The following is a 205,819-nucleotide window of genomic DNA, read 5'->3' as shown; positions in this document are numbered from 1 at the left end:
CGCCTTCACCGCCTTGAACACCGTCTTCAGCAGCCCCTCGCCGTACAGCAGCGCCTCGTAGCGGTCCTGGCTACCCGCCCGGTCCGCCATCAGCACCTCGTTGGCGAAGTTGTCGTATTCGTCGATCAGCAGGTAGAGCTTGTGCGGGGTGGCACGGATCCGGGTCAGGAGCGCCGTGAAGGAGGCGATGGCATCCTCCGGCACGATAGCGATCTCGCCCAGCCAGCCGTAGCGCGCCGCACAGGCATGGATGGCACCGTTGATGTGACGATGCAACGCCGCCTCGATGTCGGCCACCTCGCCCTGTGCCTGCACCAGCGAGAAGTCCCACTTCATCACATAGAACTGGTTGCGCAGGGGTGTCGGATCACGCCCCACCGCCAGGCCGCCGAACAGGACATCGAAGTCATCCGCCCGGTTCAGGTCGTAGTAGTGCTCCAGCAGCGACAGCAGCAGGCTCTTGCCAAAACGGCGCGGGCGCAGAAAGATCAGCTGATCCCCCGCACTCTCCAGCACCGGGAGACGGTCGGTCCGATCCTGATACCAATAGCCCTCTCGGACCAGCTTGCCGAAATCACTCAAGCCATAGGGAAATTTCATCGCTGCAAAGGCCCGCGGCCGTAAACCATCCATAGGTGTAAAGTAGCACAGGCGCCCTCGGGCCCACCCGGCACTGAGACGCGACTCGAGCAGAGGTCCCGCGGGCACGACCAAGCTCTGACTCGACAGCAATCGCGGCCGACCCGGCAGGTCTTCCACCCTTGTCCATTCACCAAGCCGGGTCTAAGCTTATTTGCTGTAGGGCAAAGGATGTCAATAGGTCCAGTGCCGTCCGCCAGCGCGCTTCAGCCGACTGCCTGGCCGCGGCCGTCGGCAACATCGCCCATCCGAGCAACACAGCCCCCTCGTCATTGCGCCTCGCCGGCGCTGATTAAGTCCTGGGGGCATACGGGGATACGCCATGAACAGCAGCACGCCGAGGTCCAAACCACACGGACTCGCATCGTGGCTGACCTGGCTGCCACACATCCTTCCTTCACGCCTTCCGCTGTCCGTGCTGCTCACCCTGGCGATCGCATCCGTGCTCACGCCCGCGCTGGCCGAGGACATCGACATCTACATGATGGGCGAGTACCAGAAGCCCGCGGTCAATGTCATTGTCATTGTCGACAACTCCGCCAACTGGGGTTCCACCACGGACTGGCCTGCCACCACCTTGTGCGGCAACAAGGCCGAGGCGTTCTGTCATGTCAAAGAGGCGCTGATCAACACCCTGGCCGATGTCGACATCGAGGGGCTGAGCATCGGCCTGATGCTATTCTCCGAGAACGAGTCGGTGCGCGGCTATCCCCGCTATGCGGTCCGGCCCATGGGGTTGACCGGCACGAACAACAAAAACGATCTGGTCTCTCTGGTCACGTCACTCGACATCAACGGCGACAAGGGCAGTAACGCCGCCTTCGGCATGGCCCTGTACGAGGCCTACCTCTATTTCCAGGGCAAGACACCGGCCCATACCTTGAGCGCGACCCCAAAATCAGACCAGGGCATCGTCACCCTGGGCGACGACAGCACCATCGACAAGGCCGATGGCGGCGCCTTCAACGGTAGCCTGTACAAACAGATCCTGCAGCCGGAGGGCGAATGCAACGTCGGCAACTACATCATCTTCATCTCCAACGGCCCTCCAGCCTCCGGCGAAGACAGCGCGGCTGAGACCGCCCTGTCCGCCATAGGCGGCAATACCACGCTCATACCCCTGACGCCTAAGAACTACGAGAGCAACTGGGCCGATGAGTGGGCGAGGTTCCTCTACGGCTCCAGCGGCATCCAGCTTTTCACCGTCGATGTCGCACCAGGCAAGGTCCTTTCGGACGAGGCCCTTAGCGAACTGCTACGCAGCATGGCCCGCCAGAGCAATGGCGTGTATTTCAGGGCCGAGAGCGCAGACGTGCTGGCGTCGTCGATGAAAGAGGCGTTCGACCAGATCCAGATCGCCAACAGCGTCTTCGCGCCGACGGCGCTGCCGGCGAGTTCGGAAAACCGCGCCATCGCGCTGAATCAGGTCTACATGGGCCTGTTCCGCCCGGACCGTAACCCGCGCTGGTTCGGCAACCTCAAGCTCTACCAGTTCGGCTTGAATGACACCGGCGTGCTCGAACTGGTTGACAGCACTGGCACAGTGCCGGTGAAGGACACCGCCAGCGGCATCATCGCCGACGGCGCCACCAGCTTCTGGACCCACAGCTCGACCTTCTGGAACTACCGCTGCGTGGGCCCGGACGGCAACCCGCTGGCCTTTGGCGACACCACCCTCTGCGGCGACCCGGTGTCCGGCTCCGACAGCCCCGACGGCGCCGTGGTAGAAAAGGGCGCCGGCGGGCAGCAGTTGCGCGATGACGGCGCCGCGGCGCGCGTCGTCTACACCTGCATCGGCTGCGCCGGGCAAACGGGCACGCTGAGCGCCTTCAATTCCGCCAACGCCGGCATCACGGAGTCTGCCCTCGGCGCCGTGGACAGTACCGAGCGCGCCGCCATCATCGACTGGATGCGAGGCGTGGACAATATCTCCGAGAACACCGCTGCCGGCGGCGGTTCCCGACCCTCCATGCCCGGCGATGTGCTGCACACCCAGCCCGTGGCCGTCAACTACAACACCAGTGCCACCGGCTGCGCCGATTCGGCCAACCTGGATACGGACCTGGTGGCGTTCTACGCCGGCAACGACGGCATGCTGCATGCGCTGCAGGGTGGCACCAGCGGCACCGCCGCGGGCAAGGAGCTGTGGTCCTTCATGCCGGACGACTTCTTCGGCTCGCTCAAGCGCCTGCGTGACAATGCCCCGTCCATCATCTTCCCGGCCCCGGTACCGGCGGGCGAGCGCAACAAGCCCTATCTGCTGGACGGCAGCCTGAGCGTCTACGCGCCGGACGACAACGACGACTGCAAGCCGGACAAGGTCTGGCTGTTCATGACCATGCGTCGGGGCGGACGCGCCATCTACGCGCTGGATGTCACCGACTCGAACGCGCCAATCTTCAAATGGAAGATCTCCAATACCAGCACCGGGTTCAGCGAACTGGGCCAGACCTGGTCCGCGGCCACCCCGGTCAAACTGCCCAACGGCACCGAGGCGCTGCTGTTCGGCGCGGGCTACGATCCCGGCTTCGAAGACCGGGCGTTCGACACCAGCGCCAAGACCTACGGTAACCCGCCATCGGCCAAGGCCATGGGCCGCGGCATCTATCTGGTCAATGCCGATACCGGTGCCCTGCTGCAGCACTTCGGCGGCAGCTACGGCATGACCGACGCCATCCCGTCCGACATCACCGTTCTCAGCCGGCCGCCGCGCGTTGCCCGGATCGCCTATGTGGGCGACACCGGCGGCAACCTCTGGCGCATCAACTTTACCGACGACCCCATCAGTGACCCCTACAGCGTGACCAAGATCGCCAGCCTGGGGGATCCGTCGGACAGCGACAAGACCGGCGCCTACGCGCGCAAGTTCCTCTATCCGCCCAACGTGGTCACCGCGGAATCTGGCGGCTACGCTATCCTCATCGGCTCCGGAGACCGCTCCAAGCCCTTCGATACCCTGGTGGAAAACCGCTTCTACATGGTCAAGGACACCGGCTCGGGCGCCAGCCCCGGCGCAAGTTGCACCGGCAACGAGACAAGCTGCAACCTCACCGACGTGACCACCCTGGGCACGGCCGTGCCCAGCGACTCCAAGGGCTGGCTGATCCAACTGGCCGCCGGCGAAAAGACCGTTGGCGGCGCCGCAACCACCGGCGGTGTCACCATCTTCGCCACCAACCAGCCCAGCACCGGCGCGGGCGACTCCTGCGCCATCAACCTGGGCCTGTCGCGGCTCTACGCCGTCGACTACGCCACCGGCGACCTGCCAGACGCGGATAAACAGCCCGGGCTGGCCGCCCAGTTCGGCGAGTCACGCAGCATCCAGGTCGCCAGCGGCGGATTCCCCCCGACGCCGCAACCCTTCACGGTCGAGATCCCGGACCCAGCCAACCCGGGCGACACGCTGATCGAGTCAGGCGTCATCAGCGGCATCGATGTCATTCATGCGGTTCCGACGCCGCAACCGCCAGGGGTCGTGTTCTGGTATGACGCCGATCACGACTGAGCGCCCGGCCGGCACGCGCCCGTCCGCTGCCGCGGGGAATCCACCTGCACCCGCTCAGTCGCAGGGGAACCTAGCCGCGACGCAGGTGGTATTGAGGGACGGCGGCGTTTGCCTGCAGTCTAGCACTGTCTGATCCAGGGCGACCCCCCAGCGCATGTCCACCTCCGGCGCGTCCAGGCTACCCGGTCCCGCCACCTCCCAGCCGACCCCCTGGACTACATGAAGATAGGGTCCCTTTGAATCCCCCCGGGGCGGCGGCCGTTCATCCCTCTCCTCGTCGCACGGCAACCAGCGCAGGTGCACTCGATAATCACGCCCGTTCAGTGACAGGCACAGGTCCGACTCGGTGCCGGTCCGGTCACCGGTACAGGGAGAATCCTGATCCTTGCCAAGCTCAAACCAATGATCGAAGACAAGCTTGACCGCCTGTTCCGTCTCCATCCGGATTTGCGCATTGCCAACGATGCGCGAATGGGTCACGCCCATGCGCACGGCGCTCACGCCCAGGATGGTCAGCACAGTCAGCATCACCAGGCTGACAATCAGCACCGCGCCGGTACTGCGCTGCTTCATGGTGTCAGAACCTCACGCTCGGCGACATTGGTCAGTCGCACCACCTCGCTGAGAACGCTCCGTCTGTAATCACGCTGCGTCGCCGGGTCATAGGTGCCGGGGTTGTACGGTTCCTTCGCGCCAAGCCGGTACAACATGGCGGAATCATCATGGCCGACAATCGGGTCAATGGAGCGCGCCAGCAGGTCGAGCTGCACCGTGACCACGTCACCCCAGCGAGCAACATCCGTATTCATCTCCACGATGCTGAAATACTGATCCGGAACCCTGTCGTTAGTAGCGTCAACACCAAAGAGCAGTTGCATGTCCTCAATGCCTTCTATGATCGATTCGGGATCTACGATCATTGGAGTATCTGATTCCTGACCTAGGGGTTTTCGCACAAGCGTGGGAATGCCGTCACCTGGAACAGAGTAGGTTCGTATGTAGTAGATATCGACATGATAGCGTCGCCAGTCGTAGCGAGTTCCAGAAATGCTCGCCCCGCAAATCGCCGCATCACCAAAGCATTCAAAGAAAGCATCCTGTGCATCACTCTTCAGGTAAACATATCCCAAATCTGACTCTGTAACGGCAGTGACAGACTGCGTATCCGCCCGCCGGACCACCAGGATTGCCGTCCCCGCTTTCCAGCTGGTCAGACTGCAACTGCCAGGAATGCTGTCATAGCCGACGACCGGAAAGAGCAGATGTGTATCATCGAAGGCGAGCTTAGCTGCCGCGACATTTATTACCTCGCAGGGGTCTGGCGGGGCAGACGCGGACCCCTTTGGCTCGTTTGGCTCGTACAGCCCGAAAAAGCCCGCGTGCTCGATATCGCTGGAGAGCAAGTGGAGCGCAAATCGGGCATTCTCGATCCGCAGGCCCTCCTGATTCAGACGATTGAAACTCCGCGACGCATTCCAGGAAAGCTCGGCGACTCCGGCCGCCAACAGCAGCCCAAGCACAAGAGCCACCAGAAGCTCGACCAACGAAAAGCCTGTTGCACCCTTGGGCCTTGTAGCGCGTCGCTCAGCGTTCAACATCTGGCCACCTCAGCCACCCTCGGCAAACAGCACCGGCAGCCGAACGGTCCGCCGAAGCGTCTTGCCGTCCGACTCATCGCCAAACAGGTTTTCGCCGCAGGCGTCGACCTTTCTGGGATCATCGTCACCGGTAAACGCCACCTCGGACAATCCCTCCCACGCGACCGAGACCCAATACACTCCCACCAGGGTTCCCGCCGATTCCTTAGTGATGCAGCCACGTCCATGAAGAATCGGCTCGATCCGAATGCCGTCGTGTTTGGTTGCCTCCCCGATCAATGCGAGGTGCCAACAACTGAGATCGCGCGCCGCTCCGGCACCGCCCGCACAACTCGCTTCGTCGGTAAAGCCGCTCTCGTATCCCACCTCATCGACGTAATTTTCAGCCGCTCCTGATCCCGCCGCTCGGAGCCTCGATGCCATGTCTTCGACCAGAACCATGGCCTGTCCTCGCTGATAGGACTCCAACTCGGCCCGTTGCGCCTTGCCTTGCAGGGCGGCGAGTCCGAGCAGACCGAACGCTAGCACGACCAGAGAGATCAGCACCTCGATCAGCCCGAGACCGGCCATCGCGCTGTGGCGTCGAGCCGCCGGGCGGAGGCTGTCGGTGTCCCACCGACAGACTGTTGCGTGCCGGCGCGGCCTCACGGTGTTACCACTCCCCGTCCGGATGGCGCGATCCATCGCTGCACAGGGTCAGGGGCTCTTCGCCGTCCATGACGCGATTGTCGACAGGCGTTGCCACGATCTCGAATTTCTGTCCGTCGTCCCAGCCCGTGGCGCAATCAACGCTTGTTTCCTGTTCGTTGTTTGTATTGACCTCGAACGTATAGGGATAGTCGATACGTTCCTTTGGGGACAGATACTTCCCCTTCAAAGAATCATCATCTTGCGGACTGTAGCGCCGCGTGGTCAGCAGAATGTCCTCCTGGTCCAAAGCCACTTGCATCATGATGCGCTGCGCATCGGCCTTCTTGGCCCGTTTTACATAGTTCTTGTAACTCGGAAAGGCGATGGCAGTCAGGACTCCGATGACCACCACCACGATCATCAGTTCGATCAGGGTAAAGCCATGCGACGCGCGACGCGGCTTCGCCGCAGTATCATGGATTCGGTTCCGGTGTTTATTCATAGCGGCCAGGGATTCATTTAGATAAATTGCGGATGGTCTCATCCGTGTCATTCGCTGCGAACTTGCGCTGGCTTGCTCACGCCTCAACTCATTGCAAAAATTCAGTTTTTAATCCGACTGAATTCGCACTCGACCCGTATTGGAGATAACAAGCTTCCGGATGTACCCATCCGCACTGAATACGATATTTCCTGCACTCGCTTTAATGATTCCCGCTCCCGTGAATGTAATAAGACCTTCATAGGAATCTTCGATCAAGATCTGCTCTGAAGTTGGCCCGTGGGACCTCAGAACCGCGCCTGCCTCATCTACGACGATCCAGCCGTTGTTAAATGTACCTTCGGTCGAGCACTGTGCCAGGTCGGTGCTCTTACAAACCCTTATGCTTTGGCGTCGTTTGACGGCTTCACTTCTCGCGAGATGCAGATCCGCCAGAAAGGTATTGACTTGACTAGCCATACGATTTTTCTGGACGAACGCCTTGAAGCTAGGCACGCCAAACCCAAGCAGCACCGCTGCCACCACCAGGGTGACCATGAGTTCGATGAGCGTCATTCCGGACGCACGCCGGCGGCGTGGTTGCGAATCGCTGAAGCCCCTGGATGCCACGCGTCGACCTCTCGCCCGATTGCTACGCCTTCTTGAAGCATAGCACCCACATGGACGAGCATCGGTCGGAGCCGTGGCTTTGTCTGCCCGTCAGTCCGGCCGGGACGACAAGGTGGAGGGCGCTTGCTGAGGTTAGCCGCCCGAGTGGTCGGCGTCGCGTGGGGCGGCTTTGCCTTAGTCGGCGTCGCGGAGTGGGTCGGCGTCGATGCGCGAAGCGGGCCGGGGGACGGGCCGGGGCGCAGCTTGGGGATCGGGCTGGGCGACGCCCTGTCCGTCCAGCAGCGCGTCCGGCGGCAGACCGCTCTGGCCGCGGACGCGCAGGTGCAGCGCGGCCTTGGCCATCAGGTGGGCGCCCACCGGCGCGGTGATGAACAGGAACAGGGCAACGAGGATCTCGTGCAGCGACAGGCCCGGACCCTGCGCGCTGAAGAAGATACTGGAGGCGATGAGCAGGCTGCCGACCCCCAGCGTGGTGGCCTTGGTGGGTCCGTGCAGGCGGCTGTAGAAGTCGCGCAGCCGCAGCAGCGCCACGGAGCCAAGACAGGTGAAGGCGGCGCCGATGACGATGAGCAGGGACACCAGGATCTCAACCCCCAATGACCACAGGGGCGATGTCAGCGTCGACGACAGGGGCTCGGTCACTCGATGATGTCTCCGCGGGTGAGGTACTTGGACAGGGCGACGGTGCCGACGAAGCCGAACAGCGCGATCAGCAGCGCTGCCTCGAAGTACAGGTTGCTGGCCAGCCGGATGCCCAGCAACACCAGCAGCGCCACGGTGTTCACGTACAGCGTGTCCAGCGCCAGGATGCGGTCCGGCTTGTCCGGCCCGATGACCAGGCGCGCCAGCGACAGCAGCAGCGCCAGGCTGACCAGGACAAAGGCGATGTTCAGGGCCCAGGGGAGGATCATTGTGTGAGCCTCCAGCCGCTGTTGAGCCGCCAGCCCCCAGCCCCCAGCCCCCAGCCGGAAGGCCGGGCCGGGTGCGCAACCGCTGATGGCCAGATGGCGGACGCCTGCTCCGGCGCAAGGCCATGGCATGCCGAGATCATTAACGCCGGCGGCTGAAATCCGCGTGCGAGCAGCTGGCGGCTGGCGGCTGGTGGCTGGCGGCTGATGCTCTCTGGTGGCTGGAGGCTGCTGCTCCAGTCCTCCGGCTGGCGGCTGGCGGCTGGTGGCTGGCGGCTCTTATCTTTCATACCTGCTCCAGGGCATCGAGCAGCGGTTTTTCGTAGCGGTGACGGATCACGCCGATGATGGCCTCCGGGTCGTCGGCCTGCAGCGCATGGACGATGAGTTCGCGCTGGTCGGCGCTGAGGAAGACCGAGACGGTGCCGGGGGTCAGCGAGACGATATTGGCCAGCAGGCTGACGGCGACATTGCCCTGCACCCGCAGCGGCACGCGCACAAAGCCGGGGTGGATGCGGGCGATGGGCCCGGAGACCAGGCGCGCCACCGACAGGTTGGCCACCAGCATGTCGTACAGCACCACCCCCAGCAGCCGCAACAGCACTAGCGGCCGGCGCACGCGCACGCGCGACACCCAGAACCGCGCCGTGTAGAGCGGGATGGCCCAGGCCAGCACCAGGCCCAGCAGCAACTGGCCGACGCTGACCGAGTTGACCAGCAGCAGCCACAGGCCGAGCAACATCAGCGACAGGATAGGGTGCGGCAGCAGTCGTGTCACGGCAGGTTCACCTCCGGCGTGGCAACGGCACCTTGCGCCATATCCGGCGCCACAACCGGCACAGCATCCGGCGCGGCGCCCAGCACGGCGCCGACATAGGCCGCGGGATCCAGCAGTTGTGCCGCGGTAGCGGCCACAAAGGCATACACCGGCCCGGCATAGATCACCAGCAGGATGCCCAGCCCACCCAGGGCCATCACCGGCACCAGGTCTGCCATGTTCGGCAAGGTGGCGCTGCCGGCGTCGGGGTCGGTCTTGAAGAACAGGGCGCTGCCGGCGCGGGTCACGGCCACCAGGGTCAGCAGGCTGCTGACCAGCACCACGGCAAGGATCCACGGCATCCAGGGGCTGGACAGGCCGGCCTGCAACACCATCACCTTTCCCAGGAAGCCGGACAGCGGCGGCAGCCCCACCACCGCCACCGCCAGCACCAGGAACAACCCGCCCAGCAGGTTGGCCGCCGGCAGCAGCGGCCCGGCGGCAATGCGGTCGGCGCAGCGGCCGCGGGCGGCGGCGACGTTGTCAGTCAGCAGGAACAACGCCGCGGCCACCAGCGTGGAATGCAGCAGATAGTACAGGCCCGCCGACACTGCGGCGGCGCCGCCGATGCCGAAGGCGGTGAGCAGCGTGCCCGCAGACACCACCACCAGGTGCGACACCAGCAGCCCGAGCTGCCGGCTGGCCAGCACGCCGATGCTGCCGACGACGATGGTGACCAGGCCCAGGCTAAGCAGCCAGGGCTCCACCAGGCCGTCCAGCTCGCCGCCGGGGCCGAAGATCAGCGTCGACACCCGCACCAGGGCATAGGCGCCCACCTTGGTCATGACGGCAAAGATGGCGGCGGCCGCCGGCCCGGCCGCGGCATAGGCCCGCGGCAGCCACAGATGCAGCGGCGCCAGCGCGGCCTTGAGCGCAAACACCAGGCACAGCAGCAGCCCGGCGGCCTGCACCAGCGCACGGTCCGCCGGCGGCAGCGCCGCCACGCGCACGGCCATGTCCGCCATGTTCAGGGTGCCGAGCACGCCGTACAGGGTGCCCACGGCGAACAGGAACAGGCTCGACCCCACCAGGTTGACCACCACATAGTGCAGCCCGGCGCGGCTGCGATCCGGGCCGCCGCCGTGCAGCAGCAGGCCGTAGGAAGCGATGAGCAGCACCTCGAAGAACACGAACAGGTTGAACAGGTCGCCAGTGAGGAAGGCGCCGTTCAGCCCCAGCAGCTGGAACTGGAACAGTACATGGAACTGTCGCCCGCTGCGGTCGCTGCCCTGGATGGCATGCATCATCGCAAACAGGGCCAACAGCGCGGTCAGCAGCACCAGCATGGCGGCCAGGCGGTCCGCCACCAGCACGATGCCGAAGGGCGCGGGCCAGCCGCCCAGCGCATACACCAGGGTGCGGCCGTCGGACACCGTCAGCAGCAACAACAGCGCGACGCCGAACAGCAGCTGCACCGACAGCATGCTCACCAGCCGGCGCAACGGCGTGGCGCTGCCGCGCATCAGCAGCAGCAGGATGCCGCCCAGCAGCGGCACCAGCAGCGGCGCAATGACCAGATGTTGTTGCAGCAGCTGGGTCATTGGTCGCCGTCCACGTGGTCGGTGCCCAGATCGGCCCGGGCGCGCAGGGCCAGCACCACCACGAACGCGGTCATGCCGAAGCCGATGACGATGGCGGTCAGCACCAGCGCCTGGGGCAACGGATCGGTGTAGGCCGCGCGCGCCGGCTCGATGATGGCCGGCGCACCGACGGTGAGACGCCCCATGGCGAACAGGAACAGGTTCACACCGTAGGACAGCAGCGTGAGGCCGAGCACCACCGGGAAGGTGCGTGCGCGCAACAGCAGGTAGACGCCGCAGGTGGTCAGCACGCCGATGGCGATGGCGATCAGGGCCTCCATCAGTGCCCTCCTCCGCGGCGCAGCTGGGCCCGCGCCGCCATCACCCGGCGCCGGCCACGGGCAGGCGGGTATTCCAGCGCGTCCAGCTCGCCCAGCCGGATCAGGATCACCAGCGTGATACCCACCACCACCATGAGCACACCCAGGTCGAACAGCATCGCGGTGGCCAGTTCCAGGTCGCCGATCAGCGGCAGATGGAAGTGACCGTGGGCAGAGGTCAGGAACGGCCGGTCGAAGTACCAGCTGCCCAGCCCGGTGGCGGTGGATAGCAGCAGGCCGATGCCGATGAGCGGATGCAGCTGACCGGAGATGCGCGGCCGCGTCCAGGTGATGCCGTTGGCCAGGTACTGCATCACCAGCGCCACCGCCACCACCAGCCCGGCGATGAAGCCGCCGCCGGGCAGGTTGTGCCCGCGCAGCAGGATGAACACCGCCACCAGCAGCGCCAGCGGCAACAGCAGTCGGGCAAAGGTAGCCAGGATCAGCGGATGCGTGTCCCAGCTCCAGGGGCGGCCCTGGGCGTCGGCGCGGGGGGCATCCAGCCGCAGACCCTGCAGCAGCATGTAGATGCCCACCGCGGCGATGGCCAGCACGGTGATCTCGCCCAGGGTGTCGAAGCCGCGGAAGTCCACCAGGATCACGTTGACCACGTTGGTGCCGCCACCGCCGGGCACGCTGTTGTCCAGGAACCAGCCGGCGATGCTCTGGTAGGGCCGCGTCAGTACCGCCCAGACCAGCGCCGCCGCGGTGAGGCCGACGGCGCCGGCCAGGGTCAGATCACGCAGCCGGCGCGGCAGCGATGATTCTCTGGGCGTGTGCTTGGGCAAAAAGTACAGCGCCAGCAGCAACAGCACGATGGTCACCATCTCGACCGACAGTTGCGTCAGGGCCAGGTCCGGCGCGGAGAGCTTGACGAAGGCCAGCGCCACGATCAGCCCCACCACGCTGAGCATGACCAGTGCGGTCCAGCGCTCGCGGTGCAGCACCACGGTGCCCACGGCCCCCACCACCAGGCAGAGCATGGCGGCGATGCTGACCGGGTCCGGCGGCGTCAGCGGCAGCGGACCGCTCAGGGTGCCGTCCCGGAGGCTGGGCCAGAGCCCGGCGACCACCACGGCCACCGCCGCCAGCAGGATCACCGCCAGCATCCGCTGCAGCGACGGCCGGTGCAGCCGCTGGTCCAGCCAGGCGGCCAACCCCAGCAGGGCCGATTCCAGCGCGATGAACAGCGCGCGCGCGTCGAATCGCCCGAAGCTCTGCTCGTGCAGCCGGAATAGCGGCCGGCGCACGGCGTAGATGGCCACGCCGCCCAGCAGCGCCAGCACGCTCATGCCCAGCGCCGGGGTGAAGCCGTGCCACACCGACAGGCTGAACTCTGGTAGCGGACCCTGCAGCGTGGCGCCAGCGGCCAGGTAGAGCAGCGGCCCGAAGGTGAGCCCCGGCAGGATGCCCACGGCCACGCAGATCACCACCAGGATCTCCACCGGCACCTTCATCCAGCGGGTGGGCTCGTGGGGGATGCGCGGCAGTTCGGTGGGCGCGCCGCCGAAGAAGACGTCGTGGATGAAGCGCAGCGAATAGGCCACCGCGAAGGCGCCGGCCAGGGTGGCGAACACCGGCAGCAGCCAGGCGCTATCCGTCAGCTCGGCCATGAAGACGGTCTTCTCGAAGAACATCTCCTTGGACAGGAAGCCATTGAGTAGCGGGACGCCGGCCATGGCCGCCGCCGCCACCATGGCCAGCAGTCCGGTGTAGGGCATGTAGTGCCACAGGCCGGACAGGCGGCGCATGTCGCGCGTGCCGGCCTCGTGGTCGATGATGCCGGCGGCCATGAACAGCGAGGCCTTGAAGGTGGCATGGTTCATGATGTGGAACACCGCCGCCACCGCCGCCAGCGGGGTGCCGATGCCGAACAGCAGGGTGATGAGCCCCAGGTGGCTGATGGTGGAGTAGGCCAGCAGGCCCTTGAGGTCGTGCTTGAACAGGGCGGTGTAGGCGCCGAGCACCAGGGTGGCGAGCCCCACCGGCGCCACGATCCAGGTCCAGGCGGCGGTGTCGGACAGGGCCGGAAACAGCCGTGCCAGCAGAAACACGCCGGCCTTGACCATGGTGGCAGAGTGCAGATAGGCGCTGACCGGGGTCGGCGCCGCCATGGCGTGGGGCAGCCAGAAGTGGAACGGGAACTGGGCGGACTTGGTGAACACGCCCAGCAGGATCAGCAGCAGCGCCGGCAAGTAGAGCGGACTGGCCTTGATGCTGTCGGCGGCGGCCAGCACGTCAGACAGCTGGTAGCTGCCGACGATCTGGCCCAGCAGCAGCAGGCCACCCAGCAGCGCAAGGCCGCCGGCGCCGGTGATGGCCAGGGCCATGCGGGCGCCCTGGCGCGCCTCGCTGCGGTGGCGCCAGTAGCTGACCAGCAGGAAGGAGGTGATGCTGGTCAGTTCCCAGAAGATGGCCATCTGGATCAGGTTCTCGGACGTCACCAGCCCGAGCATGGCGCCCATGAACAACATCAGATAGGCGTAGAAGCGGCCCATGGGATCCTGGTCCGCCAGGTAATAACGGGCGTAGAGCACGACCAGCAGGCCGATGCCCAGGATCATCAGCGCGAACAGCAGCGACAGGCCGTCCAGCCGGAAGCCCAGGTCGAGCCCGATCTGCGGCACCCAGGTGGCCTGCCACAGCAGGGTCTCGCCCTGCATCACGGCCAGGGCCGGGCCGAACAGCAGGCCGAGGCTGGCCAGCGCGACGCCGCCGGACACCCAGGCGGACCACAGGCGTCCCTGGGTACCGGACCAGGCGGCCAGCAGTGCGCCGACGAACGGGAGCGAGACCATCAATGGCAGGCTGCTGTGCATGAGTCGGTCTATCGGGTGTCGGTCTAGTCGGGTGTCGGGCGGCCGGGTATCTGGCGATCGGGATTTGGCAAGCCGGAAGTCGGCATTGTCAGACCGGCAGGCGGACGTTGGCAATAGTCCGCCGTGGAATGTGGGGTCAGACCGGCATTGCGCAAAGAGGCTTCGGCGTGTCCAATGCGCACATCATCCACCGCTGCAAACGGGATGCACGATGCGCGAAATCGTTCTGATCGACATCTCCGGCCGCGACCGGCCGGGTATCACCATGGCGCTGACCGAGGTGCTCGGGCGCTATGACGTCACCATTCTGGACATCGGTCAGTCGGTGATCCACAACACCCTGGCCCTGGGGCTGCTGGTGGAGTTGCCGGAGGGGGCGGCGGGCTGCCCTGTGTTCCGCGAGCTGTTGTTCAGCGCCCATGAGCTGGGGCTGGATCTGCGCTTTACGCCGATTGCAGCGGAGGCCTATGAGGACTGGGTGCGCGAGCAGGGCCAGGCGCGGCATATCGTGACGCTGCTGGGCCGGGAGATCCGCGCGGAGCATATCGCGCGGGTGTCGGAGGTGGTGGCGCGGTTCGGGCTGAACATCGAGCAGATCACGCGGCTATCTGGGCGGGTGTCGCGGCGGGTGGATGAGGGTGTTGATCGCGGAGCTGGTGCTGATGCGGATGCCGGTGCAGGCGCGGCAGGCTCGGGCCGCGGGCGGCGGGAGCAGCATGCGAGCATCCAGTTGTGGTTGCGCGGTCAAGTGACGGACATCAGTGCGTTACATGCGAGTTTTCTGCGTCTGGGGCAGGGGCTGGATGTGGATATTGCGATCCAGGAGGATGACATCTTCCGTCGCAACCGGCGGCTGGTGTGTTTCGACATGGATTCGACGCTGATCCAGACGGAGGTGATCGATGAACTGGCGGCGGCGGCGGGCGTGGGGGCGCAGGTGGCGGCCATCACGGAGTCGGCGATGTGCGGGGAGCTGGATTTCAGTGAGAGTTTCCGCCGCCGCATGGCGTTGCTGGAGGGGCTGGAGGAGTCGGTGCTGGAGGGGATTGCGCAGCGGCTGCCGATCACGGAGGGGGCGGAGCGGCTGATCCGCAGTCTGAAGCAGCTGGGCTATCGGATTGCGATTCTGTCGGGTGGATTCACCTATTTTGCTGAGCATTTGCAGCGGCGACTGGGTATCGATTATGTGTATGCAAACCGGCTGGAGTTCGAGGACGGGAGGCTCACGGGCAAGGTTTCCGGCCCCATTGTCGACGGCGCGCGCAAGGCGGAGCTGTTGCGGGAGCTGGCGGTACGTGAGGGGATCCGGTTGGAGCAGGTGATTGCGGTGGGTGACGGGGCGAATGATCTGCCCATGCTGTCGATCGCGGGGCTGGGCATTGCGTTTCATGCGAAGCCGCTGGTTAAGGAGCAGGCTCGGCATGCGATCACGACGGTGGGGCTGGACGGGATCCTGTATCTGCTGGGGATGCGGGATCGTGATCTGGAGGTCTTGTTGCGCGGCACCTGAGGCTGCTGGGCCAGTGTTTGCGCGATCCTTGGGTTGCTTGGCCTTCGGGCTGTTCGTGAGGGGATTTTTCGGCGTTCCAGAGGGTTGCCCGTAGCGGGGCTTGCGCCTTCGCGGTCAACGCACCGATCTCTTCATACACCATAGCCGTAGGGTGGAATAAGCGAAGCGTTTCCACCAGCTTTTGCGGCGCCCTGGTGTGTTCGCAGGGGATTTTCAGGCGTCCGGGGATTGCGCGTGGCGGGGCTTGGGTAGCCGCCTGCGGGGGACGCCGTGAATCCGTCCCTGGAGGCTTCACGACCGCATCCATGCGGTCGAGACCCCCGCTGACGGCCACCCAACCCCCGCCACAACTTCGGCTGTGTTGGCTGACGGCTGGGCTTGCGCCTTCGCCGTCAGCGCACCGATCTCTTCATACGCCGTAGCCGTAGCCGTAGGGTGGAATAAGCGAAGCGTTTCCACCAGCCGACAAGACATCCGTCATTTCGGCAGGATGCCGGAATCCATTGCCAGGGATGGTATGCCGCTGCAACGGAAACGGCCCAGCGTCTTGGCGACGTGTCTCTGGATTGCGCCCGGACGGGGCCTGGAAGGGGCTGGGAGGAGTTGCCCGGGCAACCTCGCGGGTGCCCGGGCGATCAGGCCTTTGACGGGCCTGGGGCGGGGTGGCCGGCGATGCCCCCCCGAAGTGCGGCGACTCAGTGGGCGCGACCCGGCATCCAGTTGGCGATGCGGGTGCGTTCCTGAGCGGCGTCGATATTGAAGAAGCGATTCAGCACCATCAGGGCTTCGTCGATATCGGCACAACCGTAGTCGTCGACGACGACGTGGTTGTTCCAGTCCTCAACGCGGTAGCTGTGCATGCGATCCGCGGCGTCGTAGCGAAGCCTGTAGCCTGACCCTGTCCAGGGGTCCCATTTGTAGCGAATGACGTTCTCGCTCTGGTCAAACATGATCTTTCTCGTGGTGTGCTGCTGTGCCCTGTTGCCCGTGTCGACCTCGCCGGTGGTGGTTGGCAGACGCTGGCGGCGCTGATGACGATCCGTGTTGGATGCGCCGCCTGACTCGACTGAAACGCCCGACTGGGGTTTTCCCGGAGATCGAAACCGCGCATGTGGCGTTGGCGGTACATGCGCGACTCTTGTAAGTATTGTAAGCCCGAAAAAGGGACTTGACAAGGGTGAATCGAACATTCGTTTGAACAGATCAGCCCTTGTCCGGCAAGGCCTCGTGGGGGCGACGACGCAAATTGACGCTTTTTTGTGACAACCCCGACAATCGCGTCGCCTTTTTGCTACAAATGGGCAATATCTGATGCAATAGCGCCACCAACGCGCTCGGAGCGGTCGTCGCGAGGGTGTTCGCGGGCGGCACCTTACCGGCTGTAACGGGCCAGCAGGCGGGTCTTCTCCACCATGCGGTGGGTGGAGCGGTTGTTATTGAAGCGAGCGACCTCTTCCAGCGGCACCCAGAGGATGTCGTGGGATTCGTCGTTGCCGGGGATGGGGAGGTCGTCGTCCATCTCCACCAGGAAGCGGATGTCGTAGTGCTCGTGGCGGGGACCGCGTTGGCTGGCAGGGATGATGTGGCGGTCGACGTCGAACAGCTCGGTGCTGACAAGGCGGATGTGGCTGGGATCGAGCCCGGTCTCTTCGGAGGTCTCGCGCAGGGCCACCCGCAGGATGTCGGCGTCGCCGTCGGCGTGGCCGCCGGGCTGGAACCAGCGATCGTGCTTGCGGTGGTGCAGCAGCAGCACGCGGCGGCGGTCGGGGCTGACCACCCAGGCGGAGCCGGTCACGTGGCCGGGCCAGAGGTCGCAGTGGAAGCAGTCGGGGTGCGCGAGCACGAAGGCCCGGGTGCGGCCGACGTGGGACGCCTCTTCCATGAAGCGGGTCTGGTGGCGGTCCAGCAGTTGCAGCAGTTCTTTGCGGTGCATGGCCGGGGACTATGGGTCAGGTCTTGGGTCAGGTCTTGGGTCAGGTGCCGGAAGGGCGCTGCACGGCGGCGATGGCGGCGGCGGCGGCCTCGTCGACGTCGGCCTCGCTGCCGGACAGGATCAGCCGCCCGAACGCGCCCACGGCCCGCACCTCGATCAGGGTGATGTTGGCGGCCTTCTCGGCCTGGTTGGCGGCGTAGATGATGTAGCCGGCGGGCTCGGTCTCGAGGATGAACATGCTCTGCCCGGGCAGGATCATGGAGCCGCGCCGATTCTGGCGGTTGATCAGCACGGTGTGGTCCGGGGTCATGGCGCGGACGATCTCTTGCCAGGCGATGCGGCAGGGCTCGCGATCGTCCTGGCGGGCGCCCAGGTGCGAGAGCAGCACATGGCCGGCCTCGCGCACGTCGCTCTGGTCGCGGTGGTGGATCACCATGGAGCCGTAGGCGCGCTCCACGACCTGTTGGGTCAGGCGCACGCGGGTGGCCTTGAGTGCGATGTCGGTGAGCCGGTGCACGGCCATGCCCGGGGAGACCTCCACCCATAGACAGGCGTCACCGGGCACGGTGAGAAACCCTTGCGACACGGTGGCCATGTACTCCGCCAATTGCGGCTGGAGGGAGTCGATATAGACGTAGGTCCTGAGCTTGATCATCGGCGAATGGCTCTGGCTTCGGCGCCGCTATGGCACCAGTTGTGGCGCCAGCTTAGGCGCCGGCATCGGCACTGGCTGCAGCGCTGGCGCCGTGGGTTGGAGCCAGTATCTGGCCGTGCCGGAGTGCGGATCAAGCCGGCAAACAGGCCGCATGACGCGCCCGGAGTCAGGATATGCCGCTCAATGGCGGACGGTGACTTTAGAATCAATCGCTTGAACGCGTTTGCATATCGATACGTCAATGGGGCCCATCTAAAACATAAATTTTTCATTATGCGCACTGACCCATAGTCTATCGCTCAGCCAAAAACGGGGGGATCGCCGGGCGGGACACTCTGCCGGGGATCCAGCGGGTTTCATGGCTTCGCAGACGAAGCAGAGCCGGATCTGACCACAGGAGCTGAGCATGAGCGTGAAGAAATACGACGCGGGCGTAAAAGAATATCGGGATATGTACTGGACGCCGGACTATGTCCCGCTGGACACGGATCTGTTGGCCTGCTTCAAGTGCACCGGCCAGCCCGGCGTGCCACGTGAGGAGGTGGCCGCGGCGGTAGCGGCGGAGTCGTCCACCGGCACCTGGTCCACGGTGTGGTCCGAGCTGCTGACGGACCTGGAGTACTATAAGGGTCGCGCCTATCGTATCGAGGATGTGCCCGGCGACAACGAGTCCTTCTACGCCTTCATTGCCTACCCCATCGACCTGTTCGAAGAAGGCTCCGTGGTCAACGTGCTGACCTCACTGGTGGGCAACGTGTTCGGCTTCAAGGCCCTGCGCCACCTGCGGCTGGAAGACATCCGCTTCCCCATCGCCTACATCAAGACCTGCGGCGGCCCGCCGGCGGGCATCCAGCTGGAGCGCGACCGCCTGGGCAAGTACGGTCGGCCGATGCTCGGCGCCACCATCAAGCCGAAGCTGGGCCTGTCGGCCAAGAACTACGGCCGCGCCGTCTACGAGTGCCTGCGCGGCGGTCTGGACATGACCAAGGACGACGAGAACGTCAACTCGCAGCCGTTCATGCGCTGGCGCGACCGCTTCGAGTTCGTCGGCGAGGCCATCCAGAAGGCCGAGCAAGAGACCGGCGAGCGCAAGGGCCACTACCTGAACGTGACCGCGCCGGATCCGGAGCAGATGTACGAGCGCGCCGAGTTCGCCAAGGAAGTGGGCTCACCCATCATCATGCACGACTTCCTCACCGGCGGCTTCACGGCCAACACCGGCCTGGCCAAGTGGTGCCGCAAGAACGGCATGCTGCTGCACATCCACCGCGCCATGCACGCGGTCATCGACCGCCATCCCAAGCACGGCATCCACTTTCGCGTGCTGGCCAAATGCCTGCGCCTGTCCGGCGGTGACCACCTGCACACCGGCACCGTGGTGGGCAAGCTGGAGGGTGACCGTCAGTCCACCCTCGGCTTCGTCGACCAGCTGCGCGAGTCCTTCGTGCCGGAAGACCGCTCCCGGGGCGTCTTCTTCGACCAGGACTGGGGCTCCATGCCCGGCGTCATGGCGGTGGCGTCCGGCGGCATCCACGTCTGGCACATGCCGGCGCTGGTGACCATCTTCGGCGACGACTCGATGCTGCAGTTTGGTGGCGGCACCCAGGGGCACCCCTGGGGCAACGCCGCCGGCGCCGCGGCCAACCGCGTGGCGCTGGAGGCCAGCGTCAAGGCGCGCAACCAGGGTCGCGAGATCGAGAAGGAGGCGCGCGACATCCTCACCGAGGCAGCCCGGCATAGCCCGGAACTGGCCATCGCGATGGAGACCTGGAAGGAGATCAAGTTCGAGTTCGACACCGTCGACAAGCTCGACGTGGGCTAAGGGCAAGCTGCCAGTCGCCGGCCACCGGCCGAGGGTTGCCGATTGACGCCCCCGGCTGCTGGACCCGGCAGCCCTGCATCTCAAGAGCCTACGAACGCCGGTTTTGCCTTCAGCGCCCATCGCCGAAGGCCTCAACAACACGAGGAACGACCCCATGCCGCTTCAGAACGCAACGGGTGATTACCAGACCAAGAGCACCCTGGAGACCTTCGGCTTCCTGCCGCCCATGTCGCAGGAAGAGATCTACGACCAGATCGCCTACATCCTGGCCCAGGGCTGGACGCCGGCCATCGAGCACGTGCATCCCAGCCAGTCCACCGACGTCTACTGGACCATGTGGAAATTGCCCTTCTTTGGCCAGCAGGAGCTGGAGGACGTGGTGTCAGAACTGGAGGCCTGCCACCGGTCCTATCCGGACCATCACGTACGGCTGCTGGGTTACGACAGCTACACCCAGAGCCAGGGGGCCTGTTTCGTGGTCTTCCAGGGTCGCATCTGACGTCGATCCCACGGGTTGCCGGGCCGCGTCGCGCCGGCCCATGCCGAACATCAGGAGCCGAGGATGAACACCAAAGCCATGTCGACTTCCAGCAGCCGTGCAGCGGCGCTGGCTCGCCGCAAGGCCCTGTCCAGCAAGGGTAAGCAGGCCCTGGCGGGCGGGACACCGGAACGCACCCGTGGCAGCCGCACCCAGCCGGCCGGCGGGGGGCGGGCCGGCGCTTCCGGGGTCTCCGCCACCAGGCCGGCATCGGAATCGGCTCCGGCTTCGACCGCTGCGCCAGTGCAGGCGCGACCTCCGGCGGCGGACCCGGCAGCCAGCCTGAGCCTCGCGGCGCGGTCGTCGACCCCGCCGCGCGCGAGCCGCAGCAACCCGGTGACCACGCCGGCCAGCCGGAGCCGGGATCAGGCACGCGCCCGACGCGCAGCTCTGTCCCGATCCGGTCGGCGCGCCCAGAGCGGCACCGATCGGGTGCGAGCCGACCGGCTACACGACAACGATCGGCGGAGCAGCAAGGGCGCATCCGCATCCACCACGAAGACCGGCGACTGCACCTGCGGCTGCAGCGGGCAAACGTCTGCGGCGGATAACGGACACGACAGGAACCCCGCTTCGGCATCGACGGCAACCGGGACAAGGACGATGCGACCATCCACCACATCCAACGCGGCGACCAACCGTGCCTCGACGCGCCTGCGGCGCAACGCCGGCCCGGTGAGCCCCGGTTCCACCAGCCGCCTGGTAGCGCGGGCCCGCCGCACCGCCATGGCCTCCCGCGGCAAGGCAGCCGCCGACACGCCGACCTCAGCCGCCGGGCTGGCCCGTCAGGCCAATCCGCGGCTGTCCAGTCGCGAGCTGGCGCAGAAGGTGCGGGAGCACCGCAGCCGCAACGGGGCCTCCGGCGAGCGCAAGACCCAGTCTGCCGGCCGGGCACGGGCAGAACGTCGCCGCGGCGCCGCCGACCAGCCGTGGAAGGTGGGTGCCAGCGAGACACTGCGCGGCCAGACCGTGACCGGCACCGAGGTCTCCCGCAGCCCCAAGACCACCGGCAATGAGCAGGCCACCTGTCGCACCATCACCGGTACCGAATACATGGGCGCCGAGATCTTCCGCGAGTTCTGCCAGACGGAACCGGCCCCGACCAGCGCGCCCAAGGTGGCCGTCACCGACACCCGTCACGGCAATGCGGTCACCGGCAGCGCCGTGGGGCGCTCGGTCAAGGTGACCGGCGACGAGCCGGGCTCGTGCAGCAGCGTGACCGGTACCGAATACCTGGCCGCCGATCACTTTGGCGCCTTCTGCCAGAACCGTCCCGGGTCGGTGTCGGGGCGCGCGCCGATCTCGTCGCCCGTCACCGGCCGGCCGGAGGGCGCGAGCCGCATCACCGGTGGCAGCCAGGGGGCCGGCGTGCGCCCCACCGGCACCCGCTATACCGATGTGCAGTCCATCCACAACGGCAGCCTCGAGCCGATCGCGCAACAGGTCACTCGGCCGGCCGCCCAAGCAGCGACCCGACAGGTCGCCTCGCCTGCAGCCCGGCCGTTGGCAGCAATGGCCGTGGCACCGGCACCGGCAAGGGCAATGGCCGCCCCGATGTCTGCGCGCAGCTACGTGCGACCGGATGCCAGGCCCGAAACCAGTCTCGATGCCCGCAGTCTGGAAACTGGCTCGGCCCGACCGGCCAGGGCCATCACCGGCAGCGGCGCGGGCATGGCCCGGATGTCCCAGCCCGGCGGCGTGACCGGCACCCGTGTCGGCCGCTCGGCTCGGGTCACCGGCGACGAGCCCGGCACCTGCACCGCCGTGACCGGCACCCCGTACTGGGGTCTGGAGCAGGCCTCCAACTGGTGTGCGCCCGAGCTTCGGGACGAGATGGCTCGTCGTCGCTGGCGCCCGGCGCCGACCCCAGGCGCCCGACTGACCGGCATCCAACCCGGCGTCGGCGGACGGGCCACCGGCGATGCCCGCGGCGCCTGCGAGCCGATCAGCGGCACGCCCTATATCGGCCGCGATCAATATGCCCAGGCCTGTGGAGACGGCGGCCACCTACTGTCCGGCGACGCCGAAACCTCGCCGATGGCCGATGTCCCCGAGGCCACCGGCCTGGCCCTGTTGGAGTCGGCGACCACCCCGGGCACGAATCAGCTCGCCGAGGCGGGCGCACTGCACCACCCGCACTCCGAGCAGGCCTGGCAACAGGCGCAGGTGCGGAGCGCCGTGACCGGCACGCGCTACGAGACCGGCAGCCAGATCACCGGACCATTCGACATGGGCGGCAGCAAGATCACCGGCACCGAGCAGTTCCGCTTCGACGCCCGCCAACCCATGCCGCCGGCCGCGGCCATGGCTGAAGACACGGGTACCGGCGCCGCCGAACGGCCGCGCATCACCGGCGAGGGGCAAACCGCGGGCGCCAAGATCACCGGTGACGACTGGGAGCGAGGCGACCGGGTGACCGGCACCGAGGGTCACTTTGCCCGACGCCGCAACCCGTCGCGTCCCGGCCCCATGGGCGCCATGCCAGCGGTGACGCACAAGCGCAACGAGGCGATGCCAGAGCCGGTGAGCCGGGTCACCGGCAGCAGCGGCAGCACCGAACGCGGCGCCCTGATCACCTACTCCGGCGGCGCGCGCGGCTGAGGCTGGCTGCAAGCCCGGCCACAACCAATGTACTGACCATCGCAATCGCTGACATCGAACAGGACCATGGCGCTCTCCAACCGACAAGCAAGGCCCGGCCGACGCCTCCTCTCGCGGGGGCTGCGCGCCCACCAGCAGGAGATCCTGTCGCGTCGTGCGGCGCCCGGTAGTGCGTCGGCTTCGGCGTCAGCTACTGCACCGGCGGAAAGCCTGTCCATGCCGGTTGCGCCCGGCAAGCCGGTCCCTACCGAGGGGCCGCAGGAGACGGGCGGCAACCCCAGGGCAGGTGCTCCGGTGGGCGCCACCCATCCGCTGACCGACGGCCCGACCAACGTGCGGCTGGCGCAGTACGACGCAGAGGTCAAGGCCTCGTTCGACCGCATCGTGCCGGTACTCAAGGAGATCGCCAGCCATCGCTACGCGCCGGACTTCACCGAGCGGGCACGGCGGCTGGCTCGAGACACCCTTGGTGTCGAACTGCCGGATCACCTGCTGGACGACGCCTGGGTCGCCGGCATCGACATGCGGCGGCTGTTCGGCTGGTGCGTGTTCGCGTCCTACCACCGGGCCAGCGATGCCTTCTATGCCAACGACCCGCTGGGCGGGCGGGATGATCCGGCGTTCCAGCGCTTCCTGCTGGACTGCGGCTTCCACCTGATGGACGTGACGCCCTGCGCCGATGGCCGCCTGGCCCATGCCATCAGCTATGTGCTGCGGCTGCCCTACGGCAACGTGCGCCGCAAGTCCTACGCCGGCTCGCTGTTCGACATCGAGAACACGGTCGAGAAATGGGTGGAGACGGAACTGCAGCGCTTCCGCGAGGGCGTGCCCAACACCGCCGATGCGCCCACCCGCTATCTGAAGACGGTGATCTACCATTTCAGCTCGGTAGACCCGTCGCACCAGGGCTGCGCCGCCCACGGCTCCGACGACGAGGCCGCGGCCCGTGCTGGCTGGGAACGGCTGGAGGGGTTCCGCCAGGCGATCGAGAACGGCTTCTGCTGCGGGGCGTCAGTGGATCTGCTGCTGATCGGCATGGACACCGACACCGATGCGATCCGGGTGCATGTGCCTGACGCCGCCGGCCGCTGCGACCTGCATCGCTGGCTGCATGCGCGGGACCTGTACGACGCCACCGCACACATGACCCAGCAACAGGCCCGCGCGCACCTGACCGAGGCGGTCCGCGCCCATGCAGCCGGCACCGACGGCGCCGGACGGCCGGCTCCGGGCCCTGCGCGACGCGGGCTCGGCCGCAAGGGCCCGGCGACAGTCCCGGCAGGCGGCCCCGCCGAGGGCATGGTCGCCCTGATCGCCCGATTGATCGAGAACAACATCTCCCAGATCGACCTGGTGCGACAGATGCACGCCGGCCGTTATCAGGACACGGGACACGCAGAGCGCTTCATCGGCGCCGGCATCGGCTTCGAGGAGATCCAGCTGCGCAACCTGACCTACTTCGCCTACCTGAACACGGTGGAAGAGGGCGCAGCTGACCTGGATGTGGGTATCCGCATCTTCTCCGGCCTGAACGTCAGCCACGGGCTGCCGGTGCCGGTGGTCGTGCGCCACGACTACCACGGCAGCGTGCCCGGCGCCCGGCAGCGGGCAGTGGGCCATGTGGATCGCATCGCTGCGGCGCTGCTGGCCCGCTACCCGCAACTGGTTGCCCAGGGGTTGCTGCATGTACTGCGCGTGGTGCGCGACTGCGACGCCGCCCATCCGATCGAGATCGTGGGCTCGACGCTCGAACCGGCAGCTGCGGAACACTGAGGTCCGACAGTCATGAAGATCTGCAAGATCATCAAGCCGCTGGTGTCCACCAACCGGATTCCGGGCTTCGAACACAAACACCTGCAAGTGGTGCAGGACGGCAGCTCCATGGCCGTGGCGGTGGACGCGGTGGGCGCCAGCCCCGGCGACTGGGTGATCTGCGTCGGCAGCTCCGCCGCCCGCGAGGCCGCTGGCAACAAGGACTACCCGAGCGATCTGACCATTGTCGGCATCATCGACGACTGGGACCCGGAGCACTGAGGGCACGGCATGGAGATCAGCCAGGTGGTGGGCACCCTGTACTGCACCCGGCGCGTGGCGGGCCTGGAACACTGCCCCCTGCGCCTGCTGCAGGACAGCAAGGGCAAGCTGGTGGTGGCCACCGACCCGGTGGGCGCCCGCGGCGGCAACTGGGTGTTCACCGTCAGCGGCTCCGCTGGCCGGCTGGCCATGGGAGACAAACGGATCCTCACCGATCTGACCATCGGCGGGATCATCGATCACTGGGACGGCGGGGCGACGGCCCCCACCGCTCCCGAAGCGGCATCGCCCAAGACCGACACGGCCTGAGCGAGCAGTGATTTCAGCGGCTTCGGCCGCAACAGGTGGCGGGAACGCCTTGTTAATACGGCGCCCCGGTGCGGCCACGCCCGGCAAGCGAACCCAAGAGCAGGAGAAAGCAACAATGGCAGGCGAAGCGACAGGCATTGCGCTGGGCATGATCGAGACCCGCGGACTGGTCCCGGCGATCGAGGCGGCGGATGCGATGACCAAGGCGGCCGAAGTCCGTCTGATCGGGCGCGAGTTCGTCGGTGGCGGCTACGTCACCGTCCTGGTGCGCGGCGAGACCGGCGCGGTGAACGCCGCCGTGCGCGCCGGTGCCGATGCCTGCGAGCGCGTTGGCGACGGCCTGGTGGCCGCGCACATCATCGCCCGCCCGCACCGCGAGGTGGAACCCGTGCTGGAGTCCGGCGGCTCCGGCTTCACTCCCGGGGCGCCGGGCCGCTGATACCGGCGGGGCCTGTGTCCCCGCCTGAAACAATCATTGTCAAACCAAGCAGAGCAGGAGAACAGAGATGGCCAACGAGACCATGGGCATTGCACTCGGAATGATCGAAACCCGCGGGCTGGTACCCGCCATCGAGGCGGCTGACGCCATGACCAAGGCCGCCGAGGTGCGCCTGATCGGGCGCGAGTTCGTCGGCGGCGGCTACGTCACCGTGCTGGTGCGCGGCGAGACCGGCGCGGTGAACGCCGCTGTGCGCGCCGGTGCCGATGCCTGCGAGCGCGTCGGCGACGGCCTGGTGGCCGCACACATCATCGCCCGTCCGCACCGCGAGGTGGAGCCGGTGCTGCCCACCGGCGGCGCAAAGGCGGACTGATGCCCCATGGCCGACCGGTCGGCCCGTGGTCACCGCGGGCTCGCCGGGCGCCATGGCCGGCTGCCTGTTGAAAACGTGATGTAACATGACACCCACGGGAGGACAGGACGATGCCTGATTCCGACACCGCCGGCTGGCGCCGGCGCGAGCGGCCGCTGCGGCTCGAACGCCGCCTGGAGTTCGCCGACTACGAGCAGACCCGGGTGTTTCTCGAACACTCCGAGAGCCTGTCTGAAAAGACCGCCATCTACCCCAACATGAGCTTTGGGCGCACTTATGTGAACCTGACCCTGTTCGCCGACGAGGGTGAGCAGGACATCGCTCCCGCGGTCCGCGCCTTTGCCGAGCGCGTGGATGCCCTGGCGGGCGCCGACCGGGTCAGCGTACCATGAGCGGCACCCGGTCGGCCGCGTCCGCGCCGGACAAGCCGGCGTCCACCACAGGTGCCGCCGCTGAGAAGACCGCGGCCGATTCGACGGCGAGCCGCCCAACGCCCGCCGCCGGCAAGCCGAAACCGAAGCCGAAGCCTTCGGCCGGTGCCAGAACATCTGCCGCCGGAACCACTGCCCGCTCGGTACGGACGCGCGCGCAGGCCAACGCCGACGACGCTGCCAGCGGCTCCGGGCACACCCCGGGCGATAACCCTTACCAGCGAGGCCGCCGGGTCTGGCCGGACTGACACGGGCGCAGCAAACGAGCATTGCCATGCCAGACACCGCATCCGCACGCGCCAACACGGGCATCGGCTCGGATTACCTGATCCGGCATGCAACGCTGCGCCAGCTGCAGCTGATGGAGGCCATCGTCCGCCTGGGCAGTTTCACACGCGCGGCCGAAGAACTGTTCCTGACCCAGCCCACGGTCTCCATCCAGATCAAGAAACTGGCGGACACCATCGATGCCCCCTTGTTCAAGCAGGTGGGACGACGGGTGGTCCCCACCGATGCCGGTCGCGAGGTCTATTCCGCCAGCTGCCAGATCCTGGGCGTGCTGTCCGGGCTGGAGACCCGGCTCGCGGACCTGAAGGGGCTCAAGCGCGGTCGTCTCAGTCTCGGTGTCATCACCACCGCCAAGTATGTCGCGCCGGAGCTCCTCGGCGCCTTCTGCGAGCGCTATCCCGGCATGGACGTTGCACTGGAGGTCACCAACCGCGATCGCATCATCGAGCGGCTGAACACCCACACCCACGACCTGTACATCTCAGGGCAGCTGGAGGAATTCGGCAACGAGATCGAGGCCGTGCCATTCGCCCCGAATCCGCTGGTCCTGGTGGCCCGCAGCGACCACCCGCTGGCCAGCGCGCGCAACATCCCCCTCGAGCGGCTGGCGGACGAAGACTTCCTGCTGCGGGAGCCGGGCTCGGGCATCCGCGACGCGATCCTGCGCATGCTGCACGAGCGCAACATCAAGCCGCGGGTGCGGATGCAGCTGGGCAGCAACGAGGCCATCAAGCACGCCATCGTCGGCGGGCTGGGCATTTCGGTCCTGTCGCTGCACTCGCTGATCCTGGAGAGCCGCGCCGGCACGCTGACGCTGCTGGACGTGCAGGGCTTTCCCATCGTGCGCCGCTGGTGCCTGGTCTACCCGCGCAACCGCGAGCTGTCGCGAGTGGCGCGGGCGTTCCTGGACTTTGCCGCCGCCAGCGAAGCGGAACTGCGCAATCGGCTGGATGCGGCGCTTGCCGAATTCAAGCAGAACGGCAGGAGCCGGGCCGCTGCATAGACCCCGTCAATCGGCGCTCCGAAAAAGACCAATAAAAATAGTCGGCTTTTTCGCCCCCTACCCCATTGCGTCGCCGGCCATTGGCCGCCAATCTTTCTCCGACGCAAGTCTCGTCTTCATCCCGACGACGCGGCAGAACCTGGAGAACGACGCGATGATCGAGCTACCGTTGCACACCTCAGCCACCGCCCCGGCCGCATCCCGCGCACTGCTGGACGCGGCCGTCCAGGATGGCGGGGCACCATCGAACCTGATGCGCGTGCTGGCGGATTCGCCGGCCACCCTTTTCGGATTCCAGCAACTGCACGGCGCCTTCTCGCAATCCAGCCTCAGCCCGCTGGAGCAGCAGGTGGTCTACCTCGCCGCCGCCCAGGCCAACGCTTGCCACTACTGCACCACCCAGCAGGGTCCCTTCGACCACAGCGAGGCCGCACGTGAGGCCGGTGACGCCATTGTCGGAGACCGTCCGCTGCGAGACCCCCGGCTGCAGGCCCTGCGCCGTTTCGCCCAGGCGCTGACCCGCGATCGCGGCTGGGTGCCGGAACACCAGGTGGGCGCGTTCCTGGAGGCCGGGTTCGAGCGCCCGCAGATCCTGGAGGTCATCTGCGGCGTCTCCCTGGCCACCCTGGCCAGCTACACCAACCACCTCGCCGCCACCCCGGTGGAGCGTCGCTTCAACGCCGCGGTGGCCTGAGCGCTCAGGCACGCGCCTGCCATCCCAGGCATGGGTCCCGGCTTCTCGGCCGGGATGACGTTTATCTGGCGGTTTCGCATTGCGACTGGTCTATCCTTCTGATTCAGAACATTCATTTCCTTTTATAGGCGTCTGCCCCGACACTGACCGAGAGTGACCACTTTCGGCCCCAGGCGCGGAGCGAACCATGACGCTGTTCAACCGGATCACGTTCGATCATCTCAAGGGCGACCTGTTCGGCGGCGTCACCGCCACGGTGGTGTCTCTGCCGATGGCGCTGGCATTCGGCGTCGCCTCCGGCGCGGGGGCCGAGGCCGGCCTGTACGGCGCGGTGCTGGTGGGTCTGTTCGCGGCGCTGTTCGGCGGCACGCCGACGCTGATCTCCGAGCCCACCGGGCCGATGACGGTGGTGTTCACCGCGGTGATCATGACGCTGATGGCGCCGGATCCGGCCACCGGCCTGCCGCCGGAGAACGGCATGGCCATGGCGTTCACCACGGTGATGCTGGCGGGGCTGTTCCAGATCGTGTTCGGCGTGCTCAAGCTGGGACGCTATGTCACGCTGATGCCGCACACCGTGATCTCGGGCTTCATGTCCGGCATCGGCATCATCCTGATCATCATCCAGTTGCCGGCGCTGCTGGGTTTTGCCTCCCCCGCCGGCGGGGTGATGGGCTCGCTGACGGCATTGCCTGGATTCCTCACCCAGGTGAAGCCCGGTGAGCTGCTGCTGGGCGCGCTTGCGCTGGCGATCCTGTTCCTGATGCCCCGGCGCTGGCGCCGCTACGCCCCACCGCAGCTGGTGGCGCTGGTGCTCGGCACCCTGCTGGCAGTCTGGTTCCTGGGCAGCGGCAGCTACCGCGCCATCGGCGAGATACCCACCGGGTTGCCGCAGATCCAGCTGCCCACCTTCTCGGCGGCTGAATGGCGCACCATGGTCATCGACGCCCTGGTGCTGGCCATGCTCGGCTCCATCGACGCCCTGCTGACCTCGGTGGTGGCCGACAGCCTCACCCGCACCCAGCACAATTCGGACAAGGAACTGATGGGCCAGGGCCTGGGCAACCTGGCGTCCGGCCTGTTCGGCGGCCTGCCCGGTGCCGGTGCCACCATGGGTACGGTGGTCAACATCCAGAGCGGCGCAGTCAGCGCCCTGTCCGGGCTCACCCGGGCACTGCTGCTGGCGGTGGTGGTGTTCGGCGCCAGCGGACTGGTGGAGGACATCCCCAAGGCAGTGCTCGCCGGCATCGCGATCAAGGTCGGCATCGACATCATCGACTGGGGCTTCCTGCGCCGCGCGCACCGGGTCTCGCGCCGCGGCGCACTCATCATGTACGCAGTGATCGTGATGACGGTGTTCGTCGACCTGATCACCGCCGTGGGCATCGGCCTGTTCGTGGCCAACATCCTCACCATCCGCCGGCTGGCGGACATCCAGTCGGACGAGGTGCGCATCGTCGGTGGCCCGGACGGACTGCCGGACGCCGAATGCGGCAGACTGACCGCGCACGAACGGCGGATACTCAGCGACAACAGCAACGGCGTCGGCCTGCTCTGCCTCAGCGGCCCGCTGACCTTCGGCGCGGCCCAGGCACTGCAGCGGCTGCAGACCCAGCTCGACGGCCTGCGCGCCCTGGCCGTGGACCTGAGCGGCGTGCCTCATCTGGGCGTCAGCACCTCGGTGGCGCTGGAGGCCCTGGTGCGGGAGGCCCACCGTCGCTGCATCCGGGTCTATGTGTCCGGGCTGCAGGCCCAGCCCCGCGAGCGTTGCGAACGCCTCGGTTTCTCCGCTCTGGTGCCGAAGGAGGACTGGGTGGAGTCGCGCGAACAGGCCCTGCTGCGGGCACTGGCCGATGTGCAGCAGGCAGAGGCCGAGGGCACCACGGCGCTGGGTCCGTGCAACGGTGACGAGTCGGCGCAGGCGGTCTGAAGCGTCAGGGCGCTTCGTCGCTCTCGCCGAAGCGGGTCTGGTCGCGTCCAGCCTGCTTGGCGCGATACATGGCCTGGTCGGCGTGACCCACCAGACTGGTGATATCGTGGCCATGCCGCGGGTAGAGCGCCGCGCCGACGCTGCATGACAATGTCAGCTGCAGGTCGTCCACGGCGATGGGCTCGCACAGCGCGGCAGTGATCTTGTCGGCCACCGCCAGGACGCAATCGCAGCCGTCCACGCGTGGCAGCAACACCAGAAACTCGTCACCGCCGATGCGCCCGACGCTGTCAGAGGCGCGCACCGCGGCGAGCAGACGCGCCGCCGCAGCCTGCAGCACCTGGTCACCGATGGCGTGGCCATGGGTGTCGTTGATGGGCTTGAAGCGGTCGAGGTCGATGAACAGCACCGCCACCTGAGTGCCGTCGCGCTCGGCCTCCCGCAGGGCCTGCTGCAGCCGGTCGAACAGCAGGGTCCGGTTGGGCAGGTCGGTGAGGGGGTCGTAGTGGGCCAGGTAGCTGATCCTGGCCTCGTTCTCCTTGCGGTCGCTGATGTCGCGGCCGATGCCGAGCATGCCGACGAGTTCGCCGGCGTCGTCCAGCAGCGGCGACGCGTTGCTCATGTGCCAGCACCAGTCGCCGCGCTTGTGGCGCACGCGGTATTCGAGCCCGCTCTGCTTCTCGCGGGTGGCGAGCAGGCGCTGCAGGAAGGCAAGGCACCGCGGCAGGTCGTCCGAATGGATGTAGGCGGAGAAGTGGCGGCCGATCACGTCCTCCGGGCGATGCCCCAGCACCTCTTGCAGATTCGGCGACAGGTACTGGAACTCGCCCTTCAGGTTGAGGGTGTAGATGACATCGTAAGCATCCTCGACATAGGCACGGAACTTCTGCTCGCTCAGGCGCAGCTCGGCCTCGGCCCGCTCGCGCACGGCGACGATGATGCCGATGACCATCAGGATCAGGCCGTGCAGCGACGCCAGAAAGAGCAGCGTCTGCACCGGACTGGCACTGGTCAGCGAGACCACCGCGGCGGGGTCCAACAGCACGCCGATGATGCGCACCGGGTGGATGAGCAGCGGCATCATCAGGCCCGCGGCTACGATGTACTGGCCGACACCGGGGGTGGACCGACGCCCGCGCAGCAGCAGCACCAGCAGGAACAGGCATTGCAGCCAGACGATGGCGCCATTGGCAATGACGCGGCCGGCAATGTCCCCGAGCAGGGACAGGCTGGCGATGACGGTGACGGGCACCGGCAGCCAGACCAGCCAGGTGGCCAGCTGCCGACCCTGGAACCGTGACCAGCCCACGGCGAAGACCGCCAACGAGGCCGTGATCAGGGCGTTGCCGACAAGCACCGAGACCGGCTCGCCGATCTGCGGGCGCAGGATGAACGCCAGAAAGGCGGTCGCGTTCAGCATCACCGCCAGGGTCCAGAGGGTCATGCTGTTGTGCCGACTGCCATAGCCGATCAGGCCCATGGTGATGGCCAGCACCATGCTGGTGGAGGTGATGGCGAACAGCAGGGTCTGGATGTCCATGGCGAGGCCCTGTTCAGCGCTCCGACGAGGGCCCGCTTTCGTTGCCGGTGTCGTTGCCAACATCGGCGCAGCTGTCGGCCTGGCGCAACCAGCGCATCAGTTCCGCCGCCGGCAGCGGCTCGGCATAGAAATGGCCCTGGGCCTGGTCGCAACCCATCTGCTGCAGCGCCTGCAGCTGCCCGGCGTCTTCGACCCCCTCCGCCAGGACCTTGAGGCCGAAGCTTTGAGCAAGCTGGATCATCGCCTGCACGATGGCGCGATTCTCGGCATCGGTCTGCAGGTCGGCAACGAAGCCGCGGTCGATCTTGAGCTTGTTCACCCGCAGCCGCTTCAGGTAGGCCAGGCCGGAATAGCCGGTGCCGAAATCGTCGATGGCCAGCTGGATGCCCTGGGCGCTCCAGCGCGACAGGATCTGTTGCAGCGCCGACTCGCCATGCAGCAGCACCGACTCGGTCAGCTCCAGTTCCAGCCGGCGCGGATCCAGCCCGCTGGCCTCCAGCGCCATGGCCACGTCTACCTCCAGCCGCCGCTGGCGAAACTGTATCGCCGACAGGTTCACCGCCATGGTCAGCGCCGGCCAGCCGGCGGCATGCAGGGCCGCGGCCTGGCGGCAGGCCTCGGCCAGCACCCAGCGGCCCATGGGCACGATCAGGCCGCTCTCCTCGGCCACGGGGATGAACTCGCCCGGCGGCACCAGCCCCACGCCGGGCCGCTGCCAGCGCAACAGCGCCTCGACACCCACCACCCACCCGCTGTGCAGATCCAGTTGCGGCTGATAGTGCAGCACCAGCTCGTCATGCTCCAGCGCCCGGTGCAACGCCTCGCGGGTGTCGACAAAGCGCAGCAGAGCGGCGTTCATGTTCGACTCGAAGAAGCGATAGCTGTGCGGCCCCTCTGCTTTGGCCCAGCTGAGCGCGGTCTCCGCATTGCGCATCAGCACCTCGGCCTCGGTACCGTCCTGGGGATACAGCGCAATGCCGATGCTGAGCGAGGCAAACAGTTGCAGGTCATCAAGCCGAAAGGGGTCGGCCAGGCTGGCCAGGATCTGCTCGCAACGCACGCTCACCTGCGCCACGGCATGCTCCAGGGCCACCTCGCCGATGACCAGTATGAACTCGTCGCCGGCCAGCCGGCACAGGCCGTCGGCCGCGCGCCGCTGCGCGTCCAACCGCTCGGCCACCTGCTTGAACAGCCGGTTGCCGACGGCATGGCCATGGGTATCGTTGACGAACTTGAACTGGTCCAGGTCCAGGTACAGCACCGCCAGCGCCATGCCGTTGTTCCGAGCGCCGGCCAGGAGTTGCTGCAGGCGGTCCTGCCCCAGCACCCGGTTGGGCAGGCCGGTGAGCTCGTCGTGATAGGCCAGGTATTCCACCCGCGCCTGGGCCTGCTTTTGTACGGTCAGATCGCTCCAGACCACATGCAGCTGGGGCTCGCCCCGGTTGTCGATGGCGGTGAGCAGGATACGCGCCGGAAAGCACTCGCCATTGGCCCGCAGGTGTTCCCATTCGAAGCCGTGGGCACCCTGGTCGAAGGCCAGCTGCATCATCTCGAGGGCCTTCTCCCGGGAGGAACGGCTATCCGGCTGGGTCGGCGGCGACACCTTGTCGGGGGTGCCGCCGATGAGCTGTCCCGGGTGATCGAGCCCCAGCATGCGCAACGTGGCCTGGTTGACGGCGATGAACCGGCCAGCGGCATCCATCAGCGACAACGGCTGGCGGGTGTCCTCGAACAGCCGGCGAAACCGCTCCTCGCTCTCGCGCAGGGCAGCGTTGGCGGCGCAGACCTCGGCGGTGCGCTCTTCCACCCGGCGCTCCAGATCGGCATTCAGCGCCCGGATCTGCTCCTCCAGGGCCAGCCGCTCGGTGATGTCGGTGTGGGTGCCGATCAGGCGCAGGGCTTGGCCGTGGGCGTCACGATGGAACACGCGACCGCGGTCGAGGATCCACTTCCAGCCGCCGTCCTTGCAGCGCATGCGGTGGATGCTCTCATAGGCGGGCGTCCGGCCCTCGAGGTGGGCCTCGACCGCCGCCAGGGTGTCCTGCAGGTCGTCCGGGTGGACCCGGCTGACCCACGCGTCCAGGTCGTCGGCGATGTCGTGGTCGGCGTAGCCGAGCATCGACTTCCAGGTGCGGGAGAAGCGCACGCTGTTGCTGGCAATGTCCCAGTCCCAGACGCCGTGGCCGGCGGCCTCCAGCACCGCTTTCCAGTATTGCTCGTCGCTCTCCGCCGCGGCCGGGTCGGCAGCGGGTGCATCCGCCGCCTGTTCGGCAGGGCGCTCCACTATCGCGGCACCCGCAATCGCAACGGGTCGTTCGGATCGACCCCCTGCATGAAAGGGATGCGGCGGTCATTGTGGGTGACCCGGTAGACCAGGCCCATCCAGTTGCCAACCACGCCCTCGGCGCTGTCACGCCAGGTATTGTCCAGGGCCGCGGCGATGCGCGCCTCGGGCAGTTCCGGCGGTTCACGCCCGCGGTCGAGGTCATGTTCCAGCAGGGTACGGAATTCCTCCAGCACGGCCCGGGACTTGGGGTTGAAGATGTTGTCCGGAAACGGCGGATAATCCGGCCGCTCGCCGGCAGCGAACCGGCGCACCTCGCGCTTGTACTCCTTCAGCAGAGAGACGATGTCGTATTCCGGATGCCCCTGGAACATCACCAGCCGGAAACCGTCCGGGCTCACCGCGAGGTGCACGCCGGCCCGCTCGCTCTCCACCAGCACGCGGGCGCCAGCGGCGCGAAACTGCTCCGGTGCGATCTCGTTGAAGCGGGAATGGGGCACGTCGAACAGGGTGTTGACACTGCTCACCAACGGATGATCCCGCTGCACCACACGATGGGCATACACACCCCAGCGCTTGGCCGGCAATGGGCGGCGCTCCTGGCCGTAGCGAAACTGCATCACGGCATGGGTGGCCAGGCATGAGCACAACGTGGAGGTGACGTTTTCGAACGCCCAGTCCACCACCTCGATCAGCGGGTGCCAGAATGGCTGCGCCGACAGGTCGCGCCCGGTGACATTGGCGCCAGTGATGATCAGCGCATCCAGCCCCTGCTCGCGCACCTGCTCGAAGGATTCGTAGTAGCGCTCGAGGTGTGCCCGGGCCTTGGCGGAGCGGGGCAGCCCCGGCAGCGAGAACGGATGGACGTAGAACTGCGCGATCTGGTTGCTCTGCCCCACCAGGCGGAAGAACTGCCGTTCGGTGGCGGCCAGCGCCGCGTCGGGCATCATGTTGAGCAGGCCGATGTGCAGCTCGCGGATGTCCTGATGCAGGGCGCGGTCGGACTCCAGGATGTTCTGGCCCTCGGCGCGCAACCGCGCGAAGGTGGGCAGGTCGTTATGGGCGACGATGGGCATGGCGTATCGGCAGCTGTGGTGGCTTCACTCGGCGGCCCAGTCGTCGGCCGGGGGCCCGTCGCGGGGGGGCTCGGGGGCATCCGCCTTGCGCGCGATGGCCGCTTCAACCAGGTCGAGAAAGTCCTGCTCGTCGCGCACCGCCGCCACTTCGGTGGACTCCACCGTGTAGCCCAGCGGGCGGGCGATGGCCTCGTAGCGCGGCACCCGGGAGTGGAACAGGCGCGGAAAGACCCAGCGGGTGAAGTCGTTCGGATCGACGTCGGCGACGTACTCCAGCCCCTGCTCATCAAGGTAGTCCTTGATCGCGGACTTGAGAAAGGCCGGACGGAAATACAACGGCTTGGGATCCGACTGCGCCCGCTCGATCAGCTTGATCTCGTCCGGCTGGGGCACGCGGATGTACAAAATCAGGGTGTGCTTGGCCAACAGGTCCATCACCGCGGGCTCGTCCAGCTCGCACAGGCTGCCGCCGACGTCGTTGACGAAGTGCCGGTAGCCGTAGATGCGCCGGGCCTTGTCGATGAACTCCGGCACGTCCAGCATGGCCTGGATCTCGGCCTGGCGGTACATGGCCTGACGGCGGTTGAACTCCGGCAGCGACAGGCCGTTCTTCTCCGGATCACCCAGCTGGCCGACGAAGCTCAGCACCGGCCCCAGGTCGTCTACCTGGATCTTGTTCTGGATGGCGATCCAGTCGCGCCGCAGCAGGTCGCGCAGGAAGGGCACGCCCATGGCCTTGGACTTGATCAGGTCCAGGATCGGCTCGTCGAGATAGCGCGTGCCGATGCGGTAGTCGCCGGAGTAATGGAACCAGTCGTTGCGCCGAAGCAGCGCAGACAGATAGGTCTTGCCGACCCCGGACATGCCCAGCAGCGTAATGCTGCGGTTCTCCCAATGGCGAAACTCGTCGACGGTGAATCTCAATGCTGGCACTCCGGTGCGGATGACCCGCCGGGTCGGGTCCCTGCGGGTGGCATGTTCAGGGCTGTTGCACGGCTTCTCCGGGATCGGGACCGGGACTGGGACCGGAATCAGCGCTGCCCGGCAGCCAGACCCGGAAGCGGCAGCCGCGCCCCGGTGCACAGCCCGCGGCCAGGGACCCGCCCTGGGCCTCGATCATGCTCCGGGCCAGGGCCAGCCCCATGCCCGTATCCTTCTGGTCATCGGCATTGTCCCCCCGAACACCCGGCTGGAACAAGACCGCGATGTCCTGCGGCGCGAGCCCGTCGCCGTCATCGGCCACCTCGAGACAGACCCCGCCGTTATCGCGCCAGCCGCTGATGCCGCCACCGAGCCACGGACCGCGCCGACCGGTCTTGGGTCACCTCATGAGACCGAGGTCGGATCTTGCGCCGGTGACACTGGCGCAGCCGACGAACCAGCCGGTGCCTCGGGCACTGACCCGGCCGGCAGCCCTGACTGGGGCCCGGCCCCTGACCCGGTCTCGGCAGCCGGCGGCACGCCGAACGCCTGCATGATCCCCGCCAGCACCGCGCGCAGCTGCCCGGTCATGATGTTCAGCTCCGCCTCCTGGCGCAGCAGCTCGTCTTCACCGGCGTCGTCGACGGCGGTCTCGACCAGCTCGTCGGCAAAGCGCAGCCGCTTCAGCCCGAGCGACTCGTCCAGCACCAGCGAGAGATGCTCCTGCCAGGTGAGCCCCAGGGCCACCACCCGCTTGCCGCTGTCCAGATGCGCCTTGACCTCGGGCACCGTCAGGTCCATCCCCCGGCAGCGCACCACCGAACGCGAGTCGGACGGATCGCGCAGTTCGCACTGGTCCTCCAGCTCGAAGCCCTCGCCGGCCTGGCCGCCGGCCACCCAGGCGCTGAGGCGCTCGGACACCGGCACCGACGCCTCCAGCGGCTTGGCCGGGAAGCTGTCCAGACTCTTGCGCAGTAGCGAGAGCACCTCCTCAGCCACCTTGTCGCTGGAGGCATCCACCACCGCCCAGCCCCCCTGCGGATCGATGTAGGCCCGCACCAGCCGCGAACGCGTGAAGGCCTGGGGCAGCATCTCCGTCAGCAGCGCCTCGCGCAGCTGCGTGCGCTCGCGGCGCGAGACCTCGCGCAGCTCGCTCTGCTCGATCTCGGCCACGCGCTCGGCCACCGCCTCGCTGACCACGGAGCCCGGCAACAGCCGCTCCTGACGGCGCGCCGCCACCAGCAGACAGCCGTTGACCGCATGCGCCAACGCCTCCGCCGTCGGCCCCAGGGCTGGCGCCCAGCCGATGGTTGCCACCTCCAGCGGGCCACAGGGGCGGAACCGCTGCGCCGACAGCCGCTCGTGCAGGCTCGCCTGATCCCATTCGAACGGTGCGCTGAGCCGAAAAACCTTGGCGTTCTTGAACACGGACTGCCCTCGCTTGAAAAAGGCGCGATTATCCGCGTCGCCGACCGGCGGATCAATGCGCGCCGCTCCAGCGCCAGAAAACGCCAGCACAACGGCGGCTCAGCGACGAGGGCTGGCACCGATGGCGGGACGGGAGGGAGCGGAGATGGTGACCTGGATCAAGGTTCCGTCGCCATTAGTAAATTAGAGGTTGCTAATTAAGAAAGTGCTTATATAATAATAGTCATGGTTAGAAACCCAACGACCAACCAAGGAGAACCATGATGCTTGCTGGAATCGCCGTAGCCGCACTGCTGATCGGAAGCGTCTCGACAGCCGCCGTCGTCACCCAGGAACCACAGTCCCAAGACGAGAACCGCACCCCGGTGGTCGAGGTGCAGAAGGTCGAGAGCGTCAACCCGTTCATCGAGTAACCCGTCGCAGGCCCGCGACCAAGCGGGCCACACCCACGGCTGGGCAGTTCCTGATTCGACACCGGTTCCGACACCGGCTCCGACTCAAGGCTCGCCCCAACGCAAAAAGGCCCTCACCGGGCCTTTTTGCTATCAATAAGGTAAGGCGGACAAGCGTTACGCCGTCCTACGGCCAGGTTCACCGGGCGAAGGGTTTTGGTGACGACCGGTCTACGACGCAGCCGTGCGCAGACGATCGATCTGTGATTGCAGCAGGTCGGTGACGGGTGCGATCTTGCGGCGCATCAGGCTGCCAAGGGTGGTCGGGTCCGGCAGCAGCGGCCGCAGCAGGCCATAGCTGGCCCCGGAGAGCAGGCGCATCGCAATCAGCTGCTCGCGGAGCTCTGGCGCAGCGGCAAGGCAGGCACGGATCTGATTGGAGGTCGGGTCCGACATCGGTCCGGGGTCGGCGGCAGCGTCGACGTATCGCCCCGCCTCGGTCTGCAGATCGGCCATCGCCAGCCCCGGATCGCCATCCTGGCGGATGGCGGCAAAGTAGTCCCGCAGACAATCGAACGCCGCGCTGAGCACGTCCTGGTTGGGCGGCTTGGACAACACCGCGGCCATGGTCTTCAGGTAGGCCTGCCCCGGCGCGCCGGCGACCCGCAACAGCAAGGCAGCCACCGGGTTGCCGGTGTCGCGTTCGGCCGCCAGCCGGCGCTCCAGGTCCGCCGCATCGGCGCGGGGTTCCGCCGGTTCCGGCAACACCTCCGGCAGCGCGTCCGGTAACGCCTGCAGAAAGCCCAGCAGATAGGCCTGCTTGCGCCCGGATTTCTGCCACAGCGCCCGGCGCTGGGCCTCCGGCAGCAGGCCCGGCTGCATCATCAGCCGCACGGAGGCCATCATGCGGTCGCTCTCGGTCTCGAACGGCAGATACTCCAGCAGGTACTCCGCCAGCACCGGCCCCATGGCGCTGGTCGCGATGTGCCCGTGCGCCAGCATGCGCCGGGCGTTCTCCGCATCCTCCATGGCCCACCAGGCGCGCCGGGCCAGCTCCTCGGTGAGACCGGGGGACCCCACGGCGGCCACCACGGCCTCGGGCTCGCCGAGCATCAGCAACTGTTCCAGGCTCTGGTCGCGCATCTGGCCCATGCGGGTCCAGCGCCGGAGATAGACTGGATAGCCCCCCGGGGAACCGAGAATGTGGCCGGAGATCAGTTCCCGCACGGCGCGCAGATAGGGCTCCGGCCGGCCGGTGGGATTGAGCTGCACCTTCGCCTCGCCACGGTCGGACAGGCCATGGACGACGAGCCTGGACTCGTCGATACGGATTGCCAGCGGCTTGTTCGCCAGCAACACGTTGAGACGAAAGCTGTCTTCGCTGGAGAGTTCCAAGTTCAGCGGCGCTCGAGTTGCGATCAGGCCGGGTTCGAACCAGGGTCAGGCATCGGCCGGGGGCCTGTAGTTGGGATCCTTGGGGTTGAGGAAGATGAAGTGCGGCTTGCCTTCCTCGATCTCGACGTAGTCCATGACGGTCTCATCCAGCAGCGGGACGTCTTCCGGGGCCATGACCAGATCGATGCCCTCGCTCTGGAAGCGGATATCGTCCTCGCCGACGGAATCCTCGAAGCCCATGCGGTACTCGATGGCGCCGTCGGGCTTGCGGGCCGCGGCCAGGCGCAGGGACATGCCTTCGGCATTGCCCTGCTTGGCGGCCTTCAGAACCTGTTCGGCGGCGGCTGTGGTCAATTTGAACATGCCTGACAATCCTGTTGATCTGGTTTGTGCCCGGCCCGGCTGCCCCTGATCCGACACCGAAGCGACAGTCGATCCGCGGGACTTCGGCTATCCGGGGCCGGCCTGTCGACCGGTACCGGGTCTGACGAATGACGTTCGCCAAGTATACCTGCTGACCGGCAACTTTTCGCCGCGGCCGGCCCGCGGTCATTTCATGGCGCGCACGTGTTCGACGAAACGCGCCGTCCAGCCCACCCCGCCCACGTCACGCAGATGCGCGTAGCTGGCCAGCAGGTTGTTGTGCACGACACCGTCGTGCCGACCGTCGATACCGGTGCCGCGCAACACCTGGTAGGCAAAGCGCCAGTCGGGGTCGGGATCCACCAGCGCGGAATGGTGGAACTCGTGGGCGGCGATCTCGCGCGGCGCCGAGTTCTGTGATGCCCCGGGCAGCGGCGCCCAGGGAAACTGCTCGGTCTCGCGCAGCCGCACATAGCCGCGCCCCTGGGGCCGGGCATGCATGGCCACATCGCGCCCCAGCACACCGCACATGCGGCTGCTGCGGCCCTGCCAGTGAAGCCGCCGGGCCAGGTACATCAGACCGCCGCACTCGGCATACACCGGGCCGCCGGCGGCGATGAAGTCCGCCACCGCCGCGCGCATGGAGCCATTCCGTTCCAGCTCGTGCATGCGGTATTCGGGGAAGCCTCCGCCGATGAACAGCCCATCCACCGGCGGCAGTTGCGGGTCATGCACCGGACTGAAGGGCACCAGTTCGGCACCGGCCCGTTGCAGCGCCAGCAGGTCATCCGGGTAGTAGAAGCCGAAGGCCTCGTCGCGGGCGATGCCGATGCGCACATCCGCGGCGACCGGCGCCTGCTCCGGCGCCGGCGCCGAACCGGACGGCAGGCGGGCGTCCAGCGCCAGGGCCTCGACCCGTTCCATGTCCATGTGGTCCGCCACCAGGGCGCGGATTCGCTCGACGGTGGCCGCCGCGGCACCGGCCTCGTTGCTCGGCATCAGGCCCAGATGGCGCTCCTCGATGCCGACCTCGGCCGCACGCGGCACCAGCCCCAGCACAGGGATGTCGGTGTAATGTTCCACAACACGCCGCAGGTTGCCCCCGTGGCGATCGCCGCCGATGCGGTTGAGCACCACGCCGGCGATGCGCAGGGCCGGGTCGAACGCCTGATACCCCAGCAGCAGCGGCGCGATGCCGCGGCCCAGGCCCTGGGCATTGACCACCAGGACCACCGGCGCGCCCAGCAGCCTGGCCAGCTCGGCGTTGCTGTGACGGCCGTGCAGATCGACGCTGTCGAACAGGCCGACGTTGCCCTCGATCAGACCGATGTCCGCGCCCTGCAACTGGCGGCAGAAGGCCGCGGTGATGTCTGCCGCCGGCGTGGTGTTGAAGTCCAGGTTCAGGCAGGTATGGCCGGCGGCCTCGGTGAGCCAAAGCGGATCGATGTAGTCCGGCCCCTTCTTGAACGGCTGCACGCGGCGACCGCGGCGTCGCAGTTCGGCGGCCAGCCCGATGCTGAGGGTGGTCTTGCCAGAGGATTTGCTGGGGGCCGACAGATACAGATACGACATGGGGTGCTTCGCTCAGGCCGCCCGCCGGCGGCGCCCGGGGCACGCTGGCAGCGTGCGACAATTGTCCCCACATGTAGGAGCGAATTCGGCATTTGGAACCACCGGGCGGCAACTCGCGGAGATCTCATGCGACTCATCGTCGGCATCACCGGCGCCAGCGGCGCCATCTACGGCATCCGGCTGCTGCAGACCCTGCAGCCCATGGCGGCGGTGGAGACCCACCTGGTCGTCAGCCGTGGCGCGCGCATCACCATCGCGCTGGAGACCGACTGGACGCCGGCCGAGGTGGAGGCCCTGGCAGACGTGGTGCACAGCGACCGCAACCTGGCCGCCAGCATCAGCAGCGGGTCGTTCCGCACCGACGGCATGGTCATCGCCCCCTGCTCCATCAAGACCCTGTCTGGCGTCGTCAACGCCTACGCCGACAACCTGATCGTGCGCGCCGCGGACGTCACGCTGAAGGAGCGACGCCGGCTGGTGCTGATGCCGCGGGAGTCGCCGCTGCACCTGGGCCATACCCGGCTGCTGCATGAGGCCGCACAGATGGGCGCGGTCATCTGCCCGCCCATGCCGGCGTTCTACGCCGCGCCGACCAGTGTCGACGACATCGTCAATCACAGCGTCGGGCGGGTACTGGACCTGTTCGGCCTGGACAACGACCTGGTCCGCCGCTGGCGGGAAGCGGACACCGACTGACGCTACCCGAACGCCACCAGGCGCACCGCATCCAGCCGCAGATGCACCCGGCCGAGGGCGTCGTCCAGCCGCGCACGGCGAGCAGCCAGGTGGTGGATCTCGTCCTCGCGCACGGCCGGATTGACCCGGGCCAGGGCCTGCAGCCGCTGCAGTTCCGCCCCCAGCAGCGTCTGCATGCGCGCACGCGCCGCGCGTCCGATCGCCTGCTCCTCCCGTCGCGCCCGGGCCTCGCCTGCCGCCAGCATGGCCTCGATGGCTGCCGTGCGGGCCTGCAACAGCGCCGCGGCGAGCCGGGTGTTGCCGGTCAGACACCGGCCCGCGATGTCATCGATCGCCAGGCCGTCGCTCCGATCGCGCCCATGCTCGTCCAGCAGCAGGTGCAGGCCCAGCCGCGGCAGGAACCGGCCGGCCTGCAGTTCCGCCGGCGCCGGACATTCGGCCACATAGAGCATCTGCAGCAATAGTTCGCCGGCCTTGAAGGCCGGATGGCGCGTCAGCACCAGGGCGGCGCTGCCCAGGTCGGAGCCGGTCAGCAGTTCCGTGGCCGAACGCACCATCGGGTGCTCCCAGGTGAGAAAGGCCTGATCCTCGTGCGCCAGCGCATGGGCCCGCTCGAAGGTCGCCGTCAGCCCGTCCGGCGGCAGGCCGGGAAAGCGCTCCTGCAACATGTGCCGGCCCGGGCGCACCACCAGCGCCGCGCCGGACGCCGGCTCGTGCTCCACGCCGAAGGCATCCCAGAACCGGGTCAGGTAGTCGGCCAACGCCGGATCCGCATCCTGCGCCTGCACCGCCGCCTTCAGCGCGGCAGAACGGTCGGGGCGATGCGAGTTCAGCTCCAGCAACCGGTCGCGCCCCGCCGCCAGCTCCGCGTTCAGCACCCGGCGCAGGTCCGCCGCCTCCAGCACCAGGGCGTCGATGTCGGCGGGCCGCTCCAGCGCCGCACGCAGCCGATCCACCAGCCGCTCGTGCACCACCGGCGCCGCCGGGCAACTGGCGGCAAAGGCATCCAGCCCCTCGGCGTACCAGCGATACAGCACCTCTGAGGCCGTGCCCTGCACATAGGGCACATGCAGCTCGATCGTCTGCGTCTGGCCGATGCGGTCCAGCCGGCCGATCCGCTGCTCCAGCAGGTCCGGCTCCAGCGGCAGGTCGTACAGCACCAGGTGATGGACGAACTGGAAGTTCCGGCCCTCGCTGCCGATCTCCGAGCACAACAGGATGCGGGCGCCGTCCTCGGCATCGGCAAAATAGGCGGCGGCGCGGTCCCGCTCGACGATCTCCATGCCCTCGTGAAACACCGCCGCCGGGATACCGGCACGCTCCTGCAGCCAGCGCCGCAACGCCAGCACCGTGTCCGCCCGCGCCGCGATCAGCAACACCCGCGCCGGATGCAGCCGCCGCAGGGTCTCCACCAGCCAGGGCCGGCGAGGATCGGCGGCGTCAGCAGCCGTCGTCTCATCAGTGGGTGCAGTCAGGGCACTGGCATGGACATGCCGCTCGGGGAACCCGGCGATGGCCGCGCGGATGTTGCGAAACAGCACGCGGCCGGTGCCATGACGGTCCAGCAGCCGGGAGACGATCTCGTCACCGGCCTGATCCCTTGCCTGGTCCGGCTGCGCGTCCGGCATCAGGTCCGGCTGATCGACCCCATCATCGCCGAGCAGCGCATCGAGCCGGGCGCGCTGCGCCGCCGTCAGCGACGCTGCCGGGTCGTCCAGCAGCGCCGCGGCGATCTCCGCCACCGGCGCATAGTCGGCCTCCTCCGCCAGGAACGCCGCATAGTCGCCGAAGCGCTGGGGATCCAGCAACCGCAACCGGCCGAAGTGCCCGGCACGGCCGAACTGTTCCGGCGTCGCCGTCAGCAACAGCACCGCCACGGCCCGGGCCGCCAGCGCCTGCACCAGATCGTAGTCCAGCCCGCTCTCCTCCGGCGCCCAGTGCAGATGGTGCGCCTCGTCAAGGATCAGCAGATCCCAGTCCGCCGCCAGCGCCGCGGCTGCCGCCGACGGCGCGTCCGTCAGCAGATCCAGGCTGCACAGCACCCGCTGCTCCGTCTCGAACGGATTACTGTCGGCGGTGTCCGCCAAGGCCGCCAGCCGCTCGCGGTCGAACAGCGCAAAACCCAGATTGAAGCGCCGCAGCAACTCCACCAGCCACTGATGCAACAAGGGTTCAGGCACCAGGATCAGCACCCGGCGGACCCGGCCCTCCAGCAACATCCGATGCAGGATCAGACCTGCCTCGATGGTCTTGCCCAGACCCACCTCATCCGCCAGCAGCACCCGCGGCGCGTCCCGACCGGCCACCTCCGCCGCGATATACAGCTGATGCGGGATCGGGCTGATGCGCGCACCGACCAGTCCGCGCACATCACTGGCCGCCCAGTTCCCCAGATGCCGCCAGGTGCGCAGACGCAGCCCGAACCAGATATCCGCATCCAGGCGCCCCGCAAGCAGCTTGCGCTGCGGCCGGTTCAGATGCAGATGCGGGTCCAGTCGGCTCTCCATCAGCGCCTGCTCGCAACCGGCCGCATCCAGGGTCAGATAGGTGAGCAGCGCGTCCTGCTCATCCACGCCGATGACCGTGGATTCCCGCCCGTCGAGATCGCGCACCTGATCGCCCACGGCGAACACCGCCCGCCACAACGGCGCCTCGCGACGGGCATAAGCACGCTCTTCACCCGTGGCCGGAAACAGCAGCCGCGCCACGCGCACATCCGCCTCCAGCACCAGACCCAGCCCCAGTTCCGCCTCGGTCTCCGAAAACCAGCGCTGACCCGGTCTCACATCACCCTTCACCGGTCGCCCTCATTAAGCCGCAGCTCCAAGGATTAACCGCAGAGGCGCAGAGCGCGCAGCGATAAAGAAGAGAAAACAAATAGTTAGACCTGTGTATGTCGTACCGCAAACCATGAAGCTCGGTAGGGTGGACAAGCGCAGCGCCGTCCACCAAAGCTCGAGTTCGGTAGAGTTCAGTGGAGTGGACAAGCGCAGCGTCGTCCACCAAAGCCAGAGAATGTTGCCTGGTGGACGGCGCTCCGCTTGTCTACCCTACGGATACGGCCTGCTGTCGCCGAACAACCTGCTGCCAGGTACGACGCCCTGAGCCACGTGCAGCATCCGGAGCAACCTGCAGCGGCCTGAGGGGGTTGGGTGGCGGCGGTCTGGGGTCTCGATCGCAGGGATGCGATCGCGAAGCCTACAGGGATGTATTCACGGCGTCCCCAGACCGCCGCCACCCAAGCCGCTCAGGCCGCGCTCGAGCAAAGCCACCAGCCACCAGCCACCAGCCACCAGCCACCAGCCACCAGCCAACAGCCAACAGCCAACAGCCAACAGCCAACAGCCAACAGCCAACAGCCAACAGCCAACAGCCAACAGCCAACAGGCTAGCCAAACCACACTGGCCGCGTCCGGCCAGGGACCAGATGGTAGCACGCTGCCGGCGATCCGTTGACCAACGACAACGCGCACAGCCGCGCTGCCATGGTTGAATGCAGGATACTCACCGACGGCCCCGACACCGGCACCGCCCCGATGAAACGCAAATACCTGTACCTCGCCGCCGCACTGATCCCCCTCGTCCTGCTGGCGATGGCCCTGCTGACCATCGACGAGCCACGCCACCAGATCGTCGATACGCCCGACGGCTTCGAACTGCGCGACTACGCCCCCTACATCGTCGCCGAGACCGAAGTGACCGCAGACTTCGCCCAGGCCAGCGACCCCGCCTTCCGCCGCCTGGTCGATTATGTGCAAGGCAACAACGTCGGCGGCCGCCGCCTGCCCATGATCGCGCCGGTAATGCAGCAACGGCTGCAGCACCCGCTGGACACGAACACGACCATCGATCGACCGGCCCCGACTCAGGCTCAGGCGCAGGACCAGCGCCCGGCCCGTGAATCCGCCGACGACCCCACCGCACAACGCTGGCTATTCCGCTTCGCGCTGCCCAAGGAATATCGGCTGCCGATGCTGCCCAGGCCGCTGGACGAACAGGTCCGGCTGCGCCGGCTCGAGCCCGGCCGGGTAGCCGCGCTGCGCTACCGCGGCAACTGGAGCGAAGAACGTTTCCGCGAGAAAGCGGACGAATTGCTCGAACACCTGCACGTCGCCCGACTCGTTCCCGTCGGCACGCCCGTCTTTGCGCGGTACAATACCGCCTTCGTTCCCTGGTTTCTGCGCCGCAACGAGGTCCTGATCCAGGTCGAAGTGCCCTGAGCCGGCCTTAGAGATACTGATTTACTGGCCTCCCTGATCCGATCCAGGCCAAAAATCAGCGGTTCCCTTACAGGCTCGCTGGTCAATCCGGTTCACCGGCAAGTCAGCTGGTCGGCCGAACCCTGAACTGACCGACCGGCACCACCGACCGCAGGATCACCATCGCCGGCCATCGCCCGGACGAGATCCGGGACTCCGCCGACCTGCCATCAGCCGTTACTGAGGACATCCAGATGCACCAGCACGCCGCCGTCACGTCACCGTCGTTCGACATCCGCACCGGTCTGGGCAACGGCCAGCGCAGGGACCTTGGCGAAGGTCCGGCATGGTCAGTGCCGTTGCCGGCCCTGTCCAGCACCCTCGCTGGAGTCATTTCCGGCGTTGCCGCGGGCGCCAGCCTGCTGGAACTGCCGCCGGCCGTCGACGCGCCACGCAAGCGCTTCGCGCCCGCGCACCAGAAGGACATCAGCTACTATGTCGACGGCCCGGAAGACGGCCGGCCGCTGGTGCTGATCCACAGCATCAACGCCGCCCCCAGCGCGTTCGAGATGAAGCCGCTGTTCGAGCACTACCGCAACACGCGCCGGGTCTACGCGCCGGAACTGCCCGGCTTCGGCTTCTCCGATCGCAGCGACCGCAAGTACACGCCGGAACTCTACGCCGACGCCATCAACGCCTTCCTGAGCGAGATCGTCCAGCAGCCGGCGGACGTCATCGCCTTCTCCCTCAGCTCCGAGTTCGCCGGCCGCGCCGCGCTGGCCGCGCCTGAGCAGTTCCGCACCCTCACACTGCTCTCCCCCACCGGCTTCAGCAAACGCCGACTGCCGTCCGGCCGCGTCGGCGACCGCATGCATCGCGTGTTCACGCTGCCCGGACTCGGCCAGGGACTCTACCGACTGCTGACCAAGCGCCCCAGCATCCGCTACTTCCTGCGCCAGAGCTATGTCGGCGAGCCGCCGCAGGAACTGGTGGACTACGCCTACGCCACCTCGCACCAGCCCGGCGCCCGGCACGCGCCCTACTGCTTCCTGGCGGGGCAGCTGTTCACGCGCAACGCCGTTGAGATGATCTACGACCGGCTCGACCTGCCGGTGCTGGTGCTGTATGACCGCGACGCCAACGTCACCTTCGACCGCCTGCCTGAGGTGCTGAACCGGCGCGACAACTGGCAGGCCGTGCGCGTGGAGCCGACCCTGGGCATCCCCCAGTGGGAGCGCCCGACCCAGTGCATCGCCGCCATCGATGCCTTCTGGCAGGGCGCGGCGGCCGCATCCGACCAGTGAAGCTGCGCCTGACATCACGCACGCCCCGATGATTGGCCCGGAGCACCCCTACGCCTGACCATGCTGGCCCCCATCGATACCCTGCAGTACCTGAAGGCGCGGCTGGACGAGGCGCTCGACCGCCTGCCGCCAACCGATGTCGAGCCGACGCCGGAGCCGGCACCGCAACCGGTTTGCCCCACCGACGGCGATCCGGCGGTGCGGCCGCTGCTGTCGCTGGTGCTGGCGCTGCCGCGCCGACCGACCCATGCGCCGCAGCTCGACGGCGCCCAGTTCCAGTTTGCCCATGCCCAGCGCGGCACCCTCAGCGCCGGCTACGGCCATGCGGCGGAATGGGAGGCGGCCGGGCCGCAGCGGCTGCGGCGGCTGGGCGACATCGCCCGCATGCTGCGCCGGCGGTGGCGGCGCGAGGACCCCGACGAGACCGGCTTCGACGCCTTCGCCATGCTCGGCTTCGCCGCCAGCCCGGACGCCGTGCCGCAGATCGAGGACCATCTGCCGAACGCCATCCTGTGGGTACCCGAGATCGGCCTGCGCAGTCGCGACGGCGAGGCAGCCCTGGTGCTGTCCGCCACGCTGCCGGTGGCGCGCGCGGAGCTCACCGCCCGCTGGCACGCCGCCCTGGACCGCCTGGTGCCGCAGCTCTACGGCCCCATCGACGGGCCCCTGATGCCGGCACCGCTGACGCGCGAGTTTGCCGAGCCGAACCGCGCCGGCTGGGCGACCATGGTGGCCGATGCCCTGGCGGAGATCCGCCGCGGCGGCCTGGACAAGGTGGTGCTGTCGCGCCGGCTGGACATCAGCGGCCCGCGTCATCTGGACGTCGGCCGGCTGTTGGCCGCCCTGGGCTGCCTGTTCCCGTCGTGCCAGATCATCAACCTGCGGCGCCACGGCAAGAGCTTCGTGGCGGCGACGCCGGAGCGCCTGCTGAGCCAGACCGTGGGCCAGGGCATGCACCAGGGCGGCGGCCAGGTGGCGGTGGACGCCATCGCCGGCACCGCGCCGCGGGCCCAGACCGCCGAGGACGATCAGGCGCTGGCCCGGGCACTGCTGCACAGCGAGAAGAACCTGCGCGAGCATCGCTTCGTCATCGACGCCATCCGCGAGGCCCTGAGCGGCTGCTGCGACGATATCCGCTCGCCGGCGTCGCCGCAGGTGATGCAGCTCAGCAACGCCCAGCACCTGTGGAGCCCAATCGAGGCCCGCGCACGGCCCGGCAGCGACCTGTTCCGCCTGGCCGAGCGGCTGCATCCGACGCCGGCCACCAACGGCCAGCCCAGGGCCAGCGCGCAGGAGTGGCTGCGGGTGGGCGAACCCTTCGATCGCGGCTGGTACACCGGTGCCGCCGGGCTGATCGAACCCGACCTCAGCGGCGAGCTGTGGGTGCTGCTGCGCTGCGCGCGCATCTGCGCCAATCGCGCCGAGCTCTATGCCGGCTGCGGCATTGTCGCCGGCTCGGATGCCGCCGCGGAGTGGGACGAGACCGAGGCCAAGCTCACCGCCATGCTCAGCGCCCTGCAGTACGCGTGAGCCAGTCGACGTGACTCAGCACACCCACAGGCCCGCCGGCACGGCCGACGACATCGGTTGCCGCAACCTGCGCTGGAGCGCTGCCCTGCTGGACGGCCTCGCGACCGCCGGTATGGACACCCTGGTGCTGTCGCCGGGGTCGCGCTCGACGCCATTGGTGATCGCCGCCCAGCGGCAGCCGCAGTTGCGCCTGGTGCCCATTGTCGACGAGCGCAGCGCCGCCTTTTTCGCCCTCGGCGTGGCCCGGGCAACGGGTCGGCCGGTGGCGGTGCTGGCCACCTCCGGCAGCGCACCGAGCCACTGGTATCCCGCCGTGATCGAGGCCCACGAGGCCGGCATCCCGCTGGTCCTGCTCAGCGCCGACCGGCCACCGCTTTTGCGCCACTGGGGCGCGAATCAGACCATCGACCAGACGCGGCTGTTCGGCGCCTTCGTCCGCGAGTGCCACGACCCCGGCCTGCCACTTGATGATGCCGATGCGCACAAGGCCCTGCGCGCGCTGGGACTGCGCGCCGGCAGTATCAGCCTGGGGCCGCATCCGGGGCCGGTGCATGTCAACCTGCCGTTCGACGAGCCCCTGGTGCCGCGCGGCGACTGTCCGCCGTCTCCATCCTACGCCGCCTGGACAACCGCCCCGGGGCCGGCAGGCACCCTGCCGCAGAATGCCGGGGCAGATCCAGGCCCGAACCCAGGCCCGGATACATGGCTACGCAAAAGGCCGGAGCCAGGCTCGGTGCCGGGCTCGGTGTCGGCATTGGAGCCGGCACTGCTGCGACTGCCGCCGGGGCGGGGCCTCATCGTCTGCGGGCCGGGGCGATTCGACGCCGACTTCCCCGACGCCCTGGCCCGCTGCGCCGCGCGGCTGGGCCTGCCGTTGCTGGCGGACCCACTGAGCGGGCTGCGCTTCGGCCCGCAGGCGACCGAGGTCATCAGCCACTACGACGCCCTGCTGCGCAATGACGCGGCGGCGGACGGGCTGCGCCCGGACTGGGTGCTGCGTTTCGGCCGGGCGCCGGTGTCCAAGCGGCTGGGCCAGTGGCTGCAGGGCATTCCGGCGCTGCTGGTGGATGCCGCCGGCGGCTGGTCGGACCCGAGCCATGACGTGATCCGGCGGCTGTGCGTCGAGCCGACCCGGTTCTGCCGCGGCCTGGCGGAGAGGGCCCCGCACAGCGCGCCAGACACCGGCCCGGACACCGCTCCGACTGGCACGCCCTGCGACTGGCTACAGCGCTGGCGGGCGGCCGATCAGCGCGTGGCCGCCATCGCCAAGGAGCAGCTGGCACATGCCCCCTGGTGCGAGGGCCACATCATCCGCGCGCTGCTGGCGCAGATTCCGGCGGGGGAGGCCTTGCTGTGCGCCAACTCGATGCCCATACGGCAGATCGACTGCTGGTCCGGCATCCGCGCCGATGCGCTGCACCTGCACGGCAATCGCGGGGTCAGCGGTATCGACGGCCAGTTGTCGACCCTGGCGGGACTCGACTGCGGCGGCCCGCCGACCTGGGCGCTGCTCGGCGACCTGTCGCTGCTGCACGACTTGAGCGGCCTGCTCCAGGCCTCGCGGCTGCGGCGCCCGATCCTGGTCATCAACAACGGCGGTGGGCGCATCTTCGACTACCTGCCGCAGCATGGCCTGCCGGACTTCGAGCGTCTGTGGCGCACGCCCATGGAGGTCGATCTCAAGGCGCTGTGTGCGCCCTTCGGGCTCCGCCATCGGCTGGTGCAGAATGCGGACCAGCTCGACCAGGCCCTGGGTGATGCCACGGCTGCGCTGGTGGAGATCCGCATCGATGCCGACCTGAGCCGGCACGTTCACCAGACCTACTGGGGGCGCGTTGCCAGCGCTGCGCTGACGCAGGATGTCTGCCGCTGAGCCAAAGACGCTGAACCGCAGCGTCACAGCAAAGGCGATGGCTCTGAACCTGCGGTTGGCGGCTGGCGCAGACTGGCGGGCTGTTGGATCGGGTAGCCGCGGTCGGGGGACGCCGTGAATCCATCCTTGGAGGCTTCACGATCGCATCCGTGCGATCGAGACCCCCGACCGCGGCTACCCAACCCACCAGCCCTACACAACCATTGGTTGGTGTGTCGTCCCGGCCGGGAAGCCGGGACCCATGCCAGGGAGGGCAGGCGCGTGTCTGCCTCCGACCCTTTGGACACCGCCGACGCCCCCTCCCTGGCACTGGATTCCGGCATCCTGCCGGAATGACGTGGCTGATAAGGCCATGGCTCTGAACCCGCGGCTGGCGGCTGGCGGCTGGTGCCTTAATTTGCGTTAAACTACTGCGTCCCAAGGCTAAGCTCATCGAGGTAACCGTGCCCAGCGACGCGTCTTCCAGCGCCACTCCCGTCCAATGGCAATCCGCGGCGGATGTGGATTATGCCGACATCCTGTATCAGCAGGCCGAGGGCATTGCCCGGATCACCATCAACCGACCCGAGGTGCGCAATGCCTTTCGGCCGGAAACGGTGAACGAGCTGATCGATGCCTTCCATCGCGCGCACATGGACCCGGCGGTGGGCGTGATCATCCTGACCGGCGCCGGTGATCTGGCCTTCTGCTCCGGCGGTGACCAGCGCATTCGCGGCCACGAGGGCTACCGCGACCAGGCCGGCACCGAGCATCTGAATGTGCTCGAACTACAACGCCAGATCCGCACCCTGCCCAAGCCGGTGGTGGCCATGGTGGCGGGCTATGCCATCGGCGGCGGCCATGTGCTGCATCTGGTGTGCGACCTGACCATTGCCGCGGACAACGCCCGCTTCGGTCAGACCGGCCCGCGGGTGGGCAGCTTCGACGCCGGCTTCGGCGCCGGCCTGATGGCGCGCACCGTCGGCGTGAAGAAGGCAAAGGAGATCTGGTTCCTGTGCCGCCAGTACGATGCCTCGGAGGCGCTGGCCATGGGGCTGGTGAACACCGTCGTGCCCCTGGCGGAGCTGGAGGCGACCACGGTGGACTGGTGTCGGCAGATGCTGCGGCTGTCGCCCACGGCGCTGCGCATCCTCAAGGCCAGCTTCAACGCCGACACCGATGGACTCGCCGGCATCCAGGAGCTGGCCGGCAACGCCACCGGCCTGTTCTACACCACCGACGAGGCGCAAGAGGGCCGCGACGCCTTCCTGCAGAAGCGCCAGCCGGACTTCGACCGATTCCGCCGGCGGCCCTAGAGACATGCTCATGGGCAATTCCGAACCCGTCGGCGATCGCTCGCCGCCCGCCAGCCCGTCCGGCCGGATCGCCCGCTGGGTCCAGGCGGGACGACCCAGGACCCTGTTGCTGGCAGTCGCGCCGGTGCTGGCGGGGGTGATGCTGGCCGTTGCCGACAGCGGCCAGCTGGCGTTCTTCACCGCCCTGGGCACGCTGCTGGCGGCCGCCGGCATCCAGGTGGGCACCAATCTGCACAACGACGCGGTGGACTTCGAGCGCGGCACGGACACCGCCGACCGGCTGGGGCCGCCGCGCGCCTCCGCCCAGGGCTGGTTCACGCCTGCCCAGGTCCGACGCGCCGCCCATGCGGCCTTTCTGGCCAGCTTCGTGCTCGGCCTGCTGCTGGTGCTGCGCGGCGGCCTGCCCATCCTGCTGCTGGGGCTGACCGCCATCGCCGCCGGCTACGCCTATACCAGCGGGCCCAGGCCCATTGCCTACGGGCCACTGGGCGAGACGTTCGTGCTCGCCTTCTTCGGCATCGCTGCCGTGGCCGGCACCTACTATCTGCAGACCCTGAGCCTGTCCGCCGGCGCCATCACCCTGGGCATCGCCCTGGGCATGCCCGCCGCCGCGGTGCTGACCGTGAACAACTACCGCGACTTCGACACCGACCGCGTCGCCGGCCGACGCACCCTGTGCCATGTGCTCGGCCGCCCCGCGGCCCGCTATCTGTACGCCGGGATGCTGCTGCTGCCTGTGGTGCTGATCCTGTTCGGCGGTCTGCCGGGCTTCAGCTGGCCGGTGCTGCTGGCGCTGCCCCTGGCCTGGTCGCTGATCCGCAGCCTGTTCAGCGGCACCCAGGGCACGGCGCTGAACCCGGTGCTCGGCAAGACCGCCCAGTACCAGGTCTGGCTGGTGCTGCTGTACGGCATCGGCCTGCTGATGAGCGCCTTGGTGAACGCCCTGTTCGGTCACGGGTGAGCCTGGGCCTGGCGATCACGCCCTATCGGCTGCCGCTGCGACGCCCGTGGCATAGCGCCCGGGGCAGGCTGACCACGCGCCAGGGCTGGCTGATCAGCGCGAGCCTTGACGGCGTGACCGGTTACGGCGATTGCGCACCGCTGCCCGCAGCGGGCACCGAGGATGCGACTGCGGCGCAACGGCAACTGGCCCACTGGCTCGCGGTGGCGGACGGCCTGGCCGGCGGCAATGCGCCGGCCGCGCTGCTCGATCTGCTGGCTCAACCCCGTCGTTCACCGGCGCCGGCGGCGGATTGCGGCGTCGAGACCGCGCTGCTGGACCTGCAGGCGCGCCTGGGCGGACAGCCGCTGCGCCGCTTGCTCGCCGGCGATGCGCTCGATTGCATCGCCGTCAACGGGGTGCTGGGTGCAGCCGCGACCCTGACCCCGCAACAGGCCGCCGATGCCGTGGCCACGCGGGGCTGGCAGGTGCTGAAGCTCAAGCTGGGTGTCGCGCCCCACGGACAGGAACTGGAGCGCCTGCGGCGGGCGGCAGATTGGCTGCCGGAGGGCGTGACCCTGCGGCTTGACGCCAACGGCGCCTGGGATGGCGACACCGCCGCCGCGGTCGTCGCCGGCCTGAACGGGCTGCCGGTGGACGCGCTGGAGGAGCCCCTGGCCGAGCCGACGGACGCCGCGCTCGCCGCCCTGCAGGCGCAGGCCGCGTTCTCGCTGGCGCTGGATGAATCCCTCGCCGACCGGCCCCGTCCCATGGATGCCGACAGCATCCCGGTGCGGCGGCTGGTGCTCAAGCCCGCAGTCATCGGCGGCCTGCGTCCGGCCCTGCGGCTGGCCAGGGCGGCCCGGGCGAGCGCTCGGGAGGTGGTGCTCACCAGCATCGTGGAATCCGCCGCCGGACTCTGGGCCACGGCTCAGCTGGCCGCCGCCACCGGCAGCCCGTTGGCCCACGGGCTGGCCACGGCGGACTGGCTGGCGACGGACCTCGGGCCCGCGCCGGCGATCTCGCGGGGGCATGTCCGCCTGCCGGACAGCGCCGGCAGCGGCTTTCGCCCGGGTCGATGGCAGGCGGACGATTCGGCAGAGCGGCCGGCGGGGGATCAGTTGGCGGGCATGTAGGCAGCGCGCTCCCGCCAGCCGTTCAGGCCGGTCTGCAGCACCAGTGCGTTATCCATGCCGCTGACCCGCAGCGCGAAGGTGGCCTGGGCGGACAGGCTGCCGGTGTTGCAGAACAGCACGACCTTGCGCTCGGTTGGGAGTTCGTCGCGGCGCTGCAGGATCTGGCGCCACTCGATGTTGACCGCCCCCGGGATGGTGCCGGCGCCGAACTGGTCGGCATCCCGCGTATCGACGAAATGCACGCTTCGAAACACATCTTCAGAGAGCTGTTCGGGCGTGATGATGCCGGCGTCGTAATTGGCGAAGTCCAGATAGTCCTGCATGGCCTCGATGGCGTCGTCGGAGGCCACCGCGGGCAGCGGGCTCAGGAGGACCAGGGTCAAGACGAGCGCGGTGCCGGAGACTGCTTTCATGGAAGGGGTCCTTGCTGAATGCGCTGACGTTATCCGATACGAACAGAATGTCGGCTGGCTGATCACCAATTAGACGCTGATTTATTGGCCTCCTGGCCAAAAATCAGCACAAAACCTGAAAACGCGGTCTCCAGGTTTCTTCATTGTCAGCGGCTTAGGCCGCTGACAATGGCGGGGCGTCCTGCCCCGCAAGTGAGTAGGGAGCGGGTAGTTGGCCAGCAACGGATTGGTATTGGGCATGATTGACCCCGAGGTGATGCCCTTCTATAGTTTCTCAACATTTTTTTGGTGCCTTTCAACACGATGACTGCATTCGACTACGACGCATTCGAGCACCAGGTGGATGCGCTGATTCGCCTGTGCGACCAACTTCGGCAGGAAAATGCCTCGCTGCGGGCCAGCCAGGAGCAACTGCTCGCCCAGCGGGCCGACCTGGCGGGCAAGACCGACCTGGCCCGAAGCAAGGTGGAAGCCATGGTGACCCGCCTCAAGTCGATGGAGGAGGAGCTATGACGGACGACAAGACGGCGGTGACGGTGCAGATCCTCGACAAGGAATACCGGATCGCCTGTTCCACTGCAGAACAGCACGGGCTGATCGACGCAGCGCATCTGCTCGACCAGCGCATGCGCCAGGTCCGGCAGAACGGCCGCGTGATCGGCGCCGAGCGGATCGCGGTGATCGCGTCGCTGAATCTGGTCTACGAGCTGCAGCAGCAGTCGGGCGGGGATTCGCCGGTGGATGAGCGGCGGCTCGCGCGGCTGCAGGGACGGCTCACGGATGCCCTGGCTGGCGCCTCGCGAGGGGCAGGGGAATCCGGGGTAGACGCGCGGGACGAATCGGTATAGCCTGCATTGCAAGACATTCCCTGCGGTGTTCGGCAGCGGCCTGGGTATTTTCTTGAGCCTAATCCGTACCCCGGGGATGCAGCGTGAAGGCCGTTGCGCATGTCCGCCCCGAGCGGAAAGCCTGAAGCCCGAACAAGTGTCCCCACTTGAACCGCCTGGTTCAAGAACAAAGGTCCGCACCGCCACAGGCGGGGAATGTCTCCCTCTTCTTCTCCGTTCCCGCTAGCCATGTCCGGGCAACAGCCCCATCCGGCGGTGCAATTCGACCGTCCGCTGAATCAGCTGAGACGCGACCTGCGTCGCGCGCGACGGGCCCTGTCCCCGCGTCAGCAGCGCGCCCACGCTGCGGCGGCGGTGTCACTGCTGTGTCGCTCGCCCTGGTTTCGCGGCGCGCGCCGCATCGCCCTGTACTGGCCCGGCGACGGCGAACTCGATCCCCTGTCCCTGCTGGCGCAGGCCGCGGGCCAGCGGCGTCGCTGGTACCTGCCGGTGTTGCGGCCGCATGCCCGCGGCCGATTGTGGTTTGCCCGTTACCGGGCCGACGACAGGCTGCGGCTGAATCGCTACGGCATCCCGGAACCGACCCGTCGGGGTCGTCATCTGCGTGGCCCCCAGGCCATGGACCTCATCCTGATGCCGCTGGTGGGGTTCGATGCAGACTGCAACCGCATCGGCATGGGGGCAGGCTATTACGACCGCAGCCTCGGCTTTCTGCCCCACCGCCGCCACTGGCGGCGGCCGCTGCTGATCGGCCTGGCCCACGAATGCCAGCGGGTCGAGCAGCTCGAACCGCGCCCCTGGGACATCCCGCTGGACGCCGTCGTCACCGAGACGCGCCTCCATGTGCAATCGTCTCGGCGGCAGTGACCGCCGGGCGATCACCGAGACCACCGGCGAACAGCCGATAGGCCGGGTTGTCGCTCTCGTCCCAGAAGGGGTAACCGAGGTCGGTCAGCAGTTGCCGGAAATCCGCCAGCTCCGGCTCCGGCACCTGCACACCCATCAGCACGCGGCCGTAGGCGGCGCCATGGTTGCGGTAGTGGAACAGGCTGATGTTCCAGCGCCGGCCGAGACCGGACAGGAACTTCAGCAAGGCCCCCGGGCGCTCGGGAAACTCGAAGCGGATCAGGCGCTCGTTATCGACGCCCACGGCGCGGCCGCCCACCATGAAGCGGATGTGCAGCTTGGCGGTCTCGTTGTCGCTCATGTCCAGCACCGAGAAGCCCTTGTGCTGCAGGCGCTCCAGCAGTTCCAGCCGTTCGGCGGGACGGCCGCCAGTCTCGACGCCGACGAAGACATGCGCGTTCTGGTCGTCGGCGTAGCGGTAGTTGAACTCGGTGATCTGGCGCTTGCCCAGGGCGCGGCAGAACGACAGGAAGCTGCCGGGGCGCTCCGGAATGCCCACGGCGAACAGGGCCTCGCGGCGCTCGCCGAGTTCGGCCCGCTCCGCCACATGACGCAGCCGGCCGAAGTTGATGTTGGCGCCGCTCTCGATGGCGATCAGGTGCCGGTTCTCGACCCCGTGCTGCTCCACCCAGCGCTTGAGCCCGGCGACGGACAGGGCGCCGGCGGGCTCGGCGATGCCCCTGGTGTCGTCGTAGATGTCCTTGATGGCGGCGCAGATCTCGTCGGTGCTGACCAGCACCACCTCATCAACGGTCTCGCGGGCGATGCGGAAGGTCTCCTCGCCGATCTGCCGCACCGCCACGCCGTCGGCGAACAGGCCCACCTCGGACAGTACCACGCGCTCGCCGGCGGCCAGGGCGGCATGCAGCGTCGGCGCGTCCTCCGGCTCCACGCCGATGACCTTGACCTCGGGCCGCAGGTATTTCACGTAGGCTGCGATACCGGCGATGAGCCCACCCCCGCCCACGGGCACGAAGATGGCCTCCGGCGGGTCCTGGTGCTGGCGCAGGATCTCCATGCCAATGGTGCCCTGACCGGCGATGACATAGGGGTCATCGAAGGGATGGATGAAGGTTAGTTGGCGCTGCTCGGCCAGTTCCAGCGCATGGGCGTAGGCCTCGTCGAAAGAGTCGCCATGCAGCACCGCCTTGGCGCCCCAGGCGCGCACGGCATCGACCTTGATGCCCGGGGTCGTGCGCGGCATCACGATGATGGCCTCGACCCCGAGCCGGGAGGCGCCCATGGAGACGCCCTGGGCGTGGTTGCCGGCGGAGGCGGCGATGACGCCGCGGGCCAGGGCCTCCGGGCTCAGATGGCGCAGCTTGTTGTAGGCCCCCCGCAGCTTGAACGAGAACACAGGCTGCAGGTCTTCGCGCTTCAGGAACACCTGATTGCGGAGCCGTTGTGACAGGGACTTGGCCTGCGTCAGCGGTGACTCGACAGCAACGTCGTAGACGCGGGCCTTGAGGATGCGGGGGATGTAGGACTGGGTCATGGTTCTCGTTCTGCCGACTATGCCGCCAGACAGCATACGCCAGATCGCCGCATCCGGCCTTTGCTATCATTGCGGCGACCAGAACAAACACACACGAGGACTTGTCATGGACCAGGATGCGCTGAAGAAACAGGCCGCCGAGGCCGCGTTGAGCTACGTCGAGGGCGGCGTTGTCGGCGTCGGCACCGGATCGACGGTGAACCATTTCATCGACTTTCTCGCCACCATCAAGGGGCGCATCGACGGCGCGGTGTCCAGCTCGGAGGTCTCCACCGAGCGCATGAAGGCCCACGGCATCCCGGTCATGGATCTGAACGCCGCCGGCGAGCTGGCGCTGTACGTGGACGGCGCGGATGAGTCCAACCACCGGCTGCAGCTGATCAAGGGCGGCGGCGGCGCGTTGACGCGAGAGAAGATCGTCGCCGGCGCCAGCGAGCGCTTTGTCTGCATCGCCGACGAGAGCAAGCTGGTGGACGTGCTCGGGGCCTTTCCGCTGCCGGTGGAGGTCATTCCCATGGCTCGCAGCCATGTGGCCCGCGAGCTGGTCAAGCTGGGCGGCACGCCCGTGTGGCGCGAAGGCTTCGTCACCGACAACGGCAATGTGATCCTGGATGTGCAGGGACTGCAGATCACGGAGCCCGTCGCGCTGGAGCAGCAGATCAACAACCTGGCCGGCGTCGTCACCGTGGGCATCTTCGCCCTGCGTCCGGCCGATGTGCTGATCCTGGGGTCCGCCACGGGGCCGAGGACGGTGACGGCCTGAGTCGGGGGCGTCCATCGATCCTGACCATTGCCCCTGACCCGGGCGCTGGGTCAGGTTTGCGGGTATCCAGCTCTCGAACCGAGCTCACTCCGCCAGCAGCCGCTCCCAGCGGCCCTGTATCTGCCGCCGGAAGTCGCCCGGGTCCGACATGATGTTGAGCCGCTTGCCGTCCACCCCGGCCGGAAAGATGGTGGTGTCATCGCGGATCTCCGGGGGCAGCAGCGCGCGCGCGGTCGCGTTCGGCATCGGGTAGAGGATCGCCTCCATGTTCTGGCTGGACCGCTCGGGCGCGAGCAGGAAGTCGATGAAGCGATGGGCCGCGTCGGGGTTCGGCGCCGATGCCAGGAGCACCAGACTATCGATAAACAGGCTCGCCCCCTCTTCGGGCACCACGAAGCGGTATTCGGGGTGTTCGCTCGAAAGCTTGTGGGCCTGTCCGTTCCACGCCTGGGCCATGACCGCCTCATGGCTCAGGAGCATGTCGTTGACCAGGTCGGACTCGTACTTCCGCAGCAGCGGCCGTTGTTTCTTCAGCAGGGCATAGGCCTCGTCCAGATGGTCGAGCCGCTGGTCCTGCAACCGATAGCCAAGCAGGTGATGGGCCAGCCAGAAGGCCTCCATCATGTCGTTGAGCATGATCAGCCTGCCCGCATAGCGCTCGTCCCACATGGCCCACCAGCTTGTGATCGGCCCTTCCACCATCCTGGTGTTGTAGAGGATCCCGTTCAGGCCATAGGCATAGGGCACGGAATAGGTCCCCGTCGGATCGCTCCCGAGATGGCGGAAGTCTTCGTCGATGTAACGCAGATTGGGTATCCGCTCGCCGTCGAAGGGTACGATCAGGCCGCTTTTCCGCAGGATCTCCATGCTCACGGGCGTGGCCATGGCGAGATCGATCCCGGGCCTGCCGAAGGAGACCTTGGCCAACATCTCCTCATCGCTGGAAAAGTGGGTCATGATCACGCGCACGCCGGTGCTCGACTCGAACTCCCGCAGCAGCTCCGGGTCGATATAGTCCGCCCAGTTGGCGATGACGAGGGTCTCTTGCCGGCGCTCGGCGACGATGGAGGTGGCCATGAGCACCGCCAAGGCGGCGACCATCACGCCGGCCAGCCGGATGCCCCAGCGCTGATGCGGCCCTTCCTTTTGCAGCCAGTGAATCGCCAGCAAGACCGTGAGCGTGAAGAGGATCAGCAGCACCGAGATCACGTTGATGACCGGCGTCAGCCCGAACTTCACCATCGAGTAGACCTTGAGCGGCAGCGTGGTCACATCCGGACTGGCGGTAAACAGCGTGATGACGAAATCATCGAGACTCAAGGTGAAACAGAACAGCACGCCGGAGACGATCGCCGGCGCCAGGGCGGGCAGGATCACGAACCTGTAGGTCTGCCAGCGCGATGCCCCGAGGTCCAGACTGGCCTCCTCCAGGGTGCGCGACATGGCCCCCACCCGGGCCAGCACCAGCAGCGCGACCAGCGGGAAGCTGAAGGTCACATGCCCGGCCACCACCGTGCCGAAGCCGCGCGGGACATCCAGCAACACGAACAGCACCAGCAGGGCGATACCGATGATGATCTCCGGGAGCAGCACCGGATAATGCAGCAGGTTCAGGAAGCCCTGCCGGCCCGCGAAGCGATGGCGCGCGATGGCCAGCGCCGCCATGGTGCCGAGGATGGTCGCCAGGACGGCGTTCAGCCCGCCGATGATGAGCGAGTTGCGAAACGCGAACCAGATCTCGCGGTCTTGCAGCGTCACCGCGAACCACTTCAGACTGAAGCCCTGCCAGACGGTCACCTGCCGGGAATCGTTGAAGGCGTAGACGACCAGCACGACCAGGGGCGCCAGTAGCAGCAGCATGCAGAAGGCCGTCAGCAGCTTCAACGCCAGCCCCTGCCCAAGGCCGAGATCGTTCCTGCGCCCAAGTTGCGCGGACATGGCTATGCTCGAGCCTCGCGCGCCGCGGTGCTGCCGGGCTCGCCGTAGCGGATGTAAAGGGTCACGCCCACTGTCACGAGCAGCGTGAGCAGCGTTGCCAGGGCACTGCCGAAGGGCCAGTTCAGCCCCTGGCCAAATTGCGCCGCGATGACATTGCCGACCATCATCGACTCCGGACCGCCGAGGATGTCCGGCACGATGAAGGAGCCCAGGGTCGGCACGAAGCAGAGGATGACCCCCGTCGTCACGCCCGGCAGGGAGGCGGGAACGATGACATGCCGAAAGGTCTGCGCGCGGCTCGCCCCCAGGTCCATGGACGCCTCCAGCAGCGAGGGGTTCATGCGCTCGAGCGCCGCATAGATCGGCGGGATCATGTAGGGGAGATTCCAGTAGACAAAGCCGACGACCACGGCCAAGGGCGTGTAGATCAGGCTCAACGGCTCGCCGACGATGGACAGCGCCTGCAGCAGCTGATTGACGAGCCCGTTGTCACCCAGGATGATCTTGAACGAGTACAGGCGCACGAGCAGATTGGTCCAGAGCGGCAGGAACACCAGAAACAGCAGCCAGACCTGCCGGCGCGGCGGCGAGCTGGCGATGAAATAGGCCGCCGGAAACGCGATCAGCAGCGTGATCAGGGTGGCCGATGCGGCATAGCCGATCGAGCGCAGGAGGATGCCGAGATAAAACGGATCCAGCGACTGGCGATAGTGCTCCAGGCTCGGCGTGCGAAAGACCTCCACCGTCATGCCGGCCGGTGAAAAACTCAGTGCTGCCAGGATCAGGACCGGAACCAGGAAAAAGACTAGCAGCCACACGAAGGGCGGCAGCGTCAGGATGGAGATCTCGGCGCGTCCGCCGAGCAGCGCTTGACGGTGCTCAGGCATGGAGCACGACCCCGGAGCCCTTGCTCCAGACGACCCACACGTCCTCGTTCTGCTCCAGGCCCATGACCTTGTCTTCGAGCATCAGGTAATTCGGCACCTTTACGTCGATCCGCTCCCCGCTCTTTAGGCGTACGGACAGCTGCGTCGCCTCCCCGAGAAACAGCGTTCGCTCGATCTGGCCGAAGAATCCGTTCTCGTAGTCCTTCGGCGCGAGCAGACTGACCCGCAACTGCTCGGGCCTCAGGCCGAAGACGACCGTGTCTCCGGGAGCAAGGTCGCTCGCCCCGCGGCGCTCGATGCGGCTTTGTCCGAGGACCTCGACGCCGAGCCGGTCGGGCGAGACCTCGGTCACGACGCCCTGGAAAAAGTTCATCGAGCCGACGAAGTCGCCGACGAACCGGGTCTGGGGTCGCTGATAGAGCTCAAAGGGCGTGGAGCACTGCTCGAAGACTCCGCGGTTCATGACCGCGACGCGGCTGGCCATGGACAGCGCCTCGGCCTGATTGTGCGTGACGAAGACGAAGGTGATGCCGCTGCGCGCCTGCAGATCGGCCAGTTCCTGGCGCATCTGCTCACCGGTCTTGCGATCCAGGGCGGACAGGGGCTCATCGAGCAGCAGCAGTCGCGGACGGTTGATCAGGGCCCGCGCCAGCGCGACGCGCTGCTGCTGCCCGCCTGACAGCTGGGCTGGCATGCGCCTTTCAAAACCAGACAGACCAACCAGCTCCAGTGCGGCCGCCACCCGGTCGCGGATCTCCGCCTCCGGCGTCTTCCGCACCTTCAGCCCGTAGGCCACGTTGTCGTACACCCTGTAATGCGGAAACAAGGCATAGTTCTGAAACACCGTGTTCACGTCGCGGTGATTCGGCGGAACGTCGGTGATGTCGACCCCATCTAGCATGATCCTGCCTGCCGTCGGCCGATCGAAACCGGCGATCATGCGCAGCAATGTGGTCTTTCCGCATCCGCTCGATCCGAGGATACAGAAGAACTCGCCCTCGTCGATCACGAGGTCGAGAGGCTCGACGACCGAGACGTCGCCATACCGCTTGGAAATGGCATTGAGCGCTAGCATGTGCAATCAATCCTGGTGGATCGTGGCCGAAGCGGGAGCCGACTCAGCCGTCGCGCATGATACCGCTGTCTTCGGTTTGTAGAGAGTTGAAAATTCAACTGTCATCGTTGGCCAGCGCGTCGCTCCACCCGCCCCGGAAAGACCGAAAGGCCAGGCGCAACGCCCCTCGACCCTATTTTGGAGGCCGAATGATTCTTTGAACGCTTTTGATCGTTTCAACAATGGCCTGGGCACTGGTCGCCCATGGCGAGCAGGGCACGGAGTCAGCCGCTCAGTACCGGTTTGTGCTGATTCCAAAGGTCGTACATCCCTGGTACGACAAGGTGCAGGACGGTGCCATGGAGCAGGTCCGCTTCCTGGAGGCACGCACCGGCGAGCAGTTCGAGATCGATTACCATCCGCCGACCTCCGCGGATGTGGCGGAACAGAACCGCATCCTCTAGGAGGCCATCGCCAGCCGTCCGGACGGCATCGCGCTGGACCTGCTCGACCCGGAGCTCAATCGTCCACTCATGGTCGCGGCGGTCGCGGCCGGCATTCCCGTGGTGGCCTTCGATTCCGTCGCGCCATCGGATCTCGGCATTCTGAGCATCGGCAACGACTTTCGCGCGCAGGCAACCCTGGCCGCGGAGCGGCTGGTGGAACTGATGGGCGGCAAAGGCAAGGTGGCCATCATGCAAGGGGTTCCGACCGCGCCGAATCATCGTCTGCGCTACGAGGCGCACAAGGCGGTCTTCGCCAGGTATCCCGGCATCGAGATCGTCGCCGAGGGGATCGACCAGGACGACATCGCGCTGGCGCAGTCCCAGGCCGAGACGATCCTAAAGGCCCATCCGGACCTCGACGGGTTCGTCTCCTGCAACGCCTCGGGGCCCGTCGGCATCGGACGGGCGATCGCCGAGGCCGGTCGCGCGGGCAAGATCCACAGCGTCGGTATCGACGATCTCGATCCGCTGCTGGAGCTGATTCGCGAGGGCGTGGTGGATTCGTCGGCCTCGACCAAGCCGCATCTGCAGGGCAGCTGGGCGGTCATGGGATTGTGGATGGCGCGCCTTGGGCGCCCGCTTCCCGCGGTGATCGATACGGGCATCGCCCACATCACCCGGGAGAATCTCGACAGTTATCACACTGAGTAGCGGCACACCGAACAGCGGCACACGGAGTAACGGCAGGGTAACGTCGCCAGAGGCAATTCCGTCAGGTGGCAGTCAAAAAGGCAGCAATTCCAAATTCAAACCGCAGAGGCGCGGAGAACGCAGAGGACAGCCAGAGTTTTCATAAGCCTCTCTGCGGGCGCTTTGCGTTCTCTGCGACTCTGTGGTTAATCGAGCCGCGGCAAAGCGGCAAATTTGAAATTGCAGCCAAAAAGGCCGCCTCTCGTCTGCGGACCCCGCACTGCGCTCAGAAGCTGTAGGTCTCGGGCGCGAACGGCACGCTGGCCATGCCGGCCCGAATCTTCCACTCGCCCCCCTCGCGGTTCAGCGTCAGGGCGTAGCGAAACAGCGCCCGGTTCTCCGCTCCGTCCGACTCGTAACTGATCGGCAGTTCGATCAGCAGACTCGCCAGGTCGCCCTCGCACTCCACATGGAGCTTGCGCCGTTCACCCCAGCGGATGTTGGATAGGTTGGAAAAATCCTTCACCAGGTTGGCACGCAACGGCTCGATCCCGCTGACAACCTCGTCGGCATTGGTGCCGAAGACCAGGATCGGCTTGGTCGAGCTAAAGAGCGCGAGACAGCCTTCGAGATCCTGTTTCGCGTAACGATCGAGAAAGTCCTGGACGGTGCTCAGAACCTGTTCACTACACGTGCTCATAGGGTGCCTCCAACGGAATGGAATTGTGACTACTCGGCGTCGAGCCAGCCCCGGCAGGGGAGGCCCTCATTACAGCTATGCGCAACATACAGATTAGCTGCAGAGATCATATCCTGCATGACCTGGGTCTTGGATGCGTTGCCGGTATGTCGCCAAATGACGTGTCTCCCTCCGCCGCTTCGATGTCGCCAACCGAAGAAGCACCGGCCGATCAAGCCGCGATGTTCTCCGACGAAACATGATTCTCCAGGGCGTTACGATAGAGATCGATCACGGGGAAGCAGAGATCATAATCGCCCCAGACCAGATCGCCATACTCGACGCGAAAGGTCGCAAAGCGTTCAGGGGCTAGATAGGCGCGCAGATCCGGATGGCGAGCTTTCGATAAAAAGGGTTTGAAATCGACTTCTTGCCTACGACCATCGGAGAAGCACAGGCATAACCGATACTCGCCAACCTGCTCTGCTGACACAAGCTGAATAAGCTCACTCTTCACTTGAGCCTCCTTTGAATATGTTCAGGCTTGACCGACTTGTGCAGCACGAAAAAGTCGATCCACTTCGCAACGATCTCATCAGCACGGGCGCGAACCAGTTCTTTAAAATAGACCATTTCCCGATGAGTCAGCGGCGGGTGCCCAAAGGCATCAGTCAAGCGGATTTCCGTCACTTGACCCTCGAGGAGGATCAGTTCGGCACGCGCCTCCCGTCCCTGGCATTTTGCATGCACGTGGACCGGTTCATGCTCATTCGCGTAGAACATGATGACCAGGCCGAAATACTCATACAGCTTTGGCATGCGGCCTCGGGGTCAATCCATGGACAATCAAAAAACGTTTCGATGGCGGGCCAGGGCGGGACGCCTAGCAGCAGCAAATGCGTCCTGGCGCCTAGGCGCCAGTTAACGACATCTTAGCGCGCGGGCACGATCAGGGCGCGCCAGACGAGGGCAAGACTGGTGGCGAGCAACGTCACGGCGGCTGCGGGGACCAGCAGCGGCGGGGAGTGCGCGGGCTGGGGCAACAGCAGCAGGGCCGTGGCGCAGCCCGTCAGGCCGACCGCGGCAAGGGCCGACGTGGTGCGCCGATTGTTGCGCTGCAACTGCTTTGCGACGGCGTCGATATTGCTGGCCGGGCTGTGCGGATGCGTGTATGTCTGGCGGTCGAGGTGGTCGACCAGGCGGGTCAGTGCGCCGGGCAACTCAGGCAAGCGCTCCACCAGCGCCGGCCAATTCTCGGCACTGCGACGCACCAGGGTACGCAGACTGATCTGGTCACGCATCCAGCGCTCCATGTAGGGCTTGGCCGTGGTCCAGAGGTCCAGCTCCGGATAGAGCTGCCGGCCGAGGCCCTCGATGTTGAGCAGGGTCTTCTCCAGCAGCACCAGCTGGGGCTGGATCTCCATGTCGAAGCGGCGCGCGGTCTGGAACAGGTTGACCAGGAAGGCGCCGAAGGAGATCTCGGACAGCGGCTTCTCGAAGATCGGCTCGCAGACGGTGCGGATGGCCGATTCGAACTCCTCGACCCGGGTGCCCTGGGGCACCCAGCCGGACTCCAGGTGCAGCTCGGCCACACGCCGGTAGTCGCGATGGAAGAACGCCAGCAGATTCTCCGCAAGGTAGCGCTGGTCTTCCTTGGTGAGCGTGCCGACGATACCGAAGTCCACCGAGATATAGCGCCCGCTGGGCTCGACGAAGATGTTGCCCGGGTGCATGTCGGCATGGAAGAAGTTGTCGCGGAACACCTGGGTGAAGAAGATCTCCACGCCGCGGGTGCCGAGCCGGCGCATGCTGATGCCCTGCTCCTTGAGCGTGGCGACCTGCGACACCGGCGTGCCGTAGATGCGCTCCATGACCATGACGTTGGCGCGGGTCCAGTCCCAGTGGACCTCCGGGATGTAGAGGTCCTCGCTGTGGCGGAAGTTGCGCCGCAACTGCGAGGCATTGGCCGCCTCGCGCTGCAGGTTCAGCTCGTCGAAGATGGTCTTCTCGTACTCCTGCACCACCTCCACCGGGCGCAGCCGGCGACCTTCAGGGAAGTAGCGCTGTACCAGACGCGCAAAGGCGAACAGCAGGTCGACATCGCGGCGGATGGTCTTCTCGATGCCGGGCCGCAACACCTTGACGATGATCTCGCGACCGTCGCGCAGACGCCCGGCGTGCACCTGGGCGATGGAGGCCGAGGCCAGCGGCTGCTCCTGGAACTCGGCCAGCACCTCCTCCACCGGCCGCCCCCAGGCCTTCTCGATCAGCGCGCGGGCCTCGGCGCCGCCAAAGGGGGGCACCCGATCCTGCAGCTTGGCCAGTTCCACCGCCAGCTCCGGCGGCAGCAGATCGACGCGGGTGGACAGGATCTGCCCGAACTTGATGAAGATCGGCCCCAGCTGCTCCAGCGCCAGGCGCACCCGCACCGGATAGGGCGGCAGGTCACGCCTGAACCAATGCCAGGGCGCCAGGTAGAGCAGAAAACGCAGCGGCCGGAACAGGCGCGTAGCGGTGACGACCTCGTCGAGGCCGTGCCGCAGCAGAACGATGTTGATATGTACCAGGCGCAGGGCCTGCGAAACGCGCAGCATGGCCGTTGTCTAGGGCTCGAGACGGAGAAGCGGGGGCGTCATCAGCGGCGACGCGCGGCCAGGCGATCGACCCGCGCGGCCAGGCGCTCGGTGTCGTCGCGCAGGGTGTCGACGGCGTCGAGGAACCCCTGCAGCTCGTCCCGGGCGGGCAGCATGCGTGCCTCTTCCTGCAGCCATTCACCCAGGTTCCGGGTCAGGGTGTCGGCGCTGCGTCGCGCCCAGCGGTCGGCATCGCGCGCCTGGCGGGCGATGCCTTCGGCGACGACGTCGCCGACCGCCTTCGACAGCAGTTCCTGCCAGTCGATGTCGAGTCCCTGCAGGATCTCGCCCAGGGTCTGCGCCAGCGCGTTGTCGCCGCTGATCTCGACGTCACCCGAGAACACCGAATCCTCGCGGTGCTCGGCCAGGGCCATGCCCAGCAGCGCCGCCGCGCTGCCGCGCACGGTGCAGTCCGGCTCCGCCTGGTAATTACCATACAGCATCAGCGTGGCCTTGCCGGGCACCACGCAGACGCGGGTGCCAAAGCCAGCGAGCTCCAGCCGCAACACCCGGCCCTGGATGGCGGCCAGGCGGGCTGCGCCCTCGGGATCGAGCCCCAGCACGGCATTGACGGCGGTCTGCACCGCGGCCAGTGCCGCATCCGGGAGCTGGATGCCCTCGTCCGCGGGCGTCTGCGTGCCGTCTAGGTACATGGCGTCTCTCAGAGCTTGTAGCCGCGGTGGATCGCCACCACGCCGGCGGTGAGGTTCTGGTAGCTGCAGCGCTCGAAGCCGGCCTGTTCCAGCATCGACAGCAGGGTCTCCTGGTCCGGATGCATGCGGATGGACTCGGCCAGGTAGCGATAGCTGTCCGAGTCGCCGGTCACCAGCTTGCCCATGAGCGGCAGCATGGTAAAGGAGTAGAGGTCGTACGCCTTTGCCAACGGGTCAATCGTGGGGTGGGAGAATTCCAGGATCAGAGCGCGACCACCCGGGCGCAACACGCGGAACATCTCGTTCAGCGCCAGCTGCTTGTGGGTGACATTGCGCAACCCGAAGCCGATGGTGACGCAGTCGAAGCTGTTGTCAGCAAACGGCAGGGCCTCGGCATTGGCGATGGCATAGTCGAGATTGCCCACGCGACCGGCATCCACCAGCCGGGCACGTCCCTGGCTGAGCATGGCCTCGTTGATGTCAGACATCACCACCGCGCCGTCCGGGCCGACGATCTCGGAGAAGCGCTCCGCCAGGTCACCGGTGCCGGCGGCCAGGTCCAGCACCTGCTGGCCGCGGCGCACGCCGGCCATCTCGATGGCGCGCCGCTTCCAGAGCCGATGGATGCCCATGGACATCAGGTCATTCATGATGTCGTAGCGGGTGGCCACCGAATCGAACACCGCACGCACGCGGGCCTGCTTCTCGCCGACAGGGACCTCCTGGTAGCCGAAGTGGGTGGTCTTGTCGTCGGTCATGAAGAAATGCTCCGTGATGTCCAGCCGGTGATTCTACCAGCCCAGGCGGTACGCGTGGCTTGCGCAAAGTCAGCTGCGGCCGTTCCGGGGCAGCCCGTTCGACGCACCCTCGGGAAGCTGAGGGTACTGCTGAGTCATTCAGCATACCCGTGCGGGGCAGGAGGCCCCGCCATTGCTGGCGGCGCATGCCGCTGAAGCTGCAGCGATGCGGAAACCGCGTTTTCGAATCGCGTGCTGATTTTTGGCCAGGAGGCCGGTAAATCAGCGTCTCCCTAGTGACTTGGCTTGCGCTTGTGGCCGGCCTTTTCCAGCTCCGCCAGGTAGTCATGCCACAGGCCCTGCTGGTTACGGCCCAGGTTGTACAGATACTCCCAGGAGTAGATGCCGGTGTTGTGCTCGTCGTCGAAGTGCAGGCAGACGGCATAGTTGCCCACCGGCTCGATCCGGTCGATGTTGACGTCCTCCTTGCCCACCTGCAGCACCCGCTGCCCCGGGCCATGGCCCTGGACTTCGGCGGACGGCGAGTAGACACGCAACAGCTCCAGCGGCAGGTTGAAGTGGGAGCCATCGTCGAAGGTGACCTCGAGGACGCGCGAGGCACGATGCAGGTTGAACTCGGTGGGGGTCGGCATGAAGGCACTCCTGATCTGGGCTTGATGGGTCGAAACTTGACGGGTCGGAACGCGGTGACGCCGAGTCGCTGCCAGGCCCGCTGCCTGAAAGCGCCTGGCCCTCGCCCCGGCCGGATGTCGGCGAAGACGCTGTCCCGATGACATCCGACATCCCGCGCAATTTTCTGCCAGTTGGGCGAACTCGGACAGAGTTCAACTGTGCCGACATGGCGCCGGATATCCGGGCGCCTCCCTTGAATTAGCGTTTGCTGATACCAGTTCCGGTCCAGCACGCTCCGAGCCCGCCACAGCGCTGCGACAGCCCGGTTCGCGAGCCGACACCAACCCGCAATCACCGCGGCCGCCTCGTCATGGAGTTCCAGACGACCAGCGCCGATCCCCCTTTTCCGACCAGGGAGTCATATCCATGTCCGAGCTGACCAGAGAAACCGTCGAAGCCGCCATCAAGGAATACGTCGAGCCGCACCTGGGGCGCGACCTGGTGTCGACCAAGTCCGTCAGGACCGTCGAGATCGAGGGCGACCAGGTCAAGGTCGGCATCACCCTGGGCTTCCCGGCCAAGGGCGCCGCGAGCGGTATCGCGGAGGCGGTGAAGCAGCACGTCGAGGCCCTGCCCGGGGTCAGCGCGGCGCAGGTGGACGTGGACTGGGAGATCCGGTCTCATTCGGTGCAGAAGTCCCTGAAGCCCATCGACAACGTCAAGAACATCATCGCCGTCGCCTCGGGCAAGGGCGGCGTCGGCAAGTCCACCACCGCGGTCAATCTGGCCCTGGCCCTGTCCGCCGAGGGCGCCAAGGTCGGCATCCTCGACGCCGACATCTACGGCCCGTCGCAACCGCGCATGCTCGGCATCACCGGCAAGCCCGAGTCCAAGGACGGCAACAGCCTGGAGCCGATGAACAGCTATCATCTGCAGGCCATGTCCATCGGCTTCCTCATCGACGAGGAGACGCCGATGATCTGGCGCGGCCCCATGGTCACCCAGGCGCTGGAGCAGCTGCTCAATGACACCAACTGGTCCGAGCTGGACTACCTGGTCATCGACCTGCCGCCGGGCACCGGCGACACCCAGCTGACCCTGGCGCAGAAGGTGCCGGTCTCCGGCGCCGTCATCGTCACCACGCCCCAGGACATCGCCCTGCTCGACGCCCGCAAGGGCCTGAAGATGTTCCAGAAGGTGGAGGTGCCGGTGCTGGGCGTGGTGGAGAACATGAGCATCCACATCTGCTCCAAGTGCGGCCACGAGGAGCACATCTTCGGCGAGGGCGGCGGCGGCCGCATGGCGGAGCAGTACGGCATCCAGTTGCTCGGCGCGCTGCCGCTGGACATCCACATCCGCGAGGAGACCGACAGCGGCAAGCCCAGCGTGGTGGCCGATCCGGAGTCGCGCGTCAGCCAGATCTACCGCGAGATCGCCCGCAAGACCGCCGCCAAGCTGTCGCTGCAGGCCAAGGATTATGCGGCGAAGTTCCCCAGGATCGTGATCGAGAACAATTAAGCAAACGCTGATCTATTCAGCATTTCCCGTGCGGGGCAGGAGGCCCCGCCATGTTTAGCGGCGCAAGCCGCTGGAAATGAAGTGATGCGGAAACCGCGTTTTCGAATCACGTGCTGATTCTGGCCAGGATGGCCAATAAACCAGCGTCTCCTCAAGGAGACGGGCCCTGTCGCAGCCAGGTTCCGAACCTGGCTGCCAGTGATGTTCGCCCAGATCGCTGCCATTGCCGCACTGAACAGGCTGATCTAGGAAGTCAATCACGAGGCCGCGTCGCTGGCTGGCTCGCGGGGCTTGCCGAGGCCCGGTCACCGCCCTACAATCCTGGTCTGTCGCGGGTGTAGTTCAATGGTAGAACCTCAGCTTCCCAAGCTGATGACGTGGGTTCGATTCCCATCACCCGCTCCATTTCTCTCCCTGCCATGCAGCGACTCTATCAAGCCGGCGACCGCATCGAGGCGCAGCTGCTGAGCGATCTGCTCGATCGCCACCTGATCGACAATACCGTGCTGGGCGACTACCTGACCGGCGCCGTGGGCGAGTTGCCGGCGGATGTCTACCCCGGCGTCTGGATCATCCACGACCAGGACCTGGAACGCGCACAAGCCCTGCTGCAGGCCTTCCTGGCCGATGCGCGCCGGGAGCCGCGCAGCTCCTGGGTCTGCCATGGCTGCGGCGAGCTGGTGGATGGCGCCTTCGACCTGTGCTGGCGCTGCGGCCACGCACGCACTGATGACTGAACCCGGACAAGGTCGCTGAACCCCATGCGCCTGATGAAACGCCTGTTGCTTCTGCTCCTCGCCCTGGTGGGCCTGTCCGCGCTGGCCCTTGTCACCGCAGGCCCGCTGCTGATCGACCGCGAATCCATGGCCCGCCGGCTGGAGGCGGCGGTAATGGCCGATTCCGACCTGATCGACTCCGGCTGGACCCTGCACCTCGGCGCCATCAGTGATCTGCGCCTGCTGCCGCATCCGCGGGTCGAGATGCAGTCCATCCGCCTGACCTATCCGGTTGCGCCCGAAGCGACCCAACAGGAAGCCGAACAGCCCGCCGGCGCCTTGTCGATCGAGCGGCTGGCCATCGAGGGCCGCGTGCTGCCATTGCTGCAGGGCCGGCTGGAGTTGGCGTCGATCCGCGTCCAGGGCCTTGCTCTGAATCGCCCTCTGAACGGATCTCCGGGGCACTTGCCCCACGACGCCCAGCATGGCGCCGGGGCCAGCAGCGCGCGCCATGCGACCGAGCCCGCAACCAAGCCCGTCGAGGCTGGTACCTCTGCGGATCTGGGGCCGGTCTTGCTGCCCTGGTGGCAGTCCCGGGCGCAGCGGCTCGACATCACCGCCGATCATGTCACGCTGCACTACCCGGCGGACCAGCCGGGGCCGGCCTGGTCGCTGTCGCAGCGCGACGGGGACAGCTTCTCGCGGGGTGGTACCGCACGCGTGGATGCCCGCCTGCATCTCACCGGCGACAACCCTCGAGTCAACGCCACGTTGACACTCGAATCCGATGCGGACGTGGTCGGTGCAGCCGGCACCGAACGCCTGCGGCTGCGCGGACTGCGCCTGCAGGGCGAGGATGTGGCGTTCGGAGCAGCGCGCCCGCTGCCGCTGGAACTGACCGGTGAGCTCGACTACCTGCTGGCAACGGGCCGGACGGAAGGCCTGCACCTGCGTCTGGCCTCGGGCGCATTGCGCCTGCGCCTGCGCGACCTTGCAGAGGAAGCCCCGGGCACCACACCGATGCAGCGCCGGATGCAGCTGGAAGGGCTCGATCTGCGCGCCTGGCTGGCCGAGGCCGGGCGCGCCTTGCCGGGCAGCGACCAGACACTGCGCTGTGTGGCCGGCGACGGCCTGATCGCGCTGACGCCGGATGGTCTGACCCTGTCCCGGTTGCGCCTTTCCGTGGACGGCATCCCGGTGGCCGGCGCGGCCCGGCTCGGCAGCGGACGGCGACCCGGCACCGAGCTTGCCCTGAGCACTCACGGCGGGGGCGTGGATCTGACCCCGTATCTGGCCAGCCGGCCCGCATCAGCCCCGGATCTGGAACAAAACCCGGAACAAAATCCGGACCCAGGGCCAACGGGTGACCTGGCCTGCGATCCGGTCCTGGATGACCCTGCCGCCTGGCCCGCGCTGCCGCAACCGGAGCCTGGCACGGATCTGAGACTGACGCTGGCGGCAGGACAGCTACACCTGAGCGCGCTGGACTATCAGGACCTGTCGGTGGATGCACGGGTTGGGGGCGGCGTTGCCCGGGCGCAGATCGCTGTGGGGGCGTTCTACGCCGGCACCCTGCGGGCGGAGCTGGAGCGACCGCTCGGCCAGAATCAGAACCAGGGCCGAAACGCCATCGCGGCCCCGGGGTCCACAACCGCGCTGCGCGGCCTGGCCAGCGAGGTCGATCTCGGCCGGCTGCTGGAGGCCCTGCGGGCGGACGCCGAGGGTACCCCCCAGAGTACCCCCCAGATCAAGCCCCAGATCACCGGCACCGCGGAGATACGCGCGGACCTGACCGCCACCGGCCACGACGCGGCGGCCATGCGCGAGACGCTGGCGGGCAATGTCGCGGTGTCGTTGCGCGACAGCCGGGTTGCCGGGCTGGAGCTGGACGAACTGCTGATCCGCGCCGGCGTGGACCCGGTGGAAGCCCGCGGCATGGCCCGGTTGTCGACACTGACGGCGACGGCGCAGGGACGCGACGGGGTGTTCCTCAGCGATGACATCCTCGGCCACTCACCTTTGTTACGCGTACAGGGTAGCGGCCGCTTCGAGGTACCCACAGACCGCCTGCAACTGGACCTGGAGGCCGAGCTGGTGCAGTCGCCACAGGGTCCGGACCTGCGCGGGCTGGAAGGCATCCGCGTGCCCATCAGCGCCCGGGGCGACTGGCGACAACCGGCCTGGCGGATGGAGCTCGGCCCGGCCCTGGGCGAGGCCGCGCAGCGGCTGTTGCAGCAACAGCTGGAAGACAACCGGGATGCCCTGAAGGCGCTGGAAGAGCGCACCGGCATCCAGGGCCTGGAGCAGGGCCTGCGGGGCCTGCTCGGTCTCTGATCCGGCAATGGAAGGCACCGCACCGACTGCATCGGCACCGCTGACACCAGTGGCCTCTGCGGCCCCCGGCCAGCCCTGGGATGCGGCCGGCTTCGCCGGCAACCTGCTGGACTGGTTCGACGAGCACGGCCGCACCGACCTGCCCTGGCAGCACACCCCGACACCCTACCGGGTATGGGTGTCCGAGATCATGCTGCAACAGACCCAGGTTGCCGTGGTCATCCCCTACTTCGAGCGCTTCATGGCGCGCTTTCCGCAGGTCACGGCACTGGCCGCGGCGGCGCAGGATGAGGTGCTGCATCTGTGGTCCGGGCTCGGCTACTACGCCCGGGCGCGTCACCTGCACCGCGCCGCGCAGCTGATCGTCGAACGCCACGGCGGGCGCTTTCCCACCGACATCGACGCCGTGCAGGCCCTGCCCGGCATCGGCCGCTCCACCGCCGGGGCCATCCTGTCGCTGTCACTGGGGCGGCACCACCCGATCCTCGACGGCAACTGCAAGCGCGTGCTGGCGCGCTGCTTCGCCGTCGACGGCTGGCCCGGGCGCAGCGCGGTGCTGGCGGAGCTGTGGCGTCTGGCGCAGTGGCTGACGCCGTCGAGCCGCGTCGGCCCGTTCAATCAGGCGATGATGGACCTTGGCGCGACACTGTGCACACGCGCGCGGCCGGACTGCAGGCGCTGCCCGCTGGCGGCGCGCTGCCTCGGCCTGCAGCTGGGGCGGCCACAGGACTATCCAGCCCCACGCCCCCGGCGCGACATGCCGCTGCGGCAGACGCGACTGCTGCTGGTGCTGGACCGGGCCGGGCGCGTGCTGCTGGAGCGACGGCCCCCAAGCGGCATCTGGGGCGGCCTCTGGGTACCGCCGGCCCTGTCATCAGAACCGTCGCCGGAATCGTCGTCGGCCTCAGCCAGCGCAGACCTGAGCGAGGCCGAGCACTGGTGCCGCACGCGGCTCGGCGCCACCATCGCTCGGGTTGAAATGCTGCCGCCCCGACGGCATACCTTTTCCCACTTCCATCTCGACATCCTGCCGCTGGCGATGCGGCTCGACGGCGAGCCGAAGCGGGTCGCCGATGGCGGCGACCAGGCCTGGATCGATCCCGCGAACCCCGCCGGCTTCGGCTTGCCGGCGCCGATCCGTCGGCTGCTGCACGAGCTGAACGGGCGCATCGACCGGCTTTGAATGCACCCTACTTTTGAATGCACCCTACTCTGGAGAAACCCGAATGACCCGAATGGTGAACTGCGTCAAGCTGGGCCATGAGGCCGAGGGGCTGGAACGCCAACCGTATCCCGGCGAACTGGGCAAGCGCGTGTTCGAGAATGTATCGAAACAGGCATGGGGCGACTGGCTGAAGCACCAGACCATGCTGATCAACGAAAACCGGCTGAGCCCGATGGACCCGAAGGCGCGCAAGTTCCTGGAAGCGCAGATGGACAGCTATTTCTTCGGCGCCGGCGCCGACATGCCCGAGGGCTACGTGCCGCCCAAGGACTAGACGCCGCCATGGCGGCACGCGTCGCCGATGGCGACGCCGCACGCTTCAGATCTCGGACACCACCTTGTCGTAGAAGGCCAGGAAGTCATCCGGCGTCGGGCCTTCACGCCACTCGATGGCAGCGCGCGGGTGCTGGTTGAGCTGGCCGGTGATGTTGTACGGGAGCAGCGGTCCCCACTCGATCTCCTGCCGCAGCGGCAGGATGTGGTGCTGGATTACCTCGATGATGGGGCGCACATCGAACTTGGGATTACGCAGGAAGCCCAGCAGCAGTTCGGTGTGGCAGTTTCCGGCCCCGCGGCCGAAGCCGAACATGGTGGCATCCACCCGGTTGCAGCCGAGGATGATGGCCTCGATGGTGTTGGCGAAGGCCAGCTGCAGGTTGTTGTGGGCATGGATGCCGACCTCCTTGCCGGTGCCGGCCAGGGCGGCGGCGTAGGTGCGATACAGGCGGTCGACCTGCTCGCGGTACAGGTGGCCGAAACTGTCGACGATGACCATGGTGCTCGCCGGGCTGTCGGCAACCGCCTCGAGCACGGTGTCGATCTCGACGTCGGTGATGTTGGACACCGCCATCAGGTTGGCCGTGGTCTCGTAGCCCAGTTCGGCGGCATGACGCATCATGTCCACCGCCTCGGAGACCTGATGCGCGTAGAAGGCCACGCGGATCACGCTCAGCGGACTCTCCGTAGCCGGGACGATGTCGGTCTGCCAGTCGCTCTTGCCCGCGTCGGCCATGGCGGCCAGTTTCAGTCCGGTGGCCTCGGCGTCGTGGTCGCCCACCACGCGCTGCAGGTCGGCCTCGTCGCAATGGCGCCAGGGGCCGAACCGCTCCACCGGGAAGGTCTTCTTCGAGTTCTTGTAGCCGATCTCCATGTAATCGATGCCGGCGGCGATGCAGGCGTCGTAGACGGCGCGCACGAAGTCGTCGCTGAACCGGTGGGCGTTGATGAGGCCGCCATCGCGAACGGTGCAATCAAGCACCTTGAGCTCGGGTCTGTAGGTGATCCAGGGCGCCTTCTCTGACATGGTTGCTTTCTCCGGGGTGTTGAGGCGGGATGGGGGGGCTCAGCGCCGATCGCCGCGACCGATCTGGGCCTGCAGCAGGTCACCGAAGGTGCCGCGTCCGGGGCCGGCCGCGTCGTCCTGCCGCGCGGCCGAGGGCCCGGCGGCGAAGGCGGCGGCATCCACCGGCGCGCTGTCGGGATCCAGTGACAGGCCGATGCGCCGCCGCTCGGGCTCCACCGCCAGCACCGTCGCCTGAACGGACTGGCCGGTGCTGACCACCTCGTCCGGATGATCCACCCGGCGGCCGGCGCCCAGCTCGCTGATGTGCACCATGCCCTCGACCCCCGGCTCCAGCTCGACGAAGGCGCCGAAGGGCTGGGTCCGGGTGACACGACCGGCAACCCGTGTGCCTACCGGATAGCGGGCTGCGACATCGGACCAGGGATCCTTCGCCAGCGCGCGGATGGAGAGCGCGATCTTTTCCGGCCGCTTGGGGTTGCCGGTCTGCTCCACCCGCAGCACGACCACCTCCACCTGCTGGCCGATCTGTAACACCTCTTCGGGGTGACGCACCCGGCCCAGCGCCAGCTCGCTGACATGGACCATGCCCTCGACGCCGCCCAGGTCGATGAAGGCGCCGAACTCCTTCATGCCGGTGACAGTGCCGCTCAGCACGGCGCCCTCCTGCAGTTGCGCGCGTACCTCGGCGGCTCGGGCGGCCTGCTCCTGCTCCAGCGGCGCGCGGCGCGACACCACCAGATTCAGCCGCCGGCCGCCTTCGAACCGGGTGATGCGGAAGGCGCAGCGCTCTCCCACCAGCGTGGACAGATCCTCGACGAAGCGGATGTCCGCCTGGGAGGCCGGGCAGAAGGCCCGATGACCGGCGATCTGCACCTCCAGACCGCCCTTGGTGGTGCCGGTGATGTGTCCCTCGACCGACAGCCCCTGGCGGTAGGCCGACTCCAGTTCGGCGCTGCCGTGCAGCTGCTTGCCCTGGCGGGTGCCCAGGATGACCGCGCCGGTCTCGACATCGACGCTGGTGACGATACCGCTGAGTTCGTCCCCGGCCTGCAACGACAGCGTGCCATCGTCGCCGCGCAGATGCTCCACGTCCATGCTCGCCTCGGCTTTGCCGCCGAGGTCCACGAACACCTGCTCGCTGCCCACCGAGATGATGGTGCCCTTGACCTGTTCGCCCACCTTAGGCAACGCGGCCGCCATGGCCTGCTCGGTCTTTTCCAGTTCCCGCAACAGGGCCTCGAAGTCGTTATCGTCTGTCATGCGTAATTGGCCTGTCCGCGGGCCGGTTCGGTTGGATCGCTATGATCGATGAGGATAGTCGCCGCCGGTGGGCGGCATCGGCAGACCGCCGCGCTCGAGCAAGTCGTCGCGGTGGTCGATGAAGTCCTGCGGGTGCGCCCCGGGACGCGCGCTCGGTTCGGCGATGGACATCGAAACAGTACGGGATGGAGCACGGATTGGGGCTAATGAAGGCCACCTGGCCTTGACAGGCCGAGAATTCTACCCCCCCGGCCGCTGTGTTTCCACTGAAACAGCCCGACGCAGGAACCATTTCGTCGCCTCCAGCACCGGCACGATGCTGACTGCGGCGGCCAGCACCAGCAACCAGTCGCCCGGGGCCAGACGCCAGGCACCGAAGGCCTCCGCCAGGAAGGGCACATGCAGGATGGCGAGCAACAGGGCCAGCTCCCAGGCGATCGCCAGGTTGAGCCAGCGGTTCGCGAACGGCCGCATCAGTACCGAATGGCGGTCGGAGCGAAAGTTGTAGGCCTTGAAGAACTGGATCAGCACCAGCGCGACGAAGGTCATGGTCATGGCCCGTGCCAGCACGGCCTCCGGCGCCAGCCCCAGGGCCTGGCCGCTGTTCAGCGCATGGACGAACAGCACAACATTGACCCCGGCGGACCAGAGGCCGCCCACCAGCATCAGCGCGACCACCGGCGGCGTGAAAATGCCCGACTCGGGATCCCGCGGCGGACGCTGCATCAGGTCCGGCTCCGGCGGGTCCAGGCCGAGGGCCAGTGCTGGCAGGCCGTCGGTGGCCAGGTTCACGTACAGGAGCTGCACCGCGCTCAGGGGCAGCGGCAGGCCGGCAAGGGTGGCCGCCGCCATCAGGCCGATCTCGCCGATGTTGGACGACAGCAGATACATCAGATATTTCTTGATATTGGCAAAGATGCCGCGGCCCTCTTCCACCGCGCCGACGATGCTGGCGAAGTTGTCGTCGGTGAGGGTCATGTCCGCCGCCTCGCGGCTGACGTCGGTGCCGGTGATGCCCATAGCGACGCCGATGTCGGCCCGTTTCAGCGCCGGGGCATCGTTGACGCCGTCGCCGGTCATGGCGCAGACGTGGCCGCGCCGTTGCCAGGCCTTGACCACCCGCAGCTTATCCGCCGGCGACACGCGGGCGTAGACCTCGATGTCGGCCACCACGGCGTCCAGCTGCTCCTGGCTCATGGCCCGGAGGTCACGGCCGACCAGCACGCGCCCGTGGCGCAGGATGCCGAGTTCGCCAGCGATGGCGCGGGCGGTCTCGGGGTGGTCGCCGGTGATCATGATCGGCCGGATGCCCGCCCGCGCGCAGTTGGCAATGGCGGCCCGGGCCTCGCGGCGGGGTGGATCGATCATGCCAACCAGGCCGAGCAAGACCATGTCCGTCTCGGCATCATCCCGGTCCGTCACGCCGGCCTTGCTGGCGATGGCCAGCACGCGCAGGGCCTGCTGCGCCAGCGCCTCAGCTGCCCGGTCGATGGCGTCGCGGCCGGCATCGGTCAGGGGCTCGGTGCCGCGCCGGGTGCGGATGCGCCCGCAGGTCTGCAGGATCTCTTCCACCGCGCCCTTGGCATGGGCCACCGTCTCACCGTCGCACCGGTGCAGCGTGGTCATGCGCTTGCGCTCGGAGCTGAACGGGATCTCGTCGATGCGCGGCGCCTGCTGCTCCAGTGCCTCCTTGTGCAGACCGGCCTTGGCAGCGGCAACCACCAGCGCGCCCTCGGTGGGATCGCCGAGGAGCGTCCAGCCACTATCGTCGGCGTCCAGACGGGCATCGCTGCACAGCGTGGCGGCGCGCAGCAGTTCCTCCACCAGCGCGCGCTGTCCCGGGAGCTCGGCCGGATCGCGCAGTTCGCCCTCGGGCGCGTAGCCGCTACCGCTCACAGTCGTGATGACGCCGTCGGCCCAGATCGCGCGCAGCGTCATCTCATCGCGGGTCAGGGTGCCGGTCTTGTCCGAACAGATCACCGAGGTGCTGCCCAGGGTCTCCACCGTCGGCAGCCGGCGCACCAGGGCATGGCGTTTCACCAGGCGCTGCACCCCGATGGCAAGGGAGACGGTCACCACCGCCGGCAGCGCCTCGGGCACCACCGCCACGGCCAGCGCGATGCCGAACAGGATCATCTCCAGCAGCGGCTCGCCGCGCAGCAGACCCAGCACGACGATCAGCGCCACCACCACTCCGGCGGCCAGCGCCAGCACCCGCCCGAGCCGGTCCAGGTTGCGCTGCAACGGGGTGGGCTGCTGCTCGACCCCCGCCAGCAGGTCTGTGACGCGACCGAACTCGCTGCCCAGACCGGTGCCGACGACGATGCCGCGTCCTCGTCCGCTGACGATATCGGTGCCGGAATAGACCAGATTCACCCGGTCGCCGACGCCCAGCTCCGTATCGGGCAGGGGCTCCACCTGCTTGGTCACGGGCACCGACTCGCCGGTCAGGGCGGCCTCGTTGGCCTGCAGGTTGGCCGCTTCGCACAGCCGGGCATCCGCCGGCACTCGGTCGCCGACGGCGAGCAGGATCAGGTCGCCCGGCACCAGTTCGCGTGCCGGCAGTGCCTGCTCCCGGCCGCCGCGGATCACCCTGGCCCGAGGCGCGGCCATGCGCCGCAGCGCCTCCATGGCCCGCTCGGCGCGATACTCCTGCGCGAAGCCCAGACCGATGGCGAACAGCACGATGATCAGGATGACGACCGACTCCAGCACCTCACCGAGCGCCGCCGACAAGGCCACGGCGACCAGCAGTATGAGGATCAGCACATTGCTGAACTGCGCCACCAGGATCTGCCACGGCGACAGGGTGTCCGCCTGCGGCAGCTCGTTATAGCCATCACGCGACAAACGGGCCGCCGCCTCGACATCGGTCAGGCCGCCGTCGTCGCCGCCGAGGCGCGTGCGGATCGCGTCGACGGTCAGGGTATGCCAGGGTTGCTGCATCGCGCTGCGCCCGCTTCGCATGTGCTTGCCATCATTCGGCCAGGAAGCCGGAATCCGGCACTGCCTTTCTGAAGCGTAGTCCGGTCAGGGACATCCGGGAAGGTTTCGGCCCGGTTGCACAGGTCGGCGGGCCGCTGGGCAGGGTCATCTCGCCTTGGCCCGCGGGACAACACCTGCTATACCCCTGTTCTGGGATGAGCGGATCGCGTTTACCTGCATCGCCATCCCCGGATACCCCCATAAGCGGGTTTGAAAACGAAATAAGAAAATATAATATTAGCGAATTCTAATTTTCTAGAGAACCACCACCATGCGGATCAAAGCGAGGATCACGGCCGGCGCCACCGCCCTGGGGCTGCTGCTGTCACTGCCCGTCACCCAAACGACCCTGGCAAGCGGCGGCGATCCGTCGGACCCGGCGCCGGCATCGGAGCCGGCCGCGATCGCGCAACAACTGGACTGGACCGAGGCCCGCTACCGGACCGTGGCGCGAGAATACCGGCTCGACGGCATCATCGAGGCCATCCACCGCACCACGGTCTCGGCCCAGACCCAGGGACAGGTGGAGGAGATCTTCTACGATGTCGACGACTTCGTGAACAAGGGCGAGGTGCTCGTGCGCCTGCGCGATACCGAGCATCGCACCCGGGTGGCCCAGGCGGCGGCGGAACTGAAGGCCGCCGCCGCGCAGCTGCAGCAGGCCGAGGACGAGTTTGCCCGGGTGGAGGGTCTGTTCAAGAACAAGAACGTCTCCGAGTCCGCCATGGATCAGGCCGAGGCCGACCTGCAGAGCGCCCAGGCACGGCTGGAGGCGGCCCAGGCGGGCCTGGCCCAGGCTAACGAGCAACTGGAATACACCCGCATCCGGGCCCCCTATTCCGGCATCGTCACCCACCGGCATGTGGAGGTGGGCGAGATCGCCAGCCCGGGGCAACAGGTGATGAGCGGCATCTCGCTGGAGCAGCTCCGCGTCGTTGTCGACGTTCCCCAGAGCGTGATCCCCGCGGTGCGGGAGTTCGGCAAGATCAAGGTGTATCTGCCCGACGGCGAGGTCGTGGAGGCCGGACGCATCACGGTGTTCCCGTTCGCCGACATGGGCTCCAACACCTTTACCGTGCGCGTCGACCTGAACGAACGCACCCAGGGGCTGTTCCCGGGCATGTTCGTCAAGACCGGCATCGTCACCGGCAAGAAGCGCGAACTCACGGTGCCCAGGTCGGCGGTGGTCTATCGCTCGGAGGTCACCGGCGTCTATGTGCTGGCCGACAGCGGCCGCATCAGCCTGCGGCAGGTGCGGGTCGGGCGGGCGCTGGGCGACGACCTGGTGCTGTTGTCCGGGCTCACCGAGGGCGAGCGCGTCGCGCTGGACCCCATCGCCGCCGGCGTTGTGTTGAAGGCCCAGGTCAAGGCGGCCCTGGCGGCCGGAGGACAGCCGCATGACTGAGCATTCCGCTGAATCCGCCAGCGCCGGAGCTGGTACAGGCGCTGAGGCGGGCAAGGGAACAGGCACGGCAGCAGAGACCGGCCTGGGCCTGTCCGGGCGCATCGCCGCACGCTTCCAGAACACCGAGATCACGCCGCTGCTGGCCCTGGTGGGCCTGCTGCTGGGGCTGTTCGCCATCCTGGTGACGCCGCGCGAGGAAGAGCCCCAGATCAACGTCACCTTTGCCGACGTCTTCATCCCCTTCCCGGGCGCCTCGGCCACCGAGATCGAGCACCTGGTGGCCGGTCCGGCGGAGCAGGTGCTGTCCGAGATCCGGGGCGTCGATCACATCTATTCCATCTCGCGGCCGGGCATGGCCGTGGTGACGGTGCAGTTCGAGGTGGGCGAGGACCGCACCGACGCCATCGTGCGACTGTCCAGCAAGGTGCGCGCCAACGAGGACTGGCTGCCGCCGAACCTCGGCGTCGCCCAGCCCATCATCAAGCCCAAGGGCATCGACGATGTGCCCATCCTGACCGCCACCCTCTGGTCGAAGGCGGGCGCCAGCGCCTACGACCTGGGCCAGGTGGCGCATGCCATCGAGCAGGAGATCAAGCGCGTCGAGGGCACGCGCGACGTCTACACCATCGGCGTGCCCGAGCAGGTGGTGCGCGTGGTGCTGGAGCCGCAGGCCCTGGCGGCCCACGGCATCGACCTGACCGACCTGCGCCGCGCGCTGCAGGCGAGCAATGTCATCCGCGACGACATCGGCGTGGTGGCGGACAACACCGAGGTGCTGGTGCAGGCCGGCACCTTCCTGACCAGCCCGCAGGAGATCGGCGAGCTGGTGGTGGGCCTGCACGGTGGGCGGCCGGTCTATCTGCGCGACGTCGCCCAGATCGAGCGCGGCCCCGAGGTGCCCGAGACCTATGTCTGGATGGGCGTGGGCCCGGGCGGTCGCGCCGAGATGCAGGCCAGGACAGGCAACCAGGACGGCTGCACCCTGCCGATGGGCTGCGCCACGCCGGCGGTGACCATCGCCGTGGCCAAGCAGGAGGGCACTAATGCGGTGGAGATCGCCGAGCGCGTGGTGGCGCGCTTCGAGCAGCTGCAGGGGACCTTCATCCCAGAGGGGGTGGAGGTCAGCATCACGCGCAACTATGGCGAGACCGCGGACTACAAGGCGCAGAAGCTGATCACCAAGCTGGCCTTTGCCACCATCTCGGTGATCTTGCTGGTGCTGCTGGCCATCGGCTGGCGCGAGTCCGTCATCGTCGGCGCCGCGGTGGTCGTCACCCTCATGCTGACCCTGTTCGCGTCCTGGGCCTGGGGCTTCACGCTGAACCGGGTGTCGCTTTTCGCGCTCATCTTCTCCATCGGCATCCTGGTGGACGACGCCATCGTCGTGGTGGAGAACATCCACCGGCATATGGCGCTCTGGCCACGCAAGCGCCTGCTGCAGCTGATGCCCGGCGCGGTGGACGAGGTCGGCGGCCCGACCATCCTGGCCACCTTCACGGTCATCGCGGCGCTGCTGCCCATGGCCTTCGTCTCCGGCCTCATGGGCCCCTACATGAGCCCGATCCCCATCAACGCCTCCATGGGCATGCTGATCTCGCTGGTGGTGGCCTTCGTCTTCACGCCCTGGATGAGCAACTTCATGCTCGGCAAGCGCCATGACGCGGCGGCTGCCGCTGGCGGCCAGGGTCATCACGCCGAGGGCGGCAGCACTGTGCTGCAGGGCTTCTTCGGGCGCGTCATCGGGCCCTTCCTGGCCGGCGGACGCGGCATCCTGAACCGCTGGCTGCTGCTCGCCGGCATCCTGGTGCTCATCGCCGGATCCGTGTCGCTGGTGGCGACCAGGGCGGTGGTGCTGAAGATGCTGCCGTTCGACAACAAGAGCGAGTTCCAGGTGGTGCTGGACATGCCCGAGGGCACCAGCCTGGAGCAGACGGCGCGGGTGCTGGCGGAGATGGGGCGCTACCTGGGCAGGGTGCCGGAGGTGAGCAACTACCAGGTCTATGCCGGCACGGCAGCGCCGATCAACTTCAACGGCTTGGTGCGCCAGTACTATCTGCGCGAGGGGGCGCACCTGGGCGACATCCAGGTGAATCTGGTGGACTCGCACCATCGCGACGACAAGAGCCACGCCATCGCGCTGCGCATGCGCGAGCCGCTGCAGGCCATCGCGCGGCAGTACGACGGCAATGCCAAGATCGTCGAGATCCCGCCCGGCCCGCCGGTGCTCTCGCCGCTGGTGGCCGAGGTCTACGGCATCGACTACCAGGGCCAAATCGATATCGCCAGGCAGGTGCGTGGGGTCTTCGAGCAGACCGCCGACATCGTCGACATCGACGACTCGGTGGAATATCCGTCGGCCAAGTTCCTGGTGGTGGTGGACCGGGCCAAGGCGGCGCGCCTGGGCGTGGAGCAGGCGACCGTGGCCCAGGCGCTGCAGACGGTGCTCGGCGGGGAGGACATGAGCTTCCTGCATGGGGCCAACGTGAAATATGCCGTGCCCATCCGCGTGGAGTACGCGGAGGCGGACAAGGCCGATCTGGAGCAGGTGCTGGCGCTGCGGGTGCGCTCCATGGGCGGGCAACTGGTGCCGCTGTCGGAGATCGTCTCGGTGGTGGATACCACCCGCGCCCACAGCGTCTATCACAAGGACCTGCTGCCGGTGGTCTATGTCACCGGCGACATGGCCGGCGAGACCGACAGCCCGCTCTATGGCCTGTTCGAGATCGCCGGCACCCTGACGGACGCGATGGGACTGACCCAGTGGTACATGAGCCCGCCGGAGAATCCCTACGAGTTCAGCGTCAAATGGGACGGCGAGTGGCAGATCACCTACGAGACCTTCCGCGATATGGGCATCGCCTACGGCGTCGGCCTGGTGCTGATCTACCTGCTGGTGGTGGCGCAGTTCCGCAGCTATGTGGTGCCGCTGGTGATCATGGCGCCCATCCCGCTGACCATCATCGGCATCATGCCCGGTCATGCCCTGCTCGGCGCCCAGTTCACGGCCACCTCCATGATCGGCATGATCGCGCTGGCGGGCATCATCGTGCGCAACTCCATCCTGCTGGTGGACTTCATCAACCAGCAGGTGCGCGAGGGCAGTGCGTTCGAGCAGGCGGTCATCAACTCCGCCGTGGTGCGCGCCAAGCCCATCGCCCTGACCGCCGTTGCAGCCATGGCCGGCGCGGTGTTCATCCTCGACGACCCGATCTTCTCGGGACTGGCCGTGTCGCTCTTGTTCGGCCTGTTCGTCTCCACCGTGCTCACGCTGGTGGTGATCCCGGTGGTCTACTACGGGGTCATGCGCAAGCGTGTTGAATGGATTCGCACGGCCACGGGCTGATCGGCGATCCCAGGTGCCGTCAGCCCCACGACATCCATGGATGGATGTCCGTTTCAAATGAGACCGCGACCATCCATAGCCGATCTCTTACGGAGTTCGTATTATCCCCAGCGCCTGGCGATATGCCTCAAGGACCAATCGATGCGGTTGCTTGATGTGCAGGCCCTATTTAACAACGCCTGTCGCAAGAGCGTGGTCGAGGCCTTCGAGACGAAAATGGACCAAGCCGCCTGCATGCTCGAAGCAGTATTCGGCGGATGCCTTTTGCCACGCAGTCCTGGCTGCCCCTTCAGCCAGGCCCTGTTCGGGACTCGCTGTTCAATGACCACTGTTCTCGCCCGAATTCGCCGTAAGTCTCTGACCTTTTTGCGCCAACCTTGGTTCGTCCAGGTGTGGTTCGTACCGGTCTGGATTCTGCTGGGCATCTCGAAGGCGCTCATCTTCACGGTGTCCTTTCGTCGCCTGGCACCGCGCTTGGGGCACAGGACAGACATTGCACCCTGGGTGCCGTTGCTGACGCCCAAGCAGGAGCAGCGGGCTTGGATGATCGGTCGGCTGGTGCGCATGACGGCCCGCTATACCCCCTGGGTATCGAACTGCTTTCCGCAAGCAGTTGCCGCGCGCGCGTTGCTGGGACTCTACAACGTGCCCTACATCCTCTACTTCGGTCTACAGCGCGACGTGCAAGACTCTACTGGCATGAAGGCGCACGCCTGGGTGGTAGCCGGACGCGTGCCTGTCACCGGCGGACAGAGCTTCATGCAGTTCACCGTGGTGGGATGCTTCGTCGCGTCCTCGCTCGTTGATGTCGCCGCCCCGTGAAGTCGGTAAGAGCCTATCGGCGTCTGCTTGCCACGGCCCCGCGTGGGCGACTGTCGGGCCTGCTCGCGCTCATGGTTCTGGGCAGTCTTAGCGAGGGAATCGGCTTCATCTTGCTGGTGCCCTTGCTGGGCGTCCTGGGGGCGGATGGTGGAGTGGGGTCGGCCGGCACGGGCGAACTCGCGGATGCCAGCACTGGTGGCGACAATCCTCTGGTGGAGATGTTGCTGCAAGCGCTCTCCTGGTTGGGTCTTACACCCACCATCGGTGGCCTGCTGCTCGCCTTCCTGGGTTTGGTAGGACTCCGTGCGCTGATCCAATACAGCCGTGAACGCCTCAGCGTGAGCCTTCAGCATCGGCTCGTGGACCGGCTGCGTCTGCACGCCTATGCGGCGCTGCTTGGGGTCGAGTGGCGCTGGATCGCCGCCAGTCGCCGCGCCGATCAGGCCAATCTGCTGCTGACCGACATCAACCGCGTGGGGGTTGGTCTGAACTTTGGTATCGCGCTGCTCGCCACTGCCGTGACCTTATTGGCCTATCTGGCGACCGCCTTCATTCTGTCCTGGCAGATGAGCAGTCTGGCCCTGGCCAGTGGCATGTTGGTGTTCTGGCTACTCGCCGGACAACGACGCCAGGCCCTGGCGCTGGGACGCAGCCTTGGCGAGGCCAACCGCGACCTGCAAGGCCGCGTGCAGGAAAGTCTGGGGGGAATCAAGCTGACCAAGATCCTCGGACAGGAAGAGCGACATGTCTGTCAGTTTCGTCAAACCTTGCAGCGGCTGCGGGAGCAACAGGTCCGCTTCAGCGCGAACACTAGCCTGGCGCGTGCGCTGTTTCAGGTGGCGGGCGCGGCCTTGCTGGCGGCCTATCTCTACTTGGGCCTGGTGTTTTGGGAAACGCCGGTACCGGAACTGCTGACCCTGGTGTTGATCTTCAGCCGTTTGATCCCGCAGCTCCAATCCGCGCAGCAGCAGTTTCACCACTGGTTGCACGCGCTGCCGGCGCTGGAGGAGACCGAGCGGCTACTGGGTGAATGCAGCGCCGCCGCCGAGCCACCCGCCGGGCCACCTGGCCCCGCCTGGCCCGTGCGTAAGGCGATCGAACTGGACGCGGTGCGCCTGACCTACGCGGAACGCGACCGTCCCGCGCTCGACGGCGTGAGCCTTCGTTTTCCCGCGCGTACCAGCACGGCCATCATCGGAACTTCCGGTGCTGGCAAGAGCACCCTGGCGGATGTGTTGATGGGACTGCTGGAGCCAGACGAAGGTCATCTCGGCGTCGATGGTGAAACAGTGACAGGTCAGCGACGCCGTGCCTGGCGCCGATCAGTGGCCTATGTGCCCCAGGAAGTGTTCCTTTTCAACGACAGCATTCGCGCCAACCTGCTTTGGGGCCGCCCCGACGCCGACGAGTCCGAGCTGTGCCAAGCCCTGCAGCGTGCCGCCGCAGACTTCGTGTTCGATCTGCCGCAGGGACTGGAGACCCGCGTTGGCGACGGCGGCGTGCGTCTCTCTGGCGGGGAGCGCCAGCGACTGGCATTGGCCCGCGCGCTGCTCAAACAGCCTAGCCTGCTGATTCTCGACGAGGCCACCAGTGCTCTCGATCAAGAGAACGAAGCTCGGGTCCGCGAAGCGATCGAACACCTGCACGGCGACCTGACAGTGGTCCTGATTGGTCATCGTCTGGCCACGCTGGAACACGCCGATCAGGTGGTGGTGCTGGAGGCCGGCCGAGTGGCGGCACGGGGAAGCTGGGCACAGGTACGTGCAACCCTGCCTGGTTCCGCAGACAACATCGCACATGATGCTTCGTAACCTGCGAACGCGAATCCGCATCCTGCAAGTTCGCTATCGTTCGTGCCTTCGGCCGCGTTGAGCCTGCACCAGTGGGCAACGTAGCGTTCGCCCGCAACACCCGCTTGGGCTAGACTCCCTTTGATGGGACGAAAGGCACCGATTGCAGCGCCATGCTGAACGTATTCCAACAACAAACCCTGCAGGCCCTGCAGGCGTGGGCGCAACAGGCCCCGGCAATCGAACAAGCGCGCAAACTTGCCTTGCTGACCCCTGTCGCAGACAAGATCGATCACAAAGCCGGTCCGGCACCACAAAGGCAATTGCCGGCGGAACAAGACCCCCACATCCGGTGGCTCCATCGCCAGGGGCTGATGCCAATTCTGGCCAGCCTGCTCTGTCACTACGAAGACGCAGCCGGCGATGAGGTCACCCCGGATGCTGCCCGCGAGACATGGAAGCGCATTCGCCAATCCTCGATTATGCGCACACTCCGCATGGAGGCCGCCGGCCAGACGGTTGCGAACGCCCTAAACGCATGGGGCCCTCCCTGGGCCATCATGAAAGGGTTCGCCCTGGCGAGAACCCTCTACGATCACCCCTATATGCGCGGCAGCGCCGACATCGATCTTCTGGTTCGCCCCAAGGACCACCAGGCCGCGCTGCAGCTGCTCGTCGCCAAGGGCGGAACGGAGGTGCCCTCGCTCAAGCATTCCCATGAGCAATGTATTGTCATCCAGGGTGTGCATGTGGATGTGCACAAGGCGCCCATGCGGTTTGGCCGTCTGCGTGTCAATCCGGCGACGGACTGGGTGAGCAGAGCCCGCAAATGCCCGCCCTACAGGTTTCTGGCGCCGCACGACGAACTTGTCTTAAGCCTCATTCATCCTGCGGTCACGGAATATCTCACGGAGCGTGCCGTCAGAATGCTCGATGTCGTCCTGCAGGTCTTGCGGTCAGAGGAACAGGTCGACTGGTCCAGGGTATCCTTTGATATCAAACGGCTTGGTCTGGCCAATGCCGCCTATGCCACGGGCATCCGGATCAACTATCTCTTTCCGTACGAACCGGATCCGATCATCCCTTGGTCGTTTCTGACCGACCTTGGCATTGGGGCTACCCGAAGGCGCTACTGGCACTATTGGATGAGACGACGACCGGATCAGCTCTATGCGGTGAGCCCCTTTCTAGCGCGTGTACTCTTCAGCATCTGGCTGAACGATTCAGCGCGCGACTGGGGCCGCGCGTTGTCGGACAAACACGCCTCAGCAAGGGTCTTGCGGGAATGAACGATGTCTACGGCGAATGGCCCTCGACGACCAGTGGGCGGCCCCGCAGACCTTTGCCGGCTTGGACAAGGCCCTTAGTGATGTCATGTGAACCAGGCGCCGCGTGATATGCAACGCTATGATTTTCTGATCGTCGGTGCCGGCATGTTTGGTGCGACCTTCGCCAGACTTGCCAAAGATGCGGGGAAACACTGTCTCGTTATCGACAAACGAAGCAATATTGGGGGCAATTGCTATACAGAAGAGATATCCGGCATCCACGTTCATAGATACGGACCTCATATCTTCCATTGCGAAGACACCAAGATCTGGCGTTTTGTCAATCGTTTCGCCAAATTTCGCCAGTTCCGATATTCCCCGATTGCGTTACACAACGGACGTGCCTATTCGCTTCCACCCAATCTGTTAACTGTTTCGCTCCAGCCTGATTGATCGCTGGGATGTGTGGGTAAATACCTCGGTAGCCGAGGATCTGCAATGGATCATGGACCTTAAGCGCAGGCGACCGGACAAGGTCAATCTTGTTCTGGCACCGGGAATGGGAAAGGACATCATCAGAAATATCGCAAAATTCTGGCAGTTTGCCGTGGAAGAGAATACCATCTACATCCGCTTTGATGATGACATCGCCTGGATTCATCCAGACGCAGTTGAACGTCTGTGTGAGACCCGTCTCTCTCATCCGGAGTTCTGGCTCATCAGCGGTAATGTCATCAATAACGCGGTCTGCGATCATCACCTTCAGGTGGCCGGGATCTACGATACGCGATATACCTTCTCGGACTCCGCTGAATGCCCGCAAGGCTGGAAGGATCCCGAGGCCGCGGAGTGGAAACATCGATCATTCCTGTCGGCATTATCAGAGCATGATGTTGACAGCTGGCAACTCCCGGATTATCAGCTTGACCTCGGAAAACACTTCTCAATCAATTGCCTGTGCTGGCTGGGTGATGATTTACGTGATTTCGAGTTCTTTGATGAGGAGCGTTTCCTTGTGTATGAGGAGCCATTCATGACGAAGGAAATGACACACCGTATAGGGCGGCCAGTTCTGGTGGCCGGGAAGGCCCTTGTGGCCCATTTTGCGTTTTACACGCAACGGAAGCATCTGGATTCGACAGACCTACTGGAACGCTACAGAAGTATCGCCGAAGTCCAATAAAATCTAATCCACTTAAACGCCGTGGCCAACAGAGTCTAGGCACAGGCAGACCATCATGACAACCGCCAGCTTTGCCCTGTAAACAATCCCTATCGTCTTATTCAGTACGAGGAACGCACGAACATGAAAATCCAGATTTCTAGTCAGATTCTGACACAAACGATCGATGACGAGCTGGTGGTGCTGAATATCGAGACAGGACGCTATTTTGGCCTACAGGCCAGCGGCTCCCGTGTCTGGCGACTACTCGAGGAACTCGGTGACACGGAAGCGGTGATCGATGGCCTGCTCAAGACCTACGAGGTCGATGAAGTCACGCTGCGCCGGGACGTCGATGAGCTTCTGACCAATCTGATCGAGGCCCAGCTGGTGACAGCTGTGCCAGAGGCTCACGACTGAGACCATGAGCGGTTTCTTCGGTGAGTTTCGCCATGACGGTGCTTCGATCGATAGAGAGGCCCTCGTGGCCATGGCCCAGGCCGTCCCCTGGTACGGGATAGACGGTGAAGATTTTTGGCATGCGCCCGGCATCGGGCTCGGTGTTTTGCTAACCTGCACCACGCCCGAGTCATGCCATGAGTCGCCGATCGTCAAGGACATCGAGGGCACGCGTCTCCTTGCTGGCAGCGTTCGCATCGACAACCGAGAAGAGCTGATCGGACAACTCGAATTGCCGCCCATCAGTGGGCGGCCCGTCACCGACGCCGAGCTCGTGCTGGCAGCCCATGCCCACTGGGGCGCTGACTTCGCGGTGCGTCTACTTGGGGATTTCGCCTTCGCCCTCTGGAACGATGCGTCGCGACAGCTGCTGCTGGTGCGCGATCAGATCGGGATCGTGCCGCTCTTCTACTACGAGACCGAGACAGGGGTGCTCTTCGCGAACGACCTGCGCGCCCTTGCCGCTCACCCTCGCGGTCCCGGGTCGCTCGATCCGGTGTCCGCGGCCCACCACCTGCGCGACGCCCAGTACCTGCTGGGGGATCGCACCTACCTGGCCGGGGTCCGGCGCCTGCCCGGAGGCCACGTGCTGACGGCCTCCAGCGGCCAGTGCACGCGACGCCGGTACTGGTTCCCGGAACGTGCGCCGCGCGTCCGGTTGCCCGACGCCAATGCCTATGCCCAGCAATTGCGTGTGCTCTTCGAGCGTTCGGTCGCATCTCGGCTGCGCGGTTCGGCCCCGGTCGGCGCCCATGTGAGCGGCGGCCTGGATTCGACCGCGATCGCCCTGGAGGCCCAGCGCCAACTGCGGCAACGCGGAGAGTCACTGGCCGGGGCCTTCACCTGGTTGCCGGATGTTGACAACGCTTCAACCGAGGAGGCCGCCGAATATGTCGCAACCCGCAACGCCGAGCAGGCGCTGGACCTGCCGATTGAACGGGTTGCGCTGACACCGGCAGCGCTGTTGCGCGAATGGGACCGCAACATTGCCCTGGAAGGCTACGCTGACCTCTGGTACGAGCAGCTGGTCCGCGAGCGGGCCAAGGGGCGAGGCATCAAGACCCTGCTCTCCGGCTGGGGTGGCGACGATGTGGTCACCTCGGGCATCAACGGCTACGCCGCCGAACTGTTCTGGACCGGCCGCTGGATTCGCCTTGGAAAACTCGCACGTTGGCGTGACCGGCAGTTGCTGGCCGAGTTGCCGGATCGGTTGCAAAGATCGGTCTGGCATCGTCTGCTCGGGTTTTTCTACGGGCAGGTCGTGCTGCCTTCACTGCCTGCATGGCTTTTTCGTCGATGGACGGGTCGGCGAAGGGTCCCTTTACCCGGTTTCCAACCCGAAGACCCCATACTGGCCCCGCTTGGCGGTCGCCTTCCCCCCGCGTCAAACTTTCAAAAGGCGGTCGGCAAGCGCGTCGAGATGGCGCGCTCGTTGACGGCGGGCCATCTACAGGACCGCATCGAGACCTGGTGGATGCAGGGGGCCCGCGACGGGATCCGCTATGTCTATCCGTTGCTGGACCGGCGTTTGATCGAATTCTGCCTGGGGGCGCCGCCCGCGCTCTTCGTCAGCCCCACCAGGACGCGCTGGCTGTTCCGTGAAGCCATGCACGGCCTGCTGCCGGAAAACATCCGGCTGGCCTCGGTCAAGATCGAGGCCGAACGCGTTCATAGGCTCGTCGACACCATGCAGACGGCACTCGTCGAAAACAATGAGAAAGGCAAAGCCGTGCCCGATGCAGCATCATGCATTGCCCAGATCCGTCGTCGGCAGATCCATCACATCGATCAGCATTTTAAGCCGCGTCAGGTCGCAAGGGGGCCTGACATGGTGTAGTCTAGGAACGCCATTCGGGCGTTGGAATCTCGCCCAGCGATGCCGGATGTCCACCTCTCATTGACCCGAGGAACTTGCTATGAAGACGAACCCCGAGAAAACAGCCCATATCGAGCAGGACAATGCGCGTGAGGCGTGGTCGAAACCCCAACTGTTGGACTATGGCAAGGTTGCCGATCTGACTGAGGGTGGGTACTTAAACTCTGACGCCGAAGACACGCTTTACACGTCCGTTGCTTGATTCCGAGTCTGACGGCGGGCCGGCCATTGCGGTCGCGCCCGCCATAAGTTCCCGATCAGACCAGATTCATCTGTGAGTACCCATTTCACCTACTGCGTTCATGGCGCCCTGATCCGATCCAACCGACCTGTCGCCGACCTCCAACCTCACGCGCTCCCTACTACCGCTCCCATCGATCTCCGACTGCACGTCGAGCCGCTTCAACGGCTTCTCCAGCGGCGGTCACTGGCTGACCGGCCACCACTGCGAGAGGGAACATCTTCGTCTGCGAAAGGCCCGCAGCTCCAGGCCTTGATCGACGGCAGCGTTCTGATCTTTGACGATGCCACCCCGTCCTATCGCCTGGCGGCTCTGCTGTCGGCGAATGGCCAGGATCTGGAGATCGGGTGGTCAGAGACGGAGCACGCCGGACTGGATGGGCTCGACCGCATCATGACGTCCTACGTCCTGGGCAATCTGGTGGCCCTGGCCCTGCGCCTTTCCGGCCGGATTGTCCTGCACGGCAACGCTGTTTGCATCGGCGATCGGTCGATTGCCTGGATTGGTGGCAAGGGCGCAGGCAAGTCGACCCTCTCGGCGGCCTTCACCGACGCGGGTTATGCTACGATCACGGACGATCAGCTGGTGCTACGGAAAGGGCCCCAGGGCGACCACCCCGCCTACGGTGTGCCACGGATCAGACTCTGGCCGAATTCCCTGCAAGGGATGGCGCGAACGACCATGACCGCCTACAGCCAGCCATTCGGTGCATCCGTCAAGGGATGGCTCGAATTCGATGTCCCGGATCGGTTCGATGAGGCCGCCCCACCGCTCGCCGCGCTCTATGTCCTCGAGCCTCGGTCACCGGCTCACCAGGATGCACAACTCGGAAGACCATCCCCCGCTGAGCGCCTGGTTCACCTGCTCCACCATCGATTGGGCCGGATCAGCCTGCCACTGCCGCCCGAACGGCTTGAAGCGGAGCTTCGTGCGCTTGCCCGTCTCGGCACGCGCATCCCCATCCGCACCCTGCGACTGCCCGACGATCTCGATGCCCTGCCCCAGGTGATCCAACGTCTGGTTGCATTGCATGCTGACCCGCACGGATCATGAGCGCACCGCGGGTCTCGGTTCTAACCGCCACCCACAATGGATCTGAGTACCTCGATCGCACGATTCGAAGCGTTCTGCACCAGACCTTCGAAGATTTCGAATACCTGATCGTCGATGATGCCTCTACGGACAATTCACTGACAATCATCCATGAGCACGCCCGCCAGGATCACCGTATCCGGCCAATCGCCCATCCTGTCCAGGCCGGCCCCCCAGGCGCCCTCAATCTCGCGCTGAGCGCGGCGAGGGGCGACTATATCGCCATTCTCGACCATGACGATCTGGCGCTGCCCAAGCGCCTGGAACGGCAGCTTGAATTCATGGATAGGCATCCAGACCACGGGGCCGTCGGATCCGCCGTCCGACAGATCGACGGCTACGGCAACACCCTTCGCCACCAAACCTACCCGCTCCACCCGGCCGCCGCCCACTGGGGGTTGCTCTTTGGCGCCAGCCTCCTGCATTCCGCGTCGATGTACCGTCGCTCCCTTGTCGAGCGACTCGGGGGCTATTCCACCAACCACGCTTATCTTTGCGATTACGAATTACTCATCCGCATCGCTCAACAGGCCCGTATCACCAACCTGCCTGACGTGCTTGCGTGCTATCGCCGGCACGACGACCAGACAAGCGCCCGCCACTCGCAGCGCCAAAACGGACAGATGCTGCTGTTGCAATATGCCCTGCAGGCGGCATGGCTCCATCACCGCCCCAGCCTCGAGGTCTTCAGCGCCATGAGACGCTGGATGTATGGCCACCCGCCGGCCGAGCCGGCGCTCGCCGCCGCGGCAGTCGAATCACTCCGAACCCTTTTTGGGCAGTACCTCCAAGGCTTCACGCCACAGCCGTCCGACCAGGAAGCCGTGGCCCTCGACTGCGCCCGTCGATGGGCAAAGATGGCACACTACAGCTATCGGCTTCACCCGCAGTTCAGCCGGGACTGCTGGCGAGAAGCCCGCCGCCTGGCACCCAATCTCAAGGCCGATCTCGCCTTCCGACGCTCCTTGCGCCGGCGATGATATCACCAATGAGGCCGGCCAGGATCAGATCCGCCGAATACAGAATGAGCAAATAGGCTTGACATTGTCGACGCGCTGCGTCGGCCACCAATTCTATTCAGGTCAGAAGAATGACAAAAAAGACGAGCGTCATGATCGATGTTGTCAGCGCATGTAATCTCACATGCCCGTCCTGTCCCAAGGGCAATTCAAACACGGTCAAGAACGCCCGCGGCATCATGACCCCGGAGCACCTCGCGGAAATTCTTGCAAAGGCGTCGAAAGAGACGATTATTACAAGCGTCTGGCTCTTCAATTGGACGGAGCCGCTCATTCACCCGAGGCTCCCCGAGCTGGTGGAGATCGCCTCTGCATATGCACCCTGCCTGCTCAGCAGCAACCTCAATCTGCCCAAGGTCAATTACGACAGCCTGCTCTCCAAAGAACCCGCCACCTTTTTTGTCTCGGTATCGGGATTCAACCAAGGCACCTACAAAAAATCCCATCGTGGCGGCAATATCGAGATTGTCAAGCAAAACATGTTTCGCCTGTCTCTGGCAAAGGCGAGGGCAGACAGCAAGACACAGCTTGTCGTGCTTTTCCATCGCTACCTCGATAATCTGGAAGATGAACGCCAGATGAAAGAATATGCCCAAAATCTTGGGTTCCGTTTCGAGCCACGCTGGGCACGCCTGTTGCCCATTGAAAAAAATCTTCAGTATCTGGAAGACCCTTCGCAACTCTCCCGGGAAGATCTGGATCTGGTTGCGAGACTCGCGTTGCCCCCATCTCGCGCCGTGCTTGACGCTGTCGACATCGATGATGCCGGATACTGCCCACTAAGGGAAAAAACTCTTGTCGTGAACAGCCAGGGGCAGGTGCAGCTTTGCTGCATTGTCTATGACGAGGGCCGTTTTGGTATTGGCAATTATCTTGATGAGCCGCTTGATGTACTTCTGCAAAGGAAGCGCGCTCATGAAACATGCCAGGCCTGCATCAAATCAGGCATCATGGGTTTGTTTCAGTTCCGCCTTGACCGCAAGTGTGAATTGATTGCCAAGACGAATGTAATCGACCACTACACCCGCTCTGCAAGGGTGAGTTCGGACGAGCTACGAAGCTATTTAACAGCTGAACCCGCAGGATAAAACGACCGAAGAATTGCCGGTCTTTCTTGGAAGCGTCTCGTAGACCGCTGTACGCGACCTGTGGGAAGCACTTCGCCAAGGATTGCGCCGCCAACATCGAGTTACTCAGAGCGCCGCCAAAACACCCCCCAACCATCGATATCTTCAATGGGCTCTTCGATACCCTGAGCCAAGCGATAGTCATCAACGGCCTCTCGGCAGGATCGGATATTGTAATCATCGATGATGACAAACCCGCCTGGAGAAAGCTTCGGATATAGATTGACGAGCGCATCCTTGGTCGACTCATAGAGATCGCCATCCAGCCGCAATACCGCCAACCGTTCGATGGGTGCAGTGGGCAAGGTATCCTTAAACCAGCCCGGAAGAAATTGCACCTGCTCATCAAGCAAACCATAGCGTTGGAAGTTTTGCCTGACCTGATCTTTGGAGACGGCGAGGTGCCCGGCCTCTTTCGACAGCATGGCATCAGATGGGTAAAGATCAAGATCAGGGACCGGCAGACCCTGGAATGAATCAGCAACCCAGACGACCCGATCGACAACGCCATGCGCCTTGAGTATCCCCCGCATCAAGATCGTCACACCGCCGCGCCAGACGCCCGTCTCGATCAAATCCCCGGGTATTTTCTCGGTCAACACGGTCTCAATGCACTGCTGGACGTTGTTGAGGCGTCGCAGGCCCACCATGGTCTGCGCCCGGCCAGGGACATCGCGACCTGTTTCCCGGAAGACCCGAACAAAGGTTTCCGGCGATTTGTCAGACGGCATTCCATAGCCAAAGGGGAAGGCAACGGAAGGTATATCCTCGTACAGGAGTCCGGTCAGGCAGTTCTTGAGCAGGTCGAGATAGAGTGCGGAGGGAGTCATTCGTTGCCCTGGATTTTTTAGCATGGAAAGGATTGGTCAGGATTTATTCTCGATTGAGGTCAGTATACAGTCGCAACAAAAGCGCCCGGCACAGATGCTCATCGTAGTGTTCCAGAATCTCTGTCCGCCCGCGAATCAGCGCCTCCCTCCGGCTGGATTCGGGCTGGTTGACAAACTCGACGATCGCATCCGCAAGTGCCAATTCATTCTCCGGCTCCACCAGATCGCAGCAAGTCTCGACAAAGGTTCCGATATACGCGGGCAGGTTGGCCGACAGGATTGGCCGCTCGCAGGCCGCGGCCTCGATCAGCGTCGACGGAAAGGCGTCCTGCAAGGGAAAGTTGACCACGGCATCGGCCATTGCGTACAGGCCCAGCATCATCTCGTAGCGCAGGCAGGGCAATGTCCGAATAGCGTCCCTGAGGCCGAGCGATTCGGCAAGTTCCATCACCGAATTGAAGACCCGGGGCGCCTCCCCCGTTTGCGTGTTGCGTCCCATTTTTGAGAAGGCCAGTAGCGTCGGTCTGCGCAAGCGCGGTCGCGCACGGGCGAAGGCACGGAGGATCTTGTCGTGATTGTAGATCTGTCCCCAGCCGCGTGGTGACAGCATGACGAATGCGTCCTCGGGAATCTGCAGTGCCTTGCGCCAGGCCGCGCGCTCCGACCGGTTGTCGGGGCAGAAACGGCGCGTGTCGACACCCATCGGGATCATTTCGATGCGCTTGCCCGCCCCATAACGGGCAGCAGCGGCCTGGGCAAGCGCCGGGGATTCCAGAATCAGTGTTCGCGCGAAATCGACAAGGGGATCGACGGCCTTGTTTTCGGTGCTCTCCGGCGCTGCCGCATTCCGAGTCATCTTTGGTTTGAGAAGATGATTCAGCGCGCCCCACACCGACAGGACATGTGGTCGAATGCCAGCCGCGACGCAGCAGGTCGCTTCGAAGCCAAGAAAATGGAGATGGATAAGGCTCGGCCTTATCCGCTCGACCGCCCGCGTCACCTCCGCGGCCCCCGCGCCCACGGCCTCCGCACCGTACCCTTCACCCAATGCTGGGGTCGACAAGGGCAAGAACCCATAGTTCGCGGGCGGAGATCGCTGGTACGGGTCCGTACCGCTCATCAGCCAGACCCGGCAACCGGACGCCAGCATCCAGGCCAAGGGCCGTTGAACGGCGGTCAGGGAACCGTCACCGAGCATCAGGATACGTATCATTGATTCAGGGGGCCTCCTATCGCCATACTGATGCCAACGCTGAAGGTGCATCTATTTCACAATACTCGACAGGCGACTGATCCAGCAGCAACCAGGCAAATAAGATAATCATGAGCGGCATCTTCGGGTTTTTCGACGCTTCCGGTCATCCGCTGCTCCAGCAGCGTCTGAACGCAATGGGAGGCGCCATGACCCATTGGGGGCCGGATGGCGGCGACCGGTGGCACGATACCCACTGCGGTCTCGGGCAGTCGCTGCTCTACAATACCCCGGAGGCCGTGCACGAACGCCTTCCGCGTTGGGTACCGGATGCACGGCTGGCCATCACCGCCGAGGCCCGGCTGGATAACCGGGGGTCTTTGTGCGATGCCTTCTCGATTCCGTCGGTGGACCGCCCCGAGACACCCGACGGGGAGCTGATTCTGCGCGCCTATCTCGCCTGGGGCGAGGCCTGCCCGGATCATCTGCTGGGGGATTGGTCCTTCGCCATCTGGCATCCGGATGAGCGCAAATTGTTCCTGGCGCGCGACCACCAGGGCAACACCAGTCTGTATCACTGGAGACAGGGGGAGCAGTTCGCCTTCGCCTCCGACCCGCAGGCGCTTCATGCCGTCGGTGTCCCGAAAAGGCTGAATGAACCCTTTCTGGCCCAGTTGCTCATTTCCTGGCCGGTCGCCAACGGCTCGCAGACGATCCATCTGGACGTGCAGCGTCTGCCGCCGGCGCACGCGATGACCATCACGCCCAACCATACCCGTGTCTGGCGCTACTGGCGACTTGAAGACACGCCCGAGCTGCGGCTGTCGACCCCCGGGGACTATGCCGAGGGCTTCCTAGAGGTCTATGACGAGGCGGTTCGCTGCCGGCTGCGCAGTTATCGCCCGGTGGGCACGACCCTGAGTGGTGGCCTGGATTCCGGATCCGTCACCGCCCTGGCTGCGCAAGCGCTGGCGCGCACGGGACAACGGCTGACCGCATTTACCGCCGTGCCCCGCTACGATAGCTCGCAAGGCGTCGGTCCACGCCGTTTCGGCGACGAGACAGGCTATGCGGCGGCCACCGCCGCTGCCTGGAGCAACGTCGATCACATCTTGCTCGACAGCGCAGGGTACTCGCCCATGCAAGGCATCGTGCGCGCCCTGGCCATACTGCAAGAGCCCAGCCATGCCGCCAGCAATTATTTCTGGATCCAGGACCTGCTCAACCAAGCCAAGGTTAAAGGGCTGGGCACCCTGCTGACCGGCCAGGGAGGGAATGCGACCGTGAGCTGGACCGGCGCGCCGGAGCTGCGGTCTCCTCTCGCCATGTTCCGACACGCCGGCTGGAAGCATGGCATCCGCCGAATCGCGCCGCTCTGGATGCTGCGTGCGGCAATGCGACTGCGTGCCACTCGGCAGGCCTGGACCGGAAGCGCGATTCAGCTCGACTTCGCGCGGCGCTTGGGGCTGAACCAGCGTCGTATCGAGGCGACAGGGGTCGACCTCTATTCGCGCGATGCCTGGCGCACGCCGCGCGACAAACGCTATGCCATCATCCAGCCCGGCGCTGACCGAGGCGGTGATCTCTGGGCGCGGCAGGGTGCCGCGGCGGGTCTGGAGGTGCGCGATCCGACGCTGGATAAACGCGTGATGACCTACACCCTCTCCGTCCCCGATCGTCTGTTCGATGCTCCGGACGGCACCGATCGCTGGCTGATTCGTCAGGCCATGGAGGGTCTGCTGCCCGACGAGGTGCGGCTCAACCGCCGGCGTGGTCGTCAGTCCGCCGACCTGGCCGGACGCCTGCTGGCAAGCGCGTCAGAGGTGGATGCGGCGCTGGCTGCCGTGGACGCGCTGCCGGCCAATCGGTATGTCGATCCGGTCAAGATGCGCCAAGCCTGGGCCGATGTGCAGCGGGAGACCACGGCGCTGACCACGCACCGTGCCGGAACCATCCTGCTGCGTGGGCTGATGGCCGGGTTGTTTCTCAACCAGAGGGGATCCGACTCTGTTAAAACTGATTGAGCATCGCTTCTATCGAGGCCCCAATCTCTGGTCGCCGCATTCTGGCCTGCTGGTAACGATAGAGGATCCACAGGGATCCCTCGGCTCTCCGGCCTGGCCGGTCGGTGCGCCCGATGCGTTGCGCGTGCTGGAAGGACTGCGCCAGATATTGCCTTTGCACGCTGGCGAGCCGGAGCTGAGCGCGCCCGATGCCTTTCGTGCCGGGCCGTACCCCCTCGTCACGCTGTTGCTGAGCCTCGTCGAGCTGCTGGTTCGGGATTATTCAGTGCAGCCGCAAACCGGTGAACGCCTGCATGCAGATCGGCTCCGAACCGACGCCTTCTTGCCCTGTGATGACACGCAAATTGGTCTTTCCGCATTGACACTGGGCCTCGATAGCCTTGACCAGGCACTGTCGCCCGATGCAACCGTCACGATGGCCTCCAAGGCGCTGCTGGTCGCACGGTTCTGGCGGTTTCGACATGCCGCTCGCAATCAAGGCATGTCACTGAATGCCCTAGAAATGTTGCGAGCCGCTGCCCGGCGCGACATCCCTTTTCATCGACTCGGCGCATCCAATCGGCGCTTCCGGCTCGGACAAGGCACCTTCGGCCGAACCATTGCTGCAACCCTGACGGATGCCTGCAGCCAGATCAGTCACCAACTCGTCGATGACAAGCTGGAGACGAACCGGCTGCTGGCTGCCCAGGGCATACCTACGCCAGGTACCCTGGGCGCGACATCCGCCGAGCAGGCCGTCGAGCGGGCGCGACAGCTTGGCTATCCGGTCGTCGTCAAGCCCCGTGGCCTTGGCCGGGGTATGGGCATCCGTATGGGATTGCTTGACGACCAGGCGGTCGCCGATGCCTTTGCCGCCGCGGCGGAATTCGGCACCGGCGTTGTCCTGGAGCGGCAGATCCCGGGCCATGACCATCGTCTGCTCGTGGTCGGCGGGAGACTGGTTGCCGCGGCGACGCGGCTGCCGGGCGCGGTCACCGGAGACGGATGCCAGAGCGTGCGCCAGCTTGTCGATCGGCTCAACCTGGAACCCAATCGAAGCCTGCCGCATGATCGCTGGCTGGACCGGATCGTCATCGATCAGGAAGCGATCGACTGTCTCGCTGCGGCCAGTTTGACCCTGGACTCGGTGCCGGAAAAAGGCCGGCGCGTTGAACTGCGCAGGACCGCGAACCTGTCGCGGGGCGGCATCGCCATCGATGTCACCGACAGTATCCATCCGGACAACCGCCGCTTGGCGGAGCGCGTTGCGCGGTTGATGCGACTCGACGTCGCCGGCATCGACCTCATCACGCCGGACATCCATCGCTCATGGCGGGAGGAGCCCGGTGCAATCATCGAGGTCAATCGCTCACCGGGTCTGGGAGTGCATCTCGGGGCGGATCGTCCGAGAGATGTCGCGGGCCCCATCATCGAGTCGCTGTTTGCGGCCGGAGAGACGGGCCGCATTCCAACCCTGGGCATCACCGGCAGCGTCGGCAAGACCACCACCTGCCGCATGGTTGCCGCCATCCTGGCTGAAGCCGGCAAGACCGTGGCGCTGTCGACCACGCAGGGAGCCTGGATAGGGCAAGACACTGTACATATCGGCGACGTTGCCTGCGGCACCATGGCGCGCACCTTGCTGCTCGACCCTGCTGCCGAAGTCGGGGTGTTTGAGCTCGCCCGGGGCGGCTTACTCAAGTATGGCATGGACCTCGACGCCGTCGATGTCGGCATGGTGCTCAACCTGCTCGACAATCATATTGGACAGGACGGCATCATCAACCGGGAAACGCTGGCGGAGATCAAGGCGTTGGTGGTTCGCCATGCGCGTCATCTGGCGATTCTCAATGCGGATGACCCGCTGTGCCTGGGCATGCGCCGCGGCATCAGCGCAGATCGCATCTGTCTGGTCAGCGAACGCGCCGATCATCCCGCCATCCTGGACCATCTGGCGACGGGCGGCCTCGCGGCTTACCTGCAGCAGCGGGATTCAGGGCCCGAACTGACATTCTGTCGGGGCGAGCGGATGATCGGCAGCCTGCTGGCCTCGGCCATTCCGGATACCTGGGATGGCCGATTTCGCCCGGCGATTGTCAACGCACTCTTCGCCGCCGCCGCGGCCCATGGCATGGGCATGCCATTCGCCACCATCGCATCCGCGCTTGGAAACTTCCGGTCCACCCCGGAAACGAACCCCGACCGCATGAACGTCATCGAGGGCCTGCCCTACCAGCTGATTGTTACCAAGGCGGGGAATCCGGAGGCCCTTGCCGAAATCAGTGCCTTCGTCGACACCCTTCCGATCCAGGGGCGGCGCCATTTGATGCTGGCAATCGGGGGCCACCGTTCCAATCAACACATCCTGGACTCCGCGCGCGTGGTCGCCGGGCATTTCTCGACCTTCATCACCTCCGACCTGGAGACCGTGCGTGATCGCCCCGCCGGTGAAGTGGCCAGACTGATTGCCCGGGGGCTCGCAGATGCGGGGATCGATGGAGACGCCATCACCATCGCGGCGTCGCATGATGAGGCTGTGGAACTGGCCTTCCGCCGGCCCCTGACTGGAGATCTGCTGGTGGTGATCACCTACGGCTCGCTGAGGCCGCTCCAGATGGTCCGCGAGTTGCTCAAGGGCGCCTGATGCAGTTCCGATGATGTGGCTATCTTGGGATGTGTCATTCCCCGGCATGACTGCGCGGGCTAAGCTGGCCGATGCGGGTCGTCAGCCACAGCGCGTCGTCGGGTGAGGGATAGCCGAGCCTGAATTGGCGGCGCTGCAAGGTCCGCAAGGTCAGCCCGCGCAGATCACCGCTGTCGGTGTCCAGATCGACGAAGTACGCAGCCGTCAGGTCATGCCTCCAGCGACGATGGTTGACGATCCCCTCGTAATCATTGATGAGATCACCGCAGCCGTACAAGACCAGTTTTCCACGATGGACCTCCATGCCGATCGGATGATGCGACGAATGTCCGTGTATCAGATCAACGCTGGCGCTGTCGATGAGGGTGCGAGCCAGTCTGCGATGCTCCTCCGGGATCTTCCGCACCCAGTTGGCACCCCAATGCAGCGAGGCGATGGTGATGTCTCCGGGCTGCTGGAACGCCCGAACCTGCTCGATCATTCGATCGACCGCGTCTGCGTTGTAATCCGGCAGGTAATTCACCCCGGGGCGATCGGTCGCGGCCTGCCAATCCGGAAACACGCCGCCATCACGCGCACCCCAGGCGTGGATGACCAAACGGGGGCCGCTGGGCAAGTTTCGGACAAAGGGCTGAACGACCTCGTCAATATCCAAGCCTGCCCCGGCCTGACCGATCCCCGCATGCCTGAGCAAGTCGAGGGTCTCGATCAGTCCGGCTCGACCGAAGTCCAGCACATGATTGTTGGCGAGCGTGCAACAATCAGGGCCGATCGCGGACAGGCAGGGCATGTTCGCGGGATGCATGCGAAAGACACAGGGCTTGACCGCCCAGTCGTCACTGGTTGTGATGGCCGTTTCCAGGTTCAGCAGCCGAAGGTCCGTATCGGCCGCATCCAGCAGTTCCGGCAACGGACCCCATATCGAGGCGTATGCCACCGGCCTGGACAGCGCGCCATGGATCGCCTCGCTGAGGTGTTGGTACAACCAGGCGGGCTTGTAGTCATCCTTATCCAGGATATCCGGGTGATGCCGGATAAAGAGTTGATCGATCGCACGCCCGAGCATTACATCCCCGGCGAGAAACAGGCGGACACTCTCGGCCGGCTTGGACAAGATCACGGAAAGACCTCCTCCCAGCGGACTAGGACGCAAACGACAACGAAAATCGCCTGACTGCTTCCAGCCAAGCTGGTTGGTCGGCTGGTTGCGCATCCGTTAATACGGACTATACTCCGTAGCAGGTTTGAACCACGAGCGGTACGGCCGCACAGCATAGATTCGGAGGCGAGACGCATGAACCGCGACCACGAGATCATCCAAGCCGATGTAGAAGGACTCACAGACGACCGCGTGCCCTGGCATGCACCGGAGCTCGAAACGTTGCATGTCAGTCTGGACACACAGTTCGAAACTGGCTCTGGTGCCGATCTAGGACAGTTCTCAAGCCCCGACTGAGGTTTTCGGGTCAGATATCGAGTGTCGGACAGGCCAGCGTCGCGGAGTGCGCTGGTCGTGTGACGTTAACAAATATAGCGAAGCCCAGCCGCAAGCCGCGATTCAAATCCGTGCAAGAATCATCGGGCCGTGAGTCCGACAGAACACAGACCCTGTTGACTACAAAGATATCCGACCGTACCGCAACCCACTTGGCGTTCGGCCTGCGCTGGCATCTGCCATTCCCGTTCCCAGCCTTCCCCGCCGCACCGGCGGGGCAGGCCGCGGACGTCCTGGTCGAAGAGGGCGACTTGCCGTCGGCCGCCGGCGAGGTCCGTGCGTGCGGCCCCTTGCGCGAAGCGGGACCCGCGGTGGCGCGCATCGGCCTGCCCGGCGTGGCCCGACTCCTTATTACCGACGGCAACCGTATCCGGGTAAAACGCCATGACGGTTGCTCGGACGACGCCCTGAATCTGTTGCTGATGGGAACCGGCGCCGCGCTGTTGCTGCACCAGCGCGGCTACCTGCCGTTGCATGGCAGCGGTATCCTGACGGCCCGAGGCGCCGTGCTCTTCGTTGGCCATTCCGGCGCCGGCAAGTCCACCACGCTGGCCGCGTTGATGCAGCGCGGTTATCCCATGATCTGCGATGACCTGGCCGCCATTCGTCTCAACGACGCAGGCATGCCTCAAGTCTGGCCTGGCGTAGGCGTGTACAAGCTCTGGGCGGACAGTGCTGAGGCGCTTGGCCTGGGTACTGCGGACCTGCCCCGGGTTCGCGCCGAGCTGGAAAAGTTCATGGTGCCGACCGGTGCGAATCTCGTCACCCAGGCCGCGCCGGTGCGTGCCATCTATCAGCTCGCCACGCACAACCGGCCGGAGCTCAGCATGAAGCCGCGCCGCGATAGCGCCAAGTTCAACGCGCTGCTGGACCACACCTGGCAAAAACTGACCATCAAACGCATGGGGCTACACACCGAGCATTTCAGCCGCGCCGTGGCCGTGGCCAATGCGGTGCGTGTGGTGTCGATCCGCCGCCCCGATGGCGGCGGCCTGCATCCAGGGGATCTGGCCGACCGGCTCGAAGCCGACTTTCTGTCCTGATCCCGATGCCCAACCAACTGGTTTGGCTGGCATCCTATCCGAAGTCCGGTAACACCTGGGTACGCGCCTTTCTGACCGCCTACCAGAACGGGCCTGGCTCGGCCCTGGACATCAATCGGCTCGACGTCGGCCTGCATGCCGCCAGCCGACGCTTGTTCGATCGCGTGATCGGTTTCCCGGCATCGGATCTGATCCCCGCCGAGATCGATCGCCTGCGCCCCGAGGTCTACCGCTCGTTGAACCGGGAGGCCACACGGCCAGTCTTCATGAAGGTCCATGATGCGTGGCGCCACGCCGATTCGGGAGAGCCGGTCTTTCCGCCGGATGCGACGCGGCTGGCGGTCTACATCGTGCGCAATCCGTTGGCCGTGGCGCCCTCCTTGGCCAGTCATCTTGGCTGCTCCATCGACCAGGCCATCGAGCACATGGCCTCGGACGCCTATCGCCTGGCCGGAACCGATCGAAAACTGCATCGGCAACTGCCGCAGCCGGTCGGCGCTTGGAGCGCCCACGTCGATTCCTGGCTGGGGCAAACGGCGTTTCCCGTGCTTCTGCTGCGTTATGAGGATCTGTGCGCTGAGCCGCGTCGCGAGTTTTTCAGGCTGATCGATGCGCTGAACCTGTCGTTGGACGAACGGGCTCTGGACTGGGCCCTCGAGCAGACCCGGTTCGATCGCCTGCAGGCATCCGAGGCCAGCACGGGTTTCAGTGAACGGCTCATCAATGCGCCGCGCTTCTTTCGTCAGGGCAGGTCCGATGCCTGGCGTGAGGAGTTGTCGCCCGAGCAGGTCGCCCGAATCCTGCGCCGGCACCAGGCCTGCATGCGACGCTTCGGCTACGAAAAAAACGCGCTCGTCGACTAAGCGAGTTGGCGCGATTCACGGGCAGTTTCCATCGCTTTTACCCAGAAGAGAGAAAACCATGGATAAGACCCCAGCCATCACTCTAGAAACCAGAGTGGCACGCTCTGATCGAATCATGAGCAGTCCCGTGGACAATGCGCTGGTCATGATGGATCTGGAAGGCGGCAAGTATTTCAGCCTCGATCCCATTGGTGCCGAGATCTGGGCACGGTTAGCCGAACCGATGCGTATCGGCGACCTCTGCGAGCAGTTGACCAGCAAATATGCGGTCGCGCCGGATATCTGCCGGCATGACGTGTTGAAACTGCTGAACAAGATGGCTGCTGAGGGTCTGGTCTCCACCTCGACCTGAGGCGGCTGAGCGACCACGCGGACGATGTGCCCTAATAAGCCACATGCAGAGATTTTATGGCGCGCTCGGATCTCAGTCGCCTGGGGGACGTTGTTTGTCGTGGTTGCTACTCCATAACCAGAAACAAGGGGCCAACGCCATCGCCAACCGACTCCAGCGTAATCGCAGTTGGCTCCCCATCCAAAGTGAGCTGGAATCGTGCTGATGACGCATCTGCCGTCGGCACAGGCTGCAACTGGCTGCGGGTCGCCCCAAGCAGGAGCAGACCGTCTCCCGGTTTGATCCATTCGAACGACTCTGGATGCAATTCGTGGTAGAGCAGAACCGGATTTGGCAGCCGATAGCGCAGATACAGCCGAAGCGCCTCTGACGGCGACACGAGATGGATCGTTGCTTCAGGCGGCAGCCCTGCTCTGGCCTGCTGCAGGGCCCTGATCTGGAGCGATTGAGCACCGAGATCCACGACCCTGTCCGCCGACGGCGTTCCGGCATAGAGGCGCTGAGTGTCAAGCAGTCGCTGCCATAGCTCGAATTGCCAATGCGCATCCGCAAGCAACCACGCGACACCCAGAACCGTGAACCAGCCAGCCCTTGGCAGCGCCCTGGCAAGGGGAATCCGGTGGTACAGACGCCAGGCGAGCAGGAACAGCAACGACAGCCCCACCCACGCAGCGAGCACCGCATTCGGGCTGATCGGCGCATTGGGGCGATAGCCGGCGGTGAGATTGATGCTCGACTGGATCCAACCCTGGTGCCATGTCCAATCCGCGAATAGCCGGCGGTAGAAATTCACGAAAGTCGCTTCGCCCGCGCTCAGGGTGACGCCACCGAATGTAGTGCCCTTGAGCGCTGAACCGCTGAAACCGAGACCGATCGCACCGATCCGCGCGGGCCAGTCGGACAACTGCGCCAACTCAACGGGCGCAGCCGGGTCTTGTAGCGCCTGCTTTCCGGTCAGCGTGCGCGAGCCCGCTGGAGCCCAGTACAGCATGACGTCGGGCGTAGCACTTGCCCCCCCGAGCTCGATTTCGAGCTGCCGCAGGCGATCGGCATTGGTGGTGCTGCGGAAAACCGCCAGAAGCACGACCCGCCCGCGACCCGACGGGGCCTGAATTTGCCACTCGTCGCCTAGCCGCGTCGCATGCCCCTCGACGAGCCGAAAGGCCTCAGCGGGTATGACCGCACGCTCTTCGCTGTGGCTGGCAACAATCGGCAACAGCACCACGATGTTGATGGTTGCCAGCAATGCACACGAGGCGAGCTGGAGCAGGAACTGGCGGCCGGCCCCTGTCGGGGGAAGATCGGAGCTTTTTGTCATCATGACAGGTAGTGTACCCTCTTGGAAAAGCGTATGTGTCCGGCGTTCGAGATATCGGGGCGCGTGGCCTGCGCCCCGCCGCAGGGAGCGGCGCAACTCGTGCTCGTGCTATCCGAGGCAGCGCGGCATAGCAATCGGAAAACACCGCAAGGCAAACAGGGAGCCACATCATGTTGGTAGCGCTGAAGATGTTTCTCGCCCTTGGAGTGCCCTGGCTAGCCGGGATCACCATGATATCGGCGCTGTGGTCCAAAGCCTCGGTTGGTCGTGTTGCAGCCGTCCTTGGCTATGGCTATTTCCTGGGAATCGTTCTCGCGGTCCTGTTGCTGCTGGCGCTGGACCATCTCCTTGGTGGCTGGCATTACCTGCTGGTCCAGTGCCTCCTGGCGTCCATCGCGCTCGGGGCGGGCATCCGGTTCCGTCACTGGCTGCCGTTGCCACCCTCGCCAGAACAACTTTTGTCGGCAACCGGACGCATCTGGGCACAATCGTCGATCCCGGTTCGGGTCATCGCCGGGGGCGTCATTGTGCTCGTTGTCGGGCGATTCGCGGTCTACCTGCTGCAGGTTCTGTGGATGCCCGTGTTCGCCTGGGATGCCTGGGCCACCTGGAGCCATATCGCCAAGACGCTCTTCGAAGCCGATGGTCTATCCTTCGTCACCTCGGACGAACGATTCCTGACCTCTTCACTGATTCCGCTTGCTCAGGTATGGCAGGCACTGGCGCTTGGGCGCTGGGATGAGTCGCTGGTAAATCTTCCATGGTGGGTCGCCGGGCTCGCGCTACCCCTCGCGCTATACGGCCAGCTGAGAGGCGCTGGCGTCGACCGGCTCCCGTCCCTAATTTTCGTGTACGTGCTTGTTGCGCTGCCGATGTACGGCGTCCATGTCATGCTGGGCGGGTATTTCGAGCTTTGGCTGTCGGCGTTCATCGCGCTCGCGGTCATGGCCGGGTACCACATCGCGGCCGGACTGAACCGCCGTCAATGGCTCTTGTTTCTCATCTGCGTTGCGATCATCCCCTTCCTGGATCGGCACACCATCATCCATGCGGCGATTCTGCTTGGCGCCTTCATGACCGGAGCAATTTCAGGACGGTGGCTGGCGGCCCTCGCCGCCGGTGGCGCTATCCTGCTGCTCGCGTGGATCTACACCCTAGGCATCGATCTCCCTCTACCCAAGGAAGGGCGAATCATCGTAAACAGCGAGACCTTCTATTTCTCCCGGGTCGGCTCCTTTTCGCAAGCACCGGCATGGGGTGCGCTTTGGCAACGACTCATGGCGGACGGCACCTGGCTGCTACTCTGGTTCATCGCGCCATGGGTGATCATCCTCGGCGTGCTGCGCTTTCCCGAGCCCGGCCACAGATTGGTTGGAATCTCCGTCATCACCATTCTGGCGCTGGTGTTGGCAGTGAACCTGTTCACGAAGGAACAGATCAACCTGGTGAACGGAACAGGGATCAATCGGCACCTGCTCGCCATTGTTCCCGCTCTTCTGTTCTGGGTGGCATTGGTCTTGGGCTTAAGAGCGACCGGGGCGACATGTCCGGACGACGGACAGACGCGTGGGCTGTCGTGGCCGCGAGTCAGCCGAAGCATTAAGTGGCGCGCGGGAAAATCTGAATAGGCCAGCAGTTCCCGATGGCGCAGGTTACCAGACACCAGAGCCGCTCATCCTCGCATGTCTGATACCATTCCCGTTCAAGGCCCATCGCGCCATGACGACGGCAAAGTCGAATCCGCGGTTGCAGTTGGCTCGGGATCTTGTCTGCCCGACCGACCAGGGCGTCTTTCTGACCGGCAAGGCGGGCGCTGGAAGGACGACCTTTCTGCACGCGCTGCAACAGGCAGCGCCCAAGCGCATGATCGTCACCGCCACCACCGGCGTGGCGGCGATCAATGCCGGTGGTGTGACGCTGCATTCCTTCTTGCGAGTCCCGTTCGGCCCCTTCATTCCCGGCGGCGAGGACGAGCGTCAGGCCGCGTATCGCCGCTATAGCCGGCAGAAGCGCGACATCTCCACTCTGCGCGGGATTGAGTCATGGAACTGCTTGTGCTGCTGCTGTTGATCCTGCTGAACGGCGTCTTCGCCATGTCCGAGATCGCCGTGGTCTCCGCCCGCCGCCCGCGACTGCTGGGGATGGCGGACCAGGACAAGGCCGGGGCACGGGCGGCCGTCGAACTGCAGGAGCAGCCGGGCGGATTCCTGTCGACCATCCAGGTCGGCATCACCTCCATCGCCATCTTGAGCGGCGCCATCGGCGAGGCGGCCCTCGCCGAGCCGCTCAGGGTCTGGCTGTCGGCGGTGCCCGTGCTGGCGCCCTGGGCGGATGTGCTGGCGCTGGCGCTGGTGGTCGGCGGCATCGCCTACCTGTCGGTGGTGATCGGCGAGCTGGTGCCGAAGCAGCTGGCGCTGCTGGCGCCGGAGGCGATTGCCGCGGGCGTCGCCCGGCCGCTGCGCTGGCTGTCGCGTGCGGCGCTGCCGCTGGTCTGGCTGCTGTCGGCCTCCAGCGCGCTGATCCTGCGCGGCCTGGGCGCGAAGCGCGCGGCCGGGCCGCCAGTGACGGACGAGGAGATCAAGGTGCTCATGACCCAGGGCGCCGAAGCGGGCGTCTTCCACGCCAGCGAGGGGCCCATCGTCGCCAATATCCTGCGGCTGGACGAGCAGTCGATCCGCGCCATCATGACGCCGCGCAACGCCATCGACCACCTCGATCTGGCCGATCCGCCCGAGGTACTGCATCGGGAGCTGGCTGCGTCGTCCCATGGGCTGCTTCCCGTCTGTCGTGGCGGCCTGGACGGGCCGGTGCTCGGCCTGCTCAAGGTCGCGGACCTGCTGCCGACCTGTCTCGACGGGCGCCCCCCGGATCAGGCGCGCATCCAGTCGCTGCTGTATCCCGCCCGATTCGTGCCTGAGGGGCTGAGCAGCACGCAGCTGCTGGAGCAGTTTCGCGACAGCCGCGTCAACCTGCTGCTGGTGGTGGACGAATACGGCAGCCTGGAGGGACTGGTCACGCTCGCCGACCTGCTCGGCTCCATCGTCGGCGGGCCGGTGGGCGAGGACGCCACCGAGGATCCGCAGATCGTGCGCCGCGCAGATGGCTCCTGGCTGATCGATGGCGGACTGTCGCTGGAGCGGCTGCACACCGCGCTGGGCCTGCCTGAACCACTGCCGGACGAGCAGACGCGACTGTTCCACACCGTCAGCGGCTTCGTCATGCACATGCTCGGCCAGATCCCGCGCCCGGCGGACGGCTTCGAAGCGGCGGGCTTGCGCTTCGAGGTCATGGACATGGACCGGCAACGCGTGGACAAGGTGCTGGTGACGATCGATCCAAGGGCGGACAGCGGCAGCATGGATCCTTCCCCAGACGGCCGGGGGGCCGGCCGGGGACATGTCGAATAAACGGGCTTTTCCGTTTCTTGTCAGCCCCTACTCGCTGACCCAGCGCCTGGTTCTTGCGGGCCTCACGGCCTGCTGGTTCGGCGCCCTGGTGTCGTTCTACGCCTGGTGGTTCGACCCCGCCCACGTCGTGACCGAGGGCGGATTCTGGGCCATTACGCTGGTCTTTTTCTGGGACACGCTCACATCCGCCTATTTTCTCTTTTTCATCTCGAGGGCGCGCATTCCGGACACGCGGCAAGCACCGGCGGATGGCTGGCGCGTCGCGATGGTCGTGACCAAGGCCCCGGGCGAGCCTTTCGCCATGGTGCAGGAGACGTTGCGCGGGATGCTGGCGCAGGACTACCGGCATGACACCTGGCTCGCCGACGAACGCCCGGACGCAGTCACAATCCGCTGGTGCGCCTTCAATGGCGTGAAGATCAGCAGCCGCGACGCGGTGGCCGAATATCACCGGCCCGACTGGCCCCGAAGAACGGGCTGCAAGGAGGGAAATCTGGCCTACTTCTATGACCACTTCGGCTACGATACGTATGACTTTGTCGTGCAACTGGATGCGGATCACGTGCCGCAACCGGGGTACCTCGAGGCGATGCTGCGGCCCTTCCTGGACGCCCGTGTCGGGTATGTCTCCGCCCCGAGCATTTGCGACCGGAATGCCGGGCACAGCTGGCCGGCACGTGCCCGGCTATATGCCGAGGCGCACCTGCACGGGCTGCAGCAGGCGGGCCATGCGAACGGCTTCGTCCCCCTCTGCTTCGGATCCCATTACGCCATACGGACGGCGGCGTTGAAGGCAGTCGGCGGTCTTGGGCCAGAACTGGCCGAAGATCATTCCACCACGCTGATGCTCAACGCCGCCGGCTGGCGAGGCGTGCACGCCTTCTCGGCGACCGCGCATGGCCATGGCCCGCGCTGCTTCAGGGATTTTGCCGTGCAGGAGTTTCAATGGGCCAGGAGCCTGATGAACATCCTGCTGGGCCATCTGCCGCGCCACTGGCGCGGCCTGTCCCCGAGCCACCGTCTGCAGTTTGCCTACACGGAGCTCTGGTACCTGTTGTCGTCCGTGTCGATGCTGGTGGTTCTGCTGCTGCCCGCCATCGCGCTGTTCTCGTCGACGCCGCTGGTCACGGTGAGCTTTGCGCAATTCCTGTGGCGCCTCGGGCTGATCATCCTGCCGCTGCTGCTGCTCTATCGCTATCTGTGCCGACAGGGTTTTGCGAGACCCCCGTCGGCACGTTGCCTGGGCTGGGAGGCGCTGCTCTATCTCATCCTGCGCTGGCCCTGGTCGCTGCTCGGCTCTGTGGCGGGGATCGGGGATCGGCTGTTTCGCCGCCGATGGGTCTTCGAGGTCACGCCAAAGCCGGGAACGCCCAGCGCGGCGGGGTCGCCGGCGAGATTGGCCATGCCCTACCTCGCATGCTCGCTGTTTGCCATCTTGCCGGTATTCCTGCTGCACCCCGCCGACGACATGGTCGGTTACGTCTTTTTCAGCGCGCTCAATGCGATCATCTACGCGCTGACATTCTCGGTGGTCGCCTTTCTGCCGCCGGCGGCCCGGGCGCCGGCGGCGTCCATCAACGATGCGGCCTCGTGCCCGACCGATGAGTAACCCGCTGGTCAGAATCACGCTCAAGGCGCTTGCCGGCCTGGCGCTGGTGCTGCCTGTCATGGTCGTCGTTGCCTACGGCACGCCCGGGGTCCAGTCACTGCTCTGGAGGGCGCAAGCAGTCCTTGCGCCAACGGTGTCGCGTCTCAAGCATCCATCGACCAATTACGGCGTCTACGACCCGCTGACCGGGCCGGACGGGGAGCAGGCGTTCGGCGACGCGCAAGGTGTTGCCATCGAGCACGTCTTTCTGTCGTGGCTGGATCCGGAGCGCACCTCCCATGGTGCATCGCTCGATGCCATGCACCAGTACGCACGCGACCGCGGACGCTGGCTGATGGTGACCATCGAACCCAGCTCGGATGGCCGACAGGTGGCAGAGGGCGGGTTTCTCCAACAGGTGCTGGCCGGCGCCTATGACGAAAACATCGACACCACCTGCCGGATGCTCGGACGGCTGGAATCCCCGCTGCTGGTTCGCTGGGGTCACGAGATGGAGTCGCGGCAGGCGCGCTATCCCTGGTCAGGCCAGCCGGCGGACGACTATATCGCCGCTTATCGCGGCTTTGTCGACGCCTGTCGCCGGCAAATCGCCGAGGGTTACTATATCTGGTCGCCCATGGGCAACAGCGGGCTGGCGGACTACTGGCCGGGGACGCGTTACGCCGATTATGTGGCGGTGACGATCTTCGGCGACGCTCGCCTCGACATGCAGGTGGAACGGCGACGGCGCTCCTTCGTCAAGCTGTTCCAGCCGCTCTACCAATGGATCAGCATCTTCGACCGGCCCATCATGATCGCCGAGTTGGGCGTGCAGGGCAGCCCGGCCTATCAGCAACTGTGGATGCGCGACCTGTTTCAAAATCTCGACCAGTTTCCACTGCTGAAGACGATTGTTTATTTCAACGCGACAGACGTCGTCAAATGGCCTGACGAGACAGTCATTCGCGACTGGAGAATCCCGGGCGATATCTTCGAATGATCTTGCGGCGTTGCTGATGACCGCTTGCGGGCGCATCGAGCCGCCCGCGGACACCCTGGTGGTCGCCCAGGTCTCGGAGCCGCCTTCGCTGAACCCGCAGGCCGCGCAGTGCGCAGCCGAATCGAGCATGCAGGGCATTGGCCAATTGCACGGGTTTCCGCTCCTTGGTACCGAGGCCGGATCAGCGCCAGATCCCTCACGGATAAGGGATCTGGTGATCGGCAAATACATTGCGCGCGACCTGGTGGGAGGCTCCGAAATCCATATCCTCCGAATCTGGCATCACAAGGAAAGCCGGCCCAGACTCTGAGATTTGCCCGGCTCATCACCCGGCAAATATGCCGTTATCCACCTTGTTCCCCGGCGCCGCCATGCACCGGGCGATGAGGCCTGCCCGTCAGGCGAAGCCGTCGGGGGTTCGCAGGTGCCAGTCGGTCTCGCGCTGCAGGGCGTGGGCGACGTTGAGCAGGCGACCCTCGTCGAAGTAGTTGCCGATGATCTGCAGCCCCACTGGCAGCCCCGCGACGGGCTCCACCGGCAGCGACAGCCCCGGCAGGCCGGCGAGATTGGTGGCGATGGTGTAGATGTCGTTCAGGTACATGGCCACCGGGTCGTCGGTCTTGGCGCCCAGTGCGAAGGCGGTGGTCGGCGCAGTCGGCCCCATGATGACGTCCACCTGCTCGAACGCCCGGCGGAAGTCGTCGCTGATCAGGTGACGGATCTGCTGCGCCTTCAGATAGTAGGCGTCGTAATAACCGGCGGACAGGGCGTAGGTGCCGATCATGATGCGCCGCTGCACCTCGGCGCCGAAGCCCTCGGCGCGGCTGCGCTTGTACAGATCCTCCAGATCCCGCGGCTCGGCGCAGCGATGGCCGAAACGCACGCCGTCGAAGCGGGCCAGGTTGGATGAACACTCTGCGGGCGCAACCACGTAGTACACCGGTACCGACAGCGACGCGTTGGGCAGGCTGATGTCGTGGACGCTGGCCCCGAGCCGCCGGTAATGGTCGATGGCCTGCTGCACCGACGCGGCGACGCCGGCATCCAGGCCCTCGCCAAAATACTCCTTCGGCAACCCGATCTTCAGCCCGCGAATGTCACCACCCAGCTCGGCGCCGTAGTCTGGCACCGCCCTGTCGACGCTGGTGGAGTCGCGCGAGTCGAAGCCGGCCATGGCCCCCAGCAGGGCCGCCGCATCCTCGGCGGAACGGGCCATGGCGCCGGCCTGATCCAGGCTGGAGGCGAAGGCGATCATGCCCCAGCGCGAGCAGCGGCCGTAGGTGGGCTTGATGCCGGTGATGCCGCAGAAGGCCGCGGGCTGGCGGATCGAGCCGCCGGTGTCGGTGCCCGTGGCCGCAGCGCAGAGCCGGCCGGCCACCGCCGCGGCGGAGCCGCCGGAAGAGCCGCCCGGCACCCGGGTCTGGTCCCACGGGTTGCGCACCGGGCCGTAGAAGCTGGTCTCGTTGCTCGAGCCCATGGCGAACTCGTCCATGTTGGTCTTGCCCAGCACCACCGCGCCGGCGGCGCCCAGCCGCTCGACAACGGTGGCGTCGTAGGGCGCGATGAAGTTGTCGAGCATGCGCGAGCCGCAACTGGTGCGGATGCCGTTGGTGCAGAAGATGTCCTTGTGGGCAATGGGAATGCCCGTCAGCGGGCCGGCGTCACCGGCATCGAGGCGCGCATCGGCGGCGTCGGCGGCCGCCAGGGCCGCGTTTGCCGCCACGGTGATATAGCTGTTCAGGCCGGGATCCAGCCGTGCGATGCGCTCCAGGTAGTGCTGCGTCAGCTCGCGGCTGGAGAAGGTCCTGGCGCGCAAGCCGGCGGCGAGTTCGGCGATGGTCTTGTGATGCATGAGAGAGGACGGTCGGAAGCTGGATCCAAGTCTGGATCGGGATGGTGATCGGGCCAGCGATCTGGGCCAGCGATCTGGGCCAGCGATCTGGGCAGGCTCCGGGGCCCGTACCAGGGGCTGGGTCAGGACCCAGTCGGAGCCGAGTCGGCGCCGGGGGTCACTCGATCACCTTGGGTACCAGATAGAGCCCGCCTTCGGTGGCCGGCGCGATCTGCTGGAAGTGCTCGCGCTGGTTCGACTCGGTGACCCGGTCCGGCCGCAGCCGCTGGGCCATGTGCAGCGGATGCGCCATGGGTTCCACACCTGACGTGTCCGCGGCGTTCATCTGCGCCACCAGGTCGAGGATGCTGCTGAGCTCGCTCGCGTAATGGTCCAGGGCGTCATCGTCCACCGCCAGGCGGGCCAGGTGGGCAATCTTGGCGACGTCGGTCTTGTCCAGTGCCATGCAGGTGCTCCCGCAAAAAATCCGAAACTCAACCCGCAAACTTATCACATCCGCCGCGTCGGAAAAATGCCGCCTTGCCCTGCATCGGCCGCATTGATAGATTAGTGCAATCACCCATTGCATCAGGGTTTTCCGGTCCGGCATCCGGGCCGCCACGAACGCCTGACGGGGCGCAACGGGTCGACATCGGCGTGACGGCAGTGCCAGGACGCCCTTCATTCCTGTTCGGGGTAACACGTTGATGTTCTTCAGACGCATTCGGGGGCTGTTCTCCAACGATCTGTCGATCGACCTGGGAACGGCCAACACCTTGATCTATGCCCGCGGCCAGGGCGTGGTGCTGAACGAACCGTCCGTGGTGGCGATCCGCCAGGACAACGAGAGCGGACGCAAGTCCGTGGCCGCGGTGGGCGAGGCGGCGAAGCAGATGCTCGGGCGCACGCCGCAGAACATCACCGCCATCCGCCCGATGAAGGACGGCGTCATCGCCGACTTCACCGTCACCGAGAAGATGCTGCAGTACTTCCTGCACAAGGTGCATCAGACGCGGATGATCCGCCCCAGCCCGCGGGTGCTGGTCTGCGTACCCTGCGGCTCGACCCAGGTGGAGCGGCGCGCCATCAAGGAGTCTGCCGCCGGCGCCGGCGCGCGCGAGGTCTATCTCATCGACGAGCCCATGGCCGCGGCCGTCGGCGCCGGACTGCCGGTTCACGAGCCTCGCGGCTCCATGGTGCTGGACATCGGTGGCGGCACCTCCGAGGTGGCGGTGATGTCACTGAACGGCATCGTCTTCTCCAACTCCGTGCGCATCGGCGGCGATACCTTCGACGACGCCATCATCAGCTATGTCCGCCGCAACTACGGCACCTTCATCGGCGAGGCGACGGCGGAGCGCATCAAGCACCGGATCGGCTCGGCGTTCCCCGGCAACGAGGTGCTGGAGATCGAGGTCAAGGGGCGCAACCTGTCCGAGGGCATGCCGCGCAGCTTCACGCTGAACAGCAACGAGATCCTGGAGTCACTGCAGGAGCCGCTGATGGGCATCGTCATGGCGGTCAAGCAGGCGCTGGAACAGACGCCGCCGGAGCTTGGCGCCGACGTGGCCGAGCGCGGCATCGTGCTCACCGGCGGCGGCGCCCTGCTGCGGGATTTCGACCGCCTGATCGCCGAGGAGACCGGCCTGCCGGTGGTGGTCGCCGAGGATCCGCTGACCTGTGTCGCCCGGGGCGGTGGCAAGGCCCTGGAGATGATCGGCCAGCGCGGCATCGACCTCTTCTCCAGCGACTAGCGGAGCACGCCCGGACGGCCGCCCGCGGCTGGCCGGCGGGGAGGCGAGGCGCCATCAAACCCCTGTTCGTCACCGGTCCGTCGCACGCCGCGCGGCTGGCGCTGGCGCTGCTGCTGTCACTGACACTGATGGTGATCGACAGCCGCTGGCCGGCCCTGGAGTCGCTGCGCGCCGGCCTGTCCGTGGCACTGTACCCGGTGCATTACCTGGCGGCGCTGCCGTCGCGGCTGGTCCGCGCCGTAGACGGGCGGCTAGCCACCGAGGCGGAACTGCGCGCACGCAACGCGCAGCTGGAACAGGAAAACCTGGCACTCAAGGGCCGCCTGCAGACCTTCGACTGGCTGCAGTCGGAAAACCGCCGGCTGCGCGACCTGCTGGACTCGTCGCGCAAACTGCGTCAGCGCGTGCTGGTTGCCAGACTGCTGGAGGTGGACCTGGATCCCTACCGCCAGCAGGTGCTGGTGGACAAGGGCTCCGTCGCCGGTGTCTTCGTCGGCCAGCCGGTGCTGGACGCCGACGCAGTGATGGGCCAGGTGATCCGCACCAGCCCGTTGACGTCGACGGTGCTGCTGATCACCGATGCCGCCCACTCGCTGCCGGTGCAGATCGACCGCAACGGCCTGCGCAGCATTGCCGAGGGCAGCGGGCTGGTGGACCGGCTGTACCTGCCGCACCTGCCGAAGAACGCCGACGTGCGCAGCGGCGACCTCCTCATCACCTCCGGCCTCGGCGGCGTGTTTCCACCCGGCTACCCGGTGGCGCGGATCACCGAGGTGCGTCACGACCCCGGCAACCCATTCGCCACCGTCATGGCCGAGCCCACCGCGCGCCTGGATCGCAGTCACGAGGTGCTGCTGGTATGGAGCCGGGCGGCAGCTGCCACCGGGCAGGCAACGCCGTGAGCACGCGTTCGGGCACGGCCAGGCTCGCCATCGTCGGCTCACTGCTGGCGGCACTGGTGCTGAGCATCCTGCCCCTGCCCTGGTGGGCCGCCCCCTACAGGCCGCAATGGGTCGCCCTGGTGCTGATCTTCTGGTGCTTCAACGCCCCGGACAGGGTCGGCGTGCTCTGGGCCTTCGTCACCGGCATCGCGCTCGACGTCCTGTCGGGGTCGCTGCTCGGCCAGCATGCCCTGGGCCTGTCGGTGATCGCCTACCTGGCGCTGCAGTTGCGCCGGCGCGTGCTGCCCGTCCCACCCTGGCAGCAGGCCATCACGGTCTGGCTGCTGTTGCTGCTGGAGCGCCTGCTGGCGCTGTGGATCCATGGCGTCAGCGGCCAACCGACCCCGTCGCTGGTGTACTGGGCCGCCACCATCGTCGGCATGCTGCTGTGGCCCTGGCTGTGGTGGCTGCTGCGCCGGCTGCAGGCACGCAGCGGGATGGAGCTGCTGGATGCTTGATCCGGCATTCCAGGACCAACGGGCAGAGCGCGCCCTGTTCCGCCGGCGTACCCTGGCCGCGGCGCTGCTGGTCATTGCCTGTCTTGCGCTGCTGGTGGCGCAACTGTTCCGGCTACAGGTGCTGCGGCACGATCACTTCTCGACCCTGTCCGAGGACAACCGCATCCGCCTGCAGCCGCTGCCGCCGAGCCGGGGTCTGATCTACGACACCAACGGCGTGCTGCTGGCGGACAACCTGCCGTCCTACACCCTGACCATCACGCCGGAGAAGACCGACGACCTGGACGCCACGCTGTCGGCACTGGCGGAGCTGGTCAGCATCACGGACGACGACCGGGAGCGCTTTCAGCGTCTGCTGCGCCAGCGCCGGCGCTTCGAGGGCGTGCCCGTCCGCCTGGACCTGAACGAGACCGAGCGCGCATGGATCGCGGTGCAGGCCCACCGCTTCCCCAGCGTCGACATCCAGGCGGAACTGCTGCGCTTCTACCCCCATGGCGAGGCCACGGCCCATGTGCTGGGGTATGTCGGGCGCATCGACGAAGGCGAGATGGCCCGCATCGACGTGTCCAACTATGCCGGCACCAGCCATATCGGCAAGCTGGGGGTGGAGAAGGCCCACGAGGACCTGCTACACGGCCAGGTGGGCCATGAGCAGGCGCTGGTCAATGCCCGCGGGCGTGTGCTGGAGCGTCGCCAGCAGCAGGCGCCGATACCGGGGCAGGATCTGTCGCTGTTTCTCGACATCGCACTGCAGCGGGACGCCATCGCGGCCCTGGGCGAGCATCGCGGCGCCGTGGTGGCCATCGACCCCGGTAGCGGCGGCATCCTGGCACTGGCCAGCACGCCGACCTACGATCCGAATCCGTTCGTCGGCGGCATCGGCCATGCTGCCTACGCCGCGCTGCGCGACGACATCGACCGGCCGCTGTACAACCGGGCCGTGCGCGGCCAGTATCCGCCCGGCTCCACCATCAAGCCGTTCGTCGCGCTGGGCGGGCTTGCCATGGGGGTCACCAGCCGCACCGAGGGCAAGTACTGCGGCGGCCATTTCCAGTTGCCCGGACACAGCCACCGCTACCGCTGCTGGCGCCGCGGCGGGCATGGCGTGCTGGCCATGGAGGACGCCATCGTGCAGTCCTGCGATGTCTACTTCTACCGCCTGGCCAACGATCTCGGCATCGAGCGACTGAGCGGCTTTCTCGGCGAGTTCAGGTTCGGCGAGCGTACCGGCGCAGACATCGACGAGGAACTCGGCGGCCTGCTGCCGTCGCCCCAGTGGAAGCGCCGTGCGCGCCGGGAACCCTGGTATCCGGGGGAGACGCTGATCGTCGGCATCGGCCAGGGGGCCTTTCTCGCGACACCGCTGCAACTGGCGGCAGCAACCGCCACCATGGCCAATCGCGGCCTGCAGGTGACGCCGCGCCTGCTCAAGGGCACGCACAGCGGCACCGGTGCGCCGCTGCAGGCTACAACGCCGCAGCAGCGCCAGATCACCACCGCCGAGCCGCACCACTGGCAGACCGCTATCGATGCCATGACGGAGGTGGTGGAAGGCCCCCGGGGCACGGCCCGGCGCATCCGCACCGACGCCTATCGCATCGCCGGCAAGACCGGCACCGCACAGGTCTTCTCGGTGGCCCAGAACGCCACCTACAACGAGGCGGAGGTGGCCGAACGCCTGCGCGACCACGCCCTGTTCATCGCCTTTGCCCCGGCGGAGGCGCCGCGCATCGCCGTTGCCTTGGTGGTGGAGAACGGCGGCCATGGAGGGTCCACCGCCGCACCCATCGCCCGGGCGGTGATGGACAGCTACCTGCTGGGCACGCGCATCGCGCCCGACGGGGCGCATGCCCCACACGCAGACCCGGAAACCGCAGCCCGGACGGAGACGGCCACCGATGCCCGGCCCTGACGTCGCCTCCGTGTCCGCTGCGCCCGCCGGCGGGCTGTTCGCACGACTGCATCTGGACCCGCCGCTGATGGCCGCGCTGCTGCTGCTGTCCGGCATCGGTCTAGCGGTGCTGTACAGCGCCGGCGATGCCGGCTCCGGGCAACTGGAGCGACAACTGCTCCGGCTGGGGCTCGCCTTCGGCACCCTGCTGATCATGGCCCAGCTGCCGCCGGCGCTGTTGCGGCGCCTGGCCATGCCGCTGTTCGCCGCCGGCACGCTGCTGCTGCTGGCCGTGCTGCTGGCGGGGGACACCGGCAAGGGTGCCCAGCGCTGGCTCGACCTGGGCATCCTGCGCTTTCAACCGTCGGAACTGATGAAGCTCACGGTACCCATGGCCATGGCCTGGCTGCTGTCGCGGCGGCCGCTGCCGCCCAACGCCCCGGCCCTGCTGCTGGCCGCGCTGATGCTGGCGCTGCCGGTGCTGCTGATCGCAGTCCAGCCCGATCTCGGCACCGCCCTGCTGGTGGCCGCTGCAGGCCTGGCCGTGCTGTTCCTGGCCGGCATGCGCTGGCGGCTGATCGCGCTGCTGGCGGCCCTGGCGGCGGCCGCCGCGCCGGTGCTGTGGATGCTGATGCGCCCCTATCAGCGCCAGCGGGTGCTGACCTTTCTGGACCCGGGTTCGGACCCCCTCGGCGCCGGCTACCACATCATCCAGTCGCAGATCGCCATCGGCTCCGGCGGTACCTACGGCAAGGGCTGGCTCAACGGCACCCAGTCGCAACTGGAATTCCTGCCGGAGCACTCCACCGACTTCATCTTCGCCGTCATCGGCGAGGAATTCGGCTTCGCCGGCACCTTGCTCCTGCTGGGGCTCTACCTGTTCATCATCCTGCGTGCCCTGGCCATCTCGGCCAACGCCGGCGACAGCTTCGGGCGACTGCTGGCCGGCGCCCTGACCCTGGTGTTCTTCGTCTATCTGTTCGTCAATACCGGCATGGTCGCGGGCCTGCTGCCGGTGGTCGGCATTCCGCTGCCGCTGATCAGCTACGGGGGCACCTCCATGGTGACCATCATGGCCGGCTTCGGCATCATCATGTCCCTTGCCACGCACCCCGCCTTCGACGCGCGCCCGTCCTCCGCCATCCGCTGAGCCGGCGGCAAGGCAACGCGGAGCGGCCCGCGCACCCTGCTTACCCAAAATTGCTTCAAACTTAGGGAGTTCGACGCTATACTCGATATCGGGTGTAGATCTCGAACAGGGCGCCTTGCGCCGACCAGCAAATCCGGCACGGTGAGACCATGCAGCCCCTGCCAGTTCCAACCAGCGCCACGCTGATCGCCCGGCTGACCACAGGGCCATCGGCCAGACTGGCATCAGCCGGCCTGCCATCAACCGGCCGAATCGCGCTGCTGCTCGCGACCCTGTTCACGATGCCGTTCGCCATCGGGCCGGCCATGGCGGATGCGCCCCCGGCGTCCTACGAACGCGGCCGACAGGCCTTCATCGCGGACATGGTAGATCGCCACGGCTTTTCGCCGCAGACGCTCGACACCCTGCTCGCGGGCGCCCGCTACCAGCAGGCCATCGTCGACGCCATGGACCGCCCCTACGAGGGCCGGCCCTGGCGGGAATACCGCCGCCTGTTCCTCACGCCGGAACGCATCCAGGGCGGCATCCGCTTCCGGCGCGCCAACGCCGATCTGCTGCAACAGGCGCAGACCACCTACGGCGTGCCGGCGGAGATCATCACCGCCATCATCGGCGTCGAGACCAACTACGGCCGCAATCTCGGCCGGCACCGCGTACTGGATGCCCTGACCACCCTGGGCTTCTCCTATCCACGCCGGGCGGAGTTCTTTCGCGGTGAGCTGGAACAGTTGCTGCTGCTGTCCCGCGACGAGGGGCTGGACCTGACCGACGCCCTGGGCTCCTATGCCGGTGCCCTGGGCAAACCGCAGTTCATCCCCTCGAGCTACCGCAACTATGCGGTGGATTTCGATGGCGACGGTCGCCGCGACCTGTGGCAGAGCGATGCCGACGTGATCGGCAGCGTCGGCAGTTATCTTGCCCGCCACGACTGGCAGCCCGGCGCCCCCATCGCCGTGCCGGCGCGGCTGCGGGACATGCCGCCCGCGGGCATCACCATGGTCGACAAGCGTCCGCTGGCGCCACAGACCACCCTGGCCCGCCTGGCCGAGGCCGGCGTGCAGCCGCTTGCCATCGATGCCGGGGCCGGCACCGACACCGGCAATGACGCCGATGCCGGCGCCGCGTTCGCCCCGGACCGGCGGGCCACCCTGATCGAACTCGACGGCGACGGGCCGGAATACTGGCTCGGCTTCGACAACTTCTACGCCATCACCCGCTACAACCATAGCAATCTCTACGCCATGGCAGTGCTGCAACTCAGCCGCGCCATTGCGCAGGCGGGCGGCGAATGACCAACACGCCGGGGAAGGGGGAAACGATGAACAGGACGACATCGGGGCGCAGGGCGTCCCTGTCCGCCGCCATGGGCCTGACCCTGCTGGCATCCGCCACGCTGCTGCTGAGCGGCTGTGGCAGCAGCCCGTCGAAGTCGGAGGCGGGTACAGCGACCGGCGGCAGTGACATACCGGACGCCGTACCCCGGGTGGAACCCAAGTCGAAGTACGGCAACATGAAATCCTATGTCGTCTTCGGCAAGACCTACCACACCAAGGCCAGCAGCCGTAACCATGTGGAGCGCGGCGTCGCCTCCTGGTACGGCACCAAGTTCCATGGCCGCAAGACCTCCAGCGGCGAGCCCTACGACATGCACCGCATGACCGCGGCGCACAAGACGCTGCCGCTGCCGAGCTATGTGCGCGTCACCAACCTGGAGAACGGGCGCAGCGCCGTGGTGCGGGTGAACGATCGCGGACCCTTCGTCGACGACCGCATCATCGACCTGTCCTACGCTGCCGCCCGCAAGCTGGGGGTGGACAAACAGGGCATTGCGAGGGTCGAGGTGACATCCATCGACCCTCGTGACCACGGCGGCAAGCCGCCGAAGACCCTGACCGCGTCCACCGGCACGCAGCCACGGCCGGCCATTGCCTCGACCCGCCCGACGCCGCCAGCCAGCCCGGTCGCCGGCCCGATCACCAGCCCGGCAGGGAGCCCGGCGAGCAGATCCACCGAAGCCGCTTCCAGCCTCACCCCGGCGGTGGTCTCGACGGCCGATTCGGCCGGGTCCGCGACGGGGCCGTCCATGGCCGATCGCGGCCTCTATCTGCAGGTCGGCGCCTTCGGCGCCCGCAACAACGCCGAGCAACTACGTCGCCGCCTGACCTCGCTGCTGCCGGACCCGGTGCAATTGCGCGAGGACAGGCCGCAGCCAACAGGCTCCGCCACGGCGCTGTACAAGGTGCGCGTCGGCCCGGTGCCGACGCACACCGACGCGTTGGCGCTGTCGCGCAAGCTGTCCGCCCTCGGCCTGGGCGAGCCTATGCTGGTGCAGGAGTGAAGCCCATCATGATCCCCAGTCTCCGCATCCTCCTCGCCCTGGGCCTGCTCACTGCCAGCCTGGGCGCACCGGCGCAGCCGGTTCCCATTCCGGACGCGCCCCAGCTGACCGCCAGGGGCTACCTGTTGCTCGATCACGACAGTGGCGCCGTACTGGCGGAGCACAATGTCGACCAGCGCCTGGAGCCGGCCAGCCTGACCAAGATCATGACCGCCTATGTGATCTTCGACGAACTCGCCAAGGGCAACCTGGCACTCGACGATGAGGTGCTGATCAGCGAGAAGGCCTGGCGCACCGGCGGCTCCAAGACCTTCGTCGAGGTCGGCGCCCGGGTGCGCGTGGAGGACCTGCTCAAGGGCATGATCGTGCAGTCCGGCAACGACGCCAGCGTGGCCCTGGCCGAACACGTGGCCGGCACCGAGGAGACCTTCGCGGCGCTGATGAACACCCACGCCGAGCGGCTTGGAATGACGCGCACCCACTTCGTCAACGCCACCGGGCTGCCGCATCCGGAGCACTACACCACGCCGCGGGACATCACCCGGGTCACTGCCGCCACCATCCGCGAATTCCCGGACCTGTACGCCTGGTACGCCCTGCCGGAGTTCACCTACCACGACATCACCCAGGCCAACCGCAACCGGCTGCTGCAACAGGACCCCAGCGTCGACGGTGTGAAGACCGGCCACACCGAGGCCGCCGGATACTGCCTGGTGGCCTCTGCCCGACGCGACGGTCAGCGCCTGACCTCGGTGGTGATGGGCACCGACAGCGAGAACGCGCGCCTGCGCGAAAGCCTGGCCCTGCTGAATTACGGCTTTCGCTTCTTCGAGACGCACAACCCGTTTCCGGGCGGTGAGCCGGTGGAGTCGATCCGGGTCTGGTCCGGCCAGACCCGCGAGCTGCCGGTCGGTCCGGCCCGCGACCTGTACGTGACCATTCCCCGCGGACGCTACGACGCGCTCAGCGCCGAGCTCGAGGCCGCCTCGGACATCACCGCACCGGTGGCCTGGGGCGACGTTGTGGGCGAGATCGTCGTCCGGCTCGGCGACACCGAGATCATGCGCGAGCCGGCGGTGGCCCTGGCCGACATCGACGCCGGCGGACTCCTGCGCCGGGCGCAGGATGCCTTACTGAAGCTGTTCTGACATGACCGACACCGACGAAACCCTGCTGGAGTTTCCCTGCCGCTTCCCGATCAAGGCCATGGGGCCTGCGGACAGCGACCTGGAGGCGGTGGTGGTAGAGATCGTGCGCCGGCACGCGCCGGGGCTGGTGGAGGATGCGGTCAAGGTGCGCGCCAGCAGTGGCGGCAAGTGGCTTGCGGTCACCGTGCACATCGAGGCCACGAGCAAGACCCAGCTGGACGCCATCTACCGCGAGCTGAGCGCCCACGAACTGGTCGCCTATGCACTCTGAGCCTGGCGGCGCCCCACACCCCCTGACCGTGCGGCCGCTGGGCCTGCTGGACTATCAGCAGGCCTGGCAGTCCATGCGCCGGATGACCGACACCCGCGGCCCGGAGACCGCCGATGAACTCTGGCTGGTACAGCATCCGCCGGTGTTCACCCTGGGCCAGGCCGCGCGACTGGAACACCTGCTTGCGCCGGGGGACATCCCCGTGGTGCAGACCGATCGCGGCGGCCAGGTGACCTACCACGGACCCGGCCAGGTCATCGCCTATCTGCTGCTGGATCTGCGCCGGGCTGGGCTCGGCGTGCGGCAGGTGGTGAACCGGCTGGAAGGGGCCGTCATCGGCCTGCTGGCGGAGATCGGCATCGACGCCGCCGCCCGAGCAGACGCGCCCGGGGTCTATGTGGGCGGGGCCAAGATCGCCTCCGTCGGCCTGCGCGTGCGCCGCGGCTGCAGCTACCACGGCATCGCACTCAACGTCGACATGGACCTGGAACCGTTCCGGCGCATCAATCCCTGCGGCCACGCCGGCCTGGTGGTGACCCAGATCCGCGACCTGCGGCCCGACCACGACGTGGAGACGGCCGGTCAGCGGCTGGCCGAACACGTCCAGCGACAGTTCACCCAGGATCTCCGCCGGCGCCCGGATCGGACCGGTACAGGTCCAGCGGAAAGGTCTCCGTGATCAGGATCACCGGCTCGCCGGCGATGATGATGCGGTAGGTGCGCGAGACCCCGCCCTGTATCGCATCCTGTGTCGCATCAGGGCTCACCTCGGGAGACGGCGGCCCTTCCAGGCCCACCTCCATGACCTCGCGGTAGCTCTCCAGGCCACTGTCGCGGATCAGCGCCCCGATGCCGATCTCGCGGTCGATCAGGCGCTGGCGGAAGCCCTCGGGGATGCGTTCGAGCCGGATCACCGAAAAGGCGTGGGCATAGGGCAAGCCGGTGTCGACGCCGCGCAGCTGCACGCGGCGCACCATGACCCGGTCACCGGCGGACACCTCGATCCACGGAATGGCAGCCTCCACATCGATGCACTCCTGGCGCAGGGTATCGACGCGCACCGGCTCCCAGAAGTAGGCCTCGAGGATCTTGGTGACCGTGCCGTCGGTGACCAGCAGGGCGCGCAGGAACGGCGGCAGCGACGCGATGGCCACGGGCCGGCCGGCGTCCTGGCCGTCGGTCCGACCGATGATGCCGTTGCGCACGAAACCCTGGCAGCGAAACGGCGCCGACGCGCGGTCCTCGCTGGTCTTGCCGTAATACCTGCTTACCATGCCCCGTCCGTTCCTGCGCTGATTCCCGCCCCATTGTATCCCGTGCAAGCGCCATTTTGCCTTGCACGGCCTTCGCACATCCCTGACGGACTCTGCTACCATCCGCACGACAGGGGTCGGAAAAACCTCGGTCCTGTGCTATACCCAAAGTGCAGTCCGGCATATTCACCTTGCCGTTCGGCATATTCACCTGGAGAAATCGCCATGACGAAGAATATCAAGATCGTGTCGTTGTCCGCTGCGGCCCTGATCAGCGCCGCCCTGCTGGGTGGTTGCGCCACCGATCAGGAGGCCCGCGACATGGCCCAGGCCGCCATGGATGCCGCCAACTCCGCCCAGGCCTGCTGCGAAGCCAATGAGGAGCGCATCAACCGCATGTATCAGAAGATCATGTCCAAGTGATGCCAGCTCCTTGAGCCCTGCCGGCCTCCCACCAGGTGTGGCAGGCCGGCATTGTCGTTCACGGCCGTCCGCACCGCTTCCCAGTCGATCACCACCCCGTCCGCCTCCGCCACCGATGGCGGAATCACCTGCTCCAGCGGCACCCCCCCGGCCTGCGCCGCATTGGCGTTGACCTCCAGATACAGAAAATCGCCCAGCCAGCCGACCTTGTAGGGCTCGTCGACGATGCGCACCGGCGTGCCGGTGGCCACCTTGCCGAACAGGCGCTCGATGTCCTCCGGATACATGCGCGTGCAGCCATGACTCACCGGCATGCCCACGCCCCAGGGCTTGTTGGTGCCGTGGATGAGATAGCTGGGATTGCTCAGGCGCATGGCGAAGGCGCCGAGGGGATTGTCCGGGCCCGCGGGGACCACCGCCGGCAGCGGATCACCGGCCTCCGCGTGCTCCTTGCGGATGGACGCCGGCGGCGTCCAGGTGGGATCCTTGATCTTCTCGATGATGCTGTAGGTGCCGACCGGGGTCTCCCAGCCCTCGCGGCCGATGCCGACGGAGAAGGTCTCCACCTCGGTGGCGGAACGAAAGAAGTACATGCGCTTCTCCGCCAGATTCATCACCAGCCCCTCTCGCGGGGTACTGGGCAGCACATGAAAATCCGGCACCAGCACGTCGGCATCGTCACCGGGCACCCACATGTCCACATTCGGGTTGGCCTGCTGCATCTCGTCGTAGCCGGCGCCGAAGTGCCGACCGATGTCCAGCAGCGTATGCTCGGCGTCGGTCTTCACATAGAATGGAACGCCGATGACACTGTCGCTGACGCTCGCCAGCCGGTACAGCTCGGCGCCCGCCGGCATGGCTGCCAGCAGCAACAGGACCGAACAGCCGGCCAAACGGCTGGACAGCCCGCCGGGCCTCGGTCGCCGGCTCTCGGTTGTCCGGAACTGCATCGGGTTGTTCATGGAGCACTCTCCCAGCTGTACAAAAACAACAAGTTCTCGACCACAATCTGAGCGGGTTGGCCGTTGACCACCGACACCCAACCCGCAAAAGACAAACTCTCCTCTGGAACAGACATTACAGGTCCGCTCGGGTTGCGATGAGTCACTCACACAAATCCAGGGCCGCCCCCCGGGCGAGCCAAGCGCAACTGTCCGGCAAGCTGGCACATGTGCGCAACATCGGCATTGCCGCCCATGTGGATGCCGGCAAGACCACGCTGACGGAACGCATCCTGTTCTATGCCGGCGCCTCGCACAAGATCGGCGAGGTGCATGACGGCGCCGCCCACATGGACTGGATGGCCGAGGAGCAGCAGCACGGCATCACCATCACCGCCGCGGTCACCCGCGCCCCCTGGCGCGATCACCTGCTGCAGGTGGTGGACACCCCGGGCCATGTGGATTTTACCATCGAGGTGGAGCGTTCCATGCGCGTCCTCGACGGCGTCATCCTGGTGCTGGACGGCGTCCGCGGCGTCGAACCCCAGACCGAAACGGTGTGGCGCCAGCGCTGCCGCTTCGGGCTGCCGGTGCTGTTCTTCGTCAACAAGATGGACCGCCCCGGTGCCGATTTTCTCCAGGTGCTGGCGCACATCCGCGAGCAGCTGCAGGTGGAGCCGGTCGCCGTCACCGTGCCCCTTGCTGACCCCGCGCTCGAACGCAGCGGCCTGTCGCCCACCCCGGCGGAGCAGGACGCGGTGGTGGACCTGGTGCACAAGACCCTGCTGCGCTTCGGCGGCGAGCAGGGCGAACAGGTCAGCGCCGAGCCCTGCCCGGAGTCCCTGTGGACACCGCTGGCGCCGTTGCGCGAGTCGCTGCTGTTGGCGGCGGCAGAGTTCGACGAGGCCCTGGCAGACCGTGTCCTCGGCGGCGATGAGCCGGAGCCCGCGGCGCTGCTGGCGGCGCTGCGCACAGGCACCCTGGCCGGGCGGTTGTTTCCGTGCTTTGGCGGCAGTGCCCTGCGCAATCTGGGGGTGCAGCCGATCATGGACGCGGCGGTGGATCTGCTGCCGGCACCGCTGGACCGCCCGCCGGCCCGGGCTCGGCTGCCGGACGACGGCGTCGAGGAGGTGGTGCTCGGCGGCAAGGGTCCGCTGGTGGCACTGGTGTTCAAGGTGCAGATGTGGGACGGGCGGCGGCACTGCTTCACCCGACTCTACCGCAATCGGCTGCTGCCGGGGGACAAGGTGTCCTTCATCACCGGCGACGGTCGGGTGGTCACCGAGCAGGTGGCGCGCATCTTCGACATCGACGCGGGCCACAAGACCCGTCTGGACCAGGCTGAGCCCGGACAGATCGTGCTGCTTGCCGGTCTGCGCCACGCCTCCACCGGCGACACCCTCTGTGCCCCGGAGCATCTGCTGAGCCTGGAGCGCATCGATCTGCGCCAGCCGGTGCTGAGCCTGGCCATCGAGCCCGCTGCCGGCACCGATGAGGAGCGCCTGCTGGAGGCCCTGGACAAGCTGCAGCAGGAGGACCCGACGCTGCAGGTGGCGGAGGACCCCGAGACCGGCCAGCGTCTGCTGCGGGGCATGGGGGAACTGCATCTGCAGATCGTCATCGAGCGGCTGGAGCGGGAATTCCACCAGCAGGTGCGTAGCGGTCGGCCGGCGGTGGCCCTGCGCGAGACGATCACGGCGGCGGCCGCGGCGGAGGCACTCTTCAGCCGACCGCCGACCCCGGACGGCAAGCAGCCGGCTGCCACAGCCTGGGCCAGGGTGCGGGTCTCGCCGCAGACGCGTGGCAGCGGTAACCATGTGGACTGTGTGCCGGCGGTGCGACCAGAGGGGGTGGAGCTGACCCCGGAGCAGGTGTCTTGCCTGCGCGAGGGGCTGCATCTGGGGCTGAGTGCGGGTCCACAGCACGGGGCGGCGCTGGAGGATGTGGCGGTTGCACTTGAGGCGGTTGAACTGTTCGGTGCGGCGAGCACTGCGGAGTCGCTCAGCGCGGTGGCTGCCCGTGCCTTGGCCAAGGCGCTGGCGGATGCGCAACCGGCGGTGTTGCGTCCGGTGATGGCGGTGGAGATCCTGGTCCCCGAGGACAATCTGGGCACGGTGCTCGGCGATCTGCAACAGCGTCGGGGGGAGATCCAGTCCACCAATATCCGCGATGGCAACGCGAGCATCCGGGGCGAGGTTGGTCTGCAGGCGCTGCTGGGCTACACCACAGACCTGCGAAGCCTGACCCAGGGCCGCGGGCAGTTCACCATGCAGTTCAGGCGGTTTGACCTGACTGGAGAGTGATGGGGATAAAAAAAGCCCGGCGGGGTGCCGGGCTGAAGCGTCTCATGGTGAGAGAGACGAGGAGGACTCGGTGGCCCCGGCGCGGCAGGCAGGCTGGGTTCTACCAGCTTGGCCCGGGATCGCGCGGGGCGAAATCGGTTTTGTTTCAATGCGCGACCGGGACGGTTCCCAGTCGTGCGAATGATCAGTGGATGAACAGGCCGCCGTTCACGGGCAGGTTGGCGCCGGTGACATAGCCGTTCTCTTCCGCGACCAGGAAGGACACCGCGCTGGCGATCTCTTCCGGCTGGCCCATGCGACGCATCGGCACGCCAGAGACGATGGCCTCGCGCACATCGTCACGCATGGCCTTGGTCATAGCGGTCTCGACGTAACCCGGCGAGACGGTATTGACCGTGACGCCCTTGGCAGCCCCTTCCTGGGCCAGTGCCATGGTGAAGCCGTGCATGCCGGCCTTGGCCGTCGAATAATTGGTCTGGCCGAACTGGCCGCGCTGGCCGTTCACCGAGGAGATGTTGACCACGCGACCGGAGCCGGCAGCCAGCATGTCGTCCCAGACCTGGCGCGTGACATTGAAGACGCTGTTCAGGTTGACGTTGATGACGGCATTCCAGCTCGCCTCATCCATCTTCTTAAACGTCTTGTCCCGGGTGATGCCGGCACAGTTGACGAGAACAGTCACTGGGCCGTGGGCCTGCTTGATCTCGGCGACCATGCGCTGGGAGTCCTCGAACGAGGACACGTCGCCGGCGATGGTGTCGACGTCGAAGCCGGCCTCCTGCTGCTCTTTCTTCCAGGCCACCGCGGCGTCCTGCTCGGACGGATGATGGTTGGCGACGACACGGAGGCCATCGCGGCACAGGCGCTGGCAGATGGCGGTGCCGATGCCCCCAATGCCACCGGTAACCAGGGCGACTCTTGCAGCTGCGGTCATGACTGTTCTCCTCGGGTGTTGTTATGGAACCAGGCGCGGATGGTAGCACCCCGCCCCGGGCCCGGCCAGAGAGCCGGACCAGAGGCCGAGGGCGCCAGCCGTGCGGGTGCGTCAGGCAGTGACAGCGTTGCGGATGGTGGCGCTGTTGTTCTTCATCTCGCTCATGGCGCCGTCGAACCAGCCGCGGTACTCGTCACGGATCTCGCCAGCCATGTGCATGTTGGCCTTGGACTCGCTCATCATCTTGTCGGCGATGTCCTTGGTCATCTCGACCTGACCCTTGTAGTACTCGTTGTAACCCTTGGCCTCGGTGGCCAGCTTCATCATGCGAACGCTCTGCTCGACGAACATGTTCATCATGTCCATCTGACGCGCGACCATCTTCTCCGCGATCTTCAGGTTCAGCTCGCCCAGCGCGTTCATCTGATCGACGCTCTTGTTGGCCATGTCGTTGTAGGTGTTCAGCATGTTGGTGTTGGTGCTCATGATTTGTTTTCCTGATGTCGTTGATGTTGCAGTGCAGCAATTGTTGCAGTGCACAATACCGATGGCCCGGGAGGCTGTCAACCCCCCTTGGGGAAAAAATTGTTGCGGTGCAGCATGCCGTGATCCCGGAGACATCCAGCGGTCCGACTCCGACGCCGGGACCGGGATCGAGCAGCGTCAGGGCCCGGCGCTAGGGGCTAGCGTCAGGACTCGGCAAGCCAGTCCCTGGGCACCAGATAGTGCTCAAGGAGCTCCGCCTCGGGCGTGCCGGGCTCCGGCCGCCAGTCGTAGCGCCAGCTCACCTCCGGAGGCAGCGACATCAGGATGGACTCGGCACGCCCCCCGGACTGCAGGCCGAACAGGGTGCCGCGGTCCCAGACCAGATTGAACTCCACATAGCGGCCGCGACGGATCTTCTGGAACGCGCGCTCCCGCTCCCCGTACGGCATGGTCTTGCGACGCGCCACGATGGGCAGATAACCGGGCAGGAAGTGCTCCGCCACCCGGCGCAGGAAGGCGAAGCAGCGCTCGAACCCCCACTCGCTCAGATCATCAAAGAACAGGCCGCCGACCCCGCGGGGCTCGTCGCGGTGCTTGAGAAAGAAGTAGCGATCGCACCACGCCTTGTAACGGGCATGCAGCGCGTCCCCGCCATCCGCACCAAAGCCGTCGCAGGCCGCCCGTGCGTTGCGATGCCAGTGCCTCACATCCGCTTCATTGCCGTAGTATGGGGTCAGGTCGAAGCCGCCACCGAACCACCACACCGGCGCCTCGCCGGGCTTCTCTGCAATGAAAAAGCGCACGTTCATGTGCGACGTCGGCACATACGGGTTGCGCGGATGCATCACCAGCGAAAGCCCCATCGCGCGATAACCCCGGCCCGCCAGCTCCGGGCGGTTCGCACTCGCCGTAGCCGGCAGGCCGTCGCCGCGCACATCCGACACATTCACCCCGCCCTTCTCGAACACCGCGCCATCCTCGATGACCCGGCTACGCCCGCCACCGCCCCCCGGACGGCTCCAGACGTCCTCGCGGAACCCGCACCCGCCGTCCGCCGCCGACAACTCCGTACAGATGCGGTCCTGCAGTTCCAGCAGATATCGCCGAACGCGCTCGGCATCAGGCAGATCGGACATGGCTGGTTCCCCCTCCAACAATGCAACAGAGACCGATCGACACGAGGCCGCCCAACGCCCCGCATCCGCTCGAAAGCAGATGGGTACGGACACCAGGAATCGCCAGAATCCAGAGTCCCCCGCGCAGCTGACCCAAGCCCGCCCAAGTTTTCGGGGACCCCAAGCCTGTGCCCGTTTTCGGGGGCTGGGTGGCGGCGGTCGGGGGTCTCGATCGCAGGGATGCGATCGTGAAGCCTCCATGGATGGATTCACGGCGTCCCGCGACGGCCGCCAACCAACCCCCGAAAACCGACAGAGTTCAAGCAACAGCCACCAGCCGAGGCAACCAGCCCGCACGCAAACGGACAGCCCCAATCCAAAAGCTATACTTCAAAGGCAGCGACAGCGACCAGAGACCAGAGACCAACACCCACACAGCAGAGGGCCTTCACCATGAACAAGCCGCTCGGATCAGCGCATCCCGTCCAGTCCGGACTCATCTGCTGCACCCTGGTCGCGTTCACCCTGCTCTGGCCAACAACGGCCACCCGCGCAGACGAGATGCCGGACTACGAACACCAGTCCATCCGCGCCATCGTCGAACTGGTCAACGCCGCCGCAGCCGCCATCGAGACCCAGGGCGAAGCCGTCTTCCCCGACTTCCGCATCGAGGGCAGCCGCTGGTTCCAGGGCGACCGCTACCTGTTCGTCTGGGACCTCGAAGGCAACCGCCAGGTCTATCCGCCCGACCTCGAACACGAGCGACAGAACCTGCTCGACCTGCAGGACATCGGCGGCAAGCCCATCGGCCGGATGTTCGTGCGCACCGCCCGGGACGGCGATGGCCAGGGCTGGGTCCACTACCAATGGAACCGACCCCATGATCCGCAACCGGTCTGGAAATCCACCTACATCACCCGCGCGACCGCCCCCGACGGCACCACCTACCTGGTTGGCAGCGGCCTCTATCAGCCCCCCATGGAAAAGGCCTTCCTGGTGCAGGAAGTCCGCGCCGCCGCCAGCCTGCTGGAAAAACAGGGACGGGCCGCATTCGAGCGACTGCGGGACAAGCGCGATCGCTTCTTCTTCCACGACACCTACGTCTTCGTCACCTCGGACAGCGGCATCGAACTGGTGAACCCCGCCTTCCCCGCCATCGAAGGCCGCAACCTGTGGGATGCCCGGGACATGGATGGCACCTACATCGTCCGCAACTACATCACCCTGGCCCGGGAACAGGGATCCGGCTGGGTCCACTACCTCTGGCCCCGGCCCGGCATGCCCGAACGCCCGGCGCGCAAGACCACCTATGTACAGCAGGTCATGGTCGACGGAGAGCCGATGATCGTCGGCGCCGGCATGTACGAGTGATCCTCTAACGAGACGCTGATTGATTTACCCTCCTGGCCAAAAGTCCGTACGGGAACCGCTGAGTACATCAGCGGCTCCCTTGGGAGACGCTGATTGATTGGCCATCCTGGCCAAAAATCCGCACGCGATCCGAAAACGCGGTTCCCGAAGCGCTTCACTTTCAGCCGCTTGCGCCGCTAAGAATGGCGGGGCCTCCTGCCCCGCACGGGAAATGCTGAATAAATCAGCGTTTCCCTAGAGTTCGGATCATCGGGCCTTCAGGCCAGCCTGGACTGGCTTTGAGGTTGACCGAAAAGGCGCCAGTGCCCGCTGGCCTCCGGTCACCCAACCGGCCGGCCTCCCTCCCCCGACCGGCACAGCATGGTCTAGTATTGAATCGAGCAACACGAAAAGGCGAGCGCTCTGCCTGCTCCCGCGGGCGCCATCGTGGCGCCAAAGACAATCGACGGAATCGAAAGGCCCGTAGCAATCTCGCGAGGGATCCTCGGAAATGTCGGTGATCGACGTTCAAAAACTACTTGAGCCATGCCCGGTCGAAGCACCTGCCGGGGAGGATCTCGAATACGATCCATCATTCCTCGAGGTGTTCAGGCTGGCTGAAGGCACTCCGGAACGCGTCATGGGGAGCACAGTTGTTCCTGCCGAACCGCCGGACTGGCGCAAGGTACAAGAACGCTGCACGGAGCTTCTCGCTCGCTCCAAAGACCTCAGAATCGCCATCTTGCTGCTTCGCGCGCTGGTCTACCGTGAATCCTTGACGGGGCTGCAGAGTGGCACCGAATTGCTGGCTGGCCTCGTTGATCAGTATTGGGACTCGCTGTTCCCGCTGTTGGACGCCGATGCCAACAACGACCCGATGGAGCGCATGAATGTCCTGGCGAGTCTGATCGACCCGGACTTGATGCTGCTGCCCCTGCGCACTGCGCCACTGGTCCAGTCTCCCGTTTTTGGAACCCTTTCCCTCCGCAAGATCGAGATTGCCGAAGGCAAGACCAGCGCCGCTCCGAATGAGGATGCACTGGATGCAGCGTCGGTGAATGCCGCTTTTACCGACTGTGCACTCGACGAGTTAGCTGCATCGGCAGACGCCACCGCATCGTCCCTGGACAACGTGAGGCGTCTGACTGGCACGCTGGAACAGCACGTGCAGGGCGCTGACATCCCGGACTTCAAGCCGCTGCAGACGCTGCTGAGCGAGATTTTAACGGTCTTGCAGTCACATCTCCGCGAGCGCCAGCCGACGAGTCCTCCCGAACTGGATGATGCCACAGAGACCGCGACACCCCGTACACCGGGACCATCGGGGCGCACCGGCGATGCCGCGACGCTCGATCCATCGCACATCAGCTCACGAGAGGACGTCGTGCGGGTGCTCGATGCCCTTTGCCTGTATTACAAACGCCATGAGCCCTCGAGTCCGGTGCCGCTGCTGCTGGAACGGGCACGTCGACTTGCCACAAAGGATTTCATGGAAATCATGCACGACCTGGTGCCGGAGGCATTGGACAAGCTGGTGATGATCAAGGGCCCAGGCGATGACAAATCATGAATGGCATTCAGCCGAAGAGCAGCTTGTCCATTCGTGACTTGAAGCAACGAGCTGAAACGTTTCAAACGAGCCAGTCACCTCCAAGGGGCACGAAATGACCAAAGAAAGCAGCCAAAAATTCATCGCCCGGAATCGGGCGCCACGGGTTCAGATCGAGTACGACGTCGAGCTGTACGGCGCAGAAAAGACGATTCAGCTGCCCTTTGTCATGGGCGTCTTGTCGGATCTCTCTGGCAAGCCTGAGGACCCCCTCCCTCCAGTCGGGGAGCGCAAGTTCCTGGAGATCGATGTCGATAACTTCGACGATCGGCTGAAGGCGATGAAACCTCGTGTTGCCTTCCAGGTACCCAACACACTGACTGGCGAAGGCAACCTGAACGTGGAGTTGACCTTCGAGAGCATGGACGATTTCTCACCCGCCGCCATCGCCCAAAAGGTGGATTCCCTGAACAAGCTGCTGCAGGCGCGCACGCAGCTCTCCAATCTGCTGACCTACATGGACGGCAAGAGTGGCGCGGAAGAGCTGATCGCCAAGGTCCTGCAAGACCCAACGCTACTGCAGGCGCTTGCAGCGGCGCCGAAGCCACAGGAGCCAGTCGAGGGCACAGAAGCGCCAACGGAGGCAAACTAACATGGCCGAACCAGAAGCACACCTCCAGTCCGAACAAGCCCAGGCCGAAGCCAAGACCGCCGAGGCCGGTGAATTCGCATCGCTGCTGCAGCAGGAATTCAAGCCGCGGTCCGACCGCGCGCGCGAGGCGGTCGAGGACGCCGTGCATACGCTTGCCGCCCAGGCCCTCGAACAGACGGGCCTGATCTCGGAGGATGCGGTCCGGACCATCGAGTCGATCATCGCCGAGATCGACCGCAAGCTTACGGAGCAGATCAATCAGATCCTGCATCATCCGGACTTCAGCCAACTGGAGGGCAGCTGGCGCGGCCTGCACTATCTTGTCAACAACACCGAAACCGACGAGATGCTCAAGATCCGCGTCATGAACATCTCGAAGAAGGAGCTGCACAAGACCCTCAAGAAATTCAAGGGAACCGCCTGGGACCAAAGCCCCATCTTCAAGCAGGTCTATACCCAGGAGTACAGCATGTTCGGCGGGGAGCCGTTCGGCTGTCTGATCGGCGACTACTCTTTCGACCATGGTCCGCCGGACGTTGAGCTACTGGGCCAGATGGCACAGATCTCCGCGGCCGCCCATGCCCCCTTCATTGCCGGTGCCGATCCGGGTGTGATGCAGATGGAGTCCTGGCAAGAGCTCAGCAACCCGCGGGATCTGACCAAGATCTTCCAGACGCCGGAGTACGCCGCCTGGCGGTCTTTGCGAGAATCCGAGGACTCGCGATACATCGGCCTTGCGATGCCGCGTTTCCTGGCGCGATTGCCCTACGGCGCCAAGACGGACCCGGTAGAGGAGTTTGATTTCGAGGAGGAGACCGGCTTCGGCGATCATTCGCGTTACACCTGGTCCAATGCCGCCTATGCCATGGCCGTGAATATCAACCGGGCCTTCAAGCTGTACGGCTGGTGCTCGCGCATCCGCGGGGTCGAATCCGGAGGTGCGGTGGAGGGACTGCCAGTGCATACCTTTCCAACCGATGACGGCGGCGTGGATATGAAATGCCCCACCGAGATCGCCATCGACGACCGGCGTGAAGCAGAGCTTGCGAAGAACGGCTTCATGCCATTGCTGCACAAAAAGAATAGCGATTTCGCGGCATTCATCGGTGCTCAGTCGCTGCAGAAGCCGTTCGAGTACGATGATCCAGACGCGACGGCCAATGCCAACCTGGCCGCTCGGTTGCCGTATCTCTTCGCGGTTTGCCGCTTTGCGCACTACCTCAAGGCGATCGTGCGCGACAAGATCGGCTCCTTCAAGGAGCGCGAAGACATGGAGAAGTGGCTCAACAAATGGATCAACAAATATGTCGAGCCCAATCCCGCGAATGCCTCCGAAGCCGACAAGGCGCGCAAGCCGCTCGCGGCTGCACAGGTGGTCGTCGAGGAGGTGGAAGGCAACCCCGGATACTATCGATCAAAATTCTATCTCAGGCCGCACTACCAACTGGAGGGCTTGACGGTATCTTTGCGGCTGGTATCGCGCCTGCCTTCAGAGAAGGCATGACTGGGCTGACAATGCGTACTGTAAGCCGGGTCTGGACTCGGACCTCAACGACCTGATGCTCAAGGGCATCAACTGCTGCGCCTGTCGGCGCATAAAGAGCTCCGCTCTCGTGAGCGGCCTTTTATAACTAGCGAGGAGAGCTGCCATGGCGTTCGATGCGTACCTGAAGGTGGAAGGTGTCGATGGAGAGGCCACCGACGCTGCACATGACAAATGGATACAAGTGCTGAGCTATAGCGTTGGTCTGAGTCAGCCCGTCTCTGGTGTTACGGGAACCGGTGGTCGCACCGGCGGCCGCGCGGACTTTCAAGACTTGAGCATTGTGAAGGTGATCGATAACTCGACACCGGACCTCTCGATCAAGTGTGCCAAGGGCGAGCACATACCAACCGTCGAACTGGAGCTGTGTCTCGCGACTGGTGACAAGCATACCTTCATGAAATACACGTTTGAAGATTGCATCGTGACATCCGTTACTCCCGGCGGCAGCTCAGGGGGAGAGCCCAAGCCCACTGAGCAAGTCAGCTTTGCCTATGGCAAGATCAAGTGGGAATACACTCCTATCGACGATACGGGCGCTCCGGGCTCCACGACGGACCGCAAGTGGGACTTGGAAAAAAATCAGCAGGAATAGTAAACCGCGGTCAGAGAATTGCCGCTCAACTACGATCTGCCATGACGAGCCGGGTAGTTTGGTACCCGGCAGCGAGGGTCAGCCATGGACGCAGAAGCGTCACTCGAACGAGGCGATCTCGACGCCGCGCTGAAAGCGCTGCAGGGTCAGATCCGCAAGGCCCCGGCTGAGGCGAAACTGCGCGTCTTCCTGTTCCAGCTGCTCTGCGTGCTGGGACATTGGGACAAGGCCCTGCGGCAACTCCAGGTAGCAGCCGATCTGGATGCCGGCGCACTGGCCATGGCGGCAACCTACCGAAATGCGGTACAGGCCGAGGCCTTGCGCGAGAGCGTCTTCGCCGGAGAGCGCGACCCCGTCGTTTTCGGTGAGCCCCAGCGCTGGATCGCCTTGCTGGTCGAGGCATTGCGCGTCAGCGCCCATGGCGATGCGGCTCGGGCGCAGGCCCTGCGTGCCGAGGCCTTCGAGGATGCCCCCGCGACAGCCGGTCGCATCGACGGCGCCGACTGCGCCTGGATCGCGGATGCAGACATGCGGCTGGGACCAGTGCTCGAGGGTGTCGTCGACGGGCGCTATTGCTGGATGCCGTTTCAGTACATCCAGCGCATCCATCTCGATGCGCCAACGGACCTGCGCGACCTCGTCTGGGCCCCGGCCCAGGTCACCTGGATCAACGGCGGTGAGTCCGTGGTCTTGATCCCTGTGCGCTACGCGGGCACGACGGCCCAGGCCGACGCTGGCCTGAAGCTGGCGCGCAGAACGGAATGGATTGATCTCGGGGCAGACTGCTTTGCCGGACTGGGGCAGCGAATGCTGACCACCGACAAGGATGAGTATCCGCTACTGGCCATTCGCGAGATCGTTCTCGATCAGTCCGGGCTCGCCACCGGCACCTCAGAACATGGCTGATCTCACGCCGAAAGAGCGGCTTCAGCCTTCGCTGCTCGACCGCTTGACTGACCAGGCGCCAACGACGGATCAGGAATCACGTGAGGAACGGGTCCTGTCTCCGAGTCGGCTCAAGGCGAGCGTGCTGCGCGATCTGCAATGGTTGCTTAACACCTGCAACCTGGCTTCGGTACAAGACCTCGATCCCTTCCCGGAGGTTGCGAGCTCGGTGCTCAATTACGGCCTGCCGGACCTGGCCGGAAAAAACGTGTCCGGGCTCGACGTGCTGAGCCTCGAGCGCGAGCTGCGCCAGGCCATTCTGCAGTTCGAGCCACGCATCTTGAGAAGATCACTGGTCATTCGCACCCTCATCGACGCGTCCACCATGAGCCATAACGCGATCCAGTTCATCATCGAAGGGGAGCTTTGGGGACAACCCATGCCACTGCAGCTCTACCTGAAGACGGAGGTCGATCTGGAGTCGGGCGAGGTGGCCGTCTTCGAATCCACGGCTGTGCGAGACGAGCGCTGACGTGGATCCGCGCCTGCTTGCCCACTACAACCGAGAGCTGCAGCACCTACGCGGGCTGGGCGGCGAATTTGCGGCCGAATTCCCCAAGATCGCCGGCCGGCTCGGCCTGAGCGGCTTCGAATGCGCCGATCCCTATGTCGAGCGACTGCTGGAGGGCTTCGCCTTCCTGGCCGCGCGTGTCCAGCTCAAGCTCGAAGATGAGTTTCCGACCTTCACCCAGCACCTGCTGGAGATGGTCTATCCGCATTACCTGGCACCGACGCCGTCCATGGCGGTCGTGCAATTACAGCCCGATCTGAGCCAGGGGACCTTGGCCGACGGGTTCCCGATACCTCGTCATACCAAGCTTCGCAGCAGCATCGGCAAGGGTGAGCAAACCGCCTGCGAGTACCTGACCGCGCACGAGACCCAGCTCTGGCCCCTGGAGATCGCCGAGGCCGAGTATTTCAGCCATGCCGGACCGGTCGCCAAGACCGACCTGGCCGTACTCAACCGGTCAAAATCGGGGCTGAGGCTGCGCCTGCGCGCCACGGCCGGACTCAATCTCTGCGACCTCAAGCTCGATCGTCTCGACCTCTACCTGCAGGGCAGCGATGAGATCCCCTTCACGCTCTATGAGCAGCTGACCGCCAATCCAGTGGCCGTCTTGATCCAGCCCCTCGAACGGCCGCTGCCTTGGATCACCGAGCTCCCGCGCTCCGTCCTCTCTCCCCTGGGCTTCTCCACGGATGAGGCGCTGCTGCCTTACGCTGCGCCGTCGTTCCAGGGATATCGCAATCTGCATGAGTACTTTGCCTTTCCACAACGCTTTCTGTTCGTCGCGGTGGATGGGCTGGCACCGGCTCTGCAGCGGGTCAAGACACCAGAGGTCGACCTCATCGTGCTCTTGCCCGCACGCGCCAGGGCGCTGGAGGGCGTTGTCGACGCCGGGCACTTCGCATTGCATTGCACACCCGTCGTCAACCTGTTTCCGAAGCGTTGCGACCGCATCCATCTGGGCAAGGGCTGGCCAGAGTATCACGTGGTGCCGGATCGCACCCGGCCGATGGACTTCGAGATCTATCGCATCGAAGGGGTCACCGGCTACGGCGCCTCCACGGCGAACGCACGCGAATTCCAGCCCTTCTATGCCACCAACGACTTGGCGCATCCGAGCGACCGCCCGGCCTACTACAGCGTGCATCGCATGCCGCGCCGAATGTCCTCGCGTCAGCGTCGGCAAGGACCGCGTTCGAGCTATCTGGGCAGCGAGGTCTATGTCAACCTCGTCGACGCGACCGCGGCCCCCTGGGCCTCGGAGCTGCGGCAGCTCGCCGTCAGCTGCCTCTGCACCAATCGGGACCTCCCGCTCCAGATGCCGGTCGGCGTTGGACAGGGCGATTTCTCGATGGAGGCCGGCGCGCCGGTGCAGGCCGTGCGCATCTGCTCCGGACCGACGCCGCCGCTGCCTTCTCCGGCGCATGGCGACACGGCCTGGCGCCTGATCAGCCATCTGTCCCTGAACTACCTGTCGATCACCGACACGGCAGGCGGCACCGGGGCCGGCGCACTACGTGAGCTGCTCATGCTCTACGCCGATCTCACCAACGCTGGCAATCGACATCAGATCGACGGCATTCGCGACGTCAACGCGCAGCCGATCACCCGCCGTCTGCCGGGCGTGCGTCCCATCACCTATGCCCGTGGCACCGAAATCACACTGGGCTGCGATGAGGCGGCCTTCGAGGGCACCGGCGTCTATCTGCTTGGCGCCGTGCTCGAGCGATTCTTTGCCCGGTACGCGTCCGTCAATGCCTTTACCGAGACCGTTCTGACCACCAGCCAGCGTGGGGAGCTGAAACGATGGCCACCGACCATCGGCCGACGCCCGACGCTCTAGCGCTGCTGAGCGCGCTGGAGCGCGAGCCCTGGCGCTTCGGCTTCCTGCAGACCCTGCGGGCGCTGGAGTGCCAGCATGCCGAGCGGCCTCGTCTCGGAGAAACGGTACGGGCCGCCGATGACATGGTCCGGCTGGGCCAGGAGCCGTCGCTGATCTTCGCCCCGGCCGAGCTGGCTGCGCTGCGCCGATCCGGGACAGGGCGTGCGCCGCGGCTATTGGTCTACTTCCTCGGTCTGCTCGGTCCCAACGGCCCCCTGCCGCTGCATCTGACGGATTACGCCCGCGACCGGCTGCGCAATGCGGGCGATGCGACCTTTGCCCGCTTCCTGGATCTGTTCAACCATCGGATGCTCAGCCTGTTCTATCGCGCCTGGGCCCAGGCCCAGCCCGCGGTGAGCTTCGACCGTCCTGGAAAGGACCGGTTCGGCACCTATCTGGGATCGCTGCACGGCATCGGCATGCCTGGCTACCGACACCGCGATGCCATGCCGGATCTGTTCAAGCTCCACCACAGCGGCCATCTGTCGTGCCAAGCCAGACATGCAGAAGGCCTCGGCGCGATCCTGTCCGACTACCTGAAACTGCCGGTCCGCATCGAGGAATTCATCGGCCACTGGCTGCAACTGCCACAGGATTGCCGCTGGCGCCTCGGCGAATCCCCCGAGGCCGGCTGTCTGGGGCTCACCACGACGATCGGCGGCCGTGTCTGGGATCACCAATCCAAGTTCCGCATCCGCGTCGGGCCGCTGCGCCTCAGCGATTACCTTCGCCTGCTGCCTGGCGGCAAGAGCCTGTCCGCGGTCAAGGCCATCGTGCGCAACTACGTCGGCCAGCCGCTGGACTGGGACCTGAACCCGGTTCTGGCCCGGCCCGAGGTGCCGGCCATTCGGCTCGGCAAGGCCGGATGCCTGGGCTGGACCACCTGGCTGACGAGCCGGCCTCTGGCTCGGGACGGCGATGACCTCAAGCTCGATCCCAACGTCAGACCAGTCCGTGCCCATCGCGTTCAGCCAGGCCCGGAAGGGGCCGCGCCAAACGGAGAACCCGCACCATGACCGAGATCAGCCGTGCCGCATTGTTCGGCAAGCTCAACCCGCTGGCCTACAAGGCCATCGAGAGCGCTACCGTCTTCTGCAAGATGCGTGGCAATCCCTACGTCGAGCTGGTGCACTGGCTGAACCAGGTGCTGCAGCTGCAGGACTCGGATCTGCATCGCATCATTCGCCACTTCGATCTTGAGCCCTCGCGGCTGGCAAAGGATTTCACCGATGCCCTGGACCGGCTGCCGCGCGGCTCACGCTCCATCGCAGACCTGTCATCGGACGTCGAAGAGGCGGTGGAGCGCGGCTGGGTCTACGGCACCCTGATGTTCGGCGAGACCCAGGTACGCACCGGCCATCTGCTGGTCGGTATCCTGAAGACCCGCGGCTTGCGCAGCGCGCTGCTGGGGATCTCGCGCCAGTTCGAAAAGATCGGCAGCGACAGCCTGACCGACGCCTTCGATAAGCTCCTTGCTGAGTCGCCGGAGAATCGTCTGGGGACGACCGACGGCTTCCAGGTGGGCGGTGGCGCTGCCCCCGGCGAGGCCAGCGGCGCCCTTGCGCCGGCCCAGATGGGCAAGCAGGAGGCCTTGCGGCAGTTCTCGGTGGACCTCACCGAGCGTGCCCGCAAGGATGAGCTCGACCCCATCGTCGGCCGCGACGAGGAGATACGCCAGCTGGTGGATATCCTGATGCGTCGGCGGCAGAACAATCCGATCCTCACCGGCGAGGCCGGCGTGGGCAAGACGGCAGTGGTCGAGGGCTTTGCCTTGCGCATCGCCTCGGGCGATGTCCCGCCGCCACTTCAGGACGTCACCCTGCGCACGCTGGATGTGGGCCTGCTGCAGGCCGGCGCCAGCATGAAGGGTGAGTTCGAGAACCGTCTGCGCCAGGTGATCGAGGAGGTGCAGACCTCGCCGAAGCCCATCATCCTGTTCATCGACGAGGCGCACACCCTCATCGGCGCGGGCGGCAGCGCCGGCACCAGCGATGCGGCCAACCTGCTGAAGCCGGCGCTGGCCAGAGGCACCCTGCGCACCGTTGCCGCCACCACCTGGGGCGAATACAAGAAGTACATCGAAAAGGATCCGGCCCTGACCAGGCGCTTTCAGGTGGTTCAGGTCGGCGAGCCGAGCGAGGACAAGGCCATTCTCATGGTTCGCGGCATCGCCTCGACCCTGGAGAAACACCATCGGGTGCAGGTGCTCGACGAGGCGCTGGAGGCCGCGGTGCGTCTGTCCCATCGCTACATCCCCGCCCGCCAACTGCCGGACAAGGCGGTCAGCCTGCTCGATACCGCCTGCGCCCGGGTCGCCATCAGCCAGAGCGCGGTGCCGGGTACCGTGGAGGATTGCCGTCGGCACATCGAGGCCCTGCAGACCGAGCTGGAGATCATCGGCCGTGAGACCGCCGTCGGCGTCGACACGGCCGAGCGCGAGCTCGGCGCGCGCGAGCAGCTCGAGGCAGCCCAGGTCCGCTTGGACCAGCTGGACTCCCGCTGGGAGCGCGAAAAGGCCCTGGTCCAGGACATCCTGGACCTGCGTGCCAGGCTGCGCGGCGATCAGGCCCCGGTCGAGGGCACGGGGAGCGCGCTGGAGCAGGCCGCAGCCGAGGTGGAGCCGACCAGCCCTGCATCACCCGCTGACCCACCCGAGCCCCCGGCGCAAGCGGCTTCGGCCGTCACCGATGCCGAGGCGGACGAACGCGGGGAGACGCTGGAGCGGCTGCGCACGTTGCAGGTGGAGCTGCATGGGCTGCAGGGTGACGAGCCCTTGATCCTGCCCAGCGTCGACGCCCAGGCGGTCGCCTCGGTGGTCGCGGACTGGACCGGTATCCCCGTGGGTCGCATGGTCAAGGACGAGGTCCAGGCAGTGCTCCACCTGGCCGACACCCTGAACCGACGCGTCATCGGCCAGCGCCACGCCTTGGACATGATCGCCAGCCGCATCCAGACCTCGCGCGCACGGCTGGACAATCCCAACAAGCCGATCGGCGTGTTCCTGCTTGCCGGCCCTTCCGGCGTCGGCAAGACCGAGACGGGTCTTGCCCTGGCCGAGGCTCTCTATGGCGGTGAGCAGAACATCATCACCATCAACATGAGCGAGTTCCAGGAGGCGCATACCGTCTCTACGCTCAAGGGCTCGCCACCGGGCTACGTCGGCTATGGCGAGGGTGGGATTCTCACCGAGGCCGTGCGCCGCAAGCCCTATAGCGTCGTGTTGCTGGACGAGGTGGAGAAGGCCCACCCGGATGTGCACGAGATCTTCTTCCAGGTCTTCGACAAGGGCTGGATGGAAGACGCCGAAGGCCGCAAGATCGATTTCCGCAATACCCTGATCCTGCTCACCACCAATGTGGGCACCGAGCTGATCATGGGGCTGTGTCAGGACCCGGACCTGATGCCGGAGCCCGAGGGCATCGCCACTGCGCTGCGCGAGCCGCTGCTCAAGGTCTTCCCGGCGGCCCTGCTCGGGCGCCTGGTGGCCATCCCCTACTATCCCCTCAACGACGAGATGCTGGCCGCCATCATCCGGTTGCAGCTCGGCCGCATCGTTCGCCGTATCCAAGAGAATCACCGCATCCCGCTCGATTACAGCGACGAGGTCGTCGATCTCATCGCCCAGCGCTGCTCGGAGGTGGAGAGCGGCGCCCGCGTCGTCGATGCCATCCTCACCAACACCGTGCTGCCGGAGATCAGCCGTGAGCTGCTCACGCGCAGCATGGACGGACGCGCCGTGGAACGGATCTCGGTCGACGTCGGTGACGGTGGTTTCAACTATCATTTTGACTGAATCAACAGCTTTCAACGACGAGTCGATGCCAATCCAGGCTCGTCAACATGACAAGCAATGCAGAGGTAGAAGCCGATGCCCATGCAGCCGATGAGCACAAGCGCACCACCGACCATCAAGTCCGGAAGCCGGGGTCCCTATGTGTCCTATTGCCAGAATCTCCTCAACGCGCGCCTGCCGAGCCATGGATGCCTCTGGGTCGACGGCATCTTCGGCCCGAAGACCGACGCCGCTGTCCGTCAATATCAGGGCATGAAGGGACTGAAGCGCGATGGCATTGTCGGCCCGCTGACATGGACCGCACTCGAGGTTGGGCCGCCGCCCATCAAGAAGCGTCCGTCGGTGGCCTTGCCACCGGTGCCTGCATCCGGGGGGTTATGACAGCCAGCATCAATTTGATACTGGAAGTGCTCAGTTCAATAACCGATATCCCGTGGAGGCGTTCATGCAACACATGCGCTATCGGCTGATATGGATCGGTGGTCTGGCAACGCTGCTTCTTGCCAGCTTGTCCTCGGTACAGGCGCGTGATCTAACACACGACTTACCCGGATCGTGTGACATCCCGGGCATACCCCGCTTTGCGGACTCGGTCATCATCGGCTATCGCCACAGTCAGTTCGATCAGACGGACATTCCGACAGGACCCTGGGATCCCACTCCAGACGTCCGGTTCTGGAAGGACTCTCTTAAACTCGAGGGCCAGCGCACCCGTCTCGTCTATCTCGCGCCAACCGATGCCAGCGCACTGGAGGTCATCCGCAATTATCAGCAGGCACTCGAGGCCACGGACTATCAGGCGCTGTTCAGCTGTTCCGGATTCCGGGACTGCGGAGCTAAGATTGCAGATTTCTACGTCGACGAGCGCAATGGCAAGAAGCTCACCGACAACAACATGCTGAAGAACGTGTATTCCGGTGCCTCGGTTCAGGCGCCTCAGGTGTATGTGGCTAGGCACGCCGGTGCAGAAGCCGCTGCTTACGTCTTCGTCTTTGCGGCCTACCAGGACAACTATGTCGAGCCCGCGGCTGGCGATCGGGTCGCCGTCTTCGTCGAACAGGTGCTGACCAAGCCCATGCAGGACCGCATGCTGGTCATCGAGGCCGCGGAGCTCGCCAGCGGCCTATCAGACGAAGGGCGCATTGCGCTCTATGGCATCACCTTCGATTTCGATCAGGCCACGATCCGCCCAGAGTCACATGCCCAGTTGGAAGAGATGGCAAACTTGCTGCGCACGCAGCCAGACCTCGAGGTCTTCATCGTCGGTCACACCGATAATCGGGGCAGTCTCGACTACAACATGGACCTTTCAAGGCGCCGCGCCGAAGCCGTGGCGGCGGCACTGGCCGATGATTACCAGATCAAGCGGGAACGCCTAACGCCCATGGGCGTCGCCAACCTGGCCCCGGTCGCGTCCAACGCGACGGAAGAGGGGCGCGCCAAGAACCGACGGGTGGAGCTCGTGCAGCGGTAGAGACCTATTCGGCCTTGATCATCAGCTTGGCTGACCGTGCTTAAGATCAAGGCCTCCCGAGACATCGCTCAGGGACATTCAATATCGTGCAGACAAAGATCGATGCAGGCGTGAACTGCAATTGATGCTAGGGTCCGTTCTCGGTAGTTGCGAGCGGCCGGGCGGGTTGATCTTCTTAGTCAAAAAATCCAGGGTTATGGCGCTCATTCACGGCGCCAGGATCAACACCTTGGTCTGGCTCGGCGCTAAACGGCAGCCGGGTGCGTTGGTATTGTTCTGCAAGGACATGCTGGTCATCCGACTGGCCGGCATCCCCTTGATCAGCACCGAGAAGGCGCCGGTGAGGTGACGGGAAGGCCCCATCACGGTACCGGAGGCAACCCCAGTGGCCAGGCCCGCGTTGTCGCCGTTGGTCATGGGGATGGTGGTGCCGAGATTGTGCGCTGGCGTTGCGGCAAACAGGATGTTGGGCACGTTCGGCACCGCCATGGGTCCCATGGCGATGTTCGGGTAGGGGACGGGCACCGGGCCTGCGGGGCTGGGTGTAAGGCAGACATCAGGAAAGGCGGTATCCGTGCCCATCATCTGTGCGTTTGCAAACATCGATCGAACCTCCTAACTGACATGAGGGGCGCGCCACATCCCTAATGATGAAAGACTATGTCGTGAATTTCACGTTAACCGAGATGGATCTGTTCGCCGTCGATCTTGACCAGATGACGGGCGTCGGCGAGCAGGGTGCCGGAGCTCAGGCGCGCGACCTGCTCGGCCCGGATCTCGACGGAACCGGCGTGGACCTGGTCCAGGTCGCGGACCGTCCGTCGCGACTGGCTGAGCGCGAGATTCAGGCGCTCAGCGGTCGCTTCCACCAAGTCGCCGATCAAGCGGCTTGAGCGCAGTGACGCCAACGCCTCGCGCGCGATCAGCCTGAGTCGTGCACCGATCAGGGTCAGCCGATCGGACCTGATCGAGACCTTCGGGCTATCGACGCTGAGATGCGTCCGCGAGCCGAGCGTGAGTGGCCCATCGATCCGAAGCTTCAGGCCTGCCCCGCCGTCGACCTCAACTGCAGCCTCGCCGGGCAGAACGAGGCGGAGCGGCAACGTGGCGCGACGTTCCAGGATCGCGATCACGAAGGCCTCGTCATTCAGGCCCATCGTGATCAGCACCCGATCACCCACCTCGGGCCACACCAGGCAGCTCAAGGCACGGTGCGCCCTAAGAACTCCTGTTGCAGTCTGAATGGTGCAGGTGGCGCCCTCCGCCACCTCGAGGATCTCGCCCTCGAGATGCAACGGATGCGGACGAAGCGTGCTCGCCTGGTCAGATCTCAAGGCATCCATGGGGTTCTCCGCTATTTGATCGTCGGGTTCGGGAATCCACGCTCGACGTGGATGGGGGGTCGAGCCGAAGTGATCATCCTCATCATCCTCCCGACTCGGGAAGCGGCCGCCAATCCTCGGCTGCGCGCTGCTCGGGATCGTCTCCAAGTGCCCGCCCGCGGTCGGTGAAACGGGCGTCGCGGTCGCGCACGCGGTGCAGCTTGGCGCGTAAGAGGGTTGCCCCGCCCAGATCCGCCGCTTCGAGATTGGCGTGCGAGAGATCGGCATAGGTCAGGTCGGCACCGCGCAGATCCGCCTTGCCGAGCTCCGTGGACAGGAAATTGCCCTGGTAGAGGTTGGCACGAGTGAAGCAGGCCCCCTCGGCCCGCGCACCCTGCCAGATCGCCTGGATGAGATTCGCGCCGCTGAAATCGGCGCCTGTCAGGTCGGCTTGTAGAAAGATCGCACCACTCAAGGAGGCCCCACCGAAGCGTGCCCCCTGCAGCCGAGCTGCGGTGAAATTGCCTTGCCGAATCCGTACATGACTGAAATCACAGCCGGTCAAATCGGCCTCGCTGAATTGGACGACATCGAAGTCCTGTCCGGCGAACCGCTGTCCAGCCAAATTGCTCTTGTTGAGAACCACCATGGCGAAATCGGCCCCACGGAAATCGGCCCGTCGCAGATCGCACTCGAGCAGTACGCTGCGCTCGAAGTGCGCATCGGCGAAATCCATCGCGCCGCTGCTCAGGTTGGCCATCACGAGCTGTTCGAGCCGAGCCTCGCGAAACCGAATGTTGGCAAGCTGACCCCCACTGAATCCGGCCAGGTGCAGCCTTACCCGGTCGAAGAGCACACCCTCCAGGCGGCATTCATGCCAATTGGCATTCTCGATGAGCGCCTCGGCGAAGGACACTGCGTGAAGCTCGGAGGCGAAAAAGAGGGTCCCCGATAGCCTTGCGGCGTCGAAGACAGACCGCGTTAGACGGCAGTGAGTGAACTGGCAGTCGGTCAGGTCGGCACCGCGCAGATCGACTCCATCGAGCTCGCATTTGTCGAGCCGCAGCGCCGCCAGATCCGCTCCTCGCAGATCGAGCCCGCGCAGCGTCGCGCCGCTGAGCAGTTCGGCGTCCTGGGCCAGCCGTTCGATGGTCTCGCGGTCCATCTTGGCTGTCAGTCCGCGCGCTCGGGTGGCCGATAGCGCGGACGTGTCCTGGCCCGCGTGAAGATTGCACCATCGAAGCGAACCCCCGGACCGACCTGCACCCGCGCGAGATCGGCCTCGTGCAGATTGGCATGAGAGAGCTCGGAGCGCTCTAGACGCGCATGTTGCAGGACCGCCCCGGCCAGATTGCAGCTCCCGAGATCGGCGCCACCGAGGTCCGCTCGCACCAGCCGGGCGCCGCGTGCATCAGCGGCATAGAAGCGTGTCTCGCGCAGATTGCAACCGCTGAAATCGCAGCCGCGCAGCTCGGCCCGCGAGAAATTGGCGCAGCGCAGACTGGCCTCGCGAAAGGAGACCTCGTTCAGGCGGGCGCCGCTGAACTCGACCCCATCGAGCTGGCAATTCAACGCGAAGCAACCAGCCCCGAGGCTCAGATCCCGAAAACAGCTGCGCCTGGCCCGCATCCCGACGAAGGCGGCCTTGGTGATGGACGCCCCGGTAAAGTCGGTTTCCTCGAGGTTGCAATCCTGAAAGACCGCCTGGGCATAACGGATCCCGGCGAAGCTGCAGCCCCGCAGGTCGGCCTCGCGCCATAGGACCATGGAGTCGGCCTCTGTTGCGGAGAAATCGACCGCGACGACCTCCGCATCGGTCAGACGCAGACCCTCGATGCGGGCACCGTGCAGGGTCGAGTTGCCCAGCCGGGCGCGCTCCAGGATTGCCTCACTGAGGTCCGCGCCGCTCAGATCGGCACGCGCGATCTGGGCCGCACCAAGGTTGCACTCGCGCAGATCGGCATCGATCAGGCGGGTGGCGATGAGTCGCGCGTGGGCCAGCATGGCCCGGCTCAGCTTGGCCCGATCGAGCAGCGCGCCGCTCAGGTCAGCTGCCTCCAGGAGCGCGCCACTCAGATCGGCTCCGCGCAGGTCCATCCGGCTCAGATCCGCCCGGGTCAGATCCCAGCCCGCAAGCGAGCCGCCGCGCGCGAGCTCGGCCTGGACACGGACGCGCAGGTCTTCACGGGCGGCTTCGGCCAGCGGGTCAGGCGGCCGTTGGTGATGGCCGGTTGCCTGGTAGGCCGCGAGCTGTTGTCGGTCTCCCTCGCGCCAACGCGCCAGCGTGTCTGGATCGCTCAGCATCTGCTCCAACTCGGCGACGTCGGTGCCCCCCGCACGCCCCTCCTCGGCCAAGCGGGTCAGGTCGGCGATCAAGGGCTCGGCGTTCGGCCGCGGCGGACCACGTGTCAGGTCGCCGCTCATCTCGCGCTCGATCTGTTCCATGTCCACGCCATCGCGGGCCGCGACCACGCGGACCTCATCCAAGGTATTCCGCTTCTCCTGCTCCAATCGCTCGGCAAGCGCGGCGGACTCGGCCTCCATCCGTTTACGGATATCGATGAGGTCATCGAGGGTTTGAATCCGGGGTGGGTCGGGGAGATCGGCCGGCGGGCCATGTTCGTCCGGGTCCAGGCCATGGGCGGCGACCAGGGCCCGTGCCTCGGCACGCTCGCGCGCGGCACGGCGCATGGCGCGTTCGTAGGCCGGACTCGGCTTATCCGGCGGGTCGAACAGCGACACCGCAAGATCCGCCGGCATGAGGTCGGACTCGCGCAGCGACTCCAGTGCACCCTGGTCCGGATCGCGTCGACGCTCCTGAACGGCGCGATAATGCTCGCTCGGACGCGCCTCGCCCAGTCGCTCGACCGCGGCGAGGAGTGTCTGAACATCCGCGGCATCATCTTCGCCGATGTGCATCCAGCCTTGGAAGACCTGGATCAGACGTTCTTCCTCCGGAAAGAACCAGAGCGCCTTGAGCGACATGGAGAGCTCCTCGAAGGTCTCGTCTGCCGCCTTCTTTCGGGTGGCGAATACCCGCGTGGCGAGCCCTGGCAGGACACCCTCGATGCGATCGAGCTCGGGATGCAGCAGGTCAAAGGCATAGCCCTCGTCTCCCCGGAAGGGCGTTGCCTGCTGCTGATCCTCCGGGGCCAGGTTGAAGAAGCTGCCGTCCAGATCGCGGGCCAAGCCTGGATAATCCCGCTCCAGCCAGGCTTGGTCATAGGTCCCTCGCTTGGCGGCTCGGGTCGCCCAGGTCTGGTCCAGCGGACCGAAGCCGGCCGGGCGACCGACAGCGCTCGGGCGAGTCAAGGGGCGATCGGGATATTCGACCCGCGGCAGCAGGCGCATGCGGGTACCGTCGATCTCGCTGTCGCGCCGGCCCATGCCGACAGGGTTGGCGGCAAAATCCTCCCCGCCATAGGTCTGACTCCAGTCGAGCGCCAGTCGCTCAAAAGCCAGCGGCGCCGAGGGACGCTCGCCCTCCCAGAAACGCAGCCCCCAGACGACCAACTCCTTGCTCAGGTTGCCGACCTGCGCGCGCACTCGGCAGGCGCGCCGACGATCCGCACGGGTAAAGGCGGTGGCGCCAACCAGATATTCGGCCCGAGGACGCGGGTAACCCTCCTCCAAGGGACCTTGAGACTCAGGCCGGCTTGCCCAAAACGGCCAGAGCTGTTGCTCGGTCAGGAGCCGGCTCGTGCGTCCAAGGGTCGAAAAGAGGATGACCGAGACGCCGAGCATGAAGCGCCCCCCGTGCTCGAAGGGGCGAGTCAGGAGAGAGGCCGACAATGGCTTGACACACCGCATTGTGGTGCCGATTACATCAGAATCTTGAGGGTTGCCATGTCGATGCCGGTTGCCTCGTTGAGCATGCTTAGTGCAAATTTTTGGTCGTTCAAGCTTCCGGCGCTCAGATCCGCACCAACCTTCTCGAACTTTAGACCGACAGCGGCGTTGGTCGAGCCCGTCACCTCGGCCTTGATGCCGTTCACCTCCATGACCGCCCCATTGAAGTCCAGCTTGGAGGCATAGCCTTCCTTGATCGTCCCACCAATCTGATTCAGTTCGAAATCGATCACCTTGGTTCCGCCGGGTGCAACGATGGTCATCCCACCGGTCGCGTTGATCGTGAATGGCCCGCCTGAACTGAGTTTGACACTGCCACCGACGGTCTGCGTAAGGCTTGCGCCGATCTGTTCCGTGCGGCTGGCGCCGACCGTGACCGCCTCGGAGGCGCCGACACTCAGGACTCGGCTCGCGCCGATGCTGACAGACTCGCTGGCGCCGACGGCCTCGGAGCGGCTGGCGCCAATACTGATGGTCTCGTTGGCCGCGACGGTTTCTGTGCGGCTGCCGCCGATGCTAATGTTCTCATTGCCTCCAACGCTTTCCGTTCGGTTGGCGCCAATGGTGGTGGTCTCGTTGTTCCCGACGGTCAGGCCGCGGTCTACGCCCACCTGAATGGACTCATTGTTGGTGACATCACGGCTGCGGTCGTGCAGCACATGCTCGCGCAGGTCATGCTCAACGGTGCTGTCCTTGTCGAATTGGCCATGCTCCCGGATCAGCTCGCTGCCCTGGGTGTCGTCCATGACGTATTCGTTGTAGCCGCCACCGCCCTTGGTGCTATTGGACTTCACGCCGCTGAAGACCGCCTCGGCCGGTAGGCTATAGGGCGGCATCTCGGTACCGTTGTAGACCCGACCAGTGATGATGGGCTGGTCTGGATCACCTTCCAGGAAGTCGACGATGACCTCTTGGCCAATTCGGGGGATCGCAATGGCTCCCCAGTTCTTGCCCGCCCAAGGGTGCGAGACGCGTACCCAGCAGGAGCTATTCTCGTCCGATTTTCCATAGCGATCCCAATGGAACTGGACCTTGACCCGGCCGTATTCGTCGGTCCAGATCTCCTCGCCGGACTTGCCGACAACGATGGCGGTCTGAGGTCCCTGGACCGAGGGTCTGGGTGTCGCCCGAGGTGGACGAAATGGTGTCTGTGCATCGATCGCCGTGATGCTGCATCGAACGATCGGGCCTTGGGCGGTGGCGCCCGCGGAGCCGAAGAGATCGGACTGAAGCTGATAATCCGTCGCGAGGATCAGATATTCTCGATTCTGATCGTCTCGGGGATAGTTGACGAGATTGAACAAGCCGCCAGCAGCGAGCCCACGGACATGGCCCCTGGCATGGATGAGCTCGTAGCCCGCATGGATTTCTTCCAGACGAACACGGGCGTAGGCCTCGCCATCACCACTCTCCGTATACGCTCCTGGATAATCGTAGACCTCCAGATCTGCCTTCTCATGCGGCTTTGGGCTGCTGCGCTTGGCGAACAGGTTCTTCCGCGGTGCCGTGAAATCGAAGTCGGTATGCGCATAGGCGCCGGACTGCACGACTTGGGCGACAGTCAGTTCATGGATATGATCGCCATGCAGCGCGGTCTCGTCGGGGGGATAGTAGGGTACCTCCTCGCAGCCGGCGATGGCATTGTGGGCGCTATAGCCGTCGGCCAGGATAAGCGTATGCTTTCCCTCTTCGTGGACGAAGTAATAGTAGATACCTTCCTGCTCCATCAAACGGCTGACGAAGTTGAAGTCCGTCTCGCGGTATTGGACACAATAGCCCCATTGTCGGTAGCTGGCACTGAGGCGCTCTTCGAAATCCGTGTAGCCGTGCTCGCGGAAGATCTCTTTGACGATATCGGGGACGGTCTTGTCCTGAAAGATGCGGCAGTCGGCAGTCCGCGTCAGGAACCAGAGCCATGGAACGAGTGTGGCCTGGTAGATGGCAAATGCGCCATCGAAGCCCACTTGAGAGAAACGGCTGACGATGCCGCTAAAGTAGCGCTGACCGCCGTCGAGCAGACTGACCCTGACGGTGGCCGGCTGGCCAAGCAGATCCGAGTGACGGATGTCGATATCTTCGCTGACCAGCTCGAGCTGATATTCGAACAAGCGACTCAGTTGCTCGCTGGCCGCCATGCCGCGCAACAGCAATACATCATCGCCCAGCGATGTCGAGACGGATAATTCCCTTGCCTGTTGACTCAGAGTCATGCGCTCATCCTCCCGATGCCTTGCACCTGAGTATAGGTCAGGTCTGCCTAAACCACCGAAAACTCGATAACGAGCGCTGTGACGTTATCCCGCGCCCCGGCCTCACATGTCGTCTCGATCAGTTGCTGAACCGTCTCGGTTGGCGCCCCGGAGGCGAGCAGTGCTCCAATGCGTTCGCGGCTCAACTCTTTGCTCAAGCCATCGCTGCAGAGCAGATAACGGTCGCCAGGGTGCAGGGAGTCGATGGCGGTGTCGATTTGCAGCTCGTCCTCTGCACCGATGGCGCGCGAGAGGACATTGGCGTGGGGGTGCGCGTCGGCTTCGTCGGGCGACAGCATGCCCTGCGCAACCCACTGCTGGACCTCGGTGTGGTCTGTGGTGAGTTGCGTGAGGCGGCCTTCGCGCAGCCGATAGATGCGACTGTCACCAACCCAGAGCAGCGCGCAGGCACCGCCCAAGGCGAGCAGTGCCACCAGGGTGGTGCCGATGATCTCATCACCCTTGGCGGCCGCTTCTGCGATGAGTTGGCGATTGGCCTCTTGAATGAGACTTTCCAGCTGTTCCGTCGACCGACCGAGGAACCTCGGTGACGGCAGCCTTGCCAGGGTCTCGACAACGAGTGCGCTGGCCCGCTCTCCGGCCGCATGTCCACCCATGCCGTCGGCGACTGCCCAGAGTCCGAGATCCGGGCGGTCGAGGAAGGCATCCTGGTTGACGCTCCGCACGCAGCCTGGGTGTGTTGCTGCCGCCGATTTCCAGCGCATCATTGATTGCTCCCCTGTTCCTATGCAGGCTCGCCAAGTCCGGCGTCAGTGATTGGGTCGCCAAGGTTCCACCATTGGCCGGCGCCCCAATCACCGGTATAGAGCGCAGGAAAGGCCTGCTCGACCGGCAGCCCCTGGCAGAGCAGCAGCGAGGGTGCTACACGCTCTGAGCCAGCAGACCACCAGAGGCTGTAGCTCAGGAACAGCTCTTGCAGCGCGAGATGCAGGAAGGCGAACGTCGCATGAGGCATGTATCGCGACTCGCTCAGGCCCAGCCTCCAGCCCCTCGGCTCGAGGGGGGCGGGGGAGACGGTCTGCGTCGATGGCGCCGGTGTCCCGGGCAGCGAACTTAGCTGCATCAGGCCGGTATCGAGTTCCTCCAGGCTCAAAGCGCCTTCAAGGGCGTCGAGCATCAGCGACTGAGCACTGTCGAGCCACTCATGGCCGGACGAGAGTGCGAGAAAGGGGTTTGTGCCCTGAGGCAGAGCGCAGGCGACGGTCAGCGGGAAATAACGGCCGACCCGATCGACACTGGGCATGAGCAATCCGCACCAAGGGGTCTGCCCGGCGATGCCGGCGGTGAGCACGAAGCGCCAGATGGGGCTGGTCAGGTAGGCGTCGAGCCAAGCGTCGCCGAGTGCCTCGCGGCTCTGGTTCAGGCAGGACTGTAGCCAGGGATCCCAGACGCGCAGGAAGGCTTGAGGCAGGCGACGCGTGATGAAGTCGCCCTGTCCCGGCAGCTTGCCGAAGAGCCCCGCGGCGATCTGCTCGGCCGTTACAGCCTGTCCGGGCATCGGAACCCCCTCAGCGCATTCAGATTGAACGGGTTGCGCACGCTGACCGCACGCAGGTCGAAATTGGCGTTGTGCCCGGCAAGCTGAAAGCCGACCCGGAAGAGCTCCTGCTGGCTGGTGGCCCGGATGCTGGCGGTATCCAGCAGGCGGAACCAGGCCCAGGGGCCAGAGAATGTGAGGGTTGGGCGTGCGCCCAGGGTATCGACGAAGACCATGCGCACGCGCCCTGGCGCCGTCGGTGACGGCCATTGCAGCGGGTAAGTGACCATGGGTCCTTGCCGGTAATCGACGATCTGGCCACCAAGGTCGAGGATGAACTGCTTTATCTCCGCATCGAGCGCGCGTGGGGTGAGATCGAACTGGATGCTCGGCAGCTTGCCGCCGCTGAGGAAGAAGGCCTCGCGGATGACGGCCGCGCGCTGGAACTGGGCCAGGACCTCCTCGGGGATGCCGATGCCGGAACCGATCCAGCGCCACTGGGGCCCCGAGGTGTCCGCCAGCGGGCCGAGATTCTCCTTGAAGAAGGCGTCCAGCAGCCCCCCTGGGCCGAACATGCGGCCAAAGTCGTGCAGCGTCGTCTCCCGCGGACTGTCGCGGTCGAACGGATAGCGGTCGTGGATGGCCTCGCGACAGAACGGCAAGACCTCGGCGGTCCAGAGACGGTTCAGCTGCGCACGCATGCCACCGGAGACGATATCGGCGCTGTCCTGCGCCAGAGTGGTCAGGAGGCGCGAGACCGGATCGGGCAGCTCGCCGGCCACCTGCCTGACCCCTGCGATCTCGGCGCTCTCGCCAGCCGCGAGCACACCACGCCCGGCGCTTGCGGCAGTGCCGACCGACTTCAGGTACAGATTCATCTGATCCAGCGCCTCGAGTGCCTTGTCGAAGGGCGGCGCTTGGCCCTCAGGCGCAATCATGAGGTCGTACAGCCAGCGGAAGCGGCGCGTGACATAGGCCTCAGGGGCCTCTTCGGTCGCGATCTCGGCGATCTGGGATTCGCCACCAAAGTAGCGATCCACCCGCTGCAAGAATCCCGACGCGGATCCGGGTCCCGGTGTTTCGTCCTGATCGCCCTCTGCGCTGCGGTCCAGCCTCGTCTGGGTCGCGACGGCAGTGAGCAGTCTGCGCAGCGGCGACTGGTCCTTGTCCGCAAGCACCCTCGCGATCTCGGCGGCATGATGCAGGTCGCGCGGGGGGACGAGGTCGATGTCCTGCAGCAGATCGTTCCAGGCGGCGACATAATCGCGCAGGTAGAGGGAGCGTACATCCTCCAGCAAACGGCTGAACGGTTCCGAGCCCGGCGTGAGCGCTTGGCTGGAGCCGAGGATCCAGGCCTCTTCGGCGGTCATGCCGACGAGCCGCAGGGCTTGCCGGGCAAAGCCCTGATGGTAGCCCTCGTAGGTATAGAGGGCCGGGATGCCGTCATTGAGCGAGCGTCCGCTGCGTCGCTGGAACACCAGCTTGGCGTAATCGCCCGCGGCCTCGCTCACGGTGAAGTCCGGGAATCCGAGGCCCAGGCCATCGCGCTGGAGCCGCTCGTAGATGCGCTCGGCGAGCGGGACGCGGTTGATGATCTCGCGGGAACGGGCGATCAGGTTCGCGTCGAGCGCCAATGGCAGTGGCGCCGGGCGCTGCTCCAGAAGGGCCTGCAGGTGATCCTTCAGCGATTCGCGCTGCTGCGCTGGATTGGCACGCGGCAGATTCCGCTCCCAATCACGCCCAACCCAGTATTGAATGCTCTCGGCGTCATAATGGGCGGGAGTGTCCAGCATCAGATAGATGCGCAGTGCATCGTAGAGAAAGTCCGGATCACCGCCGGCCTCGCGAATCTGGTCCTCCAGTCGCAGCATGACCGATGGCAGCAAGGTCTTGCGTAAGATCCGCTGATAGGCGCGCTCGGCCTCGGGGCCGAGCTTTTCCCCTTGATAGAGGCCGAGGCGGGACAGCAGGGGCGCTCCGCGATCACGGTCGGCATAGCCGCCGGGGATCGTGCGTGCGGCATCGAGCAGTGGCAAGAGCGCAATGGGATCCCGCTCGACCGGGCCCAAGGCGTCGATCTGGGCGTCGATCTCCAGCAAGGCCTGGTCGACGGTCTGCGTATAGGCCTTGTTGCGGCTATAACTGGTGGTCCAGGCAGCGGCCGCGAGCAGCGTCAGGCCAATGGCGCTTGCGTAGGCTCCGTTGCGCAGCCAGCGGCGGCGGCGCTCGAGACGCGGATTGAGCCCCGCAAGGCCGGCCTCAGGGAAGACCAGGTCGCGGAACAGTCGCGCCAGGAAGTAGCCGCGGCCGGTGCCATCGAAGGGCTGCGGGCCCTGCCGCGACAGGCCGAAGCTGGCGGCGATGCCTGCCAGCACGCGATCGATGGGCGTGCCGGTCTGGGTGCCGCTGGTGAAGTAGACCCCGCGCAGCAGGGGGCGGACCTCGTAGCGGCTGGGCGTGAAGACCGCGCGGACGAAATCGTCGACCGGCTCCGTGAGCGCGGCAAACTGCTCCGGAAAGGCAAAGATGAGGCTGCGCTTATGCGCGTCGCGCTCCGCCTGCAAACGGGCGAGGCGCCGCTGAGACAGCCGCACGAGCAAGGCGTCGAGCGCGTCGCGCAGCCCTTCGACCGGGGCCATGCCGACACCCTCATCATCCAGTCGCAGTGTGGTGCCCCAGACCTGCTCGCGCTGCTCCTTGCCCAGATCGGCGAAGTATTCCATGAACCCCGCGACCAAGTCCGCCTTCATGAACAGGACGTAGACCGGGAAGCGGATCTTGAACCTGGTGTAGAGCTCCTGCAGGCGTTGTCTGATCGCTTGTGCATGGGCCGCTCGCTCGGTGGGCGACTGCTGCAGCAGATCGGCCAGGCTGACGGCGACGAGGACACCGTTGATCGGTCGCCGCGGCCGGTGCTTCTTGAGCATGCCCAGAAAGCCTAGCCAGGCGTTGCTGTCCACTTGCTGGTAGCTGTCTTGGGTGGTGTAGCGGCCGGCGGTGTCGAGCAGCACGGCGTCTTCAGCAAACCACCAGTCGCAATTGCGCGTGCCGCCAACACCCTGAATGGGGTCCTTGCCCACCCGATCGACCAGCGGAAAGCGCAGGCCCGCGTTGAGCAGTGCCGTGGTCTTGCCGCATCCAGGCGGCCCGATGATGAGATACCAGGGCAGTTGATAGAGCCAGCGACCTCCGAGCCGATGGCGCGTCTCGGAACGCCTCAGCAGACCCAGGGCATCGCGAAAACGCTCCTCGAGCAACTGCAGCTCTTCAGCGGATGCGGCCTGTGCCGGATCGACGTCCTCCGTCCTTGAGGCCGCCAGCTGATCGACGAGGCGGCGGTTGCGCAGACGCGCCCGCACCGCCGACCCGATCTGCCAGAGCCCCCAGGTGCCGAACAGGGCGGCCATGACCGCCAGTCGGGCGGACGGCGATGCCAGCGGTACGCGCCCGCCGATGCCGATCAAATCGCCCGCGAGCCAGACCAGCACGGCCAGGGCAAGGGTTCCAAGCAGACTCAGAAACCAGCGCTTTCCGACGAATGCGAACAGCGTCTTCATGGCTTTTTCTTCTGCGGCTAGCGCATCTCAGCCGGCATCGGTGCCGCGGGGTGGCATCAGCGTGATCTCGACCCGACGGTTACGGGCGTTCGTCGGATCAGCCGGTACCCGCAGCTCAGTGTCTGATCGGCCCTGGGCGCTCAGACGGTCATCGCCACCCATGACCGTCGCCAGGAGATTGCGCACGCTCTCCGCGCGCGCCTGTGACAGCACCTGATTCGACGGAAAACGCAATGTCCTGATGGGCACGCTGTCGGTATGCCCGGTCACCAGTACCGGGCCGGGCAGCTGCATCAGGGCTTCGCCGATTCGCTGCAGGTGCAATCGATATTCGGGCTTGACCTTGACCTGACCTGACGCGAACAAGCCGTCTCCATGCAGGATCACCGTCTGCCCCAGGGGGGTGTCGACCACCTCGAGCTGATTGGCGGCGATCTCCTGGGCCAGCAGGATGCGCAGCGTGAGCTTCGGCTTCGGCTTGGGTTCGGGTATGGGCTTGGGCGGTGCCGGCTGCGAAACCGCCGCGACGGTGGGCACCTCGAGCGCCGGGCGCTCGAAGTCGACGGGGATGTTTCTGCCGACCTGCGCCAACCCGGCAAATACCGGGTCCGAGGCGCGGTGCAAGGCAAAGGTGAAGGTGCTGAAAAGGCCGAGCAATGCGATGCCGGAGATGGCCGCGAAGACCCACAATGGCAACTGGTGAATCAGCGGATCACGCCGTCGGCTTTCGCCGCGCCAGTGCGGTGAGAGCTCGGGCTCCGGCTCGCCGCGCTGATTGCGGATGGCCAGATAGAGACGTTCGCGCACCTGCTGGAGCTCGGCACGTCCTCCGTCGCGCACCCGATAACGTCCCTCGAAGCCCATCGCCAGACAGAGATAGAGCAGCTCGAGCAGCTGGAGGTTGCCACTGGGAAAGGCCAGCAGCCGATCCAGTGCCTCGAAGAACTTCTCGCCGCCCCAGGTCTCGTTGTGAAAGCTGATCAGCAGTCCATGAGCCCCCCAGGCGCTTTCGCTGCCCCAGGGGGTGTCCAGCACAGATTCGTCCAGGAGGGCGCAAAGGACGTAGCGGGCGGGCAGCACGACCGGGTCGGCAAGGCCGCGGGCGCGGGCGCAGGTCTCGAACTCCCGCACCTGCTGCACAAGGCGCTCCAGCAGCGCGGCAGGATCGGGGTGCGAGGGCGTACCGCGCAGTTGTGCCGCAACCGTTAGCAGTCCGGATGCACAGGCGACCAACGGATTCTGGTCTGCTGACACAGCAAGATCGGCACGCCATCGTACACCAAGCGGCGGCGACGGAGGTGGGGCTGCTGGGGTGACAGCCCCGGCACGTCGCCCTCCCGGCACCGGCCGTATGACCGTCGGGCCGCCGTCGTCTGCGGAGAAGAAGGGATCGTCGTGGCTCATGGATCACTCGCGAATCGCCCAGAGTTCCAGCTCCAGATCGGGGAACTCGCCGCCCACATGCAGCCCGAAGCCGCCGGAGGGCGCCAGCTGGCGCCAGAAGTCGCTGGTACGGTCGAGCTCGAAATAGTTGAAGCCGGCATGGTAGGGCAGTTCCATCGGTGCCATCGGCATCGGGTAGAGCCCGATCCCTGGCAGGGCCAGCTTGACCAGCTCCTGGATCTTGTCGATGGGGCCAATCTTGGCCTGTGCGGGGAAGCGCCCGCGGACCTTCTCCGGATCCACACCGGCCTTGGCCGCGAGCACGAATCTGGCATTGTCCAGCAGCGACTTGTCCGCGACCAGCGCCACCCTGAAGCCGAACTTGCGCTCCTGGATCGGGATCGCGATCGCGCGCTCGACCCCTTCGCGGCTCAGGAATTGCCTGAGCGCCTCGAAGACCGGGCCGAAGGTCGCGGCGAGATCCTCATGGTCGTAGACGGGGAAGACGGGCGGACGCTTGTCGTCAGTGGTAAAGGTGGAGAGCTCGCCCGCGAATTGCAGCAGTTCGCGGTACAGCGTCTCGGGGTGATGTCCGTCCATGCCGGCCAGGTGCGCAACCAGAGGTTCCTGGCGGTTGATGAGCTGCAGCAGCAGGAAGTTGGCCCATTCGGATACCCCACCGCTCGCACCGGCGCGCACCCGCGCGGCGAGCGTATCCGCCCGCCGGCGGCACAGCCCCTGGAGTTCCTCCAGAAAGGCGCGCAGTCGCGTGCTGGCGGTGATTTCGACACAGGGCGGGATGTAGTTCTGGTCGAGCAGCACCTGCCCGTCGGACCGTCTCTCGAGGATGCGCGCGATGCCGCAGCAGGCATACCCGTCACGGTTGTCACGCCCCAGCAACAGGCGCAGATCGAGCTGCCCGACCTCGAGCAACTCTTCGGTTTGTGCGGCTGTGGTGTTGTCGCGCACGGTTTCCTCGCCGGCGCGATAGCGCAGCATCGTCTGCGCGTCTTCCGGTCCGCCGCTCTCCCTGGCACCGGGACGCTGCAGCGGCAGCGCCAAATACAAGATCTGCCCGGCGCTGTCCTCGCCCACTTGTATGGGGGCCGGCAGGGGATCCGAGGCGGGGGCATCGATGGGGGTATCGTCGGGCAAGAGGCCAATCACTTCGGTCAGGCTGAGCTTACCCAGTGCCAATAGGTCCTGGTCGAGACGCAGACGACGCAAACCCCAGGGGTGCGGCATGCCCAGGCGCCGGGATGCGGCGATCAGGTGCTCGAGATACCTGTCCTGCTGCTGGAAGTGATGGGGCCTTAGAAACAGCCCTTCCGACCAGAGCACGCGATTCGTACAGGCCATGGTCGTCGTGTCCTATTGTGCTGATAGGCGGATCGCGTCGGCTTCGATGATCACGGAGACCCGATTGACTTGCTTCGCCTTGATCGGGGCGAGGTCGCGCCACTGCGTCCGATCGATGTCACGATAGGCGGCAACGACACCCAGATAGGCCGTCTCCTGCGTCACCGTCTTTTCTATGCGATAGCCCTGGCCGGGCAACAGATTGATCTCCTCGCTGCCGAGCAGGTCGGCGCCAAGGACTGTGCCGGCATGCTCGTACAGGCTGAAGAAATCGGCCGTCGAGAAGCTGCCTGAGGCCTTCAATTCATACAGACGAACGACGATCGGCCGCCCGGGCTGACCGGGAGAGGCATTGGCGTCCTTGCGAGCAGCCAGCGAGATCTCGACAGTGGTCTCTGGCGGGGGAGGCGGGGGACTCCCGCAGGCCTGCAGGAGCAACAGTGCTATTGCCAAGATCAGGAGGACATTCGATGAACGGCGCAACTGCGGGTTTGGCATGCCTGGTGCTCCGATGTTCTGTATGGATCTCTTAGCGGCCTCCTAGGAGCTTAGTCCGAATCCGTGCGCTTTGCCTCGGCGAGACGCGAGACCTGTTCTTCATAGGCCTGATTGAACGCGTCACCAAACAGCCGCATGAAATCCTCGGAGGCGTCCTCGGCCACCTGATCGTAGGCGGCTACGAACTGGTCCCAGCACTTCGACTTGTGGGCGATGGGCAGCAGCTTTTCGATCTGCGATTGGTCGTCGAGACCCTGCTCGATCCGCTGAGGGTCGAAGCGAGCGAGCAAGGCCTTCAGGGCCGCCCTCAGCCCCGCGATCATGGCCATCTGATGCGCCTGAATGTCTTCGAACGACTTGCGTGCCGATGTCGCTGGATCGAGAAAGCCATGGCTCGGGCGCCAGAGCAGGCGCTCGAGGGCATCGGCCGGATCGACGCTGAACTGGAACGGATTGTTCTCGCGCGCGCGGATGGTCGTGACCTCCAGGCGCAGCTCGCTCTTGAAGCTTGCGCGGGCCATCATGACCGCCATGAGTCCTTCCGTCATGCTGCGCAGCAGTTGGCCCGCGGTTCGCAGCATGGCCTCGGGGTCGCGAATCTCCGATACCTCTGGTGCACCGAGCCCCTTCAGGAAGGCGGTGAGCTCGGCGGACGGCGCGGCGGCACCCTGCGCAGGAGCGCTGGCGGGCGCGCGCGGGGAGGGAGGCATCTCCGGCGCTGTCTCCCTGCCGGAGGCCTCCGCACCACCATGCCGATCAGATGCATCTGGGATCAAAGGCGATGTCTCGGGGGCGGCTGGCGGTTCAGCCTCGGGCGCGGGCCTCGACGCGGCTTCGAGCGCGCTGGTTTCAGGCGGCATGAAGACATCGCTGAGCAGGTCGTAGCCCTCGGGCACCTGGCCCTGCGGCTCGCCCATTGCCTTTGCGGCTGAAGGCTGCGCAGCGGGCTCAGTGGTAGGCCTTGGGGCTTGTTCTGCCGGCGGAAATACTGCAAATGGGTCGTCTCCCGGGGTGCCCTCACGCTCGTCAGGTTGCGCCGGGGCCGTCCGGGGCGGCATCTCGGGGAGGTCGAAATGGATGTCTTCCACGCTGGGGCGTGCTGCTTCGAGCCTCGGGGCCTGCCCGGTCTGCGACGCTGGACGAGCAGCTTTGGCTGGCCCGGCACCGGCACCACCGGGACCAGATCCCAGCAGGTCCATGATGTCTTCCGTCGATCGAGCATCGGCCATCCCCGGGAGCCCCTGCCCCAGGGCGGGTGCCAAGGGCGCGGTCGGGAGCCCTTCATCCTGCGACGCGATGGCGACGGAGATCTCGTAGGGCCCGATGATCAGGCAATCACCGTCGTGCAGAGCCACCGGCTGATGCGGCGGGATAGGCGCCGAGGCATCATTGACGGCGGTGCCGTTGGTGCTGATATCGGTGATGGAATAGCCCGTGTCCTGACGCTCGATCAGGGCATGACGGCCGGAGACGACGCACTCCGGATCGGGCAACTCGAGCTCGCAATCGGGGTGGCGGCCAAGGACGCAGTTTCCTTGCGACAGACGCAAGCTCGCTGGCCGGTTTGGCGGCTGCCCATTGTAGCTCGACACGGTCAGTATGAGCTCCATCGGTTGCCCCATAGTTCGGCAGTAGATGTCGACGCGTGCCGGTGCCGCCATGGGCCGATCGGCCGCGCGCAAGCGCGACCTGACGACCGGCACATGTGCCACGAAGCAGCCGGCCCGCGACACTTGGCATCTCAGCAGCTAAGCTACCAAAACAGTCGCAGCACTGCACCCTAAGGAAATGCTGATATATTCAGCATTTCCCGTGCGGGGCAGGAGGCCCCGCCATTTTTAGCGGCGCAAGCCGCTGAAAATGAAGCGATTCGGAAACCGCGTTTTCGAATCGCGTGCTGATTTTTGGCCAGGAGGCCAATAAATCAGCGTCTCCCCAAAGACTCGCCCAAGAATCACCGGCCGTTTGGCATCTCGACCAGTATTAGGCATGTCCGGACCAGGCAAGGAATCGGCGCTTCCCATCGGCGCCATGATCGAGGAATTCCGTATCGTGCGGATACTCGGCGCCGGCAGCTTCGGTGTCGTCTACCAATGCGATAACACCTACCTGGACGAAACGGTCGCGATCAAGGAGTTCCTGCCGACGGATCTTGCGGCACGCATGCCGAATGGGCGCATCGAGCCCTTGTCCGAGGCGACCCGGGAGGGCTTCGATTGGGCGCTCGAGCGCTTCCTGCAGGAGGCGAAGACCCTCTGGGGACTCGGGCATCCTGTCCCGCATCGCAACATCGTCCGCGTGACACGCTACCGCGAGCTGAACGGCAGCGCTTACATGTTCATGCAGTTCGAGCGCGGCCAGCCGCTGTCCGATCTGCTGGAAGAGCGCGGCACCCTGCCGTTCGAGGAACTGCGTGCCATCCTGTTGCCGTTGCTGGACGGTCTGGAGCGCGTGCATTCCTCCGGCATCGTGCATCGCGACATCAAGCCCGGCAACATCCTGATCCGCAGTGATGGCTCTCCGGTGCTGATCGACTTCGGCTCCGCCCGCTATGTCGCCAAGAGCGGCGAGCGATCGGTCTTCGCCACCTATACGCCGCTCTATGCGGCCCTGGAGCAGCACCAGGATGTCGGTGAGCAGGGGCCCTGGACCGACATCTATGCCCTGGGCGCCACCCTTTACCGGGCAGTGACCGGACTGCCGCCCAAGAGTGCCTCGCAGCGCCTGTTGTCAGACCCGCAACAGCCCGCCAGCGATCTCTGCCATGACCGCTATCCAGAATCCTTCTTGCAGGCCATCGACCAGGCCTGCGCTCTGGATCCGCGCGATCGACCCCAATCGGTGGCTGAGTGGCGCCAGGGGTTACTTGGCACGCGTGCCGCCACCGACTATGCACCGACGATCGTCAAACCCATCAGACGCGGCCCTGCCTCCGCGACCATCGCCGAATCGACGGCCAGCAGCCGACGCACCGAGATCCGGTCAGCCACGCCGTCAACGACACGGCCTGCTGCTGCGGTCCTGTCGTCACCCACCGCGACCAGCCCTGGTCCAGTGCGCTCGCGTCGACCGGTCTGGTTGCGGGCGATCGGTCCGAGTGCGGGCCTGATCCTGCTCGCGCTGCTCGCGGCCACTGGCTGGCATTGGTGGCAGGGGCGCACCGTGACGCCCCCCACGCGGCTGCCGAATCTGGTGCTACCCGATCCGCTGCCGGATCGCCCCTCCACGGCAACCACTTACGAGCGACTCGCCATGGCCCACCTGGAACAGGGCCAGCTCGAACGCAGCATCGAGCTGGTCGAGCTCGGTCTTGCCAGCACCCCAAGAGACCAGCGGCTCCTGGCGCTGCAGGACTACCTGGATAAGCAGCGCTATGCGCGGAAGCTCGTCGAGAAGATCGAGCGCGCCATCCGAGACGAGGCCTTCGACGAGGGCCTGGCGTTGATCGACGAAGGCTTGGAAACGGTGCCCGGCCACGCCGAGCTCACGGCCTTGCGCGAACGGGTCATGACACTGCGCAAGGCGCAGCGCCGGGCGCAGGCCGAGACCTTGCTCGGGCAGGCGCAAGCAGCGCAGGAGCGTGGTGACCTCGATGCCGCGCTTGCATTGACGACGGAGGGGCTTCGGCTATCGCCGGAGCAGGCCGCCTTGCTCAGCATGCGCTCCGAGCTGCTGGCGCTGAAGGTCCAGCAGCAGCGTGTCGACAGCCTGCTGACGGAAGCGCGGACCCTGCTTGATCAAGGTGCGCTCGACGAAGCGCTCGATCAGATCGCGGAGGGACTCAGCATTGCACCGGAACAGGCCGACCTGATGCGGCTTCGGGATGACATCGAGGCGAAACGAAAGCAGGCACACAGGGTCGAGGCGTTGGCGCTCCTGGAGCGTGCCGAACAGGCATTCGCGCAGGGCCAGCTGCCCGAGGGCCTGGACCGCATCGATGAGGGGCTCTTGCAGCAGTCGGAGCTCGATGCCCTGCGATCGTTGCGCAGTCGCGTTGCTGCCGCGACGGGGCGTCAGCGCTCAGACGAGCTGCTCGCACAGGCCCGGGATGCCCATGGACGGGGTGATCTCTACCAGAGCCTGAGACTGCTCGACGAGGCGCTCAAACTGACACCCGGACATGCAGAGACCCTGACTCTGCGCAGCGAGATCGAGACCGAGCTGGAGCAGCGCGGACGGGTCGAGCAGATCGTTGCCGAGGCGCGGGAGCTGCTGCGCAAGCAGGCATTCGATGAGAGCCTGGCATGGCTCGAACGCGGCTTGAGGTTGGTACCGAATGAGCCCGAACTGCTGAGATTGCGCGATCTCGTCCGCAGCGAGCGCCAACGGCAGCTTGCACAGGACACCGCGCAATTGCTCGAGCGAGCCCGCAGCCTCGCCGCTGAGGGCAAGCTGGAACAGGCCTTGGCCCTGGTCGACGAGGCCTTGGCGCTGTCTCCCAAAGCGGTGCCTGCGATCGGTTACCGGCGTGAATTGCAGGCCGCGCTCGATCGACAACAGCTGTTATCACAGACCTTGGCCGAGTGCGAGCAACGCCTGACCGCAGACACGATGGATCCCGGCCAGCTTGATGAGGCCGCGGAGTGTTTTGAGCGTGCGCTGACGCTCGACGCTGGCAGCCAGCGTGCAGCAGCCGGATTGCAGCAAGTCGCCGACGCCTATGCGCGCATTGCCTCGGAGGCCTTGCGCAGGGGCGCACCGGAAGATGCCGATCTTGCAATCGCCGCATTAAAGGCCTTGCAGCCTTCGCATCCCGGGCTCACTGAGCTGGAAGGCGAGCGCGACCTCATCCGCCGCCGATTGCTGCCGCCGATGGTATCGGTCGCCGCGGGTTGTTACGCCATGGGCAGTCCAGCCGACGAGCCCGGACGTGAAGCAGATGAGCGCCTGCACGAGGTCTGCGTCGATGCCTTTATGCTGGGCAAGTATGAGGTGACGGTCGAGGACTTTGCCCGATTCGTCGATGCGACCGATTATCGCAGCGATGCGGAGCGGGGTGTGGGCGGGCAGTATGGCTGCTGGACCTTCGATCGCGAAAATGGCGACAGCACCTGGGGCTATCATGTCTGGGCAAGCTGGATCACACCCAATAAGTACCAGGAGAGCAGGTCTGGCCATCCTGTGAGCTGCGTGAGCTGGAATGATGCCATGGCCTATGCCAACTGGCTGAGCAAGGAGACTGGCCGCAGGTTCCGGCTGCCCACCGAAGCCGAGTGGGAGTATGCGGCCCGCGCCGGCGAGCGCTCGACCCGCTACTGGCCGGCGAGCGGTCTCGAGACCGCTTGTCGGAACGCCAGCGTCGCCGACACGGGTCACGCTTGGGCCGATGGGTTTGACTGTGATGACCGCCATGAATGGGTGGCGCCAGTGGGCACCTTTGCATCAAACCCCTGGGGTCTGTTCGACATGCTGGGCAACCTCTGGGAGTGGACCTGCTCCGAGTATGATGCCGCTTATGGTGGCATCGAGAAGCGATGTGCCCCGGCGTCCTCGGATGCCCCCCGGGTGTTGCGCGGTGGCGCCTGGAACAGTGGACCAAGCCTTGTACGCGCGGCTTATCGGAACCGCAACTTTCCCGAAGCGAGATACAGCTTCGTTGGTTTTCGCTTGGCGCAGGACCTGGCAGCACCGGCGAAGACGCCCTAGCCGCTTGGTGCATGGGAAAGCGGCCGAGGGCCTGGGCCGAGGCCTCGCTAGTCCCGCATGACCAAACGCTCGGAGGTGTCGCGCAATCCATCGATCTGCTGGCGCAGTGTCAGCTCGAGCTTGCCCATCTGCGCCGCCTTTTCCGAGGACCCCTCGCCGGCATCCTGTCCTTGCTGTTGCAGCAGCTGGACGGCCTTCAGTTCGGTCTGCTTCTGTGTCGCCAGCGACTCGGCCTCGCGTTGCTGACTCTCGATCAAGGCCTGCAGTTCCGCCTGCCTTGGCTGGGCACCCGGGGCTTCGGAATCCATGTTGCCTCTCGTCACCACCTGCTGGGCCTGGCGCAACTGTTGCTTCAAGGACGCTGCCACCTGGTTGCGCAGGGCCAGTTCGCGCCGGAATGCCTCGCGTCGAGCCTTCAAGTCCGACTCGAAGATCAAGCGATCCTCATCCAGACCGGTCGCTCGACGATACCAGTTCAGCGCGGCCGCCTGATTTCGCGGGACACCAAGGCCTCGCTCGTAGAGCGAGCCGAGGCGAATCTGGGCGGGCCGGTGTCCGGCTTCAGCCGCCTTTGCGTACCAAGTGGCGGCCGCGGCGAAGTCCGGCGCCGACAAGCCAAGACCGCGTTCATGGATCTCGCCGACGTAGGTCTGGGCCACGGCATCGCCCGCCCGTGCCTGAGGCAGCAGCGCCTGCAGCGCGGATCGGTAATCCGAGCGATCGAAGAGCACATATTCGCCGCCGCGAATGGCGCAGTCGCGCTGCGTCGTCTTGACCGAGCGTCTTGGGGCCAAATAGGTCATGCTTGTCCCAAGTCTCCTGATCTGCCCGGGCAGCAGGCAATCCACCAGCACCAGGTCTTCGACGCGACTCGCCCCGGACCCGGTTGACGGCCCGCTGATCCCTGCGTCCAGGTTGGCGGTCGTTGAGACGCATGCCGTCAGTGCAAGCGCAATGCCCGGCAGAAAGAGTGACCGAATCATTCGTGCGCCGATCATGTTCGTCATGTGCGTTATCACCCGTCTCGTTCGTCGATTGCCTGGCTCGATGTCAGCCGCCTGTCTGCCTGCCTGTCGCCTTGTCAAGAAGGGCAGCCGGCGGACAGAGAGGACAGCCGGTTTTAAGCTTAGTCCGCGAACTCATGGTTTTCGAGTCCTGGCCATGGTCGGTATTGCGATCCCGGTCATCACGGGCTGTGCCAGTCCGGCAACGAAGACAGAGCGCGTCGCGGCGGACTCCGGTATGACGGGCCTCCTCCTGGTTGGCAGCGCATTCTCACACAGCGCATTTTTCGCTGAGGGGCGGGGAGACGATCTGCATGTCTATCTGTCGGGAGATGGCAGCCCCTGGATCGATGAACACCGAATCGCCAAAGACCCAACCCCGAGGAATCCCGTGGCGTTGCGCCTGATGGCGCTAGATCCGCGCCCGAGGCTCTATCTTGGCCGCCCGTGCTACCACGGCCTGACGGATAGCAGCGCCTGCGACCCTTGGCTGTGGACGAACGGCCGTTACTCGGAGGAGGTGGTGGCTTCCATGACGCACGCGCTGGAGGAATTCATCCAGCAACAGGACTTCCGGAATGTGGTGCTGATCGGCTACAGCGGTGGTGGCGTGCTGGCATGGCTCATCGCAGAACGCCTCGAGCAGGTGCGGCTCCTGGTCACCCTTGCCGCCAACCTGGATACCGACGCATGGACAGCGCGCCACGGATACACGCCATTGCTCGGGTCACTCAATCCTGCGAAACGCGCAGCCCTCCCGGCCCGCGTGAGACAGTTGCATATCGCGGGCGAGCGGGACGCGAACGTGCCGCCGGCACTCATTCAGACGGCGCTGAACAGTGCCGGCAGCCAAGCCATCGTCCAGGTCCTGGCCTCGGATCATCGATGCGGCTGGCAGGACCACTGGCCCTCTGTGCTGCGGGCGATCAGCCGTATCAGAGAGGGTCAGCGGGATCCTTAGGGAAACGCTGATTTGTTCAGCATTTCCCGTGCGGGGCAGGAGGCCCCGCCATTTTTAGCGGCGCAAGCCGCTGAAAATGAAGCGATTCGGAAACCACGTTTTCGAATCGCGTGCTGATTTTTGGCCAGGATGGCCGATAAATCAGCGTCTCCTTAGTAAAGCTCCCAGCGCAGACCGACATCGATGACGTGGTCAGACCAGTATTGTCGGTCCAGGACCGTGTCGTAATTGATGAAGGCGGACAGGCCATGCGGGAACACAGCGGATAGCCCCAACCCCACACGGAAATAGTCCCGGTCAGGGCTATCCGTTTCGATGTTGAAGCTAGTCGCGGTGGGGTCTGCGGCGAATCGAGCGACCAGGGTATCCGCATCCTGATCGTACTCGTGCTCCCATTCGATTCGCGCCTGTGGAACAAACACCGCCGTTGCCGTGTTGAATACCCGAGACACCCGCGCGCCAAGGGTCGTCGTGACCGATGTGGCTCCGAAGCCATCGAGGCTCAGATTCAGGCCATCGGCGCCGTTTTCGTTGTAGCCATCGACATCGACGTCGATATAGCCGGCCCGGCCGTAGAGACCATAGGACAGTGGACCGCTTGTGAAGTCATAGCCCGCTCCGACACTCGCCCCGAATTGCGTGCCGTCGTAATCGGCCCGGGCACGGCGATTCACCGCACTGGTGCTGGAGGCGACCTGATAGCGGATGTTCCGCTTCGAGTCGTAGCTGTGCCAGCCGTATTCCAGGATGGCGTCGACGTAGGCGCGATCGGTCCAGCTGTAGGTGCCGTAAGCGGCCAAGTGCCAGGTATCCGTGTCCAGATCACCGCCGCTGGAGTCGAACGAGACATTGCTCTGGCCGAAGCCCAAGGCCCCGCCGGCAATAAACTTGTCGGTGAAGCGGTAGTCAGCGCCGGCGGTCACGCCTGTGGTGTTGAAGTCGAAGCCGGCTTCATTGTCAGTGGCATCCTTGTCGCCGAAATTGAATGAGCCGTTCAGAAAAAATCCCCAGCGGCCAAATGGGCTATCGCCTCCGGCAGCGCCTCCCCGCATCTGCGCGGAGACGGCGTCGGCAACCTGATCGACCGAGAGTGTCTGACCATCGATGTTGACGGCCAGTCCTTGCAGGCTGAGCCCCGTGGTCCCTCGGCGCAAGGCCGCTAGCCGCGAGCCGATATTGGCCAATTGCTGATTGCCGGCCTCGACCGCCGCGCTTGTTGCCGCTCTGGCCTTTTCGGTGGTTATCTGATCGAGGGTGCCCGGAATGGCGCTACCCGATGCGTTCGCGAGCATGTCGGAGCATTGGCGGAAGAGGTCTTCCTGCTCGGCGTTGCGGTTGGGCATCAAGGCCAGCTGAGGACAGACCGTCTCGATGGCGCGCGCGACATTGCGCTGGTTGGGGGTCAGGTCATGTCGGCCGGACAGGGAATTCGACGCCGAGATATTGACCGTCACCGGAACCTCGATGCGCGACCCTGCCGCATCCGTGACGACGATGCTGTCGCTCAGGGTGGACGCCGAGGCATCTGCCGGAATGGTCACCGAGTAGGTCGCGCTACCGGCTTGATCCAGGCGCGTGGGATCGACGCGGCCGTTGCCACCCAGGATCGCCAGGTTGTAAGGGGCCCGGCCGCCATTGACGCTGAAGGTCTGCGAGGCCTCGGTGGCGACGCCCACCAGTGACAGCGCGGACAGCTCGAGCGCGGAGGGTGTCACGGAGAGTCCGCTCAGCACCTTGATCGTCACCGTCAGGCGTACGGAATCTCCCCCGCAGGCGGTGCCTTGTCCGGCGAGGACGACCGTGTCGGTCAGGGTGCCGCCGGGCGTGCCCGGCGGAATCACATACTGATAGCTCAACTGGCCGCCAGAGGTCGTTACGGATGCCCCCAGGGTACTCGTGGCGCTATAAGGTGCCCGGCCACCGGAGAAACCGAGGCTGAAGGAGAGGCGTTCCCCTGGTACGCCCTCGAGTGTTGGAGCCGAGCCCGACATGGCTAACGGGTCTTCGTAGAGGATGTGGATTTCGGCGGTCTCTTGCGGCGGAGCGGCCGCGCCATAAATGCGAGCCGTTACCGTTGCCGCAACACCCGTCGCGATTCCGGACACCGCTTCACAGTGCTGCAGATTCCCAGGATCGGAAAAACTGTAGTCGGCCCTTGGTGCGGCCTGATCGGCGGATGGTACGAAGTTGCCGAGGCCATTGAACTCCCAGTCAAGGAAGCGTTCGTCCGGACCCAGAGCGACGCTGAAGGCCTGACTGACCGTGCTGTTGGGACTCAGCGCCAGTTCGACGACACCGCTTGGAGTCAGGGTGAAGGCAGCGGCCGGCTGAGCGGCAACGCTCAAGGCAGCAAGGAGAAAACCAGCGATCCGCCGCCGAGCCCTGGAGGATCGGGATCGACTTGCGCATGTTTCGTGTGCGAATGGCATGGGCATACTCCAACGGAGGAAAACTCGACCCGGGCTGTCTCAATTATTGCTCGGTATCGCAAAAATGCAACCAAAAACCCGTGATGGCCGCAAATCGTATTCGCTTATCGGCGAACCGGGACGTTCGGGACACGCTGATTGACTCTGCGCCTACCTTGGATCTCATCGGATGGCAGGGATCTGGCGCAGCCCTTGCACGGGATTGTCGAAATCAAAGCCGAACAGACGCGGGTTCTCGCCAATGACAGCCGCCGAGAAGATGTAGAAGACGTAGTCATAGGTCTCCTTCGGAATCTTGTGCTCGCGCAACAGCTTCCAGAAGTTGCGCTCTCGAGGGTTCTCCGGCATCTTGCGTAAGCGTTTGATGATGTTTCCTTCGCCCCAGTTGTACGAGGCCATCACCAACAGGCCCGAGGCCTGCGCGTCGGTGCGATAGATGTCCTTGAGATACCGTGCCGCGGCCTTTGTTGCCTTGGCGACATTGTGGCGATCGTCCTCCGGATCGTAGCGCCCGAGGTGCTGCAAGGGCCCCGGCGTCAATCCGTAACGCCGGGCCGTATCCGGTATGAATTGCCACATCCCCTTGGCATGCCCATAGCGTGTGGGCGGACCCACGGCATCTTGCCGAAAGCCCGACTCCTGCAATGCGAGGTAGAGGAACTGCGGGGGCAATTCCTGCGCCACGAGCTCGCGATAGATGATCGGTGCGTAGCCGTTTTCATGTAGCCGGCGGATGGCATGCTCAAGCCGCGGCGTTGCTTGCCATTTCCGGATGTAACGTTTCACTTCCGCAACAAAATCGTCCGGCAGGTCCAGCTCGGTCTCACCGAAGGTGCGCGCCATGTGCAGGATGATCTGGTCCTCGGAGCTGAACTTGATGATCCGACTGGCCTGCACCTCCTGGACAAAGGCGTCGTAGCGCTCACGCAGACCTGCCAACAGGCGTTTCGATTCGGCGATCCGGGCCCGGACGGCTGCCGAGGCATCCTGCTCGATGCTGGCCTCCAGGTTGGCGATGTGCAGCTCCAGTTCCTTCATCTCGTAGAAGGTCTCTTTGGCGAGCTCTCGGGTCTTTTCCAGCTGCCAGTACTGAAACAGCGCGAATCCGCCGACCATCAGGAGGAGGAGCAGAACGCCGGAGAGCATGAAGGCATAGACCCTGCGCTGCTTGAGCCTTTGCTCGCGGTAGGCGCGGCGGATCATCCTGGTGTGCTCGCCGGCCGCGTCCGGTGATTGGCGGTCGAAATAATGCTTCGAGATGTCTTCGAGGGACACGGTCCTGCGGGTTTCGCGTGGGGCAGCCGGCGGCGAGAGATGAAGCACCGGCCCGTCCGCCCCGAGCTGGACCGTTGTCTCCCCGGTCACGGGCATGCGGTCGATGACACGGCCGCCCACGAGCGTTCCGTTGCTGCTCTGCAGATCCCGAATCCACCAGGTACCATCCTCTGGAGACAGCGCCAGATGGTGACGGCTGACCATGGCATGCGCGATGCGAAGGCCACAGTCCTGACCGCGTCCGATCACGACAGGCGCAGTGAAGGTCTGCGCTCGCCGAGCCCCTTGTCCGTCGGTAAAGACGACACGCATCGGCCCCGGGGCTGCATATCGAGGAGCCTTTGCCGGACGCATGGTTAGGCGCTCGTTGTGCATTCAGATCCGGCCGTCGTCGCCATGACCTGCGCTCAATCCTGCCCGAGCTAGACCAGGAACAGCGTCGCCAGCCCGAGAAAGGCCAGGAAGCCCACCACGTCCGTCACCGTGGTCAGGATGACACCGCCGGCAAGGGCCGGATCCACCCCCAGGCGCTCCAGCAGCAGCGGCAACAGCGCGCCGGAGAAGGTGGCGGCCAGCAGATTGATGGTGATGGCCACGCCGATGATCAGCGCGATATTCACATCGTCGAACCAGAGCAGCGCGATCAGGGCCACCACCAGCGCCCAGACCGCGCTGTTGATCAGCGAGACCGCCATCTCCTTCGCCAGCAGCCAGCGCATGTTCTTCACCGACAGCTGCCCCAGGGCGATGCCGCGGATGGCCAGGGTCAGGGTCTGGGTGCCGGCGATGCCGCCCATGCTGGCCACCACCGGCATCAGCACCGCCAGCGCCACCACCTGCTGGATGGTCGCCTCGAAGCGGCCGATCACCCAGGAGGCGAGAAAGGCCGTCATCAGATTCACCCCCAGCCACAGCGCCCGCCGCCGGGCGCTCAGCAGCACCGGCGCGAACATGTCCTCGGTCTCGCTCAGCCCCGCCTGGCCCATGAACTGGTGATCCGCCTGCTCGCGGATCACGTCCATCACATCATCCACCGTGATGCGGCCCAGCACCCGCCCGCTCTCATCCACCACCGGCGCCGACACCAGGTCCAGCTGCTCGAAGCGATTGGCCACGTCGTGGGCATCCAGCGACGCGGCGATGGGCTGCACCTGCAGGGTCATGACCTCGGCCACCGACTCGTCCGGATCGCGGGTCAACAGGTCCGTAAGATAGATGACGCCCAGATAGCGGCCGTCGCGATTCACCACGATCAGATTGTCCGTGATGTTCGGCAACCCATCCTTGAATCGCCGCAGATAACGCAGCACCACATCCAGGGTCACCTCCGGGCGGACGGTGACCATGTCGGTGTTCATCAGGCCGCCGGCGCTGTCCTCGGGATAGCCCAGCGCCGTCTGCAGCCGCTCGCGGCGCTGCTCGTCCAGCGAACTCAGCACCTCCGCCGTGATACTGGCGGGCAGGTCCTGCACCAGGTCTGCCAGGTCGTCGGTGTCCAGCCCCTCGGCGGCGGCAAGGATGCGGCCGGCGTCCATGCCCCGCAGCAGCTCCTCGCGCAGGTCATCGTTGACGTAGAGCAGCACCTCGCCCTCGGCGGAGTCGTCCACCATGTTCCAGGCGATGGGACGCTGGAACGGCGGCAACGACTGCAGCAGATGGGCGATTTCGGCGGGATGCAGCGCGTTGAGCATGCGCCGGGCCATGACCACCGAGCCCGACTCCAGCACCGCATGCAGGGCCTCCAGGCGGGCCGCCTCCGGGTCTTGCGCGATCTCAGTGCTCATGACTCACCTCTCTATCCACCGATCGGCCGCACCAGCCTGCGCTCCAGTTGGCGGGCAACGATGACAATGACCGAGACCAGCGCCAAATAGACCAGGCCTGCCATGAGATAGGCCTTGAAGTACTGGAAGTTGCGCGTGGCCAGCTCCTGCACCTGGGCGAAGAACTCGGTGTACTGGATGAGAAAGGCCACGGAGCTGTCCTTCAGATTCAGGATCGCCTGATTGGTCAGGCCTGGCACCGCCAGGCGCAGCGACTGGGGCAGGGTGATCAGCAGAAACACCTGCCGCGATGAGAACCCCTGGGCCCGGCCCGCCTCCAGCTCCTCCTGATCGAGCCCGTTGTAGGCGGCGCGCAGATAGCGGGCATTGTAGGCCGCCACATTGAACGTGAAGCCGATCACCGCCACCGTGAACGGCGACAGCCGCAGCCCCCATTGGGGCAGCCCGTAGTACATCAGGAACAGCAGCACGATCAGCGGCGTGCCGATGAAGAACGAGATATAGGCATCGGTCAGCCGGCACACCAGACGGTGCTGGCTCAGGGTCAGGTAGAACACCAGGATGCTGCCCAGCAGACCCGTGATGGTCATCACCACCCAGAGCAACAGGGTGTTGCCCAGCCCCTGCAGGATCTGCGGGCCATAGTCGACAACATCCTGAAAAAAGCCGATCCAGTCGCTCATCAATGCCTGACCACAGGGTTCGCGACTTGGGCATGGTCGACTGCCATCAGTTTTCGGCCGCGAAAACCGAATTCTCGTTTGCGACAGTTGTATCGGTGGTCGGGGGTGCGTTTACCACAGGCATGCTCCTGTCACTCATCTGGCCCGGGTTCCGGGGCCGAAAAAGGCGCGGATTTGGGGATCGTCGTGCGCGTCCAGCAACTGCTCCACATCCCCCTCCGCCCGGACCTGGCCGTGGTCCAGGAACAGTATCCGGTCGCTGATATACCGCGCCAGAAAGACATCGTGGGTCACGCAGAGCATGGTCACGTTGTCCATGAAGAGCTGATTGATCAGCGCCACCACCTCGCGCGCCATGCGCGGATCCAGCGCCGAGGTGGGCTCGTCGAAGAACAGCACCGCCGGATCCATGGCCAGGGCCCGCGCGATGGCGACGCGCTGCTTCTGCCCGCCGGACAGCTGCGCCGGATACTTGTCGCGGTGCTCCTCCATGTCCATGCGCCGCAATTCGTGACAGGCCCGGTCCGTGGCCTCGGCATCCGACATCCGCCGCAGCTTGCGCAGACCCAGCTTGATGTTGTCCAGCGCGCTGAGATGCCGGTACAGGGCAAAGTGCTGAAACACGAAGCCGATGCGCTGACGCAGCGCGCGCACGTCGGTGTCCGGTCGCGTGACGTCCTCGCCGCGGAACAGGATCCGCCCGCTGGTGGGCTCGACCAGGCGGTTGATGCAGCGCAGCAGCGTGGACTTGCCGCAGCCGGACGGGCCCATGATGACCTTGACCTGCCCTTCTTCCAGCGACAGGTCGACGCCGTTCAGCACCGGCTTGCCGTCGAACTCCTTGACCAGTCCAGAGACTTCGAGCAACGCCATGGAAACCTCACAGGCGGGTAAAGCCGGGCACGTAGAAGTAGCGTTCGATCCCCCGCACCAGGAACTGCAACGACTTGTAGATGGCAAAATACAGCAGGCCGACGGCGAGATAGATCTCCAGTCCGCGCAGCGTGGTGGCTGACAATGCCATGGCCTGCTTCATGATGTCCGGCAGGCCGACGGTATAGGCGAAGGGCGAGTACTTGAGCACCGTGGTGAACTCGTTCAGCATGCCGGGCACCGAGAAACGCAGCATCTGCGGCATCTCGATGGCCAGCAGGATCTGTCGCCGGCGCATGCCCATGGCCTCGGCGGCCATGATCTCGTTCGGGTCCACCGCCTCGAAGGCGCCCCGGAACACCTCGGCCAGATAGGCGCCGGTGACCAGCCCCAGGCTGAGCATCATGGCCAGCAGCGGCGGTACGTTGAAACCGATGCCCGGCAGGCCGAAGAACACCAGGAACAGCAGCGCCAGCACCGGTACGCCGCGGAAGACATAGGTGTAGGCCCGCAGCAGCCAGCCCAGCCCCCGCAGACGCAGCCGACCGAGCAGCGCGATGCCGAGCCCCGTCAGCAGCCCCGTGGCGATGCAGGCCAGGGTCACCAGCACCGTGTAGCCGGCGCCGGTGGCCAGCAGGGCGACGATCTGCGCGAAACTCACGACATGCTGCCCGCGACGGAGCGGCCGGCCATTACTTCATCCACTTGTCCACCGTGGCCTTGAGCTGCTCCGGACCCAGTTCCGCCAGGTAACGGTCGAAGTCCTGCCGCAGTTCGGAGTCCTTCGGGAAGGCGAAACCAAAGCGATCGAACCCCGAAAAGACATGGCTGTCCTGGATCGGCAATTTCTCCTTGTAGACAGCGGACACGCCGCCCTCGACGAAGGCCAGATCGATGTTGCCGTTCTGCAGATCGGTCAACACCTCGTTGTAGCTGGGATACAGCTTCACCCGATCCAGCGAATAGTAGCCCTGCGGTTCCATCTCGTTCTTGATGAAATCGGTGTAGGCCATGCCGCGCGGATAGCCGGTGACATAGTGCTTCCATTCATTCAGGTCGTCGAAGCGGATGTTGCGCTCCGTCAGGCTGATCAGGTTCCAGGTGTTGTCCATGTAGGGCGCGGAGAAGTCCATGACCTGCTTGCGCTTGTCGGTGATGGAGATGGCGGAGAAGGCCACATCGGCCCGGCCGCTGACCACCGCGCCCAGCATGCCTTGCCAGTCATAGGCGGTGATGTCCAGGCGACAGCCCCGGCTCGCGCAGTAGCCCTCGAAGAGATCCAGGTCCAGGCCCTTCACCTGACCGTTGTCCTCGTACAGGTTGGGCGGCGAGGCAGGCGACACGGCCACCCGGACGACCTGTTCGTCCGTCTTCTCGGCGCAGCCCGCCAACAGCAAGGGGATGCAGGCCGCCAGTAAAATGATGCGGATTCTCATGTGATCGGCCCCGTTTGCAGACGCGATTTGAAAATGTGGGCGGGACAGACGCCGTCGGGAACCGGCGCCCGGCACTGGAGGTCCATGCATCATGCCACGTTCATGGCGGTTCCGGAATGTCCCGGGGTGATCGATCAACCGCATCGAGCGGCCCGTTCCGGGAGCCCCATGCCGGGCAATCCGGGGGGCATGCTATGATGCGCCGCGGTCACAACGATCAAACATGATGCAAACACCTGATTCAAACAGCGATTCCCTCGACGCCGCGGTGGATTACCAGGAACTGGACCAGCTCCTGCAACTGAGCCCGCTGGCCCCCGGTGCCGCGGAGGCCCAGGGCATCTGCTTCGGACTGCTGGCCACCGGCGCCACGTCCGGCGCAGTCTCCGCCGCTGTTGCCGACACGGATTCCGACCGGCCCAACCGGGCGCAGGGCGCGGCGCAGCGCCTGGTCAGCGAGCTGCTGCCGGAAACGGCCGCGGAGGACGGGCAGGCGTCGCAGATCGCGCGCGCGCGGATCCTGCTGCAGGACCTGACAGCCATGACCTGCGCGCAACTGGACGCCCCGGTACTGGGCCTGCAATTGCTGCTGCCGGCCGAGGATCGGCCGCTGCGCGAGCGGGCCATCGCCGCCAACGGCTGGACCCGCGGCCTGCTGTTCGGCCTCGCGCTCGGCGGCATCGATGCCGGCGGGCTGCAGGGCGAGGCCCGCGAGGCCTTCGACGACCTGCTCGAAATCACCCGCATGGACCTGGACGACCTCGACGACGGACCGGAAAACGAGGAGGCCCTGACGGAGATCGTGGAATTCATCCGCGTCGCCGCCATGCTGGTCCATGAGGCACTCGCCGCCCCCCGGCGGCATGCGCCGACGCCGAAGGAACTGCACTGATGCCCGATCCCAAGCTGGCCCGTGCCCTGCGCCGTCGCCGACGCGAGGCCGCCCGCGTCGTGGGCGCCGACGGCGTCCTCATCCTGGCCGCCGCCGGCAACGTCACGCGCAACCGCGACGTGCACTACCCGTTCCGCCAGGATAGCGATTTCGGCTACCTGACCGGCTTTCCGGAACCGGACGCCGTCGCCGTGCTCGTGCCGAAGCGCAAGCATGGCGAATTCATCCTGTTCTGCCGTCCCCGCGACAAGGAGCGCGAGCTGTGGGACGGCGCGCGACTCGGGGTCGAGGGGGCCGTCGCCGACTACGGCGCCGACGAGGCCCACCCGCTGGACGCCATCGACAGCACGCTGCCGGAGCTGCTCGCGGATCGCACCCGCATCTTCTATCCCCTCGGCACCAGCGACGCCCTCGACCGCCGGGTCATGGGCTGGCTGCGCCAGGTGCGAGCCAAGGCCCGGGCCGGCGTCAGTGCGCCCACGGAACTGATCACGTCCGACCGCATCCTGCACGAGCAGCGGCTGATCAAGTCGAAGCCCGAGCGTGACACCATGCGCCGCGCCGCGCGCATCTCCGCCGCCGCCCATCGGCAGCTGATGCGCGGCTGCCGCCCGGGCATGAACGAACAGCAGCTCGAGGCCCTGTTCGTCGCCACCTGCGCGGCGCAGGGCGCGCGCCACCAGGCCTATCAGCCCATCGTGGGCGGTGGTGCCAATGCCTGTGTGCTGCATTACGTGGACAACGCCGCGCCGTTGCGCGACGGCGACCTGGTGCTGGTGGACGCCGGCTGCGAACTCGACGACTACGCCTCGGACATCACCCGCACCTTCCCGGTCAACGGCCGCTTCAGCCCGGCCCAGCGGCGGCTCTATGCGCTGGTGCTGGCGGCACAGAAGGCGGCCATCGCCGCGGTGAAACCGGGCAACCGCTGGAACGCCCCGCATCAGGCGGCATTGCGGGTGCTGACCCGCGGGCTGCTGGAACTGGGCCTGATCGCCGGGGATCCGAAGCACCTGTCCAGGCTGATCAAGGACGAGGCCTACAAACCCTTCTACATGCACCGCACCGGCCACTGGCTGGGCATGGACGTGCACGATGTCGGCAGCTACCGGCACGACGGCAAATGGCGCCGACTGGAGCCCGGCATGGTGCTGACGGTGGAGCCGGGCCTGTATGTGGCGCCGGATGCCGACGCCCCCGCCGACTACCGCGGCATCGGCATCCGCATCGAGGACGACGTGCTGGTCACCACCGACGGCTGCGAGGTGCTGTCGCGGGACGCGCCCAAGGAGATCGACGACATCGAGCACCTGATGGCGGCGGCCCAACCCCCGCTGGAGAGCCGAACATGATGGACTTCGACCTGGTGATCGTCGGCGGCGGACTGGTGGGCAGCAGCCTGGCTTGCGCCCTGCGCCACAGCGGCCTGCGGGTAGGCGTGGTAGAGGCCGTCGCTGCCAACGCCCCGTCCCATCCCAGCTACGACGAACGCGTGCTGGCGCTGTCCCTGGGCAGCCGCCGCATCTTTGGCGGCATCGGCCTGTGGGACGCCATGCGCGCCGACGCCGAGCCCATCCGTCAGGTGCATGTGTCGGAGCGGGGCCAGTTCGGCTTCGCCCGGCTCGCGGCAGACGAGGAGGGGGTAGAGGCCCTGGGCTATGTCACCCCGGCGCGGTCCATCGGCCAGGCGCTGGAGGCCTGCCTGCGCGATGCCACCGACACCGTGGAGGTGATGCGCCCGGCACGCCTGGTGGGCCTGCGCCAGCAACCCGACGGCTGGAACATCGAGATCAGCGTTGCCGGCAGCTCGCGGCTGCTGCGCACCGCCCTGCTGGTGGCCGCGGACGGCGGCGACTCCGCCCTGCGCCGGCGCCTGGGGCTGGCGGTGCACGAGCAGGCCTACGGCTACGACGCCATCATCACCACGGTGACACCCGGCCGGCCGCGCCCGGGGGTGGCCTTCGAACGGTTCACCGACAGCGGCCCGCTGGCCATGCTGCCGATGACCGGCGGTCGCTGGTCCGTGGTCTGGACCGCCCGCGACAGCGACACCGCGGGCCTGCTGGCGCTGGATGACACGGCCTTCCTGCAGGCGCTGCAGCAGCGCTTCGGCCACCGCCTGGGACGACTGGCCCGCCCTGGCCGACGCATCGCCTATCCACTGCGCCTGCTGCTGGCAAAACAGCTCACGGGCCCGCGCCTGGCGCTCATCGGCAATGCCGCCCACACCCTGCACCCGGTGGCCGGGCAGGGCTTCAACCTGGGGCTGCGCGATGTCGCCGAACTGGCCGACCTGCTGGCGGACACCCGCCGCACCGGCCAGGACCCCGGCGGCCACGCGGTGCTCGCCGGCTACCGGCAACGCCGCCGGCAAGACCAGGCCAATGTCGCCGCCCTCACCGACGGCCTGGCGCGGCTGTTCACCAACCCCCTGCCGACGCTGCGGCTGGGCCGCAACCTCGGCCTGCTCGGCCTCGACCTGCTGCCGCCGGCCCGCCATGCCCTGGCCCGACGCTTCATGGGCATCGGCGGGCGCCTGCCACGGCTGGCGCGCGGTCTGCCCCTGGACGGCGGCCAGGCGACCCACGCCGCAGACGATTCAGCGCGTATCACGCAGACAGCATCATGAGCCACAGCGCCCACCATCAGGCCCACAACCGGGCCCGCCACACCAGCGACGCCTATGACATCCTCATCGTCGGCGGCGGCATGGTCGGCGCCGCCCTCGCCTGCGCCTGTCGCGGCCAGCGCTGGCGCATCGCCGTCGTCGACGGACAGCCGCCGCAGCGCAGCTGGCCCCGGGGTGAGGTAGACCTGCGCGTCTCCGCCCTGAGCCGCGCCAGCCAGCGCCTGCTGGAACAACTCGGCGTCTGGCCGCGCATCGTCGAACTGGGGGTGAGCCCGTACCGCGAGATGGTGGTCTGGGACAGCGTCGGCGGCGCTGGCATCCACTTCGACAGCGCCGACATCGGCCAGCCGGACCTGGGCCACATCGTCGAAAACCGCGTCACCCGCCTGGCCCTGTGGGAGGCGCTGGAACAGGCACCGGACATCACCCTGCTCTGCCCGGCCGCCATCCGGCACCTGGAGATCGACGCGGACGGGGCCCGGCTGCGCCTCGATGATCAACGCAGCCTGACCGCGCGGCTGCTGGTCGGTGCCGACGGCCGCGACTCCTTCGTCCGCGAGGGCCTGGGCATCGCCACCAGCGGCTGGTCCTACGAGCAGCGCGCCATCGTCGCCAATGTCGAGGTCGCCCACTGGCACCGCGAGACCGCCTGGCAGCGCTTCCTGCCCACCGGCCCCCTGGCGTTCCTGCCGCTGGCCGACGGTCGCTGCTCCATCGTCTGGTCCGCCGACGAGCCCCGGGCCGACGCCCTGCTGGCACTGGACGATGCCCCCTTCATCGCCGAGCTGGAGGCCGCCTTCCAGCAACGGCTGGGACCGGTGCTGTCCGTGGGGCCGCGCGCCGCCTTCCCGCTGCGGCTACAGCATGCGCAACACTATGTGCAGCCGCGCGCGGCCCTGATCGGCGACGCCGCCCACGCCATCCACCCGCTGGCAGGCCAGGGGGTGAACCTCGGCCTGCTCGATGTGGCGGCCCTGGCGGCAGAACTGAAACGCGCCCATGCCCGCGGCCGGAACATCGGCAGCCTGACCACCCTGCGTCGCTACGAGCGCGCCCGGCGCGGCGACAACCTGCTGATGCTCGGCGCCATGGACCTGTTCAAGCGGCTGTTCGGCAACCGCCTGCCGCCGCTGGTGGCCGGCCGCAACCTGGGGCTGGCCACCGCCGAGCGCCTGCCGGCGCTCAAGCGGGCGTTCATGTCACGGGCGCTCGGGCTCGACCGAGACTTTTGAATCAGTTCTGAATCGGCCTACCGCAAAGGCGCAGAGAACGCAGAGGCAAGAAAGAGCAGCCGAAGGACGGTAAATCCAAGCCACCCTGAGGATCCGGCACGGGTGTCAGGGCAAGGCGCCGCGGAGCAGGATCGCACCGATCAGCAGGGCCAGCAGGGTGACCCACAGGCCGATGTACAGGGCCATGGACTGGCGCACCTTGGCCCGCTCGAGCCAGGTGCGCGGGCGCACCCCCTTGCCCAGGAACACGATCTTCGCCGCCAGCAGCACGCAGACGACGTTGACCGCGAGCAGCAGCGCCGCCCCCACCGCCAGCTCCCAGCGGCCGCCGCCAAGCAGCATGCCCAGCACGCTTGTGGGCGGCAACAGGGCAACGGCCACCATGACCCCCACCAGCGCCGTGGGCAGCCCCGAAGTCAGCGACAGCACTGCCGCCGCGCCCGACGCCAGTGCCAGCGCCACATTGGCCAGACTGACATCCGTGCGCGCCAGGACCTCGTGACTGGACAGGTTGACCGGCCAGATCAGACCGAAACACAGCGACAGCAGCAGTGCCAGCCCCAGGCCGACCAGACTGGTGACGAGGGCACGGCCGGCGAGCGACCGGTCCCCCAGCGACGCGGCGAAGGCAAAGGCGATGATCGGCCCCAGCAGCGGCGCGATGACCATGGCGCCGATCACCACCGCCACGTCGTCTGCCGCCAGACCGATGGCGGCGACCACGGTGGACAGCGACGCCAGCAGGACGTAGTTCCAGTCCAGACGGGCGCCCTGGGCGATCTCGCTGTAGAGCTCCTCGCGGGTGGCGCTGACCGCCTCCTGTTTCTGCTTTTGCGCCTCGGCCTCGGTGGATTTCTGCCGCGGCAGGGTCGCATCAACAGACGACACCACCACCCGCGCCGAGTGCTCGGACTCCAGCAGGCTCTGCAGCGCATCCATCAGCGGTTGGCGCGCGGCATCCGGCACCAGCATGCGCACGCACTGGCGCTGATCCTCGCTGGGCGGCCCCCACCAGGTATCCACGGCGCCATAGAAGCGGCCCATGCCGATCACCTCCTTGGCGTGGCGGGCGGGGGCGATGACCTCGACGATGCGCATGGCCGCACCCCCGGCTAGCGATCCTGCATGGCGCGCGCGATCTGGTAGACGCGCTCGATGAAATGCTCCATGCCGACCCGGCGATTCGGGCTCAGGTGCTCCGCCAGGCCGAGCTTTGCGATATAGTCCCGGACATCGGTCTGCAGCACATCGTCCGGCGTCTTGTGCTGGAAAGGCACCAGCAGCAGCGCCACCAGGCCGCGCACCAGCGGCGTCTCGGCATCGGCACGATAGTCGAGCACCCCGGGCGGGTCATGGGCGGGATCATTGCTGAGGTTGGCGGTGAGCCAGGTGCGGGTGTTGCAACCCTTGACCAGATTGCCGTCGTGTTTCTCGGTCTCGGCCAGCGGCAGCAGCTCGCGGCTCAGATCGGCGATGAGTTCGTACCGCGCCTCCCAGTTGTCGAGCAGTGCGAAGGCATCGAGCACGTCTTTGCTGTCCATCGGAGTTACCTGTTGGTCGTTCCGGCCCCGGCCGCTGTCTGCCCCACAGCATAGACCCGTTCGGCGCCGGTTGTCGTGTCTTGCCGTCGCCGACGGCGATTCAAGGGGCAAACCGCAGAGCCGCGCGGGGCAAGAGGCCCCGCCGGAAACACTGCAGCAATCCGTTCCGCCTTCGACGAGGAGCATGCACCATGATCCGACGACCAAGCCACGCCGCCCTGGCCGGCCTGCTGCTGTTACCGTTGGCGGCGAACGCCGCCGGCGACGGGCCGCAGCTCTGGGGCTATGGCGTGCAGGGCTGCGAACGCTTCCTGCAGGCCGCGGCGGCGCAGGAGGCAGCTGCCGGCGACGCGGCCGGGATGGAGTTCCAGCGCTACCAGGACTGGCTCACCGGGTTCATCTCCGGGCTGAGCCTGGCCACCGGCGAGGACGTGCTGCGGGGCTCCAGCATCGCCTCGGCCATGCGCCGCAACCAGGCCTACTGCCGGGACTATCCGAACGCCGACTTCTTCAACGCCACCATGGACTTCGTGCGCCTGCTGCGAACCCTCAACTAGCCCGCCCTGCTCCGACGCCGGCCTGTCCCCCGCTTGCGCGTTGGCCGCTGGCCCCTACCAAGAGCCGAAGGGCGACGGCTCCACGGTGTCGAGCTTCCAGATGTCACGGTTGTATTCGGCAATGGTGCGGTCCGACGAGAAGAACCCGCTATGGGCCGTGTTCAGGATGCTCATGCGCAACCAGCGCTCACGGTCCTTGTAGGTCTCGGCGGCCAGCAGCTGCGTGCGCCGGTAGCTGTCGAAGTCCGCCGCCGTGAGCCAGGGGTCGTGGGGGCTGCGGATGCCGTTGATGATGGGATCGAAGATGCCCTTCTCGAACTGGTTGAAATGGCCGGACTCCAGCAGCCCCATCACCTCCTGCAACGCCGGCTCGTGGGCAATGATGCCGTTCGGATCATAGTTGCCGCGGGTCCGCTCCACCTCCTCGGCGGTGAGGCCGAAGAGGAAGAAGTTGTCCTCACCGACGCGCTCGCGGATCTCGATGTTGGCCCCGTCCAGGGTGCCGATGGTCACGGCGCCGTTCATCATGAACTTCATGTTGCCGGTGCCCGAGGCCTCCTTGCCGGCGGTGGAGATCTGTTCCGACAGGTCCGTGCCGGGGGCGAGGATCTCCATCACCGACACCCGGTAGTCCGGAATGAAGGCCACGCGCAGCCGCTCGCTGACGCTGCGGTCGGCATTCACCACCTTGGCCACGTTGTTGATCAGCTTGATGATCAGCTTGGCCATCTCGTAGCCGGGGGCCGCCTTGCCACCGATCAGCACGCAGCGGGGTGCGCCCAGGTCGCCGTCGCCGTGCTTGATGCGGTTGTACAGGTGGATCACGTGCAGGATGTTCAGCAACTGGCGCTTGTACTCATGGATGCGCTTGACCTGCACATCGAACATGAACTCCGGCGGGAACTCGATGCCGCAGGTGCTCGCCACCAGCCGTGACAGACGCGCCTTGTTGGCCTGTTTGATGTCGTCCCAGCGCGCCCGGAAGGCGGCATCGTCGGCATGGGGCGCCAGCCGGCTCAGCTGCGACAGGTCACAGACCCAGCCCGTGCCGATGGTCTCGTCGAGCAGATCGCGCAGGGGCTCGTTGCACATCGCCAGCCAGCGCCGCGGCGTGACCCCATTGGTCTTGTTGTTGAACTTCTCGGGCCAGAGCTCGTACCAGTCGCGGAACAGGCCCTTCTTGAGGAGATCGGAATGCAGCGCCGCCACGCCGTTGACGGAGAAGCTGCCGACGATGGCCAGGAAGGCCATGCGCACCTGCGGGTCATCGCCCTCCTCGATCAGCGACAAGCGCCGCTGGCGGTCGATGTCGCCGGGCCAGCGGGCGGCCACCAGCGACAGGAAGCGGGCGTTGATCTCGTAGATGATCTCAAGGATGCGCGGCAGCAGCTGCTGGAACAGCCGCACCGGCCAGCGCTCCAGCGCCTCCGGCAGCAGGGTGTGATTGGTGTAGGCCATGGTGCGGCTGGTGATCTCCCACGCCGCCTCCCACTCCAGCCCGTGATCGTCCATCAGCTGGCGCATCAGCTCTGCCACCGACACCGCCGGATGGGTGTCGTTGAGCTGGAAACAGTTCTTGTCCGCGAACGTGCTGAAGTCGCGCCCCTGCAGCCGGACCCATTCGCGGATCACATCCTTGATGCTGGCACTGGCCAGGAAGAACTGCTGGCGCAGCCGCAGTTCCTTGCCGCACTCGTTGGCGTCGTTGGGATAGAGCACCATGGTGATGTGCTCGGCATCGTTCTTGGCGGCAACGGATTCCGGATAGCTGCCGGCGTTGAACTCGCCCAGGTCGAACTCGTCGGTGGCCGCCGCGGACCACAGCCGCAGGGTGTTGATGGTGTCGTTGCGGTAGCCGGGGATGGGGATGTCGTAGGGCACCGCCAGCACGTCATGGGTGTCGACCCAGCGCCGGCAGCTGCGGCCGTTGTGGTCCTTGTACTCCTCGGTGCGGCCGAAGAACGGGATACGCTGGGTGTACTCCGGGCGCTCAAGCTCCCAGGGGTTGCCGTCTCGCATCCAGTGGTCCGGCTCCTCCACCTGGCGACCGTCCTCGATCAGCTGGCGGAACATGCCGTATTCGTAGCGCAGGCCGTAGCCCTTCACCGGCAGCTGCAGGGTGGCGCAACTGTCCAGGAAGCAGGCCGCCAGGCGGCCCAGGCCACCGTTGCCGAGCCCGGCGTCCATCTCCGCCTGCTCGATCTCCTCGTACAGCAGGCCCATCTGGTACAGGCTCTGGCGGGTGGCGTCGGTGAGGTCGAGATTGAGCAGGGCGTTGCTCAGCGAGCGCCCCATCAGGAACTCCAGCGACAGATAATAGGTGCGCCGGCAATTGGCCTGGTCATGGGCATGGCGGGTGCGCTTCCAGCGCTCCATGAGCCGGTCGCGCAGGGTGATGGCCAGCGCCTTGTACGGATAGTAGCTGGAACGGCAGTCGCGGTCGCGGCCAAATGTGTGCGCGTAATAGTGCTGAAACCCCTGGGCGATCCCATCCGCGTCCATGGGCAATGGGGCCAGGGTGAACAGGGAGGCATTGGGCGAGCTTTCACTCAGGTCTTTGAACGGCGACATCGTTGTAGGCTTCCAGAGCTGACGAGAAGACTTGGCTGGACGCAACGCCCCGGTCGGGCGCCATGCGGCGCCGGCCAACGCGACCACGGGTGCTGTCTCGATGTCCGGTTTTCGCGGGTCACGGCCGGAAATCGATGGCCCTCGAACCCTAAGATACCCTGCCCGACCGACGGATGCGACCGTCTTTGACCCCATGCAGGCGGATTTTTTCAACGGGGCCATGGTACTGGCCGGGGCCGGCACCAGAGAGGATCGCCTGGGGGTCAGTAGTAGGCCGCCACCACCCGCCAGCCGGACCAGCCAAGCCCCAGGCGCAGCGTGGTCGCGGGGATGTCGCCGGCACCGATTCGAACCCGGAAGCCGACAGGCGAGACGAAGACGGCCTGGCTCACCGCCGGCAGGAAGCCCCGCCCCGGCGTGGCATGCATGGACAGCAGGCCGTACAGCCACTCCAGGGTCACGCTCTGCTGCAGGCCGTCGTTGTCGGCGCGGCGGATGCTGCGCTGGATCCAGTCGATGAAGGGGTCGGAGACCTCGCCAATGTGGCTGGCGGCTTCCTTGTTCAGCCGCCGGCGGATCTGCTCGCGCACCGACTCGATGCGCACCATGGGCGCCAGGGCCTGCGGCGTCCCCTGCTGGATGACAGCGTTCAGCCGCCACAGGGTCAGATAGGGCCAGGGCAGCGTCAGCAGCGCGGCGACCACCAGCAGCACCACCAGCCGGAGCAGCCGCCGCGCCCAGGGCACGGGCAGGCGGCTCGGCCATGGCCGTGGCCGAAGCCGGATCAGTCGCATGCGCAGGCGTCTCCCTGCAGCGCCGCCTGCAGGCGCTCCAGCGCCTCGCCGTCGTCCAGCCACTGGGCCTCGGCCTGGGCCAGTTCGGCATCCACCCGCTGCTTGTCCGCCAGCAATGCCAGCAACCGCGCCTTGGCCGCTTCCGCATAGACGGACGGATCCGCCAGCGCCTGCTCCAGCGCCTGTTGCGACTCGGTGAGCGCCTCCACCCGCGCCTCCACATCGCGCAGCCGCCGACGCAGGGGCTGCAGCCGCGCGCGCATCTCCGCCTCCCGGCGGCGCTGGTCCTTGCGCGAGCCAGCGGCCGGCGCAGCCCTGTCGGCCGGGCCCTTTGCCGTGTCATCTGTCGGGGCACCGGCCTGGCTGGCCAGCCAGGCGGGATACTCGTCCAGACTGCCGGCAAAGGGCGTCACCCCGCCGGCATGCACCAGCAGCAGCGTGTCGCAGGTGATGCGCAGCAGATGCCGGTCGTGGGAGACCAGCACCATGGCCCCCTCGAAGGCCTGCAGGGCCTCGCTCAGGGCATGGCGCATCTCCAGGTCCAGGTGGTTGGTGGGCTCGTCCAGCAACAGCAGGTTGGGCCGCTGGTAGATGATCAGCGCCAGCGCCAGGCGCGCCTTCTCGCCCCCGGAGAACGGCGCCACCGGCTCCACCGCCCGATCGCCGCCGAAATCGAAGCCGCCGAGAAAGTCGCGCAGGGCCTGCTCCGGCCGCGCCGGGTCCAGCCGCATCAGGTGCGTCAACGGCGAGTCGTGTGGACGCAGCTGGTCCATCTGGTGCTGGGCGAAGTAGCCGATGCGCAGTCCCTGGGCCGGCTCGCAACGGCCGGACAGGGGCGCCAGCCGGCCGGCCAGCAGCTTGATCAGCGTCGACTTGCCGGCGCCGTTGGGGCCGAGCAGCGCGACGCGATCGCCGGGGGTGAGGCTCAGGTTCAGGCCGCGCAGGATGGGCACCGCGTCGTAACCGGCGCTGACCTCCTCCAGCCGCAGCAGCGGATGGGGCTGTGACTCCGGCGGCGCAAAGGCGAAGCGAAACGGCGAGTCCACATGCGCCGGTGCGATCAGCTCCAGACGCTCCAGGGCCTTGAGCCGGCTCTGCGCCTGGCGGGCCTTGGTGGCCTTGGCGCGGAAGCGGTCGATGAAGCCGCGCACATGGGCGATCTCGCGCTGCTGGCGCTCGAAGGCCGCCTGCTGCTGCGCCAGTTGCTCGGCACGCTGACGCTCGAAGGCCGAATAGCCGCCGGCATACAGCCGCAGCACGCCCCGCTCCAGATGGCAGATGTGGCCCACCACCGCATCCAGGAAGTCGCGGTCGTGGGAGATCAGCAACAGCGTGCCCTGGTAGTCCCGCAGCCAGCCTTCCAGCCAGATCACCGCGTCCAGGTCCAGGTGATTGGTGGGCTCGTCCAGCAGCAACAGGTCCGAGCGGCACATCAGCGCCTGGGCCAGCGCCAGACGCATGCGCCAGCCGCCGGAGTAGCTGTCGATGGGGCGCTGCTCGTCGCCGACGGCAAAACCCAGTCCGTGCAGCAACCGCGCCGCGCGGCTGTAGGCATCGTAGCCGCCGATGGTCTCCAGCTGGCCGTGCAGCTCCGCCTGCCGCAGGCCCTCGTCGGCCTGCTCGGCGCGGGCCAGGGCCGCCTGCACGTCGCGCAGTTCTCGGTCGCCGTCGATGACGAACTCGATCGCGGCACGCTCGCCGCCCGGCGTCTGCTGCGCCACATGGGCGATCTGCCAGTCGGCCGGTATCGATACCGTGCCCTGGTCCGGGGTCAGCTCGCCCCGCAGCAAGGCGAACAGGCTCGACTTGCCGCAGCCGTTGGCACCGACCACCCCCACCTTCTGCCCCGGATGCACGCGCAGATCGGCGGCATCGATCAGGCGCCTGCCGCCCCGGCGCAGGCCCAGGTCTCTCAACTGCAGCATGCTCAGGGATTCCTGTCGAGATCAGCGCCCGGACTGCCGCCGGGCAGGGTCCGGTCGAGCCGGCGGTAGCCGATGGCCTCGCCCAGATGGGCAGCGCCGATGCGCTCCTCGTCGGCCAGATCGGCGATGGTGCGCGCCACCTTCAGGATGCGGTGATAGGCCCGCGCAGACAGGCCGAGCTGCTGCAGGGCCCGGACCATGAGCGCGCGACCGGCGTCGTCGAGCCCACAGTCGCGCTCGATCTCCGGCGCAGTCAGGGCCGCGTTGGGCCGGTTCGCCCGCCGTTGCTGATGCCGCCGCGCCCGCTCCACCCGGGCCTGCACCGTGGCGCTGGTCTCGCCGGTCCCGCCGCGTTCGGTCAGACGTTCCGGCGCCAGCCGCGGCACCTCCACCTGCAGGTCGATGCGGTCCAGCAGCGGCCCGGAGATGCGCGCGCGGTAACGGGCCACCTGCTCCGCGGTGCAGCGACAGCGACCGCCCTCGTCACCCAGGTAGCCGCACGGGCAGGGGTTCATCGCCGCCACCAGCTGGAAGCGGGCCGGGAACTCCGCCTGGCGCGCGGCCCGGGAGATCAGGATCTGGCCGGATTCCAGCGGCTCTCGCAGGACCTCCAGCACGCGCCGGTCGAACTCCGGCAATTCGTCCAGGAACAGCACCCCCAGGTGCGCCAGGGAGATCTCGCCCGGACGCGGATTGCTGCCACCCCCCACCAGCGCAACGCCGGAGGCGGTATGGTGCGGCGCCCGGAACGGGCGCTCGCGCCAGCGCGCCGGGTCCAGCGCCTCGCGGCCGCTAACCGAGCGGATCGCCGCCACCTGCAGCGCCTCGTCGTCCTCCAGCGCCGGCAGGATGCCCGGCAGGCGGGTGGCCAGCATCGACTTGCCGGTGCCCGGCGGCCCGAGAAACAGCAGGCTGTGGCCGCCGGCGGCGGCGATCTCCAGCGCCCGCTTGGCGTGCTCCTGGCCGCGCACGTCCGCCAGGTCCGGATACGCCGGCCGCTGCCGGCGCACCTGCGGTGCATCGAACGACGCCAGCGGCGTGCGCCCATCCAGGTGTTCGCACACCTCCAGCAAATGCTCCGCCGGCAGGATCTGCAGCCCCGCCACCAGCGCCGCCTCTTCGGCATTGGCCCGGGGCAGCACCAGCGCGCGCCCGGCATCGCGGGCCGCCAGCGCCGCCGGCAGCACCGCCGGCACCGGACGCAGGGCGCCGGTCAGGGCCAACTCTCCGAGCAATTCCAGTTGCTGCAGGGGCTCGGCGCGCACCTGGCCGGAGGCGCCGAGGATGCCGACGGCGATGGCCAGGTCGAAGCGCCCGCCCTCCTTGGGCAGGTCCGCCGGTGCCAGGTTGATGGTGACGCGCCCGGCCGGGAACTGGAAACGGCCGCTGGCCAGGGCCCCACGCACGCGGTCGCGGCTCTCTTTCACCGCCATCTCCGGCAGGCCGACGATGGACAGCGACGGCAGGCCGTTGCCGGCGTGCACCTCCACCGTGACCTCGGGGGAATGGATGCCCACGCGGGCCCGGCTATGCAGGACGCAAAGACCCATGGCGTTGCTCGCGGAGCGCCGGCATCAGGTGCGCTCGGGCGCCGTCAGCCACTGGCGGAGACCGCCAGGCCGTGCTTCAGGCAACCGCTCAGGCGCCCTTGCAAGCGCTCGTTCAGGCACTGGGTCCGTCCGGATCCGGCGCATCGGCCGGAGCGGGGGCGGATGGCTGCGCCCGAGCGCCGGCGGTCTCCATTGCCACCACCCGGGCCTCCAGCGCCTCCAGCCGGGCGCGGGTGCGCGCCAGCACGGCGGCCTGCACGTCGAATTCCTCGCGCGTGACCAGATCGAGCTTGCCAAGCCCGGCCTCCAGCGCCGCACGCAGGCTGCGATTGAAGTCTGCGTGCAGCATCTGCACGCCCTTCGGCATGCTCGCCCCCAGCCGGCGGGCCAGGTCGTCCAGTTGTCTCGCGTCCAGCATCAGACATCTCCTGAATTGCCGTGAATCGATTCCGTCGGCCGCCGCTGGCGAGCGACGACGCGTGCGCCCGAGTATACCCCGTAACGGAAAGGCTGATTTAGCGGGCCGCCTAGCCTCGAGCATATCGGCGGCCCCTGGACGCGGCTCGATTAACCGCAGAGGCACGGAGAACGCAGAGGCAGGAGAGAGTTTTTTGATTATTGCCTCCAGCCTCCTGCCTTCAAACTTCAAACTTCAAACTTCAAACTTGGCCCCCCAGCCTCCGGCGACAATCTAGCGCAACCAGCCAAGGGTAGCGCAGGGCTGCCGGGCTGGGTGGCGGCGGTCGGGGGTCTCGATCGCAGGACGCGATCGTGAAGCCTCCAGGGACGGATTCACGGCGCCCCCCGACCGCCGCTACCCAGCCCGGCAGACCGACTTCCAGAGCCCTAAGCCCACAGCCTTCAAACTTCAAACTTCAAACTTCAAAGTTAACGCACCAAACCGGTGCAATGTCGCCCCGAAAACCCGCATCCGGCGCCCGGCGCCGGTGCGCATCGGCGTTGCTCAGACGCAACGCCTGGCCGCGAAACGTTGGATTTCCGGCACAATCAATTTCTGGCATGCCTCGTGCCTGATGGTTAATCAGGAAACGCCGTCAGTGGCGTCTCGACCACCCCCAACGCACAAGAGGAATCCGCCATGCAGCTCAACCTTCCCACAGCCGCCGCGGCCGGCGCGCTCGCTTCCATCTCCCTGCTAGGCATGACGCCGGCCGTTGCCGAGGGCCCCTGGGCCTTCAGCGCCAACATCGGCGCGGTATCCAACTATGTATGGCGCGGCGTCACTCAGACCGGCGATCAGGCCGCCATCCAGGGCGGCCTGGACGCCGAGCACGAAAGCGGCTTCTACGCCGGCACCTGGGTCTCGAACATCGACTGGGGCTCCGAATCGCCCAACTACGAGCTGGATCTCTATCTGGGCTACGGCGGCGCCATCAATGACGACTTCAGCTACGACATCAGCGGCATCTACTACGCCTATCCCGATGGCCGCGATGCCGACTTCGGCGAACTCGGCGCCAGCGCCAGCTACAAGTGGTTCACCCTGGGCCTGGCCTACACCGTCTACGGCGAGAACGACGACGGCCTGTTCGACGACGGTGACCTGTACTACTACGGCGGCTTCGATCTGCCCCTGCCCTACGACTTCGGCCTGAGCCTGCGCGCCGGCTACTACGACTTCCGTAACGATGACGAAGTCGTCGAACTGACCGACGCCTCCGGCATGCCCTACCTGAAGACCGAGAGCCACGACTACTGGAACTACGGCGCCTCCATCAGCCGCGACGCCGGCGACTTCGGCACCTTCAGCCTGAACTGGGACCAGAACAACGGCGAGCAGGTGCTGGGCTACGACACCGATCCCAAGTTCTGGGTCAGCTGGAGCAAGACCTTCTGAGCCGGTAACCACCGTCCTCGCAACAGCACCCCGTGCGCCGGCACGCCCGGCGCACGGCAGCCATCACACACGCGGAGCCAAGCCAATGAAGCTGATTGCAGCCGTCATCAAACCGTTCAAGCTCGACGATGTCCGCGAGGCCCTGGCCGACATCGGCGTATCGGGCATCACCGTCACCGAGGTCAAGGGGTTCGGCCGCCAGAAGGGCCACACGGAACTCTACCGTGGCGCCGAGTACGTGGTCGACTTCCTGCCCAAGATCAAGGTCGAGATCGCCGTGGACGATCCGCTGGTGGACAAGGTCATCGAGGCCGTCTCCTCCGCTGCCCGCACCGGCAAGATCGGCGACGGCAAGATCTTCGTCACCACCGTCGACCAGGTCATTCGCATCCGCACCGGCGAGACCGGTCCGGAAGCCCTGTAAGCGCATCCACGCGGAGGTAACTGACTGTGGAAGCTCAAACCATTCATCTCGCATACGCCCTGGACACCTTCTATTTCCTCGTCTCCGGCGCCCTGGTCATGTGGATGGCCGCCGGCTTCGCCATGCTGGAGGCAGGCCTGGTCCGGGCCAAGAACACCGCCGAGATCCTGACCAAGAACGTGGCGCTCTATTCCATCGCCAGCATCATGTACATGGTGGTCGGCTACGGCATCATGTATCCCGCCGGCGGCGACGGCATCATCCCCCAGATCGACTGGGGTTTCATGTTCGGCGGCGACAACGCGGTGGACGCCGTGATCGACAGCAACGGCGAGACCTACTACTCGGCCATGTCGGACTTCTTCTTCCAGGTGGTCTTCGTCGCCACCGCCATGTCCATCGTCTCCGGCGCCGTGGCCGAGCGCATGAAGCTGTGGGCCTTCCTGCTGTTCGCGGTGGTCATGACCGGCTTCATCTACCCGCTGCAGGGCTACTGGAAGTGGGGCGGCGGCTGGCTCGACGGCATCGGCTTCAGTGACTTTGCCGGCTCCGGCATCGTCCATCTGGCCGGCGCATCGGCGGCCCTGGCAGGCGTGCTGCTGCTGGGCGCACGCAAGGGCAAGTACGGCAAGGACGGTTCCATCAACGCCATCCCCGGTGCCAACCTGCCGCTGGCCACCCTGGGCACCTTCATCCTGTGGCTGGGCTGGTTCGGCTTCAATGGCGGCTCGGAACTGAAGATCTCCGACATCGAAGAGGCCAACGCGGTGGCGGCGGTGTTCGTCAACACCAACATGGCAGCGGCCGGCGGCCTGGTGCTGGCCCTGATCACCGCGCGGCTGCTGTTCGGCAAGGCGGACCTGACCATGACCCTGAACGGCGCGCTGGCCGGCCTGGTGGCCATCACCGCCGAGCCGCTGACGCCGACGCCCCTGGCGGCGACCCTGATCGGCGGCGTCGGTGGCGTGATCGTGGTGTTCGCCATCATCGCCATGGACAAGCTACGCATCGACGACCCGGTCGGCGCCATCTCGGTGCACGGCGTGGTCGGTATCTGGGGCCTGCTGGCCGTACCCATCACCAACACCGACGCCAGCCTGGGCGCCCAGGTGATCGGCCTGATCACCATCTTCGCCTGGGTGTTCTTCGCCTCGCTCATCGTCTGGCTGCTGCTGAAGCTCAGCATGGGCATCCGCGTCAGCGAGGAGGAAGAATACGAAGGCGTCGATGTGGGTGAATGCGGACTGGAGGCCTACCCCGAGTTCGTGGGGGCCCGCGGCGGCAAATAACGCCGGACCGCAGGGACGCGATCATGCTTGCAGCGGGGCCTTCGGGCCCCGTTTTCCGTTGTACGGCCCGGTACCCGACTGGAAACCATGCCTCCGCGGGGTGTATTCTGCTGCTCAGCCAGGGCCGCAGTCCGCGGCCTTCCCTGCCTCCGGATGCTGCCCGTGTCACGCCCAGCGCCCTCCCGTCTCTCCTGGCTCGTCCCCTTCATGACCTGGCTGCCGGCCGTGCGCCGGGACGACCTGCGCGCCGATCTGATCGCCGCCGTGACCGGTGCCATCGTCGTGCTGCCCCAGGGCGTGGCCTTCGCCACCATCGCCGGCATGCCGCCGGAATATGGCCTGTATGCCGGCATGGTGCCGGCCATGATCGCGGCGCTGTTCGGCTCGTCTCGGCATCTGGTGTCGGGCCCCACCACGGCGGCCTCGGTGGTGCTGTTCTCGTCGCTGTCGCTGCTGGCGGTACCGGGCACGCCGGACTACGTGGTGCTGGCCCTCACGCTGACCTTCATGGTCGGCATCATGCAGCTGGCGCTCGGGCTCGCGCGCATGGGCGCGCTGGTGAACTTCATCTCCCACTCCGTGGTGGTGGGCTTCACCGCCGGGGCAGCCCTGCTGATCGCCGCCAAGCAGCTCAAGCACTTCTTCGGCGTAGAGATGGACAGCGGCGGACACTTCCACGACATCCTGATCCAGTTCGGCAGCCACCTGCTCGACATCAACCCCTACGCCGCCGCCGTCGCCTTCGCCACCCTGGCCATCGGCATCGCCGTCAAGCGCTGGCTGCCGGTGGTGCCCTACATGATCGCCGCCATGCTCGGCGGCAGCCTGCTGGCGCTGCTGCTGGATCAGGTGTTCGGCCCCGAGACCACCCGCATCGCCACCGTCGGCGCCTTGCCCGCCAGTCTGCCGCCACTGTCGGCGCCGTCGTTCGATCTGGACGACATCCGGCAACTGGCCCCGTCGGCCCTGGCGGTGACCCTGTTCGCGCTGACCGAGGCGGTCTCCATCGGCCGCTCCCTGGCCGCCCGCGGCGGCTACCGCATCGACGGCAACCAGGAGTTCATCGGCCAGGGGCTGTCGAACATCGCCGGTTCCTTCTTCTCCGGCTATGTGGCCACCGGTTCGTTCAACCGCAGCGGGGTCAATTTCGAGGCCGGCGCACGCACGCCGCTGGCGGCGGTCTTCGCCGGCGCGCTGCTCATGATCATCGTGCTGTTCGTCGCGCCGCTGGCCAGCTACCTGCCCAAGGCGGCCATGGCCGGCGTGCTGTTCCTGGTCGCCTGGGGCCTGATCGACTTCAAAGAGATCCGGCACATCGTCCAGGCCTCCAGGCGCGAGACCGCGGTGCTCGCGGTCACCTTCCTGTCGGCCCTGTTCCTGGAGCTGGAGTTCGCCATCTTCGCCGGCGTGCTGCTGTCGCTGGTGCTCTACCTGGAGCGCACCTCCAAGCCGCGCATCATCACCCTGGCGCCGGACCCACGCCTGCCGGACCAGGCCTTCTCCTGCGAACCGGACGTCGCCGAGTGCCCGCAACTGCGCTTCGTGCGCATCGACGGCTCGCTGTTCTTCGGCTCGGTGGCCCATGTGGAACAGACGCTGGACCGGCTGCGGGCGGCCAATCCGCAACAGCGGCACCTGGCCATCCTGGCCGACGGCATCAACTTCGTCGACCTGCAGGGCGGCGAGACCCTGATCCGCGAGGCCGACCGTTGCCATGCGGCCGGCGGCGGTTTCTACCTGATCAACGTCAAGAAGGGGCTGTGGGACGCCCTGGAGCGCTGCCACTGCATGGAGGCCACCGGTGCGCGCAACGTCTTCCAGTCCAAGGAGGCTGCCATCCGCGCCATCTTCCAGAAGCTGGACAAGGGCGTCTGCGCCGGCTGCACGCGCCGCATCTTCCGCGAATGCAAGGCCCTGCCGCCGGCCGTCCATGGCTCGCCACCGGTACGGTGATGGCCTATGCTTTGCAGTCAGTTGCCCCGGAGCGGGCTCCGGAGCACGCCATGCGGAGGAGCCAATGACCACTGCGACCAACGGGCCTGCTGAATACGACGGCGATTTCTATGCCTGGACCCTGCAAACGGCCCAGCGGCTGCGTTCAGGATGCCTTGATGGCGTCGATCTGGCACAGGTCGCCGAGGAGATCGAAGACATGGGCAAGAGCGATCGGCGGGCGCTTGAGAGCCATCTGAAGGTCCTGATGCTGCACCTGCTCAAATGGCGCCATCAGCCGAGCCATCGCGGGATCAGCTGGCGCCTGTCCATCGCCAATGCGCGCGACGAAATCGCTGCCATCCTGCGCGACAGCCCGAGCCTCAGGCCTCGACTGGCCGAACTGGCCGCCAGCCGTTACGCAGGCGCCCGCAGGCAGGCGATGCTCGAGACCGGGCTGGCCCCATCGGTGTTCCCGGACACCTGCCCGTTCAGCATCGAACAACTCCTGCAGGAGGATGGGTTGCCGGATTGAGCCGGCATCGCCCGGATGACCGCTTCCCCGGGTGCAGAGAGGCCACCGGACCGCCACCATGAGCGCTGCATTACAACTTTACACACAACTGATCGAGGCACCGGATGATAAGACCCGCGCGCGTCTGATCGCCGATGCCTTCGATGCACTGGAGGCGCGCTTTCCGCAGATCACCGATCTGGCCACCCAGGGCCATGTGCGCGAAGGCGAACTGCGGCTGCAGAAAGAGATCAAGGAGGTCGAGGGGCGGCTGCAGAAGGAGATCAAGGCCGTCGAATTGCAGATTCATGAGGTCGAGGCACGGCTGCAGCAGCAGATCAAGGCCGTCGAATTGCAGATTCACGAGGTCGAGGCGCGACTGCGCAAGGAGATCATGGAGGTCGAGGCGCGCCTACAGGAACGCATCGCCCGGGTGGAAGCGCAGATCAAGGACGTCGAGGTGAATCTGCACAAGGCCATGGCGGCACAGACACGCTGGCTGCTGGGCGGCCTGGCCGTCCTCGGCGCGGTGTTCAAGCTCGCCGATCTGCTGATCGCCTAGGGAAACGCTGATTTAGCGTTTCTCCTACGGGGCAGGACGCGCCGCCCGCCAGCGGAGGCTTGGCTTGGGGCTGTTATATCGTTACATTCCTGGTACAGCCGTTACCAGACACTGGAACCCCCGTGGCGACAAATTCACCTTTCGCACCCGCTCATCGCTCCCGAGCCGGGAGACTTCGCGCATCCGCCGCGGGTCTCGTGGTCCTGTCCTTGCTCTTCATGCAGCAGGCCGTTGCCGAGTCGCCGCTTTCGGTGTTCGTCAGCGTGTTGCCGATGCAGACCCTGGTCGAGCGCGTCGGCGGCGACCGGGTGCAGGTGCAGACCATGGTGCTGCCGGGCCAGAGCCCGCACAGCTACGAGCCGTCGCCGCGACAACTCGCGGCCCTGTCCGAGGCGGACCTCTATGTGCGCGCCGGCCTGCCCTTCGAGGCGGCCTGGATGCCCCGTTTCCGTTCGGCAAATCCGGCCATGGCGGTGCTGGACGTGCGCGAGGGCCTGCCGCTGCGCCCCCAGGAAGCACACGACCATGCGCATGAGCACGAGCACGAGCACGCGCACGCGCATCAGCCTGAACAATCGCCTGACCACCGGCAGGGAAGCGCCGACCCGGATGACGACGAGGCCATGGACGCCCATGTCTGGACCAGCCCGGCACTGGTGCGCCAGATTGCCCGGGCGCTGCGCGACACCCTGAGCCGGCTGGATCCGGACGGTGCGTCGCTGTATGCCCAGCGACAGGCCGCCTTCGACGCCGAACTGGCCGCCCTGGACCAGGAACTGGCCGCGATACTGCGCAACCTCGACAACCGCAGCTTCCTGGTCTACCACCCGGCCTGGGGCTACTTCGCCGACCGCTACCACCTGACCCAGATCCCGATCGAGCGCGAGGGCAAGGAGCCCGGGGCGCGGCGCCTAGCGGCGCTCATCGAGCAGGCCCGCGCCGCCGGCACCCGGCTCATCCTGGTGCAGCCACAGTTCGACCGCCGGGCCGCCGGACGCGTGGCGCAGGCCATCGGCGGGCGCGTCGAGGCGGTCGACCCGCTGGCTCCGGACCTTGCGGACAATCTGCGCAGACTGGCCGAACTGATTGCCGCAGCCAATGGCCGGCAGTCGCCAGCCGCCAGCCGCCAGCCGCCAGCCACCAGCCACCAGCCGCCAGCCACCAGCCACCAGCCGCCAGCCACCAGCCACCAGCCGGCACGCTCCAGCGGAGATTCATATGCCATCAACCGCTGCCCGTGCAGGGCTGGCGGGCCGGGTAGCGACGGCCGGGGGTCTCGATCGCAGGGATGCGATCGTGAAGCCTCCACGGACGGATTCACGGCGCCCCCCGGCCGCCGCTACCCGGCCCGCCAGTCCGTCCAGCAGCCGTTCGATTCGCCAGCTCCCGGCAACTGGCCGATGGTCGCGCAGGGATGGCCGCCTGAATGACGGCCGTCATCGACATCCAGGGGCTCCGCTTCGCCTATGCCGAGGCCACGGTGCTCGAGGACGTGAACCTCAGCATCCAGGACGGCGAGTTCCTGGGCCTGGTCGGCCCCAACGCCGGCGGCAAGAGCACCTTGCTGAAGCTCATCCTCGGCCTGCTTGAGCCCCAGGCCGGGCGCATCCGCGTGCTCGGCCACTCGCCGCGGCGGGCGCGCCGGCGCCTCGGCTATGTCCCGCAGTATCCCGCCTTCCCGCGGGACTTCCCCATCCGCGTCGAAGACGTGGTGCTGATGGGCCGGCTCGGTACCGGACATGGCCTGCTCGGGCGCGTCGGCCGCTACCGCAGCGCCGACCGCCAGGCGGTGCGTCAGGCCCTGCGCGAGGTGGAAGCGGCGGAACTCATCGGCCGCCAGATCGGCACCCTGTCCGGCGGTCAGATGCAGCGCGTGCTGCTGGCCCGGGCCCTGGTCGGCGATCCGGCCATCCTGATCCTGGACGAGCCCACGGCCAACATCGACCAGCGCATGGAAGGCGAGATCTTCGACCTGCTCGCCACCCTGAACCGGCGCATGACCATCATCGTGGTCTCCCACGACATCGCCTTCATCTCCGGCTATGTCAGCCGCGTGGCCTGCCTCAACCGCACCCTGCTGTGCCACGCCACCGACGACATCGACGGCCAGATGATCAACGAACTCTACGGCGAAGAGGTGCGCCAAATCAGCCATGAGCACAGCCACGCGCATGGTCACGAACACAGTCACGGGCACAGCCACGCTGACGTCCACGGCCAGGCGCAGCCACGCTCGCCCGCACCGGTCGCCGTATCCCGGGGCCATGCCCATGCCTGAGTTCTTCAGCGCGCTGGCCAGCCAGGGGTTCCTGCAGCAGGCACTGCTGGCGGGCCTGCTCGCCAGCCTCGGCTGCGGGCTGGTCGGCCCCTTCGTCGTGGTCAAGCGCATCGCCTTTCTCGCCGGCGGCATCGCCCACTCGGTGCTCGGCGGCATGGGCGCCGCCGTCTACTTCGGCATCGACCCGCTGCTGGGGGCGCTTGTCGCGGCGATCCTGGCGGCACTGCTGATCGGCGGTGTGCGGCTCGCCTGGCGCACCGGCGAGGACACCCTGATCGGCGCACTCTGGGCCATTGGCATGGCCGTCGGCATCCTGTTCATCTCGCGCACCCCGGGCTACGCCACGGACCTGATGAGCTTCCTGTTCGGCAACATCCTGCTGGTGCCCGTCCGCGAGCTCTGGTTCATGGCCGGGCTCGACCTGCTGCTGCTGCTGACGGTGGTCGCCTTTTATCGGCAGTTCGTCGCCGTTGCCTTCGACGAGGAGTTCGCCCGACTGCGGGGCGTGCCGGTGGCCTTTTTCTATCTGCTGCTGCTGGTGCTGGTGGCGGTCACGGTGGTGCTGATGATCCAGGTGGTGGGCCTGATCCTGGTCATCGCGCTGCTGACCCTGCCGGCCGCCGTCGCCGGACAATGGACCCAGTCCATCGCCGGCATGATGCTGACGGCCACCCTGCTGGGCGCCGCCCTCACCAGCTCCGGCCTGGCCCTGTCCTATGCCCCGGACCTGCCCGCCGGCCCCACCATCATCCTGCTGGCCGGCGCGCTCTATGTGGTCTCCGCGCTGATTGCAGGCGCCCGCGCCAGGTACCGCGCACGCCGGGCCGCCTTGCAACGGGTCGCCGGCGGCCACGGGCCGGGCACCGGAGCGCGGCCGCCGGCATGAACGAGCAGTTGCTGAACCGCGTGCTGAGGCAGGCCGAGGCCCTCTGCGCCCGGCGCGGCGCGCGCCTGACACCCCAGCGTCGGCGAGTGCTGGAGCTGGTCTGCCGGGCAGAGCGGCCCATCGGCGCCTACGAACTCCTGGACCAGGTCCGCGACGGCGGCAAGGCCGCACCGCCCACCGTGTATCGGGCGCTGGACTTCCTGCTGGAACAGGGCCTGATCCACAAGCTGGAGACATTGCACGCCTTCATCGGCTGCACCCACCCCGACCACCCCCACAGCAGCCAGTTCCTGATCTGCGCCGACTGCGGCAAGGTCACGGAGCTGGAAGACGCCGCCCTGCTGGGCAGCCTGCACTCCGCCGCCGCCGAATCCGGCTTCAGCCCCCAGCGCCCCGTCATCGAGGTCATCGGCACCTGCGCCCGCTGCGCCCACAAGCCAGATCGACCGGCGGATTGAAGGGCCGGGGTTAGGCTGGAGGTCGTCTGCATGTCAGCCGCCAGCCGATGATCGTGCATGGTCGCGGCTCGATTAACCGCAGAGGCGCGGAGGACGCAGAGAAGAAAACGCGGAGAGGGGGAGAAGGCCCCCAGCCCCCAGCCCCCAGGTTTCAAACTTCAAACTTCGAACTTCAAACTTTTCTTCGGTCGCGCTGGGCGGGCGGGCCGGGTGTCGCGGCAAATCCGAAATACGCCCGAATGTTCGAGGGGGGGTTGCAGCCATCGGGCTGATCCGTTATTCTTCGCGGTCTTTATCGACGGGCCAGCGCTCGACCGGAGCCGCGCCCGCTGAACAGACCGCGCCACGCTAGCTTTTAGGGTGCGCACTGCCCAGTTCCGGAGCGACGAACAATGATGACAGAAAGCGCAAAGCCCGCGGAAGTGCGGCGCGCCTGGTACGTGGTGGACGCAGAGGGCAAGACCCTCGGCCGCCTGGCCACGGAGCTGGCCCGCCGTCTGCGGGGCAAGCACAAGCCGCAGTATACGCCGCACGTCGATACCGGCGACTACCTGGTGGTGGTCAACGCCGAGAAGGTGCGCGTCACCGGCAACAAGCTGGACGACAAGATGTATCACCGTCACACGGGTTACATCGGTCACCTGCGCTCCACCCCCCTCGGCAAGATGCTGGAACAGCACCCGGAGCGGGTCATCGAGCACGCCGTGAAGGGCATGCTGCCGCACAACCCGCTGGGCCGCGCCATGTTCAAGAAGCTCAAGGTCTACGCCGGGCCGGAGCATCGGCACCAGGCGCAGCAGCCGCAACCCCTCGAGATCTGATTCGGCGCCGCGCAGCCAGGGGGCGCGGGCACTCGACCCACCCCGGCGCGCGGGCCGCATCGCGAAACAGTCAGCAAAAACGGATAGCGAACATGCCGCAACATCATTACGCCACCGGACGTCGCAAGAGCGCATCGGCACGCGTGTTTCTGAGCACCGGCAACGGTGATATCACCGTCAACGGACGCCCGCTGGATCGCTTTTTCGGTCGCGAGACCGCGCGCATGGTGGTGCGGCAGGCACTGGATGCCGCCGAGATGGCCAACCGCGTCGACGTGAAGGCCACCGTCATCGGCGGCGGCACCACCGGCCAGGCCGGTGCCATTCGCCACGGCATCGCCCGTGCCCTGGTCGAGTACGACGAGAACCTGCGCACCCCGCTGCGCCGCGCCGGCTTCCTCACCCGCGATGCCCGCGAGGTTGAGCGCAAGAAGGTCGGCCTGCACAAGGCCCGCAAGCGTCCGCAGTTCTCCAAGCGCTAAGGAACCGGAGCGCTACCGATGGCGGCGACCGGCCCAGCCCGGATGGCCGCCGCCCGGATACCGTTTCTATTGGGGGATCGTCTAGCGGCAGGACTACGGACTCTGACTCCGTCAACCTAGGTTCGAATCCTAGTCCCCCAGCCAATCAGCAGCAGCCGGCCTTGTGCCGGCTGTTGCATTTCTGACCGTCACGCGCCCGAAGCGGCCTTTCCGGCGACCATCTTTGCGGTCACCACACGCGCATCACCTGCGTCCGTTTATCCGGCAGGCGCACATGGAATTCCCCCTCCCGCGACTGGCCTTCAGCCACCAGCGCCTATGGCGCAGTCGACGCCTGTTGCAAACGCGCAACGTGGTGGGCATTTGTCTCTTTTTTCAAAAAAACGTTGCACGGTGTGGCTTCCTGGTCTACTATTTCCAACGCAAGACATGATTGCGCGCACCCCATGCAGTCTTTCGTTATTTTCACAACATCGGAGCACATGATGAACAAAAAGCTCATCTCTCTGGCAGTCGCCGCCGCCATGGCCGCCCCTGCCGCCGCCATGGCCGAGGCCACCCTGTACGGCAAGCTGCACGTGTCCATCGATTACATGGACATCCATAACGCCATTGCGCCCAACTATAACTTTACTACCGGCGAGAAGGTCTACGGCGGCGAGAACTTCGAGGGCTGGGGCATCAACGGTTCCAGCATGGTCAAGAACTACATGACCAATGACTACGGCAATGCACAGCCGATTGCCCAGGGTCGCGCCAACCGCTTCGGCCTGAAGGGCTCCGAGGATCTGGGCAACGGCATGAAGGCCATCTACCAGATCGAGTTCGGCATCAACCTGTCGGACAACAACAACAACGTCACCAGCGGCAACGACGGCATCACCATGCGTAACAGCTTCGTCGGCCTGGCCGGGGGCTGGGGTACCGCGCTGGTCGGTCGTCACGACACGCCGATGAAGATCTCCACCGGCAAGCTGGACCTGTTCTCCGACACCATGGCGGACTACAACGGCACCATCGGCTTCCACGATGTCCGTGCCGACAACGCCGTGGCCTACATCAGCCCGAGCTTCGCCGGCTTCTCCGTGGCCGCCGCCATGGTCGCGCCGGGCAGCGGCACGGCTGGCGCCGGCAGCAACATCAACCTGGATTCGCTGGCCGAGGCCTACTCCCTGGCCGCCATCTACAACAACGGCCCGTTCTACGCCTCCGCTGCCTATGAGTCGCTCGGCAATGAGCACTTCATGAACACCGCTACCAGCGATGCTTCCGGTACCTGTGCTTCAACGACTTTATATGACAGCATTGCGGACTGGAAAGATGCCAGTGGTCTTGAAAACTGCAAGCAGGTCGGTAACGACTGGTCCAAGTGGCGCATCGGCCTGGGACTGCTGGACTGGAATG

Annotated in this window: 182 protein-coding genes, 2 tRNA genes and 1 other RNA gene (1 of these 185 only partly in view); 106 read left to right on the top strand and 79 right to left on the bottom strand. The window is 66.1% G+C overall.

The window, feature by feature from the left end:
- Positions 1-600: AAA family ATPase (locus tag F2Q65_RS02915; protein ID WP_150090203.1), on the bottom strand; the 600-nt coding region annotated here is incomplete at its 3' end.
- Positions 601-1,081: 481 nt separating this feature from the next.
- Here F2Q65_RS02915 and F2Q65_RS02910 point away from each other — a divergent pair.
- Positions 1,082-4,144: a pilus assembly protein gene (locus F2Q65_RS02910; protein WP_150090201.1), complete on the top strand. Its 3,063-nt coding sequence runs from the start codon at positions 1,082-1,084 to the stop codon at positions 4,142-4,144.
- Between the two features lie 54 nt (positions 4,145-4,198).
- Here the strand turns inward: F2Q65_RS02910 and F2Q65_RS02905 are convergent, their stop codons facing one another.
- From F2Q65_RS02905 to F2Q65_RS02850, 11 genes are all read right to left on the bottom strand, one after another.
- On the bottom strand, positions 4,199-4,717 hold the full coding sequence (locus F2Q65_RS02905; protein WP_150090199.1) for a pilus assembly PilX family protein: 519 nt from the start codon (positions 4,715-4,717) through the stop codon (positions 4,199-4,201).
- A complete protein-coding gene (locus F2Q65_RS02900; RefSeq protein WP_150090261.1) occupies positions 4,714-5,742 on the bottom strand; it encodes a PilW family protein in 1,029 nt (342 codons plus the stop codon). Before F2Q65_RS02900 ends, F2Q65_RS02905 begins: the two co-directional genes overlap by 4 nt.
- A gap of 9 nt (positions 5,743-5,751) precedes the next feature.
- Complete coding sequence (gene pilV, locus F2Q65_RS02895) at positions 5,752-6,312, bottom strand: type IV pilus modification protein PilV (protein WP_170265478.1); 561 nt, start codon at positions 6,310-6,312, stop codon at positions 5,752-5,754.
- Positions 6,313-6,394: 82 nt separating this feature from the next.
- A complete protein-coding gene (locus tag F2Q65_RS20135; RefSeq protein ID WP_170265476.1) occupies positions 6,395-6,874 on the bottom strand; it encodes a type IV pilin protein in 480 nt (159 codons plus the stop codon).
- A gap of 108 nt (positions 6,875-6,982) precedes the next feature.
- A complete protein-coding gene (locus tag F2Q65_RS02885; RefSeq protein ID WP_281290979.1) occupies positions 6,983-7,483 on the bottom strand; it encodes a GspH/FimT family pseudopilin in 501 nt (166 codons plus the stop codon).
- A 174-nt stretch (positions 7,484-7,657) separates the two neighbouring features.
- A complete protein-coding gene (locus F2Q65_RS02880) occupies positions 7,658-8,125 on the bottom strand; it encodes a Na+/H+ antiporter subunit G (RefSeq protein WP_342782208.1) in 468 nt (155 codons plus the stop codon).
- Complete coding sequence (locus F2Q65_RS02875) at positions 8,122-8,394, bottom strand: K+/H+ antiporter subunit F (RefSeq protein WP_386118689.1); 273 nt, start codon at positions 8,392-8,394, stop codon at positions 8,122-8,124. Before F2Q65_RS02875 ends, F2Q65_RS02880 begins: the two co-directional genes overlap by 4 nt.
- 283 nt (positions 8,395-8,677) lie before the next feature.
- Complete coding sequence (locus F2Q65_RS02865) at positions 8,678-9,169, bottom strand: Na+/H+ antiporter subunit E (RefSeq protein WP_150090193.1); 492 nt, start codon at positions 9,167-9,169, stop codon at positions 8,678-8,680.
- Positions 9,166-10,749: a monovalent cation/H+ antiporter subunit D gene (locus F2Q65_RS02860; protein WP_150090191.1), complete on the bottom strand. Its 1,584-nt coding sequence runs from the start codon at positions 10,747-10,749 to the stop codon at positions 9,166-9,168. The genes F2Q65_RS02865 and F2Q65_RS02860 overlap by 4 nt, the downstream gene beginning before the upstream one ends.
- Positions 10,746-11,069, bottom strand: coding sequence for a Na+/H+ antiporter subunit C (locus F2Q65_RS02855; RefSeq protein ID WP_150090189.1), 324 nt, complete (start codon positions 11,067-11,069; stop codon positions 10,746-10,748). Before F2Q65_RS02855 ends, F2Q65_RS02860 begins: the two co-directional genes overlap by 4 nt.
- Positions 11,069-13,927 carry a monovalent cation/H+ antiporter subunit A gene (locus F2Q65_RS02850; protein ID WP_150090187.1) on the bottom strand — a complete coding sequence of 953 codons (2,859 nt, stop codon included), beginning with the start codon at positions 13,925-13,927 and terminating at the stop codon, positions 11,069-11,071. The genes F2Q65_RS02855 and F2Q65_RS02850 overlap by 1 nt, the downstream gene beginning before the upstream one ends.
- Positions 13,928-14,138: 211 nt before the next feature.
- On the opposite strand from F2Q65_RS02850, the gene serB reads away from it, so the two are divergent.
- Positions 14,139-15,437, top strand: a complete 1,299-nt coding sequence (gene serB / locus F2Q65_RS02845; protein ID WP_150090253.1) for a phosphoserine phosphatase SerB — start codon at positions 14,139-14,141, stop codon at positions 15,435-15,437.
- A 695-nt stretch (positions 15,438-16,132) separates the two neighbouring features.
- Here serB and F2Q65_RS02840 read toward each other — a convergent pair.
- The 3 genes from F2Q65_RS02840 to F2Q65_RS02830 all read right to left on the bottom strand — a co-directional run bounded on the left by F2Q65_RS02840 (position 16,133) and on the right by F2Q65_RS02830 (position 18,025).
- Positions 16,133-16,387, bottom strand: a complete 255-nt coding sequence (locus F2Q65_RS02840) for a hypothetical protein (RefSeq protein WP_150090185.1) — start codon at positions 16,385-16,387, stop codon at positions 16,133-16,135.
- Positions 16,388-16,809: 422 nt separating this feature from the next.
- Complete coding sequence (locus F2Q65_RS02835) at positions 16,810-17,370, bottom strand: NUDIX hydrolase (protein ID WP_150090183.1); 561 nt, start codon at positions 17,368-17,370, stop codon at positions 16,810-16,812.
- A gap of 40 nt (positions 17,371-17,410) precedes the next feature.
- Positions 17,411-18,025 carry a BMC domain-containing protein gene (locus tag F2Q65_RS02830; RefSeq protein ID WP_150090181.1) on the bottom strand — a complete coding sequence of 205 codons (615 nt, stop codon included), beginning with the start codon at positions 18,023-18,025 and terminating at the stop codon, positions 17,411-17,413.
- Positions 18,026-18,431: 406 nt separating this feature from the next.
- Here F2Q65_RS02830 and F2Q65_RS02825 point away from each other — a divergent pair, with 406 nt between their 5' ends.
- From F2Q65_RS02825 to F2Q65_RS02785, 9 genes are all read left to right on the top strand, one after another.
- A complete protein-coding gene (locus F2Q65_RS02825; RefSeq protein WP_150090179.1) occupies positions 18,432-19,847 on the top strand; it encodes a form I ribulose bisphosphate carboxylase large subunit in 1,416 nt (471 codons plus the stop codon).
- 154 nt (positions 19,848-20,001) lie between these two features.
- A complete protein-coding gene (locus F2Q65_RS02820) occupies positions 20,002-20,346 on the top strand; it encodes a ribulose bisphosphate carboxylase small subunit (RefSeq protein ID WP_150090177.1) in 345 nt (114 codons plus the stop codon).
- 642 nt (positions 20,347-20,988) lie between these two features.
- Positions 20,989-22,986, top strand: a complete 1,998-nt coding sequence (locus F2Q65_RS02815) for an alpha-carboxysome scaffolding protein CsoS2 (RefSeq protein ID WP_211353929.1) — start codon at positions 20,989-20,991, stop codon at positions 22,984-22,986.
- A gap of 216 nt (positions 22,987-23,202) precedes the next feature.
- Complete coding sequence (locus F2Q65_RS02810) at positions 23,203-24,759, top strand: carboxysome shell carbonic anhydrase (RefSeq protein WP_150090175.1); 1,557 nt, start codon at positions 23,203-23,205, stop codon at positions 24,757-24,759.
- Between the two features lie 12 nt (positions 24,760-24,771).
- Positions 24,772-25,020 (top strand): alpha-carboxysome shell vertex protein CsoS4, encoded by a 249-nt coding sequence (csoS4, locus tag F2Q65_RS02805; protein ID WP_150090173.1) that lies wholly within the window; start codon positions 24,772-24,774, stop codon positions 25,018-25,020.
- A gap of 9 nt (positions 25,021-25,029) precedes the next feature.
- A complete protein-coding gene (locus tag F2Q65_RS02800; RefSeq protein WP_150090171.1) occupies positions 25,030-25,329 on the top strand; it encodes a carboxysome peptide B in 300 nt (99 codons plus the stop codon).
- A 115-nt stretch (positions 25,330-25,444) separates the two neighbouring features.
- On the top strand, positions 25,445-25,768 hold the full coding sequence (gene csoS1 / locus F2Q65_RS02795) for an alpha-carboxysome major shell protein CsoS1 (protein ID WP_150090170.1): 324 nt from the start codon (positions 25,445-25,447) through the stop codon (positions 25,766-25,768).
- Positions 25,769-25,835: 67 nt separating this feature from the next.
- Complete coding sequence (gene csoS1 / locus F2Q65_RS02790) at positions 25,836-26,141, top strand: alpha-carboxysome major shell protein CsoS1 (RefSeq protein WP_150090168.1); 306 nt, start codon at positions 25,836-25,838, stop codon at positions 26,139-26,141.
- A gap of 110 nt (positions 26,142-26,251) precedes the next feature.
- On the top strand, positions 26,252-26,533 hold the full coding sequence (locus F2Q65_RS02785; protein ID WP_150090166.1) for a pterin-4-alpha-carbinolamine dehydratase: 282 nt from the start codon (positions 26,252-26,254) through the stop codon (positions 26,531-26,533).
- Here F2Q65_RS02785 and F2Q65_RS02780 read toward each other — a convergent pair.
- Positions 26,520-26,705, bottom strand: a complete 186-nt coding sequence (locus F2Q65_RS02780) for a hypothetical protein (RefSeq protein ID WP_150090164.1) — start codon at positions 26,703-26,705, stop codon at positions 26,520-26,522. The two genes, F2Q65_RS02785 and F2Q65_RS02780, sit on opposite strands and share 14 nt — an antisense overlap.
- A 141-nt stretch (positions 26,706-26,846) precedes the next feature.
- Between F2Q65_RS02780 and F2Q65_RS02775 the strand changes: the two genes are divergently transcribed.
- The 3 genes from F2Q65_RS02775 (at position 26,847) to F2Q65_RS02765 (ending at position 30,487) form a co-directional block, all read left to right on the top strand.
- Positions 26,847-27,863 (top strand): LysR family transcriptional regulator, encoded by a 1,017-nt coding sequence (locus F2Q65_RS02775; protein WP_150090162.1) that lies wholly within the window; start codon positions 26,847-26,849, stop codon positions 27,861-27,863.
- A 154-nt stretch (positions 27,864-28,017) separates the two neighbouring features.
- Positions 28,018-28,557, top strand: a complete 540-nt coding sequence (locus F2Q65_RS02770; protein ID WP_170265475.1) for a carboxymuconolactone decarboxylase family protein — start codon at positions 28,018-28,020, stop codon at positions 28,555-28,557.
- 187 nt (positions 28,558-28,744) lie between these two features.
- Entirely contained in the window at positions 28,745-30,487 is a 1,743-nt protein-coding gene (locus F2Q65_RS02765; RefSeq protein ID WP_150090158.1) for a SulP family inorganic anion transporter, read from the top strand.
- A 4-nt stretch (positions 30,488-30,491) separates the two neighbouring features.
- Here the strand turns inward: F2Q65_RS02765 and F2Q65_RS02760 are convergent, their stop codons facing one another.
- Genes F2Q65_RS02760 through F2Q65_RS02735 form a run of 6 tightly spaced genes read right to left on the bottom strand, consistent with a single transcriptional unit; the run spans position 30,492 to position 37,826 of the window.
- A complete protein-coding gene (locus tag F2Q65_RS02760) occupies positions 30,492-32,027 on the bottom strand; it encodes a diguanylate cyclase domain-containing protein (RefSeq protein ID WP_170265473.1) in 1,536 nt (511 codons plus the stop codon).
- Positions 32,028-32,040: 13 nt separating this feature from the next.
- Positions 32,041-34,311: a putative bifunctional diguanylate cyclase/phosphodiesterase gene (locus tag F2Q65_RS02755; protein ID WP_150090154.1), complete on the bottom strand. Its 2,271-nt coding sequence runs from the start codon at positions 34,309-34,311 to the stop codon at positions 32,041-32,043.
- Positions 34,311-35,387, bottom strand: coding sequence for a homoserine O-succinyltransferase MetA (gene metA, locus F2Q65_RS02750; RefSeq protein ID WP_150090152.1), 1,077 nt, complete (start codon positions 35,385-35,387; stop codon positions 34,311-34,313). The genes F2Q65_RS02755 and metA overlap by 1 nt, the downstream gene beginning before the upstream one ends.
- Before the next feature lie 24 nt (positions 35,388-35,411).
- The gene (locus F2Q65_RS02745) at positions 35,412-36,311 is read right to left on the bottom strand and encodes an ATPase (protein WP_150090150.1); all 900 of its coding nucleotides are present in this window, start codon (positions 36,309-36,311) and stop codon (positions 35,412-35,414) included.
- 55 nt (positions 36,312-36,366) lie between these two features.
- Positions 36,367-36,669 carry a sensor histidine kinase gene (locus tag F2Q65_RS02740; protein WP_150090148.1) on the bottom strand — a complete coding sequence of 101 codons (303 nt, stop codon included), beginning with the start codon at positions 36,667-36,669 and terminating at the stop codon, positions 36,367-36,369.
- A 44-nt stretch (positions 36,670-36,713) separates the two neighbouring features.
- Positions 36,714-37,826, bottom strand: coding sequence for a recombination-associated protein RdgC (locus F2Q65_RS02735; RefSeq protein WP_246155933.1), 1,113 nt, complete (start codon positions 37,824-37,826; stop codon positions 36,714-36,716).
- Positions 37,827-37,999: 173 nt separating this feature from the next.
- Between F2Q65_RS02735 and F2Q65_RS19375 the strand changes: the two genes are divergently transcribed.
- Positions 38,000-38,149, top strand: a complete 150-nt coding sequence (locus F2Q65_RS19375; protein WP_211353928.1) for a hypothetical protein — start codon at positions 38,000-38,002, stop codon at positions 38,147-38,149.
- Between the two features lie 210 nt (positions 38,150-38,359).
- Here F2Q65_RS19375 and F2Q65_RS02730 read toward each other — a convergent pair whose 3' ends face one another.
- From F2Q65_RS02730 to F2Q65_RS02720, 3 genes are all read right to left on the bottom strand, one after another.
- Positions 38,360-39,523: a sulfur reduction protein DsrS gene (locus tag F2Q65_RS02730; RefSeq protein WP_150090144.1), complete on the bottom strand. Its 1,164-nt coding sequence runs from the start codon at positions 39,521-39,523 to the stop codon at positions 38,360-38,362.
- Between the two features lie 45 nt (positions 39,524-39,568).
- Positions 39,569-39,886, bottom strand: coding sequence for a HesB/IscA family protein (locus F2Q65_RS02725; RefSeq protein ID WP_150090142.1), 318 nt, complete (start codon positions 39,884-39,886; stop codon positions 39,569-39,571).
- A gap of 186 nt (positions 39,887-40,072) precedes the next feature.
- On the bottom strand, positions 40,073-41,458 hold the full coding sequence (locus F2Q65_RS02720; protein ID WP_150090140.1) for a cobyrinic acid a,c-diamide synthase CobB: 1,386 nt from the start codon (positions 41,456-41,458) through the stop codon (positions 40,073-40,075).
- Positions 41,459-41,584: 126 nt separating this feature from the next.
- Between F2Q65_RS02720 and F2Q65_RS02715 the strand changes: the two genes are divergently transcribed.
- Positions 41,585-42,154 (top strand): UbiX family flavin prenyltransferase, encoded by a 570-nt coding sequence (locus tag F2Q65_RS02715; protein WP_150090138.1) that lies wholly within the window; start codon positions 41,585-41,587, stop codon positions 42,152-42,154.
- A 2-nt stretch (positions 42,155-42,156) separates the two neighbouring features.
- Here F2Q65_RS02715 and rapA read toward each other — a convergent pair whose 3' ends face one another.
- The gene (gene rapA / locus F2Q65_RS02710) at positions 42,157-44,952 is read right to left on the bottom strand and encodes an RNA polymerase-associated protein RapA (RefSeq protein ID WP_246155932.1); all 2,796 of its coding nucleotides are present in this window, start codon (positions 44,950-44,952) and stop codon (positions 42,157-42,159) included.
- A gap of 654 nt (positions 44,953-45,606) precedes the next feature.
- On the opposite strand from rapA, the gene F2Q65_RS02705 reads away from it, so the two are divergent.
- From F2Q65_RS02705 to F2Q65_RS02675, 7 genes are all read left to right on the top strand, one after another.
- A complete protein-coding gene (locus F2Q65_RS02705) occupies positions 45,607-46,374 on the top strand; it encodes an SOUL family heme-binding protein (RefSeq protein WP_150090136.1) in 768 nt (255 codons plus the stop codon).
- A 233-nt stretch (positions 46,375-46,607) separates the two neighbouring features.
- On the top strand, positions 46,608-47,657 hold the full coding sequence (locus F2Q65_RS02700; RefSeq protein ID WP_150090134.1) for an alpha/beta fold hydrolase: 1,050 nt from the start codon (positions 46,608-46,610) through the stop codon (positions 47,655-47,657).
- A gap of 60 nt (positions 47,658-47,717) precedes the next feature.
- Positions 47,718-49,187, top strand: a complete 1,470-nt coding sequence (locus F2Q65_RS02695) for an isochorismate synthase (RefSeq protein WP_150090132.1) — start codon at positions 47,718-47,720, stop codon at positions 49,185-49,187.
- 10 nt (positions 49,188-49,197) lie between these two features.
- Positions 49,198-51,060 carry a 2-succinyl-5-enolpyruvyl-6-hydroxy-3-cyclohexene-1-carboxylic-acid synthase gene (gene menD, locus F2Q65_RS02690; protein WP_246155931.1) on the top strand — a complete coding sequence of 621 codons (1,863 nt, stop codon included), beginning with the start codon at positions 49,198-49,200 and terminating at the stop codon, positions 51,058-51,060.
- A 443-nt stretch (positions 51,061-51,503) separates the two neighbouring features.
- A complete protein-coding gene (gene menB / locus F2Q65_RS02685) occupies positions 51,504-52,355 on the top strand; it encodes a 1,4-dihydroxy-2-naphthoyl-CoA synthase (RefSeq protein WP_150090128.1) in 852 nt (283 codons plus the stop codon).
- Between the two features lie 10 nt (positions 52,356-52,365).
- Positions 52,366-53,316: a 1,4-dihydroxy-2-naphthoate octaprenyltransferase gene (gene menA / locus F2Q65_RS02680; RefSeq protein WP_211353927.1), complete on the top strand. Its 951-nt coding sequence runs from the start codon at positions 52,366-52,368 to the stop codon at positions 53,314-53,316.
- Positions 53,313-54,431, top strand: a complete 1,119-nt coding sequence (locus F2Q65_RS02675; protein WP_150090127.1) for a mandelate racemase/muconate lactonizing enzyme family protein — start codon at positions 53,313-53,315, stop codon at positions 54,429-54,431. The genes menA and F2Q65_RS02675 overlap by 4 nt, the downstream gene beginning before the upstream one ends.
- On the opposite strand, the gene F2Q65_RS02670 is transcribed toward F2Q65_RS02675, so the two are convergent.
- Positions 54,413-54,844: a rhodanese-like domain-containing protein gene (locus tag F2Q65_RS02670; RefSeq protein WP_150090125.1), complete on the bottom strand. Its 432-nt coding sequence runs from the start codon at positions 54,842-54,844 to the stop codon at positions 54,413-54,415. The two genes, F2Q65_RS02675 and F2Q65_RS02670, sit on opposite strands and share 19 nt — an antisense overlap.
- A gap of 303 nt (positions 54,845-55,147) precedes the next feature.
- On the opposite strand from F2Q65_RS02670, the gene F2Q65_RS02665 reads away from it, so the two are divergent.
- The 4 genes from F2Q65_RS02665 to F2Q65_RS02650 all read left to right on the top strand — a co-directional run bounded on the left by F2Q65_RS02665 (position 55,148) and on the right by F2Q65_RS02650 (position 56,559).
- Positions 55,148-55,357: a TIGR02449 family protein gene (locus F2Q65_RS02665; protein WP_150090123.1), complete on the top strand. Its 210-nt coding sequence runs from the start codon at positions 55,148-55,150 to the stop codon at positions 55,355-55,357.
- On the top strand, positions 55,354-55,692 hold the full coding sequence (locus F2Q65_RS02660; RefSeq protein ID WP_150090121.1) for a cell division protein ZapA: 339 nt from the start codon (positions 55,354-55,356) through the stop codon (positions 55,690-55,692). Before F2Q65_RS02665 ends, F2Q65_RS02660 begins: the two co-directional genes overlap by 4 nt.
- 14 nt (positions 55,693-55,706) lie before the next feature.
- Positions 55,707-55,891, top strand: a non-coding RNA gene (gene ssrS / locus F2Q65_RS02655) — 6S RNA.
- A gap of 29 nt (positions 55,892-55,920) precedes the next feature.
- On the top strand, positions 55,921-56,559 hold the full coding sequence (locus tag F2Q65_RS02650) for a 5-formyltetrahydrofolate cyclo-ligase (RefSeq protein WP_150090119.1): 639 nt from the start codon (positions 55,921-55,923) through the stop codon (positions 56,557-56,559).
- Here the strand turns inward: F2Q65_RS02650 and ilvA are convergent.
- A complete protein-coding gene (gene ilvA, locus F2Q65_RS02645) occupies positions 56,516-58,093 on the bottom strand; it encodes a threonine ammonia-lyase, biosynthetic (protein ID WP_150090117.1) in 1,578 nt (525 codons plus the stop codon). The two genes, F2Q65_RS02650 and ilvA, sit on opposite strands and share 44 nt — an antisense overlap.
- 106 nt (positions 58,094-58,199) lie before the next feature.
- Here ilvA and rpiA point away from each other — a divergent pair, with 106 nt between their 5' ends.
- A complete protein-coding gene (rpiA, locus tag F2Q65_RS02640; RefSeq protein ID WP_150090115.1) occupies positions 58,200-58,856 on the top strand; it encodes a ribose-5-phosphate isomerase RpiA in 657 nt (218 codons plus the stop codon).
- Between the two features lie 84 nt (positions 58,857-58,940).
- Here rpiA and F2Q65_RS02635 read toward each other — a convergent pair whose 3' ends face one another.
- Genes F2Q65_RS02635 through F2Q65_RS02625 form a run of 3 tightly spaced genes read right to left on the bottom strand, consistent with a single transcriptional unit; the run spans position 58,941 to position 62,756 of the window.
- A complete protein-coding gene (locus F2Q65_RS02635; RefSeq protein ID WP_150090114.1) occupies positions 58,941-60,794 on the bottom strand; it encodes an extracellular solute-binding protein in 1,854 nt (617 codons plus the stop codon).
- Positions 60,795-60,796: 2 nt separating this feature from the next.
- Entirely contained in the window at positions 60,797-61,681 is an 885-nt protein-coding gene (locus tag F2Q65_RS02630; protein WP_150090112.1) for an ABC transporter permease, read from the bottom strand.
- Positions 61,674-62,756 carry an ABC transporter ATP-binding protein gene (locus F2Q65_RS02625; protein ID WP_150090110.1) on the bottom strand — a complete coding sequence of 361 codons (1,083 nt, stop codon included), beginning with the start codon at positions 62,754-62,756 and terminating at the stop codon, positions 61,674-61,676. Before F2Q65_RS02625 ends, F2Q65_RS02630 begins: the two co-directional genes overlap by 8 nt.
- A 221-nt stretch (positions 62,757-62,977) precedes the next feature.
- On the opposite strand from F2Q65_RS02625, the gene F2Q65_RS19600 reads away from it, so the two are divergent.
- Both F2Q65_RS19600 and F2Q65_RS02620 read left to right on the top strand, forming a co-directional pair.
- Positions 62,978-63,199, top strand: a complete 222-nt coding sequence (locus F2Q65_RS19600) for a hypothetical protein (RefSeq protein WP_211353926.1) — start codon at positions 62,978-62,980, stop codon at positions 63,197-63,199.
- A 6-nt stretch (positions 63,200-63,205) separates the two neighbouring features.
- Positions 63,206-63,892: a substrate-binding domain-containing protein gene (locus F2Q65_RS02620; protein WP_211353934.1), complete on the top strand. Its 687-nt coding sequence runs from the start codon at positions 63,206-63,208 to the stop codon at positions 63,890-63,892.
- Between the two features lie 265 nt (positions 63,893-64,157).
- Here F2Q65_RS02620 and F2Q65_RS02615 read toward each other — a convergent pair whose 3' ends face one another.
- The 7 genes from F2Q65_RS02615 to F2Q65_RS02585 all read right to left on the bottom strand — a co-directional run bounded on the left by F2Q65_RS02615 (position 64,158) and on the right by F2Q65_RS02585 (position 69,226).
- A complete protein-coding gene (locus F2Q65_RS02615) occupies positions 64,158-64,571 on the bottom strand; it encodes a nuclear transport factor 2 family protein (protein ID WP_150090108.1) in 414 nt (137 codons plus the stop codon).
- A 211-nt stretch (positions 64,572-64,782) separates the two neighbouring features.
- Positions 64,783-65,067 carry a DUF2442 domain-containing protein gene (locus F2Q65_RS02610; protein WP_150090106.1) on the bottom strand — a complete coding sequence of 95 codons (285 nt, stop codon included), beginning with the start codon at positions 65,065-65,067 and terminating at the stop codon, positions 64,783-64,785.
- Positions 65,064-65,369 (bottom strand): DUF4160 domain-containing protein, encoded by a 306-nt coding sequence (locus F2Q65_RS02605; protein WP_150090104.1) that lies wholly within the window; start codon positions 65,367-65,369, stop codon positions 65,064-65,066. The genes F2Q65_RS02610 and F2Q65_RS02605 overlap by 4 nt, the downstream gene beginning before the upstream one ends.
- A gap of 113 nt (positions 65,370-65,482) precedes the next feature.
- Complete coding sequence (ubiB, locus tag F2Q65_RS02600) at positions 65,483-67,144, bottom strand: ubiquinone biosynthesis regulatory protein kinase UbiB (RefSeq protein WP_150090102.1); 1,662 nt, start codon at positions 67,142-67,144, stop codon at positions 65,483-65,485.
- A gap of 41 nt (positions 67,145-67,185) precedes the next feature.
- Entirely contained in the window at positions 67,186-67,836 is a 651-nt protein-coding gene (locus F2Q65_RS02595; RefSeq protein ID WP_150090100.1) for a ubiquinone biosynthesis accessory factor UbiJ, read from the bottom strand.
- Positions 67,837-67,844: 8 nt separating this feature from the next.
- A complete protein-coding gene (gene ubiE / locus F2Q65_RS02590; protein ID WP_150090098.1) occupies positions 67,845-68,594 on the bottom strand; it encodes a bifunctional demethylmenaquinone methyltransferase/2-methoxy-6-polyprenyl-1,4-benzoquinol methylase UbiE in 750 nt (249 codons plus the stop codon).
- A gap of 272 nt (positions 68,595-68,866) precedes the next feature.
- On the bottom strand, positions 68,867-69,226 hold the full coding sequence (locus F2Q65_RS02585) for a gamma-butyrobetaine hydroxylase family protein (protein WP_150090096.1): 360 nt from the start codon (positions 69,224-69,226) through the stop codon (positions 68,867-68,869).
- A 406-nt stretch (positions 69,227-69,632) separates the two neighbouring features.
- Here F2Q65_RS02585 and apbC point away from each other — a divergent pair, with 406 nt between their 5' ends.
- From apbC to F2Q65_RS02555, 6 genes are all read left to right on the top strand, one after another.
- Positions 69,633-70,724: an iron-sulfur cluster carrier protein ApbC gene (apbC, locus tag F2Q65_RS02580; protein WP_150090094.1), complete on the top strand. Its 1,092-nt coding sequence runs from the start codon at positions 69,633-69,635 to the stop codon at positions 70,722-70,724.
- Between the two features lie 331 nt (positions 70,725-71,055).
- Positions 71,056-71,129, top strand: a tRNA-Gly gene (locus tag F2Q65_RS02575).
- A 14-nt stretch (positions 71,130-71,143) separates the two neighbouring features.
- Entirely contained in the window at positions 71,144-71,461 is a 318-nt protein-coding gene (locus F2Q65_RS02570; RefSeq protein ID WP_150090092.1) for a putative signal transducing protein, read from the top strand.
- A 24-nt stretch (positions 71,462-71,485) separates the two neighbouring features.
- Positions 71,486-73,774 carry an AsmA family protein gene (locus tag F2Q65_RS02565; RefSeq protein WP_150090090.1) on the top strand — a complete coding sequence of 763 codons (2,289 nt, stop codon included), beginning with the start codon at positions 71,486-71,488 and terminating at the stop codon, positions 73,772-73,774.
- 7 nt (positions 73,775-73,781) lie between these two features.
- A complete protein-coding gene (gene mutY, locus F2Q65_RS02560; protein WP_150090088.1) occupies positions 73,782-74,957 on the top strand; it encodes an A/G-specific adenine glycosylase in 1,176 nt (391 codons plus the stop codon).
- Positions 74,958-75,000: 43 nt separating this feature from the next.
- Positions 75,001-75,273, top strand: coding sequence for an oxidative damage protection protein (locus F2Q65_RS02555; protein ID WP_150090086.1), 273 nt, complete (start codon positions 75,001-75,003; stop codon positions 75,271-75,273).
- 45 nt (positions 75,274-75,318) lie between these two features.
- Here the strand turns inward: F2Q65_RS02555 and F2Q65_RS02550 are convergent, their stop codons facing one another.
- The 3 genes from F2Q65_RS02550 to F2Q65_RS02540 form a co-directional block, all read right to left on the bottom strand.
- Positions 75,319-76,302, bottom strand: a complete 984-nt coding sequence (locus tag F2Q65_RS02550) for an aldolase catalytic domain-containing protein (RefSeq protein WP_150090084.1) — start codon at positions 76,300-76,302, stop codon at positions 75,319-75,321.
- Between the two features lie 39 nt (positions 76,303-76,341).
- Positions 76,342-77,562, bottom strand: coding sequence for a 30S ribosomal protein S1 (locus tag F2Q65_RS02545; RefSeq protein WP_150090082.1), 1,221 nt, complete (start codon positions 77,560-77,562; stop codon positions 76,342-76,344).
- A gap of 240 nt (positions 77,563-77,802) precedes the next feature.
- Positions 77,803-80,529: a cation-translocating P-type ATPase gene (locus F2Q65_RS02540; RefSeq protein WP_246155930.1), complete on the bottom strand. Its 2,727-nt coding sequence runs from the start codon at positions 80,527-80,529 to the stop codon at positions 77,803-77,805.
- A gap of 289 nt (positions 80,530-80,818) precedes the next feature.
- Here F2Q65_RS02540 and F2Q65_RS02535 point away from each other — a divergent pair, with 289 nt between their 5' ends.
- From F2Q65_RS02535 to F2Q65_RS02480, 13 genes are all read left to right on the top strand, one after another.
- Positions 80,819-81,952: an efflux RND transporter periplasmic adaptor subunit gene (locus tag F2Q65_RS02535; protein WP_150090080.1), complete on the top strand. Its 1,134-nt coding sequence runs from the start codon at positions 80,819-80,821 to the stop codon at positions 81,950-81,952.
- Positions 81,945-85,295, top strand: coding sequence for an efflux RND transporter permease subunit (locus tag F2Q65_RS02530; RefSeq protein WP_150090078.1), 3,351 nt, complete (start codon positions 81,945-81,947; stop codon positions 85,293-85,295). Before F2Q65_RS02535 ends, F2Q65_RS02530 begins: the two co-directional genes overlap by 8 nt.
- A 141-nt stretch (positions 85,296-85,436) precedes the next feature.
- Positions 85,437-86,117 (top strand): lasso peptide biosynthesis B2 protein, encoded by a 681-nt coding sequence (locus F2Q65_RS02525; protein WP_211353925.1) that lies wholly within the window; start codon positions 85,437-85,439, stop codon positions 86,115-86,117.
- Entirely contained in the window at positions 86,114-87,928 is a 1,815-nt protein-coding gene (locus F2Q65_RS02520) for an ABC transporter ATP-binding protein (protein WP_211353924.1), read from the top strand. The genes F2Q65_RS02525 and F2Q65_RS02520 overlap by 4 nt, the downstream gene beginning before the upstream one ends.
- Before the next feature lie 152 nt (positions 87,929-88,080).
- Positions 88,081-89,196 carry a nucleotidyltransferase family protein gene (locus F2Q65_RS02515; RefSeq protein ID WP_150090076.1) on the top strand — a complete coding sequence of 372 codons (1,116 nt, stop codon included), beginning with the start codon at positions 88,081-88,083 and terminating at the stop codon, positions 89,194-89,196.
- Positions 89,197-89,304: 108 nt separating this feature from the next.
- Entirely contained in the window at positions 89,305-89,628 is a 324-nt protein-coding gene (locus tag F2Q65_RS02510) for an NAD(P)-binding protein (protein ID WP_150090074.1), read from the top strand.
- A 52-nt stretch (positions 89,629-89,680) separates the two neighbouring features.
- The gene (locus F2Q65_RS02505; RefSeq protein WP_150090072.1) at positions 89,681-90,358 is read left to right on the top strand and encodes a hypothetical protein; all 678 of its coding nucleotides are present in this window, start codon (positions 89,681-89,683) and stop codon (positions 90,356-90,358) included.
- Between the two features lie 123 nt (positions 90,359-90,481).
- Positions 90,482-90,757 (top strand): PqqD family protein, encoded by a 276-nt coding sequence (locus F2Q65_RS02500; RefSeq protein WP_150090070.1) that lies wholly within the window; start codon positions 90,482-90,484, stop codon positions 90,755-90,757.
- Between the two features lie 4 nt (positions 90,758-90,761).
- On the top strand, positions 90,762-92,633 hold the full coding sequence (locus F2Q65_RS02495; protein WP_150090068.1) for an asparagine synthetase B family protein: 1,872 nt from the start codon (positions 90,762-90,764) through the stop codon (positions 92,631-92,633).
- A 79-nt stretch (positions 92,634-92,712) separates the two neighbouring features.
- A complete protein-coding gene (locus tag F2Q65_RS19370) occupies positions 92,713-92,874 on the top strand; it encodes a hypothetical protein (protein ID WP_170265467.1) in 162 nt (53 codons plus the stop codon).
- Between the two features lie 291 nt (positions 92,875-93,165).
- Positions 93,166-93,966 (top strand): phosphoenolpyruvate carboxykinase (ATP), encoded by an 801-nt coding sequence (locus F2Q65_RS02490; RefSeq protein WP_150090066.1) that lies wholly within the window; start codon positions 93,166-93,168, stop codon positions 93,964-93,966.
- Entirely contained in the window at positions 93,963-94,985 is a 1,023-nt protein-coding gene (locus F2Q65_RS02485; protein ID WP_150090064.1) for a glycosyltransferase family 2 protein, read from the top strand. The genes F2Q65_RS02490 and F2Q65_RS02485 overlap by 4 nt, the downstream gene beginning before the upstream one ends.
- Before the next feature lie 131 nt (positions 94,986-95,116).
- Complete coding sequence (locus F2Q65_RS02480; protein WP_150090062.1) at positions 95,117-96,112, top strand: radical SAM family protein; 996 nt, start codon at positions 95,117-95,119, stop codon at positions 96,110-96,112.
- Between the two features lie 101 nt (positions 96,113-96,213).
- Here F2Q65_RS02480 and F2Q65_RS02475 read toward each other — a convergent pair whose 3' ends face one another.
- Both F2Q65_RS02475 and F2Q65_RS02470 read right to left on the bottom strand, forming a co-directional pair.
- On the bottom strand, positions 96,214-96,981 hold the full coding sequence (locus F2Q65_RS02475) for a TylF/MycF family methyltransferase (protein ID WP_150090060.1): 768 nt from the start codon (positions 96,979-96,981) through the stop codon (positions 96,214-96,216).
- Between the two features lie 43 nt (positions 96,982-97,024).
- Entirely contained in the window at positions 97,025-98,194 is a 1,170-nt protein-coding gene (locus F2Q65_RS02470) for a glycosyltransferase (RefSeq protein WP_170265465.1), read from the bottom strand.
- Between the two features lie 110 nt (positions 98,195-98,304).
- On the opposite strand from F2Q65_RS02470, the gene F2Q65_RS02465 reads away from it, so the two are divergent.
- Both F2Q65_RS02465 and F2Q65_RS02460 read left to right on the top strand, forming a co-directional pair.
- Positions 98,305-100,197 carry an asparagine synthase-related protein gene (locus F2Q65_RS02465; protein WP_150090056.1) on the top strand — a complete coding sequence of 631 codons (1,893 nt, stop codon included), beginning with the start codon at positions 98,305-98,307 and terminating at the stop codon, positions 100,195-100,197.
- 124 nt (positions 100,198-100,321) lie between these two features.
- Positions 100,322-102,820 (top strand): Mur ligase family protein, encoded by a 2,499-nt coding sequence (locus F2Q65_RS02460; RefSeq protein ID WP_150090054.1) that lies wholly within the window; start codon positions 100,322-100,324, stop codon positions 102,818-102,820.
- A gap of 34 nt (positions 102,821-102,854) precedes the next feature.
- Here F2Q65_RS02460 and F2Q65_RS02455 read toward each other — a convergent pair whose 3' ends face one another.
- Positions 102,855-103,940, bottom strand: coding sequence for a CapA family protein (locus F2Q65_RS02455; RefSeq protein ID WP_170265463.1), 1,086 nt, complete (start codon positions 103,938-103,940; stop codon positions 102,855-102,857).
- A gap of 174 nt (positions 103,941-104,114) precedes the next feature.
- Between F2Q65_RS02455 and F2Q65_RS19365 the strand changes: the two genes are divergently transcribed.
- The 4 genes from F2Q65_RS19365 to F2Q65_RS02440 all read left to right on the top strand — a co-directional run bounded on the left by F2Q65_RS19365 (position 104,115) and on the right by F2Q65_RS02440 (position 106,573).
- Positions 104,115-104,276, top strand: coding sequence for a hypothetical protein (locus tag F2Q65_RS19365; protein WP_170265462.1), 162 nt, complete (start codon positions 104,115-104,117; stop codon positions 104,274-104,276).
- A gap of 155 nt (positions 104,277-104,431) precedes the next feature.
- On the top strand, positions 104,432-105,358 hold the full coding sequence (locus tag F2Q65_RS02450; RefSeq protein ID WP_150090050.1) for a phosphoenolpyruvate carboxykinase (ATP): 927 nt from the start codon (positions 104,432-104,434) through the stop codon (positions 105,356-105,358).
- 5 nt (positions 105,359-105,363) lie between these two features.
- Positions 105,364-106,221 carry a sulfotransferase domain-containing protein gene (locus F2Q65_RS02445; protein ID WP_150090048.1) on the top strand — a complete coding sequence of 286 codons (858 nt, stop codon included), beginning with the start codon at positions 105,364-105,366 and terminating at the stop codon, positions 106,219-106,221.
- Between the two features lie 58 nt (positions 106,222-106,279).
- Positions 106,280-106,573 (top strand): PqqD family protein, encoded by a 294-nt coding sequence (locus F2Q65_RS02440; protein WP_150090046.1) that lies wholly within the window; start codon positions 106,280-106,282, stop codon positions 106,571-106,573.
- A gap of 106 nt (positions 106,574-106,679) precedes the next feature.
- Here F2Q65_RS02440 and F2Q65_RS02435 read toward each other — a convergent pair whose 3' ends face one another.
- Positions 106,680-107,894: a hypothetical protein gene (locus F2Q65_RS02435; protein WP_150090044.1), complete on the bottom strand. Its 1,215-nt coding sequence runs from the start codon at positions 107,892-107,894 to the stop codon at positions 106,680-106,682.
- Positions 107,895-108,061: 167 nt separating this feature from the next.
- On the opposite strand from F2Q65_RS02435, the gene F2Q65_RS02430 reads away from it, so the two are divergent.
- The 6 genes from F2Q65_RS02430 to F2Q65_RS02405 all read left to right on the top strand — a co-directional run bounded on the left by F2Q65_RS02430 (position 108,062) and on the right by F2Q65_RS02405 (position 114,196).
- The gene (locus F2Q65_RS02430) at positions 108,062-109,519 is read left to right on the top strand and encodes a hypothetical protein (RefSeq protein ID WP_150090042.1); all 1,458 of its coding nucleotides are present in this window, start codon (positions 108,062-108,064) and stop codon (positions 109,517-109,519) included.
- A gap of 91 nt (positions 109,520-109,610) precedes the next feature.
- Positions 109,611-109,961, top strand: coding sequence for a DEAD/DEAH box helicase family protein (locus tag F2Q65_RS02425; RefSeq protein WP_150090040.1), 351 nt, complete (start codon positions 109,611-109,613; stop codon positions 109,959-109,961).
- Positions 109,934-111,298 carry a hemolysin family protein gene (locus tag F2Q65_RS02420; protein WP_150090038.1) on the top strand — a complete coding sequence of 455 codons (1,365 nt, stop codon included), beginning with the start codon at positions 109,934-109,936 and terminating at the stop codon, positions 111,296-111,298. Before F2Q65_RS02425 ends, F2Q65_RS02420 begins: the two co-directional genes overlap by 28 nt.
- Positions 111,288-112,907, top strand: a complete 1,620-nt coding sequence (locus tag F2Q65_RS02415; RefSeq protein ID WP_150090036.1) for a glycosyltransferase family 2 protein — start codon at positions 111,288-111,290, stop codon at positions 112,905-112,907. The genes F2Q65_RS02420 and F2Q65_RS02415 overlap by 11 nt, the downstream gene beginning before the upstream one ends.
- Positions 112,900-113,886 (top strand): glycoside hydrolase family 26 protein, encoded by a 987-nt coding sequence (locus F2Q65_RS02410; protein ID WP_150090034.1) that lies wholly within the window; start codon positions 112,900-112,902, stop codon positions 113,884-113,886. The genes F2Q65_RS02415 and F2Q65_RS02410 overlap by 8 nt, the downstream gene beginning before the upstream one ends.
- A 10-nt stretch (positions 113,887-113,896) precedes the next feature.
- Complete coding sequence (locus F2Q65_RS02405) at positions 113,897-114,196, top strand: type II toxin-antitoxin system RelE/ParE family toxin (protein ID WP_150090032.1); 300 nt, start codon at positions 113,897-113,899, stop codon at positions 114,194-114,196.
- Between the two features lie 87 nt (positions 114,197-114,283).
- On the opposite strand, the gene gatA is transcribed toward F2Q65_RS02405, so the two are convergent.
- Positions 114,284-115,738 carry an Asp-tRNA(Asn)/Glu-tRNA(Gln) amidotransferase subunit GatA gene (gene gatA / locus F2Q65_RS02400; protein ID WP_150090030.1) on the bottom strand — a complete coding sequence of 485 codons (1,455 nt, stop codon included), beginning with the start codon at positions 115,736-115,738 and terminating at the stop codon, positions 114,284-114,286.
- A gap of 157 nt (positions 115,739-115,895) precedes the next feature.
- Positions 115,896-116,183 (bottom strand): Asp-tRNA(Asn)/Glu-tRNA(Gln) amidotransferase subunit GatC, encoded by a 288-nt coding sequence (gene gatC, locus F2Q65_RS02395; RefSeq protein WP_150090028.1) that lies wholly within the window; start codon positions 116,181-116,183, stop codon positions 115,896-115,898.
- Positions 116,184-116,424: 241 nt separating this feature from the next.
- Between gatC and F2Q65_RS02390 the strand changes: the two genes are divergently transcribed.
- The 10 genes from F2Q65_RS02390 (at position 116,425) to lipB (ending at position 126,347) form a co-directional block, all read left to right on the top strand.
- Positions 116,425-117,471 (top strand): rod shape-determining protein, encoded by a 1,047-nt coding sequence (locus F2Q65_RS02390; protein WP_150090026.1) that lies wholly within the window; start codon positions 116,425-116,427, stop codon positions 117,469-117,471.
- A gap of 53 nt (positions 117,472-117,524) precedes the next feature.
- The gene (mreC, locus tag F2Q65_RS02385; RefSeq protein WP_150090024.1) at positions 117,525-118,373 is read left to right on the top strand and encodes a rod shape-determining protein MreC; all 849 of its coding nucleotides are present in this window, start codon (positions 117,525-117,527) and stop codon (positions 118,371-118,373) included.
- Entirely contained in the window at positions 118,370-118,870 is a 501-nt protein-coding gene (gene mreD / locus F2Q65_RS02380; protein WP_246155929.1) for a rod shape-determining protein MreD, read from the top strand. The genes mreC and mreD overlap by 4 nt, the downstream gene beginning before the upstream one ends.
- Entirely contained in the window at positions 118,863-120,782 is a 1,920-nt protein-coding gene (gene mrdA / locus F2Q65_RS02375; protein WP_150090020.1) for a penicillin-binding protein 2, read from the top strand. The genes mreD and mrdA overlap by 8 nt, the downstream gene beginning before the upstream one ends.
- On the top strand, positions 120,769-121,911 hold the full coding sequence (gene rodA, locus F2Q65_RS02370) for a rod shape-determining protein RodA (protein ID WP_150090018.1): 1,143 nt from the start codon (positions 120,769-120,771) through the stop codon (positions 121,909-121,911). Before mrdA ends, rodA begins: the two co-directional genes overlap by 14 nt.
- Positions 121,912-122,060: 149 nt before the next feature.
- A complete protein-coding gene (mltB, locus tag F2Q65_RS02365) occupies positions 122,061-123,203 on the top strand; it encodes a lytic murein transglycosylase B (protein ID WP_246155928.1) in 1,143 nt (380 codons plus the stop codon).
- A 26-nt stretch (positions 123,204-123,229) separates the two neighbouring features.
- A complete protein-coding gene (locus tag F2Q65_RS02360; protein WP_246155927.1) occupies positions 123,230-124,249 on the top strand; it encodes a septal ring lytic transglycosylase RlpA family protein in 1,020 nt (339 codons plus the stop codon).
- Positions 124,250-124,257: 8 nt separating this feature from the next.
- Complete coding sequence (locus F2Q65_RS02355) at positions 124,258-125,397, top strand: D-alanyl-D-alanine carboxypeptidase family protein (protein WP_150090016.1); 1,140 nt, start codon at positions 124,258-124,260, stop codon at positions 125,395-125,397.
- Position 125,398: 1 nt separating this feature from the next.
- Positions 125,399-125,668, top strand: a complete 270-nt coding sequence (locus tag F2Q65_RS02350) for a YbeD family protein (RefSeq protein ID WP_150090014.1) — start codon at positions 125,399-125,401, stop codon at positions 125,666-125,668.
- Positions 125,658-126,347, top strand: a complete 690-nt coding sequence (gene lipB / locus F2Q65_RS02345) for a lipoyl(octanoyl) transferase LipB (protein WP_150090012.1) — start codon at positions 125,658-125,660, stop codon at positions 126,345-126,347. The genes F2Q65_RS02350 and lipB overlap by 11 nt, the downstream gene beginning before the upstream one ends.
- Here the strand turns inward: lipB and F2Q65_RS02340 are convergent.
- The gene (locus F2Q65_RS02340) at positions 126,283-126,942 is read right to left on the bottom strand and encodes a chorismate--pyruvate lyase family protein (protein ID WP_150090010.1); all 660 of its coding nucleotides are present in this window, start codon (positions 126,940-126,942) and stop codon (positions 126,283-126,285) included. The genes lipB and F2Q65_RS02340 overlap by 65 nt on opposite strands.
- Positions 126,943-127,146: 204 nt before the next feature.
- On the opposite strand from F2Q65_RS02340, the gene F2Q65_RS02335 reads away from it, so the two are divergent.
- Positions 127,147-127,344, top strand: coding sequence for an alanine-zipper protein (locus F2Q65_RS02335; RefSeq protein ID WP_150090008.1), 198 nt, complete (start codon positions 127,147-127,149; stop codon positions 127,342-127,344).
- Here F2Q65_RS02335 and F2Q65_RS02330 read toward each other — a convergent pair.
- Complete coding sequence (locus tag F2Q65_RS02330) at positions 127,323-128,306, bottom strand: L,D-transpeptidase family protein (RefSeq protein WP_246155926.1); 984 nt, start codon at positions 128,304-128,306, stop codon at positions 127,323-127,325. The genes F2Q65_RS02335 and F2Q65_RS02330 overlap by 22 nt on opposite strands.
- Before the next feature lie 137 nt (positions 128,307-128,443).
- Here F2Q65_RS02330 and F2Q65_RS02325 point away from each other — a divergent pair, with 137 nt between their 5' ends.
- Positions 128,444-130,588, top strand: a complete 2,145-nt coding sequence (locus F2Q65_RS02325) for an elongation factor G (protein ID WP_150090006.1) — start codon at positions 128,444-128,446, stop codon at positions 130,586-130,588.
- Positions 130,589-130,772: 184 nt separating this feature from the next.
- On the opposite strand, the gene phbB is transcribed toward F2Q65_RS02325, so the two are convergent.
- From phbB to hemF, 3 genes are all read right to left on the bottom strand, one after another.
- Entirely contained in the window at positions 130,773-131,522 is a 750-nt protein-coding gene (phbB, locus tag F2Q65_RS02320) for an acetoacetyl-CoA reductase (protein WP_150090004.1), read from the bottom strand.
- Positions 131,523-131,633: 111 nt separating this feature from the next.
- A complete protein-coding gene (locus F2Q65_RS02315; RefSeq protein ID WP_150090003.1) occupies positions 131,634-132,008 on the bottom strand; it encodes a phasin family protein in 375 nt (124 codons plus the stop codon).
- Positions 132,009-132,211: 203 nt separating this feature from the next.
- Complete coding sequence (hemF, locus tag F2Q65_RS02310; protein ID WP_150090001.1) at positions 132,212-133,144, bottom strand: oxygen-dependent coproporphyrinogen oxidase; 933 nt, start codon at positions 133,142-133,144, stop codon at positions 132,212-132,214.
- 432 nt (positions 133,145-133,576) lie between these two features.
- On the opposite strand from hemF, the gene F2Q65_RS02305 reads away from it, so the two are divergent.
- The 12 genes from F2Q65_RS02305 (at position 133,577) to F2Q65_RS02250 (ending at position 147,414) form a co-directional block, all read left to right on the top strand.
- Entirely contained in the window at positions 133,577-134,494 is a 918-nt protein-coding gene (locus F2Q65_RS02305) for a cache domain-containing protein (RefSeq protein ID WP_150089999.1), read from the top strand.
- A gap of 490 nt (positions 134,495-134,984) precedes the next feature.
- Entirely contained in the window at positions 134,985-136,043 is a 1,059-nt protein-coding gene (tssA, locus tag F2Q65_RS02300; RefSeq protein WP_150089997.1) for a type VI secretion system protein TssA, read from the top strand.
- A 94-nt stretch (positions 136,044-136,137) separates the two neighbouring features.
- Entirely contained in the window at positions 136,138-136,674 is a 537-nt protein-coding gene (tssB, locus tag F2Q65_RS02295; protein WP_150089995.1) for a type VI secretion system contractile sheath small subunit, read from the top strand.
- Between the two features lies 1 nt (position 136,675).
- Complete coding sequence (tssC, locus tag F2Q65_RS02290; protein WP_150089993.1) at positions 136,676-138,178, top strand: type VI secretion system contractile sheath large subunit; 1,503 nt, start codon at positions 136,676-136,678, stop codon at positions 138,176-138,178.
- 145 nt (positions 138,179-138,323) lie between these two features.
- The gene (locus F2Q65_RS02285) at positions 138,324-138,812 is read left to right on the top strand and encodes an Hcp family type VI secretion system effector (protein WP_150089991.1); all 489 of its coding nucleotides are present in this window, start codon (positions 138,324-138,326) and stop codon (positions 138,810-138,812) included.
- A gap of 84 nt (positions 138,813-138,896) precedes the next feature.
- Positions 138,897-139,718 (top strand): type VI secretion system accessory protein TagJ, encoded by an 822-nt coding sequence (locus F2Q65_RS02280; protein ID WP_150089989.1) that lies wholly within the window; start codon positions 138,897-138,899, stop codon positions 139,716-139,718.
- Positions 139,711-140,229 (top strand): type VI secretion system baseplate subunit TssE, encoded by a 519-nt coding sequence (tssE, locus tag F2Q65_RS02275; protein WP_150089987.1) that lies wholly within the window; start codon positions 139,711-139,713, stop codon positions 140,227-140,229. The genes F2Q65_RS02280 and tssE overlap by 8 nt, the downstream gene beginning before the upstream one ends.
- A 1-nt stretch (position 140,230) precedes the next feature.
- Positions 140,231-142,108, top strand: coding sequence for a type VI secretion system baseplate subunit TssF (gene tssF, locus F2Q65_RS02270; RefSeq protein WP_150089986.1), 1,878 nt, complete (start codon positions 140,231-140,233; stop codon positions 142,106-142,108).
- Entirely contained in the window at positions 142,072-143,163 is a 1,092-nt protein-coding gene (tssG, locus tag F2Q65_RS02265; RefSeq protein WP_150089984.1) for a type VI secretion system baseplate subunit TssG, read from the top strand. The genes tssF and tssG overlap by 37 nt, the downstream gene beginning before the upstream one ends.
- Complete coding sequence (gene tssH, locus F2Q65_RS02260) at positions 143,160-145,940, top strand: type VI secretion system ATPase TssH (protein WP_150089982.1); 2,781 nt, start codon at positions 143,160-143,162, stop codon at positions 145,938-145,940. The genes tssG and tssH overlap by 4 nt, the downstream gene beginning before the upstream one ends.
- Before the next feature lie 90 nt (positions 145,941-146,030).
- Positions 146,031-146,321: a peptidoglycan-binding domain-containing protein gene (locus tag F2Q65_RS02255; protein WP_211353923.1), complete on the top strand. Its 291-nt coding sequence runs from the start codon at positions 146,031-146,033 to the stop codon at positions 146,319-146,321.
- 73 nt (positions 146,322-146,394) lie between these two features.
- Positions 146,395-147,414, top strand: a complete 1,020-nt coding sequence (locus tag F2Q65_RS02250; protein ID WP_246155925.1) for an OmpA family protein — start codon at positions 146,395-146,397, stop codon at positions 147,412-147,414.
- 207 nt (positions 147,415-147,621) lie between these two features.
- Here F2Q65_RS02250 and F2Q65_RS02245 read toward each other — a convergent pair whose 3' ends face one another.
- The 12 genes from F2Q65_RS02245 to tagH form a co-directional block, all read right to left on the bottom strand.
- Positions 147,622-148,017 carry a DUF4150 domain-containing protein gene (locus F2Q65_RS02245; RefSeq protein WP_150089978.1) on the bottom strand — a complete coding sequence of 132 codons (396 nt, stop codon included), beginning with the start codon at positions 148,015-148,017 and terminating at the stop codon, positions 147,622-147,624.
- 74 nt (positions 148,018-148,091) lie between these two features.
- On the bottom strand, positions 148,092-148,757 hold the full coding sequence (locus tag F2Q65_RS02240; RefSeq protein WP_170265460.1) for a DUF3540 domain-containing protein: 666 nt from the start codon (positions 148,755-148,757) through the stop codon (positions 148,092-148,094).
- A gap of 82 nt (positions 148,758-148,839) precedes the next feature.
- Positions 148,840-149,901 (bottom strand): pentapeptide repeat-containing protein, encoded by a 1,062-nt coding sequence (locus tag F2Q65_RS02235; RefSeq protein ID WP_150089974.1) that lies wholly within the window; start codon positions 149,899-149,901, stop codon positions 148,840-148,842.
- An 8-nt stretch (positions 149,902-149,909) separates the two neighbouring features.
- Positions 149,910-152,528, bottom strand: coding sequence for a DUF2169 family type VI secretion system accessory protein (locus F2Q65_RS02230; protein ID WP_170265458.1), 2,619 nt, complete (start codon positions 152,526-152,528; stop codon positions 149,910-149,912).
- A gap of 29 nt (positions 152,529-152,557) precedes the next feature.
- Positions 152,558-154,795, bottom strand: coding sequence for a type VI secretion system Vgr family protein (locus F2Q65_RS02225; protein ID WP_150089970.1), 2,238 nt, complete (start codon positions 154,793-154,795; stop codon positions 152,558-152,560).
- A 47-nt stretch (positions 154,796-154,842) separates the two neighbouring features.
- Positions 154,843-155,562: a PP2C family protein-serine/threonine phosphatase gene (locus F2Q65_RS02220; RefSeq protein ID WP_170265457.1), complete on the bottom strand. Its 720-nt coding sequence runs from the start codon at positions 155,560-155,562 to the stop codon at positions 154,843-154,845.
- Positions 155,563-155,579: 17 nt separating this feature from the next.
- A complete protein-coding gene (gene tagF, locus F2Q65_RS02215; protein ID WP_150089968.1) occupies positions 155,580-156,353 on the bottom strand; it encodes a type VI secretion system-associated protein TagF in 774 nt (257 codons plus the stop codon).
- Positions 156,335-159,889, bottom strand: coding sequence for a type VI secretion system membrane subunit TssM (tssM, locus tag F2Q65_RS02210; RefSeq protein WP_150089966.1), 3,555 nt, complete (start codon positions 159,887-159,889; stop codon positions 156,335-156,337). Before tssM ends, tagF begins: the two co-directional genes overlap by 19 nt.
- Before the next feature lie 27 nt (positions 159,890-159,916).
- Entirely contained in the window at positions 159,917-161,143 is a 1,227-nt protein-coding gene (icmH, locus tag F2Q65_RS02205) for a type IVB secretion system protein IcmH/DotU (protein ID WP_246155924.1), read from the bottom strand.
- A 153-nt stretch (positions 161,144-161,296) separates the two neighbouring features.
- Positions 161,297-162,631: a type VI secretion system baseplate subunit TssK gene (tssK, locus tag F2Q65_RS02200; RefSeq protein ID WP_150089962.1), complete on the bottom strand. Its 1,335-nt coding sequence runs from the start codon at positions 162,629-162,631 to the stop codon at positions 161,297-161,299.
- Between the two features lie 12 nt (positions 162,632-162,643).
- Complete coding sequence (tssJ, locus tag F2Q65_RS02195; RefSeq protein WP_150089960.1) at positions 162,644-163,129, bottom strand: type VI secretion system lipoprotein TssJ; 486 nt, start codon at positions 163,127-163,129, stop codon at positions 162,644-162,646.
- Positions 163,130-163,179: 50 nt separating this feature from the next.
- Positions 163,180-164,790, bottom strand: a complete 1,611-nt coding sequence (gene tagH / locus F2Q65_RS02190) for a type VI secretion system-associated FHA domain protein TagH (RefSeq protein WP_150089958.1) — start codon at positions 164,788-164,790, stop codon at positions 163,180-163,182.
- Between the two features lie 328 nt (positions 164,791-165,118).
- On the opposite strand from tagH, the gene F2Q65_RS02185 reads away from it, so the two are divergent.
- Positions 165,119-168,775 (top strand): SUMF1/EgtB/PvdO family nonheme iron enzyme, encoded by a 3,657-nt coding sequence (locus F2Q65_RS02185; protein ID WP_150089956.1) that lies wholly within the window; start codon positions 165,119-165,121, stop codon positions 168,773-168,775.
- Between the two features lie 47 nt (positions 168,776-168,822).
- On the opposite strand, the gene F2Q65_RS02180 is transcribed toward F2Q65_RS02185, so the two are convergent.
- The gene (locus F2Q65_RS02180; protein ID WP_246155923.1) at positions 168,823-169,578 is read right to left on the bottom strand and encodes a tetratricopeptide repeat protein; all 756 of its coding nucleotides are present in this window, start codon (positions 169,576-169,578) and stop codon (positions 168,823-168,825) included.
- A 358-nt stretch (positions 169,579-169,936) separates the two neighbouring features.
- Between F2Q65_RS02180 and F2Q65_RS02175 the strand changes: the two genes are divergently transcribed.
- Positions 169,937-170,740 (top strand): alpha/beta fold hydrolase, encoded by an 804-nt coding sequence (locus tag F2Q65_RS02175; RefSeq protein ID WP_150089952.1) that lies wholly within the window; start codon positions 169,937-169,939, stop codon positions 170,738-170,740.
- A gap of 152 nt (positions 170,741-170,892) precedes the next feature.
- Here the strand turns inward: F2Q65_RS02175 and F2Q65_RS02170 are convergent, their stop codons facing one another.
- The 7 genes from F2Q65_RS02170 to F2Q65_RS02140 form a co-directional block, all read right to left on the bottom strand.
- Positions 170,893-173,169, bottom strand: a complete 2,277-nt coding sequence (locus F2Q65_RS02170) for an autotransporter family protein (RefSeq protein WP_170265455.1) — start codon at positions 173,167-173,169, stop codon at positions 170,893-170,895.
- 162 nt (positions 173,170-173,331) lie between these two features.
- Positions 173,332-174,798, bottom strand: coding sequence for a transglycosylase SLT domain-containing protein (locus F2Q65_RS02165; protein ID WP_170265453.1), 1,467 nt, complete (start codon positions 174,796-174,798; stop codon positions 173,332-173,334).
- A gap of 68 nt (positions 174,799-174,866) precedes the next feature.
- The gene (gene mgtE / locus F2Q65_RS02160; protein ID WP_150089946.1) at positions 174,867-176,228 is read right to left on the bottom strand and encodes a magnesium transporter; all 1,362 of its coding nucleotides are present in this window, start codon (positions 176,226-176,228) and stop codon (positions 174,867-174,869) included.
- 11 nt (positions 176,229-176,239) lie between these two features.
- Complete coding sequence (locus F2Q65_RS02155; RefSeq protein WP_150089944.1) at positions 176,240-176,911, bottom strand: amino acid ABC transporter permease; 672 nt, start codon at positions 176,909-176,911, stop codon at positions 176,240-176,242.
- A 135-nt stretch (positions 176,912-177,046) separates the two neighbouring features.
- Positions 177,047-177,784 (bottom strand): amino acid ABC transporter ATP-binding protein, encoded by a 738-nt coding sequence (locus tag F2Q65_RS02150; protein ID WP_150089942.1) that lies wholly within the window; start codon positions 177,782-177,784, stop codon positions 177,047-177,049.
- A gap of 7 nt (positions 177,785-177,791) precedes the next feature.
- Positions 177,792-178,445 (bottom strand): amino acid ABC transporter permease, encoded by a 654-nt coding sequence (locus tag F2Q65_RS02145; RefSeq protein ID WP_150089940.1) that lies wholly within the window; start codon positions 178,443-178,445, stop codon positions 177,792-177,794.
- A gap of 31 nt (positions 178,446-178,476) precedes the next feature.
- Positions 178,477-179,220, bottom strand: coding sequence for a transporter substrate-binding domain-containing protein (locus F2Q65_RS02140; RefSeq protein WP_150089938.1), 744 nt, complete (start codon positions 179,218-179,220; stop codon positions 178,477-178,479).
- Positions 179,221-179,446: 226 nt separating this feature from the next.
- Here F2Q65_RS02140 and F2Q65_RS02135 point away from each other — a divergent pair, with 226 nt between their 5' ends.
- The 4 genes from F2Q65_RS02135 to F2Q65_RS02120 are packed head-to-tail and all read left to right on the top strand — an operon-like array spanning position 179,447 to position 183,973.
- Positions 179,447-180,112: a UPF0149 family protein gene (locus tag F2Q65_RS02135; protein ID WP_170265449.1), complete on the top strand. Its 666-nt coding sequence runs from the start codon at positions 179,447-179,449 to the stop codon at positions 180,110-180,112.
- Complete coding sequence (gene pepP / locus F2Q65_RS02130) at positions 180,112-181,464, top strand: Xaa-Pro aminopeptidase (protein WP_150089934.1); 1,353 nt, start codon at positions 180,112-180,114, stop codon at positions 181,462-181,464. Before F2Q65_RS02135 ends, pepP begins: the two co-directional genes overlap by 1 nt.
- Positions 181,461-182,741 carry a 2-octaprenyl-6-methoxyphenyl hydroxylase gene (ubiH, locus tag F2Q65_RS02125; protein WP_150089932.1) on the top strand — a complete coding sequence of 427 codons (1,281 nt, stop codon included), beginning with the start codon at positions 181,461-181,463 and terminating at the stop codon, positions 182,739-182,741. The genes pepP and ubiH overlap by 4 nt, the downstream gene beginning before the upstream one ends.
- Positions 182,738-183,973 carry a UbiH/UbiF/VisC/COQ6 family ubiquinone biosynthesis hydroxylase gene (locus F2Q65_RS02120; RefSeq protein ID WP_150089930.1) on the top strand — a complete coding sequence of 412 codons (1,236 nt, stop codon included), beginning with the start codon at positions 182,738-182,740 and terminating at the stop codon, positions 183,971-183,973. Before ubiH ends, F2Q65_RS02120 begins: the two co-directional genes overlap by 4 nt.
- Before the next feature lie 105 nt (positions 183,974-184,078).
- Here F2Q65_RS02120 and F2Q65_RS02115 read toward each other — a convergent pair whose 3' ends face one another.
- Entirely contained in the window at positions 184,079-185,071 is a 993-nt protein-coding gene (locus F2Q65_RS02115) for a TIGR00341 family protein (RefSeq protein ID WP_150089928.1), read from the bottom strand.
- A 14-nt stretch (positions 185,072-185,085) separates the two neighbouring features.
- Positions 185,086-185,514: a SufE family protein gene (locus tag F2Q65_RS02110; protein ID WP_170265447.1), complete on the bottom strand. Its 429-nt coding sequence runs from the start codon at positions 185,512-185,514 to the stop codon at positions 185,086-185,088.
- 191 nt (positions 185,515-185,705) lie between these two features.
- Here F2Q65_RS02110 and F2Q65_RS02105 point away from each other — a divergent pair, with 191 nt between their 5' ends.
- Positions 185,706-186,071: a hypothetical protein gene (locus F2Q65_RS02105; RefSeq protein WP_150089924.1), complete on the top strand. Its 366-nt coding sequence runs from the start codon at positions 185,706-185,708 to the stop codon at positions 186,069-186,071.
- A gap of 54 nt (positions 186,072-186,125) precedes the next feature.
- On the opposite strand, the gene F2Q65_RS02100 is transcribed toward F2Q65_RS02105, so the two are convergent.
- From F2Q65_RS02100 to ubiK, 5 genes are all read right to left on the bottom strand, one after another.
- Positions 186,126-188,642, bottom strand: a complete 2,517-nt coding sequence (locus F2Q65_RS02100) for a glycogen/starch/alpha-glucan phosphorylase (RefSeq protein ID WP_150089922.1) — start codon at positions 188,640-188,642, stop codon at positions 186,126-186,128.
- 263 nt (positions 188,643-188,905) lie between these two features.
- On the bottom strand, positions 188,906-189,436 hold the full coding sequence (locus F2Q65_RS02095) for a DUF2939 domain-containing protein (protein ID WP_150089920.1): 531 nt from the start codon (positions 189,434-189,436) through the stop codon (positions 188,906-188,908).
- Positions 189,427-191,361: an ATP-binding cassette domain-containing protein gene (locus F2Q65_RS02090; RefSeq protein ID WP_150089918.1), complete on the bottom strand. Its 1,935-nt coding sequence runs from the start codon at positions 191,359-191,361 to the stop codon at positions 189,427-189,429. The genes F2Q65_RS02095 and F2Q65_RS02090 overlap by 10 nt, the downstream gene beginning before the upstream one ends.
- A gap of 2 nt (positions 191,362-191,363) precedes the next feature.
- Entirely contained in the window at positions 191,364-192,911 is a 1,548-nt protein-coding gene (locus tag F2Q65_RS02085) for a YifB family Mg chelatase-like AAA ATPase (protein ID WP_150089916.1), read from the bottom strand.
- A gap of 112 nt (positions 192,912-193,023) precedes the next feature.
- Positions 193,024-193,329: a ubiquinone biosynthesis accessory factor UbiK gene (gene ubiK, locus F2Q65_RS02080; protein WP_150089914.1), complete on the bottom strand. Its 306-nt coding sequence runs from the start codon at positions 193,327-193,329 to the stop codon at positions 193,024-193,026.
- Positions 193,330-194,010: 681 nt separating this feature from the next.
- Between ubiK and F2Q65_RS02075 the strand changes: the two genes are divergently transcribed.
- The 14 genes from F2Q65_RS02075 to F2Q65_RS02010 all read left to right on the top strand — a co-directional run.
- Positions 194,011-194,769 carry a TorF family putative porin gene (locus F2Q65_RS02075; RefSeq protein ID WP_150089912.1) on the top strand — a complete coding sequence of 253 codons (759 nt, stop codon included), beginning with the start codon at positions 194,011-194,013 and terminating at the stop codon, positions 194,767-194,769.
- Positions 194,770-194,854: 85 nt separating this feature from the next.
- A complete protein-coding gene (locus F2Q65_RS02070) occupies positions 194,855-195,193 on the top strand; it encodes a P-II family nitrogen regulator (protein WP_150089910.1) in 339 nt (112 codons plus the stop codon).
- Positions 195,194-195,219: 26 nt separating this feature from the next.
- A complete protein-coding gene (locus F2Q65_RS02065; RefSeq protein ID WP_150089908.1) occupies positions 195,220-196,482 on the top strand; it encodes an ammonium transporter in 1,263 nt (420 codons plus the stop codon).
- A gap of 207 nt (positions 196,483-196,689) precedes the next feature.
- On the top strand, positions 196,690-198,435 hold the full coding sequence (locus tag F2Q65_RS02060; RefSeq protein WP_246155922.1) for a SulP family inorganic anion transporter: 1,746 nt from the start codon (positions 196,690-196,692) through the stop codon (positions 198,433-198,435).
- A gap of 64 nt (positions 198,436-198,499) precedes the next feature.
- Positions 198,500-198,949, top strand: coding sequence for a DUF29 domain-containing protein (locus F2Q65_RS02055; protein ID WP_150089904.1), 450 nt, complete (start codon positions 198,500-198,502; stop codon positions 198,947-198,949).
- Positions 198,950-199,007: 58 nt separating this feature from the next.
- The gene (locus F2Q65_RS02050; RefSeq protein WP_150089902.1) at positions 199,008-199,490 is read left to right on the top strand and encodes a DUF1640 domain-containing protein; all 483 of its coding nucleotides are present in this window, start codon (positions 199,008-199,010) and stop codon (positions 199,488-199,490) included.
- A 197-nt stretch (positions 199,491-199,687) separates the two neighbouring features.
- On the top strand, positions 199,688-200,920 hold the full coding sequence (locus F2Q65_RS02045; RefSeq protein ID WP_246155921.1) for a metal ABC transporter solute-binding protein, Zn/Mn family: 1,233 nt from the start codon (positions 199,688-199,690) through the stop codon (positions 200,918-200,920).
- Positions 200,917-201,768 carry a metal ABC transporter ATP-binding protein gene (locus F2Q65_RS02040; protein ID WP_150089900.1) on the top strand — a complete coding sequence of 284 codons (852 nt, stop codon included), beginning with the start codon at positions 200,917-200,919 and terminating at the stop codon, positions 201,766-201,768. Before F2Q65_RS02045 ends, F2Q65_RS02040 begins: the two co-directional genes overlap by 4 nt.
- Positions 201,761-202,654 carry a metal ABC transporter permease gene (locus F2Q65_RS02035; protein WP_150089898.1) on the top strand — a complete coding sequence of 298 codons (894 nt, stop codon included), beginning with the start codon at positions 201,761-201,763 and terminating at the stop codon, positions 202,652-202,654. Before F2Q65_RS02040 ends, F2Q65_RS02035 begins: the two co-directional genes overlap by 8 nt.
- Entirely contained in the window at positions 202,651-203,112 is a 462-nt protein-coding gene (locus F2Q65_RS02030; protein ID WP_150089896.1) for a transcriptional repressor, read from the top strand. The genes F2Q65_RS02035 and F2Q65_RS02030 overlap by 4 nt, the downstream gene beginning before the upstream one ends.
- 392 nt (positions 203,113-203,504) lie before the next feature.
- Complete coding sequence (gene rplM, locus F2Q65_RS02025) at positions 203,505-203,933, top strand: 50S ribosomal protein L13 (protein WP_150089894.1); 429 nt, start codon at positions 203,505-203,507, stop codon at positions 203,931-203,933.
- Positions 203,934-204,025: 92 nt separating this feature from the next.
- Positions 204,026-204,415, top strand: coding sequence for a 30S ribosomal protein S9 (rpsI, locus tag F2Q65_RS02020; RefSeq protein WP_150089892.1), 390 nt, complete (start codon positions 204,026-204,028; stop codon positions 204,413-204,415).
- A 70-nt stretch (positions 204,416-204,485) separates the two neighbouring features.
- Positions 204,486-204,559: transfer RNA gene (locus F2Q65_RS02015), tRNA-Gln, on the top strand.
- A gap of 341 nt (positions 204,560-204,900) precedes the next feature.
- Positions 204,901-205,819, top strand: the 5' portion of a protein-coding gene (locus F2Q65_RS02010; RefSeq protein ID WP_150089890.1) for a porin. The gene runs 425 nt beyond the window's last position; only the first 919 of its 1,344 coding nucleotides appear in the window; its start codon is at positions 204,901-204,903; its stop codon lies off the right edge, out of view.

It is taken from the genome of Thiohalocapsa marina (assembly GCF_008632335.1).
GTDB classification, from domain to species: Bacteria; Pseudomonadota; Gammaproteobacteria; order Chromatiales; family Chromatiaceae; genus Thiohalocapsa; species Thiohalocapsa marina.
The sequence above is the reverse complement of the archived record's forward strand: the minus strand, read 5'-3'. Positions and strand labels throughout refer to the sequence as shown.

Coding starts and splice junctions, on each gene's coding strand:
- F2Q65_RS02355 (WP_150090016.1), top strand. CDS start 124,258: ATGATCCCCAGTCTCCGCATCCTCCTCGCCCTGGGCCTGCTCACTGCC.
- F2Q65_RS02090 (WP_150089918.1), bottom strand. CDS start 191,361: ATGCTGCAGTTGAGAGACCTGGGCCTGCGCCGGGGCGGCAGGCGCCTG.
- F2Q65_RS20135 (WP_170265476.1), bottom strand. CDS start 6,874: ATGAATAAACACCGGAACCGAATCCATGATACTGCGGCGAAGCCGCGT.
- F2Q65_RS02585 (WP_150090096.1), bottom strand. CDS start 69,226: ATGCCGACCCCCACCGAGTTCAACCTGCATCGTGCCTCGCGCGTCCTC.
- F2Q65_RS02350 (WP_150090014.1), top strand. CDS start 125,399: ATGACCGACACCGACGAAACCCTGCTGGAGTTTCCCTGCCGCTTCCCG.
- tagF (WP_150089968.1), bottom strand. CDS start 156,353: ATGCCCGGACAGGCTGTAACGGCCGAGCAGATCGCCGCGGGGCTCTTC.
- F2Q65_RS02785 (WP_150090166.1), top strand. CDS start 26,252: ATGCCTGATTCCGACACCGCCGGCTGGCGCCGGCGCGAGCGGCCGCTG.
- F2Q65_RS02110 (WP_170265447.1), bottom strand. CDS start 185,514: ATGGACAGCAAAGACGTGCTCGATGCCTTCGCACTGCTCGACAACTGG.
- F2Q65_RS02605 (WP_150090104.1), bottom strand. CDS start 65,369: ATGCCAAAGCTGTATGAGTATTTCGGCCTGGTCATCATGTTCTACGCG.
- tssJ (WP_150089960.1), bottom strand. CDS start 163,129: ATGCCAAACCCGCAGTTGCGCCGTTCATCGAATGTCCTCCTGATCTTG.
- ubiB (WP_150090102.1), bottom strand. CDS start 67,144: ATGCTGCGCGTTTCGCAGGCCCTGCGCCTGGTACATATCAACATCGTT.
- F2Q65_RS02095 (WP_150089920.1), bottom strand. CDS start 189,436: ATGCGACTGATCCGGCTTCGGCCACGGCCATGGCCGAGCCGCCTGCCC.
- F2Q65_RS02650 (WP_150090119.1), top strand. CDS start 55,921: ATGTCCGGGCAACAGCCCCATCCGGCGGTGCAATTCGACCGTCCGCTG.
- F2Q65_RS02035 (WP_150089898.1), top strand. CDS start 201,761: ATGCCTGAGTTCTTCAGCGCGCTGGCCAGCCAGGGGTTCCTGCAGCAG.
- F2Q65_RS02280 (WP_150089989.1), top strand. CDS start 138,897: ATGGACGCAGAAGCGTCACTCGAACGAGGCGATCTCGACGCCGCGCTG.
- F2Q65_RS02810 (WP_150090175.1), top strand. CDS start 23,203: ATGCCGGTTGCGCCCGGCAAGCCGGTCCCTACCGAGGGGCCGCAGGAG.
- F2Q65_RS02555 (WP_150090086.1), top strand. CDS start 75,001: ATGACCCGAATGGTGAACTGCGTCAAGCTGGGCCATGAGGCCGAGGGG.
- F2Q65_RS02165 (WP_170265453.1), bottom strand. CDS start 174,798: ATGCGTCCGGCAAAGGCTCCTCGATATGCAGCCCCGGGGCCGATGCGT.
- F2Q65_RS02830 (WP_150090181.1), bottom strand. CDS start 18,025: ATGATCAAGCTCAGGACCTACGTCTATATCGACTCCCTCCAGCCGCAA.
- ubiH (WP_150089932.1), top strand. CDS start 181,461: ATGATGGACTTCGACCTGGTGATCGTCGGCGGCGGACTGGTGGGCAGC.
- F2Q65_RS02105 (WP_150089924.1), top strand. CDS start 185,706: ATGATCCGACGACCAAGCCACGCCGCCCTGGCCGGCCTGCTGCTGTTA.
- F2Q65_RS02470 (WP_170265465.1), bottom strand. CDS start 98,194: ATGATACGTATCCTGATGCTCGGTGACGGTTCCCTGACCGCCGTTCAA.
- rpiA (WP_150090115.1), top strand. CDS start 58,200: ATGGACCAGGATGCGCTGAAGAAACAGGCCGCCGAGGCCGCGTTGAGC.
- F2Q65_RS02155 (WP_150089944.1), bottom strand. CDS start 176,911: ATGAGCGACTGGATCGGCTTTTTTCAGGATGTTGTCGACTATGGCCCG.
- F2Q65_RS02825 (WP_150090179.1), top strand. CDS start 18,432: ATGAGCGTGAAGAAATACGACGCGGGCGTAAAAGAATATCGGGATATG.
- F2Q65_RS02180 (WP_246155923.1), bottom strand. CDS start 169,578: ATGACCTATTTGGCCCCAAGACGCTCGGTCAAGACGACGCAGCGCGAC.
- F2Q65_RS02185 (WP_150089956.1), top strand. CDS start 165,119: ATGTCCGGACCAGGCAAGGAATCGGCGCTTCCCATCGGCGCCATGATC.
- F2Q65_RS02855 (WP_150090189.1), bottom strand. CDS start 11,069: ATGGAGGCCCTGATCGCCATCGCCATCGGCGTGCTGACCACCTGCGGC.
- gatC (WP_150090028.1), bottom strand. CDS start 116,183: ATGGCACTGGACAAGACCGACGTCGCCAAGATTGCCCACCTGGCCCGC.
- F2Q65_RS02360 (WP_246155927.1), top strand. CDS start 123,230: ATGAACAGGACGACATCGGGGCGCAGGGCGTCCCTGTCCGCCGCCATG.
- F2Q65_RS02325 (WP_150090006.1), top strand. CDS start 128,444: ATGAGTCACTCACACAAATCCAGGGCCGCCCCCCGGGCGAGCCAAGCG.
- F2Q65_RS02635 (WP_150090114.1), bottom strand. CDS start 60,794: ATGTCCGCGCAACTTGGGCGCAGGAACGATCTCGGCCTTGGGCAGGGG.
- ubiK (WP_150089914.1), bottom strand. CDS start 193,329: ATGCTGGACGCGAGACAACTGGACGACCTGGCCCGCCGGCTGGGGGCG.
- tssB (WP_150089995.1), top strand. CDS start 136,138: ATGACCAAAGAAAGCAGCCAAAAATTCATCGCCCGGAATCGGGCGCCA.
- F2Q65_RS02115 (WP_150089928.1), bottom strand. CDS start 185,071: ATGCGCATCGTCGAGGTCATCGCCCCCGCCCGCCACGCCAAGGAGGTG.
- F2Q65_RS02840 (WP_150090185.1), bottom strand. CDS start 16,387: ATGTTTGACCAGAGCGAGAACGTCATTCGCTACAAATGGGACCCCTGG.
- F2Q65_RS02030 (WP_150089896.1), top strand. CDS start 202,651: ATGAACGAGCAGTTGCTGAACCGCGTGCTGAGGCAGGCCGAGGCCCTC.
- F2Q65_RS02695 (WP_150090132.1), top strand. CDS start 47,718: ATGCTGGCCCCCATCGATACCCTGCAGTACCTGAAGGCGCGGCTGGAC.
- F2Q65_RS02525 (WP_211353925.1), top strand. CDS start 85,437: ATGCGGTTGCTTGATGTGCAGGCCCTATTTAACAACGCCTGTCGCAAG.
- F2Q65_RS02235 (WP_150089974.1), bottom strand. CDS start 149,901: ATGGACCGCGAGACCATCGAACGGCTGGCCCAGGACGCCGAACTGCTC.
- F2Q65_RS02775 (WP_150090162.1), top strand. CDS start 26,847: ATGCCAGACACCGCATCCGCACGCGCCAACACGGGCATCGGCTCGGAT.
- F2Q65_RS02100 (WP_150089922.1), bottom strand. CDS start 188,642: ATGTCGCCGTTCAAAGACCTGAGTGAAAGCTCGCCCAATGCCTCCCTG.
- F2Q65_RS02535 (WP_150090080.1), top strand. CDS start 80,819: ATGCGGATCAAAGCGAGGATCACGGCCGGCGCCACCGCCCTGGGGCTG.
- F2Q65_RS02700 (WP_150090134.1), top strand. CDS start 46,608: ATGCACCAGCACGCCGCCGTCACGTCACCGTCGTTCGACATCCGCACC.
- tssE (WP_150089987.1), top strand. CDS start 139,711: ATGGCTGATCTCACGCCGAAAGAGCGGCTTCAGCCTTCGCTGCTCGAC.
- mgtE (WP_150089946.1), bottom strand. CDS start 176,228: ATGAGCACTGAGATCGCGCAAGACCCGGAGGCGGCCCGCCTGGAGGCC.
- F2Q65_RS02435 (WP_150090044.1), bottom strand. CDS start 107,894: ATGATGACAAAAAGCTCCGATCTTCCCCCGACAGGGGCCGGCCGCCAG.
- F2Q65_RS02445 (WP_150090048.1), top strand. CDS start 105,364: ATGCCCAACCAACTGGTTTGGCTGGCATCCTATCCGAAGTCCGGTAAC.
- F2Q65_RS02820 (WP_150090177.1), top strand. CDS start 20,002: ATGCCGCTTCAGAACGCAACGGGTGATTACCAGACCAAGAGCACCCTG.
- F2Q65_RS02510 (WP_150090074.1), top strand. CDS start 89,305: ATGCAACGCTATGATTTTCTGATCGTCGGTGCCGGCATGTTTGGTGCG.
- F2Q65_RS02595 (WP_150090100.1), bottom strand. CDS start 67,836: ATGTACCTAGACGGCACGCAGACGCCCGCGGACGAGGGCATCCAGCTC.
- F2Q65_RS02225 (WP_150089970.1), bottom strand. CDS start 154,795: ATGACTCTGAGTCAACAGGCAAGGGAATTATCCGTCTCGACATCGCTG.
- F2Q65_RS02900 (WP_150090261.1), bottom strand. CDS start 5,742: ATGTTGAACGCTGAGCGACGCGCTACAAGGCCCAAGGGTGCAACAGGC.
- F2Q65_RS02715 (WP_150090138.1), top strand. CDS start 41,585: ATGCGACTCATCGTCGGCATCACCGGCGCCAGCGGCGCCATCTACGGC.
- lipB (WP_150090012.1), top strand. CDS start 125,658: ATGCACTCTGAGCCTGGCGGCGCCCCACACCCCCTGACCGTGCGGCCG.
- F2Q65_RS02850 (WP_150090187.1), bottom strand. CDS start 13,927: ATGCACAGCAGCCTGCCATTGATGGTCTCGCTCCCGTTCGTCGGCGCA.
- F2Q65_RS02415 (WP_150090036.1), top strand. CDS start 111,288: ATGTCGAATAAACGGGCTTTTCCGTTTCTTGTCAGCCCCTACTCGCTG.
- ubiE (WP_150090098.1), bottom strand. CDS start 68,594: ATGACCGACGACAAGACCACCCACTTCGGCTACCAGGAGGTCCCTGTC.
- csoS1 (WP_150090168.1), top strand. CDS start 25,836: ATGGCCAACGAGACCATGGGCATTGCACTCGGAATGATCGAAACCCGC.
- csoS4 (WP_150090173.1), top strand. CDS start 24,772: ATGAAGATCTGCAAGATCATCAAGCCGCTGGTGTCCACCAACCGGATT.
- F2Q65_RS02085 (WP_150089916.1), bottom strand. CDS start 192,911: ATGGGTCTTTGCGTCCTGCATAGCCGGGCCCGCGTGGGCATCCATTCC.
- F2Q65_RS02175 (WP_150089952.1), top strand. CDS start 169,937: ATGGTCGGTATTGCGATCCCGGTCATCACGGGCTGTGCCAGTCCGGCA.
- F2Q65_RS02315 (WP_150090003.1), bottom strand. CDS start 132,008: ATGAGCACCAACACCAACATGCTGAACACCTACAACGACATGGCCAAC.
- rpsI (WP_150089892.1), top strand. CDS start 204,026: ATGCCGCAACATCATTACGCCACCGGACGTCGCAAGAGCGCATCGGCA.
- F2Q65_RS02570 (WP_150090092.1), top strand. CDS start 71,144: ATGCAGCGACTCTATCAAGCCGGCGACCGCATCGAGGCGCAGCTGCTG.
- F2Q65_RS02245 (WP_150089978.1), bottom strand. CDS start 148,017: ATGTTTGCAAACGCACAGATGATGGGCACGGATACCGCCTTTCCTGAT.
- F2Q65_RS02530 (WP_150090078.1), top strand. CDS start 81,945: ATGACTGAGCATTCCGCTGAATCCGCCAGCGCCGGAGCTGGTACAGGC.
- pilV (WP_170265478.1), bottom strand. CDS start 6,312: ATGGCCGGTCTCGGGCTGATCGAGGTGCTGATCTCTCTGGTCGTGCTA.
- F2Q65_RS02170 (WP_170265455.1), bottom strand. CDS start 173,169: ATGCCATTCGCACACGAAACATGCGCAAGTCGATCCCGATCCTCCAGG.
- F2Q65_RS02660 (WP_150090121.1), top strand. CDS start 55,354: ATGACGGACGACAAGACGGCGGTGACGGTGCAGATCCTCGACAAGGAA.
- F2Q65_RS02060 (WP_246155922.1), top strand. CDS start 196,690: ATGACCTGGCTGCCGGCCGTGCGCCGGGACGACCTGCGCGCCGATCTG.
- F2Q65_RS02055 (WP_150089904.1), top strand. CDS start 198,500: ATGACCACTGCGACCAACGGGCCTGCTGAATACGACGGCGATTTCTAT.
- tssG (WP_150089984.1), top strand. CDS start 142,072: ATGGCCACCGACCATCGGCCGACGCCCGACGCTCTAGCGCTGCTGAGC.
- F2Q65_RS02815 (WP_211353929.1), top strand. CDS start 20,989: ATGCGACCATCCACCACATCCAACGCGGCGACCAACCGTGCCTCGACG.
- csoS1 (WP_150090170.1), top strand. CDS start 25,445: ATGGCAGGCGAAGCGACAGGCATTGCGCTGGGCATGATCGAGACCCGC.
- F2Q65_RS02565 (WP_150090090.1), top strand. CDS start 71,486: ATGCGCCTGATGAAACGCCTGTTGCTTCTGCTCCTCGCCCTGGTGGGC.
- serB (WP_150090253.1), top strand. CDS start 14,139: ATGCGCGAAATCGTTCTGATCGACATCTCCGGCCGCGACCGGCCGGGT.
- F2Q65_RS02770 (WP_170265475.1), top strand. CDS start 28,018: ATGATCGAGCTACCGTTGCACACCTCAGCCACCGCCCCGGCCGCATCC.
- F2Q65_RS02545 (WP_150090082.1), bottom strand. CDS start 77,562: ATGACAGACGATAACGACTTCGAGGCCCTGTTGCGGGAACTGGAAAAG.
- F2Q65_RS02250 (WP_246155925.1), top strand. CDS start 146,395: ATGCGCTATCGGCTGATATGGATCGGTGGTCTGGCAACGCTGCTTCTT.
- F2Q65_RS02220 (WP_170265457.1), bottom strand. CDS start 155,562: ATGATGCGCTGGAAATCGGCGGCAGCAACACACCCAGGCTGCGTGCGG.
- F2Q65_RS02135 (WP_170265449.1), top strand. CDS start 179,447: ATGCAAACACCTGATTCAAACAGCGATTCCCTCGACGCCGCGGTGGAT.
- F2Q65_RS02475 (WP_150090060.1), bottom strand. CDS start 96,981: ATGACTCCCTCCGCACTCTATCTCGACCTGCTCAAGAACTGCCTGACC.
- F2Q65_RS02860 (WP_150090191.1), bottom strand. CDS start 10,749: ATGACCCAGCTGCTGCAACAACATCTGGTCATTGCGCCGCTGCTGGTG.
- F2Q65_RS02255 (WP_211353923.1), top strand. CDS start 146,031: ATGAGCACAAGCGCACCACCGACCATCAAGTCCGGAAGCCGGGGTCCC.
- hemF (WP_150090001.1), bottom strand. CDS start 133,144: ATGTCCGATCTGCCTGATGCCGAGCGCGTTCGGCGATATCTGCTGGAA.
- F2Q65_RS02075 (WP_150089912.1), top strand. CDS start 194,011: ATGCAGCTCAACCTTCCCACAGCCGCCGCGGCCGGCGCGCTCGCTTCC.
- F2Q65_RS19375 (WP_211353928.1), top strand. CDS start 38,000: ATGCTTGCTGGAATCGCCGTAGCCGCACTGCTGATCGGAAGCGTCTCG.
- menA (WP_211353927.1), top strand. CDS start 52,366: ATGGGCAATTCCGAACCCGTCGGCGATCGCTCGCCGCCCGCCAGCCCG.
- tssM (WP_150089966.1), bottom strand. CDS start 159,889: ATGAAGACGCTGTTCGCATTCGTCGGAAAGCGCTGGTTTCTGAGTCTG.
- F2Q65_RS02305 (WP_150089999.1), top strand. CDS start 133,577: ATGAACAAGCCGCTCGGATCAGCGCATCCCGTCCAGTCCGGACTCATC.
- F2Q65_RS02240 (WP_170265460.1), bottom strand. CDS start 148,757: ATGGATGCCTTGAGATCTGACCAGGCGAGCACGCTTCGTCCGCATCCG.
- F2Q65_RS02335 (WP_150090008.1), top strand. CDS start 127,147: ATGACGAAGAATATCAAGATCGTGTCGTTGTCCGCTGCGGCCCTGATC.
- F2Q65_RS02760 (WP_170265473.1), bottom strand. CDS start 32,027: ATGGACATCCAGACCCTGCTGTTCGCCATCACCTCCACCAGCATGGTG.
- F2Q65_RS02390 (WP_150090026.1), top strand. CDS start 116,425: ATGTTCTTCAGACGCATTCGGGGGCTGTTCTCCAACGATCTGTCGATC.
- F2Q65_RS02430 (WP_150090042.1), top strand. CDS start 108,062: ATGTTGGTAGCGCTGAAGATGTTTCTCGCCCTTGGAGTGCCCTGGCTA.
- metA (WP_150090152.1), bottom strand. CDS start 35,387: ATGCCCATCGTCGCCCATAACGACCTGCCCACCTTCGCGCGGTTGCGC.
- tssK (WP_150089962.1), bottom strand. CDS start 162,631: ATGGCCTGTACGAATCGCGTGCTCTGGTCGGAAGGGCTGTTTCTAAGG.
- gatA (WP_150090030.1), bottom strand. CDS start 115,738: ATGCATCACAAGACCATCGCCGAACTCGCCGCCGGCTTGCGCGCCAGG.
- tssH (WP_150089982.1), top strand. CDS start 143,160: ATGACCGAGATCAGCCGTGCCGCATTGTTCGGCAAGCTCAACCCGCTG.
- F2Q65_RS02800 (WP_150090171.1), top strand. CDS start 25,030: ATGGAGATCAGCCAGGTGGTGGGCACCCTGTACTGCACCCGGCGCGTG.
- F2Q65_RS02905 (WP_150090199.1), bottom strand. CDS start 4,717: ATGAAGCAGCGCAGTACCGGCGCGGTGCTGATTGTCAGCCTGGTGATG.
- F2Q65_RS02515 (WP_150090076.1), top strand. CDS start 88,081: ATGCTGAACGTATTCCAACAACAAACCCTGCAGGCCCTGCAGGCGTGG.
- F2Q65_RS02150 (WP_150089942.1), bottom strand. CDS start 177,784: ATGGCGTTGCTCGAAGTCTCTGGACTGGTCAAGGAGTTCGACGGCAAG.
- F2Q65_RS02440 (WP_150090046.1), top strand. CDS start 106,280: ATGGATAAGACCCCAGCCATCACTCTAGAAACCAGAGTGGCACGCTCT.
- F2Q65_RS02285 (WP_150089991.1), top strand. CDS start 138,324: ATGGCGTTCGATGCGTACCTGAAGGTGGAAGGTGTCGATGGAGAGGCC.
- F2Q65_RS02480 (WP_150090062.1), top strand. CDS start 95,117: ATGATCGATGTTGTCAGCGCATGTAATCTCACATGCCCGTCCTGTCCC.
- F2Q65_RS19600 (WP_211353926.1), top strand. CDS start 62,978: ATGGCCTGGGCACTGGTCGCCCATGGCGAGCAGGGCACGGAGTCAGCC.
- F2Q65_RS02485 (WP_150090064.1), top strand. CDS start 93,963: ATGAGCGCACCGCGGGTCTCGGTTCTAACCGCCACCCACAATGGATCT.
- mutY (WP_150090088.1), top strand. CDS start 73,782: ATGGAAGGCACCGCACCGACTGCATCGGCACCGCTGACACCAGTGGCC.
- F2Q65_RS02500 (WP_150090070.1), top strand. CDS start 90,482: ATGAAAATCCAGATTTCTAGTCAGATTCTGACACAAACGATCGATGAC.
- F2Q65_RS02615 (WP_150090108.1), bottom strand. CDS start 64,571: ATGAGCACGTGTAGTGAACAGGTTCTGAGCACCGTCCAGGACTTTCTC.
- ilvA (WP_150090117.1), bottom strand. CDS start 58,093: ATGACCCAGTCCTACATCCCCCGCATCCTCAAGGCCCGCGTCTACGAC.
- F2Q65_RS02630 (WP_150090112.1), bottom strand. CDS start 61,681: ATGCCTGAGCACCGTCAAGCGCTGCTCGGCGGACGCGCCGAGATCTCC.
- F2Q65_RS02765 (WP_150090158.1), top strand. CDS start 28,745: ATGACGCTGTTCAACCGGATCACGTTCGATCATCTCAAGGGCGACCTG.
- F2Q65_RS02340 (WP_150090010.1), bottom strand. CDS start 126,942: ATGGTAAGCAGGTATTACGGCAAGACCAGCGAGGACCGCGCGTCGGCG.
- F2Q65_RS02120 (WP_150089930.1), top strand. CDS start 182,738: ATGAGCCACAGCGCCCACCATCAGGCCCACAACCGGGCCCGCCACACC.
- F2Q65_RS02625 (WP_150090110.1), bottom strand. CDS start 62,756: ATGCTAGCGCTCAATGCCATTTCCAAGCGGTATGGCGACGTCTCGGTC.
- F2Q65_RS02140 (WP_150089938.1), bottom strand. CDS start 179,220: ATGAGAATCCGCATCATTTTACTGGCGGCCTGCATCCCCTTGCTGTTG.
- F2Q65_RS02495 (WP_150090068.1), top strand. CDS start 90,762: ATGAGCGGTTTCTTCGGTGAGTTTCGCCATGACGGTGCTTCGATCGAT.
- F2Q65_RS02425 (WP_150090040.1), top strand. CDS start 109,611: ATGACGACGGCAAAGTCGAATCCGCGGTTGCAGTTGGCTCGGGATCTT.
- F2Q65_RS02410 (WP_150090034.1), top strand. CDS start 112,900: ATGAGTAACCCGCTGGTCAGAATCACGCTCAAGGCGCTTGCCGGCCTG.
- F2Q65_RS02725 (WP_150090142.1), bottom strand. CDS start 39,886: ATGTTCAAATTGACCACAGCCGCCGCCGAACAGGTTCTGAAGGCCGCC.
- F2Q65_RS02720 (WP_150090140.1), bottom strand. CDS start 41,458: ATGTCGTATCTGTATCTGTCGGCCCCCAGCAAATCCTCTGGCAAGACC.
- F2Q65_RS02420 (WP_150090038.1), top strand. CDS start 109,934: ATGGAACTGCTTGTGCTGCTGCTGTTGATCCTGCTGAACGGCGTCTTC.
- F2Q65_RS02670 (WP_150090125.1), bottom strand. CDS start 54,844: ATGAAAGCAGTCTCCGGCACCGCGCTCGTCTTGACCCTGGTCCTCCTG.
- F2Q65_RS02550 (WP_150090084.1), bottom strand. CDS start 76,302: ATGTCAGAGAAGGCGCCCTGGATCACCTACAGACCCGAGCTCAAGGTG.
- tssC (WP_150089993.1), top strand. CDS start 136,676: ATGGCCGAACCAGAAGCACACCTCCAGTCCGAACAAGCCCAGGCCGAA.
- F2Q65_RS02505 (WP_150090072.1), top strand. CDS start 89,681: ATGGACCTTAAGCGCAGGCGACCGGACAAGGTCAATCTTGTTCTGGCA.
- F2Q65_RS02465 (WP_150090056.1), top strand. CDS start 98,305: ATGAGCGGCATCTTCGGGTTTTTCGACGCTTCCGGTCATCCGCTGCTC.
- apbC (WP_150090094.1), top strand. CDS start 69,633: ATGTCCGAGCTGACCAGAGAAACCGTCGAAGCCGCCATCAAGGAATAC.
- F2Q65_RS02835 (WP_150090183.1), bottom strand. CDS start 17,370: ATGCACCGCAAAGAACTGCTGCAACTGCTGGACCGCCACCAGACCCGC.
- tagH (WP_150089958.1), bottom strand. CDS start 164,790: ATGGCGGCACCGGCACGCGTCGACATCTACTGCCGAACTATGGGGCAA.
- tssA (WP_150089997.1), top strand. CDS start 134,985: ATGTCGGTGATCGACGTTCAAAAACTACTTGAGCCATGCCCGGTCGAA.
- F2Q65_RS02330 (WP_246155926.1), bottom strand. CDS start 128,306: ATGAACAACCCGATGCAGTTCCGGACAACCGAGAGCCGGCGACCGAGG.
- F2Q65_RS02875 (WP_386118689.1), bottom strand. CDS start 8,394: ATGATCCTCCCCTGGGCCCTGAACATCGCCTTTGTCCTGGTCAGCCTG.
- F2Q65_RS02050 (WP_150089902.1), top strand. CDS start 199,008: ATGAGCGCTGCATTACAACTTTACACACAACTGATCGAGGCACCGGAT.
- F2Q65_RS02070 (WP_150089910.1), top strand. CDS start 194,855: ATGAAGCTGATTGCAGCCGTCATCAAACCGTTCAAGCTCGACGATGTC.
- mrdA (WP_150090020.1), top strand. CDS start 118,863: ATGCTTGATCCGGCATTCCAGGACCAACGGGCAGAGCGCGCCCTGTTC.
- F2Q65_RS19365 (WP_170265462.1), top strand. CDS start 104,115: ATGAACCGCGACCACGAGATCATCCAAGCCGATGTAGAAGGACTCACA.
- phbB (WP_150090004.1), bottom strand. CDS start 131,522: ATGACCGCAGCTGCAAGAGTCGCCCTGGTTACCGGTGGCATTGGGGGC.
- mltB (WP_246155928.1), top strand. CDS start 122,061: ATGCAGCCCCTGCCAGTTCCAACCAGCGCCACGCTGATCGCCCGGCTG.
- rodA (WP_150090018.1), top strand. CDS start 120,769: ATGCCCGGCCCTGACGTCGCCTCCGTGTCCGCTGCGCCCGCCGGCGGG.
- pepP (WP_150089934.1), top strand. CDS start 180,112: ATGCCCGATCCCAAGCTGGCCCGTGCCCTGCGCCGTCGCCGACGCGAG.
- F2Q65_RS19370 (WP_170265467.1), top strand. CDS start 92,713: ATGAAGACGAACCCCGAGAAAACAGCCCATATCGAGCAGGACAATGCG.
- F2Q65_RS02040 (WP_150089900.1), top strand. CDS start 200,917: ATGACGGCCGTCATCGACATCCAGGGGCTCCGCTTCGCCTATGCCGAG.
- F2Q65_RS02665 (WP_150090123.1), top strand. CDS start 55,148: ATGACTGCATTCGACTACGACGCATTCGAGCACCAGGTGGATGCGCTG.
- F2Q65_RS02540 (WP_246155930.1), bottom strand. CDS start 80,529: ATGCGAAGCGGGCGCAGCGCGATGCAGCAACCCTGGCATACCCTGACC.
- rplM (WP_150089894.1), top strand. CDS start 203,505: ATGATGACAGAAAGCGCAAAGCCCGCGGAAGTGCGGCGCGCCTGGTAC.